The organism is Lacipirellulaceae bacterium, from assembly GCA_040218535.1.
Lineage (GTDB): Bacteria > Planctomycetota > Planctomycetia > Pirellulales > Lacipirellulaceae > Adhaeretor.
This window is the reverse complement of sequence record JAVJRG010000010.1, coordinates 56,442-287,127: the sequence shown is the minus strand read 5'-3', so window position 1 is coordinate 287,127 and position 230,686 is coordinate 56,442. Positions and strand designations below refer to the sequence as shown.

The 230,686-nt window shown below is 55.6% G+C and carries 184 protein-coding genes, 1 tRNA gene and 1 pseudogene (2 of these 186 only partly in view); 88 read left to right on the top strand and 98 right to left on the bottom strand.

The window, feature by feature from the left end; translation table 11 throughout:
* From trpB to RIB44_13240, 3 genes are all read left to right on the top strand, one after another.
* Positions 1 to 967: the 3' portion of a tryptophan synthase subunit beta gene (gene trpB / locus RIB44_13250; GenBank protein ID MEQ8617534.1), read on the top strand. 260 nt of this gene lie to the left of the window's left edge; only the last 967 of its 1,227 coding nucleotides appear in the window; its start codon lies off the left edge, out of view; it ends in the stop codon at positions 965 to 967.
* Positions 968 to 1,243: 276 nt separating this feature from the next.
* Positions 1,244 to 2,044, top strand: a complete 801-nt coding sequence (trpA, locus tag RIB44_13245; protein MEQ8617533.1) for a tryptophan synthase subunit alpha — start codon at positions 1,244 to 1,246, stop codon at positions 2,042 to 2,044.
* 265 nt (positions 2,045 to 2,309) lie between these two features.
* Positions 2,310 to 2,882, top strand: coding sequence for a hypothetical protein (locus RIB44_13240; protein ID MEQ8617532.1), 573 nt, complete (start codon positions 2,310 to 2,312; stop codon positions 2,880 to 2,882).
* A gap of 109 nt (positions 2,883 to 2,991) precedes the next feature.
* Here the strand turns inward: RIB44_13240 and RIB44_13235 are convergent, their stop codons facing one another.
* The gene (locus RIB44_13235) at positions 2,992 to 3,282 is read right to left on the bottom strand and encodes a hypothetical protein (GenBank protein ID MEQ8617531.1); all 291 of its coding nucleotides are present in this window, start codon (positions 3,280 to 3,282) and stop codon (positions 2,992 to 2,994) included.
* Positions 3,283 to 3,641: 359 nt separating this feature from the next.
* On the opposite strand from RIB44_13235, the gene RIB44_13230 reads away from it, so the two are divergent.
* The gene (locus RIB44_13230) at positions 3,642 to 4,394 is read left to right on the top strand and encodes an SDR family oxidoreductase (protein MEQ8617530.1); all 753 of its coding nucleotides are present in this window, start codon (positions 3,642 to 3,644) and stop codon (positions 4,392 to 4,394) included.
* Positions 4,395 to 4,452: 58 nt separating this feature from the next.
* On the opposite strand, the gene RIB44_13225 is transcribed toward RIB44_13230, so the two are convergent.
* The 4 genes from RIB44_13225 to RIB44_13210 form a co-directional block, all read right to left on the bottom strand.
* Positions 4,453 to 5,379: an ABC transporter ATP-binding protein gene (locus tag RIB44_13225; protein ID MEQ8617529.1), complete on the bottom strand. Its 927-nt coding sequence runs from the start codon at positions 5,377 to 5,379 to the stop codon at positions 4,453 to 4,455.
* 91 nt (positions 5,380 to 5,470) lie between these two features.
* Positions 5,471 to 7,993, bottom strand: a complete 2,523-nt coding sequence (locus tag RIB44_13220; GenBank protein MEQ8617528.1) for a hypothetical protein — start codon at positions 7,991 to 7,993, stop codon at positions 5,471 to 5,473.
* A 97-nt stretch (positions 7,994 to 8,090) separates the two neighbouring features.
* Positions 8,091 to 9,680: an ABC transporter permease subunit gene (locus RIB44_13215; protein ID MEQ8617527.1), complete on the bottom strand. Its 1,590-nt coding sequence runs from the start codon at positions 9,678 to 9,680 to the stop codon at positions 8,091 to 8,093.
* An 80-nt stretch (positions 9,681 to 9,760) separates the two neighbouring features.
* Positions 9,761 to 10,747, bottom strand: coding sequence for an aldo/keto reductase (locus RIB44_13210; protein MEQ8617526.1), 987 nt, complete (start codon positions 10,745 to 10,747; stop codon positions 9,761 to 9,763).
* 157 nt (positions 10,748 to 10,904) lie between these two features.
* Here RIB44_13210 and RIB44_13205 point away from each other — a divergent pair, with 157 nt between their 5' ends.
* From RIB44_13205 to RIB44_13195, 3 genes are all read left to right on the top strand, one after another.
* On the top strand, positions 10,905 to 11,651 hold the full coding sequence (locus tag RIB44_13205; protein ID MEQ8617525.1) for a HEAT repeat domain-containing protein: 747 nt from the start codon (positions 10,905 to 10,907) through the stop codon (positions 11,649 to 11,651).
* A 248-nt stretch (positions 11,652 to 11,899) separates the two neighbouring features.
* On the top strand, positions 11,900 to 13,603 hold the full coding sequence (locus tag RIB44_13200; protein ID MEQ8617524.1) for a hypothetical protein: 1,704 nt from the start codon (positions 11,900 to 11,902) through the stop codon (positions 13,601 to 13,603).
* Between the two features lie 170 nt (positions 13,604 to 13,773).
* Positions 13,774 to 14,697 (top strand): DNA integrity scanning protein DisA nucleotide-binding domain protein, encoded by a 924-nt coding sequence (locus RIB44_13195; GenBank protein ID MEQ8617523.1) that lies wholly within the window; start codon positions 13,774 to 13,776, stop codon positions 14,695 to 14,697.
* A gap of 23 nt (positions 14,698 to 14,720) precedes the next feature.
* On the opposite strand, the gene RIB44_13190 is transcribed toward RIB44_13195, so the two are convergent.
* From RIB44_13190 to RIB44_13175, 4 genes are all read right to left on the bottom strand, one after another.
* On the bottom strand, positions 14,721 to 17,111 hold the full coding sequence (locus RIB44_13190; protein ID MEQ8617522.1) for a c-type cytochrome domain-containing protein: 2,391 nt from the start codon (positions 17,109 to 17,111) through the stop codon (positions 14,721 to 14,723).
* 144 nt (positions 17,112 to 17,255) lie between these two features.
* The gene (locus RIB44_13185; protein ID MEQ8617521.1) at positions 17,256 to 19,727 is read right to left on the bottom strand and encodes a DUF1549 domain-containing protein; all 2,472 of its coding nucleotides are present in this window, start codon (positions 19,725 to 19,727) and stop codon (positions 17,256 to 17,258) included.
* A complete protein-coding gene (locus RIB44_13180) occupies positions 19,724 to 22,105 on the bottom strand; it encodes a PPC domain-containing protein (GenBank protein ID MEQ8617520.1) in 2,382 nt (793 codons plus the stop codon). The genes RIB44_13185 and RIB44_13180 overlap by 4 nt, the downstream gene beginning before the upstream one ends.
* 97 nt (positions 22,106 to 22,202) lie before the next feature.
* Positions 22,203 to 23,522, bottom strand: coding sequence for a DUF1501 domain-containing protein (locus tag RIB44_13175; GenBank protein MEQ8617519.1), 1,320 nt, complete (start codon positions 23,520 to 23,522; stop codon positions 22,203 to 22,205).
* Positions 23,523 to 23,802: 280 nt separating this feature from the next.
* On the opposite strand from RIB44_13175, the gene pyrF reads away from it, so the two are divergent.
* Together pyrF and RIB44_13165 are read left to right on the top strand one after the other, a co-directional pair.
* Entirely contained in the window at positions 23,803 to 24,708 is a 906-nt protein-coding gene (gene pyrF / locus RIB44_13170; protein MEQ8617518.1) for an orotidine-5'-phosphate decarboxylase, read from the top strand.
* A 79-nt stretch (positions 24,709 to 24,787) separates the two neighbouring features.
* On the top strand, positions 24,788 to 25,465 hold the full coding sequence (locus RIB44_13165) for a DUF3124 domain-containing protein (GenBank protein MEQ8617517.1): 678 nt from the start codon (positions 24,788 to 24,790) through the stop codon (positions 25,463 to 25,465).
* Positions 25,466 to 25,582: 117 nt separating this feature from the next.
* Here RIB44_13165 and eda read toward each other — a convergent pair whose 3' ends face one another.
* Both eda and RIB44_13155 read right to left on the bottom strand, forming a co-directional pair.
* Complete coding sequence (gene eda, locus RIB44_13160; GenBank protein MEQ8617516.1) at positions 25,583 to 26,224, bottom strand: bifunctional 4-hydroxy-2-oxoglutarate aldolase/2-dehydro-3-deoxy-phosphogluconate aldolase; 642 nt, start codon at positions 26,222 to 26,224, stop codon at positions 25,583 to 25,585.
* A gap of 127 nt (positions 26,225 to 26,351) precedes the next feature.
* The gene (locus tag RIB44_13155; protein MEQ8617515.1) at positions 26,352 to 26,948 is read right to left on the bottom strand and encodes a RimK/LysX family protein; all 597 of its coding nucleotides are present in this window, start codon (positions 26,946 to 26,948) and stop codon (positions 26,352 to 26,354) included.
* A gap of 254 nt (positions 26,949 to 27,202) precedes the next feature.
* On the opposite strand from RIB44_13155, the gene RIB44_13150 reads away from it, so the two are divergent.
* On the top strand, positions 27,203 to 28,843 hold the full coding sequence (locus RIB44_13150) for a 7TM domain-containing protein (GenBank protein MEQ8617514.1): 1,641 nt from the start codon (positions 27,203 to 27,205) through the stop codon (positions 28,841 to 28,843).
* A complete protein-coding gene (locus RIB44_13145) occupies positions 28,840 to 29,802 on the top strand; it encodes an alpha-L-glutamate ligase-like protein (protein MEQ8617513.1) in 963 nt (320 codons plus the stop codon). Before RIB44_13150 ends, RIB44_13145 begins: the two co-directional genes overlap by 4 nt.
* A 109-nt stretch (positions 29,803 to 29,911) precedes the next feature.
* Here the strand turns inward: RIB44_13145 and hisS are convergent, their stop codons facing one another.
* On the bottom strand, positions 29,912 to 31,387 hold the full coding sequence (gene hisS / locus RIB44_13140; protein ID MEQ8617512.1) for a histidine--tRNA ligase: 1,476 nt from the start codon (positions 31,385 to 31,387) through the stop codon (positions 29,912 to 29,914).
* Positions 31,384 to 32,667, bottom strand: coding sequence for a diaminopimelate decarboxylase (gene lysA / locus RIB44_13135; protein MEQ8617511.1), 1,284 nt, complete (start codon positions 32,665 to 32,667; stop codon positions 31,384 to 31,386). The genes hisS and lysA overlap by 4 nt, the downstream gene beginning before the upstream one ends.
* 222 nt (positions 32,668 to 32,889) lie before the next feature.
* Here lysA and RIB44_13130 point away from each other — a divergent pair, with 222 nt between their 5' ends.
* Positions 32,890 to 33,399: a hypothetical protein gene (locus RIB44_13130; GenBank protein ID MEQ8617510.1), complete on the top strand. Its 510-nt coding sequence runs from the start codon at positions 32,890 to 32,892 to the stop codon at positions 33,397 to 33,399.
* A gap of 85 nt (positions 33,400 to 33,484) precedes the next feature.
* Here RIB44_13130 and RIB44_13125 read toward each other — a convergent pair whose 3' ends face one another.
* The 6 genes from RIB44_13125 to RIB44_13100 form a co-directional block, all read right to left on the bottom strand.
* A complete protein-coding gene (locus RIB44_13125; protein MEQ8617509.1) occupies positions 33,485 to 33,970 on the bottom strand; it encodes a DinB family protein in 486 nt (161 codons plus the stop codon).
* A gap of 21 nt (positions 33,971 to 33,991) precedes the next feature.
* Complete coding sequence (locus tag RIB44_13120) at positions 33,992 to 34,789, bottom strand: M90 family metallopeptidase (protein ID MEQ8617508.1); 798 nt, start codon at positions 34,787 to 34,789, stop codon at positions 33,992 to 33,994.
* A 26-nt stretch (positions 34,790 to 34,815) separates the two neighbouring features.
* Positions 34,816 to 37,632: an aconitate hydratase AcnA gene (acnA, locus tag RIB44_13115; GenBank protein MEQ8617507.1), complete on the bottom strand. Its 2,817-nt coding sequence runs from the start codon at positions 37,630 to 37,632 to the stop codon at positions 34,816 to 34,818.
* Positions 37,633 to 37,850: 218 nt separating this feature from the next.
* Positions 37,851 to 38,681, bottom strand: coding sequence for a response regulator (locus RIB44_13110; protein MEQ8617506.1), 831 nt, complete (start codon positions 38,679 to 38,681; stop codon positions 37,851 to 37,853).
* A 402-nt stretch (positions 38,682 to 39,083) separates the two neighbouring features.
* Positions 39,084 to 43,124, bottom strand: a complete 4,041-nt coding sequence (locus RIB44_13105) for a chemotaxis protein CheB (GenBank protein MEQ8617505.1) — start codon at positions 43,122 to 43,124, stop codon at positions 39,084 to 39,086.
* Between the two features lie 109 nt (positions 43,125 to 43,233).
* On the bottom strand, positions 43,234 to 46,584 hold the full coding sequence (locus tag RIB44_13100; GenBank protein MEQ8617504.1) for a chemotaxis protein CheB: 3,351 nt from the start codon (positions 46,582 to 46,584) through the stop codon (positions 43,234 to 43,236).
* 370 nt (positions 46,585 to 46,954) lie between these two features.
* On the opposite strand from RIB44_13100, the gene RIB44_13095 reads away from it, so the two are divergent.
* A complete protein-coding gene (locus RIB44_13095; GenBank protein ID MEQ8617503.1) occupies positions 46,955 to 47,416 on the top strand; it encodes a response regulator in 462 nt (153 codons plus the stop codon).
* A gap of 9 nt (positions 47,417 to 47,425) precedes the next feature.
* Here the strand turns inward: RIB44_13095 and RIB44_13090 are convergent, their stop codons facing one another.
* Both RIB44_13090 and RIB44_13085 read right to left on the bottom strand, forming a co-directional pair.
* Positions 47,426 to 48,238: a response regulator gene (locus RIB44_13090; GenBank protein ID MEQ8617502.1), complete on the bottom strand. Its 813-nt coding sequence runs from the start codon at positions 48,236 to 48,238 to the stop codon at positions 47,426 to 47,428.
* Between the two features lie 446 nt (positions 48,239 to 48,684).
* Positions 48,685 to 49,371: a response regulator transcription factor gene (locus RIB44_13085; protein ID MEQ8617501.1), complete on the bottom strand. Its 687-nt coding sequence runs from the start codon at positions 49,369 to 49,371 to the stop codon at positions 48,685 to 48,687.
* A 406-nt stretch (positions 49,372 to 49,777) separates the two neighbouring features.
* Here RIB44_13085 and RIB44_13080 point away from each other — a divergent pair, with 406 nt between their 5' ends.
* Complete coding sequence (locus tag RIB44_13080; protein ID MEQ8617500.1) at positions 49,778 to 51,208, top strand: POT family MFS transporter; 1,431 nt, start codon at positions 49,778 to 49,780, stop codon at positions 51,206 to 51,208.
* 29 nt (positions 51,209 to 51,237) lie between these two features.
* A complete protein-coding gene (locus RIB44_13075) occupies positions 51,238 to 52,140 on the top strand; it encodes an alpha/beta hydrolase (protein ID MEQ8617499.1) in 903 nt (300 codons plus the stop codon).
* A 58-nt stretch (positions 52,141 to 52,198) separates the two neighbouring features.
* Here the strand turns inward: RIB44_13075 and ugpC are convergent, their stop codons facing one another.
* A complete protein-coding gene (gene ugpC, locus RIB44_13070; GenBank protein MEQ8617498.1) occupies positions 52,199 to 53,299 on the bottom strand; it encodes a sn-glycerol-3-phosphate ABC transporter ATP-binding protein UgpC in 1,101 nt (366 codons plus the stop codon).
* 108 nt (positions 53,300 to 53,407) lie between these two features.
* Here ugpC and RIB44_13065 point away from each other — a divergent pair, with 108 nt between their 5' ends.
* The 4 genes from RIB44_13065 (at position 53,408) to RIB44_13050 (ending at position 59,607) form a co-directional block, all read left to right on the top strand.
* Entirely contained in the window at positions 53,408 to 54,133 is a 726-nt protein-coding gene (locus RIB44_13065; GenBank protein MEQ8617497.1) for a TVP38/TMEM64 family protein, read from the top strand.
* Between the two features lie 14 nt (positions 54,134 to 54,147).
* Positions 54,148 to 55,659 carry a mercuric reductase gene (locus RIB44_13060; GenBank protein ID MEQ8617496.1) on the top strand — a complete coding sequence of 504 codons (1,512 nt, stop codon included), beginning with the start codon at positions 54,148 to 54,150 and terminating at the stop codon, positions 55,657 to 55,659.
* A gap of 183 nt (positions 55,660 to 55,842) precedes the next feature.
* Positions 55,843 to 57,171, top strand: coding sequence for a DUF1552 domain-containing protein (locus tag RIB44_13055; GenBank protein ID MEQ8617495.1), 1,329 nt, complete (start codon positions 55,843 to 55,845; stop codon positions 57,169 to 57,171).
* A gap of 60 nt (positions 57,172 to 57,231) precedes the next feature.
* Positions 57,232 to 59,607 (top strand): DUF1592 domain-containing protein, encoded by a 2,376-nt coding sequence (locus RIB44_13050; GenBank protein MEQ8617494.1) that lies wholly within the window; start codon positions 57,232 to 57,234, stop codon positions 59,605 to 59,607.
* 89 nt (positions 59,608 to 59,696) lie between these two features.
* On the opposite strand, the gene RIB44_13045 is transcribed toward RIB44_13050, so the two are convergent.
* From RIB44_13045 to RIB44_12990, 12 genes are all read right to left on the bottom strand, one after another.
* Positions 59,697 to 60,125 (bottom strand): DUF4826 family protein, encoded by a 429-nt coding sequence (locus RIB44_13045; protein ID MEQ8617493.1) that lies wholly within the window; start codon positions 60,123 to 60,125, stop codon positions 59,697 to 59,699.
* A gap of 143 nt (positions 60,126 to 60,268) precedes the next feature.
* Positions 60,269 to 61,357, bottom strand: a complete 1,089-nt coding sequence (locus RIB44_13040; protein MEQ8617492.1) for an isocitrate/isopropylmalate dehydrogenase family protein — start codon at positions 61,355 to 61,357, stop codon at positions 60,269 to 60,271.
* Positions 61,358 to 61,583: 226 nt separating this feature from the next.
* Entirely contained in the window at positions 61,584 to 61,874 is a 291-nt protein-coding gene (locus RIB44_13035; protein ID MEQ8617491.1) for a putative quinol monooxygenase, read from the bottom strand.
* A gap of 109 nt (positions 61,875 to 61,983) precedes the next feature.
* Entirely contained in the window at positions 61,984 to 62,616 is a 633-nt protein-coding gene (locus RIB44_13030; protein MEQ8617490.1) for an aldolase, read from the bottom strand.
* On the bottom strand, positions 62,613 to 63,911 hold the full coding sequence (locus RIB44_13025; GenBank protein MEQ8617489.1) for a four-carbon acid sugar kinase family protein: 1,299 nt from the start codon (positions 63,909 to 63,911) through the stop codon (positions 62,613 to 62,615). Before RIB44_13025 ends, RIB44_13030 begins: the two co-directional genes overlap by 4 nt.
* A gap of 1 nt (position 63,912) precedes the next feature.
* Positions 63,913 to 64,542 (bottom strand): cyclase family protein, encoded by a 630-nt coding sequence (locus RIB44_13020; protein ID MEQ8617488.1) that lies wholly within the window; start codon positions 64,540 to 64,542, stop codon positions 63,913 to 63,915.
* The gene (locus RIB44_13015) at positions 64,529 to 65,581 is read right to left on the bottom strand and encodes a Gfo/Idh/MocA family oxidoreductase (protein MEQ8617487.1); all 1,053 of its coding nucleotides are present in this window, start codon (positions 65,579 to 65,581) and stop codon (positions 64,529 to 64,531) included. Before RIB44_13015 ends, RIB44_13020 begins: the two co-directional genes overlap by 14 nt.
* Complete coding sequence (locus RIB44_13010; GenBank protein ID MEQ8617486.1) at positions 65,578 to 67,065, bottom strand: MFS transporter; 1,488 nt, start codon at positions 67,063 to 67,065, stop codon at positions 65,578 to 65,580. Before RIB44_13010 ends, RIB44_13015 begins: the two co-directional genes overlap by 4 nt.
* A 134-nt stretch (positions 67,066 to 67,199) precedes the next feature.
* The gene (locus RIB44_13005) at positions 67,200 to 68,828 is read right to left on the bottom strand and encodes a cation:proton antiporter (protein ID MEQ8617485.1); all 1,629 of its coding nucleotides are present in this window, start codon (positions 68,826 to 68,828) and stop codon (positions 67,200 to 67,202) included.
* A gap of 173 nt (positions 68,829 to 69,001) precedes the next feature.
* Complete coding sequence (locus tag RIB44_13000) at positions 69,002 to 70,702, bottom strand: hypothetical protein (GenBank protein ID MEQ8617484.1); 1,701 nt, start codon at positions 70,700 to 70,702, stop codon at positions 69,002 to 69,004.
* Positions 70,703 to 70,901: 199 nt separating this feature from the next.
* Entirely contained in the window at positions 70,902 to 72,311 is a 1,410-nt protein-coding gene (locus tag RIB44_12995) for a Gfo/Idh/MocA family oxidoreductase (GenBank protein ID MEQ8617483.1), read from the bottom strand.
* A 97-nt stretch (positions 72,312 to 72,408) separates the two neighbouring features.
* Positions 72,409 to 72,480: transfer RNA gene (locus tag RIB44_12990), tRNA-Gln, on the bottom strand.
* Positions 72,481 to 72,825: 345 nt separating this feature from the next.
* Between RIB44_12990 and RIB44_12985 the strand changes: the two genes are divergently transcribed.
* Positions 72,826 to 74,499, top strand: a complete 1,674-nt coding sequence (locus RIB44_12985; protein ID MEQ8617482.1) for a SpoIIE family protein phosphatase — start codon at positions 72,826 to 72,828, stop codon at positions 74,497 to 74,499.
* A gap of 71 nt (positions 74,500 to 74,570) precedes the next feature.
* Here the strand turns inward: RIB44_12985 and RIB44_12980 are convergent, their stop codons facing one another.
* The 3 genes from RIB44_12980 to serC form a co-directional block, all read right to left on the bottom strand.
* The gene (locus RIB44_12980) at positions 74,571 to 74,819 is read right to left on the bottom strand and encodes a BON domain-containing protein (GenBank protein MEQ8617481.1); all 249 of its coding nucleotides are present in this window, start codon (positions 74,817 to 74,819) and stop codon (positions 74,571 to 74,573) included.
* Positions 74,820 to 75,083: 264 nt separating this feature from the next.
* Complete coding sequence (gene serA / locus RIB44_12975; protein ID MEQ8617480.1) at positions 75,084 to 76,715, bottom strand: phosphoglycerate dehydrogenase; 1,632 nt, start codon at positions 76,713 to 76,715, stop codon at positions 75,084 to 75,086.
* A gap of 67 nt (positions 76,716 to 76,782) precedes the next feature.
* The gene (gene serC / locus RIB44_12970) at positions 76,783 to 77,880 is read right to left on the bottom strand and encodes a 3-phosphoserine/phosphohydroxythreonine transaminase (protein MEQ8617479.1); all 1,098 of its coding nucleotides are present in this window, start codon (positions 77,878 to 77,880) and stop codon (positions 76,783 to 76,785) included.
* 191 nt (positions 77,881 to 78,071) lie between these two features.
* Between serC and RIB44_12965 the strand changes: the two genes are divergently transcribed.
* Positions 78,072 to 78,785 carry a 4'-phosphopantetheinyl transferase superfamily protein gene (locus RIB44_12965; protein MEQ8617478.1) on the top strand — a complete coding sequence of 238 codons (714 nt, stop codon included), beginning with the start codon at positions 78,072 to 78,074 and terminating at the stop codon, positions 78,783 to 78,785.
* On the opposite strand, the gene RIB44_12960 is transcribed toward RIB44_12965, so the two are convergent.
* From RIB44_12960 to RIB44_12940, 5 genes are all read right to left on the bottom strand, one after another.
* A complete protein-coding gene (locus RIB44_12960) occupies positions 78,772 to 79,896 on the bottom strand; it encodes a hypothetical protein (GenBank protein MEQ8617477.1) in 1,125 nt (374 codons plus the stop codon). The two genes, RIB44_12965 and RIB44_12960, sit on opposite strands and share 14 nt — an antisense overlap.
* A gap of 155 nt (positions 79,897 to 80,051) precedes the next feature.
* Positions 80,052 to 81,044, bottom strand: coding sequence for an HTTM domain-containing protein (locus RIB44_12955; GenBank protein ID MEQ8617476.1), 993 nt, complete (start codon positions 81,042 to 81,044; stop codon positions 80,052 to 80,054).
* Positions 81,041 to 81,889: a hypothetical protein gene (locus RIB44_12950; protein MEQ8617475.1), complete on the bottom strand. Its 849-nt coding sequence runs from the start codon at positions 81,887 to 81,889 to the stop codon at positions 81,041 to 81,043. Before RIB44_12950 ends, RIB44_12955 begins: the two co-directional genes overlap by 4 nt.
* 185 nt (positions 81,890 to 82,074) lie before the next feature.
* Positions 82,075 to 83,124 (bottom strand): TIGR03000 domain-containing protein, encoded by a 1,050-nt coding sequence (locus RIB44_12945; protein MEQ8617474.1) that lies wholly within the window; start codon positions 83,122 to 83,124, stop codon positions 82,075 to 82,077.
* A 192-nt stretch (positions 83,125 to 83,316) separates the two neighbouring features.
* Complete coding sequence (locus RIB44_12940) at positions 83,317 to 84,510, bottom strand: protein-L-isoaspartate(D-aspartate) O-methyltransferase (protein ID MEQ8617473.1); 1,194 nt, start codon at positions 84,508 to 84,510, stop codon at positions 83,317 to 83,319.
* 86 nt (positions 84,511 to 84,596) lie between these two features.
* On the opposite strand from RIB44_12940, the gene RIB44_12935 reads away from it, so the two are divergent.
* Both RIB44_12935 and coaD read left to right on the top strand, forming a co-directional pair.
* Positions 84,597 to 85,748, top strand: a complete 1,152-nt coding sequence (locus RIB44_12935; protein MEQ8617472.1) for an aminotransferase class V-fold PLP-dependent enzyme — start codon at positions 84,597 to 84,599, stop codon at positions 85,746 to 85,748.
* A gap of 184 nt (positions 85,749 to 85,932) precedes the next feature.
* The gene (gene coaD / locus RIB44_12930; GenBank protein MEQ8617471.1) at positions 85,933 to 86,418 is read left to right on the top strand and encodes a pantetheine-phosphate adenylyltransferase; all 486 of its coding nucleotides are present in this window, start codon (positions 85,933 to 85,935) and stop codon (positions 86,416 to 86,418) included.
* Positions 86,419 to 86,501: 83 nt separating this feature from the next.
* Here the strand turns inward: coaD and RIB44_12925 are convergent, their stop codons facing one another.
* The 4 genes from RIB44_12925 to cobA all read right to left on the bottom strand — a co-directional run bounded on the left by RIB44_12925 (position 86,502) and on the right by cobA (position 89,849).
* A complete protein-coding gene (locus RIB44_12925) occupies positions 86,502 to 87,554 on the bottom strand; it encodes a serine protease (protein ID MEQ8617470.1) in 1,053 nt (350 codons plus the stop codon).
* 23 nt (positions 87,555 to 87,577) lie between these two features.
* The gene (locus RIB44_12920; protein MEQ8617469.1) at positions 87,578 to 87,811 is read right to left on the bottom strand and encodes an importin-beta N-terminal domain-containing protein; all 234 of its coding nucleotides are present in this window, start codon (positions 87,809 to 87,811) and stop codon (positions 87,578 to 87,580) included.
* A 33-nt stretch (positions 87,812 to 87,844) separates the two neighbouring features.
* Positions 87,845 to 88,078 (bottom strand): hypothetical protein, encoded by a 234-nt coding sequence (locus RIB44_12915; protein ID MEQ8617468.1) that lies wholly within the window; start codon positions 88,076 to 88,078, stop codon positions 87,845 to 87,847.
* Positions 88,079 to 88,313: 235 nt separating this feature from the next.
* Positions 88,314 to 89,849 (bottom strand): uroporphyrinogen-III C-methyltransferase, encoded by a 1,536-nt coding sequence (gene cobA / locus RIB44_12910; GenBank protein MEQ8617467.1) that lies wholly within the window; start codon positions 89,847 to 89,849, stop codon positions 88,314 to 88,316.
* Between the two features lie 118 nt (positions 89,850 to 89,967).
* Between cobA and RIB44_12905 the strand changes: the two genes are divergently transcribed.
* Both RIB44_12905 and rpsT read left to right on the top strand, forming a co-directional pair.
* Positions 89,968 to 91,422, top strand: a complete 1,455-nt coding sequence (locus RIB44_12905; protein ID MEQ8617466.1) for a tetratricopeptide repeat protein — start codon at positions 89,968 to 89,970, stop codon at positions 91,420 to 91,422.
* Positions 91,423 to 91,516: 94 nt separating this feature from the next.
* Positions 91,517 to 91,783 (top strand): 30S ribosomal protein S20, encoded by a 267-nt coding sequence (gene rpsT / locus RIB44_12900; GenBank protein MEQ8617465.1) that lies wholly within the window; start codon positions 91,517 to 91,519, stop codon positions 91,781 to 91,783.
* A gap of 86 nt (positions 91,784 to 91,869) precedes the next feature.
* On the opposite strand, the gene RIB44_12895 is transcribed toward rpsT, so the two are convergent.
* Both RIB44_12895 and RIB44_12890 read right to left on the bottom strand, forming a co-directional pair.
* On the bottom strand, positions 91,870 to 92,784 hold the full coding sequence (locus RIB44_12895) for a dihydroorotate dehydrogenase electron transfer subunit (GenBank protein ID MEQ8617464.1): 915 nt from the start codon (positions 92,782 to 92,784) through the stop codon (positions 91,870 to 91,872).
* 2 nt (positions 92,785 to 92,786) lie between these two features.
* Entirely contained in the window at positions 92,787 to 93,806 is a 1,020-nt protein-coding gene (locus RIB44_12890; GenBank protein MEQ8617463.1) for a pseudouridine synthase, read from the bottom strand.
* Between RIB44_12890 and RIB44_12885 the strand changes: the two genes are divergently transcribed.
* The gene (locus tag RIB44_12885; GenBank protein MEQ8617462.1) at positions 93,805 to 93,993 is read left to right on the top strand and encodes a hypothetical protein; all 189 of its coding nucleotides are present in this window, start codon (positions 93,805 to 93,807) and stop codon (positions 93,991 to 93,993) included. The genes RIB44_12890 and RIB44_12885 overlap by 2 nt on opposite strands.
* 421 nt (positions 93,994 to 94,414) lie before the next feature.
* Here the strand turns inward: RIB44_12885 and RIB44_12880 are convergent, their stop codons facing one another.
* On the bottom strand, positions 94,415 to 95,380 hold the full coding sequence (locus RIB44_12880) for a class I mannose-6-phosphate isomerase (protein ID MEQ8617461.1): 966 nt from the start codon (positions 95,378 to 95,380) through the stop codon (positions 94,415 to 94,417).
* A gap of 153 nt (positions 95,381 to 95,533) precedes the next feature.
* Here RIB44_12880 and tatC point away from each other — a divergent pair, with 153 nt between their 5' ends.
* Positions 95,534 to 96,604, top strand: coding sequence for a twin-arginine translocase subunit TatC (gene tatC, locus RIB44_12875; protein MEQ8617460.1), 1,071 nt, complete (start codon positions 95,534 to 95,536; stop codon positions 96,602 to 96,604).
* 53 nt (positions 96,605 to 96,657) lie between these two features.
* On the opposite strand, the gene RIB44_12870 is transcribed toward tatC, so the two are convergent.
* A complete protein-coding gene (locus RIB44_12870; protein MEQ8617459.1) occupies positions 96,658 to 97,050 on the bottom strand; it encodes a hypothetical protein in 393 nt (130 codons plus the stop codon).
* Between the two features lie 486 nt (positions 97,051 to 97,536).
* Between RIB44_12870 and epsC the strand changes: the two genes are divergently transcribed.
* Together epsC and RIB44_12860 are read left to right on the top strand one after the other, a co-directional pair.
* Complete coding sequence (gene epsC / locus RIB44_12865) at positions 97,537 to 98,466, top strand: serine O-acetyltransferase EpsC (GenBank protein ID MEQ8617458.1); 930 nt, start codon at positions 97,537 to 97,539, stop codon at positions 98,464 to 98,466.
* Between the two features lie 234 nt (positions 98,467 to 98,700).
* Positions 98,701 to 100,518: an ABC transporter permease gene (locus tag RIB44_12860; GenBank protein ID MEQ8617457.1), complete on the top strand. Its 1,818-nt coding sequence runs from the start codon at positions 98,701 to 98,703 to the stop codon at positions 100,516 to 100,518.
* A 143-nt stretch (positions 100,519 to 100,661) separates the two neighbouring features.
* Here RIB44_12860 and RIB44_12855 read toward each other — a convergent pair whose 3' ends face one another.
* From RIB44_12855 to RIB44_12785, 15 genes are all read right to left on the bottom strand, one after another.
* Positions 100,662 to 102,767 (bottom strand): elongation factor G, encoded by a 2,106-nt coding sequence (locus RIB44_12855; protein ID MEQ8617456.1) that lies wholly within the window; start codon positions 102,765 to 102,767, stop codon positions 100,662 to 100,664.
* Positions 102,768 to 103,058: 291 nt separating this feature from the next.
* Complete coding sequence (hisA, locus tag RIB44_12850) at positions 103,059 to 103,772, bottom strand: 1-(5-phosphoribosyl)-5-[(5-phosphoribosylamino)methylideneamino]imidazole-4-carboxamide isomerase (GenBank protein ID MEQ8617455.1); 714 nt, start codon at positions 103,770 to 103,772, stop codon at positions 103,059 to 103,061.
* Positions 103,773 to 103,813: 41 nt separating this feature from the next.
* Positions 103,814 to 104,491, bottom strand: coding sequence for an imidazole glycerol phosphate synthase subunit HisH (gene hisH / locus RIB44_12845; GenBank protein MEQ8617454.1), 678 nt, complete (start codon positions 104,489 to 104,491; stop codon positions 103,814 to 103,816).
* 82 nt (positions 104,492 to 104,573) lie between these two features.
* On the bottom strand, positions 104,574 to 105,398 hold the full coding sequence (locus RIB44_12840; GenBank protein ID MEQ8617453.1) for an OmpA family protein: 825 nt from the start codon (positions 105,396 to 105,398) through the stop codon (positions 104,574 to 104,576).
* Between the two features lie 136 nt (positions 105,399 to 105,534).
* A complete protein-coding gene (locus tag RIB44_12835) occupies positions 105,535 to 105,978 on the bottom strand; it encodes a hypothetical protein (protein ID MEQ8617452.1) in 444 nt (147 codons plus the stop codon).
* A 33-nt stretch (positions 105,979 to 106,011) separates the two neighbouring features.
* Positions 106,012 to 107,358 carry an A24 family peptidase gene (locus tag RIB44_12830; protein ID MEQ8617451.1) on the bottom strand — a complete coding sequence of 449 codons (1,347 nt, stop codon included), beginning with the start codon at positions 107,356 to 107,358 and terminating at the stop codon, positions 106,012 to 106,014.
* Between the two features lie 112 nt (positions 107,359 to 107,470).
* A complete protein-coding gene (locus RIB44_12825; GenBank protein MEQ8617450.1) occupies positions 107,471 to 108,001 on the bottom strand; it encodes a shikimate kinase in 531 nt (176 codons plus the stop codon).
* Positions 108,002 to 108,200: 199 nt separating this feature from the next.
* Positions 108,201 to 109,715, bottom strand: coding sequence for a shikimate dehydrogenase (aroE, locus tag RIB44_12820; GenBank protein ID MEQ8617449.1), 1,515 nt, complete (start codon positions 109,713 to 109,715; stop codon positions 108,201 to 108,203).
* Positions 109,716 to 109,832: 117 nt separating this feature from the next.
* Positions 109,833 to 111,692: a DNA mismatch repair endonuclease MutL gene (gene mutL / locus RIB44_12815; GenBank protein MEQ8617448.1), complete on the bottom strand. Its 1,860-nt coding sequence runs from the start codon at positions 111,690 to 111,692 to the stop codon at positions 109,833 to 109,835.
* Between the two features lie 69 nt (positions 111,693 to 111,761).
* Positions 111,762 to 113,156 (bottom strand): sigma-54 dependent transcriptional regulator, encoded by a 1,395-nt coding sequence (locus RIB44_12810; protein MEQ8617447.1) that lies wholly within the window; start codon positions 113,154 to 113,156, stop codon positions 111,762 to 111,764.
* A gap of 65 nt (positions 113,157 to 113,221) precedes the next feature.
* Positions 113,222 to 113,950, bottom strand: a complete 729-nt coding sequence (locus tag RIB44_12805; protein ID MEQ8617446.1) for an ATP-binding protein — start codon at positions 113,948 to 113,950, stop codon at positions 113,222 to 113,224.
* Positions 113,951 to 114,225: 275 nt separating this feature from the next.
* Complete coding sequence (locus RIB44_12800) at positions 114,226 to 116,340, bottom strand: polyribonucleotide nucleotidyltransferase (GenBank protein MEQ8617445.1); 2,115 nt, start codon at positions 116,338 to 116,340, stop codon at positions 114,226 to 114,228.
* 227 nt (positions 116,341 to 116,567) lie between these two features.
* The gene (gene rpsO / locus RIB44_12795; GenBank protein ID MEQ8617444.1) at positions 116,568 to 116,837 is read right to left on the bottom strand and encodes a 30S ribosomal protein S15; all 270 of its coding nucleotides are present in this window, start codon (positions 116,835 to 116,837) and stop codon (positions 116,568 to 116,570) included.
* Between the two features lie 180 nt (positions 116,838 to 117,017).
* The gene (locus RIB44_12790) at positions 117,018 to 118,031 is read right to left on the bottom strand and encodes an acyl-CoA desaturase (GenBank protein MEQ8617443.1); all 1,014 of its coding nucleotides are present in this window, start codon (positions 118,029 to 118,031) and stop codon (positions 117,018 to 117,020) included.
* Between the two features lie 298 nt (positions 118,032 to 118,329).
* Positions 118,330 to 120,840 carry a ComEC/Rec2 family competence protein gene (locus RIB44_12785; GenBank protein ID MEQ8617442.1) on the bottom strand — a complete coding sequence of 837 codons (2,511 nt, stop codon included), beginning with the start codon at positions 120,838 to 120,840 and terminating at the stop codon, positions 118,330 to 118,332.
* Positions 120,841 to 120,941: 101 nt separating this feature from the next.
* On the opposite strand from RIB44_12785, the gene RIB44_12780 reads away from it, so the two are divergent.
* Positions 120,942 to 123,056, top strand: coding sequence for a S9 family peptidase (locus RIB44_12780; protein MEQ8617441.1), 2,115 nt, complete (start codon positions 120,942 to 120,944; stop codon positions 123,054 to 123,056).
* Positions 123,057 to 123,128: 72 nt separating this feature from the next.
* On the opposite strand, the gene RIB44_12775 is transcribed toward RIB44_12780, so the two are convergent.
* Positions 123,129 to 124,499 carry a Gfo/Idh/MocA family oxidoreductase gene (locus tag RIB44_12775; GenBank protein MEQ8617440.1) on the bottom strand — a complete coding sequence of 457 codons (1,371 nt, stop codon included), beginning with the start codon at positions 124,497 to 124,499 and terminating at the stop codon, positions 123,129 to 123,131.
* 498 nt (positions 124,500 to 124,997) lie between these two features.
* Here RIB44_12775 and aroF point away from each other — a divergent pair, with 498 nt between their 5' ends.
* Positions 124,998 to 126,011: a 3-deoxy-7-phosphoheptulonate synthase gene (aroF, locus tag RIB44_12770; GenBank protein ID MEQ8617439.1), complete on the top strand. Its 1,014-nt coding sequence runs from the start codon at positions 124,998 to 125,000 to the stop codon at positions 126,009 to 126,011.
* 69 nt (positions 126,012 to 126,080) lie between these two features.
* On the opposite strand, the gene RIB44_12765 is transcribed toward aroF, so the two are convergent.
* Positions 126,081 to 128,123, bottom strand: coding sequence for a hypothetical protein (locus RIB44_12765; protein ID MEQ8617438.1), 2,043 nt, complete (start codon positions 128,121 to 128,123; stop codon positions 126,081 to 126,083).
* Between the two features lie 27 nt (positions 128,124 to 128,150).
* Positions 128,151 to 129,824, bottom strand: a complete 1,674-nt coding sequence (locus tag RIB44_12760) for a hypothetical protein (GenBank protein ID MEQ8617437.1) — start codon at positions 129,822 to 129,824, stop codon at positions 128,151 to 128,153.
* A gap of 242 nt (positions 129,825 to 130,066) precedes the next feature.
* On the opposite strand from RIB44_12760, the gene RIB44_12755 reads away from it, so the two are divergent.
* Positions 130,067 to 131,302 (top strand): Glu/Leu/Phe/Val dehydrogenase dimerization domain-containing protein, encoded by a 1,236-nt coding sequence (locus tag RIB44_12755; GenBank protein ID MEQ8617436.1) that lies wholly within the window; start codon positions 130,067 to 130,069, stop codon positions 131,300 to 131,302.
* 67 nt (positions 131,303 to 131,369) lie between these two features.
* On the opposite strand, the gene RIB44_12750 is transcribed toward RIB44_12755, so the two are convergent.
* Positions 131,370 to 132,407 carry a GntG family PLP-dependent aldolase gene (locus RIB44_12750; protein MEQ8617435.1) on the bottom strand — a complete coding sequence of 346 codons (1,038 nt, stop codon included), beginning with the start codon at positions 132,405 to 132,407 and terminating at the stop codon, positions 131,370 to 131,372.
* A gap of 223 nt (positions 132,408 to 132,630) precedes the next feature.
* Between RIB44_12750 and hisD the strand changes: the two genes are divergently transcribed.
* Together hisD and hisC are read left to right on the top strand one after the other, a co-directional pair.
* Positions 132,631 to 133,992, top strand: coding sequence for a histidinol dehydrogenase (gene hisD, locus RIB44_12745; GenBank protein MEQ8617434.1), 1,362 nt, complete (start codon positions 132,631 to 132,633; stop codon positions 133,990 to 133,992).
* Between the two features lie 103 nt (positions 133,993 to 134,095).
* Positions 134,096 to 135,154, top strand: coding sequence for a histidinol-phosphate transaminase (gene hisC, locus RIB44_12740; protein MEQ8617433.1), 1,059 nt, complete (start codon positions 134,096 to 134,098; stop codon positions 135,152 to 135,154).
* Here hisC and RIB44_12735 read toward each other — a convergent pair.
* Positions 135,137 to 136,309 carry a BBP7 family outer membrane beta-barrel protein gene (locus tag RIB44_12735; GenBank protein MEQ8617432.1) on the bottom strand — a complete coding sequence of 391 codons (1,173 nt, stop codon included), beginning with the start codon at positions 136,307 to 136,309 and terminating at the stop codon, positions 135,137 to 135,139. The genes hisC and RIB44_12735 overlap by 18 nt on opposite strands.
* A gap of 401 nt (positions 136,310 to 136,710) precedes the next feature.
* On the opposite strand from RIB44_12735, the gene RIB44_12730 reads away from it, so the two are divergent.
* Complete coding sequence (locus RIB44_12730; protein MEQ8617431.1) at positions 136,711 to 137,889, top strand: hypothetical protein; 1,179 nt, start codon at positions 136,711 to 136,713, stop codon at positions 137,887 to 137,889.
* On the opposite strand, the gene RIB44_12725 is transcribed toward RIB44_12730, so the two are convergent.
* Complete coding sequence (locus RIB44_12725) at positions 137,850 to 138,833, bottom strand: alpha/beta hydrolase (GenBank protein ID MEQ8617430.1); 984 nt, start codon at positions 138,831 to 138,833, stop codon at positions 137,850 to 137,852. The two genes, RIB44_12730 and RIB44_12725, sit on opposite strands and share 40 nt — an antisense overlap.
* 174 nt (positions 138,834 to 139,007) lie before the next feature.
* Here RIB44_12725 and mnmG point away from each other — a divergent pair, with 174 nt between their 5' ends.
* The 3 genes from mnmG to RIB44_12710 all read left to right on the top strand — a co-directional run bounded on the left by mnmG (position 139,008) and on the right by RIB44_12710 (position 142,553).
* Positions 139,008 to 140,825: a tRNA uridine-5-carboxymethylaminomethyl(34) synthesis enzyme MnmG gene (gene mnmG, locus RIB44_12720; GenBank protein MEQ8617429.1), complete on the top strand. Its 1,818-nt coding sequence runs from the start codon at positions 139,008 to 139,010 to the stop codon at positions 140,823 to 140,825.
* Between the two features lie 348 nt (positions 140,826 to 141,173).
* A complete protein-coding gene (locus RIB44_12715) occupies positions 141,174 to 141,755 on the top strand; it encodes a response regulator (GenBank protein MEQ8617428.1) in 582 nt (193 codons plus the stop codon).
* Positions 141,756 to 141,839: 84 nt separating this feature from the next.
* On the top strand, positions 141,840 to 142,553 hold the full coding sequence (locus RIB44_12710) for a HAMP domain-containing sensor histidine kinase (protein ID MEQ8617427.1): 714 nt from the start codon (positions 141,840 to 141,842) through the stop codon (positions 142,551 to 142,553).
* A gap of 20 nt (positions 142,554 to 142,573) precedes the next feature.
* Here the strand turns inward: RIB44_12710 and RIB44_12705 are convergent, their stop codons facing one another.
* The 13 genes from RIB44_12705 to flhA all read right to left on the bottom strand — a co-directional run bounded on the left by RIB44_12705 (position 142,574) and on the right by flhA (position 158,058).
* A complete protein-coding gene (locus tag RIB44_12705) occupies positions 142,574 to 143,188 on the bottom strand; it encodes an NYN domain-containing protein (protein ID MEQ8617426.1) in 615 nt (204 codons plus the stop codon).
* 44 nt (positions 143,189 to 143,232) lie between these two features.
* Complete coding sequence (locus tag RIB44_12700; protein ID MEQ8617425.1) at positions 143,233 to 144,510, bottom strand: hypothetical protein; 1,278 nt, start codon at positions 144,508 to 144,510, stop codon at positions 143,233 to 143,235.
* Between the two features lie 103 nt (positions 144,511 to 144,613).
* Positions 144,614 to 145,390, bottom strand: coding sequence for a peroxide stress protein YaaA (gene yaaA / locus RIB44_12695; protein ID MEQ8617424.1), 777 nt, complete (start codon positions 145,388 to 145,390; stop codon positions 144,614 to 144,616).
* A gap of 88 nt (positions 145,391 to 145,478) precedes the next feature.
* Positions 145,479 to 147,125 (bottom strand): ABC transporter permease subunit, encoded by a 1,647-nt coding sequence (locus tag RIB44_12690; GenBank protein ID MEQ8617423.1) that lies wholly within the window; start codon positions 147,123 to 147,125, stop codon positions 145,479 to 145,481.
* Between the two features lie 153 nt (positions 147,126 to 147,278).
* Positions 147,279 to 148,493: an argininosuccinate synthase gene (locus tag RIB44_12685; protein ID MEQ8617422.1), complete on the bottom strand. Its 1,215-nt coding sequence runs from the start codon at positions 148,491 to 148,493 to the stop codon at positions 147,279 to 147,281.
* A gap of 195 nt (positions 148,494 to 148,688) precedes the next feature.
* Positions 148,689 to 149,903, bottom strand: coding sequence for a DUF1080 domain-containing protein (locus RIB44_12680; GenBank protein MEQ8617421.1), 1,215 nt, complete (start codon positions 149,901 to 149,903; stop codon positions 148,689 to 148,691).
* 196 nt (positions 149,904 to 150,099) lie between these two features.
* A complete protein-coding gene (locus RIB44_12675; protein MEQ8617420.1) occupies positions 150,100 to 150,471 on the bottom strand; it encodes a hypothetical protein in 372 nt (123 codons plus the stop codon).
* 4 nt (positions 150,472 to 150,475) lie between these two features.
* Positions 150,476 to 152,215 carry a prepilin-type N-terminal cleavage/methylation domain-containing protein gene (locus RIB44_12670; GenBank protein ID MEQ8617419.1) on the bottom strand — a complete coding sequence of 580 codons (1,740 nt, stop codon included), beginning with the start codon at positions 152,213 to 152,215 and terminating at the stop codon, positions 150,476 to 150,478.
* A 297-nt stretch (positions 152,216 to 152,512) separates the two neighbouring features.
* The gene (locus RIB44_12665; protein MEQ8617418.1) at positions 152,513 to 153,313 is read right to left on the bottom strand and encodes a FliA/WhiG family RNA polymerase sigma factor; all 801 of its coding nucleotides are present in this window, start codon (positions 153,311 to 153,313) and stop codon (positions 152,513 to 152,515) included.
* Positions 153,314 to 153,414: 101 nt separating this feature from the next.
* Positions 153,415 to 153,660, bottom strand: coding sequence for a hypothetical protein (locus tag RIB44_12660; GenBank protein ID MEQ8617417.1), 246 nt, complete (start codon positions 153,658 to 153,660; stop codon positions 153,415 to 153,417).
* 252 nt (positions 153,661 to 153,912) lie between these two features.
* Positions 153,913 to 154,641, bottom strand: coding sequence for a hypothetical protein (locus RIB44_12655; protein MEQ8617416.1), 729 nt, complete (start codon positions 154,639 to 154,641; stop codon positions 153,913 to 153,915).
* A 98-nt stretch (positions 154,642 to 154,739) separates the two neighbouring features.
* Positions 154,740 to 155,954, bottom strand: coding sequence for a flagellar biosynthesis protein FlhF (flhF, locus tag RIB44_12650; GenBank protein MEQ8617415.1), 1,215 nt, complete (start codon positions 155,952 to 155,954; stop codon positions 154,740 to 154,742).
* A 10-nt stretch (positions 155,955 to 155,964) separates the two neighbouring features.
* A complete protein-coding gene (gene flhA, locus RIB44_12645) occupies positions 155,965 to 158,058 on the bottom strand; it encodes a flagellar biosynthesis protein FlhA (GenBank protein MEQ8617414.1) in 2,094 nt (697 codons plus the stop codon).
* A gap of 228 nt (positions 158,059 to 158,286) precedes the next feature.
* Between flhA and RIB44_12640 the strand changes: the two genes are divergently transcribed.
* The 29 genes from RIB44_12640 to flhB all read left to right on the top strand — a co-directional run bounded on the left by RIB44_12640 (position 158,287) and on the right by flhB (position 186,697).
* On the top strand, positions 158,287 to 158,793 hold the full coding sequence (locus tag RIB44_12640; GenBank protein MEQ8617413.1) for a thioredoxin family protein: 507 nt from the start codon (positions 158,287 to 158,289) through the stop codon (positions 158,791 to 158,793).
* A 208-nt stretch (positions 158,794 to 159,001) separates the two neighbouring features.
* Entirely contained in the window at positions 159,002 to 159,946 is a 945-nt protein-coding gene (gene mdh, locus RIB44_12635) for a malate dehydrogenase (GenBank protein ID MEQ8617412.1), read from the top strand.
* Positions 159,947 to 160,205: 259 nt separating this feature from the next.
* On the top strand, positions 160,206 to 160,988 hold the full coding sequence (locus RIB44_12630; GenBank protein MEQ8617411.1) for an alpha/beta hydrolase-fold protein: 783 nt from the start codon (positions 160,206 to 160,208) through the stop codon (positions 160,986 to 160,988).
* Between the two features lie 243 nt (positions 160,989 to 161,231).
* The gene (locus RIB44_12625) at positions 161,232 to 163,718 is read left to right on the top strand and encodes a tetratricopeptide repeat protein (GenBank protein ID MEQ8617410.1); all 2,487 of its coding nucleotides are present in this window, start codon (positions 161,232 to 161,234) and stop codon (positions 163,716 to 163,718) included.
* Between the two features lie 22 nt (positions 163,719 to 163,740).
* Positions 163,741 to 164,259, top strand: a complete 519-nt coding sequence (locus RIB44_12620; protein MEQ8617409.1) for a hypothetical protein — start codon at positions 163,741 to 163,743, stop codon at positions 164,257 to 164,259.
* A gap of 23 nt (positions 164,260 to 164,282) precedes the next feature.
* The gene (locus RIB44_12615; GenBank protein ID MEQ8617408.1) at positions 164,283 to 165,218 is read left to right on the top strand and encodes an ATP-binding protein; all 936 of its coding nucleotides are present in this window, start codon (positions 164,283 to 164,285) and stop codon (positions 165,216 to 165,218) included.
* Positions 165,215 to 166,684 carry a sigma-54 dependent transcriptional regulator gene (locus tag RIB44_12610; GenBank protein MEQ8617407.1) on the top strand — a complete coding sequence of 490 codons (1,470 nt, stop codon included), beginning with the start codon at positions 165,215 to 165,217 and terminating at the stop codon, positions 166,682 to 166,684. The genes RIB44_12615 and RIB44_12610 overlap by 4 nt, the downstream gene beginning before the upstream one ends.
* A gap of 126 nt (positions 166,685 to 166,810) precedes the next feature.
* A complete protein-coding gene (locus RIB44_12605; protein MEQ8617406.1) occupies positions 166,811 to 167,230 on the top strand; it encodes a flagellar basal body rod protein FlgB in 420 nt (139 codons plus the stop codon).
* Positions 167,231 to 167,310: 80 nt separating this feature from the next.
* Entirely contained in the window at positions 167,311 to 167,721 is a 411-nt protein-coding gene (gene flgC, locus RIB44_12600; GenBank protein ID MEQ8617405.1) for a flagellar basal body rod protein FlgC, read from the top strand.
* A 120-nt stretch (positions 167,722 to 167,841) separates the two neighbouring features.
* The gene (gene fliE / locus RIB44_12595; protein MEQ8617404.1) at positions 167,842 to 168,153 is read left to right on the top strand and encodes a flagellar hook-basal body complex protein FliE; all 312 of its coding nucleotides are present in this window, start codon (positions 167,842 to 167,844) and stop codon (positions 168,151 to 168,153) included.
* A 128-nt stretch (positions 168,154 to 168,281) separates the two neighbouring features.
* Positions 168,282 to 169,877 carry a hypothetical protein gene (locus RIB44_12590; protein ID MEQ8617403.1) on the top strand — a complete coding sequence of 532 codons (1,596 nt, stop codon included), beginning with the start codon at positions 168,282 to 168,284 and terminating at the stop codon, positions 169,875 to 169,877.
* A 14-nt stretch (positions 169,878 to 169,891) separates the two neighbouring features.
* Positions 169,892 to 171,142, top strand: a complete 1,251-nt coding sequence (locus RIB44_12585; GenBank protein MEQ8617402.1) for a hypothetical protein — start codon at positions 169,892 to 169,894, stop codon at positions 171,140 to 171,142.
* Positions 171,143 to 171,154: 12 nt separating this feature from the next.
* The gene (locus RIB44_12580; protein MEQ8617401.1) at positions 171,155 to 171,820 is read left to right on the top strand and encodes a FliH/SctL family protein; all 666 of its coding nucleotides are present in this window, start codon (positions 171,155 to 171,157) and stop codon (positions 171,818 to 171,820) included.
* 83 nt (positions 171,821 to 171,903) lie between these two features.
* On the top strand, positions 171,904 to 173,250 hold the full coding sequence (locus RIB44_12575) for a FliI/YscN family ATPase (protein MEQ8617400.1): 1,347 nt from the start codon (positions 171,904 to 171,906) through the stop codon (positions 173,248 to 173,250).
* A gap of 30 nt (positions 173,251 to 173,280) precedes the next feature.
* Positions 173,281 to 173,730 (top strand): flagellar export protein FliJ, encoded by a 450-nt coding sequence (gene fliJ, locus RIB44_12570; GenBank protein MEQ8617399.1) that lies wholly within the window; start codon positions 173,281 to 173,283, stop codon positions 173,728 to 173,730.
* Positions 173,727 to 174,416 (top strand): hypothetical protein, encoded by a 690-nt coding sequence (locus tag RIB44_12565; protein MEQ8617398.1) that lies wholly within the window; start codon positions 173,727 to 173,729, stop codon positions 174,414 to 174,416. Before fliJ ends, RIB44_12565 begins: the two co-directional genes overlap by 4 nt.
* Positions 174,417 to 174,421: 5 nt before the next feature.
* Positions 174,422 to 175,903 carry a flagellar hook-length control protein FliK gene (locus RIB44_12560; protein MEQ8617397.1) on the top strand — a complete coding sequence of 494 codons (1,482 nt, stop codon included), beginning with the start codon at positions 174,422 to 174,424 and terminating at the stop codon, positions 175,901 to 175,903.
* A gap of 45 nt (positions 175,904 to 175,948) precedes the next feature.
* On the top strand, positions 175,949 to 176,725 hold the full coding sequence (locus tag RIB44_12555; GenBank protein MEQ8617396.1) for a flagellar hook capping FlgD N-terminal domain-containing protein: 777 nt from the start codon (positions 175,949 to 175,951) through the stop codon (positions 176,723 to 176,725).
* Positions 176,726 to 176,852: 127 nt separating this feature from the next.
* Positions 176,853 to 179,291 carry a flagellar hook-basal body complex protein gene (locus tag RIB44_12550; GenBank protein MEQ8617395.1) on the top strand — a complete coding sequence of 813 codons (2,439 nt, stop codon included), beginning with the start codon at positions 176,853 to 176,855 and terminating at the stop codon, positions 179,289 to 179,291.
* A gap of 136 nt (positions 179,292 to 179,427) precedes the next feature.
* Positions 179,428 to 179,634, top strand: a complete 207-nt coding sequence (locus RIB44_12545; GenBank protein MEQ8617394.1) for a flagellar FlbD family protein — start codon at positions 179,428 to 179,430, stop codon at positions 179,632 to 179,634.
* 184 nt (positions 179,635 to 179,818) lie between these two features.
* Positions 179,819 to 180,592 (top strand): motility protein A, encoded by a 774-nt coding sequence (locus RIB44_12540; GenBank protein ID MEQ8617393.1) that lies wholly within the window; start codon positions 179,819 to 179,821, stop codon positions 180,590 to 180,592.
* A gap of 37 nt (positions 180,593 to 180,629) precedes the next feature.
* On the top strand, positions 180,630 to 181,382 hold the full coding sequence (locus RIB44_12535; protein MEQ8617392.1) for a flagellar motor protein MotB: 753 nt from the start codon (positions 180,630 to 180,632) through the stop codon (positions 181,380 to 181,382).
* Between the two features lie 99 nt (positions 181,383 to 181,481).
* Positions 181,482 to 182,054 carry a hypothetical protein gene (locus RIB44_12530; GenBank protein ID MEQ8617391.1) on the top strand — a complete coding sequence of 191 codons (573 nt, stop codon included), beginning with the start codon at positions 181,482 to 181,484 and terminating at the stop codon, positions 182,052 to 182,054.
* A 116-nt stretch (positions 182,055 to 182,170) separates the two neighbouring features.
* Positions 182,171 to 182,641: a flagellar motor switch protein FliN gene (fliN, locus tag RIB44_12525; protein ID MEQ8617390.1), complete on the top strand. Its 471-nt coding sequence runs from the start codon at positions 182,171 to 182,173 to the stop codon at positions 182,639 to 182,641.
* 124 nt (positions 182,642 to 182,765) lie between these two features.
* Positions 182,766 to 183,539 carry a flagellar biosynthetic protein FliO gene (locus RIB44_12520; protein MEQ8617389.1) on the top strand — a complete coding sequence of 258 codons (774 nt, stop codon included), beginning with the start codon at positions 182,766 to 182,768 and terminating at the stop codon, positions 183,537 to 183,539.
* 66 nt (positions 183,540 to 183,605) lie between these two features.
* On the top strand, positions 183,606 to 184,391 hold the full coding sequence (gene fliP / locus RIB44_12515; protein ID MEQ8617388.1) for a flagellar type III secretion system pore protein FliP: 786 nt from the start codon (positions 183,606 to 183,608) through the stop codon (positions 184,389 to 184,391).
* A 67-nt stretch (positions 184,392 to 184,458) separates the two neighbouring features.
* On the top strand, positions 184,459 to 184,725 hold the full coding sequence (fliQ, locus tag RIB44_12510; GenBank protein ID MEQ8617387.1) for a flagellar biosynthesis protein FliQ: 267 nt from the start codon (positions 184,459 to 184,461) through the stop codon (positions 184,723 to 184,725).
* A 67-nt stretch (positions 184,726 to 184,792) separates the two neighbouring features.
* The gene (locus RIB44_12505) at positions 184,793 to 185,587 is read left to right on the top strand and encodes a flagellar biosynthetic protein FliR (GenBank protein MEQ8617386.1); all 795 of its coding nucleotides are present in this window, start codon (positions 184,793 to 184,795) and stop codon (positions 185,585 to 185,587) included.
* An 18-nt stretch (positions 185,588 to 185,605) separates the two neighbouring features.
* Positions 185,606 to 186,697 (top strand): flagellar biosynthesis protein FlhB, encoded by a 1,092-nt coding sequence (gene flhB, locus RIB44_12500; protein MEQ8617385.1) that lies wholly within the window; start codon positions 185,606 to 185,608, stop codon positions 186,695 to 186,697.
* Positions 186,698 to 186,719: 22 nt separating this feature from the next.
* Here the strand turns inward: flhB and RIB44_12495 are convergent, their stop codons facing one another.
* From RIB44_12495 to RIB44_12485, 3 genes are read right to left on the bottom strand one after another with little or no spacing between them, the layout of a single operon-like run.
* Positions 186,720 to 187,919, bottom strand: a complete 1,200-nt coding sequence (locus tag RIB44_12495; protein ID MEQ8617384.1) for a sulfotransferase — start codon at positions 187,917 to 187,919, stop codon at positions 186,720 to 186,722.
* Between the two features lie 42 nt (positions 187,920 to 187,961).
* Positions 187,962 to 189,410: a hypothetical protein gene (locus RIB44_12490; GenBank protein MEQ8617383.1), complete on the bottom strand. Its 1,449-nt coding sequence runs from the start codon at positions 189,408 to 189,410 to the stop codon at positions 187,962 to 187,964.
* Positions 189,407 to 190,432, bottom strand: a complete 1,026-nt coding sequence (locus RIB44_12485; GenBank protein MEQ8617382.1) for a hypothetical protein — start codon at positions 190,430 to 190,432, stop codon at positions 189,407 to 189,409. The genes RIB44_12490 and RIB44_12485 overlap by 4 nt, the downstream gene beginning before the upstream one ends.
* Positions 190,433 to 190,840: 408 nt before the next feature.
* Between RIB44_12485 and RIB44_12480 the strand changes: the two genes are divergently transcribed.
* The 5 genes from RIB44_12480 (at position 190,841) to RIB44_12460 (ending at position 196,880) form a co-directional block, all read left to right on the top strand.
* On the top strand, positions 190,841 to 193,858 hold the full coding sequence (locus RIB44_12480) for a hypothetical protein (GenBank protein MEQ8617381.1): 3,018 nt from the start codon (positions 190,841 to 190,843) through the stop codon (positions 193,856 to 193,858).
* Between the two features lie 53 nt (positions 193,859 to 193,911).
* Positions 193,912 to 194,958 carry a tetratricopeptide repeat protein gene (locus RIB44_12475; GenBank protein ID MEQ8617380.1) on the top strand — a complete coding sequence of 349 codons (1,047 nt, stop codon included), beginning with the start codon at positions 193,912 to 193,914 and terminating at the stop codon, positions 194,956 to 194,958.
* Between the two features lie 138 nt (positions 194,959 to 195,096).
* Positions 195,097 to 195,921 carry a MotA/TolQ/ExbB proton channel family protein gene (locus RIB44_12470; protein ID MEQ8617379.1) on the top strand — a complete coding sequence of 275 codons (825 nt, stop codon included), beginning with the start codon at positions 195,097 to 195,099 and terminating at the stop codon, positions 195,919 to 195,921.
* Between the two features lie 8 nt (positions 195,922 to 195,929).
* Positions 195,930 to 196,397 carry a biopolymer transporter ExbD gene (locus RIB44_12465; GenBank protein MEQ8617378.1) on the top strand — a complete coding sequence of 156 codons (468 nt, stop codon included), beginning with the start codon at positions 195,930 to 195,932 and terminating at the stop codon, positions 196,395 to 196,397.
* A 12-nt stretch (positions 196,398 to 196,409) separates the two neighbouring features.
* On the top strand, positions 196,410 to 196,880 hold the full coding sequence (locus tag RIB44_12460) for a biopolymer transporter ExbD (GenBank protein ID MEQ8617377.1): 471 nt from the start codon (positions 196,410 to 196,412) through the stop codon (positions 196,878 to 196,880).
* A 12-nt stretch (positions 196,881 to 196,892) separates the two neighbouring features.
* Here RIB44_12460 and xerD read toward each other — a convergent pair whose 3' ends face one another.
* On the bottom strand, positions 196,893 to 197,834 hold the full coding sequence (xerD, locus tag RIB44_12455; protein ID MEQ8617376.1) for a site-specific tyrosine recombinase XerD: 942 nt from the start codon (positions 197,832 to 197,834) through the stop codon (positions 196,893 to 196,895).
* A gap of 191 nt (positions 197,835 to 198,025) precedes the next feature.
* Here xerD and RIB44_12450 point away from each other — a divergent pair, with 191 nt between their 5' ends.
* The 3 genes from RIB44_12450 to RIB44_12440 all read left to right on the top strand — a co-directional run bounded on the left by RIB44_12450 (position 198,026) and on the right by RIB44_12440 (position 201,670).
* The gene (locus tag RIB44_12450; protein ID MEQ8617375.1) at positions 198,026 to 199,237 is read left to right on the top strand and encodes a 1-acyl-sn-glycerol-3-phosphate acyltransferase; all 1,212 of its coding nucleotides are present in this window, start codon (positions 198,026 to 198,028) and stop codon (positions 199,235 to 199,237) included.
* Positions 199,238 to 199,565: 328 nt separating this feature from the next.
* Positions 199,566 to 200,108 (top strand): YcxB family protein, encoded by a 543-nt coding sequence (locus RIB44_12445; protein MEQ8617374.1) that lies wholly within the window; start codon positions 199,566 to 199,568, stop codon positions 200,106 to 200,108.
* Positions 200,109 to 200,656: 548 nt separating this feature from the next.
* Entirely contained in the window at positions 200,657 to 201,670 is a 1,014-nt protein-coding gene (locus RIB44_12440; protein ID MEQ8617373.1) for an HD domain-containing protein, read from the top strand.
* 181 nt (positions 201,671 to 201,851) lie between these two features.
* Here RIB44_12440 and RIB44_12435 read toward each other — a convergent pair whose 3' ends face one another.
* The 4 genes from RIB44_12435 to rpmE all read right to left on the bottom strand — a co-directional run bounded on the left by RIB44_12435 (position 201,852) and on the right by rpmE (position 205,005).
* Entirely contained in the window at positions 201,852 to 202,628 is a 777-nt protein-coding gene (locus RIB44_12435) for a DUF4261 domain-containing protein (protein MEQ8617372.1), read from the bottom strand.
* The gene (prmC, locus tag RIB44_12430) at positions 202,625 to 203,521 is read right to left on the bottom strand and encodes a peptide chain release factor N(5)-glutamine methyltransferase (protein MEQ8617371.1); all 897 of its coding nucleotides are present in this window, start codon (positions 203,519 to 203,521) and stop codon (positions 202,625 to 202,627) included. Before prmC ends, RIB44_12435 begins: the two co-directional genes overlap by 4 nt.
* Positions 203,522 to 203,526: 5 nt before the next feature.
* The gene (prfA, locus tag RIB44_12425) at positions 203,527 to 204,603 is read right to left on the bottom strand and encodes a peptide chain release factor 1 (protein ID MEQ8617370.1); all 1,077 of its coding nucleotides are present in this window, start codon (positions 204,601 to 204,603) and stop codon (positions 203,527 to 203,529) included.
* Positions 204,604 to 204,750: 147 nt separating this feature from the next.
* A complete protein-coding gene (gene rpmE, locus RIB44_12420) occupies positions 204,751 to 205,005 on the bottom strand; it encodes a 50S ribosomal protein L31 (GenBank protein ID MEQ8617369.1) in 255 nt (84 codons plus the stop codon).
* Positions 205,006 to 205,222: 217 nt separating this feature from the next.
* On the opposite strand from rpmE, the gene galK reads away from it, so the two are divergent.
* Positions 205,223 to 206,446 (top strand): galactokinase, encoded by a 1,224-nt coding sequence (gene galK, locus RIB44_12415; protein ID MEQ8617368.1) that lies wholly within the window; start codon positions 205,223 to 205,225, stop codon positions 206,444 to 206,446.
* Between the two features lie 140 nt (positions 206,447 to 206,586).
* On the opposite strand, the pseudogene RIB44_12410 reads toward galK, so the two are convergent.
* Positions 206,587 to 206,955 (bottom strand): annotated as a pseudogene (locus RIB44_12410) (DUF559 domain-containing protein).
* 282 nt (positions 206,956 to 207,237) lie between these two features.
* On the opposite strand from RIB44_12410, the gene RIB44_12405 reads away from it, so the two are divergent.
* Positions 207,238 to 207,642, top strand: a complete 405-nt coding sequence (locus tag RIB44_12405) for an acyl carrier protein (GenBank protein ID MEQ8617367.1) — start codon at positions 207,238 to 207,240, stop codon at positions 207,640 to 207,642.
* 71 nt (positions 207,643 to 207,713) lie between these two features.
* On the opposite strand, the gene RIB44_12400 is transcribed toward RIB44_12405, so the two are convergent.
* The 3 genes from RIB44_12400 to RIB44_12390 all read right to left on the bottom strand — a co-directional run bounded on the left by RIB44_12400 (position 207,714) and on the right by RIB44_12390 (position 211,628).
* Positions 207,714 to 209,240 carry a sialate O-acetylesterase gene (locus RIB44_12400; GenBank protein ID MEQ8617366.1) on the bottom strand — a complete coding sequence of 509 codons (1,527 nt, stop codon included), beginning with the start codon at positions 209,238 to 209,240 and terminating at the stop codon, positions 207,714 to 207,716.
* Between the two features lie 250 nt (positions 209,241 to 209,490).
* On the bottom strand, positions 209,491 to 210,336 hold the full coding sequence (locus tag RIB44_12395) for an SDR family oxidoreductase (GenBank protein MEQ8617365.1): 846 nt from the start codon (positions 210,334 to 210,336) through the stop codon (positions 209,491 to 209,493).
* Between the two features lie 170 nt (positions 210,337 to 210,506).
* Positions 210,507 to 211,628: a phytanoyl-CoA dioxygenase family protein gene (locus RIB44_12390; protein MEQ8617364.1), complete on the bottom strand. Its 1,122-nt coding sequence runs from the start codon at positions 211,626 to 211,628 to the stop codon at positions 210,507 to 210,509.
* A 309-nt stretch (positions 211,629 to 211,937) separates the two neighbouring features.
* Here RIB44_12390 and RIB44_12385 point away from each other — a divergent pair, with 309 nt between their 5' ends.
* The 8 genes from RIB44_12385 (at position 211,938) to RIB44_12350 (ending at position 225,165) form a co-directional block, all read left to right on the top strand.
* Complete coding sequence (locus RIB44_12385; GenBank protein ID MEQ8617363.1) at positions 211,938 to 213,332, top strand: VWA domain-containing protein; 1,395 nt, start codon at positions 211,938 to 211,940, stop codon at positions 213,330 to 213,332.
* A 660-nt stretch (positions 213,333 to 213,992) separates the two neighbouring features.
* On the top strand, positions 213,993 to 214,826 hold the full coding sequence (gene kdsA, locus RIB44_12380; protein MEQ8617362.1) for a 3-deoxy-8-phosphooctulonate synthase: 834 nt from the start codon (positions 213,993 to 213,995) through the stop codon (positions 214,824 to 214,826).
* Positions 214,823 to 216,898, top strand: a complete 2,076-nt coding sequence (locus tag RIB44_12375; protein ID MEQ8617361.1) for a hypothetical protein — start codon at positions 214,823 to 214,825, stop codon at positions 216,896 to 216,898. Before kdsA ends, RIB44_12375 begins: the two co-directional genes overlap by 4 nt.
* A 299-nt stretch (positions 216,899 to 217,197) precedes the next feature.
* Positions 217,198 to 218,871 (top strand): hypothetical protein, encoded by a 1,674-nt coding sequence (locus tag RIB44_12370; protein MEQ8617360.1) that lies wholly within the window; start codon positions 217,198 to 217,200, stop codon positions 218,869 to 218,871.
* 101 nt (positions 218,872 to 218,972) lie between these two features.
* Complete coding sequence (locus RIB44_12365) at positions 218,973 to 219,923, top strand: alpha/beta hydrolase (protein ID MEQ8617359.1); 951 nt, start codon at positions 218,973 to 218,975, stop codon at positions 219,921 to 219,923.
* A gap of 117 nt (positions 219,924 to 220,040) precedes the next feature.
* Positions 220,041 to 221,741: a hypothetical protein gene (locus tag RIB44_12360; GenBank protein ID MEQ8617358.1), complete on the top strand. Its 1,701-nt coding sequence runs from the start codon at positions 220,041 to 220,043 to the stop codon at positions 221,739 to 221,741.
* A 296-nt stretch (positions 221,742 to 222,037) separates the two neighbouring features.
* The gene (locus tag RIB44_12355) at positions 222,038 to 224,002 is read left to right on the top strand and encodes a DUF3352 domain-containing protein (protein MEQ8617357.1); all 1,965 of its coding nucleotides are present in this window, start codon (positions 222,038 to 222,040) and stop codon (positions 224,000 to 224,002) included.
* A 128-nt stretch (positions 224,003 to 224,130) separates the two neighbouring features.
* Positions 224,131 to 225,165 (top strand): CBASS cGAMP-activated phospholipase, encoded by a 1,035-nt coding sequence (locus RIB44_12350; protein ID MEQ8617356.1) that lies wholly within the window; start codon positions 224,131 to 224,133, stop codon positions 225,163 to 225,165.
* Between the two features lie 135 nt (positions 225,166 to 225,300).
* Here RIB44_12350 and RIB44_12345 read toward each other — a convergent pair whose 3' ends face one another.
* A complete protein-coding gene (locus RIB44_12345; GenBank protein ID MEQ8617355.1) occupies positions 225,301 to 226,002 on the bottom strand; it encodes a hypothetical protein in 702 nt (233 codons plus the stop codon).
* Positions 226,003 to 226,573: 571 nt separating this feature from the next.
* Between RIB44_12345 and RIB44_12340 the strand changes: the two genes are divergently transcribed.
* Positions 226,574 to 227,284 (top strand): PEP-CTERM sorting domain-containing protein, encoded by a 711-nt coding sequence (locus tag RIB44_12340; protein MEQ8617354.1) that lies wholly within the window; start codon positions 226,574 to 226,576, stop codon positions 227,282 to 227,284.
* An 8-nt stretch (positions 227,285 to 227,292) separates the two neighbouring features.
* On the opposite strand, the gene RIB44_12335 is transcribed toward RIB44_12340, so the two are convergent.
* Complete coding sequence (locus RIB44_12335; protein MEQ8617353.1) at positions 227,293 to 229,821, bottom strand: peptidase; 2,529 nt, start codon at positions 229,819 to 229,821, stop codon at positions 227,293 to 227,295.
* Positions 229,822 to 229,918: 97 nt separating this feature from the next.
* Here RIB44_12335 and RIB44_12330 point away from each other — a divergent pair, with 97 nt between their 5' ends.
* Positions 229,919 to 230,152: a hypothetical protein gene (locus RIB44_12330; protein MEQ8617352.1), complete on the top strand. Its 234-nt coding sequence runs from the start codon at positions 229,919 to 229,921 to the stop codon at positions 230,150 to 230,152.
* Positions 230,153 to 230,332: 180 nt separating this feature from the next.
* Positions 230,333 to 230,686, top strand: the 5' portion of a protein-coding gene (locus tag RIB44_12325) for a hypothetical protein (GenBank protein MEQ8617351.1). Its footprint extends 240 nt past the window's final position; 354 of the gene's 594 nt are visible here — the first part of the coding sequence; its start codon is at positions 230,333 to 230,335; the stop codon falls past the right edge of the window.

Sequence of the window (230,686 nt, the reverse complement as noted above, 5' to 3'; positions counted from 1 at the left end):
CTTCAAACGCGAGGATGTCAATCACACTGGGGCTCACAAGATCAACAATACGATTGGTCAGTGTCTGCTGACTCTGCGTATGGGCAAAGGCCGGGTGATTGCCGAAACTGGCGCAGGTCAGCACGGTGTTGCCACCGCTACGGCTTGTGCGCACTTCGGTTTGCCGTGTGTGGTTTATATGGGCGAGGAGGATATCCGCCGTCAAAAACCGAATGTGTTTTCGATGAAACTGCTCGGCGCAGAAGTCCGCCCCGTGACGAGTGGCTCGCGGACTCTTCGCGACGCAATTAACGAGGCGATGCGAGACTGGATGGCCTCGGTTGACGACACGCATTACATCCTTGGTTCGGTCGTGGGCCCCCATCCGTTCCCACAGATCGTCCGCGATTTTCAATCCGTTATCGGCAGAGAAACCATCGACCAATGCCGCTCGAGGCTCAGCCGCTTACCCGACGTTGTCGTCGCCTGCGTCGGCGGCGGCAGCAACGCTGCGGGGATGTTTTACCCGTTCGTCGAACACCCTGAGGTTGAGATGCTCGGTGTTGAAGCGGGCGGGCGAAGCGATCAGCCGGGTGACCACGCTTCCCCCCTCACTTATGGCCAGCCCGGGGTTTTGCACGGCAGTTTCAGTTACGTCATGCAAGACGACGACGGCCAGACCTCCGATGTCCACTCCATGAGTGCGGGGCTCGACTACCCAGGGGTCGGTCCAGAGCACAGCTACTGGAAAGATACGGGTCGAGTTCAATACACAAGTTGCGACGACACAACGGCCATGGAAGCCTTCGACGCTTGTGCCGCTGCTGAGGGGATCATGCCAGCCCTGGAGACGTCCCATGCGGTCGCCAAGGCGATGGATCTCGCCAAGCAGCGAGACAAAGAAGACGTGATTGTCGTTTGTTTAAGCGGACGAGGGGACAAAGACGCGATGGAGATTGCACGTCTTAAGGGTGTCGACTTTGGCTAGTTTCGTTGCCTTAGGTTTCGCTTAGAGACGCAGAGGAGAAGCTATTGTGGGGATTGGTTACGAAGAAGTTGCAATTTTATCATTCCTGATCGCGGTGTATTTTCTGCTGAAACCCCTTTATTACAAATCGTTTCGCCTCTGGAATACGTTATTTGCTTTCAGCGCAATCTTCGTAATGCTGCTCAGTACGCTTTCCGCAATTTCTCGCCGACTCACCTCACTTAAGTCCTCAATGTAATCTCTCCGCGCCTCTGCGTGAGACTACAAACATCGCCTATGCCAGCCCTCGACGACCTCTTCCAGATTCTCCGCCAAGAAAACCGCAAGGCGCTCATGCCATTTGTGACTGCGGGCGACCCTGATCTTGAGTTTACGGCAGCCGTTCTCAAGGAGCTCGTCTCACGAGGGGCGGCGATGTGTGAACTTGGCATCCCCTACAGCGATCCAATTGCTGATGGGCCTGTCATTCAAGCATCATACACTCGAGCGTTGGACAAGAAGATTAAGTTGGATGACATCACGGCCATGCTCGGCCAGGTTACGCCGCAGCTTACTGCGCCGGTAGTGACGATGGTCAGTTACGCGATTATCTATCGGAAAGGGCTCGAAGCCTATTGTGACGAGATTGCAGCTCGTGGCGTCGCGGGGATGATCGTTCCGGACCTTCCAGTAGAAGAAGCAGCGGCGCTAGCGAAGATCGCCGCTCCCCGCGACTTAAGCCTCATCCAACTCGTCACGCCAACCACACCTCGTGAGCGTGCTCTGCGTATCTGCGAAACCTCGACCGGGTTTGTCTACTACGTCTCGATTGCCGGCATCACTGGTGAACGGACTCAGCTTCCGCCAGAACTCGCCGACAATGTTAGTTGGCTTCGGGAGCAAACGAACTTACCGATATGCATCGGTTTCGGGATTAGCAAGCCCGAACACGTGAAGCTCCTTGCCCCGGTTGCTGACGGACTCATCGTTGGGAGTGCAATTGTCCGTCGTATCGCCGCAGCTTCAGAGAAGCCTCGGGATGAGGTGCTTGCTGATGTCGGCGATTATGTGGCAAGTCTCTTGTCCGCACTCAACTAAGCCAAACTTCCTAACACCCCGAGCCGGGTCGCGTTAGCTCTCGGGTCGAACTCTCGCACACTTTGCCTTCCGAGAGCTTACTTATCTCGCCTCAAGTCCTCGCTTTCGATGCGACGATAATTGAACTCTAGGAATCCATGGTAAAAACTGGATTTGACCCAACCAGCCGATCCTAAGTATTATTGAGTTAGAAGGCAGCCAGCATTGCTAGCTGACGCCCGAGGCACTGAAAACTGTGTGACAGAGACCGAAGGAGGCACCACCGATGAACGGGAACCCTTCCAACGCCCACGGGGGCGATTTCGATCCAACTGCCAAGCGACGCAACGATCTGTTGTGTCGCTTTTTTTCTGGAGTGACCGAATATGTGTTCGCGTCACGTCTCGGGGTGCCCGACCCGCCATTGATCGATTACCTCTCAGAACTACTCGTCCGCTTTGTTGCCAGCGATACGATCTACTCAATGCGGAATCCGACAGGTCAACGTCTCTTGCAAGTAGCCGACATGCTAGCCGAAGCGAATCAGCGACAGGGAGCCGCGCGACGGATCGCCCATCGTCATATTGGTGACTTCACGCTTTTCTACTCGGGCGTTTTCCCAGAAGTAGCCGAGCGCAACCGTCGCGAAGGAACCAAAGACAGCCTGCTCGACTACCAACGGCAAGGCAAACGCAATTATTTCCTGGCGAGTACCCTACCAGCGACTGACGCGAGTGCCCCCGACGAAGTGCTCACTCGTTTGAGCGAGTCCTTCGAACTCTGTGTCTACGGCTTGGGCGAAGTCCGCCGCGAGTGGGACCGCCGAAATGAAGATGAGGATTTACCTTTACTCTTGTAATGACTTGAGAGGTGTTGTTTGCGTAAGCTGTTTCAGCGGAACCGTCCGCACCGTTCGTACTCGACGACCACGCGTCACTTCAGGCGTTGCCGACCGCACCGGCTTCGTCTCACGAGGCGAGCTCTATCTCGCCTCTACGATCAACGAACCCGCGAACAGCGACAGCGACACCAACGACCCCAGCCACAGCGGTAAGCCCAAAAAGCTCGAATAAAACGAGCGCAAGCGTTAGGGCCTCAGGCAAGTCGAAACGCTCCGCCAAATGGCCGGTCAGCGGCAGTAGCACCAGTACCGAGAAGAAGAAGGCGGTACAGGCGAAGCCGAAGCCGGAAAGCATGGCGAGAAGCTTCTCGGTTGCCGTGGAATCGTCGTGCGGTGCCCTCGTGCTCTTGTTTGGCATGATGAGTTTCTTTCCTTCGATTCTAGTTGATACTGCTACGCTGCATTCGTCAGTGTAAATGGAATCTTGGTGAAAGGCGCGCCTGATTTCGAAGCTTTTCGTCGACCAATTGCACGAATCTCACTAACGCCCATAAAGGAAGCAGGTTTGTCGTATCGGTGGGGCATCCACTAAGAACGAGGCACACTTGGACTCATTTTGCGGTTGGCAGCTCGCTAGCCTCCAAAGCTTCAAAAAGATTAGTGAAATTCGCGAGATTTGTTGAAATTATCGTTCCTTTCCGGTAATGGATTATCAGGAAACTCTACAAGAAATCTGGCGACAGCTATCGCTTGATGACGCTTTCGAGAACTGACTCTATGTCTAAAGTTGCCCTCATCACCGGAAGCGGACGCAAACGCGTCGGCTACGTTATCGCGAAAGCCCTCGGCGAAGCGGGATACTCGCTTGTCTTGCACTATCATTCCTCAAGCGAGGAGGCGGAGGCCTCGGTAGCCGAATTTGCGGAGCAAGGCATCGAGGCCATCGCGCTAAAAGCCGATGTCGCGGACGAGGATGACGTTGAAAAAATGTTTGATGCGGCCATGGAGAGGTTTGGCCGCCTCGACGTGCTTGTCACCACTTCTTCGATCTGGCGTACGATTCCCTTCGAGGAAACGACTTCTGAAGACCTCATCAAGAGCTACGAGGTAAACACCCTCGGTACGTTTTTGCCTGCACGTCGAGCTGGGCTCATTATGTGCGATCAGCCCGAAGGAGGATCGATCATTACGGTCGGTGACTGGTCAATCGACCGTCCCTACGTCGATCATGCGGCATACTTTATCGCGAAAGGGTCGATCCCTACGCTCACTCGAATGTTGGCAGTTGAGATGTCAGCACGGAATCCCAAGGTCCGTGTGAATTGCATTCATCCCGGTCCCGTGATGTTCCCGCCAGATGCGACAGAAGAAGAAAAGCAAAGTCGTATTGATTCAACGCTCGTGAAGGACGCTGATTGCCCCGAAACGGTCGCTCATGCCGTGAAGTTTTTTGTTGAAAACAAGTTTGTCACAGGGACGTGCTTACCTGTGGATGGTGGGCGTACGGTAGCGGGGAACAAACACGAATGACCAATGATTGATTGCCAGTCGCTAGCGATTGGTCATTTTGGATTTGGTCATTGGTTCTTTATGTTACCAGTCCCTTCGTCACCAACATAAACACATCCTCAAGCGTCGGTTCCTTATCAGCAAAAGAAATCAGCCCACAGTTGGCGGCCACTAGGCCCCGCATCAGACGCTGGACGTCCGAATCGTCGCCGGCATACTCGAGCGTGCAACTGCGGGAGTTTTCTTGTAAGTTACGCACCTTAGGGTCGCTGCGAATCAGGCTCAAGCCAGCAGCAGGATCGCCAGAAAAACGAACTTGAATCATCCGTTGTTTCTGAATCCGCCGGTAGACCTTGTCTATTGGGCCATGCATTAAGAGCTGACCCCGTTCGATGATACCAATGCTCGTGCAGCAGTCGGCTAGCTCGGTCAGGATATGGCTAGAAATGAGGATCGTTTTGCCCATGTTCCGTAATTCCTTGAGCAACGCCTTCACTTCCAGCCGCGCTCGCGGGTCGAGCCCGCTGGCAGGCTCATCGAGGATGAGGACCGGCGGGTCGTGAACCAAGGTCTTGGCGAGGCAGAGCCGCTGCTTCATGCCTCGCGACAGTCCATTGACGTAGTCGTCGCGCTTATGCGTGAGGTCGAGCAGTTCGAGCACATCCGACAACACGGCCTTCCGGCGTGAGCGCGGCACTTGATAGGCGACCGCAAAGAAATCGAGAAACTCCCAAACCTTCATTCCATCGTACACGCCGAAGTTGTCCGGCATGTACCCGACACTACGGCGAACGCCAATCGGATCGTTGGTGACGCTGTGCCCATTGATCGTCGCTTCCCCGTGACTCGCCTTCAAAAGCGTGGCGAGGAATCGGATCGTGGTACTTTTCCCGGCGCCGTTGGGACCAATGAATCCGAACATCTCACCCGCGGGAATCTGCAGGTTCAGATTCGCGACCGCGGTGAAGTCACCGTACTGTTTGCCGAAGTTCCGAATGTCTATCATAGAGGTGAGTGTTCAGTTGGCAGTGTTCAGTTTTCAGTGTTCGAAAGCTGTAGAGTATGCCTCGTGCCTCGGCATACCCTACGAAATATCATTAGAAAGCCGACAACAATTCTTCGCGAGCATTACGATCAGGAAGCACGTCGTTGGGGCTATTCATGTCGGGTGATTGAGCTTTCGCAGGTTCTAGTTCTAAGTGTGCCAGGACGACCGTGCTACCGACGATTTGAGAAGGAGCCGGGTCAACCATCGTGCCGGGCAAGGGTTCGTCGACTCGGGCGACTAATCGGTATTCGTTACGGTCGCTGTAGTGAGGATCGGATGCGTCCGGGAACTCGAAAGCGAGCTCCAGCAGGGCATCCACATCAAGCCGTTCGCGACTCTCACCTTCCGCGGCCGCTTTCCGTTCTTTGGTGAATGGCAATTCCTTGCTATTCGCGCTGATTTGTATCCAGGGAATCGCGCGATTTTCGTTGGTGCGGAGTTGGCCTAGCCAACAGGCGTCAAGACGTACTTTACCCGATCGCTCCTCACGCTGCTTCCGAACGACAACGGCGTCTTTCAAGGCGACTCCTAGGCGATTGATCAGATTGTTTGTCCCACTTGAGGTCGTGGTAAACTTTAGTCCTTCACCCAATTCGAGCATCTGTTCGCTATGCACAAATTGGGTTGAACTGGAGGTAATCGCTAGCCCCTTGAGTCGTGTCTTCTCGACTTTCTCGAACGTGAGCTCTCGCCGGACGTCACCGTAGCGGGCCTCATCGTCGTCATCGTTGGGAAACGGAATCGCAACCGCGCTAAGGTCATCGAACTCCACATCGTAGGTCGTCGAAAGTGAAGCGTACAATGCCGTGTAGCGACTCAAATGGCCGCGGCTGTAATCGTTATGAAGCTCCAGGAAACCGATCTCCGTCTGGGCACGAACAAACCCAATGTCGAGATTCGCTTGCTGGATCACCACCAAAGCACCTACCACGGCGATGATCGGTGCCGCTATCCAAGCCCATTCCACGCGTCCCAGTGCATGAAAGAGCATCCAATTCAACGGAACCAGGACGAATAGGTACAAGGCCAGGCAGGCAACGACAAAGCCGGCGCCCGGCACCCGCACGCCCGCTGCGGATCTCAATGCGTCGCGTGCCGCGACCGAAACCGGGCTGAACTCATTCCAAGAGCCCAAGCCGCCAGGACGCTCTGCAGTGGATTTCACGTTTGGCTCAGAGGGCATGCCGTAGAGGTTTGGTTCTGCCTCAATGGTCTTACGCAAGACGTTCGCCTTCGTACCGGCATCACGTGAAAACCAGCGCAGGCCGGTTGTCATGTACGCGTCAAGTCGCCGGTCTGCGTACTCGGCCCAGGTTAATTGCAGATCATCGCCGATGGTGGGCTCGACGGAAAACTGCCGTGATGGTCTTCCCAGAAGTGCTCCGTTGAGAAAGCCATCGTAGCCCGGCCAGTTCAAGAAGTCGCGTTCGTTGAGTTGCATGGCCGAAACGATCACGCTGCCCATACCGACTTGGAGCTCGGCGAACAGCCTGCCGGTGTGAGGCGAATAGCGTGCGTCCGGGCGAAGGTTCAGTGTGATGGCCGACCAGGGTTTTGTTGGTTCTAGAGCAATAAGCTCGCTGCCCCGCTGACGCTGACCCCAATAGCTGGCCATTGGTGCGAGGTCGCGTGACTTCAGTGTCGTGATGTTCCCTGCTTCAGCGGGGAGAAAGTCATCAAGGAAGCTACCGCGGAGTGCGTCAAGCGAGTTTGGTCCGTTGATGATCAGTCGCCCTCCCCAATGCAGCCAATCTATCAAAGCACGCTCTTGGTCAGGCTGGATCCGTTCGAGATTCACCTCGTCCCAGAGCACGTAAGCAAGACTTGTGCACGCGAGTACGTTGTCAGGCAGCGGAAATCGCTTCTCGCCATCAGCCAGAGCGACTCGATAATGGAGCGCGTAATTCTCGCCGAGGTTGTAGTCTTGCCACGGAGAACGAATCGAGTCGGTTGTTTTGAGGAAGGCGTATCTCTCAGGCTGCTTTGCGATCACCAGAAAGAAATATTGATGCGATGGCATCTTCTTGAGTTTCTGATTCTTCGGCAGAAGTTCCCCTCCGTACTCGCTCCGTAGCAAGCGACTTTCGATTGAAAGGGTCGGCGAGTCTTCTGGAATAAAAATCTCTCCGGTAATCCGCTTGGGCTGATTCTTCGCCAGAAGCGCGGGACGGCCTGTCGTCAAAGAGTAAGGCGTGTATACCAGCGGCAGTGGCTCGCCTTCCTTACGCGACTTGGGGGTGAAGGTGCAGTAGCCGGTGAGGTCGTCGTAGTTGGCACGCCACTGCTGCGAGACGGCGGTCCAGTGGCCGGGCTTTACCAACGATAAAGCATTGGCTTCACCCTCGCCGCCACTGGGATCGGTTTGCCAAATCTGTTGGCTGAGAACGGGGGTCAGCGGAAGTGCCTCGTAGTCGTCCTTCGTTTTCTTCTCCGCCGCTTCTTCCGCCTTTTTCTTTTCTTCAGCCGATTGCTGCTGAGCGGCATTCGGGTCGTCGCCGCATCCTGAGCAGCACAACACAGTAGTCGCCACTAACAACACGGTGAAGTTTCTAACGAAGAATTGATGACGCATCCCAAGGCTCTCTGTGTTCCGACGCTTCTAGCGTTAGTTTACCCGAATCAAGACGAGAAGACATCGCTTGAGAACGAGTTTACACGCGGTGAAGAAGCTAGGATCTGCGACCCGTTTGGCCCTTCTTGCCAAAAGCTCGCATTGCAATCGCCGTGATTGCGACGACTAGCAGGAAGAATCCCAGCGAGACTGCCGCGACGCGATCGTCAGCCCCGTAGTGCAATAGCCCGAACAGTCGCCGAGAGAGTGGCGTCACCCCCGGCGGAAGGACCAAAAAGGTTGCCGAGATTTCTGCCATCGAAATCGCGGTGCAAACGAGCAGCGTCGCTATTAGCGAGGGGAGCCGCATCGGAATCACAACTCTCAAGAGTTGCCGCCACCACCCTGCCCCTTCACTGCGCGCGGCGTCGGCCAGTTCCGTTGGGATGGTGGACAGTTGCGTGGCGATCATCGCCACGGCGATCGGAAACGCTCGTAGCGACTGCACCAGCACGCAGCCGATGATCGTTCGGTCGTAAAGAATCGAGAGCGGACTTAAGAGAGAATCGTCGGGCTGGTTCAAGAAGCGAACAGTCCAAACTCCCAGCAAAGGCGCTGGGATTGCGAGTAGGACAACTACCAACGCGAAGAGGCACCCGAGCGAAAAAGAACTCCGTTTCGCAAGCCAAAATGCCAAGGTTGCCGCAGTGGTGCAAACCAATGCCGCGCAGATACCGATCAGTAGTGACCAGCCGAATTCGCGTCGAAACTCAAAGAGAGAACTCAGCGATATTGAGAGGGTGTGTCCCAAGGACCAGGATAGGTCAAGACTATCCGAATTAGGATCTGTCGCATGCCCCGCTTTCCACGCGAGGCTCGCAATGGGAACGGCAATGAAGATGCTTGCGATTAGCCAAACGAATAAACTCACTGGCCAGCGATGCTGAGGTTTCCATCGCCAAGCCTGTTCGACCCAGGAGTTTTTGACGGTGCGTATGGCCCAAGGGGTTAGCAAGAGAGCTGATCCAGTTGCCATGAACATGATCATCAAGATGCCAATGAGCAGATCGTTTGAAGACTCTTCATCCAGGCTGAGCGTTCCCAAACTCGCTTGCGTGAAGATTTCTTCGGCGAAGGTGCGGACTTGAAAGAGGTCCGTCACGCAGATCTCCGTTGTGCATGTCAAAGCAACCCAAGCCGCTGCGGCGAGAATCCCCCCGGCGGCGTGTGGCAAACTCACGCGTGAGAGAACTTGCTGGGGCTTGGCGTCGAGAAGCGATTGCTCTTCCAGCGAGCGTGCGGCAGTCGCCAGCGAAGCCGCACACAGCAATGTCACAAAGGGGACCGCCGCCGCGGCATGGATAATGATCGCTGCCGTGAGCCCCTGAAACCAACTGGAGTCGAAGGTGAACCACTGTTGTAACCAACCACCGTAGCCAAACGCCGCATGCCAGGCGGCAGCTTGTACGTAGAGAGGGACAAAGAGAAGAGAGACTAGCAGGCAGGTGAGAGTACCTCGCCACGCGAACTCGACCTTACCTATGGCGATTCCAAGTAACGTGCCGACAGGCAAGCTGATGGCTAGCGTTCCAAGCGTCAGCCAGGCCGTCATGCCCAACAAGGCGAGAAGTCGAGGCGAAGCGGAATAACCGAGGGCAACAAAAGCCAGAACGCACAGACTGAAGAGAATCGTTCTTGACGTTTGCATGGGTTCTAAGCGATGAAGTTGTGTACGCGATGCAAACCCCTAGCGCGAGCTAGGGGTTCGGAATGCGAATCAACGAAATCTCATGCTTGAAGTGCCTGAAGCTGAGTGTCGTGCTCATCGATCAGCGTCTGAATCTCTTGAACCAATGACTGTTCGAGATTCCAGTCGCCCGCCTTGGCGGTTTCTTCAATCTGGCTGGGACTTCGCGTGCCAATAATTGCCGAAGTGACAACAGGATTTCGCATAACCCAAGCGATGGCCAACTGCACAACATCCCGACCCGCTGCTTCCGCAAGCGGCTTGAGCTTCTCAACGAGTTCAAGGTGAACCCCAATCCGCGGCTGAGCGAATTCGGGATCACGTGAACGGTGGTCTCTGTCACTCAATTCGGCAGCACGTTCCGCGGTAAATTTCCCTGTGAGCAGCCCCTTACTCATCGGGCTATAGGCGACCACGCCAATGGAATGATTCTCGCAGTATGGCAGAAGTTCCTCTTCAATGCCGCGTCGAAGCATATGATAGGGCGGTTGCAGCGAACCCACGGGGTGAATCTTCTGGACCCTTTCGAGCTGCGAGACGGAGAAGTTGCTCACTCCGATTTCGCGAACGAGCTTCTTTTCCTTGAGTTCTACCATTGTTTCCCAAGCGGCTTCGATTCCCTCGTCAGGATCGGGCCAATGCATTTGGTAGAGATCAATCTGCTCGACGCCCAAGCGTTCTAAGCTGATTTCGCATTCTCGACGAATGTGGTCGGGTTGGAGACAACCCTTGGGCGTCCCGCTGGGCTGCATCACGCGTCCAAATTTGGTAGCAATCAGAGGACGCTGGTCGGAAGGGATTTCCTGCAAGGCACGGCCAACCAGAATCTCCGAGTTCCCGTCGCCGTAGATCGGGGCTGTGTCGATCCAATTCACACCGCAAGCAACGGCATGAACGATTCCTTCGATCGCTTCTCGTTCATCCTGTTCGCCCCAGCCAAAGTTCCAATCTCCACCGCCGATAGCCCAGGTCCCCAGGCCTATCACCGAGAGATTCAAAGAAGTGTTTCCTAACTTGCGATGCTGCATCTTTGGCTTTCTGACTTAGTTTCCGAATACTTTGCTAGCACTGCTGGTAGAGTGCGGGCGTTCGTAGTCGATCCAGTATGGCATGCAATGTGGGAGTTTGTTAAGGTCCCCGACCTTCGCAACCGGTCCGCATATGGCTATTGACCACAAGCAAAACATGAAAGCTCGACGCACATCATCCTCCAAACCGTTGGAGTCTGAAAGAAAGCTACCTAACCTCGTGGGAGGCATCTGCCTCTTGGCTCTCGCCAGCACGGCTCTGGCCTTATTCACAGCCACGACTGGGTGTAGTTCTTGGCCGTTTCGCCAGAAGGAAAGGACTTCGCTGATCACGCCTGGGATGCGAATGGCCGCGATTCGAGAAATCGGCCCCCGAGCCTCCAAAGTCGACGCGGAGCAACAGAAGGAGTACTGCGAGCAACTGGCGATTCAGATTCAAACAGAGCCCGATCCGATCGTTCGCCGTACAATTCAAGAGACAATTGCTGAGTTTGACCAGCCACTCGCAGAGCAAGTGCTGCTTGCCGGCCTAAACGACGATGATCTGGATGTCCGTAGGGCTTGCTGTCGAAAATTAGGAGAGCGAGGCAAGCCAGCAGCGATCGAAGCTTTGGGGAGAATTGTTGCCGAGGCAGAGGAGGTCGATCTGAAGTTAGCGGCCGTCGATGCACTTGGCAAAATAAAATCGCCCGAATCCGTTGCCGCACTCTCGAAAGCCTTAGAAAACCGGGATCCGGCCATGCAATATGCTGGTGTGCAGGCTTTGCAGCAGGTGAGCGATGAGAGTGTCAGTAAAGAGCTGGGCAATGATGTCACCGCTTGGCGGCAATACGCTCAATCGAAAGTAGGCGGCACGGATGCTAGCTCGATTGCGACACAGCCCACCGAACGCAAGGTTTACTAGGCTAGTGACGCAAGTTTTCGCCGACTTGCGTTGTAATTGACTGAAGTTTCCAAAACTTCTGTCCACCCGTGAAAAGTTCTCTCTCGGGCTGAATTCGCCGCCCTCATTGCCCGATACCACTTCAACGGGCCGTCTCTATTGGTCAGAAGCGCAAGTTGCTTCTCACTGGCGGCTACGAAGTGCTATCAGTCGATGCTTCTTACAAGCTCATTAGTGAGTTTTTCAGAAGCCAGGGGGGGAATTCTTCGATGCTGCGCTGGAAGTCTAGCTTTCACGATCATGTTTTGCGCCTGATGCTTGTCGTCGCTCTGTCTTCCTGTGGCGCGCAGAGTCTTTTCGCCCTGGAGGAGATCTCCTTTGGTCAAGGGACGCTCTCCGCGCGGATCGAGCCGCAAGACTTGGATCGCGAAGCAGCGATCGAGAACATTCTCAACGAGAGCCTTCGTTCCACGACCGGCTGGCGCCGTCAAGGGAGCGGGGCAAGCGAGAAAATGCAAACGCCTTCGGCAAAGCGAGTCTCCTCGCAGCGAACGACGACGAGGTCGTCTTCGCGAGCCTCCGTGAGCAAACAAGCTCCAACGCGTCAGTGGCGGAGTCGCGATGCAGCTTCGGCTTCACAGAAACAAAGGGCGGACTGGCTGCCACCGGCGATTCCCAGAGATGAGATAACACCTACTGTACCGGAGAAATCGACTTCCAGCAGTGCTAAGACTCAGACCAACTCTAGTCGGCCTTCGGTCTCTAGCAAGCCGCTGCCACCAAAGGCGACCACAAAAACGAGTTCCAAACCGCTCGCAAAGAGCCAGCCTCAGACTGAGAAACCGACCGACGTGGCGAGCCGCACGACACGCTCTTCGGCTAGCCCTCAACTCCCAAAGGGAGAATCACCGGAGTCAATCGATCGACCTGTCGTTCCGAAGAAGAACTTGAAGCCACTCACCCGGCAGCAGATCAATCTGCGGAACAAAGTGCGCCGCGTTCTTGCTCACTACTACAACCGCCCGTTAGACACGAAAACACGTGGACCCTGGGAACTGATGCACGCAATGCTCTCTTTCGAAGTGCACAGTCGCGTCTTACAGAACGGACCGAATGGTGAGCCAATTACTGCGGTGGGTTGGCTCTGTTTCAACCAGCCCTGCCGCAAGCGGACACTGATGTACTTAAATCAGGATGGAGATCTTCGCGTTCGAGTTGGTCCCGCTTTGCAGGGCCATCAAGGCCAGCTATTGGCGTTGCTTGCTCAATCGAGGGTGAAGAGCAACTATCCCATGAAAGTCGAGGATAAAGACCTCACGATCGAAGATCTGATCGAGGTTGAGAAGCTCACCTGCTATCCCCGTACTGAACTCACGTTCAAATTGATCGGGCTGATGCACTACCTGCCATCGGACGCGACATGGCAAAACGATCAGGGCTACGATTGGAACTTTCCACGACTGATCCAGGAAGAAATGCGTCAACCGATCCGTGGGGCGGCCTGTGGGGGCACGCATCGCCTTTCGGGGCTGACGCTTGCCGTGAAGAAACGTCAGCAACGTGGCGAACCCGTTGATGGAATGTATGCCCAAGCAGATCGTTTCATCAACAAGTACCAAAACTATGCCTATCGTTTACAAAACGGTGACGGGAGCTTCAGCACTGAGTGGTTTCGTGGTCCCGGCGACGAGGCGGATATCGATCGCCGTCTCAAGACGACAGGCCATATCTTGGAGTGGCTGCTCTATGCGGCCAATGAAAAAGAGCTGACCTACTGGCGCACGGTCAAGGCAGTCAATTACCTAGCGAATATTATGAATGCGAATCGCAACCGCGACTGGGAGGCCGGTCCGCTGGGGCATGCGATTCATGCGTTGGTGTTGTACGACCGATACGTATTTGCCCCTCATGATAGCGAAGAACAAGAGCCAAGCTCGACCATCGCGCGTGGACTGAGAAGCCCTGCCCGTTAAGCAGGTCTCTGAGACCGCCCTGGCTTGATCAAGCATTGAACAAGCGCCTGCAGTGTATTACATTGCTTGAAGGCGGTTTAGGCCGCGTTTCTTGGTAATCCTCATCGTGCCGACTGGCGTACTGTCGGACGTGTTTGAGGGTGCTTCTGTGTGCAGTGGGACGGGCGTCCTTGGCGAAGTTTTCCGATCAAACCAGTGCCTTTTGTAGCGTCGCGTCACGACTGGCAGCGAGCGAGGAAGCCGATGCCCTCCTTTTCCTCTTGGAAAAGCCGCTCGACTGGAAGCAACTCGACGAAGCGACCGGCAAACTCCATGTTTTGGTCGCTTCCGACGACCAGAAGTGTCTGAAAGCGGCCAAGGCTGCCGGGTTTAGCACGGTCCCGCTGAACACGCCTGACAGTCCCGTCTACGATCAGCTTGCTCAGGCGCTCCTAGAGAGTGTCGCTGACGATCTGCTTTCTCCGGGTTCTTCAGTCGTGGCCGTGTACAGCGGCTTCGAGGCCGGCGTGATCGATTCCCTAAGCGTCATTCGCCTCGACGAACATCTAGGGCGTCTGACAGTTCACGATCTACGCAAGTTGGAAACCCGCGTGCCGCTAGATACATTGAAGCTGGCGGTGGATTTGGCCGTGGAAATCGGCCGCGAAGGCCGCGAAGGAAAGCCAGTGGGGACGCTTTTCGTCGTGGGCGATCACAAGAAAGTGCTGGAACATTGTCATCCGTTAGGCTTCGACCCGGTGAAGGGCTACGTTCTGGCCGAACGCCGACTAGAGGATTCCAAGGTTCGTGAGGCGTTGAAAGAAATCGCCCAGCTTGACGGAGCCTTCATTATTTCTGCCAAGGGGAACGTTTCAGCTTCCGCTCAGCATATTTCCGCTCCAGCCGCGGATGTCACGTTGAGCAAAGGGCTGGGAGCTCGACACTGGGCGGCGGCCGCAATCAGCCGCGCCACGACAGCCGTGGCGATTACCGTGAGCGAATCGAACGGCACGGTTCGCGTTTTCCAGAACGGTGAAGTGATGCTCCGCATCGAACCATTCCGCCGCGCGATGAAGTGGAAAGACTTTGAATTCGAGCCGCCCGTAGGCGACTAGAAACTTTATTGAGCTGCGAGTCGTCAGCCCGCAGGTTTTTCTGCGTACTTCTTGCGTACTTCTTCCGCCGCTTTCAAGAGTGCTTGTTGGCTCTCGGCAAGCTCTGCCCTTCGTTGAGCCGCTTGCAGGTCTTCAACAACTTTCGCAGCCTGATCGCTGTGCTTTTGTAGCGTTTTCTTTGTTAGTGCCTGGCGAGTGGTCAGCTGTTTTTGAGCCGCCTGAATTTCCTCGATCTGCTTTGCGAGCTTGGTAATCTCAGCCTCTAGCTGGGTTAACTCCGCCTGGGTCTTTTCTCTCGCCTGCTTTGCAGCCGCTGTCCTCTGTGTGAGTTCAGTCGCTTCGTTGGTGGCTTGCTCTTGAGCCTTTGCCAAGCGTTGAGACGCTTGTTGGAACTGTTGTTGAGCGGAGATCAGCCTCTTGAGCTCTTGATCGCTAGAATCAAGCTCTTCTTGCGAGCCTTTCAGTGCTGCTGCCGATTGGGCAGCAGAGGATTCTAATGGATCAAGCTGAGGGAGCGTCTTTGTTTGCTCATTCAGTTGATCGAGCTCGGCCAGCAAAGCTTCGCTTTGCTGTGCTGTCGCCCGTTCCTGTTTAACGATCTCGTCCTTCTCGACCGCCAAGGCTTGCAAGGCAGCTTGCGCCTCACGTTCAGCTTCGGCAGTCGTGGCCAGCTTGGCTTCGACCGCCTTCTGCTGTTCCCCCACTTCCTCCTCACTGATGCCTTCCGCTTGATTGGCTGCAGTGAGTTGCTTTTCGAAGTCGAGACGAAGCGTTGTGTTTTTCGCCAGCGTCTCGGTAGCTGCTTGCCAACGCTGTGTTACCTGAGCGACCTGCTGAGCCTGTTGCACTCGCTGCTTGGTGAGCATACTCGCTTGCTTGCTGACTTCTGCAATCCTGGAGGCGTGCGAGGTGTGTTGTTTTCGCGCTTCCGCCAGCAGCAACTTTTGTCTTTCATGGGCTTGTTCGAGCTTGTCGATACGAGACTTCAACTCGCTCTGTTGCTTTTTCGCTAGCAGAATTCGACTCTCGAGAGGCTGAGGGTTGGGAGCCAGTTCGGTAATCAGCTTTGCACTCTCGATTTCAACTAGTCTTACCTTGCCGGCAAAATCTCCCGTGAGGATTCGACGACCCTCGTGTCCAAATCGGGCGGTGAGGCCCATTTCCGTCAGTTTCGGCAGCTCCTTAATCAACTTGCCATCGACTTGCCACACCTTGACCCGTGTATCGCGTCCCGTCGTGACCAGACGACCATCACGGGCAAAGTCAACACTGGTGACACCGTTCTGAGGGCCACTACCGTGTGGGTTCCAGCTCTTCACTTGTTTGCCGCCGGGTTGCCACAGTCTGAGGGAGTCGTCCTCACTTGCAGAAGCAACCAATTGAGAGTCTCCGCGCCAGGCGATCGCAGTGATGTCTTCTTTATGTCCGTTCAATGCAGCGATTTCGTTGCCGTGTTTTGCTTGCCAGACGACCAGACCGCCGTTGCGGTCGCCCGTTGCGAGAAACTTTCCACTAGGACTAAACCGCAGGGCGGTGATCCAGTCGGTGTGCTTGCGAATCTCGTAGGCGAGCTGCGAATCGGCGAGCCGGTAAACGCGCACGACACGCTTGGGTCCGCCGAGTGCTAAAAGCTGGTGATCGGGTGAGATATCCGCGGCGAGAACCTCGTCAATCTCGTCCCCCAGAGTAGCCAACCGTTTTCCAGTTTTCACTTCGAACACAGCAACCTTCCCAGACGCGGCAGCACGGCCTCCACCTACGACGAGCAGACTTCCATCGCGGCTGAATTGCACGACCCGGGGCGTTCCTTCAGGTAACGGGAGGATCCCCAGCAGTTGGTGGGTGTCGGTATGATACAGGGAAACTTGTCGCGGGCCGCCGATCGCTACCAGTGGAGCCCAGGGGCTTGCAGCAAGAGTGTCGACGGCTGCTGGCTTTTGGGGAGTGACTAATGGTTGAAGCAGGAGACCCTCCGGCATGGCCGGTTCGCCGATCGGGCGATTGTCAGAAGTCGTAGCCGTTTGCTGAACAAGAGAAGCCTTTTTGCGGACTTTCGAATTCTTGTTGTCGAGTAGACCGCCGTCGATCCACTGCTTGACCAGCTTCAGTTGTTTGGCAGGGAGCTTGTCTCCGCCGGGGGGCATGGCAGGCGATTCTTCGTGGTTGATCAGCCGCCAGAGACGCGAACTCCCAGAGTCGCCTGCCACGAGAACTTCTCCGCCCACCCCACCCGCTAGAGCGTCAGAGAGTTGATCGAGCGCCAGATCGCTGCTCTTCTCATCACGGCTATGACAGGCAAAGCAGTGTTCGGCAAAGATCGGGCGGACATGATCTTGGTAGGTGATATTCTTCGCCGCATAAGAGTATTTAGGCCATGCGAACGCAACCACCGCGGCAAAGCAGATTAGTCTCACGCAGAGACGCGTAGGTCGCAGAGTTATTCCAACTGAATTCATGCCAAATTTTTTGATTCTCGAGTAATCAGAGTCTTATGCCGCTGGTGTTTGTTTCAACCCTAATCTCGGCGCTCTCCGCGTCTCTGCGTGGGACTTCTTATCCTAGTGGTTAAACAAGAACTCGCGAGAGTTCAGGATCGCCCAGAAAGCATCTTGTAGTTCTTGTTGTGGTTTGTCGTTGTCGCCGTACAGCTTCATTAGCTCTGAGAGTTCGGCCTCGGTTGGCTCACGTGAGAAACATCGCTGGTAGAGGTGACTGGTGATTTGCTCGGGTGACTTTCCTTCCTTGAGCAGGCGTGAGATCAGCTTGCCTTTTGTCAGCTTCCCACTGACCGTGCTGCCGTTGATGAGGTGTAAAGCTTGCGAGAGCGTTGGCTCGGCCCGGGCTTCACAGGCACACACGGTATCGCGGCTGGCACGACCGAAGGTTTTTAGGAAGTAGTGATTCGCCCGTCCGTCCGCCACTTGGGTGGCTCGTGCCCCAAGCGGCAGCCCTGGCAGTTTTTCTAGCGAGTCGGTCGCTTGACTGACACAGTCGAGCAAGATTTCGGCTGGAATGCGGCGGGTACGTGCGTAGGCGAAGTTGCGGCGGTCGTGTCGGTTCTGTTCGCTCGCCTGGGAAGATCGCTGGTAGGCGTTTGAGTTGCAAATATCGCGGACGAGTTTGCGGAAATCGTAATCGTACTCAACGAGCTTTTCACCTAAAGCGTCAAAAAGGGCTTGGTTGCTCGGAGGATTGCTGATGCGGATATCGTCGACCGGCTCAACAATTCCCACGCCGAAGAAGTGGGCCCAGACGCGATTGGCCATGCTCGGTGCGAAGTAAGGATTCTCCGGCGAAATGATCCAATCGGCGACCAATTGCCGACGGTCTCGTCGCGCTGCTTTCTCTTTGTCAAACGACTCGCCGCCAAGAGTCTTGGGAATCCGGGGTTTGCCATCGACCGGATGCTTCGTCTCACCAAAGCCACGGTTAAAGACAATCATCTCACGGTAGTCTTCGCCCGGCTTGCGTCCCACTTGTGAAAAGAAAGCGGCGAATCCGTAATAGTCATCCATCGTCCAACGATCGAAAGGATGATTGTGGCACTGGGCACATTGGACGCGTATCCCGAGAAACGCCTGAGCGACATTCTCGCCGGTCTTCTGAGCCATTAGCTCAATCTGATAGAAATTGGCAGCCGGGTGCGTAAAGGTTGGACCACTAGCGGTCAGGATTTCATGGACGAACTCATCAAGCGGCCGATTCGCTTGGAGCTGATCGGCAATCCACTCGTAGTAAAGCTGCATTGCCTTGTAGTCAACGCGATTGTTCTCTGAGCGAACCATCAGCAAATTGGCCCAATAGAGTGTCCACACGTCACGAAATTCGGGCGTGTCAATCAGTCGATCAATCGTGACGCTGCGCTTGTCCGGAGATTCGTCAGCGAGGAACGCTTCCACCTCATCCACCGTTGGAAGCCGTCCGGCGAGGTCAATCGTCACGCGGCGGAGAAACTCGCGATCGTTGGTCGGTGGACTTGCGGGGATGCGGAGCGTAGTCAGTTTAGCGTTGACAAGCTCGTCAATGTAATTCGCCGGTTTTTCATCAACCGCTCTATACTTTGCGTCTTCGGGAAGGGTTAACACAGGGCTGCCCACCGTGTGGGTATCAAACCGTGCCATGAAGAACGCCTCGCCGCGTGCCCCTGCCGTGCACAGCCCCTCCGCATCTGGCGACGCGATTGACGGGTCGTTCGAGTGAAACAGGGCGAGGTCGGTGACGTCTCGGACTGTGCCATCAGAGTAGGTCGCGACGGCAACAAACTGCTGCGTCTCTCCCAAATTCAGGGTCGCTTCTCGAGGGAAAAGCTCCAGGTTTGTCACTTCCGGTGCTTCATCCAGATCGCTGCTCGCGCCGCTTTCAATCCATTCGTGCAGTGTGCGATAGTATTGACTGTCTCGGTCAAACCGTTTTCCACCAGTGTGTGGAACTGCGGCGATCGACTTCTCTAGCAGCAAACTATCCTCGGGAATTGCGCGGCTGATCCGCCGCGTGGCGAGTTCTCGCGTTAGCCGGAAGTAGTCGCCCGCCGGGTCGTATCCGAAGAGCGAGAGCTGGAACCCATCTTTCCCGCGGGATGAACCGTGGCAGCCCCCAGCATTGCAGCCGGCTCGCATGAACACGGGCATCACGTCGTGTCGGAAACTGACAGGGTTCGACACGCCCGCGTTGCTCACGCTGACTGGGACGCTTGCCACAAGTTTGCCAAGCTTTGCTGAAAGTGCCGTCCGTCCGTTACGAAGCGGATGAACCTTTCCATCATCCCAAGAGACCAGCTTCTTGGCTGCGTCTTGCGATCCAGCGTTAACGACCCACTCGACCTGATTGGTCACGTCTACGGTGATGCCGTCGGACCGCTTTGCAATGGCGATCGCCCTTTGGCTGGCCTTGGCGTGGTCGAGATGAATCTCTGCTGGATAAATTGACAAGTCGGTGAAAGCAGGCGGCTCGGCCTTAGTTACCGCATCCTCGGCCTGGGCTTTGGTCATGCCAGCTAGAAGAAGCAGCACCATCAGAAAACGCTCAATCATGATGCCCCCTCCTTACTTTGCTCTGATACTTGCGCCTGGGTTTGTTCTCTCTGCTTCGCCGGTTTGGGAACGGGGTCGATCCGCAGCTCGCCGCGACTCAGATTGTGGGTAACCGGCTCGCCATTCTCAGTAATCACGACGCGGCAAGAGATCTGTCGATGCCGCCCCAAGCGTGCCTGCGGTGTCGTTTGCAATGGAAACTTGAGTTGCTTTGCATCCTTTGTGAACTTGATGGGGTTCGTCGTGACCCCATGTGGCAGTCCTTGTAGGGTTGCAGTTGCTTCCCCTTCGAATGGGGTGGAGACTTCGACACCCATGACGTAATCAACTGCCTCACCTTGCTGTACTGCAACGGTTGGAAAGGCCAAGCTCAGGTAAGCCTTGGCTACTCGCAGGGGGACGAACTCCGACGCGCTGACAACGCGACCGCCAATGTTGGTTTCAGCGAGGACAGCAATTGGCCACTGCTGAATCATGCCGCCGCCGTTGGAGGTAATTGGAATAATTGCTTCATTCTTTCCCTTGGGAATCGAACGCGAACGATTCGAGTAAACACCATGCGGGTTGTAGAGCAGCCGTACCTTGATCGCTTCCTCGAAGCCCTCGTCACGCACGGCGACGACTTTTATGTCCTTGGCACCGTTGTGCACGATGGGGCTTTTGGGCGCGATGAGGCTTAGCTTGAAGGGAACTGGCTTGGTCACGCTTACTGGCAGCCGATCTTCAAAGACGCTCCAAACGGGGCGATTGTTCAGGCCGCGTACGCTCCAGGTCTGTTGCCAGAACAGAGGCTGTATGCTGTTCTTCGGGGCAGGATCATCTGAGAGTTTGAACGTGGCTAGACTGGCTGAAAGCTTCGCATCCGGCTTCGCCCGAAAGAGGATCGGCAGCCGGCGGAAGCTCTTCGGTAGTTCAGGGATTTCCGCCTCGACCCCAGGGGGGAGATTATCTAGCAGGAACTTGAGCGAGGCGTTGCGGTTTTTCTCAGTGACGCCCATCATCGCCGCAGTCACGCCCCCTTGGGGCACGTCGACTGTTGTTGCGAAGTAACGACGGAACTCTTCGACTTTTACTTCCACCGCGGGCTGAGGCGGGATGATCTCAACCCAGTAGATAAAATTATTGCCGCCACGGAACAGATGATCGCGGACCTCGAGGAGATAATTGCCATCGGCAGGTGCCGTGAATCGCATGTAACTGTCAGGCTTGCCTTGGTAGTCGTCGTTCCCGGCAATGCGTTTGCCTTCCGCAGTGAGAATCCTCACCACCGGGTCGAGCGGAGATCGGAGCGTGCGTGCAAAAGAAGTGACCTCGAAAACTTGTCCCTTTTTGGCGTGAAAAGAGAACAGATCGTGATCGTTTTCTTTCTCAATGATGCCAGCCACCGCACCAGGAGCAGTGCAAGTGTTTGCTTGTTTGCGACTGTCGTTAGGTTCTAACTCGATCGTTCTCTCAAGATCAACGATCCTTACAGGAACGCCCGAAGGAGCGATCTTCGACTCCTTCGCGTCACCTTCCCCGAGCTCAAGTGCTGGGAATATCGAGGCGGTGCCGTTATTGGGTGGCATCGTCCCAGTGGCGGGTAGCTGAATTTTTTGCTTGCCGATTCGCGAATCGTTGGCGAATTGGTCGCCCAGCCAAACGACCTCTAGCTGCTCACCCGGCTTGCCCCCTGGCGGGAAGACGTTTGCCGGACGAGGGAAATCACCAACGTGCATGCGGTAAGTACAAAGATCGTCGCCACGGTAGGCAGCTTCGCGAACCGAGATTGTGTATTCACCAGAGGCAGGGGCTTGAAACGATACATAGGGGTCCTGCCTCGTCAGCGGAGCATCGTCGCACTGGGCAATCTCTTCGCCCTTGTCATTGATGACCGTGAGATGGGGATCGAAAAAGGTCCGCCCCAGTCGAAGCCCTTCGACTTCAATTGAAAGTTGTTCATCCTTTTCGAGTTGAATGCGGAACTGATCGATGTCTTCTCGCTTAACCGTTCCGAAGACGGTAACATTCTTTTCAATCTTCTGAGCTTGTTCTGAAGCATTGTTCGGTTCGATCTCTTGTACGCTTGGGAGCGTGCCGACATGGAACGTTCGGAGATCGCTCAGGCCGAGAGCTGAAACAAATCTCACAGGATGTAGCCCGGGCGGGCAGTCGCTAGCGATTTTTAGCATTGCCCGATAGTGATTGCCCTTGAGTTGTTTTAGCTCCAGCAGCTCGATCCCAGGTCGGGAGAACAACAGGTCAATTGACTCATTGCCCCCTCGTGCGCAGTAGACCTGAACTTCGATTTCCTCGCCGACGCGTCCTCCTTGGGGGAGCAGGCGCTGGAGGCGGGGGTCTCCCGCGTAAGAAGAGCTTTGGCTGATGCAGAAAAGCACGCACAACGCTATCGTAACTCGAAGCGTAAGCGAGGGGCGGCACCGAGAGACGCTGCTCCCTCGCTTACGCTTCGGATTACGATTTCCGTAAGAAGACCTACGCAAGAAGCTCACGTCGCACCTTTCCGCCGTTGACGATCTCGACGGGCCGTCCGCCTGGGGCCATGAGTTCCTTTTCCGCGGGGATGCCGAGTTGATGGTAGATGGTGGTTGCTAGGTCCTCGGGAGAAATCGGCGTCTCTTCGGGGTCGCTGGCCGTGGGACCTGAGGAGCCGACGATCTCTCCGCGGCGAATGCCGCCGCCGGCTAACACTACGCTGAACACCTTCGACCAGTGATCACGCCCACTATCTTGGTTGATCTTAGGGGTGCGGCCGAACTCACTGGAAACGAGCACGAGCGTTTCGTCCAGCAGGCCCCGTTCTTCGAGATCGCTGATGAGTGTTGCGTAAGCCTGATCGAAAGCGGGAGTAACGCGACGCATGTTCGCGGTGACCTGCTGATGATGATCCCAGCCACCGTAGGAAAGCGTCACAAAGCGGGCTCCGGCTTCAACGAGTCGCCGCGCCATCAGCATTCGTTGCCCCGCCTGGTTGCGGCCATAACGGTCGCGCACTTTGCCATCTTCCGCTTCGAGATTGAACGCTTCGCGTGCTTCGGGAGAATCAATGAGGTCAAACGCTCGCTCATAAAAACTACTCATCGCGCGAACATCGTCTGCGGTGGACTGACTGGCGAACTGCTTGTTCACGATCTCCAGAGCTTCCCGACGACGCATCGCCCGGGCGTGATCGACGCCGCCCGGGTGGTTCAAGTCGCGCACTTTGAAGCCGGTACGCTCAGGCGCATCGCCCAACGAGAAGGGGGCGTAAGCGGAACTCAGGTATCCAGAATTTGCATACGGGTTCGGGGCGCTGGGGACACAAATATAACCAGGAAGGTTGTTGCGCGGGCCCTGCTCGTGACTCACAACGCTGCCCATGCTGGGAAACTGCAGCGCCGGACTAGGGCGGTAGTAGGTCATCATGTTGTGTTGGCCACGCTCGTGGGCGGCTTCCCCGTGGGTCAGCGAGCGTACAACCGTCAACTTATCTGCAATCTGAGCCGTCTTGGGAAGAAGTTCGCTAAAGCGTTCCCCGGCGATCTTCGTGGGAATCGATTTCAGTTCACCACGGTACTCAATCGGAGCGTAAGGCTTCGGGTCGAACGATTCTTGCCCCGACAACCCACCAGGGAGGAAGATATGAATGACGCTCTTCGCAACTTGCGGTGGTGTCTGATAGACATTCTCCGCGGCGGACGTTTCTCGTAAGGCAAAATAATCGCCGAGAGACAGACTTAAGCTACCCAGGCCCAAGGCACCGGCGGAAAGAAAACCGCGACGGTTTAGAGTTGGGGTAAAGCGTAACGAACTCATGCGAGCGGTCTCCTTCTTGTGTAGGAACTTTTCGAGAGAGCATTGCTCCTCGAACGACGCGGCGAGAGCTTCTAAGGAGGGAGTAAGGCGGGGGCAGTCATCTGGGTGGGGCAGTTGTGCAAAGAAGTAGTCTACCTAAAGCCGAGTTGTGAGTCAAAAATGCCTGGTTTCGCGTGGTCCGTCTCACCCGTATTCAAGCGGCAACCGCTCTTTATACTTAGTTCTTGTGCTATTCACTTGTCGTCTCAGGAAGAGTAGGAAGTTATCAGTGACTCACTTTATGGATGAACTGGCTGCCGCGGTGCAGCGTTGCAAGAATCCAGTCGTTGTGGGGCTCGATCCGCGCTGGGAACAACTGCCAGCCGAATTCACTAATGCGAAGTTGGGTGAGACGGAGGAACGGGCGGCTGCTTACTTGAAGTTTTGCCAAGGTGTGATCGACGTCGTCGCCCCGTTGGTGCCCGCCGTGAAACCCCAGGTGGCCTTCTTTGAAGAACTCGGCCCAATAGGGATGAACGTGCTGGCGGATGTGATTCGCTACGCCCAGCTTTGTGGATTACTGGTGATTCTTGACGGCAAGCGAAACGACATTGGCTCGACAGCCGAAGCTTATGCACGCGGACTACTAGGCCGCGACGAGAGCCCTTGGGGGGCTGATTCGCTGACAGTCAGTCCGTTTCTTGGTGAGGATAGCCTCACGCCGTTTGTGAACGTGGCGACGCAACGCTCGGCCGGGTTGTTCGTGCTGGTGAAAACCTCCAATCCTGGCGGCGGTTTGTTACAAGATTTGGTCGCCGACGAGCTGTGCGTCTACCGTCACGTAGCCGAGTTGGTCGATCGCCTCTCGGCGGAAACCGTCGGCGAGTGCGGCTACGGCATCGTCGGTGCCGTAGCCGGGGCGACTTACCCTGAGCAACTAGCCGAGCTCCGCCAAGCAATGCCCCACACGTGGTTCTTGGTGCCTGGTTTCGGCAGCCAAGGCGGAGCGGCCGCCGACGTAGCAGGCGGTTTCGACGATCGTGGACTAGGAGCCGTAGTGAATAGCTCCCGCGGGATTATCTTCGCTCACAATCGGCAAGAGTACCGAGACCGGTTTGAAGACGCCCAATGGCAACGGGCGGTTGAGCAAGCGACGATCGATATGATCGGGCAATTGCGGGATGGGACGAGGGTTGGGAAGCTGTGATTGGGTATACTTGATAGAACGAAATGGGTACCGCATGGGTCGCCTGCTCTACTAGCCTCGCAACGAGCAACCAGTAATTATGGCAAAGTCTATTTCTACCGACGAGATTGATAAGTTCTTTCGGCAGCTTCGTCTTGCCCTCGTTGGTCTTCTTGTATTTGTATTTCTCCCGCTAGGCTTCTACGCGGTCTACATGGATCGACGACTAGATTCTTTTGAAGAATCTCTCCGATATCAGCCGCCGGAAGAAACTAGCGAGCCTGTCTTCGATGAGCGGATCGATTACCCAATCACTCATCCCGTGCAAGGTCAGATCGTTTATGTTCCGGCCTATTCTCACATCTATCACGATGATGGAGCTCCATACCTGCTGACGATAACTCTGAGCATTCGAAATACGAGCCTTGTTGAAGAGATCGTCGTTAAGTCGGTCCGTTACTTTAATACCCAGGGTCAAGAAGTGAAATCTTACCTAAAGAAACCACTTCGATTACCCGCACTTGCGACAGCAGAATTTCTGGTCGAGCGCAACGACGCATCAGGTGGAAGTGGGGCAAACTTCCTCGTCGAGTGGTTTGCCAAAGAAAACGTCACTGAGCCAATTATCGAAGCGGTTATGATCGACGCAAAAGGAAAACAAGGGGTTTCCTTTGCACGCGTCGGCAAGCCCGTCAGCGAGTTTGTCGCTGAAAATGGAGAAGGTGGAGCGAACAATGGTCGCTCGGCAAAGAATGATCAATCGGAGTCGACCGAATAGGGACTAGGGTATTCTGAGATACACCGACACCCGAGTTGAATATACGAACCACCTAACTCAGCAGCTTAAGCTGGACGCAGCCACGCAATGGTTCACTTTTTCTGGAACATAGGAATGTCACCCCCCACGCACCGTCTCCGCCGCGGTCGCGGCAATTCCTTCAATCTGCTTCCACTCTCCAGCCTTTACGAGATCCTTCGGCGCGAGCCAAGAACCACCCACGGCAGAGATCAACGGCTCAGCGAGATACTCGGCGAGGTTCGATTGCTTCACGCCGCCTAAGGGGACGTATTCAAGACCTAGGTGTGCATAAGGAGCAGCAATCGAACGCAGGTAAGGCAAACCGCCGAGCAACTCCGCGGGGAAGAACTTGAGCGTCTTGCAATCGAACTCCAGGGCTGCTTCGATATCCGTCGGCGTGGCGATGCCGGGAGCGAAGGGAACGCCGACTTTCGCTGCAGCTGCGAGTGTCTTGGGATTCATGCCGGGGGAAACGAGGAAGGCCGCACCGCGATCGCTTGCTTCCTTTACTTGCTCCTCAGTGAGCACTGTCCCGACGCCGACGATCATGTCTGGCGTTGCCTTGCGAATCGCTTCCAGCGCCGGCAACGCCGCATCGGTACGGAGCGTGAGCTCCATCGCGCGGATACCTCCGGCGAGGAGCGTTTCGGCGAGCGGCACCGCATCCTCGACGCGGTCGATCATCAAGACGGCAAGAACACCGGCTTCTTTGACTTGGGTGAATACTGCGTTGCTCATTGAACGAAAAACTCGTCAAGGTTTTTGAACAGGAGAACGGAGGTAACAGAGAGAGGTGTTCAACAAATTCTTTTACCTCCGTTCTCTCCTGTTCATAAAGGTAGGGTGTGTAAGGTTTGATTCTGTACTAGTCCCGCTGGCTCACGTCCATATCGACATCAACAACGAAATCGCCACGCAGGTAATTCCGTCCCAGCAGCAAAGGAAACTCCAGGTGCGACCGGTCGTTCAAGTTGACCAGTACTTCCTTTTCGAAGTCTTTCCACTTGAGTTTCATCTTCACTTTGTAGCGGCGTTCCATCTTCTCGGACGTTTTGTAAATAGCGTAGTTGGCGATCTTGCGTTCGATCCACTTTTCCTCGCCCTGCTTATTCTTGACGCGGAAGCGAAGCATCTTGCCGATATTGGCTGCCATCTCTTTCTTGATGTCCTCGTCTTTCACTTCATCGATGATCTTCCACTCCTCGACATGCAACGACGTAGTTTTCGCACCAGTGTCGACGCGGCATTTGAAGTCGTAGCCGGTCTCGGGTTCCCGCAGCTGAGCCGTGGCACCGATAACGTGCTTTTCTTTGGCGTTCTTTTTCGACTCTGCTTTGCTCTCTGTTTTCTTCGTCTCTTTGGCTGTGCTGATGCCAAGTTGCGAGACGGTAACTACCGCAGCAAGTGCACACAGCAAGGCAGCCAGACCACGTCTTGCTGGGGTTCGCATGTATTCTGCCATCTTTCACTAATCCCTACAGGTTGTGTAACCCGAACGTATTCGGGAGAATCGAATGGGCCAAACAATGAGACGCATAGGCCCGCTCAAGGGTTTCCCGCCTTTTGAGACCTATATTACTGCATCGCAGCCCGGGGGGTAAGTTCCTCCCATGGCACTCTCCTTCGGTGAAGTGCCAGGGCGGCAGCTTGAAACATCCCCTTTCACTCGATTAGCGGCAGGCCACCGTGGGCGCTCGAAACCTCAGCAAATTGACCGTGGCAGCACTTGTGCTCATGGGAATTGCCTTTATGGCAATTCGTCACAACTCTCGTGAAGCGACGACGACAGCTCTTCAGGACAGTCTCTGGGAGCTCAGTTACGACATCAACTACGAAGCTGGCAAAGATGCGACCGTTCAGATTTCACTCCCTTCTCCGACAAATTACGCCACGATCTCTTCTTCTCCAGAGTTTCAGCATCCTGGTCGCAAAGACGACATTCGCATGTTCACCAGTGGGACGCGAAAGTTCATTATGGAAACTCGCAAGCCGGGCCCAGTGCGGGTCACCGCTGAGTTTCTCATCCGTTTGAGCCCGGAAGGTTCAGGCAATAATCTCGATGACCTAGTCAACCTGAGTCCCGATGCCCGCAGTGAGTATCTGCGGCTGGAGGATAGTCAGCTTCGTACAAAACTGAAGCAACTTGCCGAACGAATCACCAATGGAGCCGACACGGACGAAGAGCGATTGCAGGAATTGTTCGACTACTGCTCGTATGACATCGGACGGTCCAACGAAGCCTCAGAAAGTGACTCAGTTCAAAACATCGTCGATGGGAGTCGGGCTTCTTCGTTAGGCCGCTCGCGTACGATGGTTGCCCTATGCCGTGCTTCGGAGTTGCCGTCTCGTTTGACAACGGGCTTTGAACTGCGACAACAGGACGAGATTAAGCCACATGTATGGGTCGAGGTCTTCCGCGATAACCGTTGGGTGCCTTTTGACCCCGAATACGGTTACGCCCGTCACATGCCAGTGAATTTTGTTCCCGCAAGACGTGGTGGCGAATCGATTGTTGAGCAATCAGATACCTCAATGGTGACCAACATCAACTCCACGTTTTCGATGCGACGGATGGCACCTTCGAAAGAAGTGCTCTCCTCGGGCGTGCCGCATTTTGCGCAAGCACTCGATCTCACGCGTTTACCTGTGAGCATGCACAACACGCTCTCATTGTTACTGCTGCTTCCGTTGGGGGCTTTGATTACCGCGTTGTTCCGCAATGTCATTGGTATCCAAACCTACGGTACTTTCGCTCCGGCACTGCTCGCGATGAGCTTTATCTATGCCGAACTGGTGACCGGTTTGGTGGTGTTTGGCGTAATCATTGCTGTCGGCCTAGCAGGGCGAGCGTTAGTCGAGAGGCTTCATCTGCTGATGGTGCCGCGGCTGAGTATCATCCTCACACTGATTATCATGTGTGTGTTGTTTGGCGTTTCCATGCTCAATCAATTGGGCCTTACTCCGACCGGCAAAGCGATTCTTTTGCCGCTAGTCGTACTCACCATCATGATCGAACGTTTTTACGTTTCCGCTGAGGAAGACGGTCCTCGCTTCGCTCTGCAGTTAGTCATCGGTACGATCGTCGTCTCCGTTTTTTGCTACTTGTTGCTGAGTTGGAACGAAGTCGGCCGGCTTATTCTGATCTACCCTGAAATTCACCTACTGACGATCGCCGCCTTCATTTGGATCGGTCGCTATACCGGCTATCGCATGACCGAACTTTGGCGATTCCGTGATTTGGCTCGCCAGGAAGCCGAGAAGCCGGCAGCTGCGGTTGCCGTGGCAGCAGACCCTGTTGCCAAGGAACTTAGCGATCAAGGAAACGCCGGCGAAGGCACGCAGGAGGAGAAGTCGTGAGTAGCGAATCCTCACGCTCCTGGGCGTGGCCAAGCGAACTGCGTGGAGCAGGCATCCTTGGGATCAATCGACGCAACTTGGAGTTCATCGCGGAGAACAACCCGCGCCTGTACTATCCGCGTGTTGATAACAAGCTGCTCACGAAGCAGATTTGCGAGGCGAACGACATTCCGATTCCCTCGACTTATGCGGTGCTTCGCTCGCACGGCGAAGTCTACAAGTTCCCAGAGTACATTGAGGGGCTATCTGATTTCGTCATAAAACCGGCCAGCGGGGCCGCGGGCCGGGGTATCGTTGTCGTTGCAGCTCGTTCAGGAGAGGATTTCAAGTCACCGAGCGGCAAGCTGCTGACTTGGAGTGAATTGCGTTACCACCTCTCAACGGTGATCTCAGGGCTTTATTCCCTGGGGGGCAAGCCAGACGAGGTAATCGTTGAGCAACGCATCATCAGTCATCACGCGTTGGTAAAAGTTACCGTTGGCGGCACGCCGGATATCCGAGTGATTCTTTATCAGGGCGTGCCTGTCATGGCGATGGTCCGACTTCCGACCAACGAATCGGGCGGTCGGGCTAACTTGCACCAGGGAGCCATCGCTGCTGCGGTCGATCTCACTTCCGGCGTGACATTCGGGGGTGTTTGCAAGAACCGCAAAATCTCTTGGCACCCCGACACCGGCGAGCCAATTGCTGGCCTGCTGATTCCCGGCTGGAAGAACCTGCTCACAGCGGCGATGAAACTGGGGGACGTCCTGGAAATGGGTTATGTGGGAATCGATTTTGTGATCGACGCCAACGACGGCCCAGTAGTCCTTGAAGCCAACGCCCGCCCAGGATTGGCCATTCAGGTTGCTCACGGCCAAGGCATTATCAAGCGGCTTGAGCATGTCTCGAAGCAGGATGTCGATCGGCGGCTTGAAGGACGCTGGGAAATTATCGAAGAACTGGCGAAGATGCACTGAGTTGCTAGAAGCGGTTTCAAAATATTAGCCGCAACGCGTTAGCGTCCGGTTCTCCAGGCAACCGGGGGCTAACGCCCGGCGGCTGAAGGGTGGTTGAAACTGCTTCTATTCATTCGCCAAGGATCTCTCGCACGCTTTTGACTAGCTCGCTTCGCGCGACTGTCGATTGAGCCGGCTGCTCTTTACGCCACTGTTTATTATCGTCGATTTCTTCAGCCAGCTTTTTGCCGAGCCCCATATTCTTCAGCGTGACTTCACCGTTGTCGAATTCACTACCCCCGGCAATCACCACCACCGGTGACCTCCGTCGGTCGGCATATTTAATCTGGGCTTTGAAGCCACTGCCGCCGTGGTACAACTCAGCAGGGATCCCCGCTTCGCGTAATTCGTTTGCCATACGCTGGTACTCAGCTAGCCGATCTTTCTCCATGATCGTAATCACAACAGGCCCAAGTGGTACTTCTTGAGCATCTTCTTCGAGATGCTCGAGCGCTGCCAGTAAACGATCAACGCCGATGCTCGCACCTACCGCGGGAACTTTTTGACCGGTGAATCGCTCAACCAAATAGTCGTACCGCCCTCCCCCGGCCACCGAACCGAATTTTTTGGTCTTCCCTTTGACTTTCACCTCGAACGGCAGCTCGATCTCGAAGACCGGCCCCGTGTAGTAGTCGAGGCCCCGCACCAAGCTGGGATCGAACATCACATGCTCAGGTCCCAGGTCCATTGCTTGTAACAGTTGGTCAATCTGTCGGAGCTCCTCGACTCCTTCGCGACCGACTTCGCTCGCTTCGGTCATTTTCATCAGGGCGTCGCAGGTGGCAGATCGGTCCTGTTCGCGGCAATTCAAATAGGCTAGAAGTTGGTCAATCGCGGAGGTTTCCAAGCCGACTCCGTCAACAAACGAGCCTGACTTGTCCTTACGTCCTTCGCCAAGCTGAGCCGCCAAGCCTTCAAGCCCCAGATCGTCGAGCTTATCTAACGAACGAAGGACATCGCCGCAGGTGCTCGGATCATCGATGCCGAGTACTTCCAACAATCCGTTGAGCACTTTGCGATTGTTCACTCTGATCAGAAAGTCGTTAATGCCCAGTGCTCGCATGGCGGCGGCCAGCACCTCACAAACCTCGGCGTCGGCCGTGATGCTTCCCGCACCGACCGTGTCGAAGTCGCACTGGTAAAACTGCCGGAAGCGGTCTTTCCCCGGTTTGATCTCGCGTCGCCACACGGGGCCGAACTGATAACGGCGGAATGGGGTGGGGAGCTCCAAGCGGTGTTCAGCAACAACGCGTGCCAGTTGTGCGGTCAGATCGTAACGCAACCCCAGCCACTGATCGTCAAGATCGTCTTTGAACGCGAAGATTCCTGTGTCGGGGGCGTCTTTTTCCGGCAGAAACTTGCCGAGAGCATCAACGTATTCGACGCTGCTGGTTTCCAAGGGCTGAAAGCCGAAGCGTTCGTAGACCGCACTGATCTTGGCCAGCATTTCGCGACGTGCGATGACCTGCTGAGCAAAAGCATCGCGGAAGCCTTTTGGCCTTCGAGCTTTGGGACGCTGTGCCTTAGCCTTGTCCTGCTTGCTCATGAATTCACCAGGTTTTCTGATGATCGTGTCGACGGCTCGGGAAACTCCACGGTCGAGAAGTAATCGTCGAGCGTTTCTGCGCGGCGAATCTCTCGGGCGGTGCCATCGCTCTCCAGCAAGATTTCCGCCGAACGGAGCCTACCGTTGTACTGGAAGCCCATTGAGTGGCCGTGGGCTCCCGCATCGTGGACAATTAGCAGATCGCCTGGATCAACCTCGGGTAACTCGCGGTCGATGGCGAACTTATCGTTGTTCTCACAGAGCGAACCGACAACATCCACATGCCCAGCCGAGGGAGCCTCTTCTTTGCCGACTACGGAGATGTGATGATAGGCTCCGTACATGCCGGGTCGCATCAAGTTAGACATGCACGCATCGACGCCGACGTAGCGCTTGTGTGTGTGTTTGGAGTTGATCGCCCGCGTGACTAGTACGCCAAACGGGCCGGTGATGGCACGACCGTTTTCCATGCAGATCTTCAGTGGGGTCAGTCCTGCAGGTGCGAGGATCTGCTCGTAGAGTTCTTGCACTCCGGCGCCAAGTCGAGCCAAGTCGAGCGGCTCTTGCTCGGGGCGATAGGGCACACCAATGCCGCCGCCGAGATTGATCATCTCAATGGCAATACCCACCTTCTCTTGTATCTCGACAGCTAATTCAAATAGCATGCGGGCGGTTGCCATGAACTGTTCATGTTCAAGCTCATTAGAAACCACCATCGTGTGTAGCGCGAATCGTGACGCACCAAGTTCGCGACAACGCTCGTAGCAGTGAGGAAGTTGCTCGCGAGTGAGTCCAAACTTCGCCTCTTTCGGGTCCCCAATGATGACGTTGCCGGCCCGCTCCGCCCCCGGGTTGTAACGGAAGGAAATCAACTCCGGCATACCCGCGGCTGCATGGAGTTGATCGATCAGCGATGCATCGTCCAAATTGATGACTGCACCAAGATCAACCGCTTGCTGGAACTCCGCAGGCGTGGTGTTGTTCGAGGTGAACATCACTTCTTCGCCGGTGATTCCCAAGCGATTGCAAATAACGAGTTCGGCCGGGCTGGAACAATCGGCTCCGCATCCCGCTTCGTGAAGAAGCTTCACGATGTGCGGGTTCGGTGTCGCTTTCACTGCGAAGAACTGTTTAAATCCTTCGTTCCAACTGAAGGCGTCCAGCAGGTTATGTACACGCTCGCGAATGCGGTCCGCATGATATACGTGGAAAGGAGTAGGAAACTCCGCTGCGAGGTCTTGGATCTGTTGAGCGGTAAAAACGGGAACGGGTTCCGGCATGTTCGATCTTCCAGGAAAATAATGAAAATCAAAAGGTGGGCCTGCAGAGATTCCTCACGTGATTCTCTACAAACCTTTATTATGGCCCATCGGCTTCCACTGCCAAGGTGACCGACGCAGAACGAAGTAAGTTCACCGCAAACTGGATCATTTCGCCGAATTCAGACTTCACGACCTCGCGAGTCCTGCCACAATAGTCAGTCCGCGTGACAGTAACCAAGCTTGAGAAAGGTCATTTTGGCGAAATTCCTCATAGCAACAACGGTCGGCACCGCCCTAGCAATCGTGGCAGGGGTTTTCTGGCGGCGATGGCGGAAGGCCCAGTTAGCCGCAAAGCGGCAGTTGGCCATGCTTGACCTCACGCAGGAACTCGAAGGCGGGCAATCGCAACTTGGCGCTGACTTTCTGCAAGCGGCCTCGACGACTGGCAAGCCAAGGGGGCTGGCATGGAAGCAAGTCGAACTCCACAAAGAAGCGGCTTTTGCGACAGACCGTGTGACTGGCGAGCTCTATGCGATGATTGACGCCACTGTCAGCTTCACAGCGATCGAAGGAGGCGGGATGGAGCACGTTGAAGCGGTCAGCAATCTCCGCTCCGCCACCGCCGTTTTTGTGCATCGCCAGGGAAGCTGGGCCACCGATGGTCGAGTGGTCTTTAACCTCAATCCACAGCAAGCAGTGGAGCATTACCAAGAATCGCTTGAGCTTGTCCAACCGATTCCCAACTCCTGAGCCGTGAAGCGTCAGCTCTCGGGTTGAACTCTGTCTCGCGAAAACCCGAGAGCAAACGCTTCTCGGCTCAGAGAGAAGCAGACACTTAAAACAGCGGTGGTCGCCCCATTTGGCGACGCCAGTTGGAAAGATGGCCGATATGCGACGCCTCGTGCGTGGCCATCAAGTGGGCGAGCAAATCTCCCACGGTAGGGAGTGGGCCGCGTAGAAACTCGATAGGGTTAGGACCGCTCAACTGTTCCGTCGAGACGTTCATAGACGCTTCGGTCACGAGCTTGTGGCCGGTTTCCAAGGCTTCCATCAGTTCTGCTTTGCTGGGATGGTCGCTCCCGGGGGCGGCTGGTTTCGACTTCGGGCCGAACATCTTATGCCATGCTTCGGGGCATTGCTTTTCGGCGCCTAAGTTCGCCAGAGCGTAGTCAGTACAGATTGCCAGATGCCCCAGCAGCCAACCGGGGGGATTAACGCCCTCGGTGGGAACCGTCAGCAGTTCCTCCTCGGTGATGTCTTCGACGAGTCGCTGGCAGTAGCCAAGATTGAATGCGTAAAGGGTGCGAAGCGTATCGTTCATAAGGGGCCTCTAATGTTAGGATTATCTTTCTGGAATCCAGGTCCGGGTATCTTGGCCGAAGAGCTTTTCCAACATGACAGCCAATTCGGGCGACGAGTCGTACAGTCGGTGGGGCCGCGTGAAGAAGCACTCAGTCGCTACGGCAAAGAACTCTGCATGGTTCTCTGCTCCGTAAGGATCGAGCAGGGTTCGCCGACCTTGCGAACTCGATTTTCGTAGCTCGTGGTATTCCCCGGCTATGACGCGGTACCAATCCTTTTCGAGCTCATGGTCGGTCAAGGGCGGTGCTCCGTCGGTTCGCCCATCGAGTCCATCCATGTGGTGGGCGAACTCGTGCAGCACGAGGTTGGTGTTCGACTCGCGATGTTGTCCCTCGTAGAGGATGCGATCCCATGAGAGGATGATCGGACCGTGCAACCAAGCCTCGCCGGCTCGCGCTGCCCCGCCAAAAGCCGGATCATCCGCGTTCGGGATGAGCATACTGCCTGTCGAGATTGGCGAATTCTGAAACGAAGAGGGGTAAACGATGATGGTATGCAGTCGATCGAAGTAGAACGGCTTGCCAAATCCAAGCGTTAGGAGGGCAGCTTGCCCGGCGATAGTGACCCGCATTTCATCGGCGAGTTCAAAACCGCTGCCGCCCACCCACTCTTTTTCGTGAAAAAGGATTGTCACAAAGTCGAGCACACGTCGTTGTTGGCCACCGTCTAAGTGATTGTAGTGCCAAACGTTCTCTTTGAGCCAAACTTCCCAGGTCGAAGGTGCGCGTTCGGAGAGCCAGCGTCGACGTCGGCGATTCTTTAACCAGGAGAACAGCATCGGCAAGTCCCGTTTACTCCGCGTGCTCAGTCGTCAAGCAGTTTACGGAGTACCGTCTGCAGGATTCCGCCGTTGCGGTAGTAATCCAATTCGACGGGAGTATCGATGCGGACCTGAGTGACGAATTCACGCGAAGTTCCATCGGCACTTGTCGCTCGCACAGTTAGTTGCTGACGTGGTTCCAGGCTGTCGTCCAACTCGGGGATATCGAATGTTTCCTCCCCGGTCAGGCCCAGCGATTGCCAAGTCGCGCCATGCTCAAACTGCAAAGGCAGCACGCCCATCATCACGAGGTTGCTGCGGTGGATGCGTTCGTAGCTTGCGGCGATGACCGCTCGCACACCAAGTAAGAAGGTTCCCTTGGCGGCCCAGTCGCGACTGCTACCCGTGCCGTACTCCGCACCAGCGAGAACTACCAGTGGCGTCCCAGCTTCCTGATACTTCATGGCAGCATCATAGATCGCCATGACTTCGTTCTGATCTGCACTATCGCCGAGGAATCGTGTCACTCCGCCCTCGGTACCAGGAGCGAGCTGATTGCGGATGCGAATGTTGGCGAACGTGCCGCGTGTCATGACGCGATCGTTTCCACGACGGCTGCCGTAGCTGTTGAAGTCGCGGGGCTCGACGCCGTTGGACTGCAAATACTCGCCTGCTGGGCTGGTCGAGGCGATGGCTCCTGCCGGGGAGATGTGATCGGTTGTGGTGGAATCTCCTAATAGCGCCAAGCAACGCGCCCCGCTCAAGGCTTGAATCGGCTCGACTGCACGAGAAAGTCCGACTAGGAATGGAGGCTCTTGGATGTAGGTGCTTGATTCACTCCAATCATAGAGTTCGCCGCCGGTTACTTCGATGGCATTCCACTTCGGGTTCTTCTGCCAAACGTTGTCGTACTGAGCCTGGAACATTTCGGGCAAGACGCATGCCTCGACGACTTCGCGTACCTCTTCATGCGTTGGCCAGATGTCCTCAAGGAAAACCTCCTGGCCGTCAGGATCTGAGCCAATCGCTTCGCGCGTCAAATCGGTCTCTACAGAACCGGCCAATGCGTAAGCGACCACCAGCGGTGGGCTCGCCAGATAGTTCGCCTTCACATGGGGATTGATTCGTCCCTCGAAGTTCCGATTTCCGCTCAGGACACCGGCGACGACTAGGTCGTGTTCGCTGACAGCTCCAGAAATCGGTTCAGGCAACGGACCGCTGTTCCCGATGCAGGTCGTGCAGCCGTAGCCAACTGTGTAGAACCCGACCTTCTCTAGGTCGTCATCTAGCCCAGCACGTTCCAGGTAGTCGGTCACGACGCGGCTTCCTGGGGCAAGGCTTGTCTTCACTTGTGGGCTGACGGTCAGTCCTCGTTCGACGGCTTTTTTCGCCACGAGACCAGCCGCCACCATTACTGAGGGATTGCTGGTGTTTGTGCAACTGGTGATTGCGGCGATCACGACGGAACCGTGTTTGATCTCGAATTCCTTCTCGTCCCAGTGGACACTTACTCCATCAAATCCCGCATCTGCCACGGCCACCGCAGGCTCGGCCTGAGCGGCGCCCGGTTCGACCGGTTGGCCACCTTCCCCTTCCCAACGACCTTGTAGTGACCCATCGGCAGGATGCTTGCCGAATACCTCCCCCAAATCGTGATGCCAAGTCGATTTCATCGCGCTGAGGCTGATGCGATCCTGAGGACGTTTTGGTCCGGCTAAGCTCGGCTCGACAGTCGAAAGATCAAGCTCAACCACCTCGCTAAAGGTAGGCGTTGGGGTTGAGTCTGTCACAAAGAGCCCCTGCTCTTTCGTGTACCGTTCAACAAGTTGGACTTCCTCTTCGGTCCGTCCAGTTCGGCTGAGGTAGGCGAGTGTTTCCGCGTCAATTGGGAAGAAGCCCATTGTCGCGCCATACTCCGGCGACATGTTGGCGATCGTTGCACGATCGGCCAGTGACATCTTGGCGATGCCGTCGCCGAAGAACTCCACAAACTTGCCGACGACTCCTTGGCTGCGGAGGATCTCGGTGACGGTTAGCACCATGTCAGTGGCAGTGGCACCGGCTGGCAGTTCACCGGTGAGCTTCATGCCGACAACCTCCGGCATCAGCATATAGATCGGCTGACCGAGCATCACGCCCTCAGCCTCAATGCCTCCGACACCCCAGCCCACAACACCGAGGCCGTCGATCATTGTGGTGTGACTATCAGTGCCGACGAGTGAGTCAGGTACCGCAACCGTTCCTGCATGATCTTCGCGGAGGAAGACGCACTTCGCCAAGTATTCGAGATTTACCTGATGAACAATTCCCGTCCCAGGGGGAACGACGCGGAAGTTGTCGAAGGCTTCTTGGCCCCAGCGGAGAAATTCGTAACGCTCTTGATTGCGAGAGAATTCCAGCTCGATGTTCAGGTCGAGGGCCGAATCGCTGGCGAAGTGATCCACCTGAACCGAATGGTCGATCACGAGATCCGCAGGGACCAGCGGGTTGATTTTCTTGGGATCGCCCCCCAGCCGCTGCATGGCCGAACGCATGGCCGCCAAGTCTACGACCGCAGGGACACCTGTAAAGTCCTGAAGGACGACGCGGGCTGGCTTGAAGGGAACTTCTACCTCGCCGCTCGCTGCGGAGGACGGGCTCCATGCTGCTAGGTTTTTGACGTCGTCTTCGCGGACAACGTAACCATCGCAATTCCGCAGGCACGATTCCAGCAGGACACGGATTGAGAAAGGCAGCTTAGCGATCTCTGCAAGGCCTGCGTCTTCAAGCTTCGAGAGGCGGTAAATCCCCGCTTGGCCGGAGCCAGTGTCAAAAGTATCGCGTGCAGAAAACGGATCGGTTAGCAGCGTAGGGCTTGCCATAGAGTGCTTCTCTCAAGTCGGAAATCGCGGAGGAATTGGCCGATTAAACTAGAAAACCAGTTTAACGAGTCACACCAACTCCTGGCAGCCCTGTAGCTGCTACAAGTTCCGAAACCTGAGGAGAGTCACCGACATTCGGTTCGGATGAAGCTTGAGAGCAGAGAGCTGAGGTATCCGCAGAGCGAAGCCTGGGACTGAGCAGGCAATGCAGCGGAAGCCTAGCAGCTAACCACAGTTTCTTGTACGGCCTTGAGCAGGCCTGGCGGGTCGAGAGGCTTGCTGATCCAGCGATCAACGCCCTGCGACCCGACCGCAACATTATTTTCTTCGGGCGTTGAGCCACTGACGCCGAAGATGGTTAGATCGCGATGCTGCTCGTGAGACCTGACAAAGCGTACTACTTCTGGTCCATCGCAGAGTGGCATTTTCATGTCCAGTAGTAGAAGTCCAGGACGTTGATTCTGGCTGAGGTAGTTGACGGCTTGTTCGCCATCACCAACGGTGTCGACATCAAGTCCACCAAGCCGCAGGAATCCGGCTAGCATTTCTCGCTCATTCTCATCGTCTTCGGCCAGCAGGATGCGGGGATTCGCTGACTTGTCCACGCTCCGATCGTTGGAGGAGGATTCCTCGCCGTCAGGTAATTGGCTCAGTCGAGGATAAATCGGTTTTTTTGATTCAGGCTTGCGCTGCAATACGTCATTCTCATCAAGCCGACGCACCGCCGCCATGATCTCATCGAAGGTTTCCTGAGCATCCTTGGCGTCGCCGACACGCATCTGCTCTTGGTAGAGATGCAAGCCAATGCTGATCGAGTGAAGTTCGTTGCGGATATCGTGGCGAACCTCACGGGGCAGTCGTAGGAGTTGTCGGCGAGTTTCCTCAGCCTGCTTCCCGGAACCGGCAATTTCATCGCGGACAATCTTAATGGAAGGTGGAGCGTCGACCCCCACTTTGACGGCACCTGACTGGATTCGTAGAAAATGGACGGTAATTCCCAACTCGGGGAATGACAGCTTCTCTTTCGAGCGTCGTGACAGGACCAGCATGATGAGGTCCCTCCTTGGATAGGTTGCTCTGAGCGTCGCAACTCCTTCGCAGGGAAGGAGACTACCTCACGTGGAAGTAGGCGTCGACATGGACATCTGGGTTACGGTGCGTCTGGAAACGGCATTCTCATGCCCCGCGCTATCCCTGGCTTTCTCTACCGTGGATTTCCGTTGCCCTACTTTGCTATTTGCAACATATTCCCAAGCAACTCAGAAAGCTCCCAGCTTCCGGAAGGTGGCCGACACCTCCATTAGTACTAGCATCGACCCATGTATCTTAATGTCTCGCTTTGAGTGACTAAAGTCAAGCAGATTTTGGGAAATCTGCATCGCCAAAAAGATACCAATTCACTCTTTCGTTTGACTTGGAACAATTGCGCAACAGTGCGCAGTTTGGGTTGTTTAGGTGCCTGCTAGGGGCTGGGGTGTATTGGCAGCACAGATTGCTCGGACAAGTTCGTTGGGATCAAGAGGCTTCACAAGATGCAAATCGAATCCAGCTTCCTCTGCGCGACGCTTGTCACGTTCACGTCCGTATCCGGTAAGCGCGACAAGCATGAGTCCACGAAACCGTGCTTCGTACCGGATTCGACGAGCCAGTTCGTAGCCGTCAATATCTGGAAGTCCGATATCGATGACCGCGACTTCGGGAGTGTACTCTTCCAGAAGTTCGAGTGCTTCTTCGCCCCCTGATGCCGCTTGAACTTCAAATCCCTTGAGTTTCATAGCCCGAAGCAACATGCGTCGAACGCCATCATTGTCCTCGACGACTAGAAGTTTTGTTCCTTCGACGATTGTCTCTGGCAGTTCGACCACGCGTCGAGGACGTTTCTCAGTGAGTGGGATTCTGCAGACGAACTCGCTCCCTTGGGAGGTGCCGTCGCTCAGTGCTTCGACGATTCCGCCATGTCCTTCCATGACTTTCTGCACCACGGTTAGCCCAAGACCCATGCCCCCTTGGGATCGGTCCAAGGTTTCATCCGATTGAAGGAAAGGCTCAAAGATGCGGTCAATGAGGTCGGGAGGAATTCCGTCACCGTTATCTTTCACACGTAGTACCGCGAAGCCGTCTTGTTGACCCAAAGAGTAATGAATCTTACCTCCTTCGGGCGTGTACTTTGAAGCATTCACCAATAGGTTGACTTGGGATTGCTGCAACCGTCCGACGTCACCTTCGACATAGATCGGAGTCTCAGGAGAACTAAGGTGCAGTTCCTGCTGCTTCTCATCAATGCGATGCTGCACGCATTCTACGGCATCGACTAGCAGCGAATTGAGATCGACAACTTCCTTATGCAGATTGATTTTGTCGTTAGTAATACGGGCCACGTCCAATAAGTCATCAAGCATCCGGGCGACATGACGAACATTGTGTTCGATTACATTACGGGCTTCTGCGTCAGTTTCTTCATCAAGCTGGTTCTCATTGAGTAGGGTGGTCGCGTTGAGAACGGCAGCCAACGGGTTGCGAAGTTCATGTGAGAGCATTGCCATAAACTGATCGCGCCGCTTGATCGCTTCGCGAACTTCCGCCTCGGCCCGTTTTTCGCTGGTCATATCTCGAGCGATGGCTGAGGCTCCTACGACTCGGTCGTTTTCGTCACTAATCGGCGACCATGTGAGGGCGACATGGAAGATTGAATCGTCGCGGCGCTGGGGGGTCGACTGAAGTCGATCAATCGTTCTACCTTCAGCGATCTGGGAGAGGGTCACATCAAGGTCGCGATCTGATTCCGTTAGATTTAGCAACTTGACATGCTGTCCTATGATTTCTTTTGCAGAGTAGCCAAAAAGGTTTTCAGCTCCTCGATTCCAAGTTCGAATCGTGCCATCCAGATCGCAGCGGAAGACAGCATCTTGGGAGTGTTCAACGATTTCCGAAAGCTCAGCAAGAGTTGCTTCGGCTTGTTTCAGCGAAGTGATGTCGACCAAGGTAATGACGGCGCCATCCGTTTTGCCCTGAGAGAGATAGGGCAAGACGCGCAGAAGAAACCAACTACCAGATCGGTCCTGGACTTCACGCTCGCAGGGGGTGCGGTCCGCCAACACGCGTTTCACATCGGTGGGAAGCTCTTCGTAGTCAATGTTGTAGGTAAAAGAGTCGAATCTTCGACCGATATCTTGAGCAATCAGGTTAAAAGTTTCGCGAATGCCGGGGGTAAATCGTCGAATACATAGTTCTGCGTCGAGAAAGATCGTGTGAACATTCGTGCTATTGAGCAAATTGTCCATATCGTCGGTGAGCTCAGTTAGCTCGTCGATCTTCCGCTGGTACTCGGCGTTTACGGTATATAGTTCCTCGTTGACCGAATGCAGTTCTTCGTTGGTGCTTTGCAGTTCTTCGTTCGACGCGGTGAGCTGCTCATTGGCGGCTTGGAGTTCTTCATTGGTCGTCTGCGACTCTTCGATCGTTGACTGAAGGCTGGCTTTGGTTTCCTGCAGTTCCCGTTCTAGGGCATCGAATTCACGGCTCGAGAGCTCGCTCGCCGAAAGCTCTAACGTTTCGTACTCGATGGATCTTTCGATTGCTTGTGTAGGTTCAATCGAAACGATCATCAACTGCGTCGATTCGCGCAAGGGACGGACTGAGAGTCGCAACGACTCCTTATTGTCACTCCCTTCCAGGTGAACGCCTGAATAACTTACTGCCGTGCCATTCTTAGCGCAGCGACGGAGAGCAGCGGATAGCGTATTGCGTAGCCCTGGGTCAATGAGTTCCAGAATGTCAATCGAAGGCCGACCACGACGATGCCGCAGGTACTCGTTGGAATCTCCGAAAGTATGAAGTAGTTCCCCTGTTTCGCTTACGAGGAAGCAAGCAGGCATGAACTCGTCGAGTAAGTAATCGTAGGTGGCAAGTAGGTCTCGTGCGGGGACGACCGAAGAGAGTGCCCCTATCTCTCGCTTTTGGGTCCGAGTCGTCGTAGGAGTTAGCGGTGCGACCGGCATGCGCATACTGGCAGGTAGTTGGGTGTCGCGATGCTTGCGATAGACACGCAGCGACTCGCTCATCGGCTCAAATTCGTCCGCTAATTCCCCTGGCGTTTCGCTTGAGCCGAGACACATAATCCCTCCGGTCTTTAGGCCGAAGTGAAAGAGCGAGAGAACCTTTTTCTGCGTCGCGGGTGTGAAGTAAATAAAGACGTTGCGACAGGTAACCAAGTCGAGATTGGTAAACGGAGCGTCGCGAATGACATTGTGCGGCACGAAAACCACTGTGCGACGCAGCTCCGGAAGCACATGGTATTCTCCATTCGTTTCCGTGAAATAGCGTTCAAGCCTGGCTGGCGTTAGTCCGGAAACACTTTCCGGTGGATAAATACCGTGACTGGCAAACTCGAGGGACTCAGGGTGGACATCCGAAGCGAAAATCTTGAAGGTGCCAGGCCACTCCATCTTTTCAATCGCTTCGTGAATGAGAATCGCCAGTGAGAAAGCCTCCTCACCAGTGGCTGTGCCAACGACCCAGGCTCGGAATTCTTGATTGGGTTCGAGCTTGGCGATCAATTCAGGAATCGCGTCGGACTCTAGGTAATCGAACACATTGCGGTCACGGAAGAAGCCAGTCACTCCGATAAGCAAGTCTTTGTAGAGCGAGTCGAGCTCAGCGGGGTCTTCACGCAGACGCTCCGCATACCGATCAAGATCGACGGAGCCGCTAAGCATAATTCGTCGCTCAATGCGGCGGCTGATGGTTGTTGTTTTGTACTCGGTGAAGTCAATCTTGTAACGCTTCTTTAGCAGCGAGAGGATCCGGTAGATGGGCCCTTCCATTGTCTGCAGGGTCTTCGTTCCTGCTGTTTTCTTCTTCATCAAGGGGTTGGAAAGATAACGAACCAAAGCGTCAGGGATATCACTAGCATCCAGTAGCATGTCGACAATGCCGGTATCGACTGCCGCTCGGGGCATGCCATCAAACTTGGCGGACGACTCTGTCTGCGCAATTACCAGTCCGCCGGCAGAATGAATGTCACGGATACCCCTTGAGCCATCTGAACCGGTTCCCGAGAGGACAACAGCAATTGCGCGAGGCCCAAGGTCTTGAGCTAGTGAACGGAAAAAACTGTCGATCGGGTAGGACAAGTCCTTCCCACGAGCCCGCGAGGCCAAGAGTAGTCGCCCGTCGGAAATAATTACTTCTTTGCCTGGTGGTAACAGGTAGACTGTGTCCGCTTCGACCAACATGCCATCTTCGATCAACTTGATTGGCAGGTTTGTCTCCCGTGCCAGAAGTTTATCCATCAGGCTGTCGAAGTCAGGCGAGAGGTGCTGAACCACGACGTACGCCATGCCCGATTCTGACTGCGTACTGCGGAAGAATTGCTCCAAAGCTTCGAGCCCGCCGGCAGACGCACCGATCCCAGAAATGAAGAGAGCGTCTCTGCCAGATATAGGAGCAGAGGTTTCGTCTGATTCGTGAGTAGAAGATGCATCATTAGACATGCTTGTATCCTGCCAAGTTGACGTCAATCAATGGAAAGAGATCGGTTCGCAAGTAGGGTGAATGAAAGCAGTAAGACTTGAAAAAGTCACATTCGCCTCAAGACATCAGTCAGCGAGGCGTTTTTCGAGAAGGGAGTGTGAGTCTGTTTTGGACCGGCTGGCCAACCTCTTCGCTAGCGAGTGTGAAGTAAAAAGTTGATCCGCGTCCCGGTCGTGAGGTCAGCCAGATTCGTCCGCCATGCCGTTCGACAATTCGCTTGCAGAGCGCTAGGCCAACGCCTTCGCCGGGAATTTCCTCGTCGCGGTACAGACGTTGGAAGATCACAAAGATGCGGTCGAAGCAGCGTGGCTCCATGCCCATGCCATTGTCCTCAAAGGAGAACTGCCACTCATCCTCGTGGCGACGGACTTCGATATGGATCTTGGGATCCTCATCGCGACGATAACGCATCGCATTATCGATCAAATGAGTAAATACCGTTTTCAGTTGATTGCGGTCTGCGTAGACCTTGGGGAGCGTGTCGTGGGTGATCGTCGCTCCATCGTATTCGATTTGGTCTTTGAGCTGTGTTTTGACCTCGTCAAGCAATTCATGGCAATCGACGAGCTCAGGTGGTTCCCCTCGCGTATGAATTCTTGAATAAGCAAGCAATGCGTCAATCATGCTACTCAGTTGAGTCGCCCCTTTGGTCATGACGCTCAAGGATCTTCGTGCCTGATCGTTCAGCGATTCCTTCGCTTCCTCTGCCAGTATACGACCGTGATCGTTAATGTGCCGTAACGGCGACTGGAGATCGTGTGAGACGGCATAGGCGAATTCGATAAGTTCAAGGTTCGACCGCTCCAAGTCTTCGGCTCGTCGTTCCGCCTCGCGGCTTGCTTCTTCGATGGCAGTGACATCAGTGAACGTCAGAATGACGCCTCCGATCTCACCATCAGGAAGCAGGTAGGGGGTTATCCGTTGAAAGAAAGGGCGGCCATTCCTACTCTTGACTTTCCGCTCAACGATTTCGGTTCCCTGGATTACCGTTTCGATATCCTGCAGCAACTCAGGATTATCGAGGTTGTAAGCGATGTGCTCGATCGGGCGGCCAACGTCTTGGTCAAGCACATGAAACGCCGAAGCAATTGAGGGCGTGAACTTGCGAATCTTCAATTCGCGGTCGAGGAAGATCGTTCCTATCTGCGTGCCTTGCAGCAGATTGTCCATGTCAGAAGTGACTTCCGTCAGCTCGCTGATCTTCCGCTGGTGTTCGGCATTGACCGTGTAAAGCTCTTCGTTCACCGAGTGCAGTTCTTCATTGGTACTTTGCAGTTCCTCATTCGAAGCGACGAGTTCCTCGTTGGTCGCTTGGAGTTCTTCGTTGCTGGTTTCTAGTTCTTCAACGGTGCTTTGTAGCGACTCTTTGGTGAAATTCAGCTCTCGCTCAAGGTCGGTGATCCGTTCAGCCGATTCACCATGGGGATCGAAATCTTGCTCGTAGGCGTCTTGCTCTTCGGGCGAACGCTTGGGTGTATCAAGCTCTTCGATGCCAATTAGGTAGTATTTTTTGTTGCCAGGGCTATGAGGCTCAATAGTTAGCTTGACCAATTCTTCCTGGTCACCAACTTGGGCCTTAACCCCTCGATAAACGACGATGGAATTCTGGCGAGCTGCTCGGTGGAGCGCGGCACTGAGGGCCATGCGCAGGTCGCCGTCCATCATCTTGAGGACTTCTAAGGAAGGGCGACCAGCTGGCTGAGTGAGGTACTTTCTTGCCTCGCCAAAAGTGTGCTCTAACTCAAAATGCTCATTGACAAGCAAACTGGGGGGAACATACTTCGCCAACAATGACTCAAAAGCCTTGGGAACCGCCCAATCTTTACCGGGGGCTGGTGCCGCTAGTGGGGATATATGAGCGCGCACAGGCATGCTCAGCGGCGGCATCATGGACATTCCAACCGTGTCGCGGAGTCGAATGTCCCGAAGCTTTCGGAACACCTTCCAATGCTGATCAAGTGTGTCGAACTCTCTCTCGAATGGCCGCACGGTTTCACTAGGACCCAGCCATAAGTAACCGTTTACCTTGAGCCCAAAGTGATACATCGCCACGATCTTCTGCTGGATCGGTTGCTCAAGGTAAATAAGCACATTACGGCACACCAGCAAATCGAGTTTCGTGAAAGGGGGATCTTTTGTGATGTCGTGAGGAGCAAAGATCACCATCTTTCTCAACTCTTGAGAGACATGAAAAAGGGATCCGTGCTGAGTAAAGTAGCGGTCTTTTCGTTCAGGCTTCAGCCGAGAAACTGAGTCGGCGGAATAGGTTCCGAGGCTAGCCGTCTCAAGCGAGCGGGCGTGAACGTCAGTGGCAAATACTTTAACATTGAGATTGCGTTCATTCGCTCCAATTTGTTCATGCAGGAGCATCGCAATAGAATAGGCTTCCTCGCCCGTAGCACACCCAGGAGCCCATACTCGGATTTGCCCTCCTTCGGGAGTGTTCTCGATGATCTTGGGAAGTACTTCCTTTTCGATAACGCCGTAAGCCTCAGGGTCTCGAAAGAAGTGAGTCACCTCAACCAAAAGATCACGATAGAGCGCCTCAAGCTCATCAACGTCCGATTCCAGCAGGTCAACGTATGCACGCAAACTACTGCAGTCGCTCATGGTCATGCGGCGCTCAAGACGACGATTAATGGTTGTCGGCTTGTAGGTGCGGAAGTCTAAGCCAAACCTGTTTCGGAAGATGCGAAATAGGCTTGCCATCTCGTCTTCTTGCTCAAGTTCCTCATGTCCTGCTTCACCACGAATAAACTCCTCGGGCGCAGCCGCATACTGCATGATGCGTTCCGGTATGCGCTCAGCCCTAGCAACGACATCAACGAGTCCCGTAGCGATCGCGTTGCGAGGCATGCCGTCGAAGGCTGCCGAATCGGCGTCTTGAACAACGACCAAACCGCCTGCGTGATGAATGTCATCTAATCCGCGCGAGCCATCGCTTCCTGTGCCAGATAGGACAACAGCAATGCAACGCTTGCCCGCATCACGTGCCATCGAGCGGAACAGGATATCAATGGGAAGATTTAGCCCGCCCGAAGCATCTTGGTCGGTTAGCAACAGCTTGCCGTCCGAGAGGACCATGTTTTTCTTGGGCGGAATCAAGTAGATGCCATTGGGCTCAATGGCCATCCCGTTTTCGACCTTGTGAATGGGCATCTCCGTATGTCGCGCTAGGAGCTCGTCCATCAGGCTCTTAAAGTCAGGCGACAAATGTTGAACGATGATGAATGCCATCCCAGTATCAGGCGGCGTATTGTCAAAGAATCGCTCGATTGCCTCTAAGCCACCAGCTGAGGCACCAATCCCAACGATGGGGAATTGAATCCCAGCCGAATCACCTGTCGGCGAATTACGCTCAACAGCCTCATTCTCTTCAGCAGCGAGCACTTCTTCATTAGTTTCGGATTCTTCGGACATGTGGTCTTGCAAATTCTGAGAGGAAAAGTAACCGTGGAGGCAAGGCAGTCCATCAATGAGTTAGCTGTGATATGATAGGCTGATACAAGGTAGTTTGAAACATAGTAGGCTACAGAACTGCTGAGAATAACTTCGAGATCTGCGGGCCGAAGATCAAATCCATCGTGTCCAGCTGGAGCAAGATTCTTGTTGGCTGTTTTCCGTCTTGGGTTTAGGCCCATCTCGACTGCCAAATAGTTGTAAGTTACCTGCTTTGGTTGGTGGTTGGCCACTAATAATGATTAATGTTGGTCAAAAGGCGTAATGAACCAACAGACGCTACCGCGAGATTGAGCGGCTTACCCTAAATCAATTAGCACCGGAGTACTTAATGTTGACTGATTCCATCGGCGAAACCGTCACGATGCTCTTGGTCGAAGATGATGAAATTGATGCTGAGGCTATCCGTCGAGCGTTTCGAAAAGCACGAATTGCCAACCCGATAGAGCACGTTCAGGACGGTCTTGAGGCTTTGGAACTTCTTCAGGGCTCCAATGGCAAGCAGCCGCTTCAGCGGCCCTACCTGATCCTGCTCGACCTCAATATGCCCCGCATGAATGGCATTGAGTTCCTGAAGCAGATGCGACGCGATGAGCAACTGCGCGACAGTGTAGTTTTTGTCTTGACCACTTCGGATGACGATCAAGACAAGCTGCAGGCCTACGAGAGCCAAGTTGCCGGTTATATCGTCAAGTCAAAGGCGGGTGAAGATTTCGTCAATCTCATTGGGATGCTTGATCACTACTGGCGCGTCGTTGAGCTCCCGCCTGAGCATGATGACTTCAGGAAGTGATTAGCTCAACTAGGCTGGCTTCTTTTCAGCACCTACCGCCAATCGGAATACGAGCGACTCGGGGTCAAGTGGCTTTGGGAACCAGCCATCGACCCCTTGGGGGCCGACTTCTACCCCATAGTGGGCTGGGTCTTCGCCACTCACTGCCAGGATCGTCAAGCCGTCGAGCTCTTTTCGCTGGCGAATCTCTCGAACGGTGCTAGGTCCATCGACCCCAGGCATATTCATGTCCAGGAGGACCACATCGGGCTGCTCGTTGTCTTCGAGATAAGAGAGCGCCGCCTCTCCTTCGTGAGCGACCGATACATTGAACTCGCGACAACGCAAGTACCCTGCCAACAGGCGGCATTCGTTAACGTTGTCTTCTACCAAAAGGGCGGTTCGCTTCGGTGGTTCCTCAGCCGGTGGCAACGATTTCTGTCGGCGATCAATTTCTTCGTCGAGTGCCTTGAGCTCAAAGAACATCTTGAACATGGCATCTTCAAGCTCAGGATACTGGTCTACCTCTAATCGAGAGTTCAACTCTGTCAAAGAGAGTGCTGCGAGATGCACCCGCTCCCGCAACTGGCGATCTCGTTCAGCGACGCTCAGCGAGTCAATTTCCGAGCCTGATTCTTTCGCACTTAAGTCAATGAGCTCAGGAAGCGACTTTTCGGGAACAGCTTCACCACGATCATCGAGCTCATGCCGCCGGATATCTATCTGCTTGGGAGCTTTGATTCCAACACGGACAGAACGGCCATCGAGTTTCAGGATCTCGATCGTGATCCCCAAATTGGGGAAAAGTATTTTGTCGTTGCGACGACGCGATAAGACTAGCACGGCGCGGTTCTCCTACCACGGCCCGTGACAGCTCCTAGTAAGGAGCGTTCAAGGGGTTCGATATCCGTAAATGGACTTAGTGGGACGTATCTGGAGGCAAGTCAGCCTTGCTTCCTATGCTGCATGCTCGGTTGATCAGTTACCGAGGCGATTTTCCGGTTGTTGTGACGCTCCGCTAAGGTTCATCCCTAGCGATCATGGAGCGTGACGTCCCTGTCGCAAATCTATCTAGTTGTCAGTCTTGATGGGCCCCGCAAGTCATGTGCAAGGCCTGAGCTCGTTCTTACTGCGATTAAGATAAGTGTTTCACATCGGAACCAAGCTACGCTGCAGGGGGGGCGAGCAACAAGCCCAACTCAGCGGAATTCCCTAAAAAAGAAGCAATTTCGATAACCCGCACCGGGATACAGACTGCCGCACGGAATGACTTGGGGTGATCACACCAGTTACGCAACCCGTGCTGTCTCAATTCGAAGGACGGTTGAATCTTCACCGGTTTGCTGACCGAAACGTAGGCAACGCCACTGGACTGCGCGTTGCATCAGCTCGTTGCTGTCGGAGATGTCGAGCTTTTTCTTGATGCGCGCCCGGAACGATTCAACGGTTTTCACACTCCGATGCATTCGCTCAGCGATAAGGCGCGTTGAAAGACCCTCGCCGATGGCTTGGAACACTTCCATCTCACGATCCGAGAGCACCTCCAACGGCTGCGGATCAGAGGATTCGTTTACTAAAGCTTCTAGCGGATCTTCGGCTTCTTTAAGGCCGAGGACTTCGTCAATGCGGGTAAGAAACTGGCTATTTGGAGCCTTTTTCTCCGAGTAGCCGTGGGCGCCCGCTTTTAGCGCCCGAGACTTGAAGATCGCCTCATCTTCCATCGAGACGACTAGGATCCGCATGTTAGGAAAGCGGCGTCGCGTCTCTTTAATCAGTTGCACACCGCTGCTCTCACGTAGTGTGAGATCAATGATGGCGAGATCAAAGTGGCGGGTGCGGAACAGTTCGAGAGCATTGGATAAATTGTCTGCTTCTCCTGCCACAGCGAGATCGTCTCGTCCTGAGAGCACCTGAATGATGCCTTTGCGGATTAGGCTGTGGTCGTCAACGATGGCTATCTGGGTGCGTCTGGTCATGAGTGCTGAGCGAGTGCCTTGGTTGACTTCGGTGGGGATCAAACTTCATTAATAGGAAGGACTGCAAGTCGAGAACGGGCGAAGGATAGCAATCCCGTGGCTGACCACCAATAGAAACACCAGTTATCGGGCTTCCCCCTACAATCTGCTGTCATTGCTAGTGTCGATATGTGAGGTATCTAGGGGAAAGGTCTACTCTCCTAGCTTCTTTCTGAGCCCAGCAGGCGAGCCTCTGGCTCGTCTGTTCGCCTTCCGAGGGGCGCCTGCCCCGCTCCTCGGGAGGCACTTTTTATGCGTAGCTTCTGCTGACTTCTCCGTTTCAGCAACCGGTTACCGTAGGGTGATGAGGCAGTTTGGGTTAGACTGGCCAACAACTTTGGCTGAACTTACTCTCCGGGCCCAATGCATGTCTGATGCCGCTAGCAACGATTCCGAATCTTCAGGCTACCTCACGAGCCCTCCGCCAAGCGACAAGATGCCGGGCGGGATACCTTACATCATCGGGAATGAGGTGGCAGAGAGGTTTAGTTTCTATGGCATGAGAACTATTCTGACAGTTTTCATGACGAAGTATTTGCTCGACTCTAGCGGTGCCCTCGCACCAATGAGCGAGGAAGACGCGAAGTACTGGTATCACACTTTTATCGTTGCCGGTTATACATTCCCCCTAGTAGGAGCTATCGCCTCCGATTGGCTATTTGGTAAATATCCAACAATTCTTGCCCTCAGTGTCGTCTATTGTTTAGGGCATCTTGCTTTGGCATTAGATGAAACTCGTGTCGGTCTCTTCACGGGACTGATTCTCATTGCCGTGGGCATGGGCGCCATCAAGCCCTGCGTGACTGCCCACGTCGGCGATCAATTTGGCTCAAAGAACAAGCATCTGATGAGCCGGGTGTTCGGGTGGTTCTACCTTTCGATCAACCTAGGAGCAGTGCTTTCTTCGTTCCTTACTCCAATCCTGTTGGATCCGGACAAGTTTCGTGAGACTTTCGGCAATTTCGGAGAGCAACTAATCTCCATCGGACTTGAGCCTGGACCATCCTTGGCTTTCGGACTTCCTGGAATACTGATGGCCATTGCCACTTTCGTGTTCTGGCTTGGTCGACATCGATTCATTCATGTTCCTCCTCGTGGAAAGGAGTTTCTAGAGGAGGCCTTTTCCGCAGAGAGCATCTCGGCGATTAAACGGCTCGTACCAATCTATATCTGTGTTGCAGCTTTCTGGTGCCTTTTCGACCAAACTGGCAGCGCATGGGTTCTGCAAGCCGAGAAGATGAACCAGACATGGATGGGGTACTCCTGGAGCCCTAGTCAGCTTCAGCTAGCTAACCCTGCATTTATCCTCATTCTTGTTCCGCTGTTTTCATACTTGATCTATCCCGTTCTCGATCGAATCGTACCGCTCACACTCTTGCGCAAGATAGGCATAGGCATGTTTCTCGCCGTGCCGGTATTCGTGATCAGTGCCTTAATCCAAATTGACATCGATCAAGGTGGTACCCCGAGCGTTGGTTGGCAGATGCTCGCCTACTTGGTTCTCACCGCTGCCGAAGTGCTGATTAGCATCAGTTGCTTCGAACTCAGCTATACCCAAGCCCCCAACAGTCTGAAGTCGTTCATTATGTCGGTTTTCTTATTGAGTATTGCACTAGGCAACGAATTTACCGCAGTCGTCAACGCCGTTATCCAAAATGAAGATGGAAGCACAAAACTCGAAGGGGCCAGTTATTACTGGTTCTTTGCAGGAGTCATGCTTGTTGGGGCAATTGCGTATGTATTCGCAGCAATACGATTCGAGGGCAAGACTTATATCCAAGGCGAAGAGCAAGCCTAGCCACCATGGAACCAAAGCTCGGAATAACCATGCTCGAAACGAAAACAAGAATTGCCTTAGTTTTATTGCTTTGGCTGCCCTCAACATTGATTTGCCCCAGCTTGGCACCCGCAGGCGAAACTTTCCTCATCTGGCCCGACCTTGCTCCTGGCGAAACCACCAAGCAGGTTGGCGTGCCGATGCCGGCTGACGGGAAGAGCGACCCACCGATTGTTCGCCTGAAAGATGTCACCTCGCCAAAGATGGAGGTCTTCTTGCCGGAAGGTAAATCGAGCGGCGCAGCAGTCCTAATACTTCCCGGCGGAGGATACAACTACGTCGTGCCAAATCTGGAAGGCTCGGAATTAGCGACCAAGCTCAATGAGCAAGGCATCACGGCGTTCGTGTTGAACTATCGCACAAAGAACACCAAGGAGGGACCGCATTGGAAGCGGCCACTTGCCGATTCACGCCGTGCGATGCGAGTGATTCGTTCACGTGCCGCAGAATGGAAACTTGATCCAGCGAAACTTGGCCTTGTTGGGTTCTCGGCAGGTGGGCAACTCGCGGCGATTCACCTGACTAATGAAATAAAGGCCTACGAACCGATCGACGCGATTGACGAAGCGAGCGCAGCGGCTAATTTCGCTCTCCTGATCTACCCGTGGCAGATGTACGACAAGAAAACGGACCGACTAATTCCCGAGATCGTACCTGACGAGGGTACGCCACCTACTTTTATCGTTCATACTCACGATGATAAGTCGACCTCGCTCGGGGCGGTTCTCTTCTACTCGGCTTTGAAGAAAAGTAATGTCCCCGGCGAGCTGCACGTCTACACAACTGGAGGCCACGGTTATGGAACGCGCCCCCGAAACGGCTCAGTGATTCACACGTGGCCGGATCGTGCAGTCGAGTGGCTAAGGCTGCGTGGGCTAACGGTCCCAAACTAACCGCTCGCGGCTTAGCCGTCCCACGAAGAATAATCCCTGGCGAGGCTTAGCTCGCCGGCTACTTCCTAGTTAGGTTCAGGCCCTGGTCGTCGTCATCGAACAAATACACTTGGGAAGAATCAACGCAGACCCTCACTCGCGTTTCCTCAGAAAGTTCGCTCGCTGCTACTCGACAAGCAACCATTTGCTCGTTCTCCAAACGCAAGTAAACGTCCATGGTGCTGCCCAAGGGCTCAACGACTGAGACTGTGGCAGCTAGTCCATGATCTCCGCTTTCGGGCTCAATCGAAAACGCCTCAGGTCGAACCCCAGCCACAACGGTTCGCGATTTTCCTCCGGCAAGCAACTCTCCTGCCCCGCCATCCACAGGCAACGTGCCGGCAGGGAATGTAAAGAAGACACTCGAGGCCGCTTGATCCAACTGACCTTCAAAAAAGTTCATCGGCGGCATCCCCAAGAACCCTGCCACGAAGCGATTGGACGGTTGGTTATATATTTCCAATGGGGACGCGCATTGTTGGACGACACCTTCATTCATCACCACGACGCGATCGCCGAGGGTCATCGCCTCCTCTTGATCGTGAGTGACGTAGACGGTGGTCGTCTTTAATTCTCGATGCAGGCGTTTCAGTTCCGCTCGCATCTCAACTCGAAGTTTCGCATCCAGATTCGAAAGTGGTTCATCAAACAAAAACACTGCCGGCTTTCGCACAATCGCGCGTCCGAGGGCAACACGCTGCCGCTGACCGCCGGAGAGGGCCTTCGGTTTGCGATCCAGCAACGTCTCGAGCCCCAACAGCTTAGCTGCCCACTCAATACGTTCGGCAATCTCTGCTTTGGGCCTCTTTCGCATCTTCAAGGCGAACGCCATGTTCTGTCGCACCGTCATGTGCGGATACAGGGCGTAGTTCTGAAAAACCATCGCAATGTCGCGGTCTTTGGGATGCATCTCGTTGACGACCCGATCGCCGATCTTCAGAGTGCCGGAGGTGATCGTCTCCAGCCCGGCAATCATACGCAAAGTCGTGGTCTTTCCGCAGCCCGAAGGCCCTACTAGCACGAGGAACTCTCCGTCCTCAATCTGCAGGTTGACCGCATCGACCGCCTTCGTGTCCGTGGCGTAAACTCTTGTCAGGTCCTGGAGCGAAACCGAAGCCATAGTAGTAATTTCATCACTAATTTACTTGTGGAGTGCATTAGAATAACTTTCGAGGCACCTATGAGGAAGTTCTAGGTAAAAGAAGGCCCCGCGTAGGCGGGGCAAGGCATGAAAGACGAACGAACAGTACGCCAAACCAAGCCGCGTCACCTGCTCCGTATCGCTACGTTTGCAGTTATCCTGATCGCGCTGTTCGTCGCCACACGTTTTCTGCCAATCGGAAAGTATTTGACCGACTTTTTGGAATACGTGCGGGCACTAGAGTTTCTCGGTTACGCGTTGTTCCTGGTCGTCTATGTGGCGGCAACTGTGCTCATGGTGCCGGGATTGATTCTCACTCTAGGTGCTGGGTTTGTGTTTGGCTTGCTTCGTGGCACTATTCTGATTTCTCTCAGCAGCGTACTGGGGGCGGTGCTTGCTTTTGTGGTTGGTCGATACTTCGCTCGCGGCTTTGTTGAGCAGAAGGCTCAGGACTATCCCAAATTCGCAGCCGTGGATCGAGCCGTGGAGGATGCAGGCTTCAAGATGGTGCTCCTGACACGTCTCTCACCATTGTTTCCCTTCAACGCCCTAAACTATTTGTTCGGTGTCACGAATGTGAAGCTTCGTGATTACTTCCTGGCAAGCTGGATCGGCATGTTCCCAGGGACGATCATGTACGTCTACTTTGGTACCTTGGCAAAAAACTTGGCCGACTTAGCACGGGGAAAGTACGAAGGTGGCACTGCTGAGAAGTTATTTCTGGTTGCCGGCTTGCTCGTGACGATTGGCGTAACGTTCTACGTCACAAAGCTCGCCCGAAAAGCCATCCGCGATCGCATTGATGAGAACTAATAAGTATGTCAGGAATCGCAGCACTCCAACCTCACGACGAGCACAACAAGCGTCTCGAGCAAAACGTCCACCCGCCCGACTGGACAAATCCCAAGCCCAGCGGTCGGTACAACTTGGTTGTCATTGGTGCGGGAACGGCGGGGCTCGTGACTGCTGCGGGGGCGGCGGGGCTAGGAGCAAAAGTCGCGCTCGTCGAACGCGATCTCATGGGTGGCGATTGTTTGAACGTCGGCTGTGTTCCCTCGAAAGCCTTGATTGCCTCAGCACGAGCAGCACGCAGTGTTAGGAAAGCGGGAGCTTGGGGCGTCAGCGCTGGCTCGCCGACCGTTGACTTCTCTGCTGTTATGCAGCGTATGCGTCGACTCCGTGCCTCGATCAGTCACGTCGACTCAGCCGCACGCTTCCGGGATCTAGGCGTCGACGTTTTTCTCGGCGAAGCAAAGTTTACCAGCAAGTCAGCAATCGAAGTCGCCGGCCAACGGCTTCAGTTCAAAAAAGCTGTGATTTGCACTGGTGCCAGAGCCTCGGCACCACCAATCAACGGGCTCAAGGATGTGGAGTATCTCACCAACGAGACACTTTTCTCCTTAACCGAACTCCCCAAGCGACTTGCCGTGATCGGGGCTGGGCCAATCGGCTGCGAAATGGCGCAAGCCTTCGCAAATTTTGGCAGCGAAGTTTTACTCGTCGAAGCCTCGCACGAGATTCTTCCGCGTGAAAACCCTGATGCCGCGGAGATCGTAAAACGAGCGATGCTCGATGACGGCGTACAACTACTCTGTTGTGGAAAAGAGTTGCAACTTTCTTCAGCCGACGGTGGCGGCGTGCGACTACAAGTCGACTCCCACGGCGAACACTACGATAAAACGGTCGATAAACTCCTCGTTGCCGCGGGACGTAAACCGAATGTCGAAGGCCTGGGCCTGGAAGAGGCAGGCATCAAGTACGATGTGAAGAAGGGAGTGATCGTCGACGATCGCCTACGTACAACCAACGCTAACGTCTTCGCCGCGGGCGACGTCTGCTCGCAGTACCAATTCACTCACGCTGCCGACTTCATGGCACGACTGGTGATTCGCAACGCGTTATTCCTCGGGCGTGCAAAGGCGAGCGCGCTAACGATTCCCTGGTGCACTTACACCTCACCCGAAGTTGCTCATGTCGGCCTCTATCCGAGGGAAGCAAAGCAGCAAGGCATCGAAATAGACACTTACGAGCAATCATTCGAGGATCTGGATCGGGCGATTCTTGACGGTCACCCCGAAGGCTTCGTTCGCGTGCACACCGAGCGCGGCAAAGGAAAGATTCTTGGCGCGACGATCGTCGCGTCCCACGCCGGTGATCTCATCAGCGAAGTCACGCTCGCCATGGAAAACGGCGTCGGCCTGGGTAGCCTTGCTAACGTGATTCACCCTTATCCCACGCAAGCCGACGCCATTCGCAAGCTGGGAGATCAGTACAACAAGACCCGGCTGACGCCGCTGGTGAAGAACATTATGGGTTGGTGGTTGCGTTGGTCCCGCTAGCCCAGTTTCTGGAACCCGGTCTCTGGAACCTAGTCTCCGGAATTATCGCGAGTGGTGATAAGCGATCGAACGACAATAAACCCTAGAATTACAGTGGTATTTGCCCACTTATTGAACGTGCGGTCTCGTGCAACTCTGAAATTGTGTACAATTTAGTTAGGCAGCTGAATAGGCCCTGAAGTCATGGCAGGCCCAGAGAACGAGAAGATGATCCCGCAATCGAAGACCCCCAGACTGAATCGTCGGCAGTGTCTCGCAGCCGTTGGTGCGAGCCTCTCTTTGCCGTTTCTTGAGTCGCTCGGCACGGCATCCAAAGTGTTTGCTGCGAAGGGTGCAACACTAGGACCCGCCATCGCTGCCCCGCGGCTTGTCTGCATGGGCGTTTCGCTCAGTATGTATCCCGGTGAGTGGAACCCCAAGGAAACGGGCCGCAACTACAATGCCCCGCGGCTGATCAAACCGCTGGAAGAGTTGCGCAACGACTTCACGCTGATTTCCAATGCCGATCACCCCGGCGTGAACGGCGGTCACAAGGGGACGCCTGCGTTCTTGTCCGGCGTTTATCAGCCCGAACGTGTGGGCCAGTCGGTGATTATTCGGAATCAAATTACCATTGATCAAGTCGTCGCTAAGTCCGTTGGCTCAGACACACGCTTTCAGTCTTTGCAATTTGGTGCTGCTGAGGCAGGCCCGGCCGATGCGATGTCTTGGAACGACAAAGGCATAGCCCTGCAGGCGATGGCCGATCCGCTGGATATCTTTCGCAAGCTGTTCGTGAACGATCCCCATCCCAAGAAGACCGCCCGCTCGATGCAAGCCGGTCGGAGCATTCTCGATTTGGTGAACGAGGACGCCAAACTGCTTTCTGGGAAGCTCTCGAATTCTGATCGCCAGCAGATGGACCAATACATGACTTCGGTCCGCGACGTGGAGCAAGGCATCGGTCGCCAACTCGAGTGGTTAAATACGCCCAAACCACGCGTTCCTAAGTTGACTGAGCGAGCAACCAGCTACCACGAAAACCTCGATCTCGTTCTCGACCTAACCGCCCTCGCCTTGCAAACGGATTCAACCCGGGTCGTCACCGTGAATATCCCCGGTGGCGGCATGCCCATCCGCGCCAATGGGCGACGCATTGGTAACTACCACGGCCAATCGCACCACGGCAAAGATCCTAAGGTGGTCGAAGAGTTGATCGCCATTGAAACGCTTCATACGAAGTCGCTGGCGAGATTTCTCAAGAAGCTCAAGTCCATCCCTGCTGGCGACGGCACCCTGCTGGATGAAACGCAAGTGCTGTTTGGCAGCGGACTGGGCAACGGCAGCTCGCACTCCAATCGCGACCTTCCCGTCTTACTAGCCGGCGGCGGCCTCAAGCACGGCCAGCACATCCGTTTGCAAGAGGGTACCCCGCTGACGAATCTGTTCGTCACCATGCTCCAACAATCGGGCCTCGAAATCGAGTCGTTTGCCGGCAGTAACGGCAACGTCAACGAATTCCTCAAGTCGTAACCACCAACCACGCGCCCCAGAACCGCGAGGCGTAAGCCTGCCGATGGTAGCGTCTATTATATGAGATACCTTCTAACCTTCGTTATCGCACTTCTATCCTGCCGCTGCGCACACGGGCAGCGCCAGTATGTCCGCGCCGTCGATGCCTTTACGAAACGGCACTGCATCGTCTGCCACGACCGCCGTGAAGAGAAGGGCGACTTCCGGATCGACACGCTCTCGCGCGATCTCACTGATCCTGCGGTCGCCGTCGCTTGGCAAGATGCGCTCGACCTTGTGACGCTCGGTGAAATGCCACCTGAAGAGCAGCCTCGCCCCACCAAGCAAGAGTTGCAAATCTTCATGCGGGCGGTCCAGGACGAACTACGTCGCGTCGCGGAGATCAGCCGTTCCAATGATACGTTACGACTACGCCGCCTAAGTCATACGGCTCTGGAGAATAGCGTTCGCGACCTGCTGGGGACACACCTGAGTATCACCCCAGGACTTCCGCCTGATCCCGAAGTCGCTGGCTTCGACAACATGGCCTCAACGCTGGGTCAGTCCGGCGAATTCATGGACGTTCTCCAGCGAAACGCCCGACGCATTGCCGGCGAGACGATCGTCGAAGGACGCGACCCGCGGGTCGATCTCAAACTTCGGCTCCACGAAATTCAGCCCGGCAAGGAAGTCATTCGCGAGGGGGATCGCTATGTCACCTGGAGTTGTCGAAACCGGTCGGTTGTCTCCTGGCCGAAGAAGTTCGTCGCGCCGCGTACCGGAGTGTATCGCATCGCGTTCGAGGGCTACCAAACCGACAACCGTTACAAACTTGACCAGCAGGTGAAGAACTACAATTGGATCAAGGCGAAGAACGCCAACAACTTCCGCTTGAAGCTGCTAGAAAGTCGCCTGCCACAAGAGCGGACTCGGAACGTGGCGATCATGGCGATGGAGGCGCCGATCGAAAGTGCCTACGATGGCACGACCGGTGGGCGGATGGTCGGCCTCGTGGAAATGAAGCCGACGATGTCGTGGTACGAAGTCGATTGCGAACTTGAGGAGGGCGAAAGCTTTTTCATCCACGCCGCCGATTGCCAGCAACTGCAAGATCCACCGTACATCAAGTTTCAAGGGAAAGAAATACTCGCTGGCGAACTGATGCACCTGCGAAGTATCAAGATCGAGGGGCCACTTTTAGAGTCTTGGCCTCCCCCGTTGCAACAACGGTTGCTCAGCAAAGAAGGGAAGATCTCGCGTGAGGAGTTGCAGACCTTCCTCAGCCGGGCCTTTCGAGACGAAGTCGATAAGGAGGTCACGTATCTCTATTTCAAGGCCTTAGTCGACGCCGTCAAGGCGGGGCAGTCGCCCGAGCAAGCACTTCGACAACTGGTTGAAGCGGTGCTCTGCTCGCCACGCTTTCTCTACAATCGCGAGCCAACTGACGAACACCGAGATTGGCCTCTGGCGAGTCGTCTGTCGTACTTCCTTTGGAACACGATGCCCGACGAAGAACTGATGCACCTTGCCTCTGAAGGCACGCTGGCCCGTCGCGACGTACTCAAGGCACAGGTCCAACGGATGATTGCCGACGAAAAGTCCGAGGGCTTCATTCTCGATTTCGCTGGCCAGTGGCTGGGGCTGCGTAAGGTGGGTGCCATGCCGCCCGATCCGAAGCTTTACCCTGATTATGATCTGGCCTTAGAAAAGTCGATGCGATCAGAGAGTGAAGCACTTTTTCGCGAAGTGCTGCGCGAGAATCTTCCGGTCAGCGATTTCCTCTCGCCCGACTTCGCGATGCTCAACGAGCGCTTGGCTCGCCACTACGGCATCGACGGAGTCGAAGGTTCAGAGTTCCGTCGCGTCTCACTCCCCAGCGGCAGCCCCCGCGGCGGGTTGCTCGGCCATGCCAGCATGCTGACGATCACGTCCAACGGCACACGCACCTCGCCGGTGGTCCGCGGCGTGTGGATTCTGGAGAACCTGCTCGACTCGCCCCCATCACCACCGCCCGCCGATGTCGAGCCAATCGAACCCGACGTCCGCGGTGCGAAAACCATCCGCCAAATGCTCGCCAAACACCGCGACATCGAAACCTGCAACGAATGCCACCGCCGCATCGACCCGTGGGGTTTCGGCCTGGAAAACTTCAACGCCATCGGCGCCTGGCGCGACACCTACGGCAGAAAACAGAAGCCAATCGACGCGTCAGGCAAAATCTACAACGGTCCACAGTTCAATGGCGTGCTTGAGATGAAGGACATCCTCCTGAGCCAAAAAGACCGTTTCACCCACGCGCTGACCGCCAAGCTCTTAGCTCATGCCGTCGGCCACCCCACGACCGTAAAAGAACGAATCGCCATCGACAAGATTGTGAAGAGGCACAAACGTAAACGGGGCGGGTTTGCGGATTTGATTGCCGAGATTAGCGTGAGCGAGGCGTTTCGTGGAGATTGAGTGATCGTTGCAGAGGAAGGCACCAGGATTAGAAGTCCACTTGCTTGTCGAGCGGTTCAGTCGATGAAGGTGAACGCATTTTCCGAGTACTAACGGTCTTCCCACAGTCCATCTTCCGCGAGCCAGTCCTTTAACACACCAACGCGGCTCTCAAGTAGTCCTGCGACTTCGTCTAGGTCATGGCGTGCTGTATGAAATGTCGTATCGGGTGGTTGGCGACCCTCCTTCATGTGAGCTACGTATCCTTCCCAGTTCCAGACCAGTTCGCGCAGAGCAGAACGCGGATGACAAGCACCGCTCTCTGAAACATAATCAGTTGGGCAGTCCCCGGCAAAAGCCCACCAGCCTATCTTTCCTGGCTGCTTCTGCGACTCAATACACCAGATGCCAAAGTGGGGGGCCATCTCCCACGCAGGCCATTCTCCGATGTTTGGGGATCCAATGCTCTGCTGTTCTAGATAGGCTGCAATAGTACTACGTTTCTCAGCGTTCCATTGAGCAAATTCTTCGTCGGTCATATGGTACGGCCCTCTCATCACGCGTGTTCTGAGGCGGTGCTTCCGAGCTGCACCCACCATGCACATACTAGTTCCGTTTTGATGCCCGACTAAAGATGCGCTCCGAAGGCATAGTGCATTCAGCGTGAAACGCTAAGCCAACATCACAACTCGGTCGCCACCGCCTCAGCAATCTCAGTCGTCGAAGCCTTCCCGCCAAGATCGGCAGTACGAACTTCCCCCGCTTCGAGAACGTCTGCGACTGCCTTTTCGAGATTCACCGCCGCTGTAAGGCAAGCCTCGTCATTGTGCCGGTCCCCCAGCCAGTCGAGCATCATTGCGGCGGAGAGAATCGTCGCCAGTGGGTTCGCGACGTTCTTGCCGGCGAGTTGCGGGGCGGTGCCGTGGGAGGGTTGGAAGAGGGCGTGCTGCTCGCCGATTTCTGCGGACGGGCCGAGGCCCAAGCCGCCGACGATCCCCGCGCCCAAGTCGCTGAGAATGTCGCCGAATTGGTTTTCCATCACCAGTACGTCGAAGTCCCACGGGTTCTGCACCATGTAGAGGCTCATCGCATCGACATAGACGGCATCGCTGGCGATGTCTGGGTAGTTTTTAGCCACATCGAAAAACACATCACGAAAGAACGCCATGCTGCGAAAGACGTTCGCCTTATCAACACAGGTGACTTTCTTTTGACCATCGCTGGGCCGTCCGTTGCGCCGCCCGGCAAGACGAAACGCAAAGTCCGCGACTTGTGACGTTCCCTTGCGGGTAACAATCAGTGTGTCGCTGGCGACTTCATCGCCCACTCTCCCGCCGCCACCGAACGAAGCGAACAGGCCTTCGAGATTCTCGCGGATCACAATAAAGTCGATCCCTGGTCCAGTATCTTTCAGGACGCAAGGAGAACCTGGATAGAGCTTCACGGGCCGCACCGCCGAATGAACGTTCAGCGCCCGTCGCAGGCCAACCATCATTGTGGGTTGGACTTCGGTCCCATCCGGCTGGCGAACGTCAGGCAAACCGATGGCCGACAGCAACACCGCGTCCGCATCCAAGCAATCTTCCAGCACGGCACCCGGGAGTGTCTCGCCCGTCTCGCGATAAAGCTCCGCCCCAGCGCGGTGGGAAGTGAAGGACAGATCAAGTTCAGGTGTCTGACTGAGAAGACGGTCCAGCACCAGACGCGTGGCGTCCATGCACTCAGGGCCAATGCCGTCACCGGGGAGTAATGCGATTCTGTAGGAAGTCATAGTCTAATTCTTCTGAAAGATATATTCAGTCCAGTGTTAGGTTTAACCACAACGACACGACGAGCTAATAGATAGGCAAGAAGAAAGAAGTTTAGAAAGTTGTGCCTCATAAACCCTTTAGATAACTGAGGCTATGTCAGATTCGGGGACAGCTCTTGTCATCTAAAAGAGATTGACATTCGTCGTGTCCGTTGTTCGTTGTGGTTCAGATTCTCACCCTTTATCTCTAGTTAATGGACAGATTCCAGGTATTCACCGTTTTGCTGACAATCCAAGGTCCGACGAGCGCATCAAAGGCTTTGAAGTGATCACTTTCCAGGTGAGCTTGGAATGCCGCTTTATCGTCGTACTTCTCATAGAGAAAACAGTGGACGGGGGAGTCCGTGCAAAAGCAAACATCAAACTGCCGACAAGCCGCCTCGAGCTGAAGCGAATTCTCAGCCTGCTGATGCATCGCGGTGCGAAACTCCTCGAGGTGATCCGCGGCAATTTCAAAAGTGACGGTGACGATATACATGTTGATACTCTTGCGTTCGGTTGCGTTTCAATTTCGACAGGATTTACAGGATCGACTGGATTAAGATTCAAAATATGATCCTGTTCATCCTGTAAATCCTGTCCAATTCTTAATTCGAGAATCGTTTCTGCAAATCGGTAACTTGCTCTGCAGTAAGAAACCGCGTCTTTTCGTTTCTTAGCATGAGGAACAGCTTGGCTGTCTCTTCCAATTCCTCGGTGGCATACACGGCAGCGTCGAGGCTTTTCCCAGCGACAACCGGACCGTGGTTGGAAAGCAGCACCGCCCGTGAAGCTTTGGCTGCTCGCTCAACCGCCTCCGCTAGCTTTTCATCCCCAGGGGCAAAGTAAGGAACCAGTGGCAGCTTGCCAACCCGCATGACGTAGTAGGCGGTAATCGGCGGCAGAACATCGGCGGGGTCGACCTCCGCCAAACACGACACGGCTACCGAATAGGTCGAGTGCAAGTGGACAATCGCCTGTTCGCTGTCGCGGGCTTCATACATCGAGTGATGTAGGAATGCCTCCTTCGACGGCTTGTCCCCCTCAAGAAGATTGCCTTGGCAGTCGAGTTTCGCGATTCGTTCGGGATCAAGGTTCCCCAGGCAGCTATTCGTCGGCGTCACGAGCATCCCGTCAGGCAGCCGCACGCTGATGTTCCCTGAACTCCCCGCCGTCAGGCCACGGTCAAACAACGACTTGCCATGCTGGGCGATGCGTTCACGCAGCTCACGTTCATTCATGGCAGCATCTCCAGTGCGGTCTCGAAGAACTGCTCATCACCAAAGTTTCCCGACTTGAGTGCCAATGCCAAACGTGGTTCCGTCCCGAGCGTTTCCGTCCAAGGAACGCCAGTGCAGATTTCTGGGCCGATCCTCAACGCTGGAATCTCCAGTGCTGCAACGATTGCCCCGGAGGTTTCTCCACCTGCCAGGACGAGTCTCCGCACGCCAAACTTTTCAACCAACAGCTTTGCGCTTGCGGCCAAAAAACGCTCGATACTTTTCGCAGTGGAATCCGCACCGTAGAGTTCTTGTAATTTGGTGATCGCTTCAGGTGGTGAAGTCGAAGCGACCAGCAGGGTCTCGTTCTCACCCGTTGAAGCTGCCCACTTGCGAAAGCGTTCAAGCTCTGCCTCCGCATCAGCCATAAGACCCGGCACGTCCACATGCCAGATCGGGCAACGCCCCTGCATGTGCTTGACTTGCCCCTGGGTTGCCGTCGAGCAACTTCCCGCGAGGATCGCGCGTCGACCAGAGACTTGTGGCATTTCCGGCTGAAACGACTCCGCGCGCATGAAGCCAGCGTCACGATAGGCTTCTGGCAGAAATCGCGCAAGCCCCGACCCGCCCGTTACGAGCGGCATCTCAACGACCGCTTTCGCAAGCTGTGCGAGGTGCGAATCGTCGCACGCATCGGTGACCACGAAACGCTGGCCCTCGGCTGCCAGGCGTCTTAGCTCATCGCGAATTGCTGCTATGCTGCCCGCGTAGCTCTTGCAGGCAAGCAAGCCGATCTTCTCCGTGCTTTGCTTCGCCAACACACGCAGCAGGTTCGCATCACGCATCGGGTTCAGCGGATGATTCTCCATGCCCGATTCGTTGAGCAGTTTATCGTGAACGAACAGATGCCCCTGATAAACGGTTCGACCGGCTTGCGGGAACGCTGGGCAGAAAATCGTTTTCTCCGCCCTCAGTTCCTCCAGCAGTGCTGCGGCTACCGGGCCGATGTTGCCTTCATCGGTGGAGTCAAACGTCGAGCAGTACTTGAAATAGTACCGCTGTGCGCCAGCGTTTTGCAAAGCGGTTAAGGCGGCAAGGGATTGGGCAATCGCTTCGTTCTTGGGAATTGATCGCGTCTTGAGAGCAACGACGATTGCCTCGACATCGCGAAGCTCGGTGAGACTCTCTTGGGTCGGCACGCCTAAGACTTGTACGACACGCATCCCGCCTTGGACGAGATTGATTGCCAGGTCGGTCGCCCCCGTGACATCATCGGCAATGCAGCCAAGGAAGGACCTTGCTTGATTGCTGCTCATCTCACACCTCGATTCCGATCGCGCGCACGGGGCAACCATCCCCGCCTTCGATCTTCAAGGGTAAGGCGATGAACTGAATCGTGCTTGATTCAATTATGTCCAAGTGCGCCAGCCCTTCGACAATCATCACATTGCCGCGGAACAGTGTTTGATGGATGGCGGTCACTTCTTCGAGGTTGTTCACGTCCGCGATTGAGGGGGGCTCGACGCCAATCATGGCGACTTCTTTCTCGACGAACCACTCCGCCAAGGGCATTGATATCCGCGGCAACTCATCGCGATACTCTGAGGTACCGTACCGCTTGTGCCAGTCGGTGCGAAAAAGGATTCGTGCCCCGGGCGCAATGGTTTCGGCGAGCGAGCCCAAGTCGGCGACTTCAATCAACTGCTTCGGTTCGACTGGCGTCAAATCAACAATGATTGCTTCTCCAACGCAAACGGACAGATCTTGCTCGTCGAGTGTTGCCCCGCCAGGGAGAAAGTGACACGGCGCATCCATGTGGGTGCCGCTGTGCGAATAGAGCGCGAGCGTGGTGGCGTTCCAGCCTTCGACTTCTAGCCGCTTGGCGGTGGTGATGTCGACGCCCGGCATTTCGTTATTAGCTGGCAAGCTCAGGTCAATCACTCGCATTGCTTGCCTCCGACAGTCCACGCACTGGAGCCTTTTGCTCTGCTGACTGGTAAATCGCTTCGACCACGCCGAGCGTCTTCAAGTACTCATGTCCGCTAGTTTCAAACGAGGCTCCGCTACGCAAACAATCCACGAAGTGTTGCTGTGTCGCCAAGACACAATCACCGGCGAAGTTGCGATTCTCGAACGAGTATTCGACTTCAGCTTCTGGTTCGCCGAGTTGTTGCAGCGTCAACTTGCCATTCCCATAAAGCCGGATAGACCCCCCGTTGCCTTCGATCAGCGCCTCGCCAAACGTCAGCCGTGCGTCTTTGGAGACAGGCTCGTTGTAGCGATTCCCATCCCACAGCCCCGCGGTGCCGCTGGCGAACTCGAACATTACCGTAGCGGCATCTTCACCTCGGATGTCGGCGTTATGCTCAGTGAGTGTTGCGTAGACGCCGGCGATCTCTCCCGCCAAATAGCGGAACGTGTCAACGAAATGCACACCCGTCTCAAAGATCAACAGCCGCGGCATCTCGCGAAAGTACGGCTGACGAGCAAGGTACGCATCCTCTTGCCAACCATCTCCCGTCCGGCAGCGGAATGAAACGGCGTGCAGCTTTTCTCCAATCGCCCCTTCGTTGATCAGCCGTTTGATCTCGCGATACCAGGGCTGGAAGCGAAAATTCTCGTGCACCATCAACGGCACGCCCGCGTCTGCAGCGACGCCGACGATCTCTTGCGCTTCCTCAAAACTTGGAGCTAGTGCCTTCTGGCAAATGATCGGAATACCGCGAGTAGCCGCCTCGCGAACAAGTTCGAAATGCGAATCGGGCCGCGTGATAATGTCGACAAAGTCGGGTTTCACTTCGTCGAGCATTTCGTTCACGTTGGTGTAACTCGCTCCGATGTCATACTTCTGTGCAGCCGCTTTACTGACAGCCGCATCGAGATCGCAAACGGCAGCCAGTTCAGCCCCTTCGATCCGCGACCACGCATCGAAGTGGAACTGGCTGAAATAGCCCGCACCGATGGCTACGCCTCTGAGCGACTTCACGCGAACCTCCCGCCGCTTCGCCAAGGTGCTTCATGGCTTGGTTCGAAGAGAGCGACCTCAGTTTCTTTGCTTTCTTCACCAGGGCTTTCTTTCTCTTTGCGCGGCAGAAGAAACTTTGTGTAGATCAAAGCCGAGATCACCAGCACGATCAGCCCCAGAAAGAACAGCAACCGCCGCTGTAGTGCCGCTTTGGATATCTCCTTCAATTCGCGACGCGGGTTCATGAACATCCAAGCCACCGCCGCTAACACATTCATTACCGCGGCAAACAGGAAGAACGAGTTGGCCGTGCCGGCCTCTTCAGCAATGTAAGGCACGGTGACAGAAGCCACGAAGAATGGAAACGCCACTGCGCTAACCGCCGCGCCCATGTTCCCCACCATGTTCATCGCCGCGGAGACGGCCCCCGAGCGCGAGCCGCCCACGTCCATGCAAAACGCCCAACTCGGGCTGAGCGTCATTTCCACACCAAAAATCGCCAGCGAGAAACAGGCGATGAATACCCAGACGGAGGTTTCTCCCGTGATCTGCGTGCAAAGCAGCAAGCCGATGGCCGCTAATGTGAACCCCAGCATCGCGGGCAAACGACGTGAAAGCACCAAGCTTTCTCGACGATGCAAAGCCGTGACCGTGTAGCCTGACACCCACAATGCCACTGCGCCGCATAGTAGCGGCACCGAAGCGAGCGTCTTGTACTTTTCGCCCCACGTCTCCTCAATGTACGGTTGTAACCAAGTAATGCTGATGAAGAACGTGATGTTGCTGGCCGCGTATTGGAACATCGCGAGCAGGACGTTGGCCGAAGTGACGACTTGGATGTAGGGAACCTTCGACTCGGTCGCCGCTTCCTCGGCAATTCCCTGCTGGATGAGCTGCACTTCCTCGTCATTCGTTGCTGGGTGTTCCGCCGGATCGTTTCGGTACCAGACCCACCAAATGATTCCCCAGACGAGCCCGAGCCCCGCGTTCGCCACGAAGGTCATCCGCCAACCAATCAGGCCGATCAACCACGGCATCACGACAAGCGAAGCGGCCGCTCCGACACGTGCGCCCGAATGAAAAATCCCCTGCCCTAACCCGCGCTCTTTCGCTGGCAACCAGCTGTACAGCGCCCGCGTTGCGCCTGGGTAAGCGCCTGCCTCGCCGACGCCGAAGAGAAACCGCACGATCAGTAAACTAATCGCCGTCCCAACTGCCCCGGTCAAGGCGGTGAAGATGCTCCAAATGATGACGACGATCGTCAGCGCATGCCGCGGCCCGGCTCGATCGCTAAACCAACCCGCAGGGATTTGAAACAGCGCGTAGCCGACCGCAAAGATGCCAAACACGTACCCCATCATCTGGTCGTCGAGCCCAGAAATATCCTCCTGCATCGATCCCTTGGCCGCGGAGATACACACCCGGTCCATGTAGGTATTGACCGTGTGCAGAAACAGCAGGAAGACCAGCCAATAGCGTTGATGCGTCGCGAGAGGAGCGTTCATAGATGGGTAGATTAGACACTAGCCGGGTGGCGTTTGCTACTGGTTGAGAATAACCCGATTGAGCGGCATAGGCTTTCATTTTCATCGCCCGATTATGAGTAGTGCGGGCGGATAGCTTTCTATTCCACGTCTTGTCACTCGCCTGCATCGGAAGTAGCCGATTCGATCGCTCGCAGAATCGCCACCGACGCTTCCGACTCATCGCTGATGACGCGGTCCGCGCCTGACTCGAGCAAGTCCTTGACGCTCACCTGATAGCGAGATCGCACGATGATATGTGCGCTCTTGTTGAGTTTCTTAACGACTTTCACAATTCGCAGCGCTGCGGCATCATCGCTGATGCAGACGACGACCGTCGATGAATCTTCGATATTGGCGAACAGAAGAATGTCGCTGTCGGTCGCATCGCCCGCAATGGTCTGAAAACCGGCTAACGCGAACGGGTGCAAGTTTAACGGGCTCCGGTCGATCAGGCAGACTTGCTTACCGATGGTTTCCAACTGCGAAGCGACAGCCTTACCGATCGGACCCGCACCGATAACCGTTGCTCCCTGTAGGTCGCTCGGTTGGGGACGTGGTTCTTTGCGGTCCTCTTCAGACTCCTCTTCGTGGCGGACTAATCGCAGGCCGAGCTTCATCAATGCGGGCGTCAGGATGAGTGATCCGACGGCGACCCCGACAAACTTCTGGTAGTCGAGATCAGGGACGATCCCCGACTCCCAGCCAAGCAAGATGAGCACAAACGCAAACTCACCCACGTGAGCCAAGCCGATCGCTGCGCCGAACGAAGTGGCTAGCGAGAGCCCCGTCAGTCGGAGTGCCAGGGTTGCCGCACCAGCTTTTAGCAGGATCAGTCCGAGTAGGGCAAGCACGAAGAATAACGGCTCGCTAACTAGCAGCCGCGGGTCGAAAATCAAACCAAGGCTAACAAAGAAGACAGCAGCGAAAGTTTCGCGAAACGATAAAACGATCGCATCGATCTGATGACTCCAGCGATTACCATTGAAAACCAAACCGGCGGCAAAAGCACCCACGGCCGCCGGCAGGCCGATCGAATAAGCTGCCAGTGTAATTCCGCCCAGGCAAACTACCGTGAAGAGAATCACCAGTTCTGGAACGCGATAGCTTGTGAAGAACGGAATCAGCCAGCGTGCTAAGAGGTGCCGGAGCGCAAAAATGGCGACGATGAACAGCGTCGAGAAGGCAGCCAAGAGGGCGAAGTCATACCACCTGACCGGCTCCTCGCTATCGGTGAGCAAAGGAACGAGCAATAGCAGCGGCACCAAAGCGGCATCTTGAAACAAGAGAATCCCAATGGCTCGCCGCCCATGCGGGCGAGACGCCTGCCCCCATTCGGAGAGCGCCTTAAACACCAAGACCGTCGAGCTAAACGCCACCGCCGTCGCGATCAGGATCGCCGTTTGCCAGTCCATCCCGCGGGACTTGAGCAAAAGCATCGCGGGCAGGGCAACCGCCGCCATCTGCGTTGCCCCAGCAATAAACAGCTTGCTGCCCAACCGTTTCAAGTCTTCAATCGAGAATTCCAAGCCGATGGAAAATAGCAAGAGGAAAACGCCCACCTCAGCGAAATGCTCAAGCTGATGATCGTCATCGCTAATCCAGCCAAGAACCCCATCCCCAAGCAACACGCCTGCCAGGAGATAGCCAATCAACATCGAAATCGATAGCCGACGACAAATCACGCCAGCGAGCAAACCGGCGGCGAGAATGAGTAGAAGTTCTTGAACTAATAGCGGGGTCATGCTTATCCGACTTGCTAGGGCTTAAATCTAGCAACCATACATGGCAAAGGTATTGCAGTTGGTGGACTCTTGTGTGGAATCGCCCGGGAAACTGCTCCTTCACTTATCAAGTCTATGGCAATAGGAGAGAAGATGCGTTGGGCTTGGTTAGCCAACAATACGTCAGATTCGTGTCAGGAAGTCGCGCGCCGACTGAGCATCGTCATCCCGCATAGCATGACAAGAACCAAAGAAGCCGGTTCTGGGATAGCCGTTATGCTCGCCTGGACGATCGCGAAACTACCATCTGTAAACAACGCGGTAAAAAAGTACCTGCCATCTGCTGAAGCGATGCTACTCGGCCGACCATCTGCGCCTCCGGTTTGTGTATTGTTGGCAAAGCCTTCAATAATGCGAGTCGTTCCGTCGTCAAAGGTAATCTCGTCACCTTCTCTAGCAACGAGGTGCATGTGAGCAGCTTGATCGACGAAGAAAATCGCATAGTCGTTATCGAGCGTCACATCATCGCCAGCTAGTCGAATTCGGAAGGCAATTTCTCCCGCCTCGTTTGCTTCCAAACCTCTCAAGTCCCCGTAGTTTTCGGAGAACCTAACACCCTCCGGTAGATCGGGTGCCTGGGTGCCGAATTGCATGACTACCTGCGGTGCCTCGGGCCTACCGCGAATCAATAAGCTTTGCCGATAGTCCTCCCTGGAGTCTTGACTGCCAGCATCCAATGTTAGGAAAAAAATTATTTCGTCAGCAGCCGTGAGAATTGTGTTAGCACCGCTTCCCACAGAAACTAAGGGTTTCCCATCAAAAGTGGTCGTTGTAATCCCAGGAATCAGATTTAAGTATGGCGGTGTTTCGCCCTCTACATGCAAGGTTTCTAAGCTCCCAGCTGTGCCGAACCCGGCTATGGGATCTCTTGAGCCGCTCCTCGTACGCGCGAAGAAAGCGATTTCGTTATTGTTGTTAAAGGACACTGGTGATACAGAACGAAGTCGGCCAAACTCCTCAAGGCTCACTGTAGGACTCTCGGACCAGCTAACAAGCGAGAGATCGGTATGGTCACCAACCCATGTTGATGTATAGGAAAAGCCGCCATTTGGCTCCCCACCGACCCTGGCCGTGAACGCAACTTGATTATTGTCATTGAGTGCTAAGTATGTGCGGCCGGGAGTAGCAAAAGGCAAGAAACTTCCAAGCTCCGATGGGGTTCCTGTGCCAGCAACAAGCTGCATCGCGCCGGGCTCGCCGACCCAAATGCCACTTGCTCTTGCAGCTTCGTCAAATCCTTCTCCTTCAAAGAAACCACTAAAAGCGACAGTTCCAGAAGAATTCATAAGCTCGTTTTCAAAACGAGAGCGAAAGACCACGTCGCCATTGATGCCCGGTGCGGGATCGCCAATGAGGGCTACGTTCTCGATGCCGTTGGGGTCTGCACGCCAGAGGCCGGCCTCGATAGCCGTTGGATCACTCTGCAATCGACCACTGAAAAGTAGATGGCCCTCGTCGGAAACGGCCTTGATACTGGCGTAGCTGAATTGATCGCCACTGGTGCCCGGTGCCGTGTCGCCCGCAATGACTACTTTCGTCACTTCGGAACCGTCGTAGGTCCAGACGCCGCTATCCTCTCGCGTGTCACGGTCTGAGATGGAGGCTGAGAAGGCAACTAACCCGTTTGCGTTGACAATTGGGGCGTTGAACTGTGTGAATTGAGCGCCCGCGTTGCCGGGAGCAAGATTACCGCTGTAGACGATGGCTGATAGCTCAACGCCCTCAGTAGTGCCATACGCATTTGACGACGACAGACTAATGCACCAGGTAACCGTTACTAAGCATTTAGCTACAAAGTTTTGGCCACATATAATACCTGGGTATTTGGCTACCATCGAAACATCCTTGAATCGAGTAAAAGTTTGAAGTCAGTTATTCTAGGTCTAAAGTCAGATACGGATCGAGATCATTTTGCACAGAATTCGTAAGCCCTACAGTTCCAGGCTTGACGCATTACATGATGCCTCTACTTCGTTAAAGGTTCTTGCTCTAAGCAGGAAATGGAAAGAAGTGTCAGGAACCTTTTAAGTAATCCTAAGCCACCACCGTCTCAAACCCTTCACGAGCCTCCCGCCCAAGAAACTCATTCGCTTGCTCATCATCCACAAACCGCTCCGTCGCCGGATCGAACGTCAGCTTGCGTCCCAGGCGAATGGCGATGTTTGCGGCGTGGCAGACCGTGAGGTGACGGTGATGAGACGTAACGTCGGAGATCGGTGTCGCGCGAGAGCGCACGCAGTCGATGAAGTTGCTCATTTGCCAGAGGCCTCTGTCGGGCAATCCGGGGTAAATCGACTCATAGGTGTCCTCGGCGATTAGTCGGTCGGCTAATTCTTCGACAGGTTTACCGGTCAGCTTCGAGCGATTCACGAAGAAGCGCCCCCCCTCACCTTGGAACATGATGCCGTTGCCGAACTTGAGGTCTTCAGTGGCGTTGTGGCGCATGTCGAGTTCCACGCCATCGGCAAACGTGACACGAATATGGAACTTCGTGGCCGTGTTGAACTGATCGTCGACGGTTGGCATGCCATTCTCAAACTCAACCGGGTGTTCGACCATCAGGGGATCGATCGTGAAGCGGCCAACTTTTGCGTCGGATTTATTGAGCGCCCACATCGCGATGTCAACGTGATGGGCACCCCAGTCGGTGAGCTTTCCGCCGGAGTATTCGTACCACCAGCGGAAGTGAGCGTGAGCGCGACCGTGTGGGAACTCGCTGCCGTAGCCAAACTTGGCCGGTTCGGCAGCTTGCCGGAAATCGACCATTGGGGCGGGGCCAAGCCACTGGTTCCAGTCGAGTTCCGCGGGCACCTCGCAGACGGGAAGAACCTTCGACTTGGGCGCGCCGCCCAAGCCACAAGTGACCCGCTTCATCTTGCCGACTCGCCCTTCTCTTTGGAGGGCGACCGCTTGTTGAAATCGTTTTCCCGAGCGTTGCTGCGTTCCGACTTGGAATACTCGCCCGGTCTGCTTCTGAACGTCCACAATCTGACGTCCTTCAGCAATGGTCAAAGTCATCGGCTTTTCGCAATAGACATCCTTGCCCGCGAGCATCGCTTCGATGGCAATCTTTGCGTGCCAGTGATCAGGCGTGCCGATGACGACGAAGTCAATGTCGTCCCGATCGAGTACCTCGCGGTAGTCTGCACAGTCCGTGGGTGACATCGTCGTCCGGTTGGCATCTTGAAGTTTCTTGGCAAGTTTTTCTTTGGCCTTGGTAATCTGCCGCGAATCGACATCGCAAATCGCCAGGCACTCCGCAAAATTAGCCGCGTCGCCGTTGATTCCCGAGCCGCGGATGCCAACCCCAATGGCGGCGTACTGCAGCTTGTTAGAGACGGAAGCCGCCTGGACGGGCGAGAGATGACTGCCAGCATAGAAGCCGGCTCCCAGAGTTGCTGAAGTGCGAAGAAAATCGCGTCGCGATGTGTTTTGCTTATTCAAGATTGTGCTCTCGTTCTTTATGAGTATTAGAGAAAGCCAGAATCCCTTGGCAGACGGAGTAAGTATTCGTCGGCAAAAACCCGGCCTGAGAAAGAAGCTGCCTCGCTAGGACTTGAACCTAGAACGACGGAATCAGAATCCGCTGTGTTGCCAATTACACCACGAGGCATGAAGAAGCGGGCGATGCATGACGCCCTTGGCGATGTTCTTGATTTTAGCCTGAATGCTTACTTCCGAGTAGTGGGCAGTCGGCGGGGGATGTGGGAAGAAAGAAAGCAGACTAGCCCGCGAGCTACGTCTCGCGCGGGGCTCGAGGGAAAACTTCAGTCCTCACTGCCGAGATCTTTCGAGCCCTAGTGCCCGAAGCCTGAGGACTGAAGCCCAGAAGTATCAGGTAGGTGGACCCGCCAACTTGCCGTTCCGACCACCGGAAAGTAGGATTGCAGTCTTAAGCGATGATTGGTTTTGCAGGGAATAACAAGCAAAACAACCTTAAGTCGGGCCAACTAACGAGATGAGTGAACTTACCATTATTCAAGGAGGCGACGTCGGGCGTCAGTTTCAGCTGAAGGCGGGCGAGTCGAGCGTAGGCCGCAGTCCCGAGTCGGACGTGGTGGTCGATGTGGCGGCGGTCAGTCGCCGGCATGCCGTGATTGAAAACAACGGCGACAGCGTTTTTGTCCGCGACATGGGCAGCCGCAACGGCACCTACGTTAACGGCAGTCGTGTGGTCGAGCGGGCGCAACTTCGCGATGGCGATCAGATGGTGATCTGCGACGTTGTCTTCGAATTCCGACAACCGGTGCCTGCTTCCGATTCAAGCCCACAGATGAAAGGTTCACTGCTCGGTCCACTTGCCGCGGGTACCGATGATCCCGGTTCGAGCGTCTTGGCAACACTCGACGTGAGCCGTGGTGCCTCATCGATGTGGCAGGTTTCGGCGAAGCCAGAGACGCAACTGCAAGCGATTCTGGAAATCTCGAATAACCTAAGCAAGACGCTTTCCGTGAAAGAGATCTTGCCGCGAGTGCTGGACAGCCTCTTCAAAATTTTCCCGCAAGCGGACCGCGGGTTTGTCATACAACGCCCCGATCCTGAAGGACCGCTTGCCACGGTCGCTTCGAAAGCCCGCCGCGGTGACGACTCAACGGACATGCAGATAAGCAAAACGGTCGTTGAGCAAGCGATGCAAACGCAGCAGGCGTTGCTCTCCGCTGATGCTGCTGCGGACGAACGTTTTAACATGGCCCAATCGATTGCTGACTTTTCCATTCGCTCATTGTTGTGTGCACCGATGGTCAGCAGTGAAGGAGAGGCGCTCGGCGTGATCCAGATCGACACGCGCGATCAACGGAGTCGTTTCACGGATCAAGACCTGCAAGTGCTGGCCGGGGTGGCGAATCAGGCGGCGATCGCGATTGATAATGCAAGCATGCATGAGGAAGCGGTCAAACAGCGTGCCCTACAACGCGATCTCGAAGTCGCTCACGAGATGCAGCAAGCCCTCCTTCCAGAGCACGCTCCTGAAGCCGAAGGTTACCACTTCTTCCAGTATTACCAATCTGCCTTGCAGGTGGGGGGCGATTACTACGACTATATCCAGCTACCCGAGGGACGCTTTGCTGCCGTTGTAGGCGATGTGGCTGGTAAAGGCGTTTCCGCGGCGATCCTGATGGCAAAGCTTTCCAGCGATGTGCGATTCTGGTTGGCAACCGAACCCGATCCTGCCAAAGCTCTCAGTAAGATCAATCAAGCATTCTCTCGCCACGGCTGGGATGATCGCTTTGTCACGATGGTCGTTGCCGTAGGTGACCCAGCAACCCACGAGCTGATTCTCGTCAACGCGGGGCACATGCCGCCGATGTTGCGGGATGTCCAGGGCAAGGTTCAGGAAGTGGGCGGCGATCAAGCTGGCGTGCCACTAGGTGTGATTGATGACTTTGAATTCGAAGCCTACCGCCGGACGCTCGACTCGGGCGATTTCCTCACGATCTTTACTGATGGGTTCAGCGAAGCGATGAATTCCCGACGTGACCTATTTGGTATCGAACGCTTGCAGGAGACACTCGAAGACACGAGCGTTGCTTCAGAAGAACTCGGCCCGCACCTCTTGAAAAAGGTACGGCAGTTTGCGGGAGATTTCCCGCAGAGTGATGATATGTGTCTTGTCTGCTTTGGGCGAGAATAGAGAAAACTAGCCGCCACGCGTTAGCGTCCGGTTCTCTGGGTAACCGGGGGCTAACGCCCTCCGGCTGATGATTAGCGCTCAACGCGAAGTCGATTGTCAACTCGCTGCACTCCGTCGACGCGACGAAGTAGCTCTTGTGCCATCTGCTTCTGAAAGAAGCTGTTCACCTGTCCCTCAAGCTTGATCACGCCGTTGAGTGCTTGGATCCGCATCTCGCGGTCGGAGAGATAGGGGCTCTGGCGAATCGCTCCTTCAACCTGCTGAGTGAGTGCACACTTTTTGGATTGAGCGACAGCGGCGGGCAGCGTGGCAGTTGGCATGAGAGAGCCTCGGCGTGTGGGGAGAGATTCGATAGCGGCGGCCCTAGCAATCGACTGATTGAGTCAAACAGGGCTATCAAAATATTGGTGACAATTGACTCCTAAGCGGTCGATCTTGCCGATTGCAAGCAAGTTTTCCGCTGTAAGGTGCCCAATCGCGCCGACCATGACGATTGCGCCGCCGCTCGTCGGCTTAGCCGCTACTCCCGCGCGAGGCGTAGCTCGCGGGCTAGGGAAGATCCTGCGAAAGAAGCGCGTAACGATTCAATCCTGCAACCAAGAAGGCAAATCACCCGCCTTAGGCAGATGAATCACGCAAGCACCGCTGATCGCGGGAAGATCTCGGACTGCTTCGAGCGCTTCAGCGGAAGGCTCCGCGTCGAGATTGAGAATGCCCACAGCCTCGCCGCCAGGATGATCTCCAGCACGGCCCACAGCCATCTGAGCGATGTTCACGCCATGTTCGCCAAAGATATTCCCGACGCCGCCGATGATGCCCGGCACGTCTTGATGGGTGAAGACCAACAGGCAGCCGTCAAGATACGCTTCCAATCGGTAGCCATCCAGCGCCACCAGACGTGGCATCGCTTCGCCAAACAGCGTGCCGACAACTTTGTGCATGACGCCTTGCGAGGATTCCACTTCAGCGGTGAGCGAAGACTTAAAAGCGATCCCTGTGCTTTGCGACTCCGTGGTAAGGTCGATGCCGCGATCCTCCAGCAGCATCTGGGCATTAATGAGATTGACCTCTTCCTCGAAAGCACCTTCGAGAAGACCCGTCGAGAAGGCAGAAGTAAGGAGCTTGGTGTCCTTCCCAGAGATCTCACCACGGGCGGTGAGTTTACACTTCGAAATGCCGCTGGGAACCAAGCCAGCGGCTAAGCGTCCAAGGCGATAGGCAACATCGAGATAGCCTCGCAACGAAGCAAGCGTCTTGGCGTCGAGCGAAGCGACGTTCACCGCGTTCTTAATTTGACCGTTCAGGAGGTAATCGGTCAGCAATTCAACGGCTTCGACCGCGACGTTTGTCTGGGCTTCCTCAGTGCTGGCTCCTAGGTGCGGTGTGCAGACGACGCCCTCCATTCCGAATAGCGGACTATCGGTGCAGGGTTCCTCGCCGTAGACATCCAGAGCCACACCGGCAAGCTTGCCGCTCTTAAGCCCTTCAACCAGCGCCTGTTCGTTGTAGATGCCACCCCGGGCGGCGTTGACCAAACGTGCTCCCGGCTTGATGATTTCAAGCTGCTCCATGTCGATTAGGTTTCGTGTTTCTTCGGTCAACGGTGTGTGAACCGTCAGGTAGTCGATCCGCGGCAGCATGTCGTCGACCGTTTCCACGAGCTCGATGCCCAGGTCGGCGGCACGTTCCTTCGACATGAACGGGTCATAACCCAGAATGTTCATTTCCAGTGCTTGGGCACGTGAAGCAACCGCCAAGCCGATCCGCCCCAAGCCAACCACGCCGAGCGTCTTCCCCGCCACTTGGGTGCCCATGTACTTCTTGCGATCCCAACGCCCTTCGACGAGTCCCTGGTTGGCCGGGGCGACGTTGCGTGACATGGCAAGCATCAAGGCGACCGCGTGTTCAGCCGTGCTAAGCGTGTTGCCCGCAGGGGTGTTCATCACGACGACCCCCGCACGCGTCGCGGCCGGCTTGTCGATGTTATCCGTGCCAACGCCCGCCCGCACGATGGCCTTCAGTCGGCGATTTCCTTCGAGCGATTCGGGGGTGATCTTCACGCCACTACGACAGATGGCTCCATCGAATTCGGCGAGTGCTTCCCGCAGCTCATCCCCTTTGAGTCCTGTTCGAACTTCGTACTCGATCCCTTCCGCACTGCCGAGTAGATCGAGTCCTTCTTGAGCCAAGTTGTCGAGAACGATAACGCGTAGCATACTGATTCTTTATTCTGCAGAGTCTTTAATTATTGGAATATTGCGAGGGAAGAGGCCGCTCGCAGGCTTAGGCATTGGCCTTGCAAAAGTCTTCCATGAAGTCGCGGAGGCACTCGACGCCCGAAGTCGGCATCGCGTTGTAAATCGAAGCACGGATCCCACCGACCGAGCGATGTCCGGCGAGCGCTGTGAGCTCCTTCTTCGCGGCTTCAGCGATGAACTTCTGCGTCAGTTCTTTGCTTGGCAAACGAAAGGTGACGTTCATCAGCGAACGGCAGTCGGGTTGGGCGTGGCCCTCATAGAATTCAGGATTCGCGTCGAGCACATCGTACAGCAGCTTTGCTTGGCCGCAGTTCAATTCGTGCAACTTCGCTAGGCCGCCCATGTCTTTCTTGATCCAGTCAGTGATGAGCTTCAGCGCGTAGATAGCGAACGTCGGCGGGGTGTTCATCATCGAGTCGGCAGCCGCGTGATTCTCGTAACGCAAGTAACCGGGGAGGTCTTCATTCACGTCGTCAATCAAGTCTTTGCGAACGATCACGACCGTGACGCCCGCGGGGCCGGCGTTCTTTTGGGCACAGGCGTAGAGCAAGCCGAACTTGGAAACGTCAATCGGACGATGCAAGAAGTCACTCGACACATCGCAAACCAACGGCGTCTCGCCCGCGTCGACCGGCTCAGGGAACTGCACGCCTTGGATCGTTTCATTCGACGTGTAATGCAAATACGCGGCGTTAGGCGTGTGCTTGATTTTGGCCGGCTCTGGAAGGCGATCAAAGTTGGTTTCCGCGCCGGTCCATACGCACTTCATGTCGCCATGCTTGTTGGCTTCCGCCAGCGCGTGCTTACCCCAAGAGCCAGTCACCAGATAGTCCGCCGAGGGTTGCTCGGGGCTGAGCAGGTTCATCGGAATCATGGAGAACTGCAGTCGCGACCCCCCCTGCAAGAACAAAACTTCGTAAGTGTCAGGAATCGCGAGCAGCGAGCGGAGATTCGCTTGGGCCGAAGCGAGGATTGCCTTGAAGGCCTCGCTCCGATGGCTGATCTCCATGACCGAGGCACCGACCCCTGGCAAACAGAGCATTTCCTCCTGAATCTTTTCCAGCACGGGTAGCGGCATCACGGCAGGACCGGCTGAGAAATTATAGACACGTTGGTTTTTCATCGCTCGAAATGCCTTGATTGCCATGGTCTGCTGCAGACGGAGGTTGCGGCGGGCGGTAGAGGGACTCCACTACTCAAATTTGAAAGGCTCCATTTTAGTGCCCCAGGTTCGCCTTGGCGATGGGCGAAATCTAGCTCGTTTCGGCCAGCCGATTGACGCGGAAGGCTCGCTGATTCAGGATCGGTGGGAGTATGGACAGTGAAGAAAAGATTGTTGTCTGGACGATTTCGCTCGACCAACCCGTCGAGATTGTCGAACAATGCTACGAATCGCTGCCGGCAAAAGAGAGGGCGAAAGCCGACCGATACAAGGTCGAGCCCGCTCGTCGTGCGTTTGTGCTCGCGCGCTGGGCACTGAGAGCGAAGCTTGCTGAGAGGCTCGAATGCAAGCCGCTCGGCATCCACTTTCGCTACGGTGAATATGACAAGCCGTACCTGGCTGAACCCGCGACCTGTGGGCTTGGTTTCAATGTTTCACATTCTGGCGACTGGGCAATGGTGGCGATTGGCCCCTTTGAAGTCCTCGGCGTCGACATCGAGAGGCTACGGCAGGTCAACAATCTCGACTCCCTGGCCCGGACGGTCTTCTGTCAGGAAGAACTCGAGAAGTGGTTGAATGAAACTGAAGAGTTGCGACCTGAGCATCTCTTCCGCAAATGGACTCAGAAAGAAGCTTGTCTCAAAGCGACGGGTGTTGGACTTTCCACGCCGATGACGAAATTGAGCGTCAAAGAGGATGGCGGGCGACTGCTGTTGGACGCGCCGAGCGGTCCGATAATGGATGCGAATCCTTGGGCACTGCAAACCTTCTCGCACCTCGACTGCTACTTTGTTTCGCTCGCCCTTGGCAAGTGCTCCGATCTTCCAGAGGTCATCTTCCAGAAGTTTGATTTTACTTCCGGTTAGTACGGCCCTGTTGCTTGCGTGCCTGCGCCGCCGCCCATTTTTCTTGTGCTTTCTGCTTCGCTGCTGCACGGCGTTCTTCCATCCGCTTTTGGGCGGCAATCCGTTTCTCTTCGGCAACCTTCTTACGGGCAACGATTGACTCCACGCGACGCGAGTTCACCACGTACAGCGTGGGGTCGTCGATGATGAACGGCGTGGACCAAGTCTTGCCATCGTTGTAGTTGCAAGAGTTGAAGAAGAACGTGCGGAAGCTGCGGGCGTGATAGCTGTACGGGTATTTGGAATCCAAATGATCAGCGGCGGTCAGGTCCTCGATGCCGGGCTTTGCGTAGTAATGGACCGAGCCGTCGGGGGTGAAGCTCATGCCGAAGGTCCACCAGCCGAACTGCTCAATCTCTTTCGCGCGATAATCTCGCCCCATGTGATCGCCACGAATAGCGATGTAGGCGGAATCCTTCTCGTTTTTGCGGCTCGTTTCGCTGCGGAAGTGGATCCACATGCCGGGCCAATAAGGCTCAGCCTTCGTTTCGCTACGACTACCGAACAGGCCGAAACTTTTCTGCTCGGTCGTCATCGTCGTCGTGCTGCCGCGGATGCCGAAGTGCGGTCCGGAGCGGTTCTCCCACTGCTCCGCCGGGGGAAGATAAACGCGAACGACGAAGCTCGGGGTCTCGCCCACGGGGATGCTGCCACCGAGGCGATTGGGCAGGTTCGCGATCAGGTCGTCTTGTTGGACGTCGCGTGAGTTGTAGCCAGGAATGCCTGACCGTAGCGTACGCAACATCAACGCTTTGTTGCTGCCAGCCAAGCCACCAGCAGGGGTGTCAACGATCTGAATTTGGTCAGGCTGTCCCCGTTCGGGGCCTTCATTCCAACGACCATTGGTGGCACTGCCACGGGGCGAGCGGACGCGATCATCTTGCTCGCGGGAGCTCTTTGGGTGGTTGTGAATAAAGTTCCACCCCTCGCCCTCAAAGTCGTCACCGACGTAGTCAATCTTTGTCCCGGTGCCGGGGACGACCGCGCGGTGACGTTGGGCGTGGGCTTGCGAGGAAGTGCTAGCAATGCAAGCAAGGCAAACGACAAAGCAACCAGCTAGAGACAGACGCATGACGATTCAGAACTCGGAATAATAGGGCGGAGTAGTCGAGCAAAACGAGATGCTCGAATACGCGTTGTATCGGTTCTGCTGCATCTGCGTGCTTCGCCGGAGCAGATTAGCCCGCAAAGGTTGCCAAGATTCGCAATGAGCCCAATAGCAGTGCGCTATTCGACCTTTTGCCCCACGAGTGCCAGAGAGATGCGTCGGGCAATCGGGTCGATCCAACGGCGGACCATTTCAGGGGAAATGAAAGCAAGGTTCGCAATCAACATCGCGGAGCCGAATGTGATCATGCCCATGAAGAGGGCGATTCCGCCATGAACGGCCAGTGCGATCCACAGGACGATTGGTCGCGTGAAGCGATTCCAAACTAAGGCGATATAAAAGATTTCCCAAAACACGGTGACATGGGTTAGCAACGCAACCAGACGCGGCCAGCCCGCCAGCCAAGTCATGTCGAACGATTGGTATTCGAGACTTGCCATCGCATACCACACGGCCGTGCCCGTCTGCCAAGTTTCACCTTGTGCTTTAGCGAGCCCAGAAAACAGATAAACGATGCATAAGTGAATCTGCAGCAGCCGAATAGCAAGGTTCGCCGAGGGACTTTCCGTCGAACTGACGTCTTTTCCCCGACGAATCCGCCACAGGCGGTCGAGCGAGTATCTCGCTCCACACGGACCCAGCATGACGTAGGTAGCGAGCATCACGTTCGCTTTGTCGAGTCCGAAGTAAGCTCCCGGTGTCACGCGCGTTGCGTAGGAAATTGCCAGCAGCCACGCCAGGACTGCCACCACTCGGCTGAACAGCCCCAGCATCAAGCAGGCGAAGACCAAGAGCGCGAACACGTGAACAACCCACAATAGCCCCGTGGATTTGATCCAGAAGAAAATGCTCCAAACGTGCCACTGCGGTTTCTCTGTAACAAGATCAAGGAAAGTATTGTTTCGCAAATACTCAACTGGCACCCAACCTTCGGGTCCGATAAATGCCGCCAAATCGAACGACCAGACGAGGTGCGTGTAGAGCAACATCCAGCCTGCAAGGACGCGAATGAGAGAAAGCGTCGCTGGGTCCGTTGGGGCAAACCAGAAGTGATTCCACGCCTGCCACAGCTCAGCTAAGTAGTTTCGTGTTGCTGTATAGATACCGGTCATGGACCCACCCCAGGAATGCGGGTGGGGCTAGAGCGTCGGACGGGGGCCAACGGGCGTGATTCGTTGTTGCCTGACTCTTGGCTTCGCTCTTCCTCGGGATAGACCGTCACGCTGTCGCGTTCTTCGTAGGTCGTTGATGCGTCGATCACCGTGCCATCGAGAACTTGCTTAGGAGGCAGTACGCGATGGTATGCAAGAGTCAAAACAACACGTGCTGCATCATGCTTTCTTATTAGATGCTGGCCGTAGAGATTCGACCAATCGTCGCCGAATTCGCTTCCCTGAGCAGCCAGCATCAGGTGCCGATGATAATAGAGCCGCGGGAATTGCGTCTTGATATCAGGATAAACTTCTTCGGCGATCACCTCACCTTGTGCGTCATAAGCAACGCAACCTAAAAGATAACTTCCTGTCGGATTAGGAGTAAAAAAGTCGTAGCCGTGATTCAAGTAGGTGAGGTTGAGATAAGGACGGTACAGTCGGTTTAGTGAGGACAAGAACGGACGCGCTTTCGCATCGATCGCTACCTGTAAGGGATGTTTCGGATCGTCAGCAGCGGCCAATTCTTCACGGCTAAGGATTTCACTGAGTGGCATGTCACGATGAAAAACACTTCGGAATTGCAATATCCATGGAGCTGCAAAGACGGCAGTCACATGCCACACGATTGCCAGGCTCAGCAAGCAGCGAAGCCAAGGCCTCCAGGGCATATTGGGATCGACGGTGCGTGGCGGTTTGGGAGTCTTGGGTGGTTTCTTTTTCGCAGGCTCTTCGGACTGAGATGAGCCTTGCGATTGCGTGCCCCCATGCTGCTTATGCTTCGGCCTAGGTTTCGCAGCAGCCATGGTAAGGGAGCCGAGTTCGGGGTGAGAAATAGCGAGGGCAGAATGAAATTGCCTATGAATAGCTGATAGCTGACAGCCGATAGCTCCAGGCCCCTATCAAACGAAAAACCCCCGCAGCGGTCAACGCCGATGCGGGGGTTGTCTCCGAAAAACCGCAGAAATTGCGGCCTTTTTGAGTTCAACTATCAGTCAGCCAAGGCGAGTTGGTTAGCCGTCTCGTCAAAATCGAAGCTTAGCTCGTAGCTTTCACCACCAGCAAGGTTCATCGACTTCTCTTTGACCAGCGTTTGACCATCGCGCTCAAGGACGACACGCACTGTGTAGTCCTCCCAGGTTTGGCCTGACTTGAGGCGAGTGCTGGCAAAGGTACGGGTCTCACCCGTTTGGCGAGTCTCAGCACCTGCGAGGAATACTTTCGCGTCGGCTGGAACGGCAAGCGTAAGCTCTGTTTTCACAGGCTCAGCCTTTGCAACCACAGGAGTGTCGCCATCCAATGAGAGACGAACATCCTGACCGGCTTGAAGTTGGATCGTCTTTTCACGAACAACTTCTTCGCCATCGACGGTGTAGACGATGCGGAAGTCGTAGGCGTAACTCTTGCCAGCCTTCAGGCCACTCGAAGCGAAGGTTCTCTCGCTGCCGGTACTAGTTGTGAGCGAATCGTTGACGAAGATCTTCGCATCTTCGGGAACGCTGGCGTAAATAGTGCCAACATCACTGGTCGAGGTCGAGCAGGTTGCACATTCGGCTTCCACTGGAGCGTGGTATTCGACGGGAGCACTGTACACTGGAGTACTGTAGCTTGCACCGTAGCTGCCCGAGGAAGCGTAAGACACGGGTGCGTAGGAAACGGCATAGCTCCCAGCCGAACCGTAACTAGCGTAGCTACCAGCGGAACCGTAGGAGCCACTACTTGCGCGAGCAGCGCGACGTGCTTCCTTACGGGCGTGCCAGCGAGCGAACAAACCTTGACGACCTGAAGACGCAGACCCATAGCTTCCCGAAGAAGCCGAGCCATAGCTGCCGCTCGAAGCATAGTAGCTGGTTGAATAACTACCAGCCGATGCCGAGCCGTAGCTGCCAGAGGATGCGTAGCTACCAGCCGAAGCGCTACCATAGCTACCGCCTGAACCAAAGCGGCCACGCGAGAAGGCCGAGGCGTCGGTCGCCATCCAAGCCACGAGAGCGATCGCTACAGCGAACGAGGCCATCCGTGTCGTTCCAATTGATTTCATCTTAGTTGTCTCCCCTTCAAATCGTGTGGGTCCATACTTTCGCGAGCAGCTCGCACGGCTCCCCGCATTCTTTGACAAGATAGCAGGCCCGCACCGCAATTCAAGGAATCTGGGCAAAATTGCCGTTTTTTGACGATTGGGAGGAATTTTGACCGCAGGCAGGCTAGGGGGCGTTGCCTTCAGGCATCGCTGTCACTCAGTCGCCAGGGGAACGAGTTGCAAATTGTCAACATCCAGCTCCCCTTGTCCCCCGTGCAGCCCGAGACGGACGATTGCCTCGCGGGCTGCGAGCGGCACGATGATGTCGCGGCTGACGTTCTTCCAGGTGAAGCTCCCCGAGAACGGCCCGAGCCGATCGTGAGCAATCACGGCCCTCCGCGAGTCGTAGAAAGTGATGATGATTGCCGCCTGTTGCTGGGGAGTATGCCCCGCGCTCAAGTTCTTCGCACCGATGTCGGCGGAAAGTTTCACTCGCGAGACATGCCGCCCGTCGATTGCCAGTCCCTGCAAAGCGCGACTCGGGTCGCCGGCTCGGCGACTCTTGAAGGTTAGAAAGTGTTTGCCGTCGGGGACTTGTCTGCCCGAGGAAAGCGATGCTCCGCGCAGATAGTGCCAGCCTTCGGGCGATTTTGTTTCTTGGATTGCTTGCTCGAAACTGCCGTTGACGATGCTTGGCTCTTTGGGATTTGGCAGGACATCACGATTGTCTTCTGCCGTTCCCGTCATAGGGACAAACAAGGTAGCACGCAGCGGTTCGCGAACAAGCTTTCCCTCGCGCTTGGTCATGCGAAACAAGTTTTGCTGATAACGCTCGCCAACCGGAATGACCATCTGTCCGCCTTCAGCGAGTTGATCAACCAAGGGCTGCGGGATGTCTTCCGGCGAGCAGGTGACAATGATCTTGTTGAAGGGCGCTGCTTCAGGCCATCCAGCAAAACCGTCGCCCGTGCGAACATGAACGTTTTCGTAGCCGAGACGATTGAGAGTACGACGTGCGCGATTGCCAAGTCGCTCGACGATTTCAATCGTATAGACTTCCTTGACCAGCGGACTTAACACGGCTGCTTGATAACCGCTCCCGGTGCCGATTTCCAAAACCTTATCGGTACTTTGCGGGTTGAGTTGCTCGGTCATGTAAGCGACAACAAACGGTGGCGAAATCGTTTGCCGGTCGCCGATGGGCAGTGCCGCATCGAGGTACGCTTGGTCACGAAAACCCGCGGGCACAAATTCGTGCCGTGGAGTGGAACGCATCACCGCCAGTACCTGAGGATTGGTCACGCCAGCGGCTTCGATTTCGCGAGCAACCATCGCTTCACGCCGCGCAGCAAAGTCGGCAGCAATGGTTGGACGAACCAACAAAGCCGCTGCAACAAGGCAAGCCAAAAGTAAACAGATTCGCTTGATCACAGACTAACCAACCATTCATCACTCATCGTTCGATATTCATCGCTAACCCTATCATACCCCGAATGAGCCTAAGCCCAGAGATCACCACAGCCCGCCAGCAACTTCGCGACCAGATGCCCGTGACGGAAAAGTGGGCTTATATGGATCACGCGGCTGTGAGCCCGCTGCCCCGACCGACTTCCGAGGCAATCGGAAAGTGGCTGCAGCAAGCAACCGAGGAGGGGGACACCGTCTGGCTCGACTGGTCGGCCCAAGTCCAGCAGGCTCGCAAAGAAGCGGCTAAGCTGATCAATGCGAAGACCGAAGAGATTGCCCTGATCACCAGCACGACCGCAGGCATCAACATTGTTGCTGAGGGGCTCGACTGGAACCCAGGAGACAATCTGGTGACGCTCGACGATGAGTTTCCTTCGAACCTTTACCCTTGGATGCACTTGGCGGATCGCGGAGTCGAGACCCGCCAGGTGCCAACCAACAATGGCCGCGTCAATTACGAAAAGCTGGCCGAATACTTTGATGAGAGAACTCGACTGATCACGGTCAGTTGGGTCGGGTATAAAAACGGCGTCCGTCGCGATCTGGAGACGATCAGCCGGATCGCTCGTGAGAAGAACGCGCTGCTGTTTGTCGATGCCATCCAAGGCATCGGTGCCTTTCCTCTGGATGTGCGTAAGACGCCGATCGACTTTTTGGCCGCCGATGGTCATAAGTGGCAGCTTGGACCCGAGGGCGCTGGCTTTGCCTACATTCGAAACGACCGTTTGCCTTTGCTGCGGGCGACCGGCGTTGGCTGGAACAGTGTGGTCAACGCGGCTGACTTCGCGAATGTCCAACTCGAGTTGAAGCCAAACGCAGCACGTTACGAAGGAGGCTCGCAGAATATGGCGGGGCTGATTGGGCTGTCCAAGAGCCTAATGCTTCTAAATGAAATCGGTGTTGAGCGAATTTCCGAGTCGATCCTAGAAATCACCGACGATGCGTGTGAGGCCCTCAAGACAAAAGGTGCGGAACTTCATACGCCTCGCGAGGGTGAGAATCGCTCGGGAATCATTTCCTTCTCTCTTCCTGGCATCGACCCAGTCGAGTTCCGCAAGCATTGTTTGAAGAATGGCGTAGCACTGGCGTGTCGCTCAGGGCGGCTAAGGATAAGCTTGCATGGGTACAATGATGAGCAGGATGTCGAGAAGTTGATGCGTGCTATTGAGAACTTCTGAAGAGGGACGACGGGTGGCTGGGGACGAGCCCCGCGAGCCCCCAGTTTCCTCGCACGAACTGGGGGCTCGCTACGCTCGTCCTCAGCCACCCCATCGTGAATCGCGACGATCCTCTCGCTAGAAGTCAGCATCTGCGTTAATCTGTGTTCATCCGTGGTTCCTTCTCCTTACTGCGACGCAAGCCATGTCCCGCCGTGCTGTTTACACTGGTTCTTTCGACCCCATCACGCTTGGTCACCTGAATGTGATCGAGCGGAGCAGCCGCCTTGTTGATGAGCTAATCGTTGGCGTGGGCATCAACATCGATAAGCAATCGTTGTTCACTCCCGAAGAGCGCGTCGAACTGATTCAGAAGGCTTGCAGCCACATCGAAAACGTCCGTGTCGAGACGTTTACAGGACTTGCCGTCTCGTTCGTCCGAGAATGCGAGGCCGTCGTCATTATCCGGGGTGTCCGTTCGCTGACCGATATGGAAACGGAGTTCACAATGACTCTCGCCAATCGCAAACTCGACCCGGGCATCGAGACGGTGTTCCTCATGGCCGACGATGAGTTTTCGCACGTCTCAAGTTCGCTGATCAAGCAAATCACCAATCTTGCTGGCGATGAGGAACTGGCCCGCTTTGTACCAGAGGTTGTCGTGCAACCGTTGCGCAAAAAGCTCGGCTAGCCTAGCTTCACGTAGCAACCGTCGCCAGACGGTGGAGTACTCTGAAAGGCTTGAATCCACGTTCTGGCGAACGTAGCTACAAACTATTTCGCAGCCCGCAACGCTTGAGCGACAATCGCGATCACACCGATTGCTGCCAAAAGTGTCTTTGCCTCGTCGAACCAGCCAGAGCGACGAATTCGCGGACGAGCTTGCGTAGCATTCGCTTCACTAGGTGCAGGCTGCTGTCTGTTCCAGAGAGCGGCGACCTTCTCATCGGAAGTATTCCACGGAGTTTCACCTAACTGAGCAGGTGTCTGATCGGCTCCTTCCGTGGTGACGGGTTCCAAAGAAGCACTTGCCGTCTTCTCATACTTGGGTTCTGCACTCTTCGTCTTCGCTAAGGACGACGACTCTTTGGCACTTCGATTCGTGTTTGCAGCAGCATCCGACGCATCGGCGAGCTTGGCGAGGCCAACGGATCGATCGTCGCCGTAGCCGATGTCGGGAGCGAGCGTTGCCAGGAACTGGCCGACTCGACCCCCGAAGCTCCCCAGCGTCGTGCCCTGCCCTGCCCCAAACAGCACGCCAGCGAGTTCGCCCTGCTCGTTGAAAATCGGTCCGCCCGAATCGCCCTGACGCGCTTGCACGTCGAGCTCAACCATGTGCCGCGGAAGATTCACGTCGGGAGCGTAGTACTGAGTACACCGTCCCGTGGCTGAGCGGTAAATGCCATGTCCGTAGCCGCAGATCGTCAGCGGATCGCCAGGTTGCGGTGCCTGCTGAGCTAGACGGACCGGCTTTGCTTGAGGTCGCCAGATGACCAACGCTGCGAGGTCCCAATCGGAGTCGATCTTCAGTGCGCGGGCCTTTGAGTGGTAGCCATCTGGGAAGAGAACTTCGATCGGTCCCTGGGCATCACGAACAACGTGCCAGTTGGTAATGACAAGCCCGTAGTCATCGCGAAGATCGACCAACGTTCCACTGCCAAAAGAAGTCGCCTCGCCTTCAGGAACAATGATCCGAGCCACCGCTGGGTGGGGCCGCTGACTTTGATGCGAAGCACTTTGCCCCACCGCTTGCGTCTTCGCCGTCACCACAAAGGCAGCTACGATCAAAACGAAACGAAGGCGACGAATCGCAGCCAAGAGTGCCAAAAGGATTACCATCGGTTTTGAGATCAACGGGGCGAGCTGTGTGTCTTGCGAGCTTGTTCAGTGCTAACGATCATCTTGAGAAGACGGTCTCGAAGTTGATTGCGATCTTCTGCCGGGAGAGGTGAATCAATTCGTTCGAGTCGGTTCTTGGATGGGCCGTCAGACGAGTTTTCATCGCGAGTCGATTCAGGCTCGGCGACCGGCTGGCCCCATCGCAGCCAGTTGGGAGAATTGGCAGTTCGGGAGTTCGTATCCATAACAATCTGATTCTTGGAAAGGGCAAAGAAAACTCAGGCAGCAATGGGTCGGCCGCCACGGAGGTCTTCCGCGCGAGGCGGAAAGTCGTTCCCGTCGTTGAACAGAATCTTGAGGCGGTGAAGCTCAGCACGCAGCGCGTTCTCTGCCAACTTGGTGAGCGTGAGTCTCGCCGGATAACCAGCCAGATGGACCGCCGCATTGCGGGCCTCGTCAAGCACATCTTCCGGCAAGTAGATCGTCGCGCGGACTTTCGGCTGGTTATTCATTAGGGTGATCTCCTCAAACGATTCGATACGTTGGTGCGGAGCAAACTGCGCCAGCTATTGCGAGGCGCGGCTCGTCGTTACTTCAGATATCGGACCGCTTGAGGCCCTTACCCCAAACGTCTGACGTTTCGCCAAAAGGACGACCTAAGAAGAGCGACAGGAACAAGCGGCAGAGTTTGCCAAAAGCCCCAAGCGTCAGCGCGGGGATCATTAGCGCCGGGGATCGATCCCCTCGCTAACGCTTGGGGCTGCCAGACTTGAGAATCGCTTCCACGAGCCCTTCGCTCGTGTAATCTTCGGCGATAATCTCGGCCTCATAACCTGCTTCGCTCAGAACACCAGCAGTAAGCGGGCTGATCGCTGCCAACTTAGTCTTTTTAAGGCTGTGACCGAACATTGCGACAAGCGAACGTGCAATCGCTGAGCTGGTGACGGTGATCCAATCGATTTCGCCTTGCTCAAGAGCAGTGGCGACCTCTGGATCTGGGACTTCAACATCCTCACTGCGATAGACGACTACTTGCTCGACTTTTGCCCGGGAGGCTAGCAGCGTGGTGGCAAGGACTTCACGACCGCGACTTGCTCGTAGGAGGAGATACCGCTTCCCGGCGGTGCCGCCGGCATCGTTGACCAGTTCTTCAGCAAGCGCCTCAGCACGGTACTCTTTGGGTTGGATATCACTCTTCAGGTGATACTCAGCGAGTGCTTCTGCTGTCGCGGGGCCGATGACTGCGATTCGTGTCCTAGCGAGAGCTTGTCTATCCCATTCCGTTGAAAGCAAACGCTTGAAGAACGCGTGGACACCGTTAGCACTTGAGAATACAAGCCAATGAAACTCGTCTAATCTTGAGATAGCGTCATCCAAGGGAGTAAAATCTTCCACTTCGCGAATCGCGATCGCCGGCTGTAGGAGAACTGTCGCGCCTAATTCTTCCAGCGATTCAATTAGTTCTGCCGCCTGATGTTCCGGCCGAGTCACCAAGATGCGTCGTCCAAACAATGGTCGGGAAGTGAACCACTGGATGTTCGACTTCGCAGCGACCGAGTCGCCGACGACGATGATCGCGGGCGGGCGTAGTTTCCCCGGTGCCAGGACCGTTGGAACTTCACCCAGCGTCGTGACGGCTGTCGTCTGTGTTGGCAGCGAAGCATGGCGGATGATCGCGACGGGTGTGGATTCCGGTTTCCCGTGCGTGATCAGTTCGGCAGCCCAGTCGGGGGCCGTGGTGACGCCCATGTAGAAGACCAGCGTTCCAGGGAACTGAGCAAGCCCTGCCATGTCGAGTTTTCCCCCCGACTTGTCCGAGCATTCTCGTCCGGTGATGAAAGCGACGCAAGAAGCGTGGTCACGATGCGTCAAGGGAACGCCGCTGTAACTACTCGCTGCCAACGCAGCAGTCACGCCGGGGACAATCTCATAGTCGACTTCGGCCTGCTCAAGGGCGGTAACTTCTTCGCCAAGTCTTCCGAAGACGCACGGATCGCCTCCCTTCAGTCGAACCACTTTTTTTCCTGCTTGCGCTGCTGAAATCATCAGGCGGTGGACTTCCTCTTGAGCGATAAGCCGCCCTTTGCCTTGAGCCTGTCCGTGGCGGCCTAAGCATAAGAGTTCAGCATCGTCGCTCGCGTGTTGTAGCAGGCGGGGGTTCGCTAGATAGTCGTACAATACGACATCAGCGATCGCCAGCAAATCTCGTCCGCGCAGCGTGAGCAACCCAGGGTCGCCGGGGCCAGCACCTACCAGAAAGACTTTGCCGCGTGGGTTCGACATCTTGACTCAACAATCGGTAGAATTTGTGTGCGGTTGCACTATTGCTAGAATAACCTGAGGTCGTATCACTGCGTAGCGGCCAACTTTTCCACTCCTGTAGGACGCACAGCGAGACATTGTGACTACTGAACCCGAAAATAGAGTTGGGGCTCCAACCGCGGCAAAGCCCCTCTCAGCGGCAGCGAGGCATCGCTTGCAGAAGGTCTTCGAGCACGGTGGTCGGTGTGTTGCGAAAAAGGATTACGACTACGCTAACCAATTGTATGCTCAATGTGTCGTCGAAGATCCTGCCAGTATCACCTATTTGCAAGCCTTTCTGGATAACCTCGAGCAGAAGCACGCCGAGAAAAAGCCGGGTAAGATTGCCGGTCTGAAGATCAAGAGTCACCGTAGCGCGCTCACCAAAGCGGCCGCGAAAGGCGATTGGCCAGCGGCATTCACCGCCGGTTGCCAAGCTTTGGCACTCAGTCCCTATGATGCTACCACGCTCATCGCTTTAGCGGACGCCTGTCAGGAATTGGGGATCGATGAGTGTCAACTCTATTACCTAAAGTGGGCTTTGCGAAGCGATGCCAAGAACCCCACGGTGAATCGGCGGGCGGCGCTGCAGCTTGCTCGGATGGGGCAGTTTGATCAGGCGATTGCTTGCTGGCAGCGTGTTGCTGAGGCGAAGCCAGATGATGAAGAAGCACGCCAAGCGATTGCCCGCTTGTCCGTGGAAAAGACAATCCACGTCGGCGGTTACGATTCGAAGGATCTGAGCAACGAGGAGCCAGCCGACGGGGAAAAGTCCTTCAATGTCTCGCGACTCGCCAAGCAGGAGGTTGATCCTGATGAAGGGGTTCCACTCGAGGAGCGACTTCAAAACGCCATCGCGGCTGACCCAACCGACATCGAAGCGTACGTTAGCCTGGCTGACCTTTATCTCCAGAAGAATCAGTTGGACGAGGCGGAGGATATCCTGTCGCGAGCAAATCAAGCCGCTGGAGGGGGCAACCTGACAGTTACTGAGCGCAGCGAGGACGTCCAACTGCGACGAGCACGCCGCCAGGTGGAAGTTGCTGAAAAGCAAGCCGCGGAGCAACCAAGCGAGGAGACGAGCCGTTTGCTCACTCAACTCCGTCAGCAAGCCAACCAGACGGAGCTCGAGGTTTATGCGGCTCGTAGCGACCGTCAGCCGGGCAGTACGCGGCTAAAGTTTGAGCTTGGCGTCAGACTCAAGAAGGCCGGGAAAATCCGCGAAGCGATCCCGGTTCTGCAAGCTGCCCGTGGCGATTCCCGACAGAAAACGACCGTGTTATTGGGGCTTGGCGAGTGCTTCCAGAAAATCGAGCAATACAAGCTGGCCCTCTCCAATTATGAGCAAGCAGTCGTGTCAGCCGGCGAGGATTCAGGCGAATCGGCCCCAGAAACGCTAAAACTAGCCCTTTATCGCGCAGGCGTACTGGCGACCGGTATGCGGGAACTCGACCGAGCCGAGAGGCACCTGACGGATCTGGCGGGAATTGATTTTGGCTACCGCGATGTGGCCGAGCGACTAGACAAGATCGCCTCATTACGCGATAGTAGTTGATTCGACGCACGAAGAGAGGCCGTACAGTGGGCGGTACTTCCTTTGTGACTAACCGTGATCCAGTAGTTCCCGAACCTTAAGAGATCGTCCGAAGATGCCCAATTCCGCCAATGCTAAGAAGACGCTTCGTCAGAGCCAAGATCGTCGCCAAGCGAACCGAGCTGTGAAATCGGCCCTTCGTACGCAGATTCGCAAAGTCCGCAAAGCGATCGCCGCTGAGGACGTTGAGACTTCCGAAGCGGAGTTCAAGCTGGCGGTTAAGAAACTCGACAAGGCAGCTTCGAAGAACATCATTCACCCCAACGCCGCTGCTCGCACCAAGAGCCGCCTGTCGAAGGCGATTAAAGAAGCGAAGTCGTAGGCCTCAAGCGATCAGCAAAGCCCTAAGCGTTAGCGCCAGGATCATCCCGGCGCTAACGCTTAGGGCTTTATCAATCGCTTATCGCTTTAGAATACGATCTTCTTCGCGTCGAATACCGGCCCATCGACGCACGTTCTCTTGTAGTCCCATTCGGGCTCACCCTCGGCGAACTCCTCTTGTCGAACCTTGGTCACGCAGCTAAAGCAGATCCCAATGCCGCAGGCCATGGGCGTTTCAAGAGAGACTTCACACGGAACCTCATGTTCTCGGGCAATGTTTGCGACTGCTGCCATCATCGGCTCAGGGCCGCAGCAAACGATTCGACTCTGCTGAGACTCGATGCTCAGCACCTCTTTCAATAGGTCGGTAACGTAACCGTGGTGGCCCTCAGAGCCATCGTCGGTACTCAAGCGGACCGTGACTCCGGCGGATCGAAAATCATCCAACCCAGCGGCGAACGCTTTGCTACGCACTCCATAGCAAAGCGTCACACGATCGACGGAGGACACCTCACGTGAGTTTCGTCCATAGCGACGTCCCCCGAGGGCCTCCCGACCTAAAGCAAGAAATGGCGTTTGCCCAATCCCGCCAGCGACCATGATCAGGTGTTCCGCTTTCCGCGGCTGGAAGCCATTCCCTAGCGGCCCCCAGACTTCCACCATATCTCCGGTACGTAGAGTTTTGAGCTTCTGGGTCATTTTACCGACAACCAAATAGCCAATGTCGAAACCAATTGGCATCCCAGAATCGTCACACCAAGTGTCGTAGAGGGCGAACGGCCTCGCCAGCAGCGGATTATCTGTTCCTTTTAGGCGAATCATCACAAACTGACCGGGCTTAATCATCGAGCCGAGGTCTGGTGAAGCGAGCCGAAGACGATAAGTATCGCGAGCCAGCGGCGTATTGCCTGCGATCATCACGTCACGCTGCTTCGCTGTATCGGCATAAAATGTGGCCGAGAGAGCGTGATCTTGGCAATCGGTCGGAAAAGGGCTGGTCATACTCAACGAGAGCCTCGGTTTCCAGGTTTATTTCCCGGCTTGCGTTTCCTAGAGTTCGCCTTCGTAGGCGTCTTGCTGCGAATTTTGCTTTTCGGGGCTGATTTTTTCTTCTGTGTTGACGGCTTCTTTCGCTGAGTAGCGACGCCCGCAGGCTCGGAATTCGAACGATCTCGTTTGGGCGCGTCCACAGCACCGCGGAGCTTTTTGACTTCCTGCGAAGTGAGCTCTCGATAGGCACCGCGAGGCAGGTCGCCTAAGCGGACTGGCCCCACGGCAACTCGCGTGAGCTTCTGGACCTTGTGCCCAACGCGCGCAAACAAGCGGCGAATCTCTCGGTTGCGGCCTTCGTCGAGAACCATTTCGAGTACTGTCGATTGTTTCCGACGGGACTTGATCTTCACGTTCACAACCTTGGCGAAACCTTCCGCAAGGTAAACGCCCTTGCGAAGCTGTCGGAGGACTTCCGGATCGCAGTTGCCTGCGACTTGGACCTCGTAGGTTTTTTCTACCCCGTGCCGCGGGTGCGTGAGTTGGTTTGCCAGTTCGCCATCATTGGTAAGCAGAATCAGCCCCTCGCTGGCCATATCGAGCCGTCCGACGTTGAACACGCGTCCAACTTCAGGCGGTATGAGGTCGATCACCCTGGGACGACCCGAAGGATCACTGGCAGTGCTCACGACGCCTGGCGGCTTGTGGACCGCGTAGTAGACTCGCTTCGCTTGAGTGATGATTTCGCCGTCGACGCGGATTTCTTGGTCCTGCTCAACGCGGGTTCCAAGCTCGCTGACGACTTCACCGTCGACTTGAACGCGACCTTCGGTGATGAGCGTTTCTGACTCTCGGCGGCTCGCTACTCCTGCCGCTGCGAGGACTTTCTGTAACCGTTCGCCAGGGAGATTGCTCGCCTTCGATAGTTTCGAATGAGGTCGTTTAGCCGTACGACGACGAGCCGGCGTTGCCTTTTTTGCGGGCCGCCGCTTGTTTGGTTGCTTCTTCGTTTTCTTGCGAGGTGGACGACCCATGACACCTATCATAGACCGGCACGAGCAAGAAACCCAGGGCCTGGAATTGTTCAGCAGGTTAGCAGTAGAACTCCTTAAGCGTACACCAAAGCATGAGGGTGGCTGGGGACGAGCGCAGCGAGCCCCCAGGCTGGAAAACATCTGGGGGCTCGCTGCGCTCGTCCCCAGCCACCCACTAGCGTTTTGATCGCGCGATCAATACAAGGGTGGCCCGGTTTGCACTGGCCCACTAGGAATTGGTGCCGGCGTTACGACCGCCGGTGTCGGATTCGACCAAGGCCCAAAAGGTTGATGCTGCCGCGACCTCTCGACTTCGTTGGGTGGCCGTACGTATCCGGCAGGACGGCCGCCGACGATTTCAGGAGCAACATCGTTTGGCGGATAGGGATCAAACTGTACCGCCCTTGCACGTTGGAAGGGTGCTGGTCCAGGGTGGGCCAGTTGAGGGCGCACTATGGAAGGCCCGCAGGCTGGCAGAGTCGATACCGCAACAAGTAGGACTGCGAACTGAAAGAATCGTGTGCTAGTCATCACTCCGCTCCTGGTAAGTGGAGTGCGGAGTGTAGCGGACTGGGAGGACTCGCCCCAGTGGAGTTGTTGCTAGCAGTTTAAGGCAGCCGAATATCGAGCAAAGTCGTTTCGCCGCTCGCCGCGACCTCAAATGAGCCCGCCGCTGATGGGACTAAAGCAGTTTGTCCCAGCGACAAAGGTGCTTCCGCTGGATCGCCAGCGACTTGCAGTGAGCCATCAATCACGGAGAGCAAATGAAATCGATCGTCACCCCCCAGTTCGGCGCTCCCGGATACCCGAACACGATCCAGTACAAACTTGTCACACTCAACCAACCGCTCGCGGCTTAGCCCGTCCGACCCTTCTTCGATGACGAGTAGTTCCTGCGGAGCGACAGGTCCCCGCGCGTAGTCGATCACTTCCAGCGATTGCTCGATATGCAAAGGCCGAGGGTTTCCGTCGGCATCCACTCGGTTCCAGTCGAACAGCCGGAACGTTGTGTCGCTTGCTTGTTGGATCTCCGCAATCACCAGCCCCGCGCCCAGCGCGTGGACCGTGCCCGCCGGGATGAACACGCAATCGCCCGGACTCGGCTCGAAAGCATGCAGGCACTTCTCACACTCCCCGGCTACAAGCGCAGCAGCCAAATCCTCGCGGCCCACACCCGGCTTAAGCCCTGCGTAAATCTTGCTGCCCGGCTCGGCGGCCAGCACGACCCAGGCTTCGGTCTTGCCGAGGTCGGGCGGATCGAGCTTCGCCCCCTGCTCGTCATTGGGGTGGACTTGTACTGAAAGCGTGCGATTACAGTCGAGCAGTTTCATCAAAAGCGGGAATTGCTCACCGCAGGCGGACCCGCCGAAGAGTTCTCCCGCGTGATACTCAACCAATTCCTTCAGAGTCGCACCGGCCAGCCAGCCATGCTCGACAACGCTTTGATCGTCTCCATGATCGACCACCTCCCAACTTTCCGCGTAGTCATCTCCCTCGCCGATGGGCTTGTTGAGCATGGTCGCCAACCGACGACCGCCCCAGAGATAGCGTCGGAATAGAGGAGTGAAACGCAAGGGGTAATTACAGCTTGCCATCTCTTGTTGCCCTTAGTGCCCTTTGTGGTTTAACAGTTGCCCGGCTCTAAGTACCATAGAGCAAGAGCCTTACACAATGAACCCGCTCCGTTTGACCCACCAACCTTTCTGACTGCCCCGCCGAAGTTGTCGATGCCTGAGACCTCTCCACCTGACGCCTCAGATTCCGCCAAGGAAGACGACTTCGAGAATACGAAGATGTCCTTCGGTCAACATCTTGAAGAGTTGCGTTCGGCGCTCTTCAAAGCATTGATCGCCCTGCTGACGGGGACGATTTTCGGTCTGTTCATTGGTTGGGATATCGTTGCCTACATCCAGACGCCGCTCAAAGAAGCGCTCGTGGAACATTATCGCGAGCAAGCCGCTGCCCAAGAGCTAGCAAGGCTCGAAGCCTTGAAAGCGGAGGGCGAGCCCGTACCTGAGGATCTGGACGCTGCCGCGAAAGAGTTTGCTGCTCGCGGCTTAGTCCCCCAAGAGGTTTGGATCGATCCTGCGGAACTTGCCAAGCTCAACCCTGGGCTGCTCAATGAGGACGCCGTGCCGAAACCCAAGGGAGAAGTCTCTTCCCAGCTTCCGGAGCGTAAGGACTTGCTCAAAATCCGCTTGTATCGTCCCGTCGAGAATGACCCTCGGGTGCGTGTGATCGGCCTGCAGGCCCACGAGCCCTTTATGGTCTATATCAAGGCTTCTCTCGTAGCGGGGGCGATTTTTGCTAGCCCATTGATCTTCTATTTCATTTGGGACTTCGTCGCCGCAGGTTTGTACAGGCACGAGCGCAAGTACATCTACCTGTATTTGCCGTTTAGTCTTGGCTTGTTCTTAGCTGGCGCGGCACTCGCCTTCTATGTCGCTTTCGACTACGTATTGGCGTTTCTCTTTAAGTTTTACGCTTGGACAGAAACCGACCCGAGCATGCAACTGAGCGAATGGATGAGCTTCGTCTTGCTGCTGCCGCTGGGCTTTGGAATTAGCTTTCAACTGCCACTGGTGATGTTGCTCTTGGAGCGAATCGGCGTGTTTACCGTCGAAGCTTACTTGTCGAAGTGGCGTATCGCGATTCTTGTCATTGCGATTCTCTCCATGGTGCTCACGCCGGCTGACCCACAGAGCATGATCGTTATGGGAGTGCCGCTGGTGGTGCTCTACTTCTTGGGGATTGGGCTTTGTCGGTTCATGCCGGGGCGACGGGAGAGTACGAAATAGCCCTCGAAATACCTGCGCTTCGCGCTAGTAGTGAGCGACTCTACCAGTGCTGTTCAAAATAGCGCCGTGCCCACGATGACACAGCCTAAGTACATCAGGCAAGAGATCACCACATGGGCCACCGCCACCATGAATGCTGAGACCGGATTAACCGGCAGTCCAATGGTCAGCACGATCGCGTTGATAATAGCCGGGACTGCGTAGCGGGTACTCAGCCCCGGCTGCGTCCCGGTAACTTCCAGGAAGAATCTGACGGCAACGTTTGCAACAATCAGCGTTGCTACCAGATACGTCGCGTGCAAAAAGCCGGGTGGATCGACGAGGCTGAAAGAACAGGCTAGACGGAGGGCCCAGGCTGCTGCCGCCAGACCCAGTGGGGCCAGCACCAGCAGAATCCATTGGGGATCCATCCCGCCAGCGGCGAGTAAGAGGGTGGGGATGTTCACGATCGGGGATCTCTCAGAAAAGACTGAAAAGCTTGAGTTGCAGGCATGCTTTTCAGGGGACTCTATTTGAAGGTTATCATCGATCTGGGGGAGAAAAGTCGACTTGGTAGCTTATTTTGAGAGGTTTTTTCTCAGCAATGACAACAATTCGATCACGCCGCCACGTGTTATTGCTGGTAAAATGGTTAAACTCGGTAGAAGCAGACCGCCGATGAAGAATCTTGCCCAGAGAACCTTAAGCTCAGTACGTTTGTCTTTCGAGTACGCGATCCTCCATGCGGCGGTTTACAACGCGGCGATCTTTAACGCGGCTTAGCCGCAAGCGGTTTGACATGTCCCACCTCGACTGCCTCTGTACCACCCCGGCCTAGGGCCGGGTTAACGTGTCGTCGCAAAGTGAACCTTTAGCGGTTCGCTCGGTATCACGCTTCTTTCTTTCACATCGCGAGGGATCGATGTGAGTATCAGCGCTAGGGAATCGCAAACATGGCTACTGACTTTAGTTTGAAGGATCAACTCCCCGACATCACCGAGCGGCTCGTTCGCACGTACGAAGAACTCGGTACGATTAATCACCTCGATCATTGCCCGCTACCGAATTATGAGGAAGTGATCGAGTCCGTCAAAGAACTCACTGAGATTCTCTATCCAGGCTACCGTCGCCGCGAAGGACTCCACTATGGGAATGTCCAATACTACGTTGGCGAGCTTCTCGATCGATTGCATGACCGGCTAACGCGTCAGATTGGACGAGCCTTGCGGCACGAAGCAGGTGCCACCAGTGAATGCGACGGGGACACCGACTACGAAGCGCTCGGCCAGGCGAAGACGTTGCAGTTCTTGAACGAGTTGCCCCGCATCCGCGAACTGCTCGCCACTGACGTGCAAGCCGCCTACGATGGCGACCCGGCCTGCAAGACGCCTGATGAGGTGATCTTCTGCTATCCGGGGCTCGAAGCGATCACGGTTTATCGCTTGGCGAACTTGCTTTACCAACTCGAGATTCCCTTCATCCCACGCATGATGAGCGAATGGGCGCACATGCGCACGGGGATCGATATTCATCCCGGGGCTACGATTGGCAAGTACTTTTTCATCGATCACGGCACGGGTGTCGTCGTCGGTGAAACCTGCGAGATTGGTGACCATGTCAAGCTCTACCAGGGTGTCACTCTCGGTGCGTTGAGCTTCCCCACCGATGGCGAGGGGAACTTGGTCCGCGATCAGAAGCGGCACCCCACAATCGAAGACGGCGTGGTTGTGTACGCGAACGCCACGATCCTCGGTGGCAACACGGTCGTCGGGCACGACTCGGTGATTGGTTCTAGTGTTTGGCTTACCTACAGCGTCGATCCGCACACGACGGTGCTCTTGGAGAAGCCGAAGTTGAAGCTGCGGGCTGAGTCTCACGCTTAATAGGTCGAAGGCAAGAGGCTAGCTCGCGAGCTATGCCTCGCGTGGCGCTGTTGACAAGGCTTCAGGTTTCAGGCCTCGGGCTTCACGCTGTCGTGCAGATCTTTTCTAGCTCCGAAGTCCGGAGCGTGAGGTCCGAAGCCGTCAGTTCTCTGGCACCGAGTCACTAATCACGGTACGATGCGGCTACTCGCATTGCGCTTTCTGGCAGCACTTTCGCACCGGGATAGACTCTTCATGCTTGCTGGTCCGATCTACCGCGTCGAACTCGTCAGCGTTTCACGCCGCACACGCTACTACGTGATGCGAGTTATCTACGCTCTGATACTCTTTTTCATTCTCTGGATGAGCTACAGCACCATGACGTCGTTCGGACGGGTGACCGGCCAACCGATCTCCATTCGGCAGGCCTCGCATATGGCGACCGGGTTCTTTATCTCATTTAGCTGGGTTCAATTGTTGGGGATTCTTCTCGTTGCGCCGGCAATGGCTGTAGGAACGATCGCGACTGAGCGGGAACGGCGGACTATTGAGTACTTGTTCGTGAGCGATCTCTCAAACCTCGAAATTGTCTTGGGGAAGACGCTCGCTCGCTTAACGCTGATCGGCAAGTTCTTGCTGGTGGCGCTGCCGATCCTGTTTCTCTTCCGCATGTTGGGAGGCATCCCGGCGGATCTGCTTGCAGGATCCTTCCTCATTGGTGGAAGTACCGTGTTGCTAGTGACCGCAATCAGTGTGGCGGTTTCCGTGTGGTCTCCCAAATCACGCGATGCCATGATTCGGGTTTATCTGTTGATGGCAGTACTCTTTCTACTCCCCTTGATTCTATTGGTCTTTACGCAGGGAGCGCTTCGCAACGTCGCCGGTTCCCCTTGGCTCAACTTCGTTCAGGATAGTTTAGAGGCAGTGATCTCGCTCAACCCAATCTATGTGCTTGGGGAAGCCATGGGCAATCGCTTTGCCGCGGGGGCAACGTTCGATTTTAGTCCCCTCTTAGAGATGGCCGGTTGGCACTTGGCGATTTCGCTTACCTGTATCACGCTAGCGACCTGGGCGGTCCGGCGTGTTCATCTGGGCGCTTCGAGTAAGGGCGAAAAGTCTGATCAGAGCGACGGTTTGAGCCTCTTTCAGACGATAAGCCGTGGTTGGCGGCCCGCTTTAGGTGACCGCCCGATGATTTGGAAAGAGGCCTTCGCGGGCACGGCGAAAACACGGTTTGGCTGGCTCGGGCTCATTACAGGCACGTTGATCGTGCTGACGATTTTCGGACTAACGGTTTATGCATTCGTCGAATCGCTAGGCTATCAACGAAGCTATTCGTCGAAGAGAGATTACTTTGGATTCATGGCTGGGTTGGTGGGCGCAGTCGGGTCATTATTATTGATCTCACTCTCTTCGCGGGCTGCAGGTTCAATCACGCAGGAGAAAGAGAGTGATTGCTGGCTCTCACTGCTGGCGACACCACTTACCGGAAGTGAGATACTCGCTGGGAAAGTCTTGGGGAGCTTCTACGCCATGAGATGGGGCATCGTGCCACTGGCGTTCGCTTGGCTTTTGGCTGCTTTCCTCAATCCAGGATATTTCGCAGCCGCGATCCCTTTCATGCTCACGGCGATTGCCTGTGCTAGCTTTGCAGCAATGCTCGGCCTCTACTTCTCCCTCCGATCGAAAACGACCCTCCAGGCGTCGGCGTCAACGATTGCCACGCTCATCGTTGTCGGTGGCGGCTACATGCTCTGCTGCTGTGGCGTCATTGGAGTCACAGGTGGCCAAGGTGGCGAGCAGCTCATGACCATCGCACTCGCCCCTTGCATGCCATATCTTCTAGGTTTCCCAAGTAGCTTCGGGTTATGGTGGAATGAAGTTGGCACCGGGGGTGACCAATTTTTTCGCTTCGTGATTTCTTACATGCTGGGAACTATCGGTTACGGCATCGCCAGCTTTGTCCTGTGGCGTTCGATCGTCGAGCAGTTCGAACGCATAGCTGGGCGTACCCATGGGAGACCTAAGGTCGGAGCCCATGATGGAGCTGACCTCACGATTGGAAGACGTTGAGCTGATCGAGGTGCAATAGGGGCGTGTTGGGCGTTTTGCAGCCCAACACGCCAGCTCAATTCAGACGGTTTCTTACTGTGCTAACACAGCCCTCACGCCAAGAGATAAGCCCGCCGCAAGCGGCGGGAGTAACGTGCTAGGTGCTACTCTTCTTCGTCGCTCCCGTTGGCGCGTTTGAGGATCTCCTGCTGAACGTTCCCCGGCACGACTTCATAGTGCGAGAACTCCATCGTGTAGCTTCCTTGGCCGCCTGTCATGGAGGAGAGCGTGCGGGCGTAAGTCGCCACTTCGGCGAGCGGAGCTTTCGCCTCAACGGTGGTCATGCCGCCGCCGTTTTGCTCCATGCCCACCATTTGCCCACGGCGCCCCGAGAGATCGCTTGAGACATCCCCCACATTGTCTTCGGGCACAGTGACATGCAGATTAACGACCGGCTCGAGCATCGCTGGACGGGCTTCCTTAAAGACTTGGGCGAACACTTTGCTCGCTGCCGTTTTGAAAGCGGTCTCGTTGCTGTCGACCGGATGGTCTTTGCCGTAATGGACTTCGACGCAGACGTTTTGGATGGGAAATCCAGCCACCACGCCTTGCTTCATTCGTTCGTGAAAACCCTTCTCGATGGCCGGCATAAAGTTGCCGGGGATTGAGCCTCCCACGACCGAATCAATCCAGAGGAAGTGGTTCTGTTCGTCGTAGTGCGTATTCTTGAGATGCGGGAACCGCTCTTTGGTGGCGAACTCCTCGACCTCCGCGCCCTCGGGTAACGGGAACATGCGAATATGCACTTCCGCAAACTGCCCTGCCCCGCCGGACTGCTTCTTGTGGCGGTAGCTCCCTTCAGCGTTCGCCTGGATCGTCTCGCGGTAGGGGATCTTCGGCTCGTGCGTTTCGATATCCACGTGATCGCGCCGGTGCAATCGTTCTTGAATGAGCGTCAGGTGCAACTCGCTCATTCCGGTGAGGACCATCTCGTGGGTTTCGGGATCGTGTTCGAGATGGATCGTCGAATCCTCTTCGGTGATCTTATGCAGCGCACCGGAGAGCTTCGCCTCGTCGCCGCGGCTCTTGGGAGCAACGGCCAAGCCGATCATCGGTTCGGGGAACTTCAGATCAGGGAGTTCAACTTCGCCGATCGAGTCACCGGTGTGTAAGTCCTCGCACTTGGCGAGGGCGACAATCTCTCCGGGGCCGACTTCTTGGGAGCCATTCCCTTCAATGGGATGCGTCTCGCTCGCCTGGACATCAAGCAACTGAGCGACCTTGAGCTTCTTGTGCGAGGTGAGGTCCTCGGTGGTCATGTCCTTTCTGAGCGTGCCCGAATAGATGCGGACAAAGCTCAGCTTTTGCACAAAAGGGTCGATGCGCGTCTTAAAAACTTGGGCTGCCAGCGGTGCGTCTGGGTCGGCCAGCAGCGTGATATCTTCTTCCCCGCGATGACCGTGACGCGGGAAGAGGTCGGGCGACGGTGCAAAGGAGGCCAAGGCGTCCATGAGTTCGGTCACGCCCACATCTTGCTTCGTGGAAACGCAGAAGATGGGTGTGAGGGTCCTCTCTGCCACATCCTTGACCAGGAGGCTTTGCAATTCTTCCTTCGTGGGAGCGATCCCCTCGAAGTAGCGCTCCATCGCGGCCTCGTCGACTTCGATGATCGACTCGACCAATGATTCGTGGATCGGTTGAACTTCGAGGAGAGCCCCCGAGGTATCATCCGGAGGTGCGAGCGTGCTGACGACGCCTTTGAGATCGCTGCTGACGCCCACTGGCACATTCAATGGAATGCAGGTGGGTCCGAAGACTTCGCGCAGGTTGGCGACCAATTCCTCGAAGTTGATATTGTCAGCATCGAGTTTCGTGAGAACGAGAATGCGTCCGCAGCCTGCTTGTTCTGCTTCATACCAGGCGCGACGCGTGTTGACTTTGACGCCTGCGTGGGCGTCGACGACGATCAGGGCGGTTTCGACAGCTCGCAGTGAGCCGATCATTTGCCCGACGAGTTCCGGATAGCCCGGCGTGTCGATAACGTTGATGTGTTTGCCTGCGTGGTCGAAGTGGGCGAGGGTGGCTTCGACCGAATGATGGTGATGCTTCTCTTCTTCGTCAAAGTCGCAAATGCTGGTGCCGGCATCAACACTGGGATTCCCTTTTACCGCCCCGCTGCGGACGAGCAAAGTGTCGACCAGCGAGGTTTTCCCGGAACTGCCGTGACCGCAGACGGCGACATTGCGAAGATCGGCGACATTTCTAACCATGGGGTACTCCTTCATCAAGAAAAGACGTTCTTTGCAGAACAGAAAAGTGGGAGACGCATCAGGCGTGAAGAACAAGTTGTCGTGTCAGAGAGCGAATGACGTTTGCAGAAACTCCATTGTTGAGGGTTGCTTTAATGAATCTTCATTATCTTCTGCCGAGGCTCTCAGACGCAAAGATTTTGGTTTTTGCCGAGAAAACGGGGAGGCGAAACACCTGTAGGGAACGCCCTCCGTGGCGTTCCGTCTGCGCCTTGGTCACGGAACGCCACGGAGGGCGTTCCCTACAGTGAGTCAGTTTGCCGCTGCGAGAGCGTCCGGCAACAAGATCGTCTCTTCATAAAGTGCGCGCCCGATGATCGCAGCTGCCAAACCAGCCTGCGCCAGTGCCGCGACGTCATCGACCGTTGTGACGCCGCCCGAGGCAACGACCGGCACGTCCACAGCGCGTTGCATCTCAGCCATTGCCGCGGTGTTTGGGCCTTGCATCATCCCATCGGTCGCGATGTCCGTGTAGATGATTGCCGCTAACGGAATCCCCGCGAACTGCCCCGCCATCTCGATGGCATTTGTTTCGCTTGTTTCGAGCCAGCCTTCGGTGGCAACGAAACCATCACGCGCGTCGATTCCCAGGGCGAGTCTCTGGGGATACTTCGCACACATCTCGCGAAACCATTCGGGCTGCTTCAGCGCAGCGGTCCCAAGAACGACGCGAGACAGGCCCGCATCGAGCAGTGTGATGATAGCGTCCTCATCGCGAACTCCGCCTCCCACTTCGCACTGCATGTCGACGCTTTCGACGATCTTGCGAATCACTTCCGTGTTGCAGGGCTTGCCCGCCTTCGCACCATCGAGATCGACCAAGTGGAGGTGCTTTGCGCCCTCTTCTTCAAAGCTGCGAGCCATCGCTGCTGGGTCGTCGGAGAAGACGGTCTCTCGCTCGTAGTCGCCTTGTTGCAGACGGACGCAACGTCCGTTGATGAGATCAATGGCTGGCCAGATTTCCATGGTACTATTCTTAAGGGAAAATGAGCGGAAACAGTGTGCCGCTATGCACGTTCATACTCGGCAAAATTCTTCAGGATCCGCAGCCCCATCTCCTGGCTCTTCTCGGGGTGAAATTGTGTGGCAAAAAGGTTTTCTTGCCAGACCATCGCACAGAAGGGATCTGGATAAGAAGCCGTTCCCGCAACAACGGCTTCGTTGCTGGGTTTCACGTGGTAGGAGTGGACAAAGTAGAAGTGGCTCTCGTCCGGTATGCCTGCGAAGATCGGCGGTTGGTTTTGGTAATGGACTTGGTTCCAACCCATGTGCGGCACTTTGTAGCCATGGGGAATGTCGAAGCGGACGACCTCTCCCTTGAGAATGCCCAGCCCCTCGTGTTGGCCATCTTCGTGACCAACCTCGAAGAGCATTTGCAGGCCCAAGCAGATGCCGAGCATCGGTTTCCCCGCGGTAATCGCGTCCTTGATGGGGGTGACCAGCTCGCGCCGGTGAAGCTCAGCGATGGCGTCTGAGAAGGCACCTACTCCCGGGAGAACGAGCTTCTCTGCTTTGCTGAGCGTCACCGGATCGCCGGTGATTTCGGCAGCGTGCCCCATACGTTCAAAACCCTTTTGAACGCTACGGAGGTTGCCCATCTGATAGTCAACAATTGCAATCATTAAGCCGCTTCTCGGGTTGCGATGCCGCAGATAGGAGTCGTCCCAACCTACGGAAGTTCGCATTTTAGCGACAATCAGCCAGGCTTCCTACGAGCCAAATCCGAAGTCGGCCAGAGTGAGCCTAAGAGAATTTTGCTAGGCATCTCTAGCGACGGGCCATCCGCTCGGGATAGACAACCATCTCCAGTCGGCGATTCCTCCGACGGCCCTCGTCGCTCGCGTTAGACACGATCGGGTGGTTCGGTCCGTGGCCAATCACGAAGAGCTGTGTCGCCGGCATCGTGCGGCGTTCAACCAGCAGATTATAAGCCGCTAAAGACTGGGCGGCAGAGAGGTGATGGTTGGTGGGGAACTGCTGCGAGTGTGTCTCGCGGTCGTCAGTGTGGCCTTCCACGCCGATGATGTGATCCGGGAAGTTGCGGCGGAGGTCCTGAGCAACGCTTACGAGAATGGCGTCGGCCCCGTTCTGTAAGTAAGGGCTGCCGGGCATAAAGACGCGGTCCCCTTCGATCTCAACACGGACGACATCCCCATCTTGTCGAACGCTTACGCCTGGCATATCACCAACGGTGAGATTCTTCAGCAAACTGTTGTTGGCGCGGATTTCCGCACCGACACGTTTTTGCGTTGATGCAACCAGCGCGGACGTCTTCGTCCTCAATTCGCGATTGTCTGACTGCATCGCGACGAGCTGATCGGTGGTCGTCTTGAGTTGCTGGCGTGTCGCAACGACTTCGTCATTGAGCAGTTGAATCTGCTGTCGCGATTGGGCGAGCAGTGATTCGAGTTCTTGGTTGTCCGTGTCTAACTGTTGCGCGCGACTTTGGTATTCCTGATTCTGTTGCGCGAGGGTCTGCATCTGTTGCTGCACAACCGCGTTGTTCGGCTGGTCCGGCTTAAACACAAGCCGCCCGCAGCCGCTGGAAAGCAGGGCAAGGCAAAACAGGATGAGATAATGTCGAGCAAACACGTCACAAAGTTCTCTGGCAAGATCGTCTTCTCAGAAAGTGCGTGCGAACGGTAACAGTCGCCACTCAAGCCGGCAAGATCAGGCAAAGAAGTGCTAGCAAAAAGCTGATAGCCGACAGCCGATAGCTAAAAGCCTTTCAGTAGCTCCCATAAAATCTCTTGATGAAATTGCGATGCCATCGCTGCGGTCGATGCGCCTCCCAGCCGAACCTTGCTAGCAGTCGGTCGCTCAGCCTGCTATTCGCAACGTCGCAGAGCATCGCGTCGGTTCGTTTGATCTCTGCGATGGCTTCAAGCGTTCGGATCGCCGCTTGGCAGGTGGCAATGCTCGCACCACGAGTTGATGCCATGTACTTCACCGCCAGAAAATTAGAGAACCGCAACGGTTGGTTGTAGTACAGCCAACAAGCGTCGCCTTGTCCGCGTGCGTGATAGCGTGAGCCGACGGGCCAAATCTCCGGCCAGGAAATCAGCTTGGGCCAGGGGCGTAGCGTGATGCTTTCCAACTTCCCATCGCGCGCGAGAATCACGCCATAGCGTTTTCGCCGCAATAGCTCACGATTGAGTTCTAGATTGCTCACTGTTGTCAGCATGATTTTTTCGCAGGCTTATGCCTAAGCTTGTTTCCTTGTGGCCTCACGCTTGACGATATGTATCACCCAGAGCAAGATTCCCAGCAAGAGAGTTACAACTCCTAGAGCCGCTGGGATGAACCAGCCTGCGCCGAAGAGTTCTTGCAGTCCCAGCGGTTTGGGATTCCAAACATCCGCCCAGCGAACCATCACCACCAGCGTGCCCAGGCAGAGGTATGGCCCGTAGGGAATCTCGTTCTCTCGGAAGAAGAGAAGCTGGAAGATGCCAGCCACCAGGCCAGCAAACGGTGCGACGAAGAAAATCACCACGCCTGCTTGCCAACCGAGGAACGCGCCGACCATCATCATCAGCGTCACGTCGCCAAAGCCCATCGCTTCGCGCTGCATGGCGAGCGAACCAACGATGCGGGTCGCCCAGACCATCGCTCCGCCGCCAATCATGCCCACCAGGGCGGAAAGCAGGCCGTTCCAATGATCGCCGCCCAAGAGCCAGACGCCGATGATGGCCGCCGTTCCGATTGAACCGATCCAAGCGAGGGGACCCCGACAGAGTTCGCGTAGCACTCGTGCTGCGATGATGGCCACCGTCCGGCTGAAGCCGCGCTTGCCACGCCAGATTCTGGGGGTTAGTGCGACCAGCCAAAGCGACCAGCAGGCGAGGCCGGTCACTAATCCTTGCCATGAGCTTACGAACTTATTGAGGGTACGTGATGAGTTTGGTCCGTACCAAGTCGTTGGCTCCAAATAGGCGTCACCTGTCGGGGGATGTCTTAGGCCCGCCGGCAATTCAATTTCAACGGCGGTCGGTGCTGGTACTTCTCGCGCTGCCACTTGCGGCAGTAGCGCCATCGGTAGTGCCGCGGCAAGCAGCAAGCCAACGAGGGTTCCTATGACGGTGATTTCATCGGGGATGATCTTCTCATCAATATCAATCAAGCTCGCGGCGGCCATCAGGGTGATCAGAATCGTGTGCGAGAAGAATGTGCAGTAGGTCGTCCACGTCGGAACTTTCGGCAAGTTAGCCAGACGCTCCCCAGGAAATAGCCAGGCGAATTGTGTGCGGACAAGCCCTTGCTGATCCACTTCCCACCAATAAAGCCAAGCCAACACCACGGCCATCGCCATTTCAACAATAAGAGGCCGCACCCAAAACACACGCCCATGAACCCCCGCTTCGCGGCTTAGCCGCATCCACCCGTAAACAGGAACCCGATCCAGCCAAGTTCGAGGCGGGACCTTCTCAGGCGGTTCCGACCAAGGAGAAATAGGCCGTGGGTTCCAAGCCAACGTGTAGGTCGCCCAATTCACGAGCCCACCCAGCGCGAGCCCTAAGGCGAACACAAGCAGTAAGGCGAGAGTGGGCGGCATGGCAGGAGGGGATTGAAGACCGGATAACAGGATCGGCGGGATTTACGAGAAGAAATCCTGTCAATCCTGCGTATCTCGTTGTCCGGTCTCAAGTCTTGGTGCAGTTGGTGATTCAAGATACCAGCCCCAACTTGCCGAGAATCTCTTCGGCGATTTCCGCAGGGGCCTTATCTTCGGTATCGACCTCAAGGGTAGCACACTCCGCGTAAAGAGGCGTTCTGGCTGCCAGAACCTCCTCGATCTCGGTCCGACCGCCCGCATTAGTCAGGTTAGGACGCCTGTCGGCGGTTGTTTGATCGTCGGAGACACGACTGTGGATCGTCTCCACGGATGCCTTCAGCCAAACGACACCGCGGCAAGACTTGAGTCGTTCGCGGGTCGCTTCCCGCAGGATCGCCCCTCCACCGCAAGACAAAATCGTTTTCTCACGTTCGAGAAGAGCCGCAACGACTTCGACCTCACGGTCGCGAAACGCTTGCTCACCCTCATCCGCAAAGATCGCTGCAATTGACTTGCCTGCCGCTAGTTCGATCTCAACGTCTGCGTCGACCCAGTCCCACCCAAGCATTCGCGCTAACTGCTGCGCCACTGTAGTCTTACCGGTGCCACGATAACCGATCAGTGCTAGACAACTCGACGACACAAGACTCTCTCAGTAAGACGACCCATTTTTTTGACCACGGATGACACGGATCGCACAGATGTTTTTGAACAGGAGGAAACAGAGAGAACGGAGGTCAACAAGAAGAAACAAATCCTCTGTTTTCTTTGCCGTCTCCCGTTCAAAAAACTAATCCGCGTCGTCCGAGCAATCCGTGGCCACGCCAACGCAACGATTCTCTTTATCCACCGCGCCCAATTGGCCCGATCGCATCCTTAATCACTTTGCGAATCAAGTCGGCGGAGGTTTCCTGCTTGGTAAACAAATAATATTGCAATTGCGCCTGACGCGTGAACATCTCGACACCGGTGATCGTGATGCAGTTCCGCTCGCGGGCTTCTTTGATCAGGAGCGTCGTCTCCGGGTTGTAGACTGTGTCGAAGACGACCATCGAAGGTTTGAGGAAGGTCTTGCTTAGCGGTGTTTCGTCAACGTTAGGGTGCATCCCAACAGGCGTGCAATTGATGATCACTTCCTGAGGACCCTTGTGGCGGTTCTCCCACTCGACAGGCTTGATTTCGAACGACTTCGCGAGGCGTTCGGCTCGTTTCATGGTCCTCGAAGCGACCGTCACTTTTGCGCCGCGTTTCACCAAGCCGAAGGCAATCGGGCGAGCCACGCCGCCCGCACCGAGGATGAGTACCCGTTTGCCGTTGAGTGGGCTCGGCTTCGTACCGATCTCACCCATGTTGTGTTCCAGGCAATCCATTGCGGCGTTGTAGTCGGTGTTGTAGCCGACACGTTCGGAGCCATCGAAAGCGACCGTGTTCACTGCGGCAATGCTCTTCACCGCCGGATCGACTTTGGTGAGGTGGCGGGCGATCGCTTCCTTGTGCGGAATGGTCACGCTCAAACCTTTGATGCCCAACCGTGTCGCATCGCCGACAAACTGGTCGAGATTGTCCGCCGGGACCCGGAATGGTACGTAGACGGCATCGAGTCCGCTATCTTCAAAGCAAGCGTTGTGCACGTTGGGGCTTAGGCTATGGCCCACGGGATCAGCGATCACACCATAGACAGCAGTGTCAGGGCCGATGCGGTTGTAGCGATAGATCTGGGTCATCTGCTTGAAGCTTAATTGCCCAGGTGCTAACGAGCGTTCGTGGTTAAACGTCGCGTAGGTGAAAGGCGCTCCGAACTTTGCCGCGAGAATACGCGAGGGCGTCCCAATGTCGCCCATGCACATACCAATGGTTGGCACGGAGCTCTCCTGCATCATCTCCAGCATCCGCAGATTGTCGTGCGGAGAGTTGGCCATCGTGGCGATCTTTACGACGTCCGGGTCGAGCTTCGCCATTTCGTCGTGCTTCTCACGCAAGTCCTCAGGCGTTTTGCGGAAGTTGTGATAGCTGACAATTCGCTTTGTCGCGCCAAAGCGGGGAATCTGCCCCGCGATGTCATCTTCGATGTCGACGTAGTCGACGCCTTCGGCAATCGCCTCACGAAGCAGCAGAATCCGCGCTTCCTCGGTGCCGCCCCAACGACCGCCATCCTCCTTGCGGCGACAGGTGATAATCACCTCGCAGTTGGCGGGGCGTTCGGCCAGCAGGCGGGCCATATTCACGCGACCGGCAACGTAGTCGAGCCGCAATTCAACCATGCGGGCACCCTGTTCCGCCATGTGCCGATGCTCGGCCATCATGTGTTTATGCCGACTGCGGCCAATCGCCACGCAGATTCTAGGTTGGTCGTTCACGATGAGTTGCCTGGGATCGATGATGCCTGGGATGAGGCGAATCTATGAGAACCACCATTTTGATCGAAGCGGAGCGAAGTGGCAAACGCTAAATCAGAGGCGGTTTAATATGAACTGCTAGATGCGTTTAAACTGCCGATCAAGTTGTTCTCGCGTGAAGACCAGCGCCGTGGGGCGACCGTGGGGGCAGTGGTGGTGATCTTGGGCGAGGTGGCGTTGCTCCAGAAGGGCAGTCACCTCGTCGGGCGTGAGGCTGTCGCCGTATTTCACGGCTGCCTTGCATGACATCATGTGAAGGAGTTCATCCAGTAAATCTCGTGAGTCGGGGAGCTTGCCGCCAGCGAGCAGTTTCTCAATCAACTCGCGCAGGACCTCGGCGGGTGCCAAATTAGCGAGCATCGCCGGGTAAGAAGAAACGAGTAAGGTCTCGCCTCCAAATGGTTCGACTTCGATGCCGAGTTGCGACAGCAGCTCTTTCTGCTCCATCACCACGGCTGCCTCGTTCGCTGCCACATCGACGGGCTCCGGCACGAGTAGCTTCTGCGATTCGAGAGCCCCACTGAGGACTTTCTCTCGCAGAGCCTCGTAAAGGATACGCTCGTGAAGTGCATGCTGATCGATGACCTCTAGGCCTTCTTCGGTTTCTGTTACGAGGTAGCGATTATGAATTTGAAGTGCCGTTGTATGAGGTGCATCGAGACGATGAGTTTGTGTGATTTCTCCTGAGCCGTCGGCGTCAGCCGTCGGGTTGTGCGGTGTTTTTGGCTGACTGCCCAGTCCAGCCAAATCAACTTTATGTAACTCCAATGGCTTGCGCTCGCCACTCTCGGCAGGAAACGGTCGAAACGGTGGCGTCTCATCCGAAGCTGAAGTCCCGAGTTGCCGTTTCGCCCAATCAAACAGTTCACTCCGCTCGGGTGTCGCGTGTTGGACTTCATCCTCGTCGGTCGGCTGCTTGTCTTTCGGAAGATTCGCGCGTGCAACCAGGTCGGTCGAGAGAAACTTCGTTCGTAGTGTCCCCAGGAGATGACTATAGATTCGCCCGCCTTCAGCAAAGCGAACTTCCAACTTGGTCGGATGCACATTCACATCGACTGCCGCGGGGTCGAGCTTCAAATGCAGAAAACAAATCGGATAACGCCCTGTGAGCAACAACCCGCGGTACGCTTCCCCGAGGGCATGTTGCAGCGATCGATCACGAATAAATCGCCCGTTGAGAAAGAGGTACTGCATCCGATTGTTGCCACGGCTGTGCGTCGGGTTGGCAACGTAGCCGGAGAGCGAAACGTCTTCATCAATCGCCTCAACAGGGATCAAGCGAGTAGCCAATTCTTCTCCGAACAGCATTGCCACACGCTCGGTCAGATCGTCGGTCGGAGGTAAGTCGTGTGTTTGCCGCCCGCCGTGGGTGATGGTGAAGTGGACTTCGGGATGGGCGAGGGCGAGGCGTGTGATTGCTTCGGTCAGGTGACCCATCTCGGTTTGCGTGGTCCGCAGAAACTTATGGCGGACCGGCGTGTTGAAGAAGAGTTGCCGGACTTCGACCATCGTCCCTTGCGGCGCACCGACGGGGCGAATCGGCTCGTGCCGCCCGCCAACGATTTCCAGTTCCGCGGCCGCTTCGGCATCAGCGGGACGGCTACGAAACACCAGTCGGCTCACCTCTGCAATCGAAGCGAGTGCTTCTCCACGAAAACCGAGCGTACCGACCCGAAACAGGTCGTCCGCGTCGCGGATTTTACTGGTCGCATGGCTGGCGACCGCCAACGGAATCTGATTGACGGGGACTCCATGTCCGTTGTCAGTGACCCGAATCAGCTCCGAGCCACCTTTTTCAACAGTCACATCAATCCGCGTTGCACCAGCATCCAGCGAGTTCTCGACGAGTTCCTTGACGACGCTCGCCGGCCGCTCGATCACTTCGCCAGCAGCGATCTTGTTGATAACGCTCGTCGATAGTTGGCGAATTTCTTTCATAAGGCGGAGAGGGGAAGGGGGAAGGTGGAAGGCTAAGGTTTATCCGCCTTCCGCCCTCCCCCTTCCGCCTTAGTTCAGTCCGTACTCTTTAATTTTCCGATAAAGCGTTCGCTCCCCGATACCCAGCAGCCCGGCCGCCTCTTCGCGATTACCGCCGGTGACTTTCAGTGTTTCGCCAATGAAGATGCCTTCGATCTCCGAGAGCGGCTTGCCAACCAGTTCGGCGAGTCCTGCGCCGCCGGAGGCCAGCACTTGCGGGTCGTCGGAGTGAAACTCTTCAGGCAAGTCGTCGAGATCAAGCACGCCGTCGTAGTCGACCACGATCATACTTTCGACGGTGTTCTTAAGCTGGCGGACATTGCCCGGCCAATGGAATGCCATTAGACGCCGCCGGGCGGCAGTCGAGATGCTCTTAATTTCTTTGTTGTGCTTCCCGCTTTGCGCTTTGATAAAGTGATCGATTAGAAGCGGAATGTCTTGCGTTCGCTCCGCGAGACTTGGCAGGCGGATGGTAACGACTTTCAGCCGATGGTAGAGATCTTCGCGAAACGTGCCGTCGGCGATCGCTTCTTCTAAGTCACGATTGGTGGCCGAAAGGATCCGCACATTGACTTTCACCGGCTCGTTGGAGCCGACTCGCGTAATCTCCCCACTTTCCAGCACACGCAACAGTTTGATCTGCGTCGGCAACGGCATATCACCAACTTCGTCCAGAAACAACGTGCCACCGTTGGCGTACTCGAACTTGCCAACGCGGTCGGCACTCGCGTCGGTAAACGCCCCTTTGATGTGGCCGAAGAGCTCACTCTCGAGAATGTTCTCACTCAACGCGGCGCAATTCAATCCTACAAACGGTCGGCTCTTGCGAGGACTGTTCTGGTGAATCGCTTGGGCAACGAGTTCCTTTCCCGTCCCCGTATCGCCTTGAACAAGAACTGTTGCGTCGGTAGGAGCGATCCGTTGCAGTTTTACGATCACGTCGTGCATCGCCGGGCTGTTGCCGATAACGCCCTCAAAGCCAAACTTCTCGTCCAGCCGCCGGGTGAGTTCAGCATTGGCGCGACGCAGGTGTTGGTTGCGTGCCGCGTTATCGACCACGGCGCGAAGCTGCTGGAGGTCCAACGGCTTGAGCAAGTAGTTAAATGCCCCCTGCTGCATCGCCTCGACTGCGGACTGTACGGTGCCGTGACCGGTGACGAGTATCACCTCGGCATCGGGCAGCGCTTCGTTCGCTTTCGCCAGCAACTCCAGGCCGTTCGTGTCCTTCATCCGCAGATCGGTAACGATTACCTCAAAAGCATCACGCTCCAGCATCGCCGCCCCATCCGCGCCGGAAGTCGCGATCGTGCAATCGTAGCCAACCCGCGCAAGACTGTCCGCCACGGTATCCGCGTGCGCTTCCTCATCATCAACGATCAACACCTTAATCGGTGGACCGGCTTTGGCGGTAGTACTCTTGGCCATAGAGATATCGTATCGGCGAGGAAAAACTGTCGGAAGGGCCGCGGCGTTGGAGGTTCCGAAAGAAGCTAGGTCAGCCGCGCAGGCACGGGCAGCTCAATTGTAAACTGCGTACCCCGTCCTACTTCGCTTTCGACCTGAATTCGCCCGCCGTGCGCTTCGATGATTTTAGCCGTCGTGGGAAGACCCAAGCCCGAACCACCCGGTGTCGTTGAGAAGAACGCTTCAAACATGTGGGCGGCCGTGTTGTCGTCCATGCCGATGCCGGTGTCGATGAGGTGGACGATCACGTTGCCCGGGGCAGTCGTGGTGCGGACGACAAGCTCTCCCCCCTCAGGCATCGCTTGTTTGGCGTTGAGCAGCAGGTTCAGCAAGGCTCCGCGAAACGCTTCACTGTCGAGCAAGACGTGCGGTAGCTCTGCGTCGAGATATTGGATGAGTTCGATTCCATCGGCGGCGGCTTGCGGTTCAAAAAACTCCAGTGCCTCTTCAATCTCAACGTTCAAGTTTGTGGGTTTCAGGTTCAACTGACGCGCCCTGGCGAACTGGAGGAAGTCGTCAAGCAGGTCTTGCAGACGCTGGCACTCACGTTGCATCACGTCGATTCGCTTGGCGGCCCGTCGTTGCTCAGGGGAAGCCTCCGCATCAATGTCTTCTGCCAGAAGCTGCATGTTGAGGCGAATCGTCGAGAGCGGGTTCTTGATCTCGTGAGCGAGTGCCCCGGCCAACTGCGCAATCTCGGTGTACTGATCGATCAGCTTCTGATGCAGCTCTTTGGTGGTGGGGGCTGTCGACAAGTTTGAGAATCTCTTGGAGAAGAATGGGACGCGGAAGAACGCGGCTTGAGCAGAGGAACACAGATTATCGCTTATTCTACCCCGAAGCGTAAGCGAGGGGCCACGCCAACCAAGATTCTCCCTCGCTAACGCTTCGCACTTACGAAGCGGCACAATCCGCAAATACCCGCCCAAATCCGCGTTCTTTCGCGTCCCCAGTTTTCTGGCTAGGGATACAAAACGGGGAACCCAAAATGGGCTCCCCGCGTTGAGTCTTTCAAATACCACGGTAGCCGTTAGGCATCCGCGGTGGCGGGTTCGCCTTCGAGTTCGGCCATTGCCGCCTTGCGGCTCAGCTTCACGCGATCCTGCTCATCAACAGCGATGACCTTGACCTTCATTTCATCGCCAACTTTGCAGATGTCGTTAACGCTTGAGACGTACTCGTTGGAGAGCTCGCTGATGTGGCAGAGTCCGTCGCGTCCCGGGAGGATTTCGACGAAGGCACCGAAGTCCTTTACGCTGGTGACCGTGCCGTCGTAGATCTTGCCAACCTTAACGCTAGCCGTCAGGGCGTCGACCTTGGCAAGGCCTGCCTTGGCAGTCGCTTCGTCCGCGCCGGCAATGGTGACGGTGCCATCTTCCTCGACGTCGATTGTCACGCCGCAGTCTTCTTGGATCGCACGAATGGTCTTACCGCCCGGTCCGATCAGCAGGCCAATCTTCTCGGGGTGGATCGAAGTTCGATACAATCGTGGTGCGCTGGAGGCGACTTCTTCCCGTGGACGAGCGATCGCGCTGAGCATCGATCGTAGGATTTCGATCCGGGCTTCACGCGATTGCGCGAGGGTAGCACGTATGATCTCTTCTGAGATACCCATGATCTTCAAGTCAAGCTGAATGCCTGTGATGCCGTTTTGCGTGCCGGCAATCTTGAAGTCCATATCGCCGAAGTGATCTTCATCACCCAAGATGTCAGTAAGCAGCGCCCACTGATCGCCTTCTTGGACGAGGCCGACCGAAATACCTGCCACAGGATTGGTGATTTTCACACCGGCGCTCATAAGACCAAGCGTTGCTGCACAGACCGAGGCCATCGAACTTGATCCGTTCGATTCCAGAATGTCTGAAATCACTCGGATCGTGTACGGGAAGTCATCATGGGCCGGCAGGACCGGATTCACGCTGCGTTCGGCGAGAGCACCGTGGCCGATCTCGCGACGACCAGGGCCACGGATCGGACGACATTCACCTACGGAGAATGAGGGGAAGTTGTAGTCGAGCATGAACCGCTTCGAGTATTCCTCGAATAGGCCGTCCACCCGTTGCTCGTCACGTCCTGTCCCGAGGGTGACAGTCACGAGTGATTGCGTTTCACCGCGCTGGAACAAGGCAGAGCCGTGGACGCGAGGCAGTAGGTCCACCTCACAGTGGAGCGGACGGAGCGTTTTGCCGTCGCGGCCGTCGGGGCGGTTGCCCTCGAGGATCGAGGCCCGGATGACTTTCGCTTCGAGATCGTGCCATTGCTTCTTGAAGGAAGCGACTGTGTAAGCGCCTTCGGCTTCTTCGTCGGGGATCATTTCAGCGAGTGCTCGTTGCTTCAGCTCGCTGCACTTCTCGGCACGATCTTGCTTTCCGACGGTTTGTTTCGCCGCCTTGAGCTCGTCGTAATACTTTTCTTCGAGCTTCTCCAGCAGGCCATCCGATGGGGGCGTCTGGAAGTCCATCTTTGGCTTGCCCACCTTGTCGATCAACTGCTGTTGAAGATCGCAGAGTTGCTTAATGTACTCGTGTGCTTTCATGATGGCGTCGGCCATCGTGTCCTCAGGCAGCTCACGACCGAAGCCTTCGATCATCAACACGGCGTCTTTCGTGCCGCTGACGATGAGGTCGAGCGAGCTGCTCTCCAGGTCTTCCTGTGAGGGGAGTGGGATGAACTCATCGCCAATCATGCCCAGACGGATTGAAGCAAGAGGTCCGTTGAAAGGCAGTTCGGAGATGCCCAGTGCCGCACAGGCACCGTTCATCGCCAGGATATCACCATCCGTCTGGCGATCGCTGGCCATGACAAAGTTTTGAATCTGAACTTCGTCGTTGAAACCTTCAGTGAACATCGGGCGGATCGGACGATCGATCAGTCGAGCGGTCAAGATTTCCTTGGTGGTTGGACGCCCTTCGCGCTTCAAGAAGCCGCCAGGGAACTTTCCTGCAGCAGCCTGACGTTCGCGGTAATCACAGGTGAGCGGGAAAAAATCGATCCCTGGTCGTGGTGCTCCAGTAGCAGCGGCACTGAGAACAACGGTCTCACCGTATTGAACCAATACCGTACCAGCAGCTTGCTTGCCCAGCGCACCGGTTTCGAGGCTAAAGGTTTTGTCACCGATTTGTGTTTCTACTTTTGTTCTTTCCATTTTCGTTTCCAACTTTCTTAAACGACTTTTCCTATAAACAGTTTTCAATAACTTTCTTTGATTCAAACTTCTCTGATTCTAAGCGTCGCCGCTTGCGGCTTAGCCAGCGGCGGACAACCTCGTGCCGGGTTCTCAATTTCTTCGCGGCTAAGCCGCAAGCGGGACGAGCCCTATAAGAGAACAACCGACCAGCTTTCACCGGTCGGTTGGATGGGCACGCTTGAGCGTTACTTACGAATGTCGAGGCGACGTAGCAGATCGAGATAGAGCTGCGGATTTTTGCGCTTCACATAATCCAGAAGTCTGCGGCGACGGCTTACCATGCGACGCAAACCTCGTTGGGCCGCATAGTCCTTTTTGTGGGTCTGTTGATGACCATTCAGCTCCGCGATCCGCGAGGTTAGAATGGAAATCTGCACCTCTGGCGATCCAGAATCACCCTTTTCGCGACCGTACTCGCTGATCAACTCTTGCTTGCGTTCTTTCGTTACCGACATTTCTTTTTCAACAACTATGTAAGTGTGGGCTCTGACAGGACTTCCGAATTAGGAAAGTCTAGCGGGAAAAGGGCCGCTTTGGAAAGGGGGTAGGTTTGGCGGAGCCAAAAAGTGGGTCATTTGACTGCAATCGCAGACCATTCTTGAAACCAACGACCTAATTGGCCTCGGCAGACAAAGCTACTGCGGCGCTGTTCCCTTTGGGATATCCTTCAATCGCACCACATCCCAAGCCAGGCCGACCTTTTCCATCAGCCAGATTGAGCAGTAGGTCATGTCGAATTCCCACCAGCGGTGGCCCTGGCGGGCGACGCGTTGGTAGGCGTGGTGGTTGTTGTGCCAGCCTTCGCCCCACGCCAAGATGCCGACCCACCACAGGTTACGGCTGTCGTCGGAAGTTTCGTAGTTGCGATAGCCCCAGAGGTGCGTTGCCGAGTTAACGAACCACGTGATGTGCAGCACATAAACCATCCGCACGCCTAAGCCCCAAACGATCATGCCCCAGCCGGCCCAAGCGTTGCCAAGGCCCCAACTTTCCGGGCCGAAGTAACCGAAGGCAAACAGCGCTGCGGCACTAGCGAAATGGGCCGGTAGGAACAGGTAGTGCAAAGCGACCATCACCTTGTCCTTCATGATGTCTGGTGCATAACGCTGGAGCAGTTCCTTGTGCCACTTCTTGCCGAAGTTTGGCATGAACCACAGCATGTGGCTCCACCAGTTGCCGTCGCGTGGCGAGTGGGGATCGCCTTCGTGATCGCTGAAAGCGTGATGCTTGCGATGCTGAGCCACCCAAGTAAGTGCCGAACCTTCACCGGACAGACCGCCAAGGAAAGCGAGCAGCCATTTCACGGGGCGATACGTTTGAAAGCTCTTGTGCGTTAGTAAGCGGTGATAGCCCATGCACACGCCAAAGCTGCCGGTAGCGAACGCCAGCACGATGCAAGTAATCAGGGCGGGCCATGTGAAGAAGAACGGTGCCCCGATCGCAAGCACGTGAACAAGTGCGATCCAAATGACAATCGGCCAGTTGAAGCCTAGTTCACTGAAAGCGTCCTTTGCCTTGCGGCAGGCGGTGCTGACCGCAGCGGCGTAGCCGTCTTCGTTGGCGACTTCCATGATCGAATCGTTTGCCGATTCAGGAGAGGTGTTGCTCTTCTCTTTACGCGTATCGCGATTTGGCACGACAGTAGACACAGGGAGTTTTCCTCGCGTGGTAATTCAGGCGGTAGCTGCCTTGACTTGTTTTGTTGTTCAACTCAGAAATCAGGCCGAAGAAGCTTCGATCGACCTACTATTTAAGTGTGCAATCGTAGTGAAAATGCCGAAAAGCGCCCACCCCGACAGCCGAGTTACTTGAAATCTTGTCTCAACTTTTCCGATCAGCTCGTTGGGGCAGGTTGGAATCGGTAATTTAGGAGGGGGTGTTGCGGCTTTCCCCCGCGATGACAGGCTCTATTCGGCCAAATTCGTCAGCAAGGCATGTGTACCGTACTCAGCGGAACGACTTCACCTCGAGATCGTCAGAGGTCAGCGTAAACTGCAATGCCCCACGGTCAGAAGTGTGCAGAACTTCGGCCCCCACGGCTCTGTACGAACGGTTTGCTAGCGTGGTTCGTGAGCGATTACGACCGCTGACCACCACATGGTCGGGAGTGCACCACGCGGCGAAGCCTGGAGGATCGCTGCCAGCACTCCCATGATGAGGAGCCAGCAGTAGGTCCACATTTTCAGGGGCATCTAGCATGACCGCTTCGATCCCGGCATGCTCCAGATCCCCTGGCAGCAAGATTCGCTTGCCACCGAACTCAATCAGAAGCGTGATGCTGTTGGCGTTATCCCGCCCCACGACCCCCGTCCGCGGCGGATGAAGAACTTCGATGTTGATGTGTTCATCCTGAACCGCCAGCCGATCATTCATCCACACTTCTCGTAGCGGAATGTTTTCTTCTGCCAACACTTCGCGCAAGTACTCAGGTGCGTTGAGCTGCCCGCCAGTTGCGAGCGGGTCGAACATCAATGGTGAGACGTAGACCGTTCCAATTGGGAACCGCTTCAATAGCCCAGGCACCGCATTGTAATGATCGACATCGGCGTGCGAGAGGACGATGCCATCAATTCGTATGATCCCCCGCGACCAGAGGAAGTTGGCAATCGTCTGACTGGCACTCTCGGGAGAGTTCAGGCTCCCTGCGTCGTAGAGCAGTGTTTTGCCGTCGGGTAACTCGAGAACGGCACAGGTGCCGTGGCCCATCGCGAGAAATGTGCAATGCAATTCTTCATCGTTACTACGCTGCAGACCCGCGACGAACAAACCGAACGCGGACCAAACGACCAACCCGGCGGCTGTCCATCGCCATGGAATCGTATGCAGACCTCGCCAAGCAACGATCGCCAGCCCCACGTACAACCCAACAAGCCACCACGTCTGCGGACCCACACAATAAAAGGAACCGAATTCGAGCGAATGGGCGGTGCTAACGATTTCTTGAATTGCGCTCAAACAAAAGGTGCAAAACTTGCCGAGGAGCCAGCCTACCGGAGGCACCCAGCCAAAACCAATCACCAGCAACCCGCTCATTAGCGCGGCAGCGATCAATGGCCACAGCAAAGGGGTTACTAGCACCGTTCCCGGCGTGCTGAGATGGAAAACACGAGCCACAATCGGCGCTGTCGTGGTCCAGGCTACGAGGGAGGCAATGGTCAGCATCAGGCCCTTCTTGCCGAACCATGTCCCCAGTCTCTGATGCCAGGGTCGCGTCGTGAGGATCAACTCGTCGAGCGGATCATAAGTCTGACGAAGTCGACTCCAGTTTCCGAGCCCGCACAATGCTGCGACGCTTAGAAAACTCAAGAGAGTGCCTGGGTTGAATACTTCACTCGGATTGTAAACGCCAATCGCAATTGCCGCCGCGGCAAGTAGGTTCAGCACAGCAACCGGCCTACCCACGTAAAGTGCTGCCAAGCCAAGCGAGGTCATCAAACAGGCGCGGATCACCGGCGGACGCATTCCTGTGACTAATGCGTAGGTCAAGACTGCTACTGCCGTTAGTAGCAAAGCCAGATTCCAAGGCACACGAATGATTCGTGCCAGCAATAGAAGTAGCGCCGCGGCCATTCCCACATGTAGTCCAGAGACGACCAATAGATGAATCACACCGGTTTGAAAGAAGGCTTCGACTTCGTCATCGCTGAGTTGCTCGCGAGCTCCCAATAGCAATGCCGCGGCGAGGGGTGCCTGGTCCTGGGAGATGTGTTGCTTGAGGTTCTGTTCGCTTGCGATGCGTAGTCGTTCGACAATTGAATCTTGAGGAGAAGGAACCGTCGAGGTGACACATTCCACTTGATTGCAATACAAGTTCGCGAGACGCCCACGCCCACGATCTCTCGCCGCCCAGTCGATCGAGCCGGGATTCATTGCTGGTGAGGTTCTCTCAAAACGACCGAAGATTCGCACTCGCTGCCCCGGGCTCAATTCGGTCGCTTCGCCGTTAATGCGGAGCCGGCATTCCCCGCGCACCTCCTGCCAGGTTTCTCCATTGCGGAGTCGACGAACTGAGATCGTCGTCTCTGAACGGGGGCTGGCAGGGAGTGCCCTGAGTGGATTGTGTGCCGGTAATGGCCGAAGCGTTACGGGGTCAGAAATCAAGGCCTCGCAGCAAAGCGGATAGGCTTGTTCACCGGCGTACCTGCCAAGGTCGTTTACTGGAAAGTAATTCCACCGCAGATTAGCCCACCCACCGCCGAGACAGAGTGTGGCAATCAAGGTGAAACTCGCTGCCCGTTGGAACGCTTGCTGACGGCGAAACCGCCAAGCGAGGAACAGGGCCAACACGCAGAGTGCGACCCACATCGCGAGCGTAACGGTTGCAATGGACCGATCGACAAGAATCCCAGTGAGAAACGCAGCCGCCACCGCTAGCAACGGATTGTAACGGCGACTCGGCGGCGTTGGCGTAGGCCCGTGCATGGCCGTCAGTATAGCTGTAATCAGAGTTCTCTTCACGGAGAACCTGTTGTCGAGGGTCAGCGTACCGGGAACAATACGAGAGTTCGATTCAACCACACTCGCTAGTTCGACGGAGCGCGACAACGATGACATCAGCTATGTCTTCAGCTAAGCAATCTTTCAGCATTATCAATGGAAAACTGGCTCTTGCCCTGGCATTCATGCTGTTAGCGCAACCTAACAGCACGGTATTCGCCAAGATCAAAACTGATTCCGCTCATCCTCACACCAACTCTCAGGAGGCCAAATTGATCCCTCGCAGCGTCTTGTTCGGCAATCCTCAAAAAGCATCCGCGCGACTGAGCCCCAACGGCAAGTGGATTAGTTACCTCGCACCAGTTGAGGGATTCCTGAACGTCTGGGTGGCCCCCGTCGACGATATCGCCTCCGCCAAGCCGATCACCAAAGACACCGAGCGTGACATCCGCGGCCACAGCTGGGCCTACACCGGCGAACACATTCTCTACACGCAAGACAAAGACGGCGATGAAAACTGGCACGTCTATGCCACGAACGTCTCTACCGGCGAAACGAAGGACCTGACGCCCGTTGACGGCGTGCATGCTCGCATCGCAGGGACGAGCCAAAAGTTCCCGAACGAGATTCTAGTCGGTCTCAACGATCGCAATCCGCAACTGCACGATGTCTATCGCGTCAACTTGGAAACGGGCGAACGCGAACTCATTCAAGAGAACGAAGGTGTCCTTGGTTACGTGACTGATGATGATTTCTCGGTCCGTTTTGCGATGAGCTTCACCCCAACCGGAGGGCAACTGCTGCTCAAGCATGTTGAAGGGCAAGAAGGGGAAGCAGCTTGGGAACCGTTCATGGAAGTCGGTCCCGAGGACGCGATGACCACCGGACCCGCGGGCTTCGACAAGACGAACAAGATTCTCTATCTGCAGGATAGCCGTGATCGCGATACGGGAGCACTCTTCTCATTGAACCTGGAGACGGGTGAGAAGAAACTTATCTCTGAGAACGCCAAGGCCGACGTTGGTGAAGTACTTGTCCATCCGACGGAGAAGAACATCCAAGCGGTTGGCTTCACTTACTCGCGGACCAAGTGGGAAATCCTCGACGACGCCATCAAGGGCGATCTTGAATATTTGGAAACCGTTGAAGACGGCGAACTCATCGTCACGAGCCGAACCTTGGATGACACTCAGTGGACGGTTGCTTACGTGCTGGATGATGGGCCGCTGAAGTTCTACCGTTACGACCGCGCGAACAAGAAGGCCCACTTTCTGTTCAGCAGTCGCGACGATCTCGATCAGTACGACCTGGTCAAGATGCAAACCCCGGTGATCGAAGCTCGTGATGGACTGAAACTCGTCAGCTACCTCACCTTGCCACCGGGAAGCGACTCGGATGGTGACGGCCGCCCCGAGAAGGCTGTGCCGATGGTGCTCGACGTCCACGGCGGTCCTTGGGCACGCGACGATTGGGGTTACAATTCGACTCACCAGTGGCTCGCTAACCGTGGTTATGCCGTGCTGAGCGTCAACTACCGCGGTTCGACCGGCTTCGGCAAGTCGTTCACGAATGCCGCCAATGGTGAGTGGTCGAAGAAAATGCACGATGACCTCATCGACGCGGTTGATTGGGCAGTCGCAGAAGGAATTGCCATCGAAGACAAGGTCGCCATCATGGGGGGCAGTTACGGCGGCTATGCGACACTCGTCGGGCTGACCTACACGCCCGAGAAGTTCGCCTGCGGCGTCGACATCGTCGGACCTTCGAGCTTGGTGACGCTGCTTGAGAACATCCCCCCCTACTGGGCCATGTTCATGCCGGTGATGACCGTTCGCGTTGGCGATGTCACGACGGAAGAAGGCAGGGCAGCCCTGCTGGAACGCTCTCCGTTGATGAAAGTGAACGAGATCAAGCGACCACTCTTGATCGGTCAAGGCGCGAACGATCCGCGTGTCACGCAAGTCGAGGCCGACCAGATCGTCGAAGCCATGCAGTCGAAAGGAATTCCTGTGACCTACGTCCTCTACCCTGACGAAGGCCACGGCTTCAGCGACGAAGCGAACCGCATGAGCTTTAATGCGGTGACCGAAGCGTTTCTGGCAGAGCATCTTGGCGGACGCGTGGAGCCAATCGGCGACGACTTCGACGGAGCCAGCCTGCATGTCCCCGTCGGTGCCGAAGGAGTTGCTGGGGTGAAAGAAGCGTTGCCCGCGGCCCAATTGAAGATGCCCGAGTAACCGTTTTTTCTCCGAAGGCGATGGCTGCAGATAAAGCGGTACCATCGCCTTCGGTAGAGGTGTTGGCTATGATCAGCTCATCTCGATTTCATACCCCTCACGGTACGGCCGAGCGAGCATGCTGTTGGCAAGCTCATCGCCGACGATCTGCTCATTGGCGGCATCCCACTTCAGTTCGCGTCCTAAGCGGGCGGCGATGCCGGCTAGATGGCAGAGGTTCAAGCCATCCATGTGCGTGTGAACATCGGAGATTGGGTCCTTTCGCTGTTTCACGCAGTGCAAGAAGTTCAGCCAATGGGCGCGACGCTCGTTCTGCTCCATCGGCATCCCTTTGTAGACCTTGCTGAGGGCGTCCTCGGGTAACGGGTTCTCCTTGAGATCCTCAACGGGTTTACCAGCGAGCTTACCGCGACTGACGAAAATGCGACCTTTGTCCCCTTCGATGAGGACGCCATTATCCGTGTCATGACGGATGATCATCTCAGTCCCGCCGGGGTATTTCACGGTGAAGTTGAAGGCCGTGGCGGTGTTGTAGCGATCGCTTTCCAGGGGTACGCCGTTGACGAATTCCACGGGATGTTTTGCCGTGCCACTGATCGACTCAGGGCCTTCGGTTTGCCCATTGAGCTTGAGCGCCCAGTTGGCAATATCGACGTGATGGGCTCCCCAATCGGTGAGCTTGCCGCCGGAGTATTGGTACCACCAACGGAACTCGTAGTGACAATTCGAGTTGGGACGCGTATTCTCGCGTGGTCGCGAACGGTAATCAACAAGCGGCGCAGGGCCGAGCCAGCGATCCCAGTTGAGGTTCGATGGTGGCTCAGCAACGGGGATGGCAGGGCTGGCAGGTGCGCCACCGATGGCAGCTTGGACACGCTTGATCTTGCCAAGGCGACCTTCGTTAACGATCGCCATCGCTTTCACAAACAAGTGAAAAGTGCTCCGTTGCTGCGTTCCAACCTGAACAATAGAGCCGGTTTCTTTTTGCACTTTGCGAATCAGCTTGCCCTCGTCGATGGTCAGCGTGAGCGGCTTTTCGCAGTAGACATCCTTGCCGGCTTTCATTGCTTCGATCAGTGGCTTGGTGTGCCAGTGGTCGGGCGTGCCGATGTGGATCAGCTTGATATCCTTGTTATCAAGCATCCAGCGATAGTCTTCGGTGATTCTCGCTTTACCACCGCCCCACTGGTTGCTCATCTTCTCGGCCCGCCCGGAATCCACATCGCAAGCTGCTGCCACCGTCACGAGATCCTTCACAGTGTTGATGTTGCCTTGAGCCATGCCGCCGCAGCCAATGACACCGATGAGCTGCTTGTCCGCTTTCTTCTCTTCGTGATGATCAGCACGTGCCATGCTGGTAAACGCGTAAGGCGTCGCGGCCGCTGCCGCGCCTGCCAAAGTAGTCTTCAGAAAATCGCGACGGGGAGCGTTGGGGGTAGTCATCAAAATTTTGCCTGGGTGAGAAATGTTGGAGGGAAGCCACTTGCAATTCAGTGATTCACATCGTGGTTCAGCATTATTGCTATCGCATCGCTGAACTGCAAGTTTGCGAAAATAGTGTGAGATTTCCTTGGGAATTCATGGTAACTTTCGCAGCTAACAGCGATCTCTCAAGTTTCGTATCGACTAACCTCACCGAAATAAACGCTTGCTAACCGGGTAATGCGAGCGCATACTAATGTTATGGCAAGCGACTACATGACATCGCGATGCGGCTTTTTTAGCTTTACCTGGTCCTGGGACTTCTATTTTACGAAGCCCGGGCGTGAGGGAGGCTGTGCATAGCGAGAGTTTGCCAATCACAGAACCAACCAAGCCCCGGGCGACGCCAACGACGCCCGGGGCTTTTTCTTTTCCAGACAAGGCTATTCACCTGGGCGCGACGGCGGAGCCGCAACTTAACGCCCTACAAAATAGGAGCAGATCGAGATGATTGTTGTGATGAAAAGTACCGCGACCAAAGAGAATATCAAGGACACCGTAGCCCGCGTAGAATCGCTAGGACTCAAACCGACCGTGATTGAAGGATCCGAACGCACGGTGATTGCTGCCGTGGGTGAAGAACGCGGCGCGGGAATGGAGTCACTCGAAAGCGCGCCCGGCGTTGACGAAGTGATGCCGATTGTTGCCCCGTACAAACTGGCAAGTTCAGAACTCAAGCCAGAGCCCTCGGTGATCACCGCGGGCAGCCTGACCGTGGGTGGCCCGCACATCGGGGTGATCGCTGGACCTTGTTCGGTAGAAAGCGAAGAACAGATCGTCGCCAGTGCGTTTGCCGTAAAAAAGGCAGGCGCATCGGCGCTTCGTGGCGGCGCTTTCAAACCTCGGACGTCACCGTACAGCTTCCAAGGAATGAAGGAAGACGGCTTGAAACTCCTCGCCACAGCCCGCGACCAAACGGGGCTGGCGATCGTTACCGAAGTCGTTTCGCCCGATGATGTCGAATTAGTTTCTGAATACGCCGACGTCCTCCAGATTGGCGCCCGGAACATGCAGAACTATCGATTACTGGAAGCAGCCGGTAAGTCGCCGCGAGCGGTGCTTCTCAAGCGTGGACCGAGTGCGACGATTGATGAATGGTTACTTGCTGCGGAGTACATCCTCGACGCAGGGAACCCCAACGTGATGCTTTGCGAGCGTGGCATTCGGACGTTCGAGTCGCACACCCGCTTCACCCTGCCACTGGCCAGTGCTCCCTACGTGCAAGAGCGCACCCATTTGCCGATCGTGATGGACCCGAGCCACGGCACGGGCCATTCCAGCCTGGTGCCGGCGATGGCCAGGGCTTCGATCGCCGCGGGTGCCGACGGACTGATCATCGAGGTCCATCCGAATCCCGATAAAGCGCTGAGTGATGGCTATCAGTCGCTCAACTTCGATCAATTCGCAGAAACGATGACCGGTTGTCAGAAGATCGCCACCGCGATGGATCGGACGCTGGGAGCAATAGCTTAGTTTTTTAGTACCAGATACAAACACGAAGCGCAAGCGAGTGAATACTGCGGTCTAAGCCTAATTCAATTGCTAGCGCTGCGTGCTTGTATTCTTCCCCCAGCCCTGCTTGATCAACCAATCCGCTAGTTTGCGTTGAACCATCGGGCTGGCAAGTACCAGCATCGTACTTGAACTGCGGTCGTGAAAGAGTTTCGCGGAAGAGGCTGACTCGCCCTCAGCCGTCAGCCGCGCGAGGAATTGTTCCACGGCAACGAGCCTGTCGTGCCGCGATTCTTCCAGCGGGTAGAAGGCAAGTTCCGTTCGCTCACGGGTTGCCTCGACGGTTGTGATTTGGAGCGTGCGGCCGTCAACCGCTTGCCAGGCGAGACCTAAAGGTGTGAGAACCTCGTCGAGAGCCTTGGTCCATGGCTCGTCGGTCGAGCTGCAGCGAATACGAGTTTGCGGATAAAGATCGAGCTTCGCCAGTGACGGCCAATCGACCAACAGCGCCAGCCCGAGTTCGTTCTGCCAGTGTCGGAAGATTTCTTGAGCTGGGGTAAATTTCGAGAACGTAAATGTCGCCGGTGCACTCATTCGCTCTGAGAGTTGCACGTAGGGCGAGTTTGCTTGCAGAAGCTCGATCGGGTATTTGCTACGCGGGCTCAAACCTCGTGCGACACGCAAAGTTTCGAGCAATCGGAGGATCTCATATTGCCGTCGCTCCTGCTGCGTGACCATCAGCTTGTCGTCCTTGACCTTGATGTGTGGCGTGTCGGGATCAATCGAAGCTTCCGAATCGTCGTTCCAACTCTCCGGGGCAATGAACTCATGCGCCCGATCGGCCAACGACTTGGCTGTGGTCGAAGAGTCGAGTAAGTCCCCAACCGGGTAATCGATCTTGCGGAGATTATCCAGCCCAACGCGACCCAATACGACTTGATCGTTGGCCACTACCGGAGTCAGCCGCAACGGCTTGAGTGCTTCGGTGAGTAGTCCTTCAACGGTCGTGTCCTCGACGGAGACGGAAACCCCCTTCGTCGAGGAAACGCCCGCTAAACGGAGTTGCTCAGGCTCGGCACTGACCGGCAAAGCCGACATGCGCGTGACGAAGTTAAGGAATTCGCAAAGTGGAATTGCCTTGGCTTCAAAGGAAGGGATCTGCGTCCCGAGAACCTCGTTCGTGTCGATCTGCGGCAACGGTTGCGAATCGTCAAGCTGAACCCGCGGCAACTCTTTCGGCTGGTCTAGAAGTTCGAACGGTTGCTCAACTTCCGCTGGAGAATCGTCCGAGGCTTCGGAGACGGGTTCGACCGCGGAAGCACTTGCGAAGGTTGATAGATCGAGCCCCTCCGGGTCGAGATCAAGCGGGTCGATCAGTAGCGTTCGCTTTGATTCTTCGGCTGGTTCTTCGTTGGCCAATTCAGTGATTGGCTCAGTGAAGTCTGATGGCGGCTCAGTCGACGGGGTAACATGTGGAATAGGAGCACTCGGAGGCACGTCAGGTTCCACCTTCGGCTCGGAAGCCTCCGGTTGAATGTCCGAGGCGACTACCTCATTAGTTGAAGATTGCTCAAAGGTCTCGATCGAACTCTCAACAGGCGGTGCGGTATCTTCTGGCTCTTTAGCTGGTGACGCGGTGACCTCCTCGGCAACATTCGTGTTCGTTGCTGTACTTGCCACTTCGTCGTTGCTGTCCCCTGAAGTGACATACAAGAAGGTTCCTACTCCCGCCACCAACGCCACAACTCCAGCCGTAGCCCAAGCGATCAAAGAGTAGCCCGACGCCTGTGGCTCAGTCGCTGGCGTTTCGAGCGCGACAACATCATCATGCTCAGTATTGATTTCCTCAGGCGTGGCCGCCGGTTGAGCTTCAAGCGATTCCATTGAAAAGTCTGGGGGAACGCTCTCAGTTGAAACCGATTCTGCTGAATCTGCCACGGAACTTTCACCTGTCGAAACTTCTTCCGCGACGCTTGTCGGTTTCGCCGCTTGTTCGGTCGGAGTCGGCGGAGTCACCTGCACCATGCTGCCACACTTGGGGCAAGCGAGGATCTGACCAATCACCGCCTCATTGCGCACGCTCAGCCGAGCAGTGCAAGTCACGCAGGTGATTTTGAAGAGAACGTCAGACATTGGTTCCGTACTTAATACTATAGCCGCTCAGTCGCTCGTGCCCACGAAAACGTCAGGCAATTGATCGCCCCGTTTTTCTGCAGCAGTCCGTGTCGTCACTTCGATTCTTGCGGGATTCTCGCGCATCACGTAAAGCAACTTCTGTTTCACGTCGTCTGGCCCCGTGGCAGTGCGGTCGGGGTTTGCCAGCAGCAAGATCTCCAGCAGTATTTCTCTGGCGGGCTTGTCGCGTAAATCGATCCCGAAAGACTGATTCTTAGTGATCCCCTCTAATTGTAGGTCACGCCCCAAGATGGTGATCGGTACGCCAATATCCTCGGATAGCAGGTTCAGTGCTTGTTCCAGCGTATCTTTTGGGAAGGAGAGCGAAGTCACTTTGGCGAGCCGATCTTCCACCGTTGCCTCGCTGGCTGGGACGACAGTTGTCGCAGTCCCGCTTGTACTGCTTGCTGGCGACTGTGTTATCAGCAGCTCCGAAGCAGTCAGCAGATTGTGACCGGCGACCAGCGGTAAGTAGGTTCGTAGCACCACGTGGCGATCCTCGACGCCAACGCGTGTGTAGCCAGAGAACTTCCGCAGCATCGCTGGAAAGCGTGCCAGCACCTTGCGGCCGTAGAGAGGCCAGTTGCTCGCGATGATGCGATCTTCGACAAGGTTTGCTGCTTCCCGGAGTCGCTCCGCGAGTTGCTGGCTGTAACGGCGCGGCTGCGCTTGTAGCTGCGGCGTGGTGCGTAGCTCGGCAAAAAAGTTTTCATCCCAGTGCAGACTGATGAGTATCGCCGTCGCCTCGCGATCCATCAGCCAATCGAGGCCATCGCGCAAACGTTCCCCTGCATCGATGAGCAATCGACTTCCGCTCGCGTCGAGAAACCGTGGCGAAAGCAAGAGCGTCGCCATGCGATCCGAATCAGTATGCGGTATGAGTCGTAGCAGATCGCGCACCAGCGAAGGAGCAACTTCTCCTGCCGAAAGCGCATCGCCAGTAAACTCCGCGGGACACATCACCAGGAGCTTGGATTCGTTGGAAACGAAATAAGAAACCTCACCCACACGCCACGTTTCTTGGCCCGCGATCCTCTCAACCCGACCGCTCGGGAGTCGCTGTTTGAGGTCCGCGAAGTTTATCGCTCCGGCAAGTTCGATCCGTGCCGTTGTCGCCAATTGGTTGTTGCTAAGCGTTAGCACGCCGAGCAGCACGCTCTCAACTTCCGCCAGTTCGCAGCCGATTGCTTGTTCAAGCCCATCGACTGCAGCCTGCCCCCAGGGCCCAAACGCGGCGATCACTTTCTGACCTTCGGGATGCGAAACTAATTCGGCGGGCCGCAGGTGCAAGAGTAGCGGTGTGCCCGCCGGAATATACTCTAGCGAGATCGCTTCCCCTGCTGTCGGCGACGCCCAGAGCGTCGCGCCGTCGTCTTCAATCAGAGTTTCGCGAGGAGCCTTTTCCTTATTTCCAAGCTCGCCATTCGCTTGCGTCTTCGCCGCTACAGGCACGAGCTCCTGAGCAACCTCTTTCGCAGGCTTCTCTCCCCCAGCGTCTTCATCATCGCTCGAACCAGAAATAAGAAAGATCGTCGCAATCGAGACCAGCAGCACCAACCCCGACACAATTTCAAGCGCAACCTTCGGCGGCTTCCGTTTTTTTCCGCGGCGACCACGCGGCGAGTCGCTCACTTCGATCTTAATCTCACCTTCAGCCATTACACGCCTCAACAGAACACCTTGCTTGTCGCCATTGCCGTGAAACTCTATTATCCACGCATTCAGAATTCCCACTAGCAGCAGTCATAGAATGTTATTGGGTGGCTGGGGACGAGTTGAGCGAGCCCCCAGTTCTGTCTCTTACCCAGTTCTAATACCGAACAACAGGCCGCTGGGGGCAGCCTCAAGCTGTTCCCAGCCACCCGCTACTCATTCTAGGCATTGTCCGTAGAGAGCCACCCATGCAAGCCTCCGACGCCGTTCAGCAGTATTTCAACAAAGCAGCCGATCAACTCGACATGGCTGAAAGCATGCGGACCGTGCTGCTAACGCCCAATCGAGAAGTCCGCGTCCAGGTGACCGTCGAGCGCGACAACGGGATGGTTGATACGTTCATCGGCTTCCGCGTCCAGCACAACGACGCCCGCGGGCCGATGAAGGGCGGTTTGCGTTACCATCACGAAGTCGATCTCGATGAAGTCCGCGCTCTGGCTTCTCTGATGACGTGGAAGACAGCCGTTGTAGACATTCCTTACGGCGGTGCGAAAGGTGGCATCGCGATTAAGCCGCGTGAGTTCAGCAACGTTGAGCTGGAACGCGTCACGCGAAAATTCATCGACGCAATCCACGACGTGATCGGTCCTGACACGGACATCCCTGCCCCCGACATGGGCAGCAACGCGGAAACCATGGCCTGGATCATGAACCAGTACGGAAAGTACCACGGCTTCAATCCGGGGGTGGTCACCGGCAAGCCTGTTGAGCTTTACGGAGTGCGCGGTCGTGAAGAAGCCACAGGACGCGGCGTTGGCATCCTCACGCTCAAACTACTCAAGCGTCTCGGTCGTAGTCCCGTAGGCAGTACGATTGCCATTCAAGGTTTCGGTAACGTCGGCTTGCATGCCGCCAAGTTCTTAAGCGAAGCGGACGCGAAGGTCGTCGCCATCAGCGACGTCAGCGGTGCTTACTACTGCGAGGACGGCGTCGACATTCTCCACGCGATTCGCTACTCGAATTTGCACGAACGCTCTCTTGCCGGCTACGAGGGTGCGGAAAAAATCACGAATGAAGAATTGCTAGAGCTAAATGTCGACGTCCTCATCCCCGCCGCTTTGGGCGGAGTGATCGACGAAGACAACGCCGCCAACATTAAAGCACCGATCATCATTGAAGCAGCCAACGCTCCGGTGACACCAGCCGCCGACAAGATTCTCGATGAACGAGAAGTCCACGTCCTGCCCGACATCCTTGCCAACGCCGGCGGTGTGACAGCCAGTTACTTCGAATGGGTGCAGAACCGCCAGTATTACACTTGGTCTCTGGACCGAGTGCGAGGCGAGCTCGACCGCGTCCTCTCCCAAGCGTTCGAAAGCACCTGGGACCTCGCCAGCCAGCACAAAGTGAGCCTCCGGACGGCAGCCTTCATGCTAGGTATTCAACGCGTGGCGAAGGCGGAGACGCTGGGTGGGGTGACTTGAAACAGACGCAGCGTTGAGTATTAGGCCACGGATGACACGGATTTCACGGATTGATTTTTGATCCGTGTCATCCGTGCGATCCGTGGCCAGAAATTCGGTGAAGCGTCTCGCGGACACTATCGATTTGCTCTGAGTTGACATCAAGATGCGTAACCGCTCGCAGCTTCTGCGGAGCCACGTCAAACATCGCGACGCCATTTTCAGCAAGGCGTTTGCTAAATTGCTCGGCGGTGCCGATTCGTTCTTCTACATTGAAGTAAACGAGATTCGTCTCCACAGGCCCCGCGAGTGATAGCCCGTCAATCTCTTCGATGGCTCGTGCAAGCGTCTGTGCATTCGCGTGGTCCTCAGCCAGTCGATCAACATGGTTCTCCAAAGCGTACAACGCCGCCGCAGCCAGAACGCCCGCCTGTCGCATTGCCCCGCCGAGCGCTTTGCGGTGCCAGCGAGCACGTTTGATCTGTTCGGCCGTGCCGCAGAGGGCCGAGCCGACCGGTGCTCCTAGCCCTTTACTAAAGCAGACGCTGACTGTGTCGAAGTGCTGGGCCCAATCGCTCGCTGGGATTCCGGTCACGACCACCGCATTGAACAGGCGAGCCCCGTCGAGATGCCGCTTTAGTCCGTGTTCCGCGGCCCAGTTGCAGAGTTGTCCAACGACCTCAAGCGGTTGGATTGAACCGCCGCCGTAGTTGTGGGTGTTCTCCAAGCAGATCAATTTGGTTTGGGGGCAATGCATGTCAACGTGCCGGATCCGGTCCTGCACTTGATCCAGATGCAGGACGCCCCGCTCACCAGTAATTGTGTGGGCGGCCACTCCCCAAAGCTGGGCATACGAGGCTTGTTCATACTTGATGATGTGGCAGGTCTGCTCGCAGAGGAACTCATCGCCGGGGCCGCAGTGCGTGCGGATCCCCAGTAGGTTTCCCATCGAACCTGAGGGCACGAACAGGGCTCTTTCTTTACCGAGCCGCTGGGCGATCGTTTGCTCGAGCTTCTCGACGGTCGGATCCTCGCCAAACATGTCGTCCCCCACCTCAGCAGCGGTGATGGCAGCTCGCATGGCTGCGGTCGGTTTGGTGACGGTATCGCTGCGAAGATCAATCATGGACTTAGGGGCGAGGGGTTAGGGGCGAGAGGCTAGAGATTCCTGTCGAATCCAAGTAGGTTACTGGTAACTTAGTGCAATTACTCTATCTGCCTAGAAGTGGTACTACTAAATCGTAACCCGAAGCGTGAGCGAGGGGAAAATCCTTTTGGCGTGGCCCCTCGCTTACGCTTCGGGCTACGATAAAGAGGTCTGTTGAACGGCTTCTAGCTAAAAGCAACCTATGAACATCGAACGGATCGACACCAGCGAGCCGACTGCCCGAGGGCAGATTGCGGAACTGCGGGCGAAACTCGCGCCTGAGGGCAACGTTGTCAGCGAGGCGGGAAGGCAAAAGACGATCGACGTGTTCGGCGAGCCACTCTCGCCCGTTCAGGTCGTGGAGCGTATCTGCGGCGACGTGCGCAACCACGGGATTGAGGCCGTCTTGGAGTACTCCCAAAAGCTTGATGGCAAAGAACTGTCCGCCGACCAGTTGCGAGTTCCCAGCGAAGCGCTCGAAGCGGCCCACCGGGCGGCAGATCCTGAACTTCTGGCCGCGGTGAAGCGAATCAGCGAACGCGTGCTTGAGTTCCAAGAAGCGATCCTTCACACCGACGTCACGATCAACGTCGCCGGCGGCGGGTATCTCACGCAACGCTATCAGCCGCTGAAACGGATTGGTATCTGTGTCCCTGGGGGTGCTGCTGCGTATCCTTCGACCGTGTTGATGACGGCCTTGCCAGCTCAGGCAGCCGGGGTTGAAGAAATCGCCGTCGTGGCCCCGCCAACGGAGTTCGGCTCCTACAACGAGGATTTGCTGGCGACCTGTCACGAGCTAGGCATCACGGAAGTCTACCGCATGGGCGGAGCCCAGGCGGTCGCCGCGCTTGCTTACGGCGTCGAGGGTGTCCCAGCCGTCGATAAAATTGTCGGACCGGGAAATCTGTTCGTCGCCTTGGCAAAGAAGCATGTGTTCGGCGAGGTCGATATCGATTCAATCGCCGGTCCCAGCGAGGTGATCGTGATTGCTGATGAGACGGCACGCGCTGATTTTGTCGCTGCCGATCTGTTGGCTCAGGCGGAACACTCGCCCGGTTCCAGTGTCTTGATCACATGGCATGCGCCATTGGTGGACGAAGCCATGACCGAACTCAATCGCCAGCGTCAAACTTTAGAGCGAGGCGAGTTGGCCCAGCAGGCGCTGGAGTCGTTCGGTGCCCTGATCACCGTCCAAGACCGTGCTGAAGCGGTCGAGCTAGCCAACGAACTGGCGACCGAGCACTTGCACGTGCAGTGCGACGACGCGGAAGACTTGCTCGCCGAGATTCGCTATGCCGGGGCCGTCTTCGTCGGGCCCTACTCACCCGTGGCCGTCGGTGATTACGCCGCTGGGCCTTCCCACGTGTTACCGACCGGGGCCACTGCACGGTTTGCCAGCGGGCTGTCGAGCAACGATTTCCTCCGCACTAATAGCGTGATTCATTTTCAGAAGGAGAGCCTCTCTGGAGTGGCGAAGGACGTTCAAACTCTTGCCGCTAAGGAAGGACTCACCGCTCACGCTGAGAGTGTGGCAGTACGTTTGCGTTCCGAGAAAAAAGTTTAGCCGCCGAGCTTGCTCGGCGCTAGACTTTCGCTGCCAACAAGCGCCGAGCAAGCTCGGCGGCTAAACAGCCAACAGCCATTAGCCCATAGCCGATAAATAAAACATGCCGGTCAAACCCAACATCGCTGCGATGCAAGGCTACGTCCCGGGGGAGCAACCCCAAGAGGACGAGTTTATTAAGCTCAATACGAACGAAAACCCGTATCAGTGTTCGCCTAAAGTGAAGGCGGCCATCGGGCGGGTTTGCCAAATGGGGCTACAAAAGTATCCCGAGCCTACGGCAAGGGATTTTCGCAAGCAAGCGGCTGAGATTCTACAGGCCGAGTGCCCGGCGATTACGCCCGATTGGATTCTCTGCGGCAACGGGAGCGACGATCTGCTGACGATCATCACCCGCGCTTATGTTGATCCTGGCGACACGGTCCGCTTTCCGCTGCCTAGCTACGTTCTCTACGACACGTTGGCTGAGATCCAGGGTGCGGTTTGTGATCGCGTGAAGTTCAACCCGGATTGGAGTATGCCAGAGAGCTTTACTGCAGCCCGTGAAGGCCTGAAGCTTGCGTTCCTTGCCAATCCCAACAGCCCTTCAGGAACGATGCTTCCCCTCGAAGAAGTCCTGGAAATCGCTACCGCCCTGCCCTGCCCTTTGGTCGTTGACGAAGCTTACGTCGATTTCGCCGATACGAATTGCTTGGGCCTCCCCGCGGAGAATGAGAACATTATCGTCACTCGCACAATGAGCAAGTCGTATTCGCTCGCCGGGCTGCGCTTCGGCTACGCGGTCGCTCAGCCAAGCGTCATCGAGCAGCTGGCCAAAGTGAAAGATTCCTATAACTGTGACGCACTCTCCATTGCCGGGGCGACTGCCGCGATGAGTGATCGAGGCTGGTTCGACGAGATGCGTTCGACGGTCCTTACTACTCGGAAGCGTATGCTCGCTGCATTAAAAGAGCTTGGCTTTGAGTGCGTGGACTCGCAAGCGAACTTCATTTGGTGTAATCACCCGGCGAAGACGGCAAGCGATTTATATGAGCAGCTCAAGGCGGAGAAAATCCTCGTCCGCTACATGCAGTACCCTGACTGGGGTAAGGGAATCCGCATCACGGTAGGCAATGATGCGCAAGTTGATGCGCTGCTAGAGAAACTAGCGGCGATACTCTAGGCCAAATTGCAATCCATGATAAACCTGCGTTGTGCCGGCGAATCCTGGGGTGAATGAAGAAGCTAGCGCTTCCCCGACACCGTCGAGCACAAGAATCTGGTAACCGCTGGTGAGTGCCACGCAGTTGTTGATCCGCCAACTGGCACTAACGCCCGCCTCGCCCAGGAAGGCCGCTTCGGTGAAGTCGCGACGTGTGGTCGAGCGATTTTCGCTGCTTGTTTGTGAGAACTCGTTCACGCCGGGCGTGGCCAGGTCGTCTCCCGCGGTGACAATGGTCACCGTTCGTGCCACGTCTGCTCGTTTGAATTTGTTGCAATAGATCCCGGCATTTGCGAACGGTTCGATCGAGAAGCGCCTGCTGACTTGCCATGTGTCTCGCAGTCCGCCAAGTTGAAAACCGATGAGGCGGTTCTCAAGAATGAAGTCTTGTCCGTTATCGATCGTGGCGAACGGTGCCGCGGGTGGGTCGGCTGGGGCGGGGATGGCGATGTTGTTGGCCGTGAAGTCACGAAAGTCTTCGTCGAGTTCGACATAGCGAAACCCTGCGAAGAATTTCCAAGTCGAGGGACGCTGCGTCAGGAAGTTGATCTCGATCGAGTTTAACGAGGTTTGGTAGTCGAACGAGCGAGTCGCACCGCCCAAGTCGAACTCAGCCCGCGCGTTCCAGGCATTCACGCCCTCGTACCCGATCTGCATTCCGTAGCCTGACTCGTTGTAGCCGGTCACAAACACGCGACCACCAGGACTATGATCGAACTGAGTCACAAATTCGGGGGCGATCCCCACGTCGGCAGTCACACGTCCCCAGTCGGCATCGTCGCGATAGAGCATGAGCCCGCTGGCTTCGACTTCCCAGTGGGGACCCACGCACCACTGATCGCAGTTGCCGGGGCCTTTAATCCAATGGAAGTACTGCGGGTTGCAGCCACAGCGGCCACATCCCGATCCGTTGCCAGAACATGTACCGCAGGCCGACTCTCCTCCCAGCCCCTCACCTCGCAGCACTGTCTCGTAGCTTCCGTAGGGCTGAAAGCTGTCGCTGGAGAGTGGCTGGCCCGCGACGGACTCTGACGGATACTCAACTTCCTGCGAGCTTGCTTCCTTGAGCGGCAACAAGACGACAAGCAGGCAGAGTGATAGCAAACGAATGGCCATTTGGAGCATCCTGCTTCGCGGGCAACGCGCGGCGATGTTTGAGTCTTGCTGAATTAAGGCTTAGGGAGGCGTTATCGGTTGGATCGGCAGTCAACATGCGGAAGCGGTAGCATGAGCGTTCCAAACCGCACAGTTTCACACGGCTGCCTATCTCCAACCTATTGCGACCGTTGCCGCGTTAGTCTTTAGCGAATCCGCGAACGATCAGAAGGTTTGCAACACAACGAAGTTGGCAATTCCCAGCGCTGGAAATCTTCTCGGAAGCTGAGATTCTTCCCGGCATACCTTCCACGAGCGTGATAGCTTTGAGTGCCGTTGCATAATTCCACGAAGATCGTGCGCGGACAGGATCCCTCCCTCCAGCTCTCCCTCCTGCTGGCAAAAGAATAAGGAAGTTCGTTATGTTATCGCGCCACCTCCCGATCGCTGCGTTGACGTTGGCTCTCGCCGTTGCTCTCTCGGTCTTCGCCCCTATTGCTCAAGCCGGATGTTACTGCACGCCGGACCAATGCGATATTTGCGACCTTTGCTACACGAAAATCGAATGCTGCCACGACAAGCCGGAGCTGTGGCTGGTGAACACGCGCTGCCTTCCGAAGTGCCGTGGACTCGATTGCGGGTTCGAGCGGATCTCGATCAAGCGTTACGACACGGAGACCTGCTGCTGGGTCGAAGAAACGCACGAGTCGTTCCTCGCCCATGAAGCAGCCAATCCGATGCCAACCTTATTTTTCGCCCATGGAAATACGCTGAAGCATAAGGGTGCCCTTGAGCAAATGAACTTGCTGCAGTGCAAGTTTAAGTGTTGTCCCGGTAAGAAGCGGCTCGTCTTCTGGTCTTGGCCTGCACAAGTCGTTTACAAGCGGCCAATCCTACGGCCGCGCGAGGTCATCTCAAAGAATTTAAAAATCAAATACGTCTACGCAGAGTACCAGGGCTACTACATGGCGAAGTTCGTTCAGCCGATGCAGACTTCCTCTCGAGTCACCCTCGGTGGCCACAGTTACGGAGGTATCATCGCCAGCGTTGCGGCTCACTATCTCGGCGGCGGAAGCCTCCGCTGCCTAACGCTGGAAGGGTCGGCACCCGTCCAGCGGCCTAACCTTCGGCTTGCGATAGTCTCCGGGGCGTATGACAACGATGCGATGATCCCAGGGATGCGGTACGGCCAATCATTCGTCGCAGCGGAGAAGGTGATGAATACCCGTAACTGCTTGGACAAGACGCTTAAGAACTGGCCTGACGTTTCTAGCCGTTGCCGGAAGGCGGTCGGCGTAACGGGCATCAACGCGAATTTGCTGGGCGAGCACTACAACAAGCTTTGCCAAATCACCATGACGCGTGACGTAGGCAAGAGCCACTACATCGAGCCGCACATGAAGAGCTCGCGACTGGTGAACCTGATGTGCTGCATCGCCTTCCCGCAGTGCGAGCAAGCCGCTTGCCAATCACAATCAACTCTGCCCGATGCCGCAACTCACGAATATGACACGTGCGAAGAGGCCGAATCAGGAGCTGGTCCGCTGTTGGAACTTGCTGATCAGTCGATCGGTTCGACGGTCTCTAGCGTATCGAAGTAACCGTTCTGTAAGAACGAAAGAGTAAAACCTCGGACTGATTTGTAGCGAGACATCAACTGGTGCAGGCCTTTCACCTGCACAAAGTCAGCGGCACCAGAAAGCTTGGTCGTTTCTAGACTCAATAACGCGTCATCGTCGCCAGGGATTGAGCTCAAATAGCCTTCATCGTTCCCCGTGCCCCCGGCGATAATGCCAAACTCGAAGCCAGGTGTCGCCAGTTGTTTCTCTAGATCGGGCCAGCCGCGATCGGGAGCGAGCTGATCAAGGGGTTCTCCCGCTGCCATTTGTGCAAGTTTGCTATCGGCCCAACTCGTCGCCATTCCTGCACCGTGGTTGGGTGGCGAGATCATCACCATGCGGCGAAACTTCACCTTCGGTCGCTGTTCTTCCGGCAACTGGGCGATGTCGTGTAGGTAGTGTCTGACGACGATGTTTCCCATGCTGTGGGCAACAAAGTCGATTGACTCGACGCCGTTGAGGTGGCGGATAACACTTGCCAGCGAGTCGCTGTGCTCTTCAATCTTGCCCATCGTTGACGGGTAGCCGAAGTTCACGGTGGCAAAGTTGCCTTGCTCGGTCAGGTGATCGGCCAATCCCTGCATATACTGGCGACCTGCTCCAAGGCCGTGCAGGACGATGACCACATGCTTGGGAAGTTCGGGAATATCTCCGTCGCGAAGGATCTCGTAGAACTTGTTCTCGCATGTCTCGAACGAGCCGAATGTTACTCGACGATCCTTCGGATCAATCAGTCGGTAGTGGCCAACGATAGCACTCTTCTGAATCCGCCAGTCGTTGTAGATCACTTCGTCCGACCAGGTGAAACGGCCACCCATCGTGCGGCTGCCGATGCCGAACAGCCGACCTTGTGCGTGTGCTGGTACCGTAGCGCAGCCAGCTGAAGTCGTAATCGCAATAAGCAGAAATGTTGCTAGGTTAGTCATGATTCGGACTTCTCCTCCTACGAACGCAGCAAACTCTTCAGGATAGCTCTTTTAGTTATCTTAGCTGAGCCACGCCCCAGAGCCCAGCGTGATTACGCATCGACCAATCGCCAAGTTCGAGCGAAACCCTCTGCTTGCCTTGGAGTGAGCGAATCTGGCGGTTACGCTGGTACTATGCCTGTAGATCCTTACCAATACGACCTCATCGTGATCGGAGCCGGCCACGCCGGGACCGAGGCTGCATTGGCAGCAGCGCGCCTGGGAGCCCGGACCGCGTTATTGACCACCAACTGCGACACCGTTGGCCAGATGAGTTGTAACCCGGCCATCGGCGGCGTCGGCAAGGGGCAGATCGTTCGCGAAATCGACGCGCTCGGCGGAGTGATGGGGCAGGCAATCGATGCCACGGGGATCCAATTCCGCATGCTCAACCGCCGCAAGGGGCCGGCGATGCACAGCCCGCGGGCGCAGGCGGATAAGAAGCTTTACCAGACCGAGATCAAACGCCTCGTTGAAGAACAAGAAAACCTGACGCTCCGGCAGGAGGCTGTCGAGGACTTGGTCTTCGAAAAAGTCGAGGGGCAAAAGCGAATCACTGGCGTTAAAGTTCGTGGTGATGCCGTGTATCAAGCGCAAGCGGTGATCCTCACAACGGGGACGTTCCTTCAAGCACTGATGCATACCGGCGAGGAAAAAACGGCAGGCGGGCGTGCTGGGGAAGGAACGAGCAGCGGAATCAGCGGTGCGCTGCATCGTCTGGGCATGCGGCTCGAACGTTTCAAGACCGGCACGCCGCCGCGGCTCAATGGTCGCACGATCGACTACTCGAAAACCGAACTGCAACCGGGCGACGACGATCCTCAGCCGTTTTCGTTTTTGAATGAGCGATTGAACGTCGAACAGATTCCTTGCCATATCACTTATACGAACGAGCAAGTCCACCAGATCATCCGCGATAATCTCTCCCGCGCCCCGATGTATTCGGGACAGATTGACAGCAGTGGGCCGCGTTATTGTCCTTCGATCGAAGACAAGATTGTCCGCTTTGCGGATAAGTCGCAGCACCAGCTCTTCCTAGAACCCGAGGGAAGAAACACCCGCGAAGTTTACGTTAACGGTGTCTCCACCAGCTTGCCACGCGATGTCCAGGATGCGATCTTCCGGCTGATTCCTGGGCTCGAACAGGCGGAGATCATGCGGTACGGCTATGCTGTCGAGTACGACTACGCTCCTCCCGACCAGTTGAAGAACACGCTCGAATCCAAGCTGGCTGAGGGGCTTTTCCTCGCCGGACAAATCAACGGCACGACCGGCTACGAGGAGGCCGGCGCACAAGGCCTCATTGCAGGGGCCAACGCCGCGCTGAAACTCGCCGGTCGCGATCCCTTGGTTCTCACGCGCGACCAATCCTACATCGGCGTCCTCATTGATGACCTCGTCACCTGCGGCGTGGATGAACCTTACCGGATGTTTACCAGCCGGGCTGAGTATCGTTTGCTCTTGCGTCAAGATAATGCCGACCGCCGGCTGACGCCCTTGGCTGCTGAGTTGGGGCTCGTGAGTAGCGAACGAAACCAACAGCTCGAGGAAAAGGTAGCAGAAATCCAGCACGCGACCGCGTTGCTCGAATCCACCCGTCACGACGGCGCGCCGCTAGCGAAGTACCTCCGCCGTCCGGACGTCGATTGGAAGGAAATCGTAGCACTGTTGCCGGAGCTTGGTTCGCTCTCCCAGCAAGTCAGCACGCAAGTCTTGCACGACGTCAAATACGCGGGCTACATCGCCCGCCAGCAGGTCGAGATCGACCGCCAGGCAAGGCTATCAGAAAAGCGAATCCCTGGCAGCTTCGACTATCAAAAGCTCCCGCAACTTCGGGCGGAAGCGAAAGAAAAACTAAGCCGCATTCAGCCGGCAGATCTCTCGCAGGCCAGCCGTATCAGTGGCGTGACGCCTGCGGATATTGCCTTGTTGATGGTCTACTTAGATCGCTAGGCTAGCGACGCCGACGAAATCAAGAAAATCGCGGTTTGAGCTATCAATTCGACACAAGTGTATATTTGGCTTTCGTTTAGGTTAAATGAACCAATGTTGACGCAGCTTCTCAGCCCGTTATAATTCCGCAATTGGCAATTCAGGGGCTTTTGGCGATTCCGGTGAAAATTACCGTCTAAACAGCTTCGCCACTTTGAGTTGACACCGGAAAGATTGAGGATTTACGCATGCCTGGGGTTCTTGTAAGCCCTTCGCGAACAACCGTAACTAGCGACCAAACCCACGACTCACTGGCGGCATCCAGATAACAGCCCCCAACCATCGACTAAGGAGAGAGGTGGTTTCGTCATGAAAACCGTTTTTACTACTGGCGAAGCAGCGAAAATCTGCAAGGTGAGCCAGCAGACGATCATCCGCTGCTTCGACTCGGGGCAGCTCAAGGGATTTCGAGTCCCTGGCAGCCGCTTCCGCCGCATTCCACGTGAGCAGCTCTATGCGTTCATGCGTGATAACGGCATCCCGACCGACGCGCTCGATAGCGGCAAACGCAAGGTACTCGTGGTCGACGACGACGAAGATCTCGTCGAGCTGATCGTCGACGCTCTGGAGCGTGATGGCCGTTTTGAGGTTCGCAGCGTCAACAACGGCTTCGGCGCGGGGATGCAGATCAAGGAGTTCACTCCGGACCTGATTGTCCTTGATGTGATGCTTCCCGACATCAACGGCAAAGAGGTCTGCCGCTTGGTTCGCAGCCAAAAGAGCATGGACGAAGTGAAGGTGATCTGTATCTCTGGCATGGTCGAAGCGGATAAGATCCAAGAGCTCCGTGACGCCGGGGCGAATGACTTCATGAAGAAGCCATTCGACGTGGATGCACTAATCGCGAGAGTCTGCCAGCTTTTGGAAATCGAAGCGGCGAACGCAAATTAAGAGTGATAAGACGACTTAGGCTGAGACACCTAGCCCCTAGCGCAAGCTAGGGGTTCTTTATGCGCTGCTGATCCCAGTGACCTCATGAACGCTGATGAAAAAGAGTTTGAGAGGCAGCTCGAGCAAGCGAAGCTCGACGCGATGAAGGAACTCGCTTACGGGGCGAGCCACGAAATCAACAATCCGTTGGCCAACATCTCAGCACGTGCGCAGGCATTACTTCGCGATGAAACCGATCCTGATAAACGCCGCACCTTGGAAGCAATCAATCAGCAAGCGTTGCGTGCGCATGAGATGATTTCTGACTTGATGCTCTTCGCCCGGCCTCCTGCACTCGTTTATGAAGTGTTCGATGTTAGCGAAATGCTTGAGGGGGCTTATGCGGAGTCCCAAGAAGTCTGTGGAGAGCGGGGAATCGAGATTACCATCAAAGATATTGCTGAGCCGTTTGCTCTAAACGCGGATCGTTCTCAACTGACCGTGGCAATTAGTGCCCTGGTTCGTAACGCCATTGAAGCGATTGGTACTGACGGCAACGTTACCGTGTCAGCGGAGCAGGCGGATGGATCGGCACGAATCACAGTAACTGACGACGGACCAGGGATCCCCGCTGATGTGCGGAAGCACCTATTCGAGCCTTTCTATTCAGGCCGCGAAGCAGGGCGAGGACTCGGTTTCGGTTTGTCGAAGTGCTGGCGAATCGTCACCGAACATGGTGGAACGGTGGAAGTCGAGTCGCCCGAGATCGGAGGAGGAACGAGCTTTACCGTCAGGCTTCCCGATAATCCAAAGAGTTAGCCGCCGAGCAAGCTCGGCGGCTAACCATCGTCGTATTCATCATCAAACAAGTCGTCGGCGTACCCTGGCGGAAAGGGGTTCTCCAATGGCCGTTCTTCTTCTTTGGTCGCCTCTTCCTCTGGAGAATCAAACTCCTCAACGAGAAACAGGTCGAGCCAGTACTGCACCTCTGCTGCAGATAACTTGCCTGTGGGCTTAGAAACCGTCGGCTTGAGGCTCTTCTCACGAGCCTGTTGTCGGTCGCGTACGAGCCCGGCATACCAGTGATCGCTATCGATGAAGTTGGCCCGTCGTCTTCGGGCGGCTCGCTGCAATCGGTGATCGCTAGAGACGACTGTTAGTGATCGGGGGGAATGATGCGCTGCGATCAGCTCTTCGATCAGTGCGTCGGCATCTTCATACTCAGAGGCGTAACGCACGGTCATCCCCTCGTGCGTGAGCGTGCGTGGCAGACCTGGCGGCGCTTCGGCGGCGTCGAAGACGATGGTCGTTCGGAGCAGCTCAGCCGGTTCAATCGACGCGGCTAGAAACCGTAATAATGCTTCCCGCGATCGTTGCAGGCTGCTCCCGCCCCGCCCGCGCCCAAAAATACCCGCTTGGTGGAGTAGATTGTAGCCGTCGATAATCAGGGGCATGACGCGTTTCTTGGGGCAATGCGTTCTGTCATCGAATCAGATTGTCATCGAATGACATTGGCCTCGGCGGCTCCAGCAGTCCCGTGCCAATCGCTGTACTGATCACGGAAGAAGCGGGTGATCTGATGCTCGACACCAAAAACGTGTGCCAGAAGAGATGCCCGTGACCACATCCCGTTACGCGCCTGACGAAAGTACATCGCCCGTGGGTCGTCGTCAATTTCGGTCGGAATCTCGCCGAAGTGTTGGTCTCGAGGGAACGGATGGAGGATTGGGGCAAAGCGTTTCATCCGTGCCACGAGATCAGGCGTGAGCTTGTAGCGATCAAAGTTGATCTTTGCGAACGCTTCTTCATCTTTTGGGTTATTGTGCTCGCTCTGAATCCGCGTCATATAGAGAGCATCAAGCTGTTCGATCAGCGGCTTGCCATCGATTGGAGATTCAAACGAGTCGACCTCAATTGTTTTGACGTTCTGTCTGAGCAGTTGCTGTCGCAGATCATCCCGCAGTACCAAGGTCGGATGGTCGGGAGCCACAAACACGAGCGTGACATTCTCATAGTGAGCCAGCAGCGTTGCCAGCGATCGAACAGTTCGCCCCCGACCAATGTCACCGCAGAAGGCGTAGACCTTATTTGAGAGACCCTTCGTCAAATCGGGATAATCACGGCTCAACTGATCGAAGCGATTGGCGACTGGCGAATCACGCGGGTCGATGAATTGAAACGTGCGTTGCAAGGTGTAGATGTCGAGCAACGCCTGCGTCGGGTGCTGATCAGCTCCCGAACCAGCGTTAATAATCGGGACACTGCGGTTGCCAGATTGTTCCAGGTCATTCATCAGGTAAGCACACGACTCAGCCAGCCGCGCCACTGGGCTCCGCATAATGATCAAGTCGAAGTAACTACTGAACATCCGCAGCGAGTCAAAGCGTGTTTCGCCTTTGGTTTCTGAAGAGGTCTCCGGATTGCGAACTTCGTTGCAAGTAATACCAAGAATTTGGCAGGCCGACATGAAGGAGAGGAACGTCCGCGTCGAGGGCTGCGTGAAGTACAGCATCGCTCGCTTGTGGTGGAGCAAATTGATGAGGAAATCTTGCCCATCACGGCTCTTGGAGATTTGCCGAATCTCGTCCGCGGTGCAAGCGAGGCTCTCCAGCATGTCCACGCTAAACTGCCGCCCGAAAATCACATGGCGAGGGCGATCCTCGCGGTTGAGCTCGGGGATTTTCATCCGCACCGGGCGATCGATGCGGGACTGATAGAGCAATAGGTCAAGCTCGTCTCGCGTCGGCTGTTTCGGGTCAGTCGGCGGTTGAGACATGATTAGCTCTCAGAAGGACGGAAGACTCGCTAGAGCTTCGATCATCGCACAGTACTGCTACCAACGTCAAGCGAGAGAGCATACGCTAAAACCGCAATGTGCGTTACGGACGCTTCTCGCGACTGAATACCAGTTCCGTGTCGCTCGACATGTCAGCGTTGTACTCATATCCATCTTTTCGGAAACGTCTCAAGCCAGCGACAGTGTCAACACGCTTTTCGCATATCCACCGCGCCATCGAGCCACGGGCAACTTTAGCGAGAAAGCTCATCACTTTGTACTTGCCCTTGTGGAATTCCTTGAAGACGGGAGTAACCAACTCGCAGTCGAACGTTCCTGCTTTAGCAGCCGTGAAGTACTCTTGCGAAGCGAGATTGATGAGCAATGGATTGCCATGATCATCCAAGGTTTCGTCAATGAGCTTCGCTATTGAGTCCCTCCAATGTTCGTAGAGGTTCTTGCCGTGTTCTCCCTTGAGATCAGTTCCCATCTCTAAGCGGTAGGGTTGCATGAGATCTAGCGGGCGGAGCAAACCGTAGAGGCCGGAAAGAATCCTCAGGTGTTGTTGAGCGAACTCGATCGTCTCCTCGTCGGCGGTATCGACCTCGAAACCCCGATAGACATCACCCCTGAAAGCATAGATTGCTTGCTTGGCTCGCTTCACGTTGTATCGGTTCGACCACTCAGAAAAAAAGCCGTGGACTTGATTTCCAAGGTTCTCGCTGACACTCATCAGCTTGCAAAGCTCAGCTATCGAACACTTACCGACTTCTTCCGCCAGGCGATTTGCCTGTGAGTGGAAATGTGGTTTCGTCGATTCGTCGGTCGATGCCGTATTCTCAAAATCGAGTGTCTTTGCAGGGGATAGTAGGATGATCATGATTGCCTGTAGTTCCGCCTTCAGGCGGCTTTGATAGAGCGTGAGGGATTGGGCAAACGTTGGGCCGCCTCAAGGCGTAACTGTGAACTCACTCGGAGACACGCCAGCGCACGTTAAATAGCCAGCTCATTGCAAGCAGCAAACCTCCGTTGAGCAGCAAACTAAACCCGAGGTAACCCCAGAAGATCCGCACATCGATGCGGTCGACATTGCTGACTGCCGTCTCTTTGCCACTTCGATCTTTGGTGGTAACGTTCAGCGGTAGGTTGAAGCTTGCCGCGAAGGGGCTGGTGATCTGGGTGAGTTCAGCGATCCTGTCGGCATCGCTATCCTGCAAAAAAGTGTCCGTGAACACATTCGCAGCCGAGGGGGCTAGGAACAGCGTCGCCAGAATCAAGTAGGAAGCCATCAGGGCGGTTGCCGACTTGCGGAACAGTGTCGAACAGAACAGAGCAACCATTGCCGTCGTGATCGCACACGCCGCGACAATCAGTAGGTACCCGCCCATCGTGGGCAGGTTCGACCAGTAGTCACTCGGCAGAATACACGCGAGAACGACCGGCCAGAGCAGAAAACCTGTCAGCACGGAGGAGACTCGCAACCCCGAGAACAACTTTCCCCAAAGCATCTGCCAAGGGGTGATCAGCGTTGTCAGCAAGAGGTCGAGCGTTTGTCGTTCGCGTTCGCTGGTAATGCTGCCAGCGGAGAAGACGGGGCCGACGAGCAGGTTAAACATCAAGACGTAAGCGATGTACCAAGCCGCATGCTGCGGATAGAGATACAAGCAGACCGCCATGACGAACAACGCCAGAAACATGCTGATCTGGATCACCAGTCGCAGCATGAGTGTTCCTTGACTGAATATTTCGCTGCGGATCTCCTTGTCGTAGATCGGATTGGCCTTCTCTTCCAGAAAAGTCGTCCGCTTTGGTGGAGCAAACATCCGATCGGGCCAATCTTCGCGATTGATGTAGAGCCCGACGGCTTCCTTGGCTTCAGTCTCCAGGTCGATCGTTTGTTTTCCCTCGGTTCCCAAGTCTTGGGCACTTAGGAGGCGTCGTGTAATGTCGTACCACAGTAGAACTGCGACCGAACCGCATGCGATAGGCGCTACAGTGGTGAATATCAGCAGTCGCAAGGAAGCGTTCTGTTGAAAGGCTTGCCAAATCAATACTCCAACCATAACTAAGGGCAGAATGATTAAATAACTCACCACGAGGGCGGCACTCGTCCTACCGAAGAAGCTGCTGCACCAGAGGCAGATCATGCCAAAGAGCGCCACCGAGGTAACCATCGCAAAGTACGCAGCGAAAACCTCATAGAGCGAAACACCACCCAACGGCAAGCAGAGCATCACGATCGGCAGTGAGCACACCATCAGGATGGCCAAATGTGTGAGCGACGCCGCCAGTTTGCCCAGGACGATTGCTCCCGGCTTGATGGGAGAGGCCATCAGCATCTCAAAGCTCTCGCGTTCCTTCTCGCCGGTAATTGCCCCGGCCGCAAAGCTGGGCGTCATCAAGGAGACGAGAAGGTACTGCCCGAAGAAGAACAGATTGACCAACTCCTGCGCCTTCTCCGGCCGCGCAAGGTCGAGCTTCTGCTCGCCCGGCCATGCGGCGTAAACCAGAAGACCCAAAAGCCCGACATAAGCCGCCAGCAAGACGAAGCTCCGTGTCATGCGGAGGTTCGAGACGAGCTCACGTTGGAGGACGGGATTCTCTAAGAGATACATGATTGTCTCGCGCAGAGACGCGGAGGCGCAGTGGTCAGTTGGTCAAGCCGTGAGGGAATTCGTCTTTGCACCGCATTCGAGAGGTTCTATTGCTACTAAGAATTGAAGTTGAAGCTCTGCGTCTCTGCGACTCTGCGCGAGACTTTGTTGCGATCAATATTCTCGAGGTCGAACGGTTCCAGCCACCCGACTTGGCAGCCCCATGATCCTCAAGAATCCTTCCGCGTCGGTCTGATCGTAGCTGCCGCCGCCTTCCATGCTGGCGATCTCCGCATCGTAGAGGCTGTTTGGGCTGGTGCGGCTGTGGATCATCACGTTGCCTTTGTAGAGGCCTAGCGTTACTTCGCCGGTCACTGGCTGCTGGGCTTCCTTGATGAACGCGAGCAACGCATCCATCTTGGGGACGTACCAGAAGCCGTAGTAGACCATCTCCGCGACGACGGGGGCGAGCTGATCGCGGAGGTGGACGAGATCGCGGTCGAGCGTCAACTCTTCCAGGCAATGATGGGCGGCGTAGAGAGCCGTCATGCCCGGCGATTCATAAACGCCGCGGCTTTTCATGCCGACGAAACGGTTCTCGACAATGTCAATCCGACCCACGCCGTTGCGTCCAGCGATTTCGTTGAGCGTTTCGACCAATTCCAGCGGCGACTTCGCCTGTCCGTTGACCGATACGGGCACGCCTGCCTCAAAACCGATGGTGACTTCTTCGATTTTGTCCGGCGCTTCCTGTGGCGAGACACCCATGCCGAAGTCGACGGTTTCGACTCCATTAACGGTGAGGTCTTCCAGCTTGCCGGCCTCGTAGCTAATGTGCAGGCAGTTTTCGTCAGAGCTGTACGGCTTTTCGATGGACGCCTTCACAGGGATTTTCTTGGCATCGCAGTAGTCGATCATTTCGGTCCGACCGGGGAACTTATTACGAAATTCCTCGATTCGCCAAGGAGCGATGATTTTTACATTTGGGTCGAGTGCTTCAGCAGCCAACTGAAAACGGCACTGATCATTCCCCTTCCCGGTAGCACCGTGAGCGTAGGCAACTGCGCCAACTTCACGCGCGACTTGGAGGCAGATCTTCGAGATCAACGGTCGGGCAATTGAAGTCCCCAGCAAATAGATACCTTCGTACTTGGCTTGCCATTGCAACACGGGAAACGCGAAGTCGCGGCAGAGCTCCTCACGGGCATCGATCAGCCGCGCGGAGACTGCGCCGTTGTCGGTGGCCTTCTTCATGATTGCCTCGCGGTCCTCGCAAGGCTGACCGAGATCGACGTACACGGCGTGGACGTCGTAGCCCTCGTCCTGCAGCCAACCAAGAATGACGGAGGTATCCAAGCCGCCGGAATAAGCCAAAACGCAACTAGGCATCGAAACGATCTTTCTGTGTGTGAGCGTAGGTGGGGGGTGTGATTATCTGAGAGAGCGTGAATTCAGTATTTTGGTTCGGAGTCAATCGAGTGGCAAGCGGCACGCGTTAATAGCCCCGGGATTTATCCCGGGGCTATTAACGTTCCGTCCCTCCGGGACGATTTCGTATCCGCCCAATCCGCGTTCTTCCGCGTCCTATTTCTTCTCTGGAAACTCAACAATCCTGATGTTCTTAAACCGAATATCTGTTGTTGGATCGTGCCCTTGAATGGCCAGCGTACCGGGCTCTAAGCGGAGGCCCTTTCGTGGGTTCTCGTGCGGCTCGCGAGTGTCGGTCCAATCACTCACTTGGTAGCCGTTTGTCCACGAGGCCATATGGGGTCCGTTGGCAAGCAGCGTCATCGTGAACCACTCGCGGTCTTTCGCCACGATACGGCGGGCATTCTGGCGGCGGAAGATGCCGCCGGTGCCGCAGTCGGCGGGTTGGGTGGGGTCGCCGTCTTTCATCGCGTTACTGATCTGACATTCGTAGCCCATCATGAAGTCGCCTGGAATGCAGCGGAAGAAGACGCCTGAGTTCAGGCCGTCGCCATCGACGCGGCAATCGAGCTGGAGTAGAAAATCGCCGTAGGATTTTTTGCTCTCCAACTGGCCGCGGCCATCGAGGACGCGGAGCTCGCCGTCGTCAGTAATCTCAAACCGGCTTGCCTCGGCCTTATCCTTGTTCCAGCCGGCAAGTGATTGTCCATCGAAAATCGCTTCTAGTTGAAGCGGACGTAAACGAATGTTGCGGAATTCGATGCTACCCTCGCGAAACTGTAACCCGATATGCCCGTGGGTTGGCTCGTTGACCGTCGCCAGCCCTTGCGGAACGCCATCGAGCAGCGTCGCGAGGAGCGCTCGAGAGGTCTTCTGATTGGGCATCCGCATGATTTTCATCTTCAATTCATGCCACTGGCCATCCCAGGGATCGAGCTGCACGGTACGGCCATCTTTCAGTTCTTCCGTACGCGGCAGTTCTTTGTCGTAAAGGGAACGGCGTGCGACTAGATAGCTGGTAGGAAACTTATTGCTCGGCGGAGCAATGTTGACTTCCAGACAATCCTTCTCGGGGTCTTTAGGGTTCAGAGTTGAACGCAGAAAGACCCCGCTGTTGGTTTCTTTCGGGCAGCGATACTCGAGAATGAGTTCAAAGTCCGCGAATTGGCTGGTCGTCATCAGCCAGCCTTGCTTCCCCGAGTCGACTTTGATGACGCCGTTCTCGACACGCCAGTTGGCATCGCTTGTGTGCTTCCAGCCGAAGAGGGTTTCACCGTCGAAGAGGGAGAGCCAGCCTTGGGCGATTTGTTCCGCGGTGAGTTGGTTGTCGTCGAGTTGCGTCTCTTTCGAGTAAGCAAGTGAGCAAGTCAAAAGTAGCAAACAACAAATAGAGTACGTGCGGTGTGAGAGCATGACGATCTTTAAGGTGAGGAATGGAACGCGGATAAAAGCCGATTGGGCGGCTCAACGCAGATTCTAACAGAAAAGAGTAAGGCATGCGGTTGGCTTGAACCCGCTCACTATAATCCGCCGTGATCTGCTCAATCCGCGTTTTTCCGCGTCCTATTCATTCGTAGCCCATGATGCCCAGTCGCACGTCGTAGGGAAACTTCACCTCTTGGTCCGTCATGCCCGGGACGAGAATCTCAACGCGGTTGGAATCGCCGAGAAATTCCGTCACCTCATACTGCCCTGGCTTGTCCGCGTCAGGCGCTGGAAGTTCTTGGCCATTCAAGCTGACAGAGCAACCCATGGGCAAACCGGAGACAACCAGCCAAAGCCGATCACTCGGTTCCAGCCCGGTCGGTTTGTGAAACCCGCGCGACCAGCAAGTCGATGCGTCTTTTTGCTCGCATTCCCAAGGGTGGCGTAGTCGGAAAGAGTGAGCGAGGAATTGGTCCATCATTTCCGCGATGCGTAGATCGCGGGCGAATCTCACTGGGCTATTGGAAAGACTGCGTCACCGAGGTCTCACGAATTTGCCGTGAGTCGCGCTCGTAGGCTCGCATGATGACTTTCACGGCGGGAAGCTTGACGTCGTACGGGGGAGAGGTTTCTCGTTCGAGGGCATCGTCAACACCATTCGCATTGTCGTTGTCAAAACCATCGGTGCCTTCGTCTTCACCCGTGAAATACCCTAACGGAATTCCGTTAGCGTTAACCGCTTGTAGGTCTAAGTCCCCGTCTCTATTGTCTTGATCGAGTCCATCTGACTCATAGTGAGTGGACCAAGTATCGTAAACACATGGGTACCCAGTAAACTGCCGTGCGTTGCGGGGGAGTCGAAAGAGTGGTCGGGGCAAGTTGCTTGGGGGCTGATAGTTCTCAGCGGTGGTGATATTACTGCTCTTGTCCAAGTCACCCCAACCGAGGTCAACATACGCACCAAATCCAACGACATCGTTCAGTGCGGTCGGAACATACCAGCCAAGATCGGACGGTTCTAAAACCACTCCGGCTGTCGTGACGAGCGGTGCGCCTGGATCAAAGACTCGCAAATCCCACGCCAGGATATCGCTCAGAACGACATCTTCCCCCTCGCGATCCCCATAGTAGGGTGCGGGACCATGAGTTAGCGATGCAAGAGTAAGCACATCGGAGTTTGCCCCCGCTCCTTGCTCGATCGCCCGCATAACGGGTCGGGCAGTTGCCGCTTCGGCCAAAGTGCCGGAGCCTGGAGAGACTGCAACAATCGGAGGAGAAGCATAGCGCCCGCCGACACTGACGTTGTATCCGCTCACAAAAACTGGATTCCCGTTCAGTGAATAATAGTTGGCTTGTGCAGCTGCGTCTTGGGGATTCGTGATGGTACCGAAGTCGTTGCGTGAAAGGCTGATCGTAGGCGCGCCTGCGTATCCCCTTCCTTCGGAAACGAATACGTGAGGAAACAAGGAAGCCTCGGCACGCATTGCTCGATTCTCACGCTTAGTAAGATCGCTCAGCGTATTGGGTATCCAGGTGTCGGTAGTTGTATCGAATCGAGCCGAGATATCGTTCCTCTGGAAAAAGTCGACGGGATTTCGCGTGATGATCGGGGCAGTTGATGAAAGCTGGAGTGGACCCACCCAAGGTGCGATCAATAACACGCGGCGATACACGGTGCGCAGTCCCGGCTCGCCGAGCGAACCATTGGTCGGATTCTCGACAGAGTACCAAATCACCTCGGCAAGATTTGATTCAACCGTGACCCCGTTCACTTGTCCAACGAACGGCTCGTTATCACTTCGCACCGTCAAGGCAAGAATGTCGTCATGGTCGCCTAGTCCGCCTCCGTCAGTGACCGCATCCGCCAGGCCATTGCCCACCTGAGTGCCGGGAATGATCGAAGTGGCGTAATCGAGTTCGCCATTTCCAGCGTTGCCATCGACCAAAGAGCTGGGATTGCGATCCGAGTAACGTCCTTCGATGATCTCGATGTACCCGTTACCTGATTCGGGATTCTGCCATGGGACACCTGGGCAAGTCGCCCCTGCGAGGTCGCGCTGCAGCAGGCCGCGGGCTTGACGGAGGGTGCCATTCATTTCGATCGCGGCACGGCGATTACTGACACCGCCGGAGACGTTGGCGAACAAATTCACCACAGCGGCCATCATGATCAGCGTGATGGCCATGCCAACGAGCATTTCCACCAGAGTCAGCGCGCGGCGTTGAACTGAGAAACTGTATTGAGAAGTACGCTTCATGTGAGCCTGGCAGGGAGGCACCCCGCTCTGTTCCTAGCTGAGCCCCTTGCAGGGGGGCGAAACCGTGCGAGCCCCTGAATTCGTACGGTTTCTCTACTACTATTGCACCGTGCAGCGGCACAGAAGTCAAGGAAGAAGTGGAGATAGTGGGCAGTCGGCAGGGGGCAGTAGGCAGTTTCGTTGGTTTAACAAACGAGACTGTCGACTGCCCCTGCCCACTTCTTGACGCAACAAAAAAAGCTGCGGGGCGAAGAACGCACCGCAGCTTGTTCGATTAATTTTTGCTTAGCTCGACACTCAGGTCCCGAACTCAGGCCGGCGGCGGCCCAGTTGGCCCTGCAGGCGGCTCACGATCGCTGAGTGCATTTGGCTCACGCGGCTTTCGCTCAGGTCGAGCGTCGCGCCGATTTCCTTCATCGTCATTTCTTCGTAGTAGTAGAGAATGATGATGAGCCGTTCGTTGCGATTCAGGCCCTTGGTGACAAGCCGCATGAGGTCGGACTTTTGGATCCGGCGGGTCGGGTCTTCGCCCTTCTTGTCTTCGAGAATGTCGATCTCGCGGACATCCTTGTAGCTGTCCGTTTCGTACCACTTTTTGTTGAGGCTGATTAGGCCGACAGCGTTTGCCTCTTGGACCATCTTCTCAAGGTCAGGCACGCTCATTTCCATATGGGCGGCCAGTTCATGGATCGTGGGGCTGCGGCCATGTTCGGTTTCCAGCTTCTTCACGGCGGCTGCCAGCTTGCTCGCCTTGGAGCGAACCAGACGAGGCACCCAGTCCATGCTACGGAGCTCGTCGAGCATCGCCCCGCGGATACGCGGAACGCAGTAGGTCTCGAACTTGACGCCGCGGGAGCGATCAAAGGCTTTGATCGCATCCATCAGGCCGAACACACCGGCGGAGATCAGATCGTCGAGTTCGACGCCATCAGGCAAACGCGACCAGATGCGTTCGCCATTGTATTTTACTAGCGGGAGGTAATTCTCCACCAATCGATTGCGCAACTCGCGGCTGCTGGGATCTCGCTTGTATTCGTCCCAAACCAGGTCGATCTCTTCCTGGGGGGCCATCTTTTGTCGTGCAGCCACAAGTGCCATGCAATCCTCCGTGATCTTTCCAAACTCGCAGAGGCAGAATAGCGTGCGAGTCGGATTGGCTAGCGAGAATCCTTCTCGCCGTATGTTTTATTGTTTTGAGATTAGTTGCTTTGCGTGCTGGTGTCTTTCGACAGTTCCGCCAACTGCTTTTCCATCTGCAGTCGGACGGATTCGTCGATCGTGGCCTGGGCGATGATGCCCACGACCACGCCGACGGCACCCAACAGTGCCATCCAGCATGCCGCCGTCGTGATTGCCGTGTCGAAACTCGCCGCGCCTCTCAGCGAGCGAATCAGGACCACGGCCAACGCTGTCAGTGCCAATACAGTTCCGTACTTGGTGGCCACTGGAGCAGCTTCCTCAGGCGGTGTTGCCCGGCGTTTTCGCAGCTAACGAATGAGCTCAATTCAAAGCTTCGTTAAACTTGCTGTAGTCGTCGCAGATTAACAGTGACGTCCACGCCGGGTCGACTACTATTCTCCTTCGTCATTCAAGTGGGATGGGGTTGAATCGATTTGTGAATTTTTTTGGATTATTCGTTTTTCACGTTATGTGTCATTCCGACCGAGCTTCCAGCGACCGAGGAATCTGGTTTGATCTCAGGTTGAGCCAACTCTTCTGCAAGCCGGATTCCTCCGGTGCTGAGACACCTGTCGGAATGACACATTGGTGGCTAAACACTCGATAGCTAGCTCGTGAGCTAATGCAGCCGAGGCTTGCAAAGTCTGTTGCCGATCGACGCCTGCGAGGACAAACCCGTCAGCGACTCTCAAGTTCAGAAACTGTTTGCAAGTGCTGTCAAACTGTTTCAAGAGTTTGCTAGCAACCGTTCTGGGGACATAATCGGATAGCACGGGCCGAATCTTCTCGTGGTTCACGACTCCCGCGTTGGAGAGCTTCTTCACGCAGGTATAGCTTTCGACAACCGCTCTGGAGGACGGCGGTATGGCTATCACGATTTGACGGGCGTGCCTGATCCAATGAGCCTCCGCTAAGTCTTCTGCGTCGACGAGTATCATCTCCGTGTTTTCACTTACAGGCAGATGCCCCGCTTCATGCAATTGAAGAAGATTTTTTGTCTCGCTGACCGCAGCAATGGAAAGGAATGCGTTGACATTCGGGCGGCAGTAGGAGGCATCTGCACCAACCAGCAGAACGCGACGGTGCATCGCAGCAAGGGCAGCCGCTAACTCAAAAGCGATTTCCGCGGTATCGACTTTCTCCTGAGCCGACGCCACAGCGACGAGCGGAGGCAGCGCTACACGAGGCGAGGCATTCGCTTTCACATCGCGAATCAGTCGGCGAAGTTGTGTCGCTTGGTCAGGCATTTAATAAAGGAAGAAGCAAGATCTATGAAGTAAGATTTAGGCACCACTGCTGAGCTAGCCCGCGAGCTACGTCTCGCACGGAACGCCCGAGAAAAGCTTTACGCAGCAAACTCCGCATGCATACCTAGAATTGCCATCGCGAGTTCACGCGGTTCGGCAACGCGAATGTCATCGGGAACGTTTTGTCCATTGGTGACGTAACTCAGCGGCAGTCCCGAAGCTTGCGCTAGCGTGTGAACGTTACCCAGAGTGTGAGCCTCGTCGAGCTTGGTTATCGTTAGCGAAGTGATCCCCACCGGGGCAAAACGCTCGACCGTGGCGATGAGGCTGGGACCACTACTCACAGCGCTGAGCACTAGTTGCACTTCGTCGGGGCTGGCTTCCGTGAGAACGGTTTGTAGCTCGGGGATTTTCGTTTCGTCGCGCGGCGAACGCCCAGCGGTGTCGAGAAGAATCAGATCGCAGTCCACCAAATTCTCAACTGCGGCTCTCATTTCAAGCGGAGTGGAGACGATCTCCATGGGCAGGTCGATGATCTCCGCGTAGGTACTCAACTGGTCGACGGCAGCAATCCGGTAAGTGTCTACCGTGATCAGGCCGACGCGAAGGTTTCTCTTCAAGCGGTACTCTGCGGCAAGTTTGGCGATCGTCGTCGTCTTGCCGACTCCGGTTGGCCCTACCAAAGCGACGATCTTGGGACGAGAGTTCCCTGGTGCGATCGGCCCGGTGACCGTGAGTTCTTCTTCGATCGTACGTGCGATTCGTGCCCGTACGGCGAGCGTCGATCGCAAATCAACACTTCGGTCATCACGAACCTGTTCGATCAAATTACGGGCAACGGCCGGATCAAGATCGGCTTCAACGAGCTGCGAATAGACTTCGAACAACTGAGCTGGCAACTCCGCTTGGGCCACGTGCTCGGTGGTCGCCGCGTCGCGTTCTGCTTCAAGTCGATCAATGGTTGCCTGTAATTCCGCGACGCGTTGGTCTGCCTGTCGGAGGTTTTCGCGATAAATCTCACGGTAGTCGGCAGTGAATTCTTCCACAGGAGTTTCAGAAGGTAACTCTCCCAACTGGATGGCTGGGGACGAGCCCTGCGAGCCCCCAGTTCTCACTCCTACCACTTCTGTTTGAATATTAGCTCGTACTGCTGGACTGGCAGCAATCTCATACTGCCGACCCAGTAGCATTCGCTTCACGAGTCCTGCGTTCAGTTCCCGCGTATGCAGCACCTTGGCCTCGGGGCCCAGTTCAGTACGCACGAGATCGAGCGCCTGCTGCATTGTTTTTGCTTTGAAGGTTTTGATTTCCATATCGTGTTTCTTACGTATCGCTTGCTAATCCGAGCGTGACAATTTTGGTGTCCCTGGTGACTTCGTTAAAGCTCAGCACGACAAGCTGCGGTAAGTGGTTTTCGACGATCCGCTTCATCGCCGCTCGGATTTGCGGGCTAACCAAGATGATCTGCGTGTGGCCTAACTCAGTGAGTTTGTTGAGTTGCGTGTTGATTGCCGTGCAGGTGGCCTCGACGGCTTGAGGTGACATCCGGATGAACAGCCCGCGGTCGTTGTGCTCGAACCCGGCGCGGATGCGATCTTCCATCGCTGGGTCGATGGCGATCACGTGTAGCTGACCATCGGCATCGCGGTAACGCGTGCAAATCTGGCGGGCCAGACGATGGCGGACGTATTCGTTCAGCAGCACGGGGTCCTTCGTGCGTGGAGCCCAGTCACCGAGAGTCTCTAGGATGATGCCGAGTTGACGGACGGAGACTTGTTCCTTCAGCAGCGAATGCAAGACGCTCTGCACTTCAGCAAGTGACATGACGTTGGGGATTAATTCCTCAACGACTGCCGGCTGCGTTTGTTTGAGCTCATCAACCAGATGCTTGGTGGCGTCACGTGTGAGAATCTCGTCGGCATACTTACGGCAAACTTCGGTGAGGTGCGTGGCGATCACCGCGCTCGGCTCAACCACCGTGTGACCGTGCATTTCCGCTTCGTCTTGCAGCGAGGGGTGAATCCACTTCGCGTCGGCGCCAAAAGCGGGCTCTTTGGTGGGGATACCGTCAACCTGCCCTGTGGTGACGCCCGAGTCAATCGCCAAAAGCTGCCCCGGTTCGACGCGATCTTGGGCGACCGCCAGATCGGCAATCTTGATGAGGTACTCGTTCGGGTCCAGCCGCATGTTATCGCGGATGCGGACCTTTGGCATGATGATGCCAATTTCGCTAGCGACGCTTTGCCTGACCCGTTGAATCCGGTCCAGCAGATCGCCGCCTCGTTTCGGATCGGCCAAGCGGATCAAGCCGACGCCGACTTCGACTTCCATCGGATCGACCGTGAGGTAGTCTTCGATCCGTTCTTCGGCGGGCTCATCGGGTGCGTTCGCTTCGCTCTCAGCTTGCGCCTCGGCCAGGCTTTCCTTCTTGGTCAGCAATCGTGACATGCCGATACACGCACCGCCAAGCATCAGCAGTGGAGTTCGCGGCAAATCGGTTGTCACGAGGACGGCGAGAAACGCCCCAGTAACGGCCAAGGCCTGCGGTCGCGAAAAGAGTTGCCCGAGGAACTCTTGCGGGAGGTTACTTTTCTGTGTGCTACGTGTGACCAGCAAACCAGCGGCCAGCGAAACGAGAAACGCCGGAACCTGGCTGACCAGGCCGTCGCCAATCGTAAGTTGCGTAAAGAGCGTTGCCGCTTCGCTCATCGACATGCCGTAGCTCACCATGCCGATAATGAGCCCGCCGACCACGTTGATGACCGTGATCATGATGCCGGCGATTGCGTCGCCTCGGACAAACTTACTGGCACCATCCATCGCCCCGTAAAAGTCGGCTTGTTGGGTGATTTCCTCCCGACGTGCTTGGGCTTCCTTCTCGTCGATGATGCCCGCGTTGAGATCAGCGTCGATCGCCATCTGTTTGCCCGGCATCCCATCGAGTGCAAAACGTGCAGCTACTTCACTAATTCGTGTGGCACCTTTGGTGATCACCACGAACTGGATCAGCACAATGATGATGAAGATGATCAGCCCGACGACGATTTGATCGCCGGCAACGAACTGAGCGAACTGCGTGATGACACCGCCCGCGGCTCCCTCGCCATCAATGGCTGCTCGCGTCAGGATCAGCCGAGTCGTAGCAACATTGAGTACGAGCCGCGCAAGCGTTGTTGCCAGGAGCAACGTAGGGAAGATGCTAAACTCAAGCGGAGTGGCAACGTAAATCGTCGTCAGCAGAATGATCACCGACACGGTGATGTTCGCCGCCAGTAACACGTCCATCAACGGAGTCGGCAGCGGCACGAGAATCACCAGCACGCTGGTAATAATGGCCACCGGCAGGATGAGATCCTGCGCACGTGCTATCCAACCCGCACTAGTTGTCGTCGAATTTGTCAGCGCGTTTGAGGCCAACGCTTACTCCGGAAAGCAAAACCACTTTGCGTTCCCCCAAACGCTGAAATCCATCACGAAGCAAATCCATCGTGGTGGGTCGCGGATCGTAGAAATGCAAGCGACCGGCGTCTAGGGCGAGTGCGCGAAAAGACCTATGCAAAATGGTGAAGCGAGAGGCCCACACTGGCGATACGACAAATACACTGCGCCCAAAACCATCACAAATTCTGCTAGCACTTCACCGCCATGCGTCGCTTCCTTCTCCTACTGGCTCTGATTGTTTCAACTTCCAGCAACCTAGGATGTCAGGAGGCATCGCTTAATGCTGATCAAGCGGAGCAAGTAGCACAGCAGGTCCAGGCACAGACAGTCACCAAGGGCGGAATCGATTTCGTCGTCGGACTAGAAGACGGCCTGAAGGTCGCTGAATCTACCGGTCGGCCAATCCTGATGTTTTTCACTGCCGAGTGGTGTACCTTCTGCCACCAGATGGAGGACGACGCTTTCCGAAACGCCGCCGTGCAAGCACTCGCCTCTCGCTTCACCTGCATCACGATTGACGCCGATGCGGAGCCTAAGGTCTGCCGGAAGTTTGGTGTTTCCGGTTTTCCGACGATCCAGCTCTTTTCGCCCGACGGGCAACCTTTGCAACGTCTCAAAGGCCGTCAATCGGCTCAGCAGTTGCAACAGGGGATGAATGCCGCGCTGGAGCGTTTTGCTTGGCTTGGTGAGCCAACTAGCGAACTGCACTAGGCCATTTGAACCACGACGACACGACGAGCACAACGTTTTGTGGTTGCGTGCTGCCTATCGTGTCGTCGTGGTTCGTAAGTCTTTCTCGCCACTCTGTCTACAGAATCAGGGCCCTTGCATCACTCTCTTGCTAGCGCGATACTTTTCAGCGTGAGCGGATATCGCTCGGCAGTTTGCGGAAAATAAGCATTTTGGGAGAACGATTGCCATGAGGCGTGCAAAGATCAGCATTATTGGTGCCGGTAATGTCGGGGCGACCACGGCCCATTGGTGTGCTGCCGCAGAGCTTGGGGACATTGTGCTCGTCGACATCCCTGGCGACTTCGCCGACATGCCTCGCGGTAAAGCACTCGACCTGATGCAGGCTTCGCCAGTGATGGGCTACGACGCGAACATCACGGGCACCAATGACTATGCCGATACTGCTGGGAGCGACGTGGTGGTCGTCACCGCAGGCATCCCGCGCAAGCCGGGGATGAGCCGCGACGATCTGCTAGCAACCAACGCCAAGATCATGGGCAGCGTTTGTGAGCAGATCAAGAGCAGCAGCCCAGATGCGGTGGTGATTGTGGTCAGCAATCCGCTGGACGCGATGGTGCAACGGGCGCTACAGGTGACCGGTTTTCCAGCAGCACGAGTCCTAGGGCAAGCTGGTGTGTTGGACACGGCTCGCTATCGTACGTTTCTAGCGATGGAATTGGGAGTCAGTGTCGAGGACATTTCCGCCCTGCTGATGGGTGGCCATGGCGACACGATGGTGCCGCTAGCAAGTTGCACTTCGGTAGGAGGGATACCTGTTACCCAGTTGATCAAACCGGATCGGCTCGAGGAAATCATCGACCGTACCCGCAAAGGGGGGGCGGAGATTGTCGGTCTCCTGAAAACGGGCAGTGCCTATTACGCTCCCGCTGCGGCGACAGCACAGATGGTTGAAGCAATCGTCCGCGACAAGAAACGGCTGATCCCGTGTGCCGCCTATTGCGACGAAGAGTATGGCGTTGGCGGCTACTACGTCGGCGTTCCCGTGGTCCTTGGAAACGGCGGTGTCGAACGGATCGTCGAATTGGAACTCACTGAAAGCGAGCAAGCAGCGTTTCAGAAGAGCGTTGATGCCGTCAAAGAGCTCGTTGAAGTTATGGGTGGGCTCGTTTAGAAGCGAATTTCGTAACCCGAAGCGTAAGCGAGGGACAATGCGTGCTGGCGTGTCCCCTCGCTGACGCTTCGGGTTACGAATCTGTTGTACGCGGACAAAATTGCCCTTGCAAGAATCTTTGATCGTGTTCCTTCCTCCAATGGCGTTGACACCCGTTCTCGCCTCGCCTAATAATCTTGCTTTCGCGGATTGATTATCGATGGCCTGTTGTGTGCTTCGACGACAGATAACCCGACTTTGACCCTCCCCGGTGATAAATATGAATCGAATGCTGTCTTCAGCTCTCGCTTCTCTTCCCTCAAAACTTCCCGCCGCCTCATTTCACGGAGGCCCGACAACTTGGACGACTGACGAGACCGTTGAGCCATCGCGTCGGATTGCCCAAGAGCCAACCGATCACCTGTTTTCGCCCGTGGGTTACGAGGCCGGATATCGTTATCCGCTAATCGTTTGGATGCATAGCCACGGTAGTAGCGAGCGAGAACTAACCGGCGTGATGGCGAGTCTCAGCTTGCAAAATCACGTCGCCATCGCACCGCGTGGCACCGATCGAATGTACGGAGAGGACGGTCTCTACACTTGGCGGCAGAATCCCACACACATTGATCTGGCCGCTAAGCGAGTCGAAGATGCCATCGCTCGTGCCCAACAGGTAAAGAACATTCACCCGGACCGAGTCTTTGTTGTCGGGTACGGTTCAGGCGGTACCATGGCCCTGCGGATCGCTTTGCGACATCCCGAGTGGTTTGCCGGGGTTGCCTCGTTAAATGGGCCGATGCCAACAGGCTTTTCTCCCTTGGGTCGCTTCAAAGCGGCTCGTCGTCTGCCCGTCATGCTGGGTAACGGTCTCGAGAGCGAACATTACGACGTCGATAGCGTCTATCGCGATGTTCGCTTACTGCGGACCGCGGGGATGAAGCTCGACGTGCGGCACTTTCCTGCGGGCGATGAGCTCCGCACGCCAATGCTCGAAGAAATCAACGCTTGGATCATGAATTTCGTGTGTTCCAGCTCTTCGAGTGCTGTCCCTCAAAGCGTTTGATCGCGTAGCGCCGCTTGCCATTCTCGACAAGAGTGCTCAGGCGCGATGCAAGCTAGCTCGCGTTCATTCCGCATCGGTTGCCTGAATGCCACGCTGCGCGGTTCGCTAGCAATCTCTTTGAACGTCGATTGACACGTTCTTTGTAATTTCTGTACAAGCATCGCGCTTTTGTCTCAAGTTCTCGGCTCCTTTTGCCGGGGTCCTGAGGCTTACTGATGCTTAGTTTTACAAATGCGAAGTTGAATGGCTGACGAACCTGCCAACACGGATAAGGAATCGACCGACGGCGCTACCGGTCTGTCCCTGGCCGAAAAGTTCAAGGCGATTCCCAAGCGGCTCATCGGCTGGATGCGGACCAGTCGCTTACGCACCTTGCTCGTAGGATTCGGCTCCCTCTTTGTGTTGGGAACGGTGTTTGCAATCTGGAGCTACCTGGCTCACCTGGCAGTCGATCACGACGACCGAATCACGCTAAAAGCGGCTTATGAGGCTCTAGACAACGGACGCTACGAACAGGCACGCAGCATTGTTGGCAAGCTTCAGAATGAGACCGAAGAGACGCTTTCCTTTGGCGGTGCGCTATTTGTATTAGGTGTCGTCAAGTCAATGAAAGCAGACGAGGAGTACTCGGCGAGTCGGAGTCGTGCAATGCACCTGGTAGCCAGCCGCTATCTGCAGAAAGCACTCGTGATCGGCTTGCCTCCTGAGAGAGAAGCCTCTGCAAAGTATCAACTCGGTCGCAGCCTTATTCTGGGGAACCGGCCACAAGAAGGAATCAAAGTCTTTGAAGACTTGGGCGAGGAATTCGATGCTTCGCAAGACGGCAGTATTTCACCCCAAGCAGCGGAACGCCATGCGTTGCTAACCCAAGCCTATCTCGACAGCCCAAACCCACGATTGCGCAAGGCGCTGCGACATGCTGGTTTTGCTGTGAGTAAAGCGGAGAGTTCGTCGACAGCTGAATCGCAAGCAGAGCTGATTGAGGCGCTGCGGGCTCAAGCAGATATCTTGCTTCGCTTGGGGCAAATCGCAGAGGCGAGCGTAGTCATTCAGCGTATCCCAAGTCCCGAGCTCAAAAAGCCGTCGGCCCAGTTGGTGCTCGAAGGACGTCTTGCAATCGCCACTGCGCAGCGAATGGCGGAGACGGACAGCGAACGCAAGGCGTTGTTGAACAACGCGATCGATTTGCTACGCGAGGCTCAGAAGAACGATACCCGATCTAGTCGCGAATCGCGTCGAGCCATGTATGAGATTGCAGTTGCGCTCCAGGAGAGTGGCAGGAAAAGCGCAGCAACAAATCAGTTCGACCGTGTTAGCAAACAGTACGGTGATACCGAGGTGGGCATCGCCGCAACACTTGCCGAGGCCGACTTGCTTCGCTCTGCCGGTCGCTACGACCTGGCTCTAGGCGGCTACCGAACTGCCCTTGAGTCCGTCGGCAATCCTTCGACCTACGTGAACGAGTTGCTCTCATTGCAGGATGTCCGCAAAAGACTGCTCGCCGCCTACCAAGAGTTCGTAGACCTTGAGCGGTTTGAGGAAGCCGTCTCTTTGATTGATCAGTTTGATCCCGTCTTCGGTCAGGGAGAATTGGTTGAGCTTCGCGCGAAAACTGAGGAGGCATGGGGAGAATCACTGCTAAAAAAATCACTGCTCGACGACCGCTGGCATGCACGCCTTACTCGCAAACAAGGCCGTCGACGGCTCCGTGCTGCGGGACGAGCCTACGAAGACTTGGCTCGTATTCGTTATGCCACACGCCACTATCCTGACGACTTGTGGGATGCAGCGGACTGTTACTTCCGTGGGCAGAGTTATTCCAATACGGCACGTACCCTAAAGAAGTATTTGCATCACGAGGTGCGTCGCAGAAATAGCGTAGCACTCTTGAGGATGGGGCAATCCTACCTCGCGTTGCGTGATCCTGAAGAAGCAATCGAGGCGTTCAACGAGTGCTTGGAAATGTACCCCCGCGACGCCGTCGTCTACCAGGCACGTCTTGAAAATGCCAGAGCTCATCAACAACTGGGCAAATCGAAGGAATCGCTGGAGCTTCTGCGGACCAATCTCACCGGTGAAGAACTAACCCCTAGTAGCCCTGAGTGGCGGGACTCGCTGTTTGCCTACGGGCATCTCCTTTACGAAATTGGCGACTACGAGGCAGCGACCAACAAACTTCAGGAAGCGGTAGAACGCTACCCAAAAAACGAGCAGTCAATGCTTGCTCTCTATACGATTGCTCGCGCCCATCATCTCGCTGCAGAACTGCCTAAGGCCAGACTGAACGCGGCCAAGACGGAAGCCGAACGTCAGCAAAATCGCAAGCAGATGACTGACGAACTCGAAGAAGCCCATCGTGCCTACGTGGACGTTCAGCGGTTGATCACCCTGGAAGGCTACGGCGACAGCGATCCCCTGCATCGCACTCTGCTTCGTAATTGCTACATGATGCAGGGCTCGGTGCTGTTTGATCTTCGTCGATTCGAGGAAGCGCGACAGGCCTATGCGAACGTTTCCACCCTTTACCAGAACGAGCCCTTCGTCTTAGAGAGCTTCGTGAAGATCGCGAACTGCTTTCGCCGCCTCAACGAGCCAACCAAGGCGCGTGGAACCTTGCTGCAAGCGAAACAAGTTTTGGAGCGTCTGCCGGCAGACGCTGACTTTCGGATTGCAACGAACTTTACCCGACAGCAATGGGGCCTGATTCTCGACCAAATGAGCAAGTGGTAACGATCCCACGAACCAATCCCTCATGCAACCATTATCATCCCAAACTCTGGCAGACCTTGTGAGCAAGCGATTGACTTGTTTGCAGCAATTGCATGCTATTGGGTTAAAGCAATCGCAACTGATCGTAGCAGACCAGATGAGCGAGCTGCTTAGGCTGATCTCCACGAAACAGAAACTCATCACAGCAATCCAGGCCATTGAGCAAGCCCTGCAACCTTTTCACGGGCAAGATCCCGAAGCGAGGGTTTGGGCTTCGCCCGCAGCTCGGCAGCATTGTGCCGCGGAGGCGGAGTCTTGTCGGAAGTTACTCGCTGAAGTAATGACGCTCGAACAGTCCAACGAGCGACTGATGACCGCTCGACGCGACGAAACAGCAACGAAACTCAATTCCACGGCATCAGCGAACAAGGTGCGTGGTGCTTATCAAGCTCAGCAGACTCGTCAAGCGAACAAGTATCGCACGGATCAGAAAACGAACATCGCTGCTGTGCCGGCAACAACTCCAACAGTACCGACAACGCAAAAACGTTCACGCTCCTAGTCTCCAGCTCCAGTTTTAATTGAATGACTAATCCGGCTTTCCAACTTGATAACACAGTGCCATGTGGCAGCGAAGAACCCACGCTCCGACTGGTGGCGCCGGACGAGACGCAAGCCAGCCCGAACGAAGCGGTCACAGAAATCAACGAAGATGCCAGCCTCGAAACCATTCTTGCCGCGTGGAACGACGCGACACATCGGTTGCAGCAAACTCATGAGACGCTGCAGGGGGAAGTTGCGCGACTTACTGATGAACTCGAAGCCAAGAACCGAGAGCTTGCCCGGCAAGAACGCCTCGCAGATCTCGGGCGTATGGCCGGGCACGTTGCCCACGAAGTACGAAATAGTTTGGTCCCCGTGACCCTTTATTTGAGTCTGTTACGACGTCGGCTTTCCTCAGATGCGGAAAGTCTCGACATCCTTACGAAAGTGGAGGCAGGGTTTACCGCCCTCGACACGACAGTGAACGATCTATTGAATTTTACCAGTCAGCGTGAGCCCGATTGGCGCTCCTTTCTGGTTCGCGATTTGGTTGACGAGATTGGTGAGTCTCTCGCTCCTCAACTCGAAGCTCAAGGCATCGAAATCACGATCGACGTGCCCTCGGAGACACTGCTGACTGCGGACCGTGAAATGTTCCGTCGCGCATTGCTGAACTTGACGCTCAACTCGCTCGATGTGATGAACGAGGGAGGCGACCTCGTGATCACCTCGTACGACGGGCCTCAAGGGTTTGAGCTTGAAATCGCTGACAGCGGTCCAGGGTTCTCGGAAGAGCAACTAAGCAAACTGTTCGATCCCTTCTTCACCACAAAGAGTACGGGCACAGGCTTGGGATTGGCCATTGTTCAGCGAATCGTGTCGGCTCACGGCGGTCGTATCTCCGCGATGAATTGCCCTGAAGGTGGTGCAGCCTTCACAATTGAACTTCCCCGACAAGCAATGAAGGCCGCTGCATGAGCCCTACCAATAAGAAAACCCAGGGTCGTGTTCTCGTTGTCGACGACCACGCGGCTGCGCGGGACTCGGTGATCGATGTGTTGCGACACGCCGGCTATTCGGTCGAGGGTGTGGCCAGTGCCGTTGAAGCACTACCTGTGTTGGAAAAGTCACAGGCGGCAGAGGTCCCATTTCAAGTAGTTGTCACCGATCTGCAAATGCCGGGCATGGACGGGCTGGAATTCATCCGCGAGATCTCGCAACGACGCTTGCGTACGCAGGCGATAATGGTCACCGCGCACGCCACGATTACCTCAGCGGTCGAGGCGATTCGGCACGGAGCGTTCGACTACATGGAAAAGCCGTTTGATGTCAATCAACTTGAGCAATTGGTTGCGCGTGCATTCGCACGGGGCCAGCTTGTTGAAAGTCAGGAGTCATCTGACTCGTCGCCGGACGATTTCAACATGGTTGGCAACAGCCCAGCGATGCAGCTCCTGCGTGAGCGGATCAAACAGGTAGCCCCGACCGACGAGACCGTACTCATCTGCGGCGAGAGTGGCACTGGCAAAGAGCTCGTGGCCCGTGCCGTGCATGCTCTGAGCCAACGCTCCGAGGGTCCGCTGGTAAGCCTCAATTGCCCTGCTCTTTCGGAGCAACTCGCTGAGAGTGAGCTCTTCGGACACCGTCGAGGTGCATTCACCGGGGCTGATACCGACCGAACGGGAAGGTTTGAATTGGCCGAGGGAGGTGCAATCTTCCTGGACGAAATTACGGAGATCGACCTGACGCTTCAAGCAAAACTGCTACGTGTGTTGCAAGAACGCAGCTTCGAGCCCGTTGGCTCGAGTGAAACACGCAGCGCGGACGTTCGCGTGTTAGCGAGTTCGAATCGGAACTTAGCCGAACACATCGCCACGGGACAGTTTCGTGAGGATCTTTATTATCGGCTCGCTGTGGTTCCGTTAGAGCTACCACCTTTGAGGGAACGCGGTGAAGACGTGCAACAATTAGCTGATTTCTTTTTGGAAAAAGCCGCTCTTCGGCTAAGCCGCAAGCGGTGTGAGTTGGCCAACGACGCCCGCGAGCTCTTCGCCACTTACCATTGGCCTGGCAATGTTCGCGAGTTGGAAAACTTGATCACGAGGGCTTGTGTCCTCAACCAAGGCCAACCACTCACGGCCAGCGAACTTCGCCCGTGGCTACAGCAGCCTGAAGGTTGTGAGTCGTCTCCGATCGAAGAAACCGCTTTGCCCGTCGGTTCCAGCCTGGAAGAGGTTGAGCGAGCGATGATCGTCGCAACGCTCGAACACTATGGTGGCCATCGAGCGAAGACTGCCGAGGCTCTGGGAATCGGTGTTCGTACACTCAGCGGCAAGCTGCGATCGTATGGATACGCGCCGCGGACGAAGCAATTCTCTCCTGAGCAGGATTCAGTGCGGCAGAATCTACCGATTCGTTCGGCAGAAATTGCCGATGCGGCTTAAATTCCAGAGCGGCAAACTAGGAAGAAACCACGGAGGCACGGAGGGCACAGAGGAAAGGCAATTTGGGGAACGCCATTTGCCAAGCAATAAAGCTAACTGCTAACGACTAATCGCTAACAGCTTAAAATGATTTCCAATTTATTCGACAACTCGTCCGTCCCTGTTCTTGAGCAGGTTGTCAATTTCACGCAGGCACGCCACGGCGTTCTCGCGGGAAACTTGGCCAACTTGGACACGCCAGGCTATCAAACACGCGATCTGTCCGTTGAAGATTTTCAGACGAGTTTAAAGGAAGCCGTTGAGGCGAGTCGTAGTCAGAACGCTCCAAGCTACAGCTATTGCCGTAGTAGCGTTGAGCGACCTCACGCCGACTTCACGAAAGTGAAGGACGCTATGAAAAGCATCAAATTCCACGACGAGAGCGACGTGAGCCTGGAAAAACAGGTCGCTGAAATCTCCAAAAACCAAGCAAAACACAATTTGGCACTGAGCCTGATGACCGCCCAATTCCGGCTCCTCAGGGCAGCCATTACCGAAAGAGCATAACCGTGATTGGGGCATCCTGCCCCAGTTCTTTACGAGGCCAAAACTGCGGCTAGAAGCCACAGCCACGAGGACAGAGACCAATGTTTAGTGCTTTCGACGTCAGTACCAGCGGGCTTGTCGCTCAGCGAACGCGGCTCAACGCGATCTCTTCCAACCTTGCCAACATGAGTACTACGCGTAACGAACGCGGTGAGGCAGCGCCTTACGTGCCACGCTACGTTACCTTTGAGACAGATGCCGAAGTTTCGACTTCCGGCGGAGGCCTCGGCGTGCAGATTGGGAGCGTCGAGTATTCGAATTCACAGCCACGCATGAAGTACGAACCGGGGCACCCAGACGCGAACGAGAATGGCTATGTTGCCTATCCTGACATAGATATGACTAGCGAATTCGTCGACGCGTTGGAAGCAACACGAGCCTATGAGGCCAACTTAGGGGTAATTGAAGTCACCAAGGACCTGGGATCGAGGACGCTGCAGATACTGGCCTAGTCCCGTATTGGCATGGCGTTAGTAGTGTCGTGTCGAGTATTAATCCCCGGGAAAACGACAAACTAGAGGAGCTATCGACGTAACCGAAACGTTGGGGGGCCGACGTGAAGGAACCGTGCAATGAACACCATCGGCAACGCTGCCGCCAACCAAGCTTTCCGACTTCCCCCCATGCCTTCGGCTCCCGCTGGTGCGGGCGAGGCACAGCAATCGGGTTCGTTCAAGAACTTCTTGCTCGACTCGATCCAGGATGTGAACGCAATGCAACAGCAGGCCGATGTGGCCGTTGAAACACTGATGACCGGAGGCGATGTCGATCCAGCGGAAGTACTCACTGCGGTTCAGAAAGCAGATATGGCTTTCCGACTGATGCTGCAAATGAGAAACAAGGCAATGCAAGCCTATCAAGAGATCAAAGATATTCGGATTTAACGTGACACAACTCAATGTAGGGAACGCTACAGAGGGTGTTCCCTACAGATGAAAAAAGAAACCACTAGCATCCACGGACGGACGCTTTGAACGACTCGATAAGACAACTACGCGAACTCTTCGAATCGATGACTCCAGCTGCGCGCATTACCGCCGCGCTACTCCTGGGGGTGATCGTCGTTAGCCTGGGTTATCTCTTCCAGCAGCACAGCTCGGGTGCGGACGAGTATCTTTTCAATGGAGAGATCCTCTCCTCGCGTGAAGCCGATGCCGTCGAGGCTGCCTTGGCGAAAAGTAAGGTGAGTGGCGTGGAGCGAAAGGGAAATCGCTTTTTGGTTCCCAGCGATAAGAAGCTCCAGCTTATGGGAGACATTGCAAGCGCCGGGGCTCTGCCAGCGAACTTTGACACCCTCATGGACGAAGCGCTCGAGGTGAGCCCGTTCATGCCGCACAAGTTGCAAATGCAGCGAGTCAAAAGTGCCAAGGAACGCAAGCTCTCAATGATCGTCCGCAACATGGACGGCATCACCGACGCGAAGGTGATGTACGATATCCGCGAGCCGCAAGGTTTTACGAAAGAGAAGATTTCAGCCACCGTCAGCGTGCGACCCGAAAGCGGCGAAACGCTAAACGCCAAGCGACAGAAGATGATTCGCATGGCCGTGGCAGGTGCAATTGCGGGGCTCAATCCCAGCGACGTGACCATTCTTGACCAATCGAGCGGTTCCGAATTTGCCGGGGGGGGGAGTGGCGTTTCCGCGGAAGATTTCGACGACCCTTACTACCGGACGCGTACCAATTACGAACGACTGATGCAGCGTCGTATCGAAGACTTGCTCGCTAGTATCCCGGGGATACGCGTGCAAGTGAATGCGGAAGTTGACAAGACCCTTACGTTCGAAAGCCATCGCCGAAAATCAGATGGTGAAACTCAGACTTATCACGAACGAATCCAAACAGAAGAAACGAGTAATGAGCGAGTTGAGGGGGGACAACAACCGGGGATCACCGCCCAAGGCCCGGGGCGTTCCGCTCCCGAGGAGACTGCGAAGCTCGTCAGCAAGACAGAAACGAAAGACAACCAAACGGACTCTTTTGTTCCTACAGCCGATGAAGTGATCACCGAGAGTGGACTCACACCGACGAACGTGCAGGCGTCGATTGCCGTCCCTACGAGCTATATCAACCGTGTGTGGCGTGAGAAAAACCCTGACGCAGGGCCTGATGACCAACCGCCTGCCGACTTGCTCACGAAAATTGAAGACGAGACAGCACGCAAGATCAAGGAAAGCGTCTCGAACCTCTTGCCGAAACAAGTGGCGAAAGAGAATTTCTCCGATGTGAAAGTAACGTTCTTGCCGACATTGCCCCCTCCGCCAGTCGAGGAACCTTCGGTGGTCACGGAAGGCTTGTTCTGGGCGAGTAGCAATCTCAACACGATTCTTACCGCGGGGTTTGCTTTGGTCGGGCTCGTGATGTTGCGGTCGATGGTTAAGTCCATTCCTCATACTGAGCCCCCCGCGTCTCTGGCTGTCGCGGAGATCACCGTTGAGGAGGGGGCGAGTACCGCCGAGGGAGAGCCAAAAGAAACCGCCGAGGAACGTCGTCCCAAACTAAAGCTGAAGAAGGGATCGAACCTCAAAGACGATCTCGCGGATATCGTGAAAGAAGACCCTGATGCGGCCGCGGCAATCCTGAGAACTTGGATTTCCAACGCCGGCTAATGTGGAAGTAGCAGATGAAGACGGATCAACGCATCGACAATCTACGCCGAGTTGCCATCCTCGTGGCCAGCGTGGACGATGCGCTAGCCAATCAGCTCCTGGAGAGTCTTCCCGAACGCGAAGCCGCACAAGTCCATAAACTGATCGATCAACTCGGCGAGATCGACCCTGAGGAGCAAGAAAAAGTCCTTCTTGAGTTCCAACGGAGTACAACTGAAGAAAAACTCCCTGCCCACTCACGAAACGACCTCTCTCGTACTTCTGACGCGGTCGAGCTAGACATCGATGCCTCCATCGAACGTCAGATGGAGCGTCTCGAAGAGTACGAACGCGAACTGGAGTCGCAGCAGGAAGAATCAACCGGAGACGCCGACGCCAACGAACAGGTAATTAGTCCCGAGCAACGTCGGCTATTGATCTCCGACGCCGCCGGCTCCGAACTTGCGGGGCAACTCACCGAAGAGCATCCCCAAGTAATCGCTCTGGTACTGTCGCGGCTTACGGAAACGCAAGCTGCTGAAACGCTCTCGCATCTTCCCTCGGCCACCCAATCGCTGGTGATTCAGCGGCTTGTGTACTCGCACCCCGCCGTCGACGATGCGGTGGAAGAGCTGGAAGTGCAACTGGCTGAGAGGCTTGAGCAGCGTCGCCGACATCAAGAGTATTTCCAATGTGGTAGCGATTTGGCTCGTCGGATTCTTCTGAACGCACCTGAACACGAGCGTCGCGTGATTCTTGATCGGATCCAGCAGCACGATCCAAAAGTAGCAACGGCTCTTAATGAGGAACCAGCTAGCTTGCTGCCGGCTAGTTCGACACAGAATCGCTTCGCCACGGCCTACGGCTTAGCAACTCCAGAGTCGCCAAGCTTGGAAACCGAAGTGGAGGAAGCGAATGAATCAGCGGCCGTCGCGGCTTCTGAAGACTTTGTTTCTGAAGAGGACGCGGTTTCCTGGCAGCCGACCAGGCATGGCGAGGCTGTCAACGACGATCTCGATCCAGCACTGCTTGAAACACTTGGGCAATCTGAGCTTCAAGCACTACTAGCGGTGGCCAACGAACAAGTCGTCCAGGTTTACCTTGGCTCAACGACAGAGCAACGCTTCCGACAGCTCACCAGCGGGCTACCAAAGAAAGAAGCAAGAAAGCTCCGTAAGTCAACTCGCAAGCGAAAAGTCAGTCGCGAATCTGTCGAGCTTGCCCACCAGTCCCTCTTACAGATTGCCCAACGCGCGGGTTTGCTCAACAGCGAAGCGGCGAACTAGGGGATACCACCCATGGCCACCATCATCAAACGTCAGTATCAGCACACACCCGAGGGGAGTTCCCTTGCCGGTGTCGCTTACAACTTGACGGATATGGCTGGGCAAGCGGAGCAGATGCTTGTCGGTGTGCAAGCCAGGGCAGACGCAATCATCAAGCAAGCCAAAGCAGATGCCGCGAAGATTCGCAGTCAGGCCGAGACTGAAGGTCGCGCCGCCGCCGAAGCGGCCATCGAGCGCATCCTCGACGAAAAGGTCGCCCAGCAAATGAAAACACTCGTGCCTGCTTTGCAGGGAGCGGTTCACCAAATCGAAGAGTCACGACAAGAGTGGCTTCAGCACTGGGAAAACTCAGCGGTCGGACTGTCCGCAGCGATTGCGGAGCGACTTGTCCGTGGAGAGATATCGCGTCGCCCGGAGATCGCCACAAATTGGATTCGCGAAGCGTTGGAGCTAGCCGCCGGCAGCAGTGAACTCACGATACGGCTCAATCCGCAAGACCACGAGACCATTGCCAGCCATGTGCAACAACTGACCGAGGCAATCAATCCACTCGCCAAAGCTCGCATTGAGGCCGACGAGACGATCAGCCTCAGTGGTTGTCGTGTGGAAACTACCTACGGCACCATCGACCAACAACTCGAAACCCAACTGGAAAGAATTCAACAGGAACTGAACTAAACCGAATTGAACGGGCAGCTCAGCACGGTGGCGGCGTGTGGGCAGAGGGCCTCTCTACTAGCTAGATCGAAAGCAACGCCACCATGGATGTCTTACCCCAACACATTAACGACGCGATGCTCACCGGCGTGACCGGTAGCGTCGTGCAGACGGTCGGCCTCACCGCTGCCGTCGCGGATTTTCCGGTCCCCGTGGGGGCGATGGTGACGATCGATCGCCAGGCGGGAGATACGATCGAGGCGGCAGTCGTTGGCTTTCGTGAGAACCAGACTCTGGTCATGCCCCTTAGCAACCTTGAAGGGGTGCGGCGTGGCAGCCGAGTTCGTTTGGTGCGGACGTCCCGAACTCTGAAGGTTGGCGAAGGGCTTCTTGGTCGAGTCGTCGATTCTCGCGGTCGTTGTATCGACGGACGCCCACAACCAATGTTGCGACAGCGTCTGCCCCTGGAATCTCAGCCGGTCATTCCGACGGAGCGCGTTCGGATTGATACGGCGCTGGGAACTGGTGTCAAAGCGATCGATGGGCTGATGACCGTCGGGCAAGGACAACGCTTGGGAATTTTCGCTGGGTCTGGTGTCGGGAAGAGCGTTCTCATGGGTGCGATGGCTCAGCACACCGAGGCCGATGTTACCGTCGTCGCGATGATTGGCGAACGTGGCCGTGAAGTGAACGAGTTCATCCAACGCGAATTAGGCCCCGAAGGATTGGCGCGAAGCGTCGTTGTCGCTGCAACAAGCAATGAACCGGCACTCCTCCGGGTTCAGGCGGCTTACGCAGCGACGACCATTGCGGAGTACTTTCGCGATGCGGGCAAAAACGTGTTATTGATTATGGACTCCGTTACGCGTTTCGCGCTCGCCCAACGCGAGATCGGACTCGCAGCGGGCGAACCGCCTGCAACGCGGGGCTATCCGCCCTCCACTTTTGCGCTGTTGCCGAAACTTGTTGAGCGTGCGGGCAAAACAACTGCCGGGAGCATCACCGCCTTCTATACCGTGCTGGTCGAAGGTGATGACGAGAACGAACCTGTGGCCGATACGATGCGGGGCTTGCTCGATGGTCATGTTTGGCTGTCGCGAAAACTGGCCGAGCGAGGCCACTACCCAGCAATCAACGTCCTCAGCAGCATCAGCCGTCTGATGAACGACCTCATTTCCGACGAGGACCGGCAGGCCACTCAGATCCTGCGAGAGCTGCTAGCCATTTACGCAGAGAACGAGGATTTGGTCACCATCGGTGCCTACCGCAAGGGTGCGAATCCCAAATTGGATGCGGCAGTGGAAATGCGGGACGAGATCAATGCCTTCTTGTGTCAATCAACACGAGAGAAGCACAGTTTGGAAGATGTACGCCAGCAACTCCGAGCGCTCGTTGCTCGGGTGTCCTTGGTGAATCAACCAGCCAGCAATCCTGAAAGCCCTGCCGCTTAATGAACGCGGTGCAAGCACTGCGGCGAAACGATGCCACGTTATCAATTCCAACTCGAAACACTTCGCAAGCTCCGTTTGCAAGAACGTGATGCGCGGAGCGTAAAGCTGGCAGAAGCGTTTCGTGCGGAAGAGATCCTTTTAGAGAGGTGTGCGGAAGTCAAAGACGAGATTGTAACCCTTCGGCAGCAACAGCAGGAAATTGTGGTCAGCCAATCCCCCGACGTCGCCCAATTGCTCGAGTCCCAACGCTACCAAGCTTCCCTAGAAACTCAGGTGCGCACGATGCGCGATCAGGCGGCAACATTGCAACAAGAAATCGAGCGACGTCGCCTTGCTCTTGTCGAAGCGGATCGCGAAGTTCGCGTCCTCGACAAGCTCGACGAGCGCCGGTTCGCCGAATACCAACTGGCTGCACAACGAGCAGAAGCCAAAGTTCTCGACGAAGTTGGCACGAACATGGTCGGAGGTGAACGGCAATGACGCGTTTCCTCTTTCCACTGATCGGATATCTCTGCGTCGCGACCGTGCTGACGGGCGCATTTGGCTATGGTTACCTGCGCCAGACGGGCAAGCTCGACGATGAGCGTATGTTGAAAATCCTTGCCGTACTCCATGACGTCGACCTCGAAGCGATCGAAAACGCACAAGATAAGCCAGAGATGATCGTCCCCGACGAGGAACCCTCCTACGAACAACAGCAGGAGCAACTCCGCATCGCGACCCTACAGTTTGATGCCAAGAAGAAGGAACTCGACGACTCGCTAGCAACCTTTGACTACGACTTCAAACAGCTCAACAGCGCTACAGGGCGTTACAACCAGCTGCGCGAAGAAGTGGAAGTATTTCTTGAGGACCTGCGCCAGTCGGTGATGGCTGAAGCCGTTCAAAAGGTTCGCGAGTCGATTGAAATGCTAATCGCCAAGAAGCAAGCGAAGCCGGTGATTAAGCGGATGATCGAAGAAGGCGAAATGGACCAGGTGATTAAAGTCCTATCGAGCATGTCCAAACGGAACCAACAAGAGATTCTGCGGACATTCGTGGGAACGGACGAGGATATCGACATCCTCTACCGTCTGTTGCAGGCAATGGGCGATGGAGGTGAGACCAAGCAGTATCTCGACGATCGGCTCAGTGAGCTTAGCCAACTCAAGCAGGATGAGAACTAATCAAGATGAGCAGCATCACAAACGATCCCTTGTCACCAATATTCGAGGTGACGACCGCGACACCTGGGAATTCTCCCAACGGTGAAGCTGGATTTAGTGACCTGCTTGGAGAGGTTCTGGCAAGTAGTAACTCACCCTCGCGACCGCCGGAGACTTCCTTAGGCCAAGAAGCTGATGAGAGCATCGACACTTCAGAGCAAGAAGACAGCCAACAGCAGGAAGCAACCTCCGAACATACATCATCCACGGAAGCGAGTTCTGACGAACCCGTGTCTGAAGGACCAGGAGAAAACGAGTCGAACGGAGATGCGGTTGAGGTTTCCGAGGAAGCCGTTGCCGTTGCATCTGAAACACAAGCAATCGAAGTGACCGAAGAAACCAACTCGAGTCCAGAGATCGAAGCCGTCGCAAACGCGACAGAAGAAGAAACGGAACAAGAAGCCACTGCGGAAAAACCTTCAGAGCTCCTCGCCACAGACGAGGCGGACCAAGAAACATCGGAGGAACTGGCGCAAGGAGGAGAATCGGTTGAAGCCACTCAGGCGTCCGATGATTCGCACGTCGAGCAGCAGGGATCTGTCTCTGCGACTTTCCAAGCGGAAAAAGTCGCGACAGGTGACAACATTGTGCCGGCAGCGGAAGTCAGTGGGGCTGATCGCGCAGTAGCGAATGAGGAGGCGAAAGCCCAAGAGAAGAACTCCGTGCCGTCTGAGGTAACCCCAGTAGCCGAGGAGACAGGCGAAAGCGAGCAGGAGCAAGCAGAACCAACCCAGCCAGAAGCTCTAAAGCGCAGCCGCAAGTCCGCATCCGAGAAACCCTCGACCAGCGCAGCAGAACAACCCGTTAGTGACAAGGCTGTCGGAATTACTTCTGTCGATGTCGAATTCACTGCTGAGTCAGCTCAGCCGACCACGTCTTCAACCCTGCAAGTCTCTACTCCAACTAGTGCCGAACTACTCACATCGGTGACGGCACGTGCAGGGAACAGTCCACTTACCAACGAAACCACCACCGCGGATGCTGAGCTGCGCGACACACCGACCGTGGACCGCAATCGTTTTCTCGGTCGAGTAAGCGGTGCCTTCAAAGCAGCACAGCAGCGCGATGGTCGTATCCAAGTGCGTCTGTCGCCTCCAGAGCTAGGGCTTCTTCGGATCGAACTTTCGGTGCAACAAGGCTCGCTGACGGCCTCTTTGGAAACAGAAACGAACGCAGCACGAAATCTTATTCTCGAGAACCTGCCAGCGTTGCGCGATCGTCTCGCAGAGCAAGACATCCGCATCGAAACCTTCGATGTCGATGTCCGCGATGAGAGCCGACAGACTCCCGACCACGAACTGCCCGGCGAGCGTCGTACACAGCAACAATCGAAGTCGGCGCGTCGAACCGCAGCGGAGCAAGAAGTCAGCTCAACTGAAGCGACTGCAGTAGAAAACCAAAAAGCGATTCCTACAGAACATGACCAGGGGCTAGATATCCGCGTCTAGCTTCCGGAATCACCCACAGATACCGTCAATTTCAACGAGAAAACCATGTCTCAACTACCAAACGTAACTAGTTCGCTGACAGGTACAACCAACGATCAGCCGTTCGGAGAAACAAACTCACTGAACGACCTAGATCTCGATGATTTTCTGGAGCTGATGATTGTTGAGCTGCAGAATCAAGATCCACTCAACCCGCTAGAAAACGACGAACTAATAGCTCAGATCAGTCAGATCCGCGAAGTGGGTGCCACGGACAAACTCACTGCGACCCTCGATGCAGTTTTGCTGGGGCAGAATATCTCTAGCGCAACGAATTTGATTGGCGCCGATATCGAAGCCCTCTCGGACGACTTTCAGCGGGTCAATGGAATCGTTGATCGTATCTCTGTTGCCAATGGCGAGCCGAAGCTGCACCTTGATCTCAACCCCTCAGCAAGAGTCGATGAAGAGCCTGGGGAAATCGAGCAAGGCTTCTACCAGTACCGGGTTGTTTGGGAAGAGAACGGCCAACTTTTTGGTGTAGATCCGCTCGCAGGCCAATCAGGTTTAGCGGTGGGCGAAACGAGCGGTGCTTCGGTTCTGCTTAGCAACCTTCCTAAAACCAACAGCGTCAAACAGGTTTATCGGACGGATCGAACCGGTGACGGAGAGTTTCTTCACGTGGGATCCATAACCGAAACCGACGACGCCACCTTCCTTGATAACAAAGCGGATAGTCAGCGTGGCCCCGCGGTGTTGTCATCACAACCGCAGTTGATTGACCCGTCGCGGAGTTACACCGTCAGCCTGAACAACGTGGCGGAGATTCGCCCGCCGCAGTAGTGACGCCCTTAGCCGTTGGGCGTCAGCCCCCGGTTGCTCAGGGAACCGGATGCTAACGCATTCCGGCAGAAATTTTCAAACGCAGGAACTTAACAGAGAACAAACCCGAACCAGGGGAGAGAATACCATGGGACTTCAATCCGCACTAACAACCGCACTTACTGGAATGAGCGCGGCGGAGACTTCGATTGACGTTGTGGGTAACAACGTTGCCAACTCAAACACGGTTGGCTTCAAAGAGTCAACCGTTAACTTCGCCACGCAATTCTTGCAAACGCAAAGCATCGGCTCGGCACCAACCGACGGCCGCGGCGGTACGAACCCGCGGCAAGTGGGCCTCGGTGTCAAGGTTGCTGAGATTGCTCAGGACTTTAACCAGGGCACAATCGAGATCAGCTCGAACCCGCTGGACTTGGCAATTCAAGGCGATGGGTTCTTTATTGTTCAGGGACAGAATGTTGGCGAGAAACTCTACACCCGTAACGGACAGTTTAAAACCAATGCGGAGAACGAAATCGTCACGATCACCGGACAGCGCGTGTTAGGTTACGGCGTCGACAGCGAGTTTAATGTCGAAACGAGCGTTGTTTCACCCATCCAGATTCCATTAGGCGAATCCGCCATTGCTCAAGCGACGCAGAATGTTGTGCTGACGGGCGGCCTTGATGGCGAAGGCACGGTTGGAACAACCCCTGAAGTAATTCAGTCGGGCATCTTGAGTGACGGTTCCAAGGAAGTCCCTGACTCCAGTGCGTCAACTCTCACGGCACTAACACTGCCGCTAGAATCAACCACCATCGCGGCTGGTGGCGGAGGGGCTGTAGGGGCCGGTTCCTACAGTTATCGCATCACCTTTGTTGATGCCGACGGTAACGAAGGCCCTTCCTCGAATGTATCGGCTTCATTAGCGATTGGCGCTCCAGGCAGTTCAATTGATCTGAGTAATCTGCCACAGCCCGCGGGCGGCAGTGAATTCACGACGATCAATATCTATCGAAATAACGCTAATGTAGACACTGATTTTCGTCTTGCTGGAAGCGTGGCGGCAGGAACGACAACTTTCAGTGACACAAGCGCGGATGGTTCGCTTGGGGCAACGTTAGATACGACGGGCCTGGATAGCGGAGCCTACGAATACTATGTCACCTTTTACAACTCGGTCAGTGGCGAGGAGAGTCGTCCCACAGCGCGGTTCGGTCCTGTTACCGCCGACGCCACGAACTCGCCGCGCATCCGGCTTGACGATCTCCCGGCACCGTCCGGCAACCCGGCTACTGGTGGCTTCGATGGCGTGCGTATTTATCGCAACTTGACGAACAACAGCAACGCCTTTCATCTGGTCGAATCGATCACACCTGCTGAGATTGCCGGAATGAGTTCAGGCATTTCTTACATTGACAATAACCCCGACTCGGTGATCTCCGCCAATAGTCAGATCGACCTGGAGGGTCCCGACATCACGTTTGGCTTGCCGTTAGTCGACGTCGTTTCACGCGATGGCTCCAACTACATCAATTTGTTTGAAGAGGGAGAGTTAGAGTTCACTGGCGGCAAGAACAATCGTGATTTGGCGACCCGGTCGCTCACGATCACGAGCACCACGACCGTGCAAGACTTGATTAGCTTCATGGAAGACTCTCTTGGCATCGTGAAGACGGCGATCGAAGATAGCTTTCCTGTCGACAACTACGGTGGCACCCTTTCAGATAGTCGGATTCAGTTCACTTCGAACTTAGGCGTAGAGAATGCCCTGCAAATCGACCTGTCTGCTTTCCAACTGACCCCTGCTAGTGGCGGAAGTCCTGATTCGATTCCCTTGCAATTCAATTCGCAGAACCCGGGGCAAGCAAATGGCTCCGGTGATACGGCCGATGTGGTGGTATACGATAGCCTCGGTTCACCGATCAGGGTTCGCATCACCACCTATCTCGAAGAAAGCGACAGCCTGAATGCGCGTTTCCGCTGGATTGCCACTTCCCCAGACAATCAACCCGAAGTCGGCGTTGGAACCGTTGTTGGCACTGGCGTAATCGAGACCGATGGCAACGGCGATTTTAGTTCGGTTTCGAATAACCGGATTGCGATCCAACGGGAAGACCTTCCTTCTGAGTCGCCGCTGGAGTTCGAACTCGATTTCACGCAAGTCAATGGACTTTCCCAAGATGGGAATGATCGCTTAAACGTCAGTTTCCAAGACGGTTTCCCTGCTGGTACGCTCTCCAGCTTTACCATTTCCGAGTCAGGAAGCATCGAGGGTGTGTACACCAACGGTAGCTCCCGCACGTTGGGACAAATTGTCATGGCGCGTTTCGCTAACAATAACGGCTTGGAGCAAATAGGGGACAACCTTTTCGCTGCCGGCGTGAACTCCGGCTTGCCGATTGAGGACGTGCCCAACTCCCAAGGCATCGGCTCGATCACTGCCGGTGCGGTTGAGCTTTCCAACACCGACATCGGTGAGAATCTCATCGAGCTAATCCTTGCCTCCACGCAATACCGAGGCGGAGCCCGGGTCATCACCGCCGTGCAGCAACTCCTCGACGAGTTGTTGGCGTTGAGAAGGTAATACTAACGTGTCATTTTGACCGAGCGACAGCCACCGAGAAATCTGGTCCGAACTCTAGTTTGTTCCGGATTCCTCAGTCGGTGAGCCTCCCGTCGGAATGGCAGTAGATGTCATCCTTGTATTTCAATATCTAACCATGATCAAACTCACCCGACTCGACGGCGAGGCCTTCATCCTCAATGCCGAGCTCATTAAGTACGTCGAGAAGCGTCCCGATACGTTTATCACGTTGACGTCCAACGACCGGCTTGTGGTCGGCGAAACCCCCGAAGAAGTGCTAGAACGAGCCGTTGACTACCACCGCAGCAAGCGGCTTCTGCCTTCAGAGGTGGGTAGCCACTGAGGATTGTGCGGGTTGTGACGAACAGGGCACTTGTAACCCAAACAGTGTTTCACGAAGACCCCGCATCCAAGTCCATGATGTCCACAGAAAGCTATGTTTCTCGGTACACGTTTCTAAATTGCAACCTCAAGCCCGCCCAAACTAAGGCCCGCGGTAATTCAACTTTCGCGGCTCGCACTCGATCATGGATCTCGCCACAGTCATAGGAATGATTCTCGCCATCGGCCTGATCCTCGGGTCGATCGTGATCGGTGGTGGCTCATTCGCTTCGTTTATCGATTACCCCTCGTTGATGGTGGTAGTCGGTGGTGCGATCGCGGCAGCGATGATCTCGTTCCCGATGAAGAACTTCTTCAGCGTCTTCAAAGTCGGCCTGAAAGTGTTCTTTTACAAGTTGGATTCCATCCCACGCCTGATTGAAGAGATCGTCAGTCTCGCCGAAACGGCGCGTCGCGATGGATTGCTCGCCTTGGAAGGACGCATCGAAGAAATCGAAAACCCGTTTGTCGTTCTCGGTATCCAAATGGCTGTCGACGGCACACGCCCCGAAGTAATGGAAGACATCATGCGAACGGAGCTGGACGCGGTGGCAACGCGTCACCGTGACGGCAAGAGCTTGCTCGACTGTATGGGCCGTTTCGCACCGGCGTTTGGCATGATCGGCACGCTGATGGGCCTGGTCATCATGCTGGGTGACATGAGCGACCCGTCGAAGATCGGTGCCGGTATGGCGGTGGCGTTGCTGACCACAATGTACGGAGCGATTGCCTCAAACGTGGTGTTCCTGCCTTTCGCTGAAAAGCTCGGCTTCACCAACAAGCAAGAGCTTCTCGCAATGGAAATCATCGTCCGCGGCATCATGGCCATCCAATCGGGGGAAAACCCACGCGTTATCGAGCAAAAACTAAATACATTCATCCCTGCCGCACAACGTAGCGAAGATGGGCAAGCCGCATAACGCGAGTGAACTGAACACTGAACACTGAAAACTAGCTGTGGCTATCGAAGAAGAACCAGAACCTGGAATACCCGAGTGGGTCGTTACGTTCGGCGACATGATGTCGCTGCTCTTGACGTTCTTTATCATGCTTGTGTCGATGAGTGAGATCAAAGAGGACGAGCAATATCAGGCAATGGTCGAGTCGATTCGTGAGCAGTTTGGCCACGATATGTCACAGGCTTCCTTAGCACCGGGAGAGATTCGTCCCCGAACGGCACAGAACCCCAGCCTCTCCGAGATGGGCCGTGCGAAGAAGAAGGACACGAAAAGCGGTGGGCAAGATGTTGAGGCCGTCCACGGCGATCACAAAAAGGTTCAGATCGTTCGCCCCGGTGATGATTCGTCGATCGGTGGGATCATTTACTTCCAGGAGGATTCCGCTGAACTTACCGAACAGAATCGCCGAGCACTGGTGAACATCATCAAACAGATTTCTGGCAAACCGCAGAAAATCGAAGTTCGTGGACATACCTCCCGCAAGCCCGTCGACCCGGCCAGCGGCTACACCGACCACATGGATCTGGCGTACGCACGGAGCCGCCATACGAAAGAGTTTCTGATTCAGGAAGGAATCGACGAGAAGCGGATTCGGCTCAGCATGGCCGGTGCCAGCGAGCCCATTTATGTCGGAGTCGACCCCGATCGACTTGCTAGTAACGCTCGCGTTCAGATCCTCATGTGGGATGAACGTGTCCAAGATTTAGAACCCGACGGCACAAAAACGGCCCCAACAGACCCCAATCTGTAACCTAAGCTTGTGATGGTAACCCCTGCCCAGACTTTAACGCCCCAGAATATCACGACTGGATAATGCCGAAACCTTAGATCCTTAGATCCCCGTAGAACCATGGCTGACGAATCTGAACAAGTAGAAGACGCACCCAAGCCCAAGAGCGGTATGATCACGCTCGTGAAAGCGCTGGCGTTTGTATCAGTCGTGGTCTTGCTTGAGATCGCGGCAGCTTCGATACTCATTCCCGATGCCGAGGCGACTCAGGCGATTGCTGAAGAGCTTGCCGAGGCAAAGCAGGAAGATCTCGAAGCGGTTGAGGACGACGAGGGAGAGACGGAGGTGGATGATGAAACTTCGCCGCTGGGCGACATGGTTGAAGTCCATCTGGGTGCCCATCATATTCGCCACACGAGTGCGGAAACGGGTAGCAGCCTGAATGTGAACTTCGATCTCTGGGGCACGGTGCTAGCAGACGAGGCTTCCGAGTTCGACGAACTCTACACGACAAATCAACAGCGTATTGCTGAACAAGTCACCATCACGGTCCGTGGAATGGAAGTCACCGACTTTGCTGATCCCTCATTGGACTTGATCAAACGGAAGATTTTGGAGAAAACCAATCGCGCGCTCGGTAAGCCGTTGTTGCACGACGCACTGATCGTTGATTTCTCATTCGTCGAGAGATAGCGAGCCTGAGGGATATTAGCCGCAGGGCGTTAGCACCCGGTTGTCCTAGAGAACCGGACGCTAACGCGTACCGGCTGATATTTTGGAAAGCTGATTCACCTTGGTAAAGGATTGCCATGTCTGAAGAAACCGCACAAGCTGATGCAACCGCTAAAGCGGCAGCCAGCACTTCTGCTAGCAACGTGGATCCGGCCGTTTCAGCCGAGGATATGGAACTCCTCCTCAACAAGGCTGAAAAAGCGCTCGAATCGATCGATCAGCCCGAAGGGGACGTCCTGATGCCGGGAGTCCGCGATTTTCAGTTACAGGATTTTGCTGGCGCGAAAGCCAATTCTGAATCGGCCTCTCTCGAATTGATGCGCGATGTCCAACTGGATCTGACGATCGAGCTCGGCAGAACCCACATGCAGATGCGCGAAGTCCTGAAACTGAAGCAGGGAGCCGTTGTCCCGCTCGACAAGCTCGCTGGCGATCCGGCAGACATCTACGTCAACGGCCGCCTCATCGCCCGCGGCGAAGTGCTGGTTCTAAACGACAACTTCTGCGTACGCGTCGCCGAACTCATCGAAGGCGACGCTGAGGATTGAGGCTGTTTCCCGTGCTAGCAGCCGTCGCGTGAAGCCTGATTGATCTGGCATTTCTATGCTCTCGTTCGTATAAGCCGTTCGAATCCGAGCTATCGGCTCGGTCCCCGGCCTGTATTGAAACGGGATGCCGTCCAAGGTGCCAAGCACGATCTCCTATCGACGACTGACGCTGACCAGTGCGCTACTGACGCTGCTGGTGACAGTGGTAATTGTTAGCAGCTCGGCATTGGCTTCTCAGACGCTGATTTCCTACCAAAGAGACCAAGCACCTGCTACGGAAGCACCTCGTTTCCGCCCTGAAACGGACTCCTCACCACCTGAGCGATTTGCTGCGAATCGGTTTGATACTCGGCAGAGCAATTTTCCTCCTGCGGAAGTCGTGCGCGGAAATCTACCGAGCAAGGAGCCAAGAGTGGCGGCAGCCGCCGACCCAAGGAAGCTGGCTCCATCGTCTGCGACCGATGGCACAATCAATGGTGCAGCAGCCAAAACCAAATCTCCCCTCGGGCTGCCAGTCAGCCAGCTTTTCTCCACGGCAGGCGCAGGTCTGGCGATTGTCGTCGGACTATTCCTAGTCTGTGCATGGCTCTGGCGTGGCGGGAAACATAATCCTAACGCGGCACTACCGCAGGCAGCTTTCCAAGTCCTCGGTCGCGCGCCGTTAGTGGGCCGCACGACGGCCCAGCTCATTCAGGTCGGCAACAAGTTGGTGCTAGTGGCGGTCACCGCCGATGGCCTTCAACCGCTGACAGAAATCACCGACGCAGCAGAAGTCGATCGACTTGCTGGGCTTTGCATGGGTGACAAGCAAACCAGCTCGACTGCCGAATTCCAAAAGATCCTCCGTAAGTTAGCCCAAGAACCTGCGACAGGGTTCCTGGGTGCCGAGGCCGCCTGAAAAGCCGCCGCTGTCATGAGATTCCTCACTCGAACAACGCCTGCTCTGGTTCTAGCCCTCGTCTTCATGGCGAATGCGCAGCTGGTGTTCGCGCAGAGTGGCATCTCGCTGCTACCAGAAGGCGTGGGCGGACCGGAACAATGGACGAGCCCGGAAGGAATCAGCTCGACCCTCAAGGTGATGATCCTGCTGACCGTGATGAGCCTCGCCCCGGCGGTTCTGCTCATGACAACCAGTTTTGTGCGGATCCTGGTGGTGATGGGACTCCTGCGACAAGCAATCGGCACCCAGCAGTTGCCGCCAAGTCAGGTGATCACTTCCATCGCCCTCTTCATGACCGTCCTACTCATGACGCCCGTTTGGAGCGACGTCTATGACGATGCCATCAAGCCTTACTCCGACAAGCAGATCAGTCTTGAGGAAGCCTGGCAGCGCGGCACACTCCCCGTGCGAAGATTCATGGCCGGCCAAATTCGCAAGACGAACAACGACGCCGATGTTCATCTGTTTCTCAAGTATATGCAGAGCGAGATCGATCCAGAGACCGGTGAACTTTACGACAACTACGTCTACTTCGACGCGAAGGAAGAGGAACGCGATGTCCCGCTCCAAGCTTTGCTGCCAGCTTTCATGCTTAGTGAGCTGAAGACAGCCTTCCTCATTGGCTTTCAAGTCTATTTACCCTTCGTGATTCTCGACATTGTCGTCGCCAGCGTCACGATCAGCATGGGCATGCTGATGTTGCCGCCAGTGCTGATCTCTTTACCCTTCAAACTGCTGCTCTTCGTCCTCGTCGACGGCTGGCGGCTGGTGGTGGAGATGCTCCTGGAAAGTTTTCAAGTCCTGTTGTAACGCGGTAACCCAGAACATTTAGCCGCCGAGCTTGCTCGGCGATAGTATTTCAAAGAGGTTGTCGAAAATGGACCCGCAAGACGCCGTTGACCTGGGACGCGAGGCACTTCGCGTAGCAACGCTCGTGGCCGCACCAGTACTGCTTGCCGGAATGTTGGTCGGTTTGGGAATTGGTCTGCTACAAGCCCTCACGCAAATTCAGGAACAAACCGTCGCGTTCGTTCCTAAACTCTTGGCAATGATCGTGGCTTTGGCGGTTGCACTGCCTTGGATTCTGACGCAGCTACTCGACTATGCCGAAACGCTGATCACCAACATCCCTCAAACACTTTAGCCTTTCGTTTTTTATTGGCCCCGCACCCGACGGCTGACGCCTGTCGGCTCGCCTGAATTTCCCGCTCATGGCGTCTTTGATCGAGTCCTTCCTGCTGAACCACTTCGCCGCGTTCACGCTTGTGCTTGCGCGTGTGGGAGCGCTCGTCATGACGGCTCCGATTCTTGGGACGAAGGCCGCACCGATTCAGTTTCGTGCGTTCCTGGCGATCGCACTCACCTTGCTAGTGACGCCGATGTTTGGCTCGGCACCAACCGCGGACGTGACGAACTTGCTGCAGTTTGGTAAAGCAGTTATGAGCGAAGCTCTGGTGGGGATGCTGCTAGGCCTCGGCGTGATGATTCTGCTGAGTGGTGTGCAAGTCAGTGGGCAGATTGTCAGCCAAATGGGTGGCACGGCAGTCGCGGAGTCCTTCGATCCGACGCTCGACACGAATCTCTCAGTCTATTCGCAGCTCTTCTACTTTCTGACGCTCACGATGTTCGTCTTGTTGGATGGCCACCGCTTAATCATGGGAGCCTTGCTCGATACGTATGTTTGGCTTCCGCCCGGTGAGGCGACGCTCGGCCCGTCATACGTCGAAGCCCTGACATCCATTTTAGGGCAGAGTTTTTTGCTTGGTGTACGCGCAGCAGCTCCTGCGATGATTGCCTTATTTCTATCAACACTCGTCCTGGGGCTGATCGGCAGAACGATGCCGCAGATCAACATCCTAGTAATTGGCTTTGGCATCAACGCAATGCTCACCCTGGGCTGCCTGTTTATCTCGCTAGGCGCAATCGCCTGGGCGTTTCCCCAGCAAGCAGGCGCAGCAATTGACGTCCTGCGTGATGCTATCAAGCAGGCTCTCCCCAAGGCGTAACCGAGTTCACCATCATCCATGGCTGACCAAGCAGGCGACAAGACGCAGGATGCCACCCCGCATCGCAGGCAGCAGGCTCGCGAGCAGGGGCAGGTTGCGTTCAGTCAGGATCTGGGATCGGCCCTGATTCTTGTCGTTGGTTCACTGCTGCTGATGTACTACGGACGCGGCGTTGCCGAAGCAACCACTGGGATGATGCGGAGCCAACTGGAATCGGTCGGGCCTATGTCCGTCGAGCCAGCTCACCTCGGCGCCACGGCGAAACTCCTCGGCATGCATGTCGGCAAGGCCTTGCTCCCAGTTCTGGGTCTGCTGTTCGTTGCTGCGGTTGCAGCAAGCCTGTTTCAAGTCGGCTTCCTGTTTGTGCCAAGTCGCGTCGCACCGGATTGGTCGCGCATTAGTCCGCTGGCTGGACTGAAACGTATTCTTTCGCTTCAAGGTGCTGCACGTCTCGGGTTCGGGATGTTCAAGGTGCTGATCGTCGCAGTCACCGCGGCTGTCGTCCTCTATCAGTCGCGCGAGCAAATCAACGTGGCTAGCGAGATGGCAATTACCTCACTAGCTGTGTTTCTCTGCAGCGTCGTGCTGAAGACGGCCCTATGGGTTGGCGTTGCGTTATTGTTGCTGGCGCTTCTCGACTACGCGTTCCAACGCTGGAAGCATGAGCAAGACTTGAAGATGACCCACCAGGAAGTCCGCGAGGAAATGAAAAACCTGCAGGGCGATCCGCAGATCATCGCACGCCGTCGTGCGGTGCAGCGTCAGATGGCCATGAACCGTGTTGGCGACAAGGTGCCAACCGCGGATGTCGTGGTGACCAACCCCACCGAACTGGCAATCGCTATCCAATACGATCCGCTGGAAATGGCGGCTCCAGTCGTCGTTGCCAAAGGTGCTGGAGTTCTCGCCCAACGGATTCGTAAGCTCGCTCTCGAGAACGATGTGCCCGTAGTCGAGCGAAAGCCGCTCGCGCGCCAGCTTTATAAAGAGGTAGAAGTAGGACACCCCGTGCCGGACGCCTCCTACGCCGCAGTCGCGGAAGTGCTTGCGTACGTTTACCAACTGAAGGGCAAGAAGATGCCCGACCTACCGCACGCGAAGGCGGCCTGATGATTGATTGTGTTCTGTGGATTCACCGGGCGAGGCGTAACTCGCCGGCCACTTGCCCCTGCTCGCCGTAGCCGTACTCCTCGTAGTACCAACCCCAACGCTCTCGCAAACGCGTTCTCAGCGAGTCATCAATCTCGTGCCGATTTGGGCGGTAGTTTTTGATCTGCTCCAAGTAGGCATCCACAGGTTCCTCGGCAGCGGCGAAACCGCCAAGTTCTAGCTGATCGTAGATGCGTTGCAGCTCAGTTTTTGGATTGCTCGCCAGTTCTTCGTAACGGACTTCAACCAACTGTCGTTCCGAAAGCTGTTCTCGATCCTTTGCAAACGCTGCGTACATCCGCTCGAACGAATCGAGCACATACTCCTCCACCCAAGATTCGTCTTTGGGGAGATGGATCCCTTGCACAGCGTTCAGCGACCGCCAGAGCTGCACCGTCGAAACGAAAAGTTCCGCCGGGTCGCGGGTAATGTGAACAAACTTTGCGTCCGGGAATAGTTCTAGCAGAGTTGCCACGCGAGCCGTGTGAGCCGGTGACTTGACGACCAAACGCCTCGGATCACGCAAGGCGATTCGCTGGAAGAAACGCTTTAGTTCTTGTTTCCAGGCTGTTCGTTTCGTCTCAGAGACGTTCTCAAGCGTCAGATAATCGCGAAAAACTTCTCCGTGATTGGGGAACATCATCGAAGCGTACGGCGTGGGAACACCTAGGTTCTCTAACGCGAACTCATCTTCTTGAGGCCGTCGCCAACCGGCTGCCATATTGTCCATCGGTCGCCGACCAGGGAGCAAAAACTCAGTCCACGGCGTCAGTAGTTTCTCAGAGAGCAAAAAATGATGCGGCGCGAAGCACTGATAGGTCGTCGGATAATTGTGCCGCGGATCGCGGATCAACAGTTCATGCAGGAAAGTCGTCCCCGAGCGCCAATGCCCCAGGATGAACAATGGCGGCTGCTCGAACTTGACTTCGTTCACCTGACGCGAGAACAACAGCGAGTCTGCCGCCGCCATTGCTGAATTCGCAAAACTAAACGCCGAGATCGCCAACGACATCGGTACCCGGCTAGGCGAAATGGAAAAGCGATTCTTCGCCAAATAGGAAAACCAAGTCCCCGCCCTCATCCCATGCCAGAAGCGCGGCGCGTACCACGGGAACGGATTCTTCACGACCCGCTTCCGTCGTGGTTCTTGGAGTTCCTTACGCAAGCCGTTTGTTCGTGACATTCGTGGTTAGCTAGAGCTGAGCGTGTTGCTATGAGCGTGTTGTTACGAGCCTTCATCGTAACGACTAGGGCGACGGCGGGCTATTCGATCGTGCTTCATTGCTCGAACAATGAGAATACCGAGCGCTATGATAACGATCAAACCGACCATGCCAGCGGTAAAGCCAAAGTCGCTGCTGCCGGCAACCGTTGGTTCTTGTATCCAGATTACCGTGGGGGCAATCACCAGCGGCGCGAATGCGGCTTTTTGTTGAGAGCCTGCTTGATTGGGTTCGCTGCCCAGCTTGCGCGACTGATACCGCCACTTCTTAAAAAAGAATCCGCCCACTCGAATCGGCTCGCGAATTCGATCTCCGGTAGGAAACCCGGACGGCAGTTTCGGGACGCAACAGACGATCGGTAAATTCTGCGAGTCCGTCGGAAAGAACTCCAGTTCAAAGTAATCACCGACTGAAGGATTCTCCTCGTTCGCGACTCGCACAGCCCTGCGAGCGGTCCCTTCCAACAAAACAAGCCGGCCTGTTTCTTTTTCTGGCTGAAGAAATAAAGGAGCGACCGAAGAAAACCCTTTCTCGGCCCGATCAATCGCAGCCAGCGCGATGTCGCGTTTTCGCTTCAGGGTTTTCGCATCACTTCGGTTCTGGCTTGACGCCTGTTTCCACTCAGCATCTAAACGGTTCGACTCTTCCGACCAAGTCGCTCTCCTTGCCGTAACTTCACGGCTTGCGGATTTGAGGATCAGGGAGGGATTTGCATCGCTGACCGCTTTGATAATCTCGCGAAAGGCGGTCGCTTCCTGACTAACTCGTTCATCGACGAAAGGTTGTCCATGCCGTACTTCGTCCAGGAGGGCTACGTCGTAGCCAAGTCGAGCCAGTTCGATCCAGCCGGCTGGCACGTCTTTTTCAGGATGCCAGGCAATCCGTTCAGCGAGAACGATGTGACCAGTCGAACTCCCGTCACTGGGGATGGTTAAGACAACCCCTTCGCAAGACACGGTTTCTGAAAGCGGGCCTTCTATCCAGTATCTTGGTACTTGCCTGGTTAGGATCGTTACCTTTTCTTGCACGCCTTCGGGTTCAAGCTGAATTGAATAGAGCGAGCCTTCACTGCCCTCCCCGCTTGATTTCTCGAAACTTCGTGCCGTACCTCGCAAGGAAACCAGCTCGCCGACAACGTCTGCTGAGTTTCGACCGGCTAACTCTCTAGCCGGGATCAGGTACTTATTGCGCTCTTTTTTGTCGAATCGATCCATCCAATAGAGAATCTGATCTAAATTCTCACGTTGCGATGTCGTGAGCGTTGTTGAACCGCTTCGCAGTGACGAAAAAGCTTCAAGATCAACTTCTGCATCAATCAATACCTGAGCGAAACCACTTTTCATTTCTGAGGTTTGGGCGTGGGATTCCTCGACGATAAGTCCGAGTGTGATACCTAGGCAGAGCGGTATTACTGTGAAGCACAAGAAGAACTTTTCGCAGAAGCACCTCATTCGCCCGATTCCTCCTCGGCAAGCCGTTCCAATCCAGGCAAATTGGCAGTCTGTGGTAGCTTGCGTGTTGACTTCTTGCGACGCGTATTGAGGTGCAGCAAAGTGACAATCAGGCAAGCGAAGGCAGCGACCGCTGCGATTGCCCACCAGGGAGGTAAGCCGGCGCGGGCCGCCGCTCGACCGGGTGTACTCGCACTGATTGGCTGCCACTGGACTGCTTTGGCGACGATCACGGGAGCTACGCTCATGCCCGCGTCCGTCGCGTAGGAGTAATTCTTGAAAAAGTAACCGTGGACGACCACTCGCTGGCGAATCGCATTTCCTTGCGGAAACCTTTCAGGCAATGAAAGCACGTAGGCGAAGAAGGGAAACTCTCCGCCGCCATCGGGGGCAACAACCAGGCGGTGGTAGGTGTTGATTCCCAAGCCATTCTTGGTCGGCTTCAGGCGTTCTTCACGCAGCGCCGTACCATGAATCGTGACAATACGGCCTCGATAGACTTCGGGTTGCTGGAGAAGTTGCGCGTAAGCGACTTTTCCAACGCTGGCGTTCTCTATATCAGTCGCTTTTACTCGCTGCGCCTCAGCAAGTGTCGCCAGCCAAGCGGCTGTTTCCGAGTTAAGAAAAACCGCATTGTCCTGAACTCCCTCGAGCTTGCTGGGCAAGCCCACACCCTTAGCCTCAGTTGGTTGCGAGTCAGGTGATTTGTCGAACCCACTTAAGCCACGCCCACCGCTTGCTTCTTCGCCACGGGAAATCGAAACCACAGTCGAGTCACGCGAATTCTCCGTCTCGAAATTGAGTGCTTTCGGTTGCGAGCTATTACGCTCGCCTTCGTTGGTTGTCTCGGCCTCTTGCAATGAAAACAGCCGACCCAGATTCTCAATCGTCTCTGGCTTCTGCAAGTGACGCATCATCATCCCCACCATCCCCAGCATCGCGAGAAGCAACCAGAGCTTGAGCCGCAGTTTCCGAGAAACTGGCGATAGCTGGCGGGAGTCGTGTCGGTCGAAGCGAAGCATTGATCCATTGTAGGCTCCAAAAGCTCGGACCTGCCAGCGTAGACTTTACGGACGTAATATTTTGTTCCCTCTCCCGCTTGCGGGAGAGGGTTAGGGTGAGGGTGTACTAGTTTTGAGACGCGTTCTGAATCGACAAGTCGCCGCCCTTTCTTTCCCTACCGTCAAAACCTGCCACGAGCGGTACGTTTTCGATGCGAGGCTTTTCCCATCGGTGGCCCTGCTACTGTCAGTGAGCTACAATGCTTGCACGGAACAGTCTATTTTTGAGCACGCCTATTCGGCGGTGCCGAAGCAACGATATCCTGGCGAGCCTAGTCGCACAGAAGTCGGCATCGGCGCACCCTGCACCCAGCTTGAATCTTGAATCGTATGTTGCGATATCGAAAGAGCGAACAACTCGGTCGAAGCATGTCACCTAGCAGTGGACCGTTGCTCTTTCTGATTCTTTTCATCGTAGGCTGGATCGCACAGCCATCCTTTTGCTCTGCTGAATCGAACACTCAGTTCGTTCAGGAGTTAAGGAACAAGGGTTGGAATGATACAGCACTCGAGTTTCTCGATTGGGTCGTTCAAAAGCCCAATCTGGAATCCGGCTTCAAGAACCGGATTCCTTACGAGCGAGCACTGACCCTTGCAGCCCAAGCTCGTGCGACCCGTTCTCAGAAACAGCGAACGAGCCGCCTTGCCAAAGCGGCTGAAGAACTAGCCGCAGTTGCCAAGAAAACTCCTCAGGCAGACTTTGCTATCGATTCCCTCGGCGAGAGTTCAAAGCTCTACTACCAACTGGCGCTGACCGAGTTAGCGCGTGGTGGGAAGCTTCCTGCGCAGGCCCAAAGGCAACGCGACGAGGCGATGAAGACGGCGCGCGGTTGGTTCGAAAAAGCGCAAGCGACTTCTGAACAACTATTGAAGCTTGCTGAGCAGGGGCTCGCCGCACTGCCTAAGGCGGCACAGGCGAACAACTTGCAGAAAGCCGAGCGTCGCCAGTTGCGTTCGCTGCTTGCCGAGTATCAGTTTCGGATTGCCAATTACAAGTTCGAGCAGGCTGCAACATTTTCTAGCGGCTCAGCCGACGAGACAAAGAAGCTCAAGGCGGCGATCAAGGAATTCGACGCTCTGTTCGACGAGTACGATCTCGACGCACCGGTAGGCTATTTGAGCCGAGTCCTTCAAGGGCGTTGCTACCAGCAGATGGGGAAGTACGAAGAGGCGATCGGCTGCTATGACGACCTCATCGCTGTGCCAACGGCAAACGCCGAGTTCCGCAAAGCAACCGCTCGCGCTCATCGCTATCGGACGGAGTCCTACATCAAGCTCAAGGAGTTCGACAAGGCGATCACCGACGCACGAGCGTGGCTCAAGCGGGCGGAAAGCAACGAACGCGATCAACCTGAGTGGCTAGAATTGGCCTATCGAATCGCCGATGCCCTTGAAGCGAAGAGCAAAGCAGATGGCACGGGTAGCAAGTCGGACGTGCGGGTATTGCTACGGGATGTCTCCCAAAGCCCCAACGAGTTTCAACAGGAAGCCCGCCTACGCTTGGTAAGTGCCGGTGGTGGCGATGCCAAACCTGCGAACCTAAAGACCTTCGAAGATGCGCGGGCGGCTGGGCAAAACGCCTTCGACATGATGAGGTCGGCTCAACTTGCCGCAAATTTGGCCAAGGAAAACAACCCAAGTGCGGTCGAGGAATTGGAGCAGTCTGTCCTGGCTAATGCCGCCACCGCACAGCTTGCTTTTGAAGCGGCTTTGGATTTGGCCGACTCACAGACGGCCACCGAAGATGTCAACGCGGTACGCTACTACCTTTGCTGGATGTATTGGGACCAGGGCCGCTTGCAGGAAGCAGCAGTGCTCGGACAGCATCTGGCGGAGCGATTCCCAAAAAGCACTTATCAGTCGGGAGCTGCCAAAGTGGCTCTAGCCGCCTATGAAAAGCTCTACAACCATTCACTTAGCGGCGCTGGTAAAAGTGGTAATGCTTATCTCTCGCAACAGCTTGCCAACCTCGCCCGGGCGGTGGCCCAGCGATCTCCCGAATCTCCGGAAGCAAGTGCTGCCGTCAACCTTTTGATGAAGATCGCCCTGAGCGACAATCGCATCGAAGATGCTCAAGCACTTTTGGAAAAGCTACCAGCGGGCAATCGCGCGGCAGCCCAGTTGGCGCTCGGCACCTCACTGTGGCAACAGTACTCAGCAGCAAGCGGCACTGAGGGTAAGGCTTCGTCAGAAACGATCAACTTGCGTAAGCAAGCCAGTAGCCTCCTCAAGCAAGGTTACCAGGGGCAAGCGAAGGCAGGCGCTCCCAGCGCAAGTTCTCTCGTGGGGATTCTCTACTACGCCAGCTTGAAGTTGAGCGAAGGTGACGCCAACGCCGCGTTGAAAGTTCTCGAGCACAAGAACGTGGGCCCATTGACGCTCGTTGAGGACGGTGCCGCTGCCGCGAAGTCGGCCAAGTTCATCGAGGAAGTCTACAAGGTTGCCCTACGGGCGTCCCTCACGAGCCAACCACCACGCCGTGAGCAAGCCCAAGAATTGATGGCCGCTTTGGAGGAAACGGCTGGAGGATCGAAGAAAGGCACCAGTGATCTCACGAAGATCTACTTGAGCCTAGCTCAGCAGATGCAGTCGCAAATGAAGCAGTTGAAAGCGGAAGGTAAGGACGACCAGGCGAATAGCGTGGCGAAGGCTTTTGAGGATGTCCTGGATCGCGTCAGCAGCCGCGACGATGCCGATAGCTGGGCGATTCGCAATTGGGTTGCACAGATGAATCTGCAACTAGGCGAAGGCCTCGAAGGCGCAGCTTCAAAGCGTTACATCGAGCGAGCCAAGCAGGCCTACAACGCCATTTTGCTCTCGGCAGCTCAGGATAAGTCGTATGCCCCGAAGCCTTCCTCGCTGCTAGCCGTGAGAAAACGCCTCGCTGATTGTGAGAGAGCTCTTGGGAATTTCGATCAAGCGCTCAACCAATACACAGAAATCCTCAAGAAGAAGGCAGGGCAACTCGAACTGCAAATCGCCGCTGCCGAAACCTTGCAAAGACAGGGCTTCGAGCAGAAGAAGCCGCAACTGCTTGACCAAGCCATTCGTGGGGCGAAACCACAGGCGAATAAGAAGAATCTCATCTGGGGTTGGCTCCGGCTGGCAGCCGTGGCAGACCACTACAAACGCAAATTTCAATCCGCCGGCCCTGAAGGGGCTGCGAGAGTCAAGCAATACGAATCGTTGTTTTTTCAAGCCAGGTTCAACATCGCGAAGGCCCGCTATCAGGTTGCGAAGATCAGCCCTGCTGGAAAGCAGAAGGCTCAACTCGCGGCAGCGAAGAAGAATATCGTGTCGATGAAGAATCTTTATCCTCAGCTTGGCGGACCACAGTGGAAGGGTGCCTTTGAGGAATTGTTGAGACAGATTGAAAACGAGATGTAGAAAAGACAAAAAAGAAATTGAGAAGACTTATGAAGCTATTACAAGCTCTGGCCATGAGATCTAAAGCCTTATCCACAGTTGCCGTGGTCCTAGTGATCACCACGACTCTTGCTGAAAACGTGTTCGCCCAGGGTGCTCTCGATCGGGTGCGTCGCCGCAATGGCGTTGACACCGGCAAGATCGAAGGGACATCGCCGTTGGGGGTAAAAATCGTCAAGGGTGGTGTTGAGAAGCAGGTGCCGACCGAGGAAATCGTCAGCGTTTACTATGCTTCTGAGCCGCAGGAACTCTCTGCAGCACGCACTGCCGCCGACCGTGGTAAACATCAGGAGAGTCTAAAACTTCTCAGCGAGATCGACGAAAAGAAGATCCGGCGAGAAGAAATCCGTGCTGAGCTGGCATTTCTCAATGTCGCTGCAAAGTCACAGCTTGCTCTTTCAGGCCGTGGCAAATTGACCGACGCACAATCAACGATCAAGAAGTTCTTCGCCGGCAACAAGTCGAGCTTCCATACGCTCGAAGCAATTAAGTTACTCGGAGATCTTTATTTAGCAGATGAGGATTTCGCCAGCGCGAGGAAAGAGTACCAGCGGATCGCCAAGGCACCTTCGCCCTACTTCAAACTCAGGTCAGAATTGTTGGTCGGCAAAGCTTGGCAAGCCGAGGGCGATGATGCTCAGGCAGCCAAGGCGTTTCAAAGTGTCGTCGATTCTTCTGAGACTGGCGCCTCTCTGGAGCCGCTAAAACTTGCCGCGACCCTCGAACTTGCCGTTAGCAAGGCAGCCAGCGGCGACGCCAGTCAATCCGTCAGCACTTTGCAGGGGATCATCAACGAAGCCGACCCAGAGAACGACGGGGAACTATTGGGGCAAGCCTACAACGCCCTGGGCTCCGCTTATTTGAAGGCGGGCGACACCCAGGCTGCCCTATTCTCATTCCTGCATGTTGACTTACTATATTCACAGTCCGCTGAGCAACATGCTCAGGCGTTGTACGAACTCAAAACACTTTGGCAAGAAATGGGGCGATCGGATCGGGCGGACGAGGCAGCGAAAGAGCTGGCTGAGCGCTACCCCGAAAGCCGCTGGGCATCACGTTGAAGGCCACTGAGAGTAAATCCCGAGAAGTATTTCCCGGAAAAGTAATTGACCGTCGTTTGATTACAATGAAGGTTATACGCATTTCATCCTCCCATTAGCAACCTCTACGAACTCCCTCGTACAATCTGAGAAACAAGCATGCAACTCTTTACTCGTTCGACCACTGGCGGCTCTGCTCCTTCACGAAAACTCGCCTCGTTACTCTTCATTTTGGTCGCACTGCTGGTCGGCATGGCCAATTCGCCAAGCTTCGCCCAGGAGGGGGAAGAAGCTGCCCCGGCACCCGCGGCAGAGAAGGACGTGCAGGCACCCAACAACGATGGAGAGAAGATTAGCTACCTAAGTTGGGCAGCAGGGGCGGTCGGCTGGTTCTACGGGCTGATCTTCTTGGGCATCTCCTTTATTCTGGTTGCTCTTTTCGTGATGAATCTCATCAGCGGAATGCGGAGCAACGTGATCCCCGACGATCTTGTCGACGGTTTTGAAGAACATCTCAACGCCAAACAGTACCAGGAGGCGTATGAACTTGCCAAAGCAGACGAGTCGTTTCTCGGTCACGTTCTCTCGGCAGGTATCGCCAAGGTTTCCAGCGGGTACAACGAATCGATCGAAGCGATGCAAGAAGTTGGCGAGGAAGAAAATATGCGACTGGAGCACCGCCTCAGCTATCTCGCCTTGATCGGCACTCTGAGCCCGATGATTGGCCTGTTAGGCACAGTCAGCGGTATGATCACCTCGTTCCGCCTGATTGCTAACACAGCCACGGGTGCCCCCGATCCACAGGCGCTCGCTCAAGGTATTTCAACGGCGTTGTTCACAACCTTCATCGGGTTGGCAATCGCAATCCCCGCTCTGGCGATCTACAACATCCTGCGCAACCGAGTTTCACGGCTTTCTCTTGAAGTCGGCATCGTCAGCGAAGGCCTCATGAGCCGCTTCCAGAAAACCGGGACCAAGGCTTAGCTTCCAAAATGCGTATCAAATCGAAATCCAACAGCGGAATCGTCGAGGGCGATCTGACGCCGATGATCGACATGACGTTTCAGTTGATCGCCTTCTTCATGCTGGTGATCAACTTTTCCGACGTCGAGCAAGATCAACGCGTCACCCTCCCGGCAAGCGAATTGGCCACCCCGCCGGTCGCTCCCTACGAGCATCCCCTCACGATCCACCTAACCGACGCGGGAGATTTCCTCTACGCCGGCAAGGAACACACGACCACCGACGCTCTGCGGGCCCAACTTGTCTTGGAAAGCCAGATCATTCAGCGGCATACCAGCAAGAGCCTCGCCGATGTGACCGTCATCATCCGAGCCGACGAAGACGCCCGTGCGGGGCTCGTTCAAGAGATCATTAACACCTGCCAAGACTTAAAGTTCGAACGTTTCGCCCTCCGCGGCAAGCAGAGCGACGAACCAACCTTGGGCAAGGCAGGATAGAACTGACACGTCATGCGAATCCGCAACACCGAACATCGCGATCAAATCGTTTTGCAGATGACTCCGATGATTGACATCGTGTTTCAGCTGCTCGTGTTCTTCGTGTTTACTTTTAAGATCGTTCTCCCCGAAGGCGACTTCAACATCCGGATGCCGGCCTCCGCGGGGACCAGTGCCGCGCCGAGTGAAACGCCACTACTGAAAGTGAATCTCCTCGCGAAAGAAGATGGAGAGATAGGTGGCATCAAACTGGGCGACCAGTCCTACACCAGTTTCAAAGAACTACAGGACGCCATCCGGCTTATCGCCGGCGACGATGCCGCTGGGCCCGGCACCAACGATCAAGAGGTGGAAATCGATTTCGACTACGACCTCAAGTATCGCTACGTGATGAACGCGATGACCGCCATCACCGGCTACGAAAAAGAAGGCGAGCAGCACAAGCTGATCGAAAAGGTCCGCTTCGCTCCGTTGAAGGAGTGATTCTTAGTTTGACTACGCCCGCGGATGAAACGCTTCGTGCACACTCTTCAACCGCGAATGATCCACGTGTGTGTAGATCTGCGTCGTCGCAATGCTCGCATGGCCCAGCATTTCTTGCACTTGCCTTAAGTCAGCCCCGCCAGCAAGTAGGTGCGTCGCGAAACTGTGCCGCAATGAGTGCGGGCTAATCTCTGCCGGCGCTCCGACTCGCCCGGCATAGCGCTTCAGCAGTTCCCAAATCCTCTCGCGACTTAGCCGTCGCCCTCGCGAGGAAAGAAACAAATAGGGTTCAGGCGGTGCTTTCTTCGCAGCCAACTCCTCACGCTCTTCGCGAAGGTACGTTTCAATCGCTTCGACCGCCCGCGTTCCCAACGGTGTCATCCGCTGCTTATCACCCTTGCCACGGCATTGGGCGTAGCGTTCTTCCAAATGCAGATCCCGCAGCCTCAAATTAGCCAGTTCTGATACGCGGCAACCGGTCGCGTACAACATTTCCAGCAATGCCCGATCCCTCCGCCAGAGTCCATCAAACGGCTTGGGAGCCGTCAGCAAATCATCGACTTCCCCAGCGGAAAGCACTTGTGGAATTCGCTGCCACAGTTTCTGGCTCGTCAACAACTCGGCTTGGTTGTCCTTGAGCACACCTTCAAGCTGCAAGAAGCGAAAGAAAACCTTCAGCGAGGCCAGGTGGCGACTGACGCTCGCGGGGGCTAGCGATTGTTCCGCCAACCAGCCCGAGTAGCCGGCCAGTTCGCTGACCGTCATCTCCTGGAGGCGACGCTTGCCGAGCCACTGAAAGAAGCGAGCCATATCACGCTCGTAAGCCTGCACACTGTTCTCCGCAAGGTGGCATTCGGTGCGGAGATACCGCACGAAGCTCTCCTGCCAAGCCGCCGTCGTCTGGCTGGCCGATTCTCGCCGTGGTGTGATCTTTTTGCGGATCGACTTCTTCATGCTCGTTACATCGACGTTCCATCGCTGTAAAACCTCGGAAAACTAGGCTCGAAACGCCCATCCTGCTCTGGGCAGCGAACCGTGTCCTGCGTTATCCTTGCATCCAAACTAAGGTCTACCGATTCAGAGAGATTTAACGGTTGAGTAAGAGTCCCCCAGCCTAGCCCAGAGCCAACAGCCGAGAGCCCTCAATGCAGCGAGTCGTCATCGACGAACCTTATGAATTTGTCCCACCGGTCACGGCCGAGTGGTGGCCGACCCTCATTCAGTACTACTTAACGCGGCATCTTCGGAAGGCGTACGGTATTCACGAAGTCGAGGTCCGCGATGCGGAGAAGCTTCGCGAATCGGTCAAGGCGGGCCACGGAATCATCATCGCCCCCAACCATTGCCGCATGTCCGACCCGCTGACGATGGGCATGCTCTCTCGTGAGATCGACCGTCATCTCTACTCGATGGCATCCTGGCATCTGTTTAAGCAAAGCTGGCTCGCCCAATTCGTCATGCGACGCATGGGCGGCTTCAGCGTCTACCGGGAAGGGGTCGACCGTCAAGCCATCGACCAAGCGGTGGAAGTCCTGCTGGAAGGCCGTCGTCCGTTGGTGATTTTTCCTGAAGGGGCAATCTCGCGTCATAACGATCAACTGATGCCACTGATCGGCGGCGTCTCTTTCATCGCTCGCACTGCCGCCAAGCGACGGGAGAAAGCCAACAAGGAAGGCGGCGTCGTGATTCACCCGATTGGTATTCGCTACTTCTTCCAAGGAAAATTGGAAGAAGCCGTTTTGCCGGTCCTCGATGAAATCGAGGGCCACTTCTCCTGGTACAACCAGGGACACAAGTCAATCGTCCAGCGAATTCGCCAGATTGGGCAAGCGTTACTTTCGCTCAAAGAGATCGAGTACTTCGGCTGGGCTCGTACCGGCGACTTTTACGAACGGATGGACAACCTGATCGCCGATGTCCTCTCAAAGCTAGAAGAACGATGGAACGTCAAGGACCCGGAAGACAGCGTCGTCTCCCGCGTGAAGGCTCTCCGCTCGGCAATCCTCCCGGACCTGATCAAGAACAGCCTTAACGAGGAAGAACGCCAAGATCGCTGGCGCCAGTTGGCCGCGTGCTATTACGTGCAACAAATGTCGCACTATCCGCGAAACTACGTTCGCATGAGCCAAAAAAACATCAAGGAACACATCCTGGAGACCGTTGAACGCTTCGAGGAAGATTTTACCGACAAGGTCCGCATCCACGGCCCACTGAAAGTCGTCCTCCAAGTCGGCGACGCGATCCCCGTGAGCAGCAAAAGAGAACGCGGCACCGAGGGCGACCCCGTGATGGAAAACATCCGCGAGCAACTCCAGACGATGGTGACGAAGTTAAGTGAGGAAGCGGATCGGGTTTGAGGGCGCTACGGTAGATTATTGTCAACGAATTTCACGAATCTCACGAATTCCTTGCGCAACAAACATTCGTGTGATTCGTGCAATTCGTTGACGAAACAGAGCAACCGTTGCCAAAGCTCTGGTCTTAAACTGGCGGTCGAGCCGGCTGCCTAATTGCTCGCCGTGACCAGGCTTAGCGAGCAAGCCCAGCGGGCTTGATTTGTACCGATTCCGTTGACATGACAGCAGAACCGTCACCCCAGTACTACCTCGAAAACGCTGCAAAACGTAGCTCAGGCTTCGCCCAAGGCGAGGAAAAGCGACTGGACGCGTAACATGGGGTAGCCTCATGTCACACCTAGCGAAGACCATCGAGTTTCGACGATCCGATAAGGACCACAGGGCGATCAGCCTGTGGATGGCCGGTCGTTACGACCTGTCTGATCTTCTCAAAAGCATCGCTATTAGTTGGATAGCTGTCATCGCCATCTACTGGCTCCTGGAGTCCCTGTGGGGGCCCGATCCTTTCCTGTACATTAGCCTCTTACCGCCTGCCATGCAGCCGTTTTTCTACTGGTTTCGCCGTGCACGGATTATCGAGCTAAAACTCCAAAACGAGGACAGCGGGTTGTATCGGATTTCACTCGACGATCAGGGGTTCAACGTCTTGACGGATGATTGGGAGGAATTCTATCCGTGGTCTACACTACAAGAGGTTGACCATGACGACGATCAGGTCTTTCTCTTGGGAGGAAAACACATCACAACGATACCATCTCACGCTTTTGAGAGCCGAGATGCGTTCAATAGTTTTATCAAGGAAGTTTCGAGTTACTGCACTCCCTCAAACAACACTTCACCAAATTCTCCTTCGAGAAATCAGACCCCGTGATCTGCGACATCCAGCCATCGCTGAATTAATGCAGGTTCACTCATCATCGTGCAACTAGATTCCGAAGTCTGTGTCCTCGAACAACAGTTTTCAGTAGAATTCGAGCCAGCGACTCAGGTAGAATCAGTGAGCTGCTATTTTGGTCAATGAATTGCACGAATAGGGTTTCTCGAAAAGCCCCTACGAGAATTCGTGACATTCGTGCGATTCGTTGACGAGAAGAATGATTGCTTGCAGACTTTTGCTTGGCAAAACTCACGAGCTCTCGCGACGGATTTTTAGAAAAAACACGGAAATCGAAGCCTGAAACGCAATTGTGGCTGTGCTCAACAACTGAGGTTTTGCTCAGGAAAAACGTGTTGAGCAAAAAGCAAAACTCTGTGGCAGCATTATCTAGCCCACGAGCTACGCCTCGCGCGGAGAACCGCTCGAAGGCGTTCCATGCAAGGCGTAGCTCGCGGGCTAGTGAATCTCAATAGGAAGCGACCTATGAAAGGCACAGTCTAGGCAACGAAGACACACAGAATTATCTTCTAAGCGATAACCACATGCTTACGAAACTTTCCGAACTCGAAAACAACGAAGAAGGCGACTTCTTTGCCCTGCTCTCTGCGAAGGAGCCGCTCACGACGAAGGATGGCAAACCTTACCACCGCGTCGCATTCCGAGATGCGGAACGGGAAGTGAGCTTTCCTGTCTGGAATGACGTTCCTCTGGCTGAGCAGTGTCGTGATGAGTGGGAGGTGGGCGAGTTCTACAAGCTTCGGGCGAAACTTCGTGAAACAAGTTTTGGGCCACAGCTCGAGATTCGTAAGATTCGACCCGTGACGGAAGCCGACAAGGAGGAAGGCTTCGATCCTTCGATGTGCTTGCCCCGTTCGCGCATTGATCCGGAAGAACTGTTCGATTCGCTCGTGGAGATTGTCGAGGAGAAGGTCGGTGATGAACCGCTCGCCGAATTGACCCTCGCAATTCTTAACGAGAACCGCGAAACACTCCTGCGTCTACCAGCCGCCACACGCAATCACCACGCCTATGCCGGCGGGTTTCTTGAGCATGTGCTGAGCGTCACCAAGACCTGTGTTCATCTGGCGGAAAAGTACGCGAAGATGTTTCCTGACTTACTTCCGCCGTTGGATACCGACTTGGTGATTGTCGGCGGCGTGTTGCACGACATCGGTAAACTACGCGAGCTAAAAGCCACGCCGATTGGCGCTGAATACACGCCTGAGGGCACACTTATCGGACACATGCTGCAAGGGCGAGACATTCTGCGTGAAGCAGCCGAAACTCAAGCCGAAGAGGGCGAAACCGTCGATGCCGAGAAGCTACTGCGACTGGAACACATCATCGTCGCCCACCAACGCCTCCCCGAGTGGGGCGCACCCAAGCCGCCGATGACTCCTGAAGCATTACTGGTTCACTACGCCGACGATACCGACGCGAAAATCCAAATGATGATCAGCGTGCTAGAAGAAGACACCACCAGCGGGCCTTTTACAAGTAATCGGAATCTCCTGCGGCAAAGCATCTATCGAGGTGAGCAACTAGAGAATGACTAGCTTAAGTTTTGGCCACGGATTTCACGGATGACACGGATTGATGGCAGGATGGTCACTCTTGGCCGTCATTCTAAACCTTCCAGAATTTAAAGAGTTCGCAGACAGCTCAAAACATCGAGCAAGAGTGCCCAATCTACAAAAGATCCGTGTCATCCTTGTCCCGACCTGTCGGGATGGCTACTTATTCGCTCGTCGATTCGAGGCCTAGTTGCAGCACCTCCAGCTCGGGATCAAGGAAGGAGGGCCCGCGTGAGACAACCGCCTGCAGTTCGTCGGTCAGCCCAATGATGTGGGTGTCTTCGACCGCTTTGCTGCCGATGAGCAAGTAATGAGCGATGTTATAGGCGTGCTCAAGGAGTTCTTGGGGAGTGCCGGAGTACGACTCGACTTCAATCTCCGTTTGCCCCAACGCTTCAAGCCCAGTGGTGTAGAGCCGGCAAGTTTCGTTGCTGACTTGTTCCACTCGAAAATCAATCCACAGAAAGAGAGGCAGATTCTCTGCGTCCATTTGCTCCGCTTGGCCTAAAAAACCGTCCCGTGGATGCACGAGTCGACCAGGGCCCCAAAAAACTCCACGCACGCTTTCACAAGCAGTGACGGCAGCAGCGGCCAACTGAGTCAGCACGGTGCTCTTCTCGATCGAGCGGCCACCCTCGTCAATTAACGTAACGAGTAGGTGTGCCTGATGGTTGCGAAGTTCATCAGCAGCGGTTGGCCAATACCAGGCCGTTTCACAAGGACCTTCGAGTTGCTCCCAGGGAACCGGCTGGTCAACGAGCGTAATCGCTGCGGTGAAATCTCCTAGCGTGCAAGTCAGCAACCGATCTCCCGATTGCCCGACTTGAAGTTCCTGATCAGTTGTCGCCTGAGATTGAAAGGCTCGACCAAAGGCCTCGATTTCCGGCAGTTCCGGACGATCAAGCATCACAAGCGACAGCCAGCGGAGGGAAGTATTCATGATGTTGTGTCGCCCTCTCTGGAAAGATAACGCGCCTGAACAATGCGAGGAAGGTTGGCGGCATCGGTGAGCGTCGGCTGTAGCGTTAAGTCGAGTTTTGCTGCGACGAGTTGTTCCGTCGCTTCGACCGTGCTGGGGCCGATTTCCATGAGTAGCCAGCCCCCCGGGTTCAAGCGACTCGCTGACTGTTCGACCAGACGTGTGATCACGTCGGTGCCCTGCTCTCCTCCGTCGAGAGCGAGCGTCGGCTCAAAGTCACGAACATCAACAGCGAGATCTGCCAACTCGGAAGACTTCACATAAGGAGGATTGCTGACGATCAGATCAAACTTTGTCGAAGGTTCAATCTGCGAGAATAGATCGCTTTCAACGAATTGAATGCGTTCTTGAACGCCATGACGCTCAGCATTCCGCGAAGCAACCTCGAGTGCCTTCGGACTCACATCAATGGCGGTGACCGTTGCCGCTGGAAGGTGCTTGGCGAGACAGATGGCCAGTATCCCACTGCCCGTGCCTACGTCGGCGATCGCCAATTCTTGTTTATTTGATTCCTTCGCGAGGTCCAACGCACGAACGACCATTTCCTCCGTCTCGGGCCTTGGAATCAAGACGTCCGACGTCACATAGAACGGCAGCGAATAGAACTCCTTTTCACCAACCAAGTAGGCAACCGGCTTTCCGGCGGCGCGATCCTTCACGAGTGCTCGAAACTTGTCTCGCAACTCATCGGAGGCTGGTTCTTCAAACGCCGTATACAGCTCAATCCGCTGGCTGCCGCGGGCGTGGGCGAGGAGGACTTCCGCTTCAAGACGAGGGCTTTCGACGCCTTTTTCCTTCAAGAAGTCGGTCGTCCAGTTGAGCAACCGTCCAATGGTCCAGGCATCTTCCGACATGCCGATCAGTCCTCGTTGCCGGCGAAGGCGTCGCGGAGCTTTTGGCGGTCGTAGTCGATCAGCGCGTCGGTCACCATCTGCATGTTGCCAGCGAGAATCTGGTCGAGCTTGTGGACCGTGAACCCAATGCGATGATCGGTCACGCGGTTGTCCGGAAAGTTATAGGTCCGAATCCGCTGGCTGCGATCGCCTGAACCGATGAGCGTCTGTCTTTGATCGGCTCGTTTCTTATCTTCCTCTTCGCGGCGAGCGTCGTAGAGCCGTGATTTCAGGACACGCAGGGCCTTGGCCAAGTTCTTGTGTTGGCTCTTCTCGTCTTGGCATTGCACTTGAATACCCGTCTCGTGATGCGTTAGACGGATGGCGGATTCGGTCTTGTTCACATGCTGCCCGCCGGGGCCGCTGGCGTGGAACTTATCGATGCGATAGTCGTCCTGCGAGAGTTCGATTTCCACGTCCTCAGGCTCCGGCATCACCGCCACCGTTGCAGCTGAAGTGTGGATGCGGCCCTGAGTCTCTGTTTGCGGAACGCGCTGTACACGGTGGCCGCCGCTCTCGTATTGCAGTTCGCGGTAGACTCCTTCTCCTTCGACGGCGAGCGAGATTTCTTTGAAGCCGCCCAGTTCCGTCGGGCTATGATCGAGGATCTCAAACTTCCAGCCCTTCGATTCGCCGTGCCGCTTGTACATTTCATAAAGGTCGCGTGCAAACAGTGCCGCTTCGTCGCCGCCCGTGCCGCCGCGGATTTCCATGACGCAGCGCGTTCGATTGGCGTCTTCGCCACCGATAGTCATGTCGAGCAACTCGCTCCAGATGGCTTCCCTTTTCTCGATGAGGCTTTCAAGTTCCGTCTCGGCTAGCTCGCGCATTTCCGCGTCCTCGCCCTCGGCCATTTCACGGGTTTCGTGAATCTCGTCAGCCAGCTCTTTGAAGTTGCGATACTTCCCGGCGAGCTTCGCCAGTGAACCATGCTCGCGAGCCACGGCAGCGAGCTTGTTGGAGTCCGAGAGAACTTCCTGATCGACGAGCGACTTCTCCAGTTCCTCGAAGCGGGCGAGCTTCTGTTCCAGCATATCTCGCATAGGTGTTTCGCTTCGTTTAATTCGCTTCTGATTTGAATTAGCCCCTGGCGCAAGCCTGGGGTTTGCTTCATCGACAGTGTTGCTTACTGAGAATGCAAAAACCCCTAGCTTGCGCTAGGGGCTGGTGAAATCTTCGATTGGGTCAAGCTACTTAGATTCTGCTGCTTCGGCACCCTTCTTGCCACGCTTGAGACTTGCGTAGCCCGACTTGGAGAACTTGTTCTTAAACTTTTCGATGCGGCCAGCAGTATCGACGAACTTGAGCTTGCCCGTATAGAACGGATGACAAGCGTTGCAAATATCGACCTTCAGCTCTTGCCGAGTGCTACGTGTCTGAAAAGTGTTGCCGCAACCGCAAGTGACTTGGGTGTCGTAGTACTCGGGATGGATGTCAGCTTGCATGGTATCGGTCCTCTCAGGCTTTCTTGCTATCTGTGGGGCAATGGGGTGACACTGCCGCGGATCGTGCGATTTCGAGAATCCTAGATAATATCAGCGAAAAACGCTGTGGGCAAGTCCTCGTATCGGGGCGAGCCTTCGCAACCGCGGGTAAGTGCATTACGATTGGTAGCTTGTCGCCTTGGGCGTTCCCGTCTCTTCTCCCAGCCTAGGAAATCCTATGGCCAACTCTATTATTCCCGACCAGCCGCAGGAATCCGAATTCGAGACCCCGTCGTTCGGCGAGCATGTCGCTAGCGTGAAGGCCGACTACGAGCGGACCTTCGACGTGCCGCCCACCTGGGTTGTGGCGGCACCAGGGCGGGTGAACCTGATTGGCGAACATACCGATTACAACGCGGGGTTCGTCTTTCCGCTGGCCATCGAGCGGTACGTCGTGATCGCTGGGGGAAGGCCGAAGCAGGAAGGCACGAGACAGGTGCGCGTCCACAGCACCTTGCTGGGAGAAACGGAGGAGTTTTCGCTCGACGATCTCAAACCTGAAGAATTCTCTTGGACGAGCTACCTCCGTGGCGTCTTCGCGGGCTGCGCTGAGAAAGGAATGGATACCGGCGGTTTGAATCTGGCGGTCGATTCCAAGGTGCCGCTCGGTGGCGGGCTTTCCAGTAGTGCCGCTTTGGAAGTCGCGACGGCAACAATGATCGAAGCGGTCACCGGGCAGCGGCTCGATCCGGTTGAGAAAGCACGGATTAGCCAGAAAGCGGAACACGACTATGCGAATGTTCCGTGTGGGATCATGGACCAGTTTAGTTCCGCGCTGGGCGAGCAAGGGAAGCTGCTCTTAATTGATTGTCGCACGGAGACCGCCGAGTTGGTGCCGCTGGATGATCCCAACGTGGCCGTATTGATCATCAACACCAACGTGAAGCATGAGCTTACTGGCGGCGAATACGCGGAGCGACGCAGCCAGTGCGAAGCGGCTGTGAAGACTTTGGGTATTACGGCCCTTCGTGACATTTCGCTCGATAAGCTCGATTGCGAAGCGGAGAAGCTCGAACCGATTCTCTACCGTCGTGCCCGTCATGTGGTGAGCGAGATCGAGCGCACTTTGAAGGCCGCTGAGGCCCTGCGTGCTGGCGATTGGGACACCGTCGGCGAATTGATGTACGCCAGCCACGCATCGCTACGGACCGACTACGAAGTGAGTTGCCCTGAACTTGACGTGCTGGTGGCTGAGGCCCAAAAAGTCGGCACCCAAGGCGGCGTCATCGGCAGCCGCATGACCGGCGGCGGCTTCGGCGGCTGCACGGTGTCACTCGTCCGAGCCGGCCAAGAACGCGAGATCGCCGATAAGATTTGCCAAGGCTATCAAAAAGAAACCGGCATCGAGGCGACGCCGTTTGTGACAAAGCCTGCGCGGGGGGCGCATATTGTGCAGGGGTGAGGCATCGGTGTTCGGGCAGGGAGACGCACTCTACGCTCCCTCTCCCCCGAATCGGTAGAAATGCTTGTGTTCAATGTCAGCGCTACTCATTAGAGACTTGGGGGGAGAGGGCTGGGGTGAGGGGTGAAGACAAGTAGGCTTTAACCCTCGCCAACACTTTCAATTCCCAAAAAACGCTTGATCGCGATTGCCACCGATTCTACGTTTTCCAGCACGTCCTCATTGTGAAACCGCAAGACCTGCCACCCCGCTGATTCAAGACTTTGTTGTCGAGCAAGATCGCGCTAGTAAGTGTAGTCGCGATACCCACCATCAAGTTCCACGACCAACTTATGCTCAACGCAGGCGAAGTCAACGATCCACGGTTCAATTGGAAACTGTCGTCGGAATTTGAGTCCGCACAAACGCCTGCCTCGCAGGACTTGCCATAGCAATGATTCCGCTTTGGTTTGTCTGGCTCGCAGTTCTCGAGCCCGCTGTGTGGTGACTGGGTTTTGTCTCTTAGGCATGAAAAAACCTCGTAGTCGCCCCCTCACCCCGACCCTCTCCCCCAGCTGTTGGTGGGATATTATTTTGCTCAGTAGACAACTAATTTATGATTCTGGGAGAGGGAGCCAGCTGCTTCACGATCTCAAAAAAGCTGTTGATTGGCACTAGCGACGATCACAGACAATCGAACGATAAAAGTCTGCGAAGTGGCCAAGTTGTTGGCGGTCGACTGTCGGTGCTACCCCTACTGGCCTGGGTCTGTTACTGTGATTTGCATCGAAACATTTCGGATTGGGGTAGCAATGTGGCTCTTCAAGTTGTCGGCCCAAATGGTAGCCGATTTCAAGTCCACTCGTAGTCCTCAAGAGGACGAAGAGTTTGTACGAGAGTGCAACCTTCCAGCGGGCAGAAAATCCTCTGTTGTAGCGATAGGCGTTCGTGAAGCAATTGCCGAACTTGGCCAGGTTGAGCCAACATATGTCCGTGCCAACGACAGATTTGACAATGAGCTAGTCAGTTTACCGTTTTGGGACAGCCTCGACACAATAGAGGTCATATTGACGCTAGAGAAAAGTATCGGCATCCCTATTACTGAGAGCGAAGCCCAGCGAATCAGACATCCCGAATCGGTCAGGGGAATGACCGTATCTGACTTTGTAACTGATGTATACGAGGCCCTGGCGGAAAAGATTGTCACCGTTCAGTAGAAATCTCGACGACACTTGTTTTAATTGCGTCGGCTTCATCGACTGAGGCAGCTATTTCTGCCGTAAAACTCCTAAAACTGACTCGTACGAAACGAAACCGCCGGCAATCCCGCTTCGTTGAAAAGATTCCCTGTGGTAAAGCCGGTCCAGTTGTAACGCACCGCCACCGGCTCTTGGACGGCTTCGCTGTGGACGACGACTTGGTTGTCCACAATCTCCGCCTCTGCTTGCTTAAAATCGCCATCGACGCCCGCAATTTCAAAGCCGGTGAGTTTGCCCGCGCTGGTGTCCGGTTCGCCGTTTCTTAGTTCGCCGATTTTCAGTCCGCCGCCGAGATGGCTGAAGCTTAAGGTGATTTTCGAGCCGTCGATTTCCATCGAGCGGAATTTCGGTCCGGAGTATTCGATTGTTTCGCCGTAGGCAATCGCTCGTGCGGCCAGCGAGAGACGGTAGCCGACATCCTGCTTGTTTCTGGGGTGAATATCTTTGCGGTTGCCGATGTCGGTGGTGACAGCCATTCCGGTGTTGTGGACTTCAAGAGTTTCCGTTTGTGCCTCACGAAGTTCGGGCCAGGTCTTGCCCGGTTCCCAAGCCGCGAGTTGGACGAACAAGAATGGGAAGTCGCCAAGCCCCCAGCGGTGCCGCCAGTCGGCGATCATCAGTTCGGAAAGTTCACGGTACTGCCCTGCCCTGCTGGCGTTGGCCTCGCCTTGGTACCAAATGACGCCGCGGATGGCGAAGGGGATGATATGCGAGACTTTCCCGTTGTAGAGATAGCTGGGTTTGTCTTTCGCTCGATATTTCTTCGGTTGCCCTTTGAAGTATTCGTCTTGTGCCAGCGAGCGAAATGTCTCCGAGCTGGCGAGCGCTTCACGACTGGTCCAGGCTTCCATCGGCGTGCCGCCCCAACTGCTGTTTATGAGCCCGATGGGGACGTCGAGTTTCTCGCTGAGCTCTCGTCCGAAGAAGTAACCGACCGCAGAGAAATCCTTGGCACCCTCTGGCGTGCAGCGTTGCCAACTGGGCAAGTCCAGCAAGTGCTGCGGAGTGTCGACCGCCACGGCAGGAGTTTGCATGAGACGGATGTCAGCGTGCTTGGCGGCAGCGACCGCTTCCTTCCCGTTGTCTGTGTTCGAGAGTCGCCACTGCATGTTCGATTGACCGGAGCAGAACCAAACTTCGCCGACGGCAACGTCGGTCAGTGTGATCGATTGTTCGCCAGCGGTGACTGATAGCGTGAGGTCGCGGGCCACTTCCAGGGGAGCGAGTTCCGCTCGCCAGTTCCCTTGAGAATCAGCGACGGCAGGAACTTGTTGATCGCCGACCTTCAACGCGATCAACGAACCTGGTTCTGCGGTCCCCCAAACGGGTAAGGCAACGTCGCGTTGCAGAACCATGTGATCTGAGAAGATGCCCGCCAGTTTGAGGGGAGTCGGCTCAGCCTTCTGCTGAGACTCCGAAGCCGGCGGTTTCGATTTCTTCTTCGCTTGCGGTTTCGCCGTAGTCGCGGCTTGAGCGTGTGCTAACTCAGCAGTGTTGCAAGCGCAGAGTGAAAAAGTGAAAGCAAGAAATAAGTAGCAATAGAATCGATAAGCCATCGTGAATCGCCTGAAAGAGCCGAATAAGAAATCAATCCGGGCTCAGTCTATCACAATAAGGCGACTTGTCGAGAAAAGGAGCCTGGACGTCGGAGACATCAAAAAGGTCGCAAACTGTCATTCCGACAGTCGTCTCAGCGACGGAGGAATCCGGTTTGCAGTCAGGTTGGGATTGACTGCCTACCGAAGTTCAAACCGGATTCCTCGGTCGGCGAGCCTCCCGTCGGAATGACAGTAATTTCATTTTCTGTCAGGCGGCACGCCTAGTGGAAACGGCCACTCTTGGCGTCTGAACAGCTTTGCGACGCTTGCGGCTGAAACGATGGACCGCATCGAGTAGCCCTGGTGTGATACGCTTGGTTGCGTGTAGCAGCCGTGCGTAGGGTTGCATTACGACGGTGCCCTGATTCTTCCGCACTGCGCGGACGCAGCGGTCCGCGATTTTTTCCGGTGTGCAGAGTAACCACTTGGGAGGCGTTTTTGCTTTTGTGGCGCTTTCTGCCAAGGGCGCAGAAGTGAAGAGGTTCGTATCAACAAGCCCAGGACACATGGCCGTGACACCTAGGCCGCGGCGTCCGTACTCGGCTCGCAGCGATTCGCTGAATCCAACCAAGCCAAACTTGCTGGTTGTGTAAGCGGAGATCCGTCCCAAACCAACGAGGCCGCAGATGCTGGCAATGTTCAGGACGTGGCCCTCGTCGCGGCACAAGAGAGTCGGCAAGAGTTCACGAGTGAATTGGATGGGAGCATGCAAATTGACCGCCATCAGGCGCTGCCAATGCTCGTCTGACATTTCGTCGGTGCGACCGTAGTAGGTAATTCCCGCGTTGTTCACGAGCAAGTCGACCCCTCCCCAGCGATTGAGCAAGTGCTCAACGGCTGCAGTGACTTGCTTTGGTTGACTCACGTCGCAGTGGCGTCCGAGGACCTCATGGGCCTGCTGCTTGGCTTCGGCAACTGTTTCAGTCAGCGCCAGGGCGTTGACGTCGAGAACGTAGAGCCGCATCCCTTCTGCAGAGAGACGTCGCGTAATGGCACGACCGATCCCTGAAGCGGCGCCCGTGACGAGCGCAATTTTCCCTTTTAACTTACGCATGGCATTCCCCCCCAGGATGCGATCGTCGAGAAGTTTTTCTAGCTGAAGTTTCCGAATTAGAGTTTGGGGTGGCTGGGGACAGCTTGAGGCTGCCCCCAGTTGTTAAAAACTGGGGGCTCGCTCCACTCGTCCCCAGCCACCCCTCTTTCCCGGAGTTATCTATGCCTGCTCTACGCAGCTTTTCTTGCGGTAGTCTCCTTGGTTGCAGCCTCAGCAGCGTACCTTGTCGCGGTCTCAACAGGATCGACCGTACGACTTAGCTGATGGCGGTCTTCACCTCGCAGAAGCGAGACGCCCCATTTATCGAGATGGTATTTTCCGCCGTTGTAGACGGAGCGATATTTTTCTTTCTTCGGGTAAACCGGCACGTTGGTTGGGATGACCCGCAGGTTAAAGGCCAAGCGGTGGCGGTCGGTTGTGTTTGGCCCCGAGCCATGGATGCAACGCTCAGCGAAGATGATGAACTGGCCCGACTTCACGGGAAGCTTCACGATCTTTTCCGGATCGCGATCGAATTCCAGTGAGAAGTTCGCGTTGTAGAAACCTTCCTCGCCGCCGAATTTAATCGTGCGAATCTTGTCGTGCGATCCGCGTGAGAATTCGATGCAGCCGTTCTCATGGGTCGAATCGTCCACAGCAACCCAGGCGGTAAGCTGGAACATCTCGCCACGATCTTGCGGATGAATGGCCGGATCGAGATAGTCTTCCACCATAAAGGTGCTCGCCTGGTGCCACTGAATCGCTGGAGCTTTGGGACCCTTGTAGAATAACTGCGATCGCCAGACCAAAAGGTCGGGTCCAAGCAACTGCGCGAGTCGCTCAGTGATCGCCGGTGCCTTCATGTAATCCCACAGGCGGGGCATGTCGAAGTGACGATCACGCGGTGTTGCGAAACCATAGGTTGGCGACTTTTGCTTCTCAATGGCCAGCATCTCGTCGCGAAAGTCTGCCATGTCCTCGCGGGAGAAAGCGTCGAATGGTCCAATAAATCCGTCGGTGTAGAACTGCCGGATTTGATCTTCAGTGAGTTGAAACTCCGGTGCTACCGCTGCCTTTGGAGCGAAGGACTCGGGCATGCGGAACTCGCAAGGCTGATCAATGTAAGCGCGCGTCAGTCCTGACTTAATGAGCATCCAGAACTGCGAGTAGTCCCAGTTTTTGACGATCGCTTTGAGGTCACGTGGCAAGATCGCCTTCGGCAAATGCGAAGCTTTGTAGGCCATCAGTCCTGCGAGGGGCGGCAAAATAGCGGCGCGCTGCCAGAGTGGGCGAAGTTTCGGGTGCAGATTCATCGCTGGGTCGGTTCCTAATTAATCTCGGTGTGAGGAAAATCACCCGCGGGATGGGTGATGAGCGTGGCAAAGCTGCGAATGCCGAGGACGCCGAGAGCCTCCCTTCGAATTGCCGTACCCCTTCTCTATCGGATGATTGGGTGGACTTTTCGGAATATTTTTGGTGATTTCAGATCAGTAGCCCGGAAGCTTGAGGATTCGATTTTGCTAGCAGTTTCGGCTATACTCCTTTCGACAAGCATTATTTCATAAGCCGCCGCAATGGAGTGTTTCGGTGACACCACTCTCACTCGCTAGCACCCATTGCTTATGTCTCGTAAGAGTTCGGAAGTTTCTCCGAGTGCCCGTACGGTCAGGATTGATCGCGAGGAAATTGTAGGCCGCGGGGAAGATCGTGCTAGCACCCCTCCCGATCCTGAGGCGTTGGAGACGTTCTTCGTCGAAGTTTCAGCAGGAATCGAGGCCACGACTGAGGCAGCCTCTGAAACCGTCGGCACTGGGGCGGCTCAGGTTTCCAAGCCAACCTCAAAGTCCAGTGAGTCGCCTGCCTCTAAGGCAGCGGGCGACCATCGTTCAGTCGATGTGGGAATGGAACCAGACAATGTGGCGCTCGATGCAGTGTTTGGTGTGTCAAAGCCAGCTACTGGGGGCCGCCGTCGTCGAACTCGTAAGCAAAAGCAGTCACGCTATCTGAGTTTGAGTTTTCTTGCTCATCTTATCGCCTTTGTTGTGCTCAGCACTTACACGATGCAACTTCCTCCACGTCCGGAGTCGCTGGAGTTATCGACCGTACCGGTAGCCTACGAGGACGAACTGATCGAGGAAGATCTCGAGATCGACCCGATCACGGAAGAGGAATTAGCGGAGGGTCTTGAGAGTGAACTCTTGGAAGATCCTTTGGCGAGTGAAGTGTCGCTGGCAACCGAGCTTGAATTCGAGAGCGACGATTCGGAACAAACCGATAGCAGCCAGAATCTTGATGGTCTGTTGTCTGGCGAACTCTTGGGTGGTGGTCTGGGGATGGAGGGCGTTGGGACCGATGGGATCGACAGTGATGCGGAACGTGTTGAGCTACCTGCTGATCCGACGGTCACCTTCTTCGGAGAAGAGATCGAAGGGAAGCGAATCGTTTTTCTCGTCGATAACTCAGGGGGCATGAATGGCGGTGGATTGGAAACGCTCATTGCTGAGTTGTTGAGAACCGTTGATCTGCTTACGCCGAAGCAGCAGTTTTATGTCATTTTCTACAGTGACGTTGCTTATCCGCTGTTCTATCCACGTTCTGTCTATCAATTCGTGCGGCCTACCAAGGAGAACAAGCGACAACTTGCTGCGTGGCTCGATTCGGTGGAGCTTTGCACAGGCAATGCCGTCGACGAAGGTCTGAAGGCGGCCATCACGACCCGACCGGATACAGTTTTTCTATTGACCGATGGTCGCGTGAATACAACTCGTGATGGTCGCAAGCTTGCCGCGTTTCTGGATAGTCGAGGACGACGCTTTGCGATCCACACCTTTGGTATGGGGACCAGTCCTACGAGCCAAGCCACACTACAGTTAAAAGAAATAGCCGCGGCGAACGGCGGTCGTTTCAAGCAGATTGAGATTACTGAGGAAATGAAGTCCTTGGCTCGCGAGCGCAGGCGACCCTATCACAATAAGCAGCCAGGCGCGGTATGGGGCAAGAAGGTCGGCAGTTGGTGAGCCAAGCTTGGCGCATAAAAAGCGGGCCTCGAACGAGCCGAAAACAGTTCGGCTCAGCAAGCCGGTCAGGGGCAATTGAACCGACTCACCAAACAATTTCGTTCGAGGCCCCGCGGGCCAGTGAGGTTGGGTGCCCCGGAATCCACTGGACGCCCAAGGCACACCCAAAAATAAGCGAATAGTGTGCCAGCAAGTCCCTTCGAAGGTCACACATGGGAAGCTGTGTTCGTAGTAAGTTGTTATCAGGCATCGCTTTAAGGTGAGACGCGAGACGTTGTTCTGGAGCGATAGGGTTTGTCAGATGTCCGCGATTCGCACTGAAATACTGTTTGATCCTCGTACAAATAGCCGCGAAATCACGAGCTTCCTCTAGAAGAGTCAGCCCAACAGATCGTTGTAGGTTGGAAACGTCCCATCTTGGGACTTGATCGAGTTCTCTTTGATGCAAAGCCAAATCCTCAAACAACTTGTGTCGAGTAGCTTAGATCCGGAGAGGTTGATAGACTCACCAAAGTCGCGTTTTCTCGATCTCTAGCGATTCAGTGCGAATCCCAAGGTGAGACGCCCCTCGTATAACCTTTTCGTGGGTGTTCTGCGTAGGAAAACTCGCGTCTATAGTGAGTCTCAGGTACTTTCATCTCTCAGGGAAGATTCGACATTGTGACAAACGTTCATGCCCAAGTTGGGCCTTATTCTTGCGGGTCAGGCCAGCCACTGCTTTGGATCGCTGGCCCTTGTGTGCTGGAATCCGCTGCCGCGGCCATCGAGATCGCCCAAGAGTTGCATCGGATCGCCCTCGGTTTGCCCGTCCAGTTAGTCTTTAAAGCGTCCTTCGATAAGGCGAACCGCACTTCGAGCAAAGCAATCCGGGGGCCTGGACTTGTCGACGGGCTAGCGATGCTGGCGGAAGTGAAAGACGCGACCGGCTTGCCTGTGACCACTGACATTCACGAGCCCAGCCAGGCGAGTGTCGTCGGTGAAGTTTGCGACCTGTTGCAAGTACCGGCCTTCTTGGCACGACAGACCGACTTACTCGTTGCTGCAGCTAAAACGGGACGAGCAGTGAATGTGAAGAAAGGGCAATTTATGGCGCCGGGCGATATGCAACACGTCGTGCAGAAGTTGCGCGATGCCGGCTGTGAAAACGCCCTGCTCTGCGAGCGAGGTACTTTCTTTGGCTATGGTCGGCTAGTGAACGACATGCGAGCGTTACCCCAGATGCGTGCCCTCGGAGTTCCGGTGGTCTTTGACGCCACGCACAGTGTTCAAGAACCGGGCGGACTGGGCGGCGCAACTGGAGGCAAACGAGAGATGGTTGAGCCGTTGGCAAGAGCGGCGATGGCGGTGGGAATTGACGGTCTCTTCTGCGAGACCCATCCCGAGCCAGACCGTTCGCCTAGTGATGGTCCCAACATGATTCCACTTGGAGAGATGGAAGGAGTGATGCAACGCCTCTTGGCGATTCGCGCGGCTGTCGAGGAGGTGCAGCAGTGAGCCTTCGTTCCATCGAATCTAGAAAGTTGCGAGGTCAATCACCATCTGTTTGGTTGCTTGTCGTTTTGAGCGTCACGCTTATGAACGGCTGTCGCGAAAAATCTTCCAGCAGCGTCAAGCGTTCAGGCGTGCGGTCGCAACGCAGCGGCAATAGCTCGCAGTCGAAAGTCCTCGTCGATAATTTTGCATTTACACTGAATGATCTGGCAAGTCGCAACGACACGGTATTAGTGCGGGAAGAAAAAATCCTGGACGCCACCAACAGTGCGGATGGCAAAGAGATTCTCGCCATGGTTTCGGTGGTGAATGAGGGTGCCGGCGCGACCTACCTACAAGTCCCCCTGAACAATGCGAACTTCCGAGATGCCGGCGTCAAAAAGGGCGACATCGTCCGACTGTACACCGTCGACTTAGATACCGAGGACAAGGCGGAAAGCGCTGAGCGAGGTATGGCCGTCCTCAAAGCATTGTCCTTGAAAGTGCGGCGTCTTGATGAGCGGAACCCAGACAACGCTTTGATTCTTGATGTCGGGCTCAACCAGGCCACAAGTACGCCTGAGAGAATCGAAGTCTGGCGGTTTTCGAACCGCCGGGCCCAAGCAAACAGGTCTGCGGTTAGCAATTACTTGAGAAACCGCGAGCCGGCAACCAATTGGATGCCAACTCCGGATCAGAAGGAACTTGATTTCCTGTCGGACACGGCAACACGCTGGTTGAGGAATCGGGCTGATCAGAATTCGAACTGGTCTCCTACTGAGTTGCTTGCGACGTTGCCCGAGGACCTTCGCCAGGCTGAATCGATCAAAGAGTTCTTCACAGAGGAAAGCCTAAGCTCAAAGCGAGTTACCCAGGGTGATAGTCGACTCTTGCAACAGGCCGTTTGGATGCGTGACATCTCAGATTGGGCAAGGGGGAATGCGGTTACGGATCTCGAAGTGGCGACGGCGCTCTTCGATTGGACTATCAGAAACGTATGGGCCGTTCCACCAGAGCAAGCCGTTGATATTCATCACCCTTGGCAAGCCGTCGTTTATGGACGCGGAACAGTAGAAGATCGTGCCTGGGTGTTTGCTGAGCTTTGTCGGCAACAACAAGTCGCTGTCGTCATGCTTTCCGTTGGAGAAAAAACGTCTGTCGCTTTTTGGCTTCCAGCGGCACTGATCGAAGGTGAACTGTATCTGTTTGACGCGCAATTAGGACTGCCGTTGGTCGCAAAAGGCGACGGTAGCACCTTGACGCTGTCTCAAGTTCTGGCTTCACCAGAACTATTGAACGCGTCAGTTAAATCGGAGGAGGAAGGCAACGGATACCGTGTGGGAGCTGATGAACTAAGACAAGTGTCGCTTTCGATTTCCGCTTCGCTCTTTCAGTTGTCTCGAAGTACCGAGTTACTTGAAAACGAGCTTGAAGGCGAACAGATCGTCCGCCTGTTTGCTGATGTGGACGGTTTGAGAAACCAGCTCGAAGATGATGCAGCGGTAGGGCCAGTGAGTCTCTGGAGTTGGCCACTGCTGTCGATGCTCGAAGAGCAGAAGATCAAAATCTCGAAGCGCCGCAAAGCTGTGGCAGCTTATAGTCCGTTCCTGAAAGAGCCAATGTTGTGGAAGGCCCGAGCGATGCACTTTCAGGGTGAGAAGCCTCCCTTGGCTAGTGACCGTGCCAACGTCCTGACGGAACCCCGTGACGGACATCGAGAAGCGATCAAGCTCTACACGAGTGCCCGTGTCCGTCCTACCGATAAGGCCCTCAGTTCGATGCCAAAGGAGACTCGAGAGGTCTCCGCTCGCATGAAGGCACTGGCCAGCCTTTGGCTGGGCCAACTTTCTTATGACCTTGGTCGATTTGAAACGGCGCAATTCTGGTTTGACGCCGTCGATCGAGAGAATCTCGAGTCGACACGCATTCAGGCCCTCAACTACAACTTGGCTAGAACCTACGAGCAACTCGGCCAAGTTGAGAAGGCGATTACCCTTCTCAAAGAGACTGACAAGGACTCACTGCAATATGCAGGCAACTTGCAGCGGGCAAAGGGGTTACAGGATGAGACTGGGGACTCATTGGAGTCCGAATAGCTCGTTTCGCTGTGCTCATTTCTCTGACTCAGATGGTTGCAAGAAATAAATTTGCTCTTGCTCCACCCGCTGACTACCTTGATGGAATTGTGTTCCATCAGGTTGCTTGCTAAGAGGGCAGTATGCGTTCGCATTGGTCGCTGGGTCTAAAGAGTTTCTCGCTCCCAATTCTTAGAATTCTAGCCATTGTTTCTGTTGCTCTCCTAACAAGTCCGCTTTGCCATGCGAATCCAACGCTAGTAGCGCAAACAGGAGACGTCGCTTCTGGTGCAGCGCAATTCGCTAGCTTTTCTGATCCTGTGATCAATTCGGACGGCAGGATTGCGTTTCTGGCTGACTTGCAGCAAGGAGTCGGGGCAGTTGATGCGTCCAACGACACAGGACTCTGGTCGGTAGATGACCTAGCAGTAACAACACTCGTGCGAGAGGGAGTGGGGGGCGTCCCTGAAATCGCCACTGCACAGTTTGACCAACTCCAATCCTTTTCCTTGTCGAACTCAGGCGACATTTTACTGCAGGCAAAGCTTCGTACAGGAGTCGGAGGGATCACGAGTAGCAACCGTGACGGTCTTTGGAGGCTTGGAACGAGTTCTTCACTGTTGGCGCAGACAGGTTCTTCTGCTGTCGGCGTACCTGGATCGAGTTTCACCTCATTGGGCTCGCCTGTGTTCGGCGGTAGTGTGGCGGCGACTCCCTCTCAACTAGCACTTAGCCCGACAGTCAATAGTGACAACAATCGAGGTTTGTGGTCTTATGGCTTGCCAAGTGGCTCTGTCTTACTCGCCCGTTCGGGGACGACTCCCGTTCCTGGAGCGGCGCAAGCAACCTTTCTCACATTCAGTCCGCAAAGCATAAATACGCTAGGCGAAGTGTCTTCCCTCAACTTACTTAGTGACGGCTCGCCGGGTGTCACCGTTTCGAATCGCTTGGGAATATGGACTTACGATTCAAGCGGTGGAATGTTGATCGCCCGACAAGAGGTATCCTCAGTTGCTGGAGTGTCAGGGGCTCAATTCGAAGCATTCAGTGGTTCAAGTATCAATGCCAATGGTGATGTTTCTTTTGGTGCGACGCTTCGACACTCCGGGACTATCAACACAACCAACGATGGCGGGATCTGGCTACATACGGGAGGCGCTACCGAACTGCTCGCGAGAGAAGGGAGCGGCAATGTACCAGGAATCTCGGGAGCGAGTTTTGCAGGGTTCCAGCTACCGCAATTGAACGATTTAGGGCACGTGATTGTTCAAGCTGAGTTGATGGCCGGAAGCGGAGGTGTTGACTCGACCAACAACCAAGGGATTTGGCGTTTGGAAGGCTCTTCTGGGTCGAGCGAGTTAGTCGCCCGTGTTGGTAGTAGCGGAGTGCCTGAGATTTCTGGGGCCAACTTCGACAGCTTCACGGACTTGACCTTTAATGATGCCGGGCAGCTTGCCCTGTCGGCTACTCTGGAAGTTGGGCCTGGTGGTGTCACTTTGGACGACACTCAAGGAATTTGGGTGTTCCATTCCAATGGTTCCTCAGAACTGATCGCACGTACTGGCGATGTGATTGGTGGTGAAACCATTAAGTCTTTGAGTCTTTCCGGAGGTAAAGCACTCGGTACCCGCCCGCTAAACGATGCAGGCGATCTCGTTTTTCAGGCGGAGTTCGCCAGTGGCGGATTCGGCTTGTTTGTCTATGAAAGTCCGATCGACTTCTCGCCTGCAGATTTCAATGAAAGTGGAGCAGTAGACGGCGACGACCTGATGCTGTGGCAAGCCAATTACGGAACCGACACGGGCCTGCAGGGTGACGCCGACGAGGATGACGACGTCGACGGACTAGATTACTTGGTGTGGCAGCAAACGTTCGAAGGCAGTTCAAGCCAAGTCTCAAACGTGCCAGAGCCAAGCACAGTCTGGCTAGTTTTCATTGTCGCATACCTAAAGGCTTTGCAACGCCCGTGTGAGCATCATAATCGGAATAATTGATGCGTCCCCCTGTTATTCATTTTCGCATAGGCCACCCGGACGACTTATACTCGTAGAGTCTCGGATAATGCCATTCTGTACTTAGTCGAAAGTGAAATTCCGTGAACTCTTTCCTTCGTCGCTGCTCGTCCCTTTTTGTGGCGATCAGTTTTCTCGCACTTTTCGCGACTAGCGCGAACGCCGAGCTCGATTTCCATCCGGGCAAAAGAGTGCGCCTGCCCAACGGGCGGTACATCCACTACGCGGAGTACGGCAAACCGACCGGCAATCTCGTACTGTATTTTCACGGCACGCCGGGATCGCATCTCGAAGTAGGTCTCATTGACGAGGAACTCGAAGAGTCGAATATTCGGCTCATTTCAATCAATCGACCGGGCCTTGGCAGATCGACTTTCTACGGAAACCGCCGCATTACGGATTGGCCCTGCGATATTGATGGTCTGCTCACTGGCATGGGGCTTGAAGGAGCACCGTTTGGGATAATTGCACTTTCTGGCGGTGCCCCCTACGGATTGGCGGTGGCAAGGGCGATGCCCGAACGCGTAACCCATCTCGCGCTCGTATCAGGCCACACACCCCCGGGCGCCCCTGTCGTGAAAGGGAATTCGGACGACATGATCGCGCTGATTCGAAAGCGTCCCCGCTTGGGGCGGCTCGGTCTTAACCTGATTGACCGTCGCATGGATAAGCGTCCTGATAAGGTGGTTGAGCGTGTCACGAAAAGCTGGACCGCTGCCGACCGTAAGCTTGTCTACTGTAATCCGAAACTCTACAAGCGACTCGTGGCGAACCTTCGTGAGGCCACGATCTGTGGCACTCGAGGCTTACAGCGAGACATCACCTTGCTGGGAAGCTGCTGGGGCTTTCAAGTCTGCGAAGCCAGCAATGTGTCGATCTCCATCTGGCAAGGAGGCTGTGACCGTATCGTGACACCTTCGATGGCACGCTACTTTCACTCGCAATTGCCTGGGAGCGAACTGCACATTGATCCCAAGGCGGGCCACGTGACAATGTTCAAGTGGCACGTGAATGAGATCCTGCAGCGGTTCTAGGTGCTTGCGCGGCGGAGTGTAGGGCCTCAGTTGATTTGCCCTCGAAGGTCGCGGTCTCTACGATGCATGAGTTCGTAAGCATCGAGAGGCGGCCGACTTTCACCGGGTAGATCAACGATGGCAGACCGTAAATCCCTGGGTGGGGTGATCCACACCTACCAGCGATACGACCCCCAGCGCTTCCCCAGCCCCACGCAACCCCCGCCCGACATGGTGTCCTCGGCGTTTGAGCACATGCTCATGTTTGGCGAGCGACGCGAACTGACTGAAGAAGAACTCGCTAGGGCAGTACGTATTGACCCTAGTCAAATTCAGGGGCTGGGGCCCAGCATTGATGCGTTGCTGGCGATGCTGCGGGAACGGAAACGGAAGATTCTCGAGAAATACGAAACTCGCAAAGTTCGCAAGAAAGCAGCGAAAACCTTCAGCGAGCGTGCGAGCAAAGTCCAACCCCCCAAGCAGCATCGCGAACGTTTCGAGCAAGCGGTAAAGCACGAGCAGATTCGTGACTTGGAACGCCTGTGGTACGCGACCGGTGACGACCAATCGCCGCTGGCTCGTGCGCTTGTGGGGCTGATTGAAACGCTTGGCGAAAAGTACCAAGTCGAACACTTGGCGGCTAATTACGAATTCACGGGTCGCGAGTCGCTGACCGTTCCGCAAGCACTTGAGATTCTAGAGGAACTTCAACAGATTGATGAGTTGATCAAGCAGCTTGAGGAAGCGGCAGAAACGGCCCAGATTGGGCTCATCGACATGGACGCGCTCGCTGAGTTCGCTGAGCCGGGTGACATCGATCAACTGAGTGCGTTGCAGCAACAGGTGCAAGACTACCTGCGTGAAATGGCAGAGCAGCAGGGCCTTCAGCAGAAAGGCGGGAACTTTCAGCTCACTCCGAAAGCTTATCGATTATTTCAGGGAAAGCTACTTGAGCGACTGTTCAGCGAGCTTCAAGCCTCGCGCACGGGTAGGCATCAAGGGCCGACGGTCGGCGAGGGGGCAGTGGAGATCGAACGAACGAAAGAATACGAGTTCGGTGACTCAGTCACCAACCTCGACATCCCCGGCTCTTTCACGAATGCCTTAATTCGGCAGGGGCCCGGATTGCCTGTGCGTTTGGGGCAGGACGACCTACAGATTCATTTGACGCGTAACTCGCCGAAGTGTGCCACCTGCGTCGTGATGGATATGAGCGGCTCGATGCGATACGACGGGCAATACATCAACGTGAAACGAATGGCACTCGCACTTGAGGGGCTCATCCGTAGCGAGTACCCGGGCGACTTCTTGCAGTTCATCGAAATGTACAGCTTCGCCAAAAGGGTCGAACGCGGCAAAGTCATCGAGCTTATGCCCAAACCCGTGACGGTCCACGATCCGGTCGTGCGCTTAAAAGCCGACATGAGTCGCGACGACGTTAGCGAGTATCAAGTGCCGCCGCACTTCACGAACGTGCAGCACGGTTTGGCGGTGGCACGGCAGATGCTAGCCCAACAGGACACCCCCAACCGGCAGATCGTCTTGATTACTGACGGGTTGCCGACGGCGCACTTTGAGGAGGAGATGCTCTACCTCCTCTACCCGCCCGACCCGCGAACTGAATCCGCCACCATGCGCGAGGGGCAACTCTGCAAGCGGGAGGACATCACGATCAATCTGTTTCTGCTACCAAGTTGGTCGCAGACGGAGGAAGACGTTCGGTTTGCCTACCGGCTGGCCGAGTCGACCGAAGGGCGAGTTTTTTTCACGGCGGGCAACGATCTCGACCGCTACGTCGTTTGGGACTATCTCGCACGCAGACGCGATATCGTGAGTTGAACTGGCGATAGCAGCGACTCAGAAGGTGAAACACGAGTTACATTGACGGTGGAAAACCGTAGTTTTCTCTTTCAGGGTGATATAAACTACCCAAGTTCACAAAACTCCAGGTTGTGTCGATGGGACCTATTCCCGTCATTGGGTAAGCTCTATCTGGGTTAGCGGGTCAAAAGAGATAAACCTTGCCAGCATGCCGAAGAATTACTACAGTCCCAACGATTTGAAGCATCGCGCTTGCGCATTTGTGATCTCCCCAGATGGCTGCCTTGGCGGTCCCGACAGGTAGGAACGAGACTTTGGCTAATTCACTTTTAAGTTGCACGCTTCGTACCGTTGTGGCGACGGTTGTCCTTCTCGCGTCTGGCACGCAACTGCTGGCGGTAGTTCCTGCGGACACGTTAATGTCAGCCAATACGCGTGGGTTTGCGTCGATCGCTGACATGCAGACGCTCGCTGAGCATTGGAACCAAACGCAGCTTGGCCAGCTTGTCAAAGACGACGCGATGAAGCCCTTCGTCGAAGATATGAAAGGCCAACTGCGACGCCAACTTTCTGGCGTTCGTGAAAAACTAGGTCTCGAGCTTAGCGATCTGATGGGCGTCGCGTCGGGTGAAGTCGGTCTTGGCATGGTCGAACGCCCTAAGCAGCGTGCAGCTCTGGTGGTGACGGTTGATGTCACTGGGAACGAAGCCGAGGCGAGCGACTTGCTCGCAAAGATTGACGCAGACTTAACCGCTCGTAAAGCGACGAAGAAAATGGCTAAGGCTGGCGGTGTAGATCTGACGGTCTACAACGTTCCCAACGCACGAGCCAAGGGCAAGTCGCGAGAAGCCGTCTTTTTTATGCACGAAGGCATCCTCTGTGGTACCGACAGCAAGGCGGAGTCCGCTGAGATCATCTCTCGTCTCACGAAAACGCAGAGCGCAAGCCTTGCCACGGTTGTGCCTTACCAGCAAACGATGCAGCGTTGTGAGAAGGAAGCTGGCGACTTAGCGCCTGAGCTGCGTTGGTTCATCGATCCCTTTGGCTATGCACGTGCCGTCCGTTCTCTGTCATCCGGGAAAAAGCGTCGCGGTAAGGACTACCTCAAAATTCTCACTGAGCAGGGCTTCGAAGCGATTCAAGGGGCTGGGGGATACGTTAATCTGGCCGTTCGCGGCGATTACGAGCTTCTTCACCGCACGGCTGTTTACGCACCTCCGACTCAAGGAGGGCAAGAGAAGTACGATTTAGCGATGCGCATGATGAGCTTCCCCAACGGTGGTAAGTTGCAACCTGAGAATGCAATCCCCCGTCAGCTCGCCAGTTATCGGACATTTAACGTGGACCTCAAGAAAGCGTTCGACAATTTCGACACGCTTTTCGATGCCATTGCCGGCTATGACGATGCATTCAAGAGCATGATCAAAGGACTGGAGGAAGATCCTTATGGCCCTCGGGTGAAAGTTCGAGATGAGTTCATCAAGCACCTGGGGCAGCGTCTGACGCTAATTACCGACTATCAACTGCCAATCCAGACCGACAGCGAGCGGTTTCTGTTTTCCATTGATGTAAAAGACCAAGCTGCCGTTGCCAAGGCAGTGAAGAAGTTCATGGAAGCCGATCCCGATGCCCACCTTCGCACGCTCGAAGGTCGCCAAGTCTGGGAGATCATGGAGCCCGAAGACGAGTACGAAGCCATCGAGATCGGTGAGTTCGATCCACTGGCTCCTGCGGAACCGGCCCCCGCCGCAGCACCCGCTGCCGGTAGTATTTCCCAAGCATCGGCCGTTTGTGTGGCTGACGGCAAGTTGATGATTGCCTCGCATATGGATTTTTTGCAAAAAGTATTAACGACTAAGCCGCAAGCGGAGACTCTCGCAGGAGCCGGTGACTACAACGAAGTTGATCGCGCGATGAAGCAACTGATGGCCGGTCCTGTCTGTGCACGCTGCTTCGTACGTACTGCTGAGACTTATCGCCCGACCTACGAACTGCTTCGACAAGGAGCGATGCCGCGTTCGAAGACCCTGCTGGGCCGCGTGCTCAACCGTATGCTTACACCCCCCGAGGACGAGGACGAGGGAATCCTCCGCAAACAAAAAATCGACGGTCGCAATCTCCCCAGCTTCGAGTCCGTCCGCCGCTACTTTAGCCCCGGCGGGACCGTCGTTCGCAGTGACGAAGATGGCTGGTTCGTCGCCGGTGCCGTGCTGAGCAAACGCAACGGCCAAGCACGAGCGGGCGCGATTCCCGCGGCGGGGACGAGCAAGATTCGCTGAATGGCCTTGAGCCGAGAAGCGTTAGCTCTCGGGTCGCATTATTTCTCGGATTCAACCCGCGGGCTAACGCCCTGCGGCTCACTCAAATAGAGATGTGCTAAGTATCGGAGACCAATCGGGGGCTGACTTTGTTTCGCATCTTGTGCTTGGCTGGCGGAGGCCTGCGCGGAGCCTTTGGGATCGGACTGCTAGAGGAGTTCGAGCGGCGGTCCGACGAGCCGTTGTGTGCTTACTTCGATCTTGTAGCCGGCACTTCGACTGGCTCGATCACGGCTTCGGCCATCTGTGCCGGGCTAACGATGACGCAGATTCGCGAGTTCTACGAAGAACACGCGGCGCGGATTTTTCATCCCCGCGACCCGTACGCACCACGAAACAAATTGCGGATGGTTTATCCACTAGTGCGACGCCTTGGCAAGCGGCGCGGGCAAGATCCCGATGCGTTCTTTCAGTCGCGATATTGCCCGCATAGTTTGACTGCCGCTTTGGAAGAAGGGTTTGGCGATCGGACACTCCGCGACGCAAAACGTTGTCGGCTGATTGTGCCCACGGTCAACTTAACCGACGGGATGACAGCCGTGCTGCGGACGCCCCATTTGCCTATTGAGACGCCGACATTTGATTGGCGATTGGTCGATGTGATTGTCGCTTCGTCAGCCGCACCAACCTATTTTCCACATAAGCGGATGCCCGACGGGAACGACTATGTGGACGGCGGTATCTGGGCGATTGATCCAGGGGTCGTTGCCCTGGCCGAAGCCGTCCGTGTCACCGAGCAGTGCTGCCGCACGGAGGATCGTCCGTTCGACCTAAATGACGTTTCTATGCTTTCGATCGGCACTGGCCAAGCGACCTACTCACTCGCCCCGCCCGAGGGCGACGCCGGGATGCTTTTCTGGAGCCGTCACATCGCCAACGTGATGAGCGTCTCCCAAGTGCAAGGTGCGCAACTGCCATTGCATATTGTGTTGGGCGACCGCTACCAACAGATCGACTTCCCACTGGAAGACCCCAGTTGGACGCTCGACAACATCGACATGACGGCGGAGCTCTTCGAACTCGGCCGCCAACGCGGGGCGGAGTTGTACGAGTCGCTGCAGGGAAGATTCTTGGACGAGGTGACGGCTACTTATGAGCCGTATCAGGTTGGCGGGCGGCACTAATGCCTAGTCATCTCTCTAGTGAGATTATTGCCCAGGGTTACGGCACTGAGGAGTTTCGCAAAGTGCGTTCGGAGTTTCAATTCAAGGCACGCATCAACCATGCCACTTCTGACTAAGAAGGTCAGCTATTCCTTCTTATGCGAGTCGAAGACTCTGCCTCGAACGATGAAACGCTAGAATCAGTCCAGCCGCAAGAGAGGCAAGAGTCCCAATTGACGGCTCGGGAACCGTCGCGGCAGATGTAATCACAAAGGTGACCCGCGATATCGACGGGGTGTCGGCACCGTATGACAAGACGCCGGTTCTTGCGAACGACGTAAATACGCTCACATCAAGAGAGGTAAGTGGCTCGGTCGAATCAAGAGCCACGCCAGTTACATCCTGTAGCGCAAACTGAACCTGTCGTAATGGGCTTCCCGCTAGGTTCTGACCGGCAGAAACTCCTCCGGATACGATGCCCCATCTGTCGAGTACACCGGTTGAAGTCTGTAGATCGTTTATCATCTGTAAGCGTGAGCCATCGGAGCCAATAACCGGATTGCTGACGTCGAATTCATAGGTTACATCAATGGCTGGCAGTGCTACTTGCAGTGACTCAAGTGGATAGAAAGCGATAGCACCGCCGTTGTTGGTTTGAAACGCAACTGCAGATCGGTCGTAGCTGACCTCGATCAGTACCGGATCGTTCCGCGAAACGACTGACTCGAACTCGTCGTCAACTGCCGTGACAACCGCTTCGAGCTCGAATCGTGTAGTCTGACCGTTCGAGATCGTCTGGGTCGCTAGCAGTATAAATAGCGAGGCAAGCTGGCAAAGTTTAGGCAGTGTAGTTTTCATGGTTGCCATCGGTTTTAGGGAGTTCCCGTTTGAGGAACAGCAGTGGAATCAGAGTGGCTTTCAAATCGCGGCTTGCGGGAAGTTGGCACTCGTGTTGTTTGAATAGAGCAACTCCCAAGATACGTCGTAAGACTTAGGCTGAGTCTAGTTCATCTGATGAGAGCTTGCAAATTACTACGCTGGGCCTTGCAGAGTTAACTAGGAGATGCCTAGAAGCGGTTTCAAAATGACAGCCGCAACACGTTAGCGTCCGGTTCTCTGGGCAACCAGAGACTAACGCCCGGCGGCTGATGGGTTGTTGAAACTGCTTTTAGAACTTCTACGACTATTAGCTTGCTGCATCGGCTTGCAACTTCGTCTAAGTTGCAAATGTGGCATTTTTCGAGGTCGAATCGGGCGAGGCGAATTCCATCCAAATCGTGTCTCTCTGCCTTGTACGTTTTCTATCTAGGCCAATTGTTTACACCTGGCGGAACTCGCTCTATACTCCAGTCACAGACTAGGTAATGCTCCCTCGGGCACTAGGGAGTTTTCTCGGCAACTTGCATCAGAATGATCCGGGGGAGATCTAATGATTCGACAGCTACTTCTCTTTACTGCCACAGTGAGCTGCTGTGGTGTTGCTTCGGCGGTCACTGTTACGTCGGCGGTTGACGACTTTTCGAATACAACCAACGCAGCCACTTCGGAGTGGTCCTACCGTTGGTCTCCTGACTCCGTCCGAGATGGCGATTATCAATTGCTTGCCACCCATAGCGATCCGTTCCCGTTATGGTCGCCGACGACGGATTATTGGAACAACGGCGGTTCCTTTCCGGGGATTGGAGTCAACCAATCGGGTTCGGACATCAACATCGTACCTCCTTTTGCCTCCTTTTCCTGGCCGACCGATACGATCTGGATGCATCCGCCGAGTGTAGGTTTCGCAGTCGTCACTTGGACCAGCCCAGTGACGGGGACCGCTGACATTGAGTTTGAGTTCGACGACATGGACCCCAACGGTCCTACGTCTGCCACGGGGATTCGCTGGTTTGTCGATGTGGGTGATGTCAGCGGTACACTTGCGAACGGCTCGTTCGTCAATGGAGCTGGTATCGCGCCGATTACGATCAGCAATGTCAGTATCAACGCTGGTGACCAGATTCACTTTATCGTCGATCCCTTGAACGATTTCGGATTCGACTCGACGACCTTTCGCGCTACGATCAGCTACGTACCAGAGCCGGGATCGGTCGTGCTTCTGATGCTTGGAGCGAGTTACGGTGTAGTACGGCGTAGGTAGGCCATTAGTTACTTCTCAGGCCACTCAAACTTCGCCCAAAAAGGCCGTTGCCGGTCGGCCCTCGTGCGCGCGTCTTCGAGCAGGACGTCGAGCTGGGGGCCGACGGATTCGCGTGCGCCGCGGAGACTGTTGCCGTTGATGGTGATGCGGACCGGCTTTTCGAAGTCGACCATCTGGGGATTGAGCCAAACGGTCGTTTTTTCGGCTGTCGTTTTCACGAGTAGGCGATTGTCGGCTAGAATCTTGCCGGTGACTTCGGTGGCACGCGCCCCGCGCCCCGTCCATTCCGCAGGATGGATCATCCAACGACGAGGGAATTCCTCACATTCGATCCACCAGAAGAAGTTGTCCCAGGGTCTCAGGGTCGAGCAGGTGAACTCCTCGGGGGCGTTGCCACGTTTGCGACGGTCCATCCAATCGAAGGCGTGATGGATTTCGTCGTGGAAGGGCTCATGACCTCGACCTAAGTATTCAACAACGGTTGCGTCGAAGCGTTTACTCAGGAAACGATCGAACAACGCTGCATTGTCGCTCATCATCGTTCCGTCGAGTGCTCCGGCGACGAAGTAGAACGGCACGTGGCGGGCGTTCTCCCAGTAGAAGCGTCCGTACTTGTCGATGGTTGCGACAAAAGGAATGGCCCCGGCCCATAGGTCTGGGTGCGATTGAGCGATGTCCCAAGCGGCTTCACCACCCGTGTCATGTCCGGTCAGAAACACGCGATCAGTGTCGATGCTAAACCGCCGGCAGGCATCACGCAGCGAGGTCAGCACGGCGATATGCTCGCGGGCGGAGTATTCGTAGTCGTATTGCTGCGGTTTCTGCCAGCGGATGGCGATCACGATATACCCGCGTCGCATCGATTGACCGTTGCGAGCCGACACGACCTTTCTCTCGCCAGTGGTGCTGTCTTCTTCAACGCGGGGCGAACCGCTCCAGAAGTCGAGTTCTTGCTCAACCGAGTTATAAGCGCCGTTCAACGCGATAATTGTTGGATAGCGGAGGTGGGGATCGTATTCAGGCGGGAGCTGGACGAGATATGGGAAATCGCCGTCTTCGGTTTGACCTGGGGCGGTGAGTTGGAGGGAGCCGAAGTTCTGCTGCACGAGTTCTGCATCGTGAAGCGGTGGTTTGATCATGAACAGCAGTTGAGCGAGGCGATCGACTGATGCTCCTTCGAGACTGCGCAGATTTTCAACGATGGTTTCCCGTTCATGAACGAGCGGTTCACGCAAGTAACGGATGACGCCATCGCGAATCTTCACCAGCGAAACGGCTTCCGAGAGCTTCTTCGTTGCCTGATCAGCTCCCAGTAGCCAACCACTGACCGCGAGGGCCGCCTTTTCTTCAGCGGTCATCGAAGCGTCATCGGCGAACTGGCTAAAGGGAGCGAGTCGCCCGACGTTGTTGCGGCTCAGCTCGGCAGTGACTTCCGCAATCAACGGAGCGATGAGCCCGCGTGCATCGGGATCCGACATGGAGTCGACAATTACCTTCAGATTACTCTTCGTGACCTCGAGTCGCCGTGAATCTCCCTCGTACTTGGAAATCAGTTCGCGCACCTGTTGAAGTGTTTCGCCGGAGACGTCCTCGGTGGGATAGTTCTTCAGCAGTACGTTGACAAGCTGGTGCTGACCCGCCTCTTTGCGAAGCTCGATCTCTTTGAGGATCCGCTTTGCCTGCAATTGACGCAGCAGGCGGATTTCATCCTTGAGATCTTCCATTTCCGGGAAGTCGTCGATAATCGCTTTCAACTCACGCCCTGCTTCGTCGAAGCGTTCCGCGTCGTTATAGAAACGAACTGCCTGCAAGCGGGCTTCGGGATCGTTGCGTGGCAACGTGCGAGCCAGGATCTTCGCGACGGTGTCCTTCGGAATCGAAGTGGTGGCGATGCGACTATCCCAAACAACGGAGCGTTTCGCGCCCATCAGCCCCTCGACTTTGGCGTAACGCGGGGTGAGTTCGGTGATGCCCTGCACGACGGCCAGCGGGCCCTGTCGGGTTTGCATGCGGTAGACGCGTCGTCCGTACTCGTCGAAGGGTGAAATGCCGAGGCTCGGTCCAACGCTGGCAATGCCTGAACCTCCTTGAGCGACATTTTGCCAGAGCTTGATCTCTACCTGCTTCTCGGGGGCCTCGTCGAGCAAGCGTATCGCTTGCCGGTTGGAAATGAACACCCGTCGGAGATCATCATCAATCACATAAATGGGCTGCGTGATGACTTCCCCCGCCTGACCGTTGGCTGATTCCGGTGTGGAATCTACCCCTGTTGTTTTGGCGATCTTACCGCCGAGAATGCGACCATCCTTAAGTAGCAACTTTTGTGCTAGGGAAACACTTGAATAGCCCAGGGCAACTGCCAGCATCAGCAGGAGGATAAGCGTGCGTTTGTGGAGCAGCAACATGGTGACGAGAGTTGGGGTACGAAAGTTGGCCCTTAATCCTACTTTTGCAGCAACACTCCGGTAGTCAACCAAAGGGAGTTTCCCGAGAAATCGACGAATCCAGGTCGGCGCAGTCTGGTCAGTGGTTGACACTGTGACTTGCTAAATCGAAGATTGGTCCACCTGGGAGGACTTTGCCGAATATGAGCCTCTCCACTCAGCGATCTTCATTATCCAGCAGAGACTTTGCATGAGACTCCGAGGTGCCTTGAAAGTGCTCCTAGCAACGACGCTGGGATTGCCTCTCCTCCAGACACTACTCTCGTGGGTCTCAGGGCTCTTGGATTCCATGGGCGACACGGGCACCGCCTCGGTTGTCTCTCAAATCGGCCGCGGGGCAGGAATCCTCTGGCTAGTCAGTTTGACCGCCCTAATCGTGGTTCTGGCCGTTCGTTCGTTGGATGAGTCCCCTCCTCAGAACTAGTGCGTTCCGAGGTTTCCACGCTTCTCAAACTCTCTGAGCTGCCCTCGGGCACATCCTGCGATAAAGTGCAGTTTTTTAGTGCATTTTAATTGCGGAATGCCGCAGTTTTGCCTAGTATGCCAGATGTGCGGGTATCCGCTTCTCGGCATTCTCGAATATTGCTTAGGTCAGGACAGTCTAATGAAATGCACCTCTTACGCTTTCACTGCTATCGCAGTGTTGGCCACGGTCGCCGTAGCGTCTAAGAACTCTCAAGCAGGATTTCTCGTCGGAAACAATCCTGGTGCAATGGGCGGGAATGACACGTTAGCAAAAGTCATCGAAGAGATTGGTGAGTATAACGCGGCTCATGACCCTGATTTAATTCCGCCGACTTCACTTTTCAAGAAGACCGACGACGATGCAACGTTCGTCTTTAACATGGCTAACGGCTTTATGTTCTTCGAGGACGCCGCCGGGACGATGCCGATAACGACAGAGTCAGCTCTCACGGCTTTGCCCGAGGCCTACTTCAAGTACACAGGAACTGATGCG

Coding starts and splice junctions, on each gene's coding strand:
- RIB44_12830 (MEQ8617451.1), bottom strand. CDS start 107,358: ATGCCGCCCACTCTCGCCTTACTGCTTGTGTTCGCCTTAGGGCTCGCG.
- RIB44_12575 (MEQ8617400.1), top strand. CDS start 171,904: ATGGATGTCTTACCCCAACACATTAACGACGCGATGCTCACCGGCGTG.
- RIB44_12760 (MEQ8617437.1), bottom strand. CDS start 129,824: ATGGCTGAAGGTGAGATTAAGATCGAAGTGAGCGACTCGCCGCGTGGT.
- fliE (MEQ8617404.1), top strand. CDS start 167,842: ATGAACACCATCGGCAACGCTGCCGCCAACCAAGCTTTCCGACTTCCC.
- RIB44_13095 (MEQ8617503.1), top strand. CDS start 46,955: ATGTTGACTGATTCCATCGGCGAAACCGTCACGATGCTCTTGGTCGAA.
- RIB44_12545 (MEQ8617394.1), top strand. CDS start 179,428: ATGATCAAACTCACCCGACTCGACGGCGAGGCCTTCATCCTCAATGCC.
- RIB44_12685 (MEQ8617422.1), bottom strand. CDS start 148,493: ATGCCTAGTTGCGTTTTGGCTTATTCCGGCGGCTTGGATACCTCCGTC.
- prmC (MEQ8617371.1), bottom strand. CDS start 203,521: ATGTCGGAAGATGCCTGGACCATTGGACGGTTGCTCAACTGGACGACC.
- epsC (MEQ8617458.1), top strand. CDS start 97,537: ATGGCTACTGACTTTAGTTTGAAGGATCAACTCCCCGACATCACCGAG.
- RIB44_12755 (MEQ8617436.1), top strand. CDS start 130,067: ATGCAAGCCTCCGACGCCGTTCAGCAGTATTTCAACAAAGCAGCCGAT.
- mutL (MEQ8617448.1), bottom strand. CDS start 111,692: ATGAAAGAAATTCGCCAACTATCGACGAGCGTTATCAACAAGATCGCT.
- hisC (MEQ8617433.1), top strand. CDS start 134,096: ATGCCGGTCAAACCCAACATCGCTGCGATGCAAGGCTACGTCCCGGGG.
- rpsT (MEQ8617465.1), top strand. CDS start 91,517: ATGCCCAATTCCGCCAATGCTAAGAAGACGCTTCGTCAGAGCCAAGAT.
- RIB44_13020 (MEQ8617488.1), bottom strand. CDS start 64,542: ATGCGAGTGATTGACCTGAGCTTGCCAGCTAATAACGAAATGCCGGGC.
- RIB44_12950 (MEQ8617475.1), bottom strand. CDS start 81,889: ATGGCTGCTGCGAAACCTAGGCCGAAGCATAAGCAGCATGGGGGCACG.
- RIB44_13040 (MEQ8617492.1), bottom strand. CDS start 61,357: ATGACTTCCTACAGAATCGCATTACTCCCCGGTGACGGCATTGGCCCT.
- RIB44_12340 (MEQ8617354.1), top strand. CDS start 226,574: ATGATTCGACAGCTACTTCTCTTTACTGCCACAGTGAGCTGCTGTGGT.
- RIB44_13055 (MEQ8617495.1), top strand. CDS start 55,843: ATGGCAGGCCCAGAGAACGAGAAGATGATCCCGCAATCGAAGACCCCC.
- RIB44_12405 (MEQ8617367.1), top strand. CDS start 207,238: ATGTGGCTCTTCAAGTTGTCGGCCCAAATGGTAGCCGATTTCAAGTCC.
- RIB44_12580 (MEQ8617401.1), top strand. CDS start 171,155: ATGGCCACCATCATCAAACGTCAGTATCAGCACACACCCGAGGGGAGT.
- rpsO (MEQ8617444.1), bottom strand. CDS start 116,837: ATGTCGGTAACGAAAGAACGCAAGCAAGAGTTGATCAGCGAGTACGGT.
- RIB44_13210 (MEQ8617526.1), bottom strand. CDS start 10,747: ATGCAGCATCGCAAGTTAGGAAACACTTCTTTGAATCTCTCGGTGATA.
- RIB44_12960 (MEQ8617477.1), bottom strand. CDS start 79,896: ATGCGTCTGTCTCTAGCTGGTTGCTTTGTCGTTTGCCTTGCTTGCATT.
- RIB44_12725 (MEQ8617430.1), bottom strand. CDS start 138,833: ATGACTAACCTAGCAACATTTCTGCTTATTGCGATTACGACTTCAGCT.
- RIB44_13235 (MEQ8617531.1), bottom strand. CDS start 3,282: ATGCCAAACAAGAGCACGAGGGCACCGCACGACGATTCCACGGCAACC.
- RIB44_12730 (MEQ8617431.1), top strand. CDS start 136,711: ATGTTATCGCGCCACCTCCCGATCGCTGCGTTGACGTTGGCTCTCGCC.
- RIB44_12565 (MEQ8617398.1), top strand. CDS start 173,727: ATGACGCGTTTCCTCTTTCCACTGATCGGATATCTCTGCGTCGCGACC.
- RIB44_12855 (MEQ8617456.1), bottom strand. CDS start 102,767: ATGGTTAGAAATGTCGCCGATCTTCGCAATGTCGCCGTCTGCGGTCAC.
- RIB44_12895 (MEQ8617464.1), bottom strand. CDS start 92,784: ATGACCAGCCCTTTTCCGACCGATTGCCAAGATCACGCTCTCTCGGCC.
- fliQ (MEQ8617387.1), top strand. CDS start 184,459: ATGGACCCGCAAGACGCCGTTGACCTGGGACGCGAGGCACTTCGCGTA.
- RIB44_12520 (MEQ8617389.1), top strand. CDS start 182,766: ATGCCGTCCAAGGTGCCAAGCACGATCTCCTATCGACGACTGACGCTG.
- RIB44_12735 (MEQ8617432.1), bottom strand. CDS start 136,309: ATGGCCATTCGTTTGCTATCACTCTGCCTGCTTGTCGTCTTGTTGCCG.
- RIB44_12530 (MEQ8617391.1), top strand. CDS start 181,482: ATGGCTGACGAATCTGAACAAGTAGAAGACGCACCCAAGCCCAAGAGC.
- RIB44_12460 (MEQ8617377.1), top strand. CDS start 196,410: ATGCGAATCCGCAACACCGAACATCGCGATCAAATCGTTTTGCAGATG.
- flgC (MEQ8617405.1), top strand. CDS start 167,311: ATGTTTAGTGCTTTCGACGTCAGTACCAGCGGGCTTGTCGCTCAGCGA.
- RIB44_12665 (MEQ8617418.1), bottom strand. CDS start 153,313: ATGGCACTTGTGGCTGCACGACAAAAGATGGCCCCCCAGGAAGAGATC.
- RIB44_12475 (MEQ8617380.1), top strand. CDS start 193,912: ATGAGATCTAAAGCCTTATCCACAGTTGCCGTGGTCCTAGTGATCACC.
- RIB44_13155 (MEQ8617515.1), bottom strand. CDS start 26,948: ATGGCAGAATACATGCGAACCCCAGCAAGACGTGGTCTGGCTGCCTTG.
- RIB44_13110 (MEQ8617506.1), bottom strand. CDS start 38,681: ATGCTGGTCCTGTCACGACGCTCGAAAGAGAAGCTGTCATTCCCCGAG.
- RIB44_12750 (MEQ8617435.1), bottom strand. CDS start 132,407: ATGATTGATCTTCGCAGCGATACCGTCACCAAACCGACCGCAGCCATG.
- RIB44_13035 (MEQ8617491.1), bottom strand. CDS start 61,874: ATGTATATCGTCACCGTCACTTTTGAAATTGCCGCGGATCACCTCGAG.
- RIB44_13240 (MEQ8617532.1), top strand. CDS start 2,310: ATGAACGGGAACCCTTCCAACGCCCACGGGGGCGATTTCGATCCAACT.
- RIB44_12450 (MEQ8617375.1), top strand. CDS start 198,026: ATGCAGCGAGTCGTCATCGACGAACCTTATGAATTTGTCCCACCGGTC.
- fliN (MEQ8617390.1), top strand. CDS start 182,171: ATGTCTGAAGAAACCGCACAAGCTGATGCAACCGCTAAAGCGGCAGCC.
- RIB44_12765 (MEQ8617438.1), bottom strand. CDS start 128,123: ATGTCTGACGTTCTCTTCAAAATCACCTGCGTGACTTGCACTGCTCGG.
- acnA (MEQ8617507.1), bottom strand. CDS start 37,632: ATGGCAAGCCCTACGCTGCTAACCGATCCGTTTTCTGCACGCGATACT.
- RIB44_12385 (MEQ8617363.1), top strand. CDS start 211,938: ATGTCTCGTAAGAGTTCGGAAGTTTCTCCGAGTGCCCGTACGGTCAGG.
- RIB44_13200 (MEQ8617524.1), top strand. CDS start 11,900: ATGCTGCGCTGGAAGTCTAGCTTTCACGATCATGTTTTGCGCCTGATG.
- RIB44_12440 (MEQ8617373.1), top strand. CDS start 200,657: ATGCTTACGAAACTTTCCGAACTCGAAAACAACGAAGAAGGCGACTTC.
- RIB44_12605 (MEQ8617406.1), top strand. CDS start 166,811: ATGATTTCCAATTTATTCGACAACTCGTCCGTCCCTGTTCTTGAGCAG.
- RIB44_13105 (MEQ8617505.1), bottom strand. CDS start 43,124: ATGTCTAATGATGCATCTTCTACTCACGAATCAGACGAAACCTCTGCT.
- RIB44_13225 (MEQ8617529.1), bottom strand. CDS start 5,379: ATGATAGACATTCGGAACTTCGGCAAACAGTACGGTGACTTCACCGCG.
- RIB44_12885 (MEQ8617462.1), top strand. CDS start 93,805: ATGACACCTATCATAGACCGGCACGAGCAAGAAACCCAGGGCCTGGAA.
- RIB44_13080 (MEQ8617500.1), top strand. CDS start 49,778: ATGTCTGATGCCGCTAGCAACGATTCCGAATCTTCAGGCTACCTCACG.
- serC (MEQ8617479.1), bottom strand. CDS start 77,880: ATGAAAAACCAACGTGTCTATAATTTCTCAGCCGGTCCTGCCGTGATG.
- coaD (MEQ8617471.1), top strand. CDS start 85,933: ATGTCCCGCCGTGCTGTTTACACTGGTTCTTTCGACCCCATCACGCTT.
- rpmE (MEQ8617369.1), bottom strand. CDS start 205,005: ATGCAAGCTGACATCCATCCCGAGTACTACGACACCCAAGTCACTTGC.
- RIB44_12540 (MEQ8617393.1), top strand. CDS start 179,819: ATGGATCTCGCCACAGTCATAGGAATGATTCTCGCCATCGGCCTGATC.
- RIB44_12345 (MEQ8617355.1), bottom strand. CDS start 226,002: ATGAAAACTACACTGCCTAAACTTTGCCAGCTTGCCTCGCTATTTATA.
- pyrF (MEQ8617518.1), top strand. CDS start 23,803: ATGGATGAACTGGCTGCCGCGGTGCAGCGTTGCAAGAATCCAGTCGTT.
- fliJ (MEQ8617399.1), top strand. CDS start 173,281: ATGCCACGTTATCAATTCCAACTCGAAACACTTCGCAAGCTCCGTTTG.
- RIB44_12560 (MEQ8617397.1), top strand. CDS start 174,422: ATGAGCAGCATCACAAACGATCCCTTGTCACCAATATTCGAGGTGACG.
- RIB44_12810 (MEQ8617447.1), bottom strand. CDS start 113,156: ATGGCCAAGAGTACTACCGCCAAAGCCGGTCCACCGATTAAGGTGTTG.
- RIB44_12710 (MEQ8617427.1), top strand. CDS start 141,840: ATGAACGCTGATGAAAAAGAGTTTGAGAGGCAGCTCGAGCAAGCGAAG.
- RIB44_12965 (MEQ8617478.1), top strand. CDS start 78,072: ATGGACAGTGAAGAAAAGATTGTTGTCTGGACGATTTCGCTCGACCAA.
- RIB44_12585 (MEQ8617402.1), top strand. CDS start 169,892: ATGAAGACGGATCAACGCATCGACAATCTACGCCGAGTTGCCATCCTC.
- RIB44_12915 (MEQ8617468.1), bottom strand. CDS start 88,078: ATGAATAACCAGCCGAAAGTCCGCGCGACGATCTACTTGCCGGAAGAT.
- RIB44_13125 (MEQ8617509.1), bottom strand. CDS start 33,970: ATGAACGATACGCTTCGCACCCTTTACGCATTCAATCTTGGCTACTGC.
- RIB44_13205 (MEQ8617525.1), top strand. CDS start 10,905: ATGAAAGCTCGACGCACATCATCCTCCAAACCGTTGGAGTCTGAAAGA.
- RIB44_12435 (MEQ8617372.1), bottom strand. CDS start 202,628: ATGAATACTTCCCTCCGCTGGCTGTCGCTTGTGATGCTTGATCGTCCG.
- RIB44_13185 (MEQ8617521.1), bottom strand. CDS start 19,727: ATGATTGAGCGTTTTCTGATGGTGCTGCTTCTTCTAGCTGGCATGACC.
- RIB44_12550 (MEQ8617395.1), top strand. CDS start 176,853: ATGGGACTTCAATCCGCACTAACAACCGCACTTACTGGAATGAGCGCG.
- RIB44_12775 (MEQ8617440.1), bottom strand. CDS start 124,499: ATGACTACCCCCAACGCTCCCCGTCGCGATTTTCTGAAGACTACTTTG.
- RIB44_13045 (MEQ8617493.1), bottom strand. CDS start 60,125: ATGACCGACGAAGAATTTGCTCAATGGAACGCTGAGAAACGTAGTACT.
- galK (MEQ8617368.1), top strand. CDS start 205,223: ATGGCCAACTCTATTATTCCCGACCAGCCGCAGGAATCCGAATTCGAG.
- RIB44_12590 (MEQ8617403.1), top strand. CDS start 168,282: ATGACTCCAGCTGCGCGCATTACCGCCGCGCTACTCCTGGGGGTGATC.
- prfA (MEQ8617370.1), bottom strand. CDS start 204,603: ATGCGAGATATGCTGGAACAGAAGCTCGCCCGCTTCGAGGAACTGGAG.
- RIB44_12890 (MEQ8617463.1), bottom strand. CDS start 93,806: ATGGGTCGTCCACCTCGCAAGAAAACGAAGAAGCAACCAAACAAGCGG.
- ugpC (MEQ8617498.1), bottom strand. CDS start 53,299: ATGGCTTCGGTTTCGCTCCAGGACCTGACAAGAGTTTACGCCACGGAC.
- RIB44_13050 (MEQ8617494.1), top strand. CDS start 57,232: ATGAGATACCTTCTAACCTTCGTTATCGCACTTCTATCCTGCCGCTGC.
- xerD (MEQ8617376.1), bottom strand. CDS start 197,834: ATGAAGAAGTCGATCCGCAAAAAGATCACACCACGGCGAGAATCGGCC.
- tatC (MEQ8617460.1), top strand. CDS start 95,534: ATGCCTGAGACCTCTCCACCTGACGCCTCAGATTCCGCCAAGGAAGAC.
- RIB44_12620 (MEQ8617409.1), top strand. CDS start 163,741: ATGCAACCATTATCATCCCAAACTCTGGCAGACCTTGTGAGCAAGCGA.
- hisS (MEQ8617512.1), bottom strand. CDS start 31,387: ATGAGCAAGCAGGACAAGGCTAAGGCACAGCGTCCCAAAGCTCGAAGG.
- RIB44_13215 (MEQ8617527.1), bottom strand. CDS start 9,680: ATGCAAACGTCAAGAACGATTCTCTTCAGTCTGTGCGTTCTGGCTTTT.
- RIB44_12495 (MEQ8617384.1), bottom strand. CDS start 187,919: ATGTCACGAACAAACGGCTTGCGTAAGGAACTCCAAGAACCACGACGG.
- RIB44_12920 (MEQ8617469.1), bottom strand. CDS start 87,811: ATGGATACGAACTCCCGAACTGCCAATTCTCCCAACTGGCTGCGATGG.
- fliP (MEQ8617388.1), top strand. CDS start 183,606: ATGGCGAATGCGCAGCTGGTGTTCGCGCAGAGTGGCATCTCGCTGCTA.
- RIB44_12555 (MEQ8617396.1), top strand. CDS start 175,949: ATGTCTCAACTACCAAACGTAACTAGTTCGCTGACAGGTACAACCAAC.
- RIB44_13175 (MEQ8617519.1), bottom strand. CDS start 23,522: ATGAGTTCGTTACGCTTTACCCCAACTCTAAACCGTCGCGGTTTTCTT.
- RIB44_12955 (MEQ8617476.1), bottom strand. CDS start 81,044: ATGACCGGTATCTATACAGCAACACGAAACTACTTAGCTGAGCTGTGG.
- cobA (MEQ8617467.1), bottom strand. CDS start 89,849: ATGTCGAACCCACGCGGCAAAGTCTTTCTGGTAGGTGCTGGCCCCGGC.
- RIB44_13065 (MEQ8617497.1), top strand. CDS start 53,408: ATGAAAGACGAACGAACAGTACGCCAAACCAAGCCGCGTCACCTGCTC.
- RIB44_12980 (MEQ8617481.1), bottom strand. CDS start 74,819: ATGCCAACTGCCACGCTGCCCGCCGCTGTCGCTCAATCCAAAAAGTGT.
- lysA (MEQ8617511.1), bottom strand. CDS start 32,667: ATGCCGGAACCCGTTCCCGTTTTTACCGCTCAACAGATCCAAGACCTC.
- RIB44_12705 (MEQ8617426.1), bottom strand. CDS start 143,188: ATGCCCCTGATTATCGACGGCTACAATCTACTCCACCAAGCGGGTATT.
- RIB44_12985 (MEQ8617482.1), top strand. CDS start 72,826: ATGAGTGAACTTACCATTATTCAAGGAGGCGACGTCGGGCGTCAGTTT.
- RIB44_12470 (MEQ8617379.1), top strand. CDS start 195,097: ATGCAACTCTTTACTCGTTCGACCACTGGCGGCTCTGCTCCTTCACGA.
- RIB44_13075 (MEQ8617499.1), top strand. CDS start 51,238: ATGCTCGAAACGAAAACAAGAATTGCCTTAGTTTTATTGCTTTGGCTG.
- RIB44_12690 (MEQ8617423.1), bottom strand. CDS start 147,125: ATGTATCTCTTAGAGAATCCCGTCCTCCAACGTGAGCTCGTCTCGAAC.
- trpA (MEQ8617533.1), top strand. CDS start 1,244: ATGCCAGCCCTCGACGACCTCTTCCAGATTCTCCGCCAAGAAAACCGC.
- RIB44_12625 (MEQ8617410.1), top strand. CDS start 161,232: ATGGCTGACGAACCTGCCAACACGGATAAGGAATCGACCGACGGCGCT.
- RIB44_13165 (MEQ8617517.1), top strand. CDS start 24,788: ATGGCAAAGTCTATTTCTACCGACGAGATTGATAAGTTCTTTCGGCAG.
- RIB44_12800 (MEQ8617445.1), bottom strand. CDS start 116,340: ATGGAAAGAACAAAAGTAGAAACACAAATCGGTGACAAAACCTTTAGC.
- RIB44_12480 (MEQ8617381.1), top strand. CDS start 190,841: ATGTCACCTAGCAGTGGACCGTTGCTCTTTCTGATTCTTTTCATCGTA.
- RIB44_13025 (MEQ8617489.1), bottom strand. CDS start 63,911: ATGAGCAGCAATCAAGCAAGGTCCTTCCTTGGCTGCATTGCCGATGAT.
- hisH (MEQ8617454.1), bottom strand. CDS start 104,491: ATGCGAACTTCCGTAGGTTGGGACGACTCCTATCTGCGGCATCGCAAC.
- RIB44_13220 (MEQ8617528.1), bottom strand. CDS start 7,993: ATGCGTCATCAATTCTTCGTTAGAAACTTCACCGTGTTGTTAGTGGCG.
- mnmG (MEQ8617429.1), top strand. CDS start 139,008: ATGCCTGTAGATCCTTACCAATACGACCTCATCGTGATCGGAGCCGGC.
- RIB44_12490 (MEQ8617383.1), bottom strand. CDS start 189,410: ATGAGGTGCTTCTGCGAAAAGTTCTTCTTGTGCTTCACAGTAATACCG.
- RIB44_13030 (MEQ8617490.1), bottom strand. CDS start 62,616: ATGAATGAACGTGAGCTGCGTGAACGCATCGCCCAGCATGGCAAGTCG.
- RIB44_12780 (MEQ8617441.1), top strand. CDS start 120,942: ATGTCTTCAGCTAAGCAATCTTTCAGCATTATCAATGGAAAACTGGCT.
- hisD (MEQ8617434.1), top strand. CDS start 132,631: ATGAACATCGAACGGATCGACACCAGCGAGCCGACTGCCCGAGGGCAG.
- RIB44_13230 (MEQ8617530.1), top strand. CDS start 3,642: ATGTCTAAAGTTGCCCTCATCACCGGAAGCGGACGCAAACGCGTCGGC.
- RIB44_12860 (MEQ8617457.1), top strand. CDS start 98,701: ATGCTTGCTGGTCCGATCTACCGCGTCGAACTCGTCAGCGTTTCACGC.
- RIB44_13010 (MEQ8617486.1), bottom strand. CDS start 67,065: ATGAACGCTCCTCTCGCGACGCATCAACGCTATTGGCTGGTCTTCCTG.
- RIB44_12505 (MEQ8617386.1), top strand. CDS start 184,793: ATGGCGTCTTTGATCGAGTCCTTCCTGCTGAACCACTTCGCCGCGTTC.
- RIB44_12700 (MEQ8617425.1), bottom strand. CDS start 144,510: ATGTCTCAACCGCCGACTGACCCGAAACAGCCGACGCGAGACGAGCTT.
- serA (MEQ8617480.1), bottom strand. CDS start 76,715: ATGCTACGCGTTATCGTTCTCGACAACTTGGCTCAAGAAGGACTCGAT.
- RIB44_12945 (MEQ8617474.1), bottom strand. CDS start 83,124: ATGAAATCAATTGGAACGACACGGATGGCCTCGTTCGCTGTAGCGATC.
- flhF (MEQ8617415.1), bottom strand. CDS start 155,954: ATGGAAATCAAAACCTTCAAAGCAAAAACAATGCAGCAGGCGCTCGAT.
- RIB44_12465 (MEQ8617378.1), top strand. CDS start 195,930: ATGCGTATCAAATCGAAATCCAACAGCGGAATCGTCGAGGGCGATCTG.
- RIB44_12395 (MEQ8617365.1), bottom strand. CDS start 210,336: ATGCGTAAGTTAAAAGGGAAAATTGCGCTCGTCACGGGCGCCGCTTCA.
- RIB44_12360 (MEQ8617358.1), top strand. CDS start 220,041: ATGGCAGACCGTAAATCCCTGGGTGGGGTGATCCACACCTACCAGCGA.
- aroF (MEQ8617439.1), top strand. CDS start 124,998: ATGAAAAGTACCGCGACCAAAGAGAATATCAAGGACACCGTAGCCCGC.
- mdh (MEQ8617412.1), top strand. CDS start 159,002: ATGAGGCGTGCAAAGATCAGCATTATTGGTGCCGGTAATGTCGGGGCG.
- RIB44_13100 (MEQ8617504.1), bottom strand. CDS start 46,584: ATGTCCGAAGAATCCGAAACTAATGAAGAAGTGCTCGCTGCTGAAGAG.
- eda (MEQ8617516.1), bottom strand. CDS start 26,224: ATGAGCAACGCAGTATTCACCCAAGTCAAAGAAGCCGGTGTTCTTGCC.
- RIB44_12640 (MEQ8617413.1), top strand. CDS start 158,287: ATGCGTCGCTTCCTTCTCCTACTGGCTCTGATTGTTTCAACTTCCAGC.
- RIB44_12630 (MEQ8617411.1), top strand. CDS start 160,206: ATGAATCGAATGCTGTCTTCAGCTCTCGCTTCTCTTCCCTCAAAACTT.
- RIB44_12615 (MEQ8617408.1), top strand. CDS start 164,283: ATGACTAATCCGGCTTTCCAACTTGATAACACAGTGCCATGTGGCAGC.
- RIB44_12485 (MEQ8617382.1), bottom strand. CDS start 190,432: ATGCTTCGCTTCGACCGACACGACTCCCGCCAGCTATCGCCAGTTTCT.
- RIB44_13000 (MEQ8617484.1), bottom strand. CDS start 70,702: ATGGTAGCCAAATACCCAGGTATTATATGTGGCCAAAACTTTGTAGCT.
- RIB44_13120 (MEQ8617508.1), bottom strand. CDS start 34,789: ATGCTGTTCTCCTGGTTAAAGAATCGCCGACGTCGACGCTGGCTCTCC.
- flhB (MEQ8617385.1), top strand. CDS start 185,606: ATGGCTGACCAAGCAGGCGACAAGACGCAGGATGCCACCCCGCATCGC.
- RIB44_12400 (MEQ8617366.1), bottom strand. CDS start 209,240: ATGGCTTATCGATTCTATTGCTACTTATTTCTTGCTTTCACTTTTTCA.
- RIB44_12390 (MEQ8617364.1), bottom strand. CDS start 211,628: ATGAATCTGCACCCGAAACTTCGCCCACTCTGGCAGCGCGCCGCTATT.
- yaaA (MEQ8617424.1), bottom strand. CDS start 145,390: ATGATCATCCTACTATCCCCTGCAAAGACACTCGATTTTGAGAATACG.
- RIB44_13005 (MEQ8617485.1), bottom strand. CDS start 68,828: ATGACCCCGCTATTAGTTCAAGAACTTCTACTCATTCTCGCCGCCGGT.
- RIB44_12715 (MEQ8617428.1), top strand. CDS start 141,174: ATGAAAACCGTTTTTACTACTGGCGAAGCAGCGAAAATCTGCAAGGTG.
- RIB44_12610 (MEQ8617407.1), top strand. CDS start 165,215: ATGAGCCCTACCAATAAGAAAACCCAGGGTCGTGTTCTCGTTGTCGAC.
- hisA (MEQ8617455.1), bottom strand. CDS start 103,772: ATGGAAATCTGGCCAGCCATTGATCTCATCAACGGACGTTGCGTCCGT.
- RIB44_12330 (MEQ8617352.1), top strand. CDS start 229,919: ATGAGACTCCGAGGTGCCTTGAAAGTGCTCCTAGCAACGACGCTGGGA.
- RIB44_12935 (MEQ8617472.1), top strand. CDS start 84,597: ATGAGCCTAAGCCCAGAGATCACCACAGCCCGCCAGCAACTTCGCGAC.
- RIB44_12670 (MEQ8617419.1), bottom strand. CDS start 152,215: ATGAAGCGTACTTCTCAATACAGTTTCTCAGTTCAACGCCGCGCGCTG.
- RIB44_12655 (MEQ8617416.1), bottom strand. CDS start 154,641: ATGCCTGACCAAGCGACACAACTTCGCCGACTGATTCGCGATGTGAAA.
- RIB44_12445 (MEQ8617374.1), top strand. CDS start 199,566: ATGTCACACCTAGCGAAGACCATCGAGTTTCGACGATCCGATAAGGAC.
- RIB44_13085 (MEQ8617501.1), bottom strand. CDS start 49,371: ATGACCAGACGCACCCAGATAGCCATCGTTGACGACCACAGCCTAATC.